At 66.3% G+C, this 165043-nt stretch carries 150 protein-coding genes, 5 tRNA genes and 1 other RNA gene (1 of these 156 running past the window's edge); 90 read left to right on the forward strand and 66 right to left on the reverse strand.

Going from position 1 to position 165043, the window contains the following annotated elements; all coding sequences use genetic code 11:
• The 5 genes from xdhC to BHE01S_RS04385 all read right to left on the reverse strand — a co-directional run.
• Nucleotides 1–505, reverse strand: the start of a protein-coding gene (xdhC, locus tag BHE01S_RS04365; RefSeq protein WP_042260958.1) for a xanthine dehydrogenase accessory protein XdhC. 554 nt of this gene lie to the left of the window's left edge; the window shows 505 of its 1059 coding nt (coding positions 1–505); it begins with the start codon at nt 503–505; its stop codon lies off the left edge, out of view.
• Between the two features lie 118 nt (nt 506–623).
• Entirely contained in the window at nt 624–3008 is a 2385-nt protein-coding gene (gene xdhB, locus BHE01S_RS04370; protein ID WP_042260961.1) for a xanthine dehydrogenase molybdopterin binding subunit, read from the reverse strand.
• A complete protein-coding gene (gene xdhA, locus BHE01S_RS04375; protein ID WP_042260963.1) occupies nt 3005–4561 on the reverse strand; it encodes a xanthine dehydrogenase small subunit in 1557 nt (518 codons plus the stop codon). The genes xdhB and xdhA overlap by 4 nt, the downstream gene beginning before the upstream one ends.
• Before the next feature lie 232 nt (nt 4562–4793).
• Nucleotides 4794–5324: a disulfide bond formation protein B gene (locus BHE01S_RS04380; RefSeq protein WP_042260966.1), complete on the reverse strand. Its 531-nt coding sequence runs from the start codon at nt 5322–5324 to the stop codon at nt 4794–4796.
• Nucleotides 5325–5475: 151 nt separating this feature from the next.
• The gene (locus BHE01S_RS04385; RefSeq protein WP_042260968.1) at nt 5476–6867 is read right to left on the reverse strand and encodes an amidase; all 1392 of its coding nucleotides are present in this window, start codon (nt 6865–6867) and stop codon (nt 5476–5478) included.
• Between the two features lie 214 nt (nt 6868–7081).
• Here BHE01S_RS04385 and BHE01S_RS04390 point away from each other — a divergent pair, with 214 nt between their 5' ends.
• Together BHE01S_RS04390 and BHE01S_RS04395 are read left to right on the forward strand one after the other, a co-directional pair.
• Complete coding sequence (locus BHE01S_RS04390; RefSeq protein WP_042260970.1) at nt 7082–8839, forward strand: cation:proton antiporter; 1758 nt, start codon at nt 7082–7084, stop codon at nt 8837–8839.
• Between the two features lie 133 nt (nt 8840–8972).
• Nucleotides 8973–10367, forward strand: coding sequence for a gamma-glutamyl-gamma-aminobutyrate hydrolase family protein (locus tag BHE01S_RS04395; RefSeq protein ID WP_052405699.1), 1395 nt, complete (start codon nt 8973–8975; stop codon nt 10365–10367).
• Nucleotides 10368–10485: 118 nt separating this feature from the next.
• Here the strand turns inward: BHE01S_RS04395 and BHE01S_RS04400 are convergent, their stop codons facing one another.
• Both BHE01S_RS04400 and BHE01S_RS04405 read right to left on the reverse strand, forming a co-directional pair.
• Nucleotides 10486–11280, reverse strand: a complete 795-nt coding sequence (locus BHE01S_RS04400) for a hypothetical protein (protein WP_157025128.1) — start codon at nt 11278–11280, stop codon at nt 10486–10488.
• 287 nt (nt 11281–11567) lie between these two features.
• Nucleotides 11568–12098, reverse strand: a complete 531-nt coding sequence (locus tag BHE01S_RS04405) for a GNAT family N-acetyltransferase (protein ID WP_042260974.1) — start codon at nt 12096–12098, stop codon at nt 11568–11570.
• A gap of 336 nt (nt 12099–12434) precedes the next feature.
• Between BHE01S_RS04405 and tcuC the strand changes: the two genes are divergently transcribed.
• Complete coding sequence (gene tcuC, locus BHE01S_RS04410) at nt 12435–13730, forward strand: MFS transporter (RefSeq protein ID WP_042260976.1); 1296 nt, start codon at nt 12435–12437, stop codon at nt 13728–13730.
• A 67-nt stretch (nt 13731–13797) separates the two neighbouring features.
• On the opposite strand, the gene BHE01S_RS04415 is transcribed toward tcuC, so the two are convergent.
• Complete coding sequence (locus BHE01S_RS04415) at nt 13798–15735, reverse strand: tetratricopeptide repeat protein (RefSeq protein ID WP_042260978.1); 1938 nt, start codon at nt 15733–15735, stop codon at nt 13798–13800.
• A 153-nt stretch (nt 15736–15888) separates the two neighbouring features.
• Between BHE01S_RS04415 and BHE01S_RS04420 the strand changes: the two genes are divergently transcribed.
• From BHE01S_RS04420 to BHE01S_RS04430, 3 genes are all read left to right on the forward strand, one after another.
• The gene (locus BHE01S_RS04420) at nt 15889–16212 is read left to right on the forward strand and encodes an ArsR/SmtB family transcription factor (protein WP_042260980.1); all 324 of its coding nucleotides are present in this window, start codon (nt 15889–15891) and stop codon (nt 16210–16212) included.
• Nucleotides 16209–17276 (forward strand): cation diffusion facilitator family transporter, encoded by a 1068-nt coding sequence (locus BHE01S_RS04425; RefSeq protein WP_245639638.1) that lies wholly within the window; start codon nt 16209–16211, stop codon nt 17274–17276. Before BHE01S_RS04420 ends, BHE01S_RS04425 begins: the two co-directional genes overlap by 4 nt.
• A 296-nt stretch (nt 17277–17572) precedes the next feature.
• The gene (locus BHE01S_RS04430; protein ID WP_042261291.1) at nt 17573–19261 is read left to right on the forward strand and encodes an FAD-dependent monooxygenase; all 1689 of its coding nucleotides are present in this window, start codon (nt 17573–17575) and stop codon (nt 19259–19261) included.
• A 46-nt stretch (nt 19262–19307) separates the two neighbouring features.
• Here the strand turns inward: BHE01S_RS04430 and BHE01S_RS04435 are convergent, their stop codons facing one another.
• The 4 genes from BHE01S_RS04435 to BHE01S_RS04450 are packed head-to-tail and all read right to left on the reverse strand — an operon-like array spanning nt 19308 to nt 24570.
• The gene (locus tag BHE01S_RS04435; RefSeq protein ID WP_042260984.1) at nt 19308–19547 is read right to left on the reverse strand and encodes a formate dehydrogenase subunit delta; all 240 of its coding nucleotides are present in this window, start codon (nt 19545–19547) and stop codon (nt 19308–19310) included.
• A 4-nt stretch (nt 19548–19551) separates the two neighbouring features.
• Entirely contained in the window at nt 19552–22488 is a 2937-nt protein-coding gene (gene fdhF, locus BHE01S_RS04440; RefSeq protein ID WP_042260985.1) for a formate dehydrogenase subunit alpha, read from the reverse strand.
• A 13-nt stretch (nt 22489–22501) separates the two neighbouring features.
• Entirely contained in the window at nt 22502–24061 is a 1560-nt protein-coding gene (locus BHE01S_RS04445; protein ID WP_042260988.1) for a formate dehydrogenase beta subunit, read from the reverse strand.
• Complete coding sequence (locus BHE01S_RS04450) at nt 24058–24570, reverse strand: NAD(P)H-dependent oxidoreductase subunit E (RefSeq protein WP_042260989.1); 513 nt, start codon at nt 24568–24570, stop codon at nt 24058–24060. The genes BHE01S_RS04445 and BHE01S_RS04450 overlap by 4 nt, the downstream gene beginning before the upstream one ends.
• Nucleotides 24571–24700: 130 nt before the next feature.
• Between BHE01S_RS04450 and BHE01S_RS04455 the strand changes: the two genes are divergently transcribed.
• Both BHE01S_RS04455 and BHE01S_RS04460 read left to right on the forward strand, forming a co-directional pair.
• Nucleotides 24701–25798: a substrate-binding domain-containing protein gene (locus BHE01S_RS04455; RefSeq protein WP_042260991.1), complete on the forward strand. Its 1098-nt coding sequence runs from the start codon at nt 24701–24703 to the stop codon at nt 25796–25798.
• A gap of 112 nt (nt 25799–25910) precedes the next feature.
• Nucleotides 25911–26177 (forward strand): hypothetical protein, encoded by a 267-nt coding sequence (locus BHE01S_RS04460; RefSeq protein ID WP_042260993.1) that lies wholly within the window; start codon nt 25911–25913, stop codon nt 26175–26177.
• Nucleotides 26178–26358: 181 nt separating this feature from the next.
• Here the strand turns inward: BHE01S_RS04460 and ssrA are convergent.
• From ssrA to ompA, 4 genes are all read right to left on the reverse strand, one after another.
• Nucleotides 26359–26728, reverse strand: a transfer-messenger RNA (tmRNA) gene (gene ssrA / locus BHE01S_RS36245).
• Between the two features lie 104 nt (nt 26729–26832).
• Nucleotides 26833–27555, reverse strand: coding sequence for a phosphoglycolate phosphatase (gene gph / locus BHE01S_RS04465; RefSeq protein WP_042260995.1), 723 nt, complete (start codon nt 27553–27555; stop codon nt 26833–26835).
• Between the two features lie 83 nt (nt 27556–27638).
• Entirely contained in the window at nt 27639–28337 is a 699-nt protein-coding gene (gene ubiG, locus BHE01S_RS04470) for a bifunctional 2-polyprenyl-6-hydroxyphenol methylase/3-demethylubiquinol 3-O-methyltransferase UbiG (RefSeq protein ID WP_042260997.1), read from the reverse strand.
• 214 nt (nt 28338–28551) lie between these two features.
• Nucleotides 28552–29196 (reverse strand): outer membrane protein OmpA, encoded by a 645-nt coding sequence (gene ompA, locus BHE01S_RS04475; RefSeq protein WP_042260999.1) that lies wholly within the window; start codon nt 29194–29196, stop codon nt 28552–28554.
• A gap of 564 nt (nt 29197–29760) precedes the next feature.
• Here ompA and gyrA point away from each other — a divergent pair.
• The 17 genes from gyrA (at nt 29761) to cysM (ending at nt 49228) form a co-directional block, all read left to right on the forward strand.
• Nucleotides 29761–32370, forward strand: a complete 2610-nt coding sequence (gene gyrA, locus BHE01S_RS04480; protein WP_084068553.1) for a DNA gyrase subunit A — start codon at nt 29761–29763, stop codon at nt 32368–32370.
• Between the two features lie 196 nt (nt 32371–32566).
• A complete protein-coding gene (locus tag BHE01S_RS04485) occupies nt 32567–33175 on the forward strand; it encodes a DUF2059 domain-containing protein (protein WP_042261293.1) in 609 nt (202 codons plus the stop codon).
• A gap of 225 nt (nt 33176–33400) precedes the next feature.
• A complete protein-coding gene (gene serC / locus BHE01S_RS04490) occupies nt 33401–34483 on the forward strand; it encodes a 3-phosphoserine/phosphohydroxythreonine transaminase (RefSeq protein ID WP_042261004.1) in 1083 nt (360 codons plus the stop codon).
• A gap of 63 nt (nt 34484–34546) precedes the next feature.
• Nucleotides 34547–35632, forward strand: coding sequence for a prephenate dehydratase (pheA, locus tag BHE01S_RS04495; protein WP_042261006.1), 1086 nt, complete (start codon nt 34547–34549; stop codon nt 35630–35632).
• Nucleotides 35633–35761: 129 nt separating this feature from the next.
• Nucleotides 35762–36883: a histidinol-phosphate transaminase gene (gene hisC, locus BHE01S_RS04500; protein WP_042261008.1), complete on the forward strand. Its 1122-nt coding sequence runs from the start codon at nt 35762–35764 to the stop codon at nt 36881–36883.
• Nucleotides 36873–37871 carry a prephenate dehydrogenase gene (locus BHE01S_RS04505; protein ID WP_042261010.1) on the forward strand — a complete coding sequence of 333 codons (999 nt, stop codon included), beginning with the start codon at nt 36873–36875 and terminating at the stop codon, nt 37869–37871. The genes hisC and BHE01S_RS04505 overlap by 11 nt, the downstream gene beginning before the upstream one ends.
• A gap of 77 nt (nt 37872–37948) precedes the next feature.
• Nucleotides 37949–39253 (forward strand): 3-phosphoshikimate 1-carboxyvinyltransferase, encoded by a 1305-nt coding sequence (aroA, locus tag BHE01S_RS04510; protein ID WP_042261012.1) that lies wholly within the window; start codon nt 37949–37951, stop codon nt 39251–39253.
• A gap of 28 nt (nt 39254–39281) precedes the next feature.
• Nucleotides 39282–39977 carry a (d)CMP kinase gene (gene cmk, locus BHE01S_RS04515; protein ID WP_042261014.1) on the forward strand — a complete coding sequence of 232 codons (696 nt, stop codon included), beginning with the start codon at nt 39282–39284 and terminating at the stop codon, nt 39975–39977.
• A 197-nt stretch (nt 39978–40174) separates the two neighbouring features.
• Nucleotides 40175–41905, forward strand: a complete 1731-nt coding sequence (gene rpsA, locus BHE01S_RS04520; RefSeq protein WP_258365450.1) for a 30S ribosomal protein S1 — start codon at nt 40175–40177, stop codon at nt 41903–41905.
• 25 nt (nt 41906–41930) lie between these two features.
• Nucleotides 41931–42254, forward strand: coding sequence for an integration host factor subunit beta (locus BHE01S_RS04525; protein ID WP_027817382.1), 324 nt, complete (start codon nt 41931–41933; stop codon nt 42252–42254).
• Between the two features lie 294 nt (nt 42255–42548).
• Nucleotides 42549–42842 (forward strand): lipopolysaccharide assembly protein LapA domain-containing protein, encoded by a 294-nt coding sequence (locus BHE01S_RS04530; protein WP_028208175.1) that lies wholly within the window; start codon nt 42549–42551, stop codon nt 42840–42842.
• A 64-nt stretch (nt 42843–42906) separates the two neighbouring features.
• Complete coding sequence (gene lapB, locus BHE01S_RS04535; protein WP_042261022.1) at nt 42907–44082, forward strand: lipopolysaccharide assembly protein LapB; 1176 nt, start codon at nt 42907–42909, stop codon at nt 44080–44082.
• 86 nt (nt 44083–44168) lie between these two features.
• Nucleotides 44169–45566, forward strand: a complete 1398-nt coding sequence (locus BHE01S_RS04540; protein ID WP_042261023.1) for a UDP-glucose dehydrogenase family protein — start codon at nt 44169–44171, stop codon at nt 45564–45566.
• Nucleotides 45538–46542 (forward strand): D-glycero-beta-D-manno-heptose-7-phosphate kinase, encoded by a 1005-nt coding sequence (rfaE1, locus tag BHE01S_RS04545; RefSeq protein WP_084068554.1) that lies wholly within the window; start codon nt 45538–45540, stop codon nt 46540–46542. Before BHE01S_RS04540 ends, rfaE1 begins: the two co-directional genes overlap by 29 nt.
• A gap of 105 nt (nt 46543–46647) precedes the next feature.
• On the forward strand, nt 46648–47640 hold the full coding sequence (gene rfaD, locus BHE01S_RS04550) for an ADP-glyceromanno-heptose 6-epimerase (RefSeq protein ID WP_042261025.1): 993 nt from the start codon (nt 46648–46650) through the stop codon (nt 47638–47640).
• 73 nt (nt 47641–47713) lie between these two features.
• Nucleotides 47714–48061 carry a ComEA family DNA-binding protein gene (locus BHE01S_RS04555; RefSeq protein ID WP_042261027.1) on the forward strand — a complete coding sequence of 116 codons (348 nt, stop codon included), beginning with the start codon at nt 47714–47716 and terminating at the stop codon, nt 48059–48061.
• Between the two features lie 264 nt (nt 48062–48325).
• Nucleotides 48326–49228 carry a cysteine synthase CysM gene (gene cysM / locus BHE01S_RS04560; RefSeq protein ID WP_042261029.1) on the forward strand — a complete coding sequence of 301 codons (903 nt, stop codon included), beginning with the start codon at nt 48326–48328 and terminating at the stop codon, nt 49226–49228.
• Nucleotides 49229–49296: 68 nt separating this feature from the next.
• Here cysM and mltB read toward each other — a convergent pair whose 3' ends face one another.
• Nucleotides 49297–50571, reverse strand: coding sequence for a lytic murein transglycosylase B (gene mltB / locus BHE01S_RS04565; RefSeq protein WP_042261032.1), 1275 nt, complete (start codon nt 50569–50571; stop codon nt 49297–49299).
• 214 nt (nt 50572–50785) lie between these two features.
• On the opposite strand from mltB, the gene BHE01S_RS04570 reads away from it, so the two are divergent.
• Both BHE01S_RS04570 and BHE01S_RS04575 read left to right on the forward strand, forming a co-directional pair.
• Entirely contained in the window at nt 50786–51712 is a 927-nt protein-coding gene (locus BHE01S_RS04570) for a histone deacetylase family protein (RefSeq protein ID WP_042261033.1), read from the forward strand.
• A gap of 73 nt (nt 51713–51785) precedes the next feature.
• Nucleotides 51786–52571, forward strand: coding sequence for an enoyl-CoA hydratase (locus tag BHE01S_RS04575; RefSeq protein WP_407669466.1), 786 nt, complete (start codon nt 51786–51788; stop codon nt 52569–52571).
• 23 nt (nt 52572–52594) lie between these two features.
• Here BHE01S_RS04575 and BHE01S_RS04580 read toward each other — a convergent pair whose 3' ends face one another.
• Entirely contained in the window at nt 52595–53485 is an 891-nt protein-coding gene (locus tag BHE01S_RS04580) for an alpha/beta hydrolase (protein WP_042261038.1), read from the reverse strand.
• 281 nt (nt 53486–53766) lie between these two features.
• Here BHE01S_RS04580 and BHE01S_RS04585 point away from each other — a divergent pair, with 281 nt between their 5' ends.
• The 6 genes from BHE01S_RS04585 to BHE01S_RS04610 all read left to right on the forward strand — a co-directional run bounded on the left by BHE01S_RS04585 (nt 53767) and on the right by BHE01S_RS04610 (nt 60147).
• A complete protein-coding gene (locus BHE01S_RS04585) occupies nt 53767–54801 on the forward strand; it encodes a methionine ABC transporter ATP-binding protein (RefSeq protein WP_042261040.1) in 1035 nt (344 codons plus the stop codon).
• The gene (locus BHE01S_RS04590) at nt 54791–55444 is read left to right on the forward strand and encodes a methionine ABC transporter permease (RefSeq protein ID WP_042261041.1); all 654 of its coding nucleotides are present in this window, start codon (nt 54791–54793) and stop codon (nt 55442–55444) included. The genes BHE01S_RS04585 and BHE01S_RS04590 overlap by 11 nt, the downstream gene beginning before the upstream one ends.
• Nucleotides 55445–55499: 55 nt before the next feature.
• Nucleotides 55500–56297 (forward strand): MetQ/NlpA family ABC transporter substrate-binding protein, encoded by a 798-nt coding sequence (locus BHE01S_RS04595; protein ID WP_042261043.1) that lies wholly within the window; start codon nt 55500–55502, stop codon nt 56295–56297.
• 223 nt (nt 56298–56520) lie between these two features.
• Nucleotides 56521–57270: an electron transfer flavoprotein subunit beta/FixA family protein gene (locus tag BHE01S_RS04600; protein WP_042261044.1), complete on the forward strand. Its 750-nt coding sequence runs from the start codon at nt 56521–56523 to the stop codon at nt 57268–57270.
• Nucleotides 57271–57284: 14 nt separating this feature from the next.
• Complete coding sequence (locus tag BHE01S_RS04605; protein WP_042261046.1) at nt 57285–58220, forward strand: electron transfer flavoprotein subunit alpha/FixB family protein; 936 nt, start codon at nt 57285–57287, stop codon at nt 58218–58220.
• Nucleotides 58221–58359: 139 nt separating this feature from the next.
• The gene (locus BHE01S_RS04610; RefSeq protein ID WP_042261048.1) at nt 58360–60147 is read left to right on the forward strand and encodes an acyl-CoA dehydrogenase; all 1788 of its coding nucleotides are present in this window, start codon (nt 58360–58362) and stop codon (nt 60145–60147) included.
• Between the two features lie 96 nt (nt 60148–60243).
• On the opposite strand, the gene BHE01S_RS04615 is transcribed toward BHE01S_RS04610, so the two are convergent.
• Complete coding sequence (locus BHE01S_RS04615) at nt 60244–61530, reverse strand: D-amino acid dehydrogenase (protein ID WP_042261051.1); 1287 nt, start codon at nt 61528–61530, stop codon at nt 60244–60246.
• 177 nt (nt 61531–61707) lie between these two features.
• Between BHE01S_RS04615 and BHE01S_RS04620 the strand changes: the two genes are divergently transcribed.
• Together BHE01S_RS04620 and BHE01S_RS04625 are read left to right on the forward strand one after the other, a co-directional pair.
• On the forward strand, nt 61708–62196 hold the full coding sequence (locus BHE01S_RS04620; protein ID WP_042261052.1) for an Lrp/AsnC ligand binding domain-containing protein: 489 nt from the start codon (nt 61708–61710) through the stop codon (nt 62194–62196).
• A gap of 138 nt (nt 62197–62334) precedes the next feature.
• On the forward strand, nt 62335–63483 hold the full coding sequence (locus BHE01S_RS04625; RefSeq protein WP_042261053.1) for a PA0069 family radical SAM protein: 1149 nt from the start codon (nt 62335–62337) through the stop codon (nt 63481–63483).
• Nucleotides 63484–63499: 16 nt separating this feature from the next.
• On the opposite strand, the gene BHE01S_RS04630 is transcribed toward BHE01S_RS04625, so the two are convergent.
• Nucleotides 63500–63973 (reverse strand): NINE protein, encoded by a 474-nt coding sequence (locus BHE01S_RS04630; RefSeq protein WP_042261055.1) that lies wholly within the window; start codon nt 63971–63973, stop codon nt 63500–63502.
• A gap of 153 nt (nt 63974–64126) precedes the next feature.
• Nucleotides 64127–65287 carry a PQQ-dependent sugar dehydrogenase gene (locus BHE01S_RS04635; RefSeq protein WP_042261299.1) on the reverse strand — a complete coding sequence of 387 codons (1161 nt, stop codon included), beginning with the start codon at nt 65285–65287 and terminating at the stop codon, nt 64127–64129.
• Nucleotides 65288–65514: 227 nt separating this feature from the next.
• Between BHE01S_RS04635 and rpsP the strand changes: the two genes are divergently transcribed.
• The 6 genes from rpsP to BHE01S_RS04665 all read left to right on the forward strand — a co-directional run bounded on the left by rpsP (nt 65515) and on the right by BHE01S_RS04665 (nt 69934).
• A complete protein-coding gene (gene rpsP, locus BHE01S_RS04640) occupies nt 65515–65778 on the forward strand; it encodes a 30S ribosomal protein S16 (RefSeq protein ID WP_028206744.1) in 264 nt (87 codons plus the stop codon).
• 97 nt (nt 65779–65875) lie between these two features.
• Nucleotides 65876–66640, forward strand: coding sequence for a ribosome maturation factor RimM (gene rimM / locus BHE01S_RS04645; protein WP_042261056.1), 765 nt, complete (start codon nt 65876–65878; stop codon nt 66638–66640).
• A gap of 67 nt (nt 66641–66707) precedes the next feature.
• Nucleotides 66708–67475, forward strand: coding sequence for a tRNA (guanosine(37)-N1)-methyltransferase TrmD (gene trmD / locus BHE01S_RS04650; protein WP_042261058.1), 768 nt, complete (start codon nt 66708–66710; stop codon nt 67473–67475).
• A 150-nt stretch (nt 67476–67625) separates the two neighbouring features.
• Nucleotides 67626–68021 carry a 50S ribosomal protein L19 gene (gene rplS / locus BHE01S_RS04655; RefSeq protein WP_042261060.1) on the forward strand — a complete coding sequence of 132 codons (396 nt, stop codon included), beginning with the start codon at nt 67626–67628 and terminating at the stop codon, nt 68019–68021.
• 86 nt (nt 68022–68107) lie between these two features.
• On the forward strand, nt 68108–68845 hold the full coding sequence (locus BHE01S_RS04660; RefSeq protein WP_042261062.1) for a CoA pyrophosphatase: 738 nt from the start codon (nt 68108–68110) through the stop codon (nt 68843–68845).
• Between the two features lie 150 nt (nt 68846–68995).
• A complete protein-coding gene (locus BHE01S_RS04665; RefSeq protein WP_042261065.1) occupies nt 68996–69934 on the forward strand; it encodes a CobD/CbiB family protein in 939 nt (312 codons plus the stop codon).
• A 79-nt stretch (nt 69935–70013) separates the two neighbouring features.
• Here the strand turns inward: BHE01S_RS04665 and BHE01S_RS04670 are convergent, their stop codons facing one another.
• From BHE01S_RS04670 to BHE01S_RS04680, 3 genes are read right to left on the reverse strand one after another with little or no spacing between them, the layout of a single operon-like run.
• Entirely contained in the window at nt 70014–70337 is a 324-nt protein-coding gene (locus BHE01S_RS04670; RefSeq protein ID WP_042261067.1) for a putative signal transducing protein, read from the reverse strand.
• A gap of 23 nt (nt 70338–70360) precedes the next feature.
• On the reverse strand, nt 70361–71302 hold the full coding sequence (rsgA, locus tag BHE01S_RS04675; protein ID WP_042261068.1) for a ribosome small subunit-dependent GTPase A: 942 nt from the start codon (nt 71300–71302) through the stop codon (nt 70361–70363).
• Complete coding sequence (locus BHE01S_RS04680; RefSeq protein ID WP_042261070.1) at nt 71299–72576, reverse strand: M48 family metallopeptidase; 1278 nt, start codon at nt 72574–72576, stop codon at nt 71299–71301. Before BHE01S_RS04680 ends, rsgA begins: the two co-directional genes overlap by 4 nt.
• A 112-nt stretch (nt 72577–72688) precedes the next feature.
• Between BHE01S_RS04680 and orn the strand changes: the two genes are divergently transcribed.
• A complete protein-coding gene (gene orn / locus BHE01S_RS04685) occupies nt 72689–73318 on the forward strand; it encodes an oligoribonuclease (RefSeq protein ID WP_042261072.1) in 630 nt (209 codons plus the stop codon).
• A gap of 64 nt (nt 73319–73382) precedes the next feature.
• On the opposite strand, the gene mog is transcribed toward orn, so the two are convergent.
• Nucleotides 73383–74021 (reverse strand): molybdopterin adenylyltransferase, encoded by a 639-nt coding sequence (mog, locus tag BHE01S_RS04690; protein ID WP_084068556.1) that lies wholly within the window; start codon nt 74019–74021, stop codon nt 73383–73385.
• Nucleotides 74005–74619 carry a ribosome biogenesis factor YjgA gene (gene yjgA, locus BHE01S_RS04695; RefSeq protein WP_281177739.1) on the reverse strand — a complete coding sequence of 205 codons (615 nt, stop codon included), beginning with the start codon at nt 74617–74619 and terminating at the stop codon, nt 74005–74007. The genes mog and yjgA overlap by 17 nt, the downstream gene beginning before the upstream one ends.
• Before the next feature lie 277 nt (nt 74620–74896).
• On the opposite strand from yjgA, the gene pmbA reads away from it, so the two are divergent.
• Complete coding sequence (gene pmbA, locus BHE01S_RS04700) at nt 74897–76267, forward strand: metalloprotease PmbA (RefSeq protein ID WP_042261075.1); 1371 nt, start codon at nt 74897–74899, stop codon at nt 76265–76267.
• 101 nt (nt 76268–76368) lie between these two features.
• Here pmbA and BHE01S_RS04705 read toward each other — a convergent pair whose 3' ends face one another.
• The 9 genes from BHE01S_RS04705 to BHE01S_RS04745 all read right to left on the reverse strand — a co-directional run bounded on the left by BHE01S_RS04705 (nt 76369) and on the right by BHE01S_RS04745 (nt 85256).
• Complete coding sequence (locus BHE01S_RS04705) at nt 76369–76866, reverse strand: dihydrofolate reductase (protein WP_042261078.1); 498 nt, start codon at nt 76864–76866, stop codon at nt 76369–76371.
• A 97-nt stretch (nt 76867–76963) separates the two neighbouring features.
• Nucleotides 76964–78490 carry a sigma-54-dependent transcriptional regulator gene (locus BHE01S_RS04710; RefSeq protein WP_042261302.1) on the reverse strand — a complete coding sequence of 509 codons (1527 nt, stop codon included), beginning with the start codon at nt 78488–78490 and terminating at the stop codon, nt 76964–76966.
• A 16-nt stretch (nt 78491–78506) separates the two neighbouring features.
• Nucleotides 78507–80000 (reverse strand): hypothetical protein, encoded by a 1494-nt coding sequence (locus tag BHE01S_RS04715; RefSeq protein ID WP_157025137.1) that lies wholly within the window; start codon nt 79998–80000, stop codon nt 78507–78509.
• Between the two features lie 164 nt (nt 80001–80164).
• Nucleotides 80165–81010 carry a hypothetical protein gene (locus BHE01S_RS04720; RefSeq protein ID WP_042261083.1) on the reverse strand — a complete coding sequence of 282 codons (846 nt, stop codon included), beginning with the start codon at nt 81008–81010 and terminating at the stop codon, nt 80165–80167.
• A gap of 13 nt (nt 81011–81023) precedes the next feature.
• Complete coding sequence (locus BHE01S_RS04725) at nt 81024–81746, reverse strand: C39 family peptidase (protein WP_042261085.1); 723 nt, start codon at nt 81744–81746, stop codon at nt 81024–81026.
• A gap of 115 nt (nt 81747–81861) precedes the next feature.
• Nucleotides 81862–83439 carry a serine-rich family protein gene (locus BHE01S_RS04730; protein ID WP_042261087.1) on the reverse strand — a complete coding sequence of 526 codons (1578 nt, stop codon included), beginning with the start codon at nt 83437–83439 and terminating at the stop codon, nt 81862–81864.
• Nucleotides 83440–83466: 27 nt separating this feature from the next.
• On the reverse strand, nt 83467–84096 hold the full coding sequence (locus BHE01S_RS04735) for a hypothetical protein (protein ID WP_052405703.1): 630 nt from the start codon (nt 84094–84096) through the stop codon (nt 83467–83469).
• Complete coding sequence (locus BHE01S_RS04740; RefSeq protein WP_042261090.1) at nt 84093–84593, reverse strand: hypothetical protein; 501 nt, start codon at nt 84591–84593, stop codon at nt 84093–84095. The genes BHE01S_RS04735 and BHE01S_RS04740 overlap by 4 nt, the downstream gene beginning before the upstream one ends.
• 120 nt (nt 84594–84713) lie before the next feature.
• The gene (locus BHE01S_RS04745) at nt 84714–85256 is read right to left on the reverse strand and encodes a hypothetical protein (protein WP_042261092.1); all 543 of its coding nucleotides are present in this window, start codon (nt 85254–85256) and stop codon (nt 84714–84716) included.
• 546 nt (nt 85257–85802) lie between these two features.
• Here BHE01S_RS04745 and BHE01S_RS04750 point away from each other — a divergent pair.
• Complete coding sequence (locus BHE01S_RS04750; RefSeq protein WP_042261094.1) at nt 85803–87188, forward strand: sigma-54 dependent transcriptional regulator; 1386 nt, start codon at nt 85803–85805, stop codon at nt 87186–87188.
• A 308-nt stretch (nt 87189–87496) separates the two neighbouring features.
• Nucleotides 87497–88468 (forward strand): thymidylate synthase, encoded by a 972-nt coding sequence (locus BHE01S_RS04755; RefSeq protein WP_042261096.1) that lies wholly within the window; start codon nt 87497–87499, stop codon nt 88466–88468.
• 95 nt (nt 88469–88563) lie between these two features.
• Here the strand turns inward: BHE01S_RS04755 and BHE01S_RS04760 are convergent, their stop codons facing one another.
• Together BHE01S_RS04760 and BHE01S_RS04765 are read right to left on the reverse strand one after the other, a co-directional pair.
• Nucleotides 88564–91086 (reverse strand): DUF6600 domain-containing protein, encoded by a 2523-nt coding sequence (locus tag BHE01S_RS04760; protein WP_042261099.1) that lies wholly within the window; start codon nt 91084–91086, stop codon nt 88564–88566.
• A 230-nt stretch (nt 91087–91316) separates the two neighbouring features.
• On the reverse strand, nt 91317–92039 hold the full coding sequence (locus tag BHE01S_RS04765) for an ArsR/SmtB family transcription factor (protein WP_042261101.1): 723 nt from the start codon (nt 92037–92039) through the stop codon (nt 91317–91319).
• Nucleotides 92040–92255: 216 nt separating this feature from the next.
• Between BHE01S_RS04765 and BHE01S_RS38345 the strand changes: the two genes are divergently transcribed.
• From BHE01S_RS38345 to BHE01S_RS04780, 3 genes are all read left to right on the forward strand, one after another.
• Nucleotides 92256–92402: a hypothetical protein gene (locus tag BHE01S_RS38345; RefSeq protein ID WP_167337663.1), complete on the forward strand. Its 147-nt coding sequence runs from the start codon at nt 92256–92258 to the stop codon at nt 92400–92402.
• A gap of 102 nt (nt 92403–92504) precedes the next feature.
• Nucleotides 92505–93560: a GlxA family transcriptional regulator gene (locus BHE01S_RS04775; protein WP_042261107.1), complete on the forward strand. Its 1056-nt coding sequence runs from the start codon at nt 92505–92507 to the stop codon at nt 93558–93560.
• 126 nt (nt 93561–93686) lie between these two features.
• Nucleotides 93687–94190 carry an acyl-CoA thioesterase gene (locus tag BHE01S_RS04780; protein WP_042261109.1) on the forward strand — a complete coding sequence of 168 codons (504 nt, stop codon included), beginning with the start codon at nt 93687–93689 and terminating at the stop codon, nt 94188–94190.
• A gap of 94 nt (nt 94191–94284) precedes the next feature.
• On the opposite strand, the gene fumC is transcribed toward BHE01S_RS04780, so the two are convergent.
• The 5 genes from fumC to BHE01S_RS04805 all read right to left on the reverse strand — a co-directional run bounded on the left by fumC (nt 94285) and on the right by BHE01S_RS04805 (nt 100632).
• On the reverse strand, nt 94285–95694 hold the full coding sequence (gene fumC, locus BHE01S_RS04785; protein WP_042261111.1) for a class II fumarate hydratase: 1410 nt from the start codon (nt 95692–95694) through the stop codon (nt 94285–94287).
• A gap of 122 nt (nt 95695–95816) precedes the next feature.
• Complete coding sequence (locus tag BHE01S_RS04790; protein ID WP_052405705.1) at nt 95817–97493, reverse strand: phospholipase D family protein; 1677 nt, start codon at nt 97491–97493, stop codon at nt 95817–95819.
• Between the two features lie 211 nt (nt 97494–97704).
• A complete protein-coding gene (gene panS / locus BHE01S_RS04795; protein ID WP_042261115.1) occupies nt 97705–98667 on the reverse strand; it encodes a ketopantoate/pantoate/pantothenate transporter PanS in 963 nt (320 codons plus the stop codon).
• Between the two features lie 191 nt (nt 98668–98858).
• Complete coding sequence (locus BHE01S_RS04800; RefSeq protein WP_042261118.1) at nt 98859–100265, reverse strand: MATE family efflux transporter; 1407 nt, start codon at nt 100263–100265, stop codon at nt 98859–98861.
• Between the two features lie 145 nt (nt 100266–100410).
• Nucleotides 100411–100632: an RNA-binding S4 domain-containing protein gene (locus tag BHE01S_RS04805; RefSeq protein WP_042261306.1), complete on the reverse strand. Its 222-nt coding sequence runs from the start codon at nt 100630–100632 to the stop codon at nt 100411–100413.
• 307 nt (nt 100633–100939) lie between these two features.
• On the opposite strand from BHE01S_RS04805, the gene BHE01S_RS04810 reads away from it, so the two are divergent.
• Nucleotides 100940–101437 (forward strand): hypothetical protein, encoded by a 498-nt coding sequence (locus tag BHE01S_RS04810; protein WP_042261121.1) that lies wholly within the window; start codon nt 100940–100942, stop codon nt 101435–101437.
• A 194-nt stretch (nt 101438–101631) separates the two neighbouring features.
• The gene (locus BHE01S_RS04815) at nt 101632–103890 is read left to right on the forward strand and encodes an ATP-dependent helicase (RefSeq protein WP_245639639.1); all 2259 of its coding nucleotides are present in this window, start codon (nt 101632–101634) and stop codon (nt 103888–103890) included.
• Nucleotides 103891–103933: 43 nt separating this feature from the next.
• On the opposite strand, the gene BHE01S_RS04820 is transcribed toward BHE01S_RS04815, so the two are convergent.
• The 8 genes from BHE01S_RS04820 to fdxA all read right to left on the reverse strand — a co-directional run bounded on the left by BHE01S_RS04820 (nt 103934) and on the right by fdxA (nt 108262).
• Nucleotides 103934–104695, reverse strand: coding sequence for a DUF4088 family protein (locus BHE01S_RS04820; protein ID WP_042261123.1), 762 nt, complete (start codon nt 104693–104695; stop codon nt 103934–103936).
• A gap of 134 nt (nt 104696–104829) precedes the next feature.
• Entirely contained in the window at nt 104830–105153 is a 324-nt protein-coding gene (locus BHE01S_RS04825; RefSeq protein WP_042261125.1) for an AzlD domain-containing protein, read from the reverse strand.
• Nucleotides 105150–105869 (reverse strand): AzlC family ABC transporter permease, encoded by a 720-nt coding sequence (locus BHE01S_RS04830; RefSeq protein WP_084068565.1) that lies wholly within the window; start codon nt 105867–105869, stop codon nt 105150–105152. The genes BHE01S_RS04825 and BHE01S_RS04830 overlap by 4 nt, the downstream gene beginning before the upstream one ends.
• A gap of 147 nt (nt 105870–106016) precedes the next feature.
• Nucleotides 106017–106919, reverse strand: a complete 903-nt coding sequence (locus BHE01S_RS04835) for a helix-turn-helix transcriptional regulator (protein WP_042261129.1) — start codon at nt 106917–106919, stop codon at nt 106017–106019.
• A 28-nt stretch (nt 106920–106947) separates the two neighbouring features.
• Nucleotides 106948–107439 (reverse strand): CreA family protein, encoded by a 492-nt coding sequence (locus BHE01S_RS04840; RefSeq protein WP_042261131.1) that lies wholly within the window; start codon nt 107437–107439, stop codon nt 106948–106950.
• A 108-nt stretch (nt 107440–107547) separates the two neighbouring features.
• A tRNA-Asn gene (locus BHE01S_RS04845) sits at nt 107548–107623 on the reverse strand.
• 82 nt (nt 107624–107705) lie between these two features.
• Nucleotides 107706–107781, reverse strand: a tRNA-Asn gene (locus BHE01S_RS04850).
• Between the two features lie 157 nt (nt 107782–107938).
• Complete coding sequence (fdxA, locus tag BHE01S_RS04855) at nt 107939–108262, reverse strand: ferredoxin FdxA (RefSeq protein ID WP_028206706.1); 324 nt, start codon at nt 108260–108262, stop codon at nt 107939–107941.
• Between the two features lie 326 nt (nt 108263–108588).
• Between fdxA and pncB the strand changes: the two genes are divergently transcribed.
• The 4 genes from pncB (at nt 108589) to rmuC (ending at nt 113243) form a co-directional block, all read left to right on the forward strand.
• Nucleotides 108589–109803 carry a nicotinate phosphoribosyltransferase gene (pncB, locus tag BHE01S_RS04860; protein WP_042261308.1) on the forward strand — a complete coding sequence of 405 codons (1215 nt, stop codon included), beginning with the start codon at nt 108589–108591 and terminating at the stop codon, nt 109801–109803.
• An 82-nt stretch (nt 109804–109885) separates the two neighbouring features.
• Nucleotides 109886–110548, forward strand: a complete 663-nt coding sequence (locus BHE01S_RS04865) for a LutC/YkgG family protein (RefSeq protein WP_042261133.1) — start codon at nt 109886–109888, stop codon at nt 110546–110548.
• 176 nt (nt 110549–110724) lie between these two features.
• Entirely contained in the window at nt 110725–111714 is a 990-nt protein-coding gene (locus BHE01S_RS04870) for a 2-hydroxyacid dehydrogenase (RefSeq protein ID WP_042261135.1), read from the forward strand.
• Nucleotides 111711–113243 (forward strand): DNA recombination protein RmuC, encoded by a 1533-nt coding sequence (gene rmuC, locus BHE01S_RS04875; RefSeq protein ID WP_042261137.1) that lies wholly within the window; start codon nt 111711–111713, stop codon nt 113241–113243. Before BHE01S_RS04870 ends, rmuC begins: the two co-directional genes overlap by 4 nt.
• Before the next feature lie 79 nt (nt 113244–113322).
• Here the strand turns inward: rmuC and BHE01S_RS04880 are convergent, their stop codons facing one another.
• From BHE01S_RS04880 to BHE01S_RS04905, 6 genes are all read right to left on the reverse strand, one after another.
• Nucleotides 113323–113820: a GNAT family N-acetyltransferase gene (locus BHE01S_RS04880; RefSeq protein WP_042261138.1), complete on the reverse strand. Its 498-nt coding sequence runs from the start codon at nt 113818–113820 to the stop codon at nt 113323–113325.
• Nucleotides 113820–114095, reverse strand: a complete 276-nt coding sequence (locus BHE01S_RS04885) for a hypothetical protein (protein ID WP_028212919.1) — start codon at nt 114093–114095, stop codon at nt 113820–113822. The genes BHE01S_RS04880 and BHE01S_RS04885 overlap by 1 nt, the downstream gene beginning before the upstream one ends.
• Nucleotides 114096–114162: 67 nt before the next feature.
• Entirely contained in the window at nt 114163–115467 is a 1305-nt protein-coding gene (gene moeA / locus BHE01S_RS04890; RefSeq protein WP_042261141.1) for a molybdopterin molybdotransferase MoeA, read from the reverse strand.
• Nucleotides 115468–115574: 107 nt separating this feature from the next.
• A complete protein-coding gene (mobA, locus tag BHE01S_RS04895; RefSeq protein WP_042261143.1) occupies nt 115575–116207 on the reverse strand; it encodes a molybdenum cofactor guanylyltransferase MobA in 633 nt (210 codons plus the stop codon).
• A 7-nt stretch (nt 116208–116214) separates the two neighbouring features.
• On the reverse strand, nt 116215–117336 hold the full coding sequence (gene moaA, locus BHE01S_RS04900) for a GTP 3',8-cyclase MoaA (RefSeq protein WP_042261145.1): 1122 nt from the start codon (nt 117334–117336) through the stop codon (nt 116215–116217).
• 163 nt (nt 117337–117499) lie between these two features.
• Complete coding sequence (locus BHE01S_RS04905) at nt 117500–120727, reverse strand: Rne/Rng family ribonuclease (RefSeq protein WP_042261147.1); 3228 nt, start codon at nt 120725–120727, stop codon at nt 117500–117502.
• Nucleotides 120728–121609: 882 nt separating this feature from the next.
• Between BHE01S_RS04905 and BHE01S_RS04910 the strand changes: the two genes are divergently transcribed.
• The 4 genes from BHE01S_RS04910 to BHE01S_RS04925 are packed head-to-tail and all read left to right on the forward strand — an operon-like array spanning nt 121610 to nt 124787.
• On the forward strand, nt 121610–122653 hold the full coding sequence (locus BHE01S_RS04910) for an RluA family pseudouridine synthase (RefSeq protein ID WP_042261149.1): 1044 nt from the start codon (nt 121610–121612) through the stop codon (nt 122651–122653).
• 33 nt (nt 122654–122686) lie between these two features.
• Nucleotides 122687–123346, forward strand: coding sequence for an HAD-IIIA family hydrolase (locus tag BHE01S_RS04915; protein WP_042261150.1), 660 nt, complete (start codon nt 122687–122689; stop codon nt 123344–123346).
• A complete protein-coding gene (locus BHE01S_RS04920; protein WP_042261152.1) occupies nt 123343–123747 on the forward strand; it encodes a Rieske (2Fe-2S) protein in 405 nt (134 codons plus the stop codon). Before BHE01S_RS04915 ends, BHE01S_RS04920 begins: the two co-directional genes overlap by 4 nt.
• 35 nt (nt 123748–123782) lie before the next feature.
• The gene (locus BHE01S_RS04925; RefSeq protein WP_042261154.1) at nt 123783–124787 is read left to right on the forward strand and encodes a S49 family peptidase; all 1005 of its coding nucleotides are present in this window, start codon (nt 123783–123785) and stop codon (nt 124785–124787) included.
• A gap of 100 nt (nt 124788–124887) precedes the next feature.
• Here the strand turns inward: BHE01S_RS04925 and BHE01S_RS04930 are convergent, their stop codons facing one another.
• The gene (locus tag BHE01S_RS04930) at nt 124888–125619 is read right to left on the reverse strand and encodes an SAM-dependent methyltransferase (protein WP_042261156.1); all 732 of its coding nucleotides are present in this window, start codon (nt 125617–125619) and stop codon (nt 124888–124890) included.
• Entirely contained in the window at nt 125616–126254 is a 639-nt protein-coding gene (locus tag BHE01S_RS04935; RefSeq protein WP_042261158.1) for a Maf-like protein, read from the reverse strand. The genes BHE01S_RS04930 and BHE01S_RS04935 overlap by 4 nt, the downstream gene beginning before the upstream one ends.
• 476 nt (nt 126255–126730) lie before the next feature.
• Here BHE01S_RS04935 and BHE01S_RS04940 point away from each other — a divergent pair, with 476 nt between their 5' ends.
• The 22 genes from BHE01S_RS04940 to nagZ all read left to right on the forward strand — a co-directional run bounded on the left by BHE01S_RS04940 (nt 126731) and on the right by nagZ (nt 147124).
• Nucleotides 126731–127372, forward strand: coding sequence for a DUF177 domain-containing protein (locus tag BHE01S_RS04940; RefSeq protein WP_042261159.1), 642 nt, complete (start codon nt 126731–126733; stop codon nt 127370–127372).
• 134 nt (nt 127373–127506) lie between these two features.
• Nucleotides 127507–127686, forward strand: coding sequence for a 50S ribosomal protein L32 (rpmF, locus tag BHE01S_RS04945; RefSeq protein WP_042261161.1), 180 nt, complete (start codon nt 127507–127509; stop codon nt 127684–127686).
• 155 nt (nt 127687–127841) lie between these two features.
• Complete coding sequence (plsX, locus tag BHE01S_RS04950) at nt 127842–128981, forward strand: phosphate acyltransferase PlsX (protein WP_042261163.1); 1140 nt, start codon at nt 127842–127844, stop codon at nt 128979–128981.
• Nucleotides 128981–129970, forward strand: coding sequence for a beta-ketoacyl-ACP synthase III (locus BHE01S_RS04955; protein ID WP_042261165.1), 990 nt, complete (start codon nt 128981–128983; stop codon nt 129968–129970). The genes plsX and BHE01S_RS04955 overlap by 1 nt, the downstream gene beginning before the upstream one ends.
• Before the next feature lie 124 nt (nt 129971–130094).
• Entirely contained in the window at nt 130095–131033 is a 939-nt protein-coding gene (gene fabD, locus BHE01S_RS04960) for an ACP S-malonyltransferase (RefSeq protein WP_042261167.1), read from the forward strand.
• A 34-nt stretch (nt 131034–131067) separates the two neighbouring features.
• Nucleotides 131068–131817 (forward strand): 3-oxoacyl-ACP reductase FabG, encoded by a 750-nt coding sequence (fabG, locus tag BHE01S_RS04965; protein ID WP_042261168.1) that lies wholly within the window; start codon nt 131068–131070, stop codon nt 131815–131817.
• Between the two features lie 167 nt (nt 131818–131984).
• Nucleotides 131985–132224, forward strand: a complete 240-nt coding sequence (acpP, locus tag BHE01S_RS04970; protein ID WP_004197638.1) for an acyl carrier protein — start codon at nt 131985–131987, stop codon at nt 132222–132224.
• Between the two features lie 192 nt (nt 132225–132416).
• The gene (fabF, locus tag BHE01S_RS04975) at nt 132417–133658 is read left to right on the forward strand and encodes a beta-ketoacyl-ACP synthase II (RefSeq protein WP_042261205.1); all 1242 of its coding nucleotides are present in this window, start codon (nt 132417–132419) and stop codon (nt 133656–133658) included.
• Nucleotides 133659–133738: 80 nt separating this feature from the next.
• Nucleotides 133739–134152 (forward strand): hypothetical protein, encoded by a 414-nt coding sequence (locus BHE01S_RS04980; protein WP_245639640.1) that lies wholly within the window; start codon nt 133739–133741, stop codon nt 134150–134152.
• A 113-nt stretch (nt 134153–134265) separates the two neighbouring features.
• On the forward strand, nt 134266–134865 hold the full coding sequence (gene rpoE / locus BHE01S_RS04985) for an RNA polymerase sigma factor RpoE (RefSeq protein ID WP_027795258.1): 600 nt from the start codon (nt 134266–134268) through the stop codon (nt 134863–134865).
• 87 nt (nt 134866–134952) lie between these two features.
• Nucleotides 134953–135594 carry a sigma-E factor negative regulatory protein gene (locus tag BHE01S_RS04990; RefSeq protein WP_042261310.1) on the forward strand — a complete coding sequence of 214 codons (642 nt, stop codon included), beginning with the start codon at nt 134953–134955 and terminating at the stop codon, nt 135592–135594.
• Nucleotides 135595–135599: 5 nt separating this feature from the next.
• Nucleotides 135600–136661, forward strand: coding sequence for a MucB/RseB C-terminal domain-containing protein (locus BHE01S_RS04995; protein ID WP_042261311.1), 1062 nt, complete (start codon nt 135600–135602; stop codon nt 136659–136661).
• 24 nt (nt 136662–136685) lie between these two features.
• Nucleotides 136686–138203, forward strand: a complete 1518-nt coding sequence (locus BHE01S_RS05000; RefSeq protein WP_042261209.1) for a DegQ family serine endoprotease — start codon at nt 136686–136688, stop codon at nt 138201–138203.
• Nucleotides 138204–138220: 17 nt separating this feature from the next.
• On the forward strand, nt 138221–138544 hold the full coding sequence (locus BHE01S_RS05005; protein ID WP_042261211.1) for a glutaredoxin family protein: 324 nt from the start codon (nt 138221–138223) through the stop codon (nt 138542–138544).
• Nucleotides 138545–138719: 175 nt separating this feature from the next.
• Nucleotides 138720–140513, forward strand: coding sequence for a translation elongation factor 4 (lepA, locus tag BHE01S_RS05010; RefSeq protein WP_042261213.1), 1794 nt, complete (start codon nt 138720–138722; stop codon nt 140511–140513).
• Between the two features lie 33 nt (nt 140514–140546).
• Complete coding sequence (gene lepB / locus BHE01S_RS05015; RefSeq protein ID WP_042261215.1) at nt 140547–141443, forward strand: signal peptidase I; 897 nt, start codon at nt 140547–140549, stop codon at nt 141441–141443.
• Between the two features lie 218 nt (nt 141444–141661).
• Nucleotides 141662–142831 carry a ribonuclease III gene (rnc, locus tag BHE01S_RS05020; RefSeq protein ID WP_042261216.1) on the forward strand — a complete coding sequence of 390 codons (1170 nt, stop codon included), beginning with the start codon at nt 141662–141664 and terminating at the stop codon, nt 142829–142831.
• A 54-nt stretch (nt 142832–142885) separates the two neighbouring features.
• Nucleotides 142886–143791, forward strand: coding sequence for a GTPase Era (era, locus tag BHE01S_RS05025; protein WP_042261218.1), 906 nt, complete (start codon nt 142886–142888; stop codon nt 143789–143791).
• An 18-nt stretch (nt 143792–143809) separates the two neighbouring features.
• A complete protein-coding gene (gene recO, locus BHE01S_RS05030) occupies nt 143810–144823 on the forward strand; it encodes a DNA repair protein RecO (RefSeq protein WP_042261219.1) in 1014 nt (337 codons plus the stop codon).
• The gene (gene pdxJ / locus BHE01S_RS05035) at nt 144820–145584 is read left to right on the forward strand and encodes a pyridoxine 5'-phosphate synthase (RefSeq protein ID WP_042261222.1); all 765 of its coding nucleotides are present in this window, start codon (nt 144820–144822) and stop codon (nt 145582–145584) included. Before recO ends, pdxJ begins: the two co-directional genes overlap by 4 nt.
• Before the next feature lie 56 nt (nt 145585–145640).
• On the forward strand, nt 145641–146039 hold the full coding sequence (gene acpS, locus BHE01S_RS05040; protein WP_042261224.1) for a holo-ACP synthase: 399 nt from the start codon (nt 145641–145643) through the stop codon (nt 146037–146039).
• A gap of 44 nt (nt 146040–146083) precedes the next feature.
• A complete protein-coding gene (nagZ, locus tag BHE01S_RS05045; RefSeq protein ID WP_042261226.1) occupies nt 146084–147124 on the forward strand; it encodes a beta-N-acetylhexosaminidase in 1041 nt (346 codons plus the stop codon).
• Between the two features lie 90 nt (nt 147125–147214).
• Here nagZ and BHE01S_RS05050 read toward each other — a convergent pair whose 3' ends face one another.
• From BHE01S_RS05050 to earP, 4 genes are all read right to left on the reverse strand, one after another.
• Nucleotides 147215–148600: a sigma-54-dependent transcriptional regulator gene (locus tag BHE01S_RS05050; protein ID WP_042261228.1), complete on the reverse strand. Its 1386-nt coding sequence runs from the start codon at nt 148598–148600 to the stop codon at nt 147215–147217.
• Between the two features lie 331 nt (nt 148601–148931).
• A complete protein-coding gene (locus BHE01S_RS05055) occupies nt 148932–149141 on the reverse strand; it encodes a CsbD family protein (protein ID WP_042261231.1) in 210 nt (69 codons plus the stop codon).
• A 300-nt stretch (nt 149142–149441) separates the two neighbouring features.
• Complete coding sequence (efp, locus tag BHE01S_RS05060) at nt 149442–149999, reverse strand: elongation factor P (RefSeq protein ID WP_042261233.1); 558 nt, start codon at nt 149997–149999, stop codon at nt 149442–149444.
• Nucleotides 150000–150170: 171 nt separating this feature from the next.
• Nucleotides 150171–151355 carry an elongation factor P maturation arginine rhamnosyltransferase EarP gene (gene earP / locus BHE01S_RS05065; protein ID WP_042261235.1) on the reverse strand — a complete coding sequence of 395 codons (1185 nt, stop codon included), beginning with the start codon at nt 151353–151355 and terminating at the stop codon, nt 150171–150173.
• Nucleotides 151356–151557: 202 nt separating this feature from the next.
• Here earP and uvrC point away from each other — a divergent pair, with 202 nt between their 5' ends.
• The 7 genes from uvrC (at nt 151558) to BHE01S_RS05100 (ending at nt 156111) form a co-directional block, all read left to right on the forward strand.
• Complete coding sequence (gene uvrC, locus BHE01S_RS05070) at nt 151558–153801, forward strand: excinuclease ABC subunit UvrC (protein WP_042261237.1); 2244 nt, start codon at nt 151558–151560, stop codon at nt 153799–153801.
• Nucleotides 153802–153923: 122 nt separating this feature from the next.
• The gene (pgsA, locus tag BHE01S_RS05075) at nt 153924–154514 is read left to right on the forward strand and encodes a CDP-diacylglycerol--glycerol-3-phosphate 3-phosphatidyltransferase (protein ID WP_042261239.1); all 591 of its coding nucleotides are present in this window, start codon (nt 153924–153926) and stop codon (nt 154512–154514) included.
• A gap of 173 nt (nt 154515–154687) precedes the next feature.
• A tRNA-Gly gene (locus BHE01S_RS05080) sits at nt 154688–154763 on the forward strand.
• Between the two features lie 79 nt (nt 154764–154842).
• A tRNA-Gly gene (locus BHE01S_RS05085) sits at nt 154843–154918 on the forward strand.
• A 148-nt stretch (nt 154919–155066) separates the two neighbouring features.
• Nucleotides 155067–155140: transfer RNA gene (locus BHE01S_RS05090), tRNA-Cys, on the forward strand.
• A 124-nt stretch (nt 155141–155264) separates the two neighbouring features.
• Nucleotides 155265–155537 carry a DUF2164 domain-containing protein gene (locus BHE01S_RS05095; protein WP_042261241.1) on the forward strand — a complete coding sequence of 91 codons (273 nt, stop codon included), beginning with the start codon at nt 155265–155267 and terminating at the stop codon, nt 155535–155537.
• Nucleotides 155538–155622: 85 nt separating this feature from the next.
• Nucleotides 155623–156111: a GNAT family N-acetyltransferase gene (locus BHE01S_RS05100; RefSeq protein ID WP_042261243.1), complete on the forward strand. Its 489-nt coding sequence runs from the start codon at nt 155623–155625 to the stop codon at nt 156109–156111.
• A 39-nt stretch (nt 156112–156150) separates the two neighbouring features.
• Here the strand turns inward: BHE01S_RS05100 and BHE01S_RS05105 are convergent, their stop codons facing one another.
• The 3 genes from BHE01S_RS05105 to BHE01S_RS05115 all read right to left on the reverse strand — a co-directional run bounded on the left by BHE01S_RS05105 (nt 156151) and on the right by BHE01S_RS05115 (nt 158273).
• Entirely contained in the window at nt 156151–157035 is an 885-nt protein-coding gene (locus tag BHE01S_RS05105) for a cytochrome c oxidase assembly protein (RefSeq protein WP_042261312.1), read from the reverse strand.
• A gap of 110 nt (nt 157036–157145) precedes the next feature.
• Nucleotides 157146–157613 (reverse strand): copper chaperone PCu(A)C, encoded by a 468-nt coding sequence (locus BHE01S_RS05110; RefSeq protein WP_042261245.1) that lies wholly within the window; start codon nt 157611–157613, stop codon nt 157146–157148.
• A gap of 66 nt (nt 157614–157679) precedes the next feature.
• On the reverse strand, nt 157680–158273 hold the full coding sequence (locus tag BHE01S_RS05115; RefSeq protein ID WP_042261313.1) for an SCO family protein: 594 nt from the start codon (nt 158271–158273) through the stop codon (nt 157680–157682).
• 360 nt (nt 158274–158633) lie between these two features.
• Between BHE01S_RS05115 and otsB the strand changes: the two genes are divergently transcribed.
• Nucleotides 158634–159386, forward strand: a complete 753-nt coding sequence (gene otsB, locus BHE01S_RS05120) for a trehalose-phosphatase (protein WP_042261316.1) — start codon at nt 158634–158636, stop codon at nt 159384–159386.
• 112 nt (nt 159387–159498) lie between these two features.
• Complete coding sequence (gene otsA, locus BHE01S_RS05125) at nt 159499–160926, forward strand: alpha,alpha-trehalose-phosphate synthase (UDP-forming) (RefSeq protein WP_042261247.1); 1428 nt, start codon at nt 159499–159501, stop codon at nt 160924–160926.
• A 129-nt stretch (nt 160927–161055) separates the two neighbouring features.
• Here otsA and BHE01S_RS05130 read toward each other — a convergent pair whose 3' ends face one another.
• A complete protein-coding gene (locus tag BHE01S_RS05130) occupies nt 161056–162891 on the reverse strand; it encodes an ABC transporter ATP-binding protein (RefSeq protein ID WP_042261249.1) in 1836 nt (611 codons plus the stop codon).
• A 770-nt stretch (nt 162892–163661) separates the two neighbouring features.
• Between BHE01S_RS05130 and BHE01S_RS05135 the strand changes: the two genes are divergently transcribed.
• A complete protein-coding gene (locus tag BHE01S_RS05135) occupies nt 163662–164726 on the forward strand; it encodes a glycosyltransferase family 4 protein (protein WP_042261251.1) in 1065 nt (354 codons plus the stop codon).
• Nucleotides 164727–165043 lie beyond the last annotated feature (317 nt).

Here is a 165043-nt window from a genome sequence, read left to right on the forward strand (position 1 = left end):
CGCCGCCCGTTTCCCACAGCAGGCAGTCGGGCGCTTCCACGCCCGGTTCCGGCTCGGAAAGCATGGCCGGATCGGCTGCGCTGCCGACGCCTTCCGGGCTCCCGTTCCGCAAGGAGCGGAATGATACGCTACGCACGGTCGACGCGCCTGCCGCGAGGCGGCGCGCGAGCGTGGCGAGCCAGCCGAGGTCGGCCACGTCGAGGCGCTCGAACGCGAGCACCACGGCGCCGCCGCAGCACTGGCCGAGGCTCGGCCCGAGTGCGAGACGCTCGAGGCGCCGCGCATGCGGCGTGCGCATGCCGTCGCGCAGCACCTGGCGCGCGATTTCGATGGCCTTCCATTCGAGATGGCCGCCGCCAATGGTATGGCGGGCCGCTTCGCGCGTGACGATCATCTTCGTGCCGGCCTCGCGCGGCGCCGACCCCTCGACGCGCGCAACGGTGACCAGCACGGCGTCGTCGCCGTGCGCGAGCAGTTGCTGCAGATCGGAAAGCCAGGCTTGCATCTGGCGCTTCTCCCTACGGGGCGGCACGTTCTTGCCTGTGCCGCCGGTTAATCTTCGTGGCTTCGCGCGGGCGGCGCTTCGCGGTTGGAGTGTGCGAGGCGCCTGCAGGTTCGCGCGGTCAGTCCGTTTTGCGGCTGTTTGCCCGCAGCGCGTCCAGCGCATCGAGAATCGCTTCAGGCGTCGCGGGCGCACGCAGCGGCGCGGCTTCGTGCGCCTCGGGCACCGCGGCGCCCACGGCGTCGCGAATTGCGAGAAACACCGAGAACGGCAACAGCAAGGGCGGTTCGCCTACGGCCTTCGAGCGGAACACGGTCGGTTCGACGTTGTCGTTGCCGCCACCGCGATAGAGCCTCACGTTGAACGCCTCCGGCGTGTCGCTCACCGCCGGAATCTTGTACGTCGAAGGCGCATGCGTCATGAGCCGACCGTCGCGGTTCCACCAGAGCTCCTCGGTGGTGAGCCAGCCCATGCCCTGGATGAAGCCGCCTTCCACCTGGCCGAGATCGATGGCCGGGTTGATCGACTGGCCCGCGTCGTGCAGCACGTCGGCGCGCACGAGCTTCCATTCGCCCGTGAGCGTATCGACGACCACTTCGGACACCGCCGCGCCATAGGCGAAGTAGTAGAACGGATGGCCGGTGAGCATGCGCGCGTCCCAATGCACTTTGGGCGTCGCGTAAAAGCCATCGGACCACAGTTGCACGCGCTTCATGTACGCGAGTTCGACGAGTTCGCCAAAGGCGATCGCCTTGCCGTTCGCTCGCACGAGGCCGGCTTCGAACGCGACGTCTTCGGCCGCACCGCCGTATTGTGCAGCCGCGCAAGCCGCGAGACGCGCGCGGATGGTAAGCGCTGCATCCTCGGCGGCCTTGCCGTTGAGATCGCTGCCCGTGGAGGCCGCCGTGGCCGAAGTATTGGCGACCTTCGAGGTATCGGCGGCGCTCACGCGCACACGTACGAGCGGCAGTCCGAGCGTGCCCGCCACGACCTGCGCGACCTTGGTGTTGAGCCCCTGGCCCATTTCGGTGCCGCCGTGGTTCACGAGCACCGAGCCGTCGCGGTACACATGAACGAGCGCGCCTGCCTGGTTCAGATGCGGCACGTTGAACGAGATGCCGAACTTGACCGGCGTGAGCGCCAGGCCGCGCTTGAGCACGGGGCTCGTGCGGTTGTACGCGGCGATGGCTGCGCGACGCTCGTGATAGCGGCTCGACGCGAGCAGTTCGTCGGTGAGCGGCGCGAGCACGTTGTCCTCCACGCGCTGGCCGTACGGCGTGATGTCACGCTCGCCGATGCCGTAGTAGTTCGCGCGCCGCACATCGAGCGGATCGCGGCCCAGCGCCCTGGCGATTTCGTCGAGCATCACCTCCATCACGAGCGCGCCTTGCGGGCCGCCGAAGCCGCGAAACGCGGTGTTCGACTGCGTGTTCGTCCTGCAGCAGAGCGCGACGATCTCGACATCCGGCAGAAAGTAGGCGTTGTCGAAGTGGCATACCGCGCGCGTGGCGACTGCGCCCGAAAGATCGGCGGAATAGCCCGCGCGCAGCGCGATCTCCACGCGTGCGCCGAGGAGCCGTCCTGCGTCGTCGTAGCCCGCCTCATACGTGTAGCGCGCATCGTGGCGTTTGCCGGTGATCATGAAGTCGTCGTCGCGATCCGCGCGCAGCTTCACGGGCCGCTGCAGCTTGTGCGCCGCGAGCGCGGCGATGCACGCGAACAGCGCCGACTGCGATTCCTTGCCGCCGAAACCGCCGCCCATGCGCCGGCATTCGCAGGCGACGCGATGTGCGGGCCAGCCGAGCAGATGCGCGACGACCTGCTGCATTTCGCTCGGGTGCTGGGTCGAGCTGTAGACGAGCATGCCTGTTTGCTCTTGTGGGAGCGCGTAGGCCACCTGGCCTTCGAGATAGAACTGCTCCTGGCCGCCCACGGCAAACGTGCCCGCCAGGCGATGCGGCGCTGCGGCGAGCGCAGCATCGGGCGCGCCGCGCACGAGCCGCAGCGGCGGCAGCACGTAATGCTGGCGCGTGCGCGCCTCTTCGATGCTCAGAACAGGCTCGAGCGGGGCGTAGCGAACGACGTCTTCGTTCGCGGCGAGGGCCGCGGCGCGGCGCGCGAGTTCGTGGCTCGTGGCGATCACCGCGAACACGGGCTGCCCGAGATAGTGCACGACGTCGCTTGCGAGCACCGGGTCGTCGTGCACGACCGGGCCGCAGTCGTTCTCGCCGGGGATGTCGGCGGCCGTCAGCACCGCAAGCACGCCTGGCGACGCGCGCACGCGTTCGAGATCCAGCGCGACGATGCGCGCGTGCGCATGGCGCGCGAGGCCGAGCGCCGCGTGCACGGTGCCGTGCAGTTCGGGGATGTCGTCGGTGTAGCGCGCCGCGCCGCTGACGTGCGCGTCGGCGGATTCGTGCGGCAGCGCTGCGCCGAGTGCGCGCTCGTGGGCGCGCCCGGTGCCTGGCGGCTGACGCATGACGAGCGCTTCGGCTTGATCGTTCATGGCGCGACTCCGGCGGCTGCGAAACCCTGGCCATCGTCGTCGCCTTCGGCGAAAGCGAACGCGTTGACGTCGCACAGCGCGAGCGGGGCCTCGTCGCGCGTTTCGAGCCAGCAGCGCCAGAGCAGATTGCGCGCGACCTTCAGCCGATAGGCGCCACTCGCGCGCATGTCCGTGAGCGGCCGATAGTCGGTGGCGAGCGCATCCATCGCGTGCTGTGCGCCGGTTTCGTCCCAACGCGCGCCGGTGAGCGCGGCTTCGGCAAGCGCGGCGCGCTGCGGGATCGCGGCCATGCCGCCGTAGGCGATACGCGCGCTCGCGAGTGTGCCGTCCTCGCGCACGTCGAGGGCGAACGCGGCGCACACCGCCGAGATGTCCTGGTCGTAGCGCTTCGCGACCTTGTAGGTGCGAAAGCGCAGCGTCGGCGCGGGGCGCGGCACGCGGACCGCCTCGACGAATTCGCCCGCTTCGAGCGCGTTCTTCTGGTAGCCCGTGTAGAAGGCCTCGAGCGGCAGTGTGCGCACGTGCGCCGCACGGCGCAGCACGAGCGTGGCGTCGAGCGCGAGCAGCGCGGGCATCGAGTCGCCGATCGGCGAGCCGTTCGCGACGTTGCCGCCGAGCGTGCCCGCGTTGCGAATGGGCAGCGAGGCGAAGCGCGCCCACAGTTCCGCGAGTTCGGGGTAATCGGCGGCGAGTGCGGCGTAGGCCTCTTCGAGCGGGACGGCCGCGCCGATCGTGAGCGTCTGGGCGTCGCGCGAAACGGTCGTCAGTTCCGCGACATTGCCGGTATAGATGAGGTCGCCGAGGTCGCGGAACTGCTTCGTGACCCACAGGCCGATATCGGTGCTGCCCGCGAGCACGCGCGCGCCAGGATGCGCGGCACGCAGCGCCGCGAAGGCGGCGAGCGTGCGCGGCGCGTAGAACGTGTTTTCGCCGTGCGCCGCGCCGCGCACGTCGGGGCCGCGATATTCGAAGGTGCCGGTGCGCTGCAGCGCGCGCAAATGCGCCTCGACGCCGGCGCGATCGAGCGACACGCGCGCATGGCAGGTTTCGTCGAACATGCGCAGCGCCGCTTCGATGATCGGCCGGTAGCCGGTGCAGCGGCACAGATTGCCCGAGAGCGCCTCGTTGATTTCCTCGCGGCTCGGCAAACCCGAGCCGGCAGGCTGGTTCTCGTAAAGCGCCCACAACGACATGACGAAGCCCGGCGTGCAGAAGCCGCACTGCGAGCCGTGGCAATCGACCATCGCCTGCTGGACCGGGTGCAGTGCGCCGTCCGGCTGGCGCAGGTCTTCGACGGTGTAGAGCGCGCGGCCGTCGAGGGTCGGCAGAAACTGGATGCAGGCGTTGACGGCCTTCAGCGCGAGACGGCCTTCGCTGTCGAGTTCGCCCACGACGACTGTGCACGCGCCGCAGTCGCCCTCCGCGCAGCCTTCCTTGGTGCCGCAGGCGTGCAGGTCCTCGCGCAGGTGCTGAAGCACCGTGCGCGTGGGAGGCAGGTCGCGCACTTCGTGCACGGCGCCTCGGTGGAGGAAGCGGATGGTTTGCGTTGTCATGGTGAACCCGGGGACATTGCGGATCAGGCGCGCGTTACGAGAGGGGCGCGCCAACACCGGCCTCGCGCACGTAGATCGCCATCCAGTTCCGAAGATAGCACCGCTTGCGGCAGGAAAGTATTTCCCCCGCAAGATGGGGATTATGTGACTTGGGTCATGACGCCGTCACGGCTCGCATGGCGGCGCCAGGCCATTGTGTGCGGCGCGTGCGGCGATCGCGCCCTTTGGCGGGTCAGCGGCGGATGCCGGGCCACGACACCTGGCGGCGACGGTTGCGCCACAGGCTCAGGATCACGGCGAGGAACGCGATGACGAAGGCGAGCAGCGACCACACCGGCATGGTCAGGCCAAGCGTCGGCGGATAGGTGGTTTCGCAAAGGCCTTGCACCTTGAACACGCCGGGTAGCCAGTGCGCGAACGGCAGACCGTCGACGATGGGCTGCAGCGTGTCGAAACCGCAGCTGTAATTGGGGAACGCCTGCACCCAGACGAGCTTCGCGGACGCGATCGCGCCGCCTGCCGCCGAAAGCACCACGAGCGCTTCGAGCACGCGCACGCCGCGCCAGCTCGTCATACGCGCGCCGAGAAAGGCGAAGACCGCGATCAGGATCAGGAAATAGCGCCCCAGGATACACAGCGGGCACGGGTCCTGATGTTCGACATACTGGAAGTACAGGGCGCCGCCCAGCAGCGCGAGGCAGATCAGGCCAAGGAGGACCAGCAGGCCGCGCTCGCGGCGCAACAGCGCGTTATCGTCGTTCATGAGGCTCGTTCGTTGTCTCGTTCGGTTCGGGTTGTCTGGCGCAGCGCGCAGGCCGCTGCGACGGCGTGACGGGATTCTAGCGCGAAGGTTGCGCGCGGCGCGGACGTGTCCTTGTCCGCGCGCAGGGGCGGTTGAGCGATTCCCGCTCGGGTCAGCGCAGCGGCGCGAGCACCGCTTCGACGCCGCGGCCAATGGCGAGCAGCGCGTCATCGTTGTCAGGCGCGCCGGCGAGCATCAGCCCGACGGGCGCCGCGCCGTAGTGATGGCATGGCAGCGAGAGGGCGCAGGCATCGAGGAAATTGAACGCGCTCGGGTTGCGCAGCACGAGCGCGTTGGTGCGCGCAAAGACATCGTCGTCGGCGGCGAGCGGGGCGACGGGGGGCGGCGCGATCGGCACGGTCGGCGCGATCACGGCGTCGAAGCGCGACCAGAGCGTGGCCTGCGCCTCGTCCATGACCGCTGCGCGGGCAGCGATCAGGTCCAGATAATCGGCGGCCGTCGCGTGCTCGCCCTTCAGGATCCGTACCAGCACGCGCGGGTCGTACTGGTCCCGATGCTTCGCAATCAGCTCGCGATGCCACGCATAGGCTTCCATCGGCGAGAAGCCGATGCGGTTGATCGCGGCGAAGCGCTCGAAGGCGGCAAAACGGACTTCGCTCACGATCGCGCCGGCCGCATCCAGATGCTTGAGCGCCGTATCGATCGTTTCTGCGACTTCGGGGTCCACGCCGTCGGTCACGTAGTTGGTGAGCACGCCGAGGCGCACGCCTTCGAGGTGGCGCGCGGCCGGCACGAGCGGCGCGAGCCCGGCGAGCACGCGGTCCGTGAGCGCGCAGCACGCCACGGTGTTGCCGATCGGGCCGAAAGAGTCGAGCGTCGGGGAGAGCGGCACGGCGCCCGCTTTCGGAATGCGTCCGGCAGTGGGCTTGAAGCCCGTGAGGCCGCAGAACGCGGCGGGAATGCGGATGGAGCCGCCGGTGTCGGTGCCGAGAGCGACGGCGGCCATGCCGTCCGCGACCGAGGCCGCCGCGCCCGAGGACGAGCCGCCGGCCACGCGCGCATCGCCTGCGACGCCGCGGCGCCAGGGCGAAAGCGGCGTGCCGTAGTGCGGGTTCAGGCCGAGCCCCGAGAACGCGAATTCGCTCATGTTGGTCCGGCCGACCAGCACCGCGCCCGCATGGCGCAGCCGCGCAACGGCGGTGGCGTCCGCCTTGGCGGGCGCCGCATTCGCGAGCGCCGTGGAGCCCGCGCGCGTGATTTCGCCCGCCACGTCGAACAGATCCTTCACCGAGACGGGGATGCCCGCGAGCGGCGAAAGCACGGTGCCGGCCGCGCGCAGGCGGTCGTGCGCGTCGGCGGCGGCGCGCACGCGCCCGGCATCCACGTGCGTGAAGACGGTCGCCCCCTGGCCGGCCGGGTCGGCGATGCGCTCGAGCGCGGCTTCGGCGAGCGCGCGGCTCGTCGTGCGGCCCGCGGCGAGATCGGCCGCGAGCTGGGCGAGGGGAGGGAACGGCGTAAAAGCGGGCGGGAAAGCGGTGGTCATGGCGGCGGAAGACTCGGTCAATGCGCGGCGGCGCGCTGCGCGAAGTTCAGCGGAAGCAGGCGGTCAGGCCGCCGGCGAAGGGCGCCGATGGCGGCCGGCGCCCGCAAGGGTCGCATCATTGTAGGTCGGCTTTTTTCCTTGCGTGCGATTTGGCTCAGGCCGCGCATCGGGTAACATGTGCGGAATCGATAGCTATTTGTAAGGAAAGGCCTTCATGCACCACGGAATCGGCTTCATTCAGGATCTGGCAGTCGTGATGGCGCTCGCGGGCGTCGTCACCGTGCTGTTTCATCGCCTGAAGCAGCCGGTCGTGCTCGGCTATATCGCGGCGGGCGTGATCATCGGGCCGTACACGCCGCCGTTCCAGCTCATTCACGACGAGCAGACCATCCAGACGCTCGGCGAGCTCGGCGTGGTGTTCCTGATGTTCTCCCTCGGCCTCGAATTCAGCCTGCGCAAGCTCTTCCAGGTGGGCGCGACCGCCATCGTCGCGGCGCTCTCGGAGATCGTGCTGATGTTGTGGATCGGCTACGAGATCGGCCGCGCGTTCGGCTGGGCCACGATGGATGCGCTGTTCCTCGGCGCGATCCTCGCGATCTCATCGACTACGATCATCGTCAAGGCGCTTTCCGATCTCGGCGTGAAGCGCGAGCCGTTCGCGCAGCTCGTGTTCGGCATCCTGATCGTCGAGGACATTCTCGGCATCGCCATGCTCGTGCTGCTGGGCGGCATCGCGCAGACGGGCGAGCTTTCGCCGGGCATCGCGCTCATCACGCTCGGCAAGCTGCTGCTCTTCATGCTGGTCTCGCTGCTCGCGGGCATCCTGATCGTGCCGCGCGTGCTCGGCTATATCGCGCGCGTGGGCAACGACGAGATGCTGCTCGTCTCCGTGCTCGGCTTTTGCTTCGGCTTTTGCCTGCTCGTCGTGAAGCTCGATTATTCGATCGCGCTCGGCGCGTTCCTGATCGGCGCGGTGATGGCCGAGTCGCGGCATCTGCATCGCATCGAGCATCTCGTCGCGCCGCTGCGCGACGCATTCTCCGCCATCTTCTTCGTGACGATCGGGCTCATGCTCAACCCGCTCGTGCTGGTCGATTACGCCTGGCCGATCGCCGTGATCTCGATTGCCGTCGTGCTCGGCAAGCTCGTGTCGTGCGGCCTCGGCACCTTTCTCGCGGGCCGCGACGGGCGCACCGCCATGCGCGTGGGCATGACCGTCTCGCAGATCGGCGAGTTCTCGTTCATTATCGCCTCGCTCGGACTCACGCTGAAGGTGACGAGCGGGTTTCTCTATCCGATCGCCGTGACCGTTTCGGCCATCACGACGCTCACCACGCCTTACCTCATCCGCATTGCCGATCCGCTCTCGCAGCGCCTTGCGCGCGCCATGCCGCCCGCCGTCTCGAACGTGTTCGGCATGTACGGCCAGTGGCTGCGCTGCCTCGTGCCGCGCTCCGAGGGGCCCACGATCTTTTCGCTCACGAAACGCATCGTCGTGCAGATTGCCGTGAATCTCGCGCTCGTCTCGGCGATCTTCATCGGCGTCTCGTACGGTGCGCGCTACGCGGCGCCGCTGCTTGCGCACTGGATCGCCGACGAGCGCATTCAGCGCGTCGTCCTCTGGAGCGCCGCGCTCGCGCTCGCGATGCCGTTTCTCGTGGCGGTGTGGCGCAAGACGCAGTCGCTCGCGCTGTTGCTCGCCGAAGTGAGCGTGCAGCCGGAGAAGGCCGGGCGCTTTACACGCGCGATCCGCCATGTGATTGCGGAACTGGTGCCCGTGGTCTCGATGGTCGGCGTGTTCCTGCTCGTGGCGGCGCTGTCGGGGACGATCCTGCCGCCCACGGGCTTTCTCGCCGGCGTGCTGGTGTGCGCGGCGGCGCTCACCATGCTGCTGTGGCGCTGGTGCGTGAAGATCCACGCGTCGATGCAGATTGCGTTGCGCGAGACCTTCGACGAGCGGCCGGATGCCTGACCCAGATGTGTTCGGGACGCCCCCGGTGTGACGGGATGTGAGCAATTGTGTGCGGGGGTGGCGGCGGCGTGCCGTGCGACGGATAATCAAGGCCTGTTCATTCGTTCGCGCGCCGCGCGCCTGACCCCACGTCATGAGCGATAACAAATCAGACCAACCCGAGGTCCCTGACGGCGCCAGCCGTCCTGCCGATGCCGGTCCCGCCGGCGCCCCCCCGGCCTCGTCCTCCGCTCCTGCCGGTTCTCCCGGCGCCTCCGCTGGTTCTCCCTCCGCTTCTCCGTCCGCATCTCCGTCTGCTTCTTCGCCTGCCTCGCCCTCCGGGGAAGCCGCGCAACGTGCTTCGACCGATGCGCCCGAAAGCGCCTCGACCGTCACGCCCGACGCTGGAGGGGCGGCCGCGGCTTCCACACCTCGCGAGTTGCCGAAGCAGGCGCCGGCGGGCACGACGCCGGGTATTCCGATCAGCGAAACCGCCGAGGCCGGCAAGGCCGCGCCCGCGCCGGCCCCGCATGCCGAACCGGCGAGCACGGCCGAGGCGGCCGCGTCTGCAGCGCCGCAACGTCCCGGTGCTGCGCCAGCCGGCTTTGGCCAGGCGCCCGACTTCACGGCGCATCATCCACCGCCGCCCGGCGCCATTGCGCCGGAACCGCCGCGTTATCTGCGCCCGAGCGATTCGGCCTGGGCGGTGTTCGGCCGCATCGTCGCGGCGCGTGCGCGGCAGCTGTTCGATCGCGCCGGTCAGCGCATCACGCAGCGCACGCTGCGCATCGGCGTGTCGGCGCGGATCTTCCACCCGGAGCCGGGCGCACAGGGGCTGCGCGGCAAGACGCTGCAATACCTGGAGGAATCGATCGCACACTGGGTGATGTCCCGGGACGTCATCGTGTTCATGATCCCGACGGTCGGGCACCAGGGGATGCTGCACCCGAGCAATATCCGCCTGCGCGATTACGCGAAGCATCTCGACGGCCTGCTGCTGCAGGGCGGCGCCGACGTCTCGCCGCAGACGTATGCGGAAATCTCGCCGCGCCCCGAGTGGCCGGGCGACCGCGTGCGCGACATGTACGAGCTCGAACTGCTGCATGAGTTCGTCGAGTCGGGCAAGCCGGTGTTGGGCGTGTGCCGCGGCTGCCAGCTCATCAATGTGGCGTTCGGCGGCACGCTTTATCAGGACATCGCGTCCGACGTGCCGACGGCCGGCGTGCATGTGAGCGAGCATTACGACCAGCATCGCCACGCGGTCACGTTTCCGGAGGGCTCGACGTTCGCAACCCTGTTCCCCGGGCGGCGCGAGGCGATCGTCAACTCGATTCACCATCAGGCCGTGAAGAACCTCGGACGCGATCTGACCGTCGAGGCCGTTTCGGCGGGCGACGGGCTCATCGAGGCGGTGCGCTACCGCCGCTCGCCGTTCGTGGTGGGCGTGCAGTGGCACCCCGAGTTCCATCGCGCGGGCGGCCCCGAACTGCTCGACTGCACGCCGCTGCTCGACACGTTCTTGCGAGCCGCGCGCGAAACCCGCTTCTGATTGCCAACGAGGGGCATTTCACAACGAATCGCAGCAACCCCGTCCTGGCCGCGCGCAACCCCGCGCAACCCCGCAGTTGCCGGGCTTTTTATCGCGCGACGGTGGGCGGACTCCCGAGTCACGGTGCGAATCGGTCCGGCACCTCGGTGATGCGGCGTTGCGAAACATGATTGGCCCATTCCGTACTGTCGACCGGCACGGCCGGCGAATTCGATGCCCCTGCGGGGACATACGTTTTCGCATAGGAAAGGATGGCCGCATATTCGTCGGCTTGATCCGCGCGGGTGGGCCGCGGCGCATAGTCTTGCGCTTCCGGGTAGGCGCCATGCGTGCGATGTGACGTTACCGGACGCGCTTGGCGATATGGCGCAAATGGGCGGATGTCGCGACGCGGGTTCGTGCCGCGTTCTGCAACGGCTCGACCGCCACTGCGCGCGGCCGCACGCTCGTTGCTGTGCGCTTCGCGCTGGACCAGTCTCGCGGGCGGCGCGGGCTCGACGTGTATATCGGCTAGGCGCCGCGAGGTGTCTTGAACCTTGCTGGCAGTCGGGCGCGGGATCGCGTTGCCGCTTGCGCTTGCCGGCTCATGCGGTGCATGACTCGCGACGATCCAGGCGAGCAGTGCGGCGCCGCCAATCGCGACCGCGCCGCCGGTGAGCCTGCGTGATTGCAACGACGATGCGTGCTTTGGCGTGCGCTTCGGCCATGCCTCAGGCGTGCTCCGCGCATCGGCGACGCGGCCGGCGGGTGCGCCAACTGGCGCTGCAGCGGGCCTGGGGGGCGGCAGCGCCGGACGGTGTTCGTCGCCCCAGCCGACCGCGGCACAAAACGCTTCGGCGCTCAGACATACCGTGTGCATGATGGCGGCATAGAGTGCGCGCAGTTCAGCGCGCATGCTGAAATGGGGAGGCATTAACGCCCATTCCCGGCCAAACGACGCAGGCAAACAGGCTAGCGGCCGAATGTGCGGCAACGCGAGCGCACCTTCGACCTGAATGAACTGAAATGTTGACATCGATCTCTCGCAGCCCCGGTCTGGCGACGGCGCCGCTCAGCGATGTCATCGGCGGCGTGTGTCGATGGGTCGCCTGCGGCGCATGCAATTAAAGGGATGTCGCCGATCATGACCGTCGCCATTTCTGCGTTCCATCGGAAATGGCTGAATTGTGCGGGTTCTTTGCGCTGCGCCTGGGGCGTGCATCACTCGCCGTCGAGCCGGTACACGTAACGTAGTGCCGTGATGTCGATGCCGCCCATGCGGTCGGGCTCCGAGCCCGAATAGGTCCAGCCCTGGCGCTCGTAGAACGCAATCGCGGGCGTATTGCCGTCGAGGACGTACAGATACAGCTGAGTCTCGCCTTGGGCGCGCGCCCACTCCTGCGCCGCGCGCATGAGCCGCTTGCCGACGCCGGTGCCCTGATGCGCCGGCAGCGCATGGAGATTGTCGAGCAGCACACCCCAGGGGGAGCCCGGCTGGCGTTCGACGCACACGAAGCCCACGGCCGCTCCCGATGCAAGCTCGGCGATCAGGACGAGCCGCCGTTCGCCGCCTGGCGCCTCCATGCGCGCGCGCCAGTAAGCCGCGCGCTCGGCGTCGACTTCGCGTTCGAGAAACGCGGCGGGCAGCAGCGCGCGATACGTGGCCTGCCAGCTTGCGGCGTGCATGGCGGCGAGTAAGGGAGCATCGGCGACGGTGGCCGGGCGCAGCGTGAAGGCTGGGATTTCGGTCATGCGGATGGAGCCAGTGTGGGCGTCTGGATCAGGGCGCGCGTCGGGGGCCGCGCGCCAAGCCCTGCTGGAAGCTATTTTGCCCCATTCGAGGATACTCGCGGCGGCGTTGCCAGAAACGAAAGAGTAATGAATATATATCGTAATAAAAATGGAAGAATTGGATTATGTTGATGCTTTTTGCTGGCCTCTTTTAAGGAAATGCCGGAATATCTGACTCCTGGCGCGTACCTCACAATAAAATGCGCGCCCGCGCGGCCCTCGCTTTATCGCGAGTGATTGTTTTTCACTGTCCTGCGAGCCGCTCAGGCTTCCCGGGCAGTCTCTTCAGAGAATGTCATGTCTACCGCGTCCCACGCATCCCCACGCGAATCCAGATTCCGGACCGTTTTCCGCGTCGTGAGCGGCAACTTCCTGGAAATGTACGATTTCATGGTCTACGGCTACTACGCTTCGGCGATCGCCCGGACCTACTTCCCGAGCGACAATGCATTCGCTTCGCTGATGCTCACGCTGTCCGTGTTCGGCGCGGGCTTCCTCGTGCGTCCGCTCGGCGCCATCATCCTCGGCGCGTACATCGACCATCACGGCCGCCGCAAGGGCCTCATGCTCACGCTTGGCCTGATGGCGTTCGGCACGCTCGCGGTCGCTGTCGTGCCGGGTTACGCGACCATCGGCATACTCGCGCCCGCGCTCGTGCTGGTGGGGCGCCTGCTACAGGGCTTCTCGGCGGGCGTGGAGCTGGGCGGCGTCTCGGTCTATCTCTCCGAAATCGCGACCAGGGGCAACAAGGGCTTCTACGTCTCGTGGCAGTCGGGCAGCCAGCAGGTCGCCGTGGTGTTTGCCGCGCTGCTGGGCGTGATGCTGCATCGCCTGCTGCCCGTCGAGCACATGACGAATTGGGGCTGGCGCGTGCCGTTCCTCATCGGCTGCCTGATCGTGCCGTTCCTGTTCCTCATTCGCCGCTCGCTGCAGGAAACGGAGGAGTTCGCGAAGAAGAAGCATCGTCCGTCGATGGGTGAAATCATGGCGTCGATGGTGCAGAACTGGGGCGTCGTGATCGCCGGCATGGGCATGGTCATCATGACCACCGTATCGTTCTACCTCATCACCGCCTATACGCCGACCTTCGGCAAGGAAGTGCTCAGGCTGAACGAACTCGACACGCTGATCGTGACGGTCTGCATCGGCTTGTCGAACCTCTTCTGGCTGCCGGTTTCCGGCGCGGTTTCGGACCGCGTGGGCCGCCGCCCGATGCTGATCACCTTCACCGTGCTCACGATCCTCACTGCGTATCCCACGGTGCAGTGGCTCGTGGCGCAACCGTCGTTCGGCCGCCTGCTCACGGTCGAGCTTTGGCTGTCGTTCCTCTATGCCTGCTACAACGGCGCGATGGTCGTGGCGCTCACCGAAGTCATGCCCGCCGACGTCCGCACCGCCGGCTTCTCGCTTGCCTACAGCCTCGCGACGACGATCGGCGGTTTCACGCCGGCGATCTCGACGTACCTCATTCACGTGAGCGGCAACAAGGCTGCGCCCGGGGCGTGGATGGGCGTCGCGGGCGTGTGCGGCCTCATCGCGACGCTCGTGCTCTATCGCACGCCGGAAGCCCGCAATCAGTACAAGGCGGCCTGATCCGCGCAGCGGGCGGCGAGAGCAAAAAACACGGGGCGCTCAGGCGCCCCGTGTTTCATTGTGCGGCTTACGCGTCGCGCAACTCGCGCGCGACCCTTTCCACCACGTCCCCCCACGCATGCGGGCGCGGCTGACGCACGAGCCGCGCGCGCGGGTACCAGGGGCTTTCGTCCGTACCCGCAAACCAGCGCCAGTCCGCGGCGAACGGCAGCATGACCCAGAGTTCCGCGCCCAGCGCGCCCGCGAGGTGGGCGATCGAGGTGTCGATCGACACGACGCCGTTCAGACGTTCGATCACGGCCGCGGTATCCGCGAAATCGTGCAGCTTGCCGCCGAGCCGGTGGATCGAGCGGGCTCGCGGATGCGCGTCGAGCGCCGCGTGTTCTGCGGCGCTCAGTTCGGGCTGCAGCACGATCCAGTCGATACCGTCCAGCGCGAAGAACGGTTCGAGCGCGGCGAGCGCAATCGCGCGATTTTCGTGCTTCTGGATGCGGCCGGACCACGCAAGGCCGATCTTGCGGCGCGCCTGGCCGCCCAGCGAGCCGCGCCACTTGCGCCTGTAGGCCGCGCTGGCGTTGAGGTAGGGCGTGCGCGCGGGCAGCGTGTCGATGCTCGTGCCGAGCGCGAGCGGCAGCGAGAGGAGCGGGCAGTGCAGATCGGCGGCGGGCCGGGGCGCGCCCTGCTCGACGAGCGTGACGCGCCAGGCTTCGGCTGCGGGCGCGATGAGCGGCACGAGCGCGCGCTGCACTTCGAGCACGACGCGTGCATTGGTTTTCTGCGCCGTTGCGACGACTTGCGGTACGAAGCGCACGAACTGAAGCGTGTCGCCGAAACCCTGCTCCGCTTCGATCAGCAGCGTGCGGCCGTGCAGGGGCTCGCCGTGCCAGCGTGGCAGCGCGCCTTGCGGCGTGCGCGGCGCAATCGGTGTGTTCATCCGCGGGGGCGGGGCGTAGCCTGCGCCTCGCGGGGCGTTGGCGTGCGCCTCGTCGCGTGCGGCCGGATCGAGCCGCCATTCGTACTCGGGCAATCCGCGCCGGAAGTCGCCGAGCGTGAGCCACGTAAGGGCGCGGTTCAAATGTGCGGCGGCCAGATCGGGCCGCACGCGCAGCGCTTCGTCGAAGGCGCGCAGCGCGGCCGCATGCCGGCCGAGCGCGTGATGCGCCGCGCCGAGCGCGAGCCAGGCGAGAGCAAATTTTGGATCGAAGCCGATCGCACGCTCGTAGGGTCCGATGGCTTCGTCATGGCGGCCGAGTGCGGCAAGCGCATTGCCGAGCCCGAAGAGGGCCGGCGCGAAATGCGGCTGCAGCGACAGCGCCGTTTCGAAGGCCGCCACGGCCTCGGCGTGATGGCCAGTCGCATCGAGCGTATTCGCAAGATTGAAATGCGCGGCGACGAAGCGCGGCTGCGCGCGCAGCGCCTTCTGGAAATGTTCGACCGCGCTCGCGCTGTCGCCGAGCGCGTTGAGCGACATGCCGAGGTTGTTGTGCGCCCCTGCGTGACCCGGGCGGATCTTGAGCGCGCGGCGAAACGAGTCGGCGGCTTCGGCATGGCGGCCAAGCGCGTGCAGCGCGTTGCCGAGATTGTTGTGCGACGAGGCGTCGCCGGGCTGCAGGCGCACGGCCTGGCCGAACGCGTACATCGCGTCCTCGTGCCGGCCAATCGCCGCATAGGCGTTGCCGAGGTTGTAATGCGCGAGCGCAAAAGCGGGCGCGAGCGTGAGGGCGTTGCGAAAGCGCTCGATCGCGCCTTCCAGCTCGCCGAGCGCCTTGAGCGCATTGCCGAGGTTCAGCTGGAGCGCGGCGTCGTCGGGGCGCAAGGCGACCGCACGGCGCACGAGGTCCGCGGCTTCGGCGTGCTGGCCTCGCTGATGCCGCAGCACGCCGAGCAGATGCAGCGCATCGACGTGCACGGGATCGGCGGCGAGCGTCGCGCGATAGTCGCGCTCGGCGTCGTCCAGCCGGCCGTCGCGATGTGCGGCGTACGCGCGGACAAAAAGCTGTTCCATGACTGAAGAAGCAAAACGATCGAGACACAAAGGCGGCATTTTCCCACACTCGCGGACCCGTTCCCGAAGTTGGGCGAATGTGGATCGAAAGTTGACCGGCATCCGTTGCTGAACTAACATCTGAACACTTGTTCATATGTATCGTATGTAGTCATGACCCCAGTTTCCGACGACGAGCGCGTCGTTCCGCTCGCCGACCTCTTTCGCCTGCTCGGCGACGCCACGCGCCTGCGCATCGTGCTCGCCTGTGTTCAGGACCGGATCGCCGTGGGGGCGATTGCCGACACGCTCGGCTTGTCGCCGTCGCTCGTGAGTCACCATCTGCGGCTGTTGCGCGCCGCGCGCGTTGTGCGCGCCGAACGCGAGGGCAAGCAGGTGTTCTATGCGGCCGCGGACGCGCATATCAGCGCGATGATCGCCGGCATGCTGGAGCACGTGGCCGAGCCCTCGGCGCAATGGCAGGAGAGTGGTGCATGAGCGCAGCGGATCACGAACACGCGCACGACGCCGAAGGCGCCGGCAAGCATGTGCGCGAACACGAGCACGACCACGACCATGCACACGACGACGCCCACGCGCCGCACGGGCATGGTCACGCGCACGGCCACCATCACCACGCACCCGTCGCGGGGCATGGCCGCGCGTTCGCCATCGCCGTCGCACTGAACGTCTTCATCGTCGTCGTGCAGACGGTGTACGGCGTGCTCGCGCATTCCACCGCGCTACTCGCCGACGCCGGCCACAATTTCTCCGACGTGCTCGGCCTGCTGCTCGCCTGGGGCGCCGCGTGGCTCGCAACACGCCGTCCGTCGGCGCGCTTCACGTTCGGGTTCGGCAGCTCGTCGATTCTCGCCTCGCTCGCCAACGCCGCGCTGCTCCTGCTCGCGTGCGGCGCGATCCTCGCGCAAGCGCTTGGCCGGCTGTTCCATCCGGCGCCGGTCGCGGGCTTCGACGTGTTCGTCGTGGCGACCATCGGCATCGTGGTCAACGGCTTTTCCGCGTGGCTTTTCATGCGCGGGCAAAAGGACGACCTGAACATTCGCGGTGCCTTCCTGCACATGGCCGCCGACGCCGGCGTGTCCGCCGCCGTGGCCATGAGCGGTCTGCTGATTCTTGCGACCGGCTGGAGCTGGGTCGATCCGCTCATGTCGATCGCGGTCGTGCTCGTGATCGTCTACGGCACCTGGGGGCTGTTGCGCGAGTCGGTGCGGCTTGCCCTGGCCGCGGTGCCCGAGCACGTCGACATCGTGCGCGTGCGCAGCTTCCTCGCGCAGCAGGAAGGCGTGGTCGATGTGCATGACCTTCACGTCTGGGCGCTTTCGACCACGGGCTGCGCGCTGAGCGCGCACCTCGTGATGCCGGCGGGGCACCCCGGCGACGCCGCGCTCGATCATATGGTCGAGTCGCTGCAGGTGCGCTTCGGCATGCGGCACGTGACGTTGCAGGTGGATCTCGGCACGAGCGAGCATCGCTGCGCGCTGGACATGCCGGACGGTGCGCACAGACACTCGCAGGCGCACGGACATCCGCATGCACACTGAGCGCGGGAAGCCGGGCAGCGACATTCCGCTCGATTCGGAGCGCATTTGATGCGCTGCCGCGCGACCGGTCCCGGCGCGGGCGATACACTAAGGGCCTGCTCCCATGAATGACAGGCTTGCGCCGGCCACCAGAAGGGCCGAGCGCAAGGATTGCGGCGAAGCGAATACTCGACGTATTCGTGAAGCGCATGACGCAGCGATCGGCGCTCCTTGCACTGCAGCCGGCAAGGCGTGTTCGCAAGCCTGTCATTCATGGGAGCAGGCCCTTGTATCGTGTCGAGCGCATGGAGGTCTGCATGACCGTGGCTTCTTCTCTCGCGCCCGTGCTCATCGTGGGCGCGGGACCCACCGGGCTCGCCGCGGCGATGAGTCTTGCGCGCGCGCATATCCCCGTGCGGCTCATCGATCGCGCGCCGCAGCCCGGACGCCACTCGCGGGCGATCGGCATTCAGGCGCGCACGCTCGAACTGTTCGAGCAGCATCGCATCGTGGAGCCGTTTCTCGAGCTCGGCCACCGCGCGCATATTGCGAATCTCTATTCGAACGGCCAGCGCCGCGCGCGGCTCGACTTCGATCCGCTCTTCACGCGCTATCCGTATTTGCTCTTCATTGAACAGACCGTCACCGAGCGCATTCTCGCCGGACATCTCGCAACCCTCGGCGTGGAGATCGAGCGCGGCTGCGAACTGCTGGAGTACACCCAGGGCTCGGCCGGCGCGAGCGCGGAAGTGCGCCGCCCGGACGGGCGCGTCGAGTCGCTGCGCTGCGCCTACGTGATCGCCGCCGACGGCGCGCATAGTACCGTGCGCCATCGTCTCGACATGAAGTTCGACGGCGAGACGATGGCGCAATCGTTCCTGCTCGCCGACCTGAGCGCGAGCACACCCTGGTCCGACGACGAGTTCCATATCTTTGCCTCGGGCGACGGTCTCGCCGCGCTCTTTCCGTTCGGCCACGGCCGTTACCGCCTGATCGCCGATCACAAGGCCATGCTGCCCGCCGCGCCCGAAGGCGCGATCCCCGTGCCCACGCTGGCTGAATGCCGCGACATCATCCTGCAGCGCGTGCACCACCCGGTGTCCGTCTCGGACATGAGCTGGGCTTCGTACTTCAGCGTGAACAGCCGCATGGTGCGGCAACTGCGCGTCGAACGCACTTTTTTTGCCGGAGACGCCGCGCACGTGCACAGCCCCGCAGGCGCCCAGGGCTTGAACACGGGCGTCCAGGAAGCCTTCAATCTGGGCTGGAAGATCGCACGCGTGCACGCGCACGGCGCGCCCGAGCGCCTGCTCGACACCTACCACGCGGAGCGTTATCCGATCGAGCGGCTCGTGCTGCAGCAGACGAGCTTCATGACGCAGCTGGTGGAAGCCGATCACGGCCCGCTCAAGCTGCTGCGCGAGCGCGTGATGCCGGCGCTCGTCGCGCTCGGACCGCTGCGCGACGCGGCGCGCCAGGCGGTGAGCGAGCTGTCGATCCAGTACCGCCGCAGCCCGCTTACGCTCGAGCGCGTACTGGACGGCGGCCCGCGCGCGGGCGAGCGCGCCCCGGATGCATTCGTGCGCGTGGTGGACGGTCCGCTAGGCAAGGCGCCGGGCAAGGGGCGCATCTTCGATTTGCACGACCCGGCGTGCTTTTCGTTGTTTCTGCTGGTGGAGGGCGACGCCGACGCTGCAGCGGCGAAAAACGGCACAGAAGCGAGCGCAGCGCTCATGCGTTTTGCGCAAGCCGTCGAGCGGCTGTTTCCGCAGGCGTTGCGGGTCTGGTGGATCGCCGAACTCGATAACGGCGAGACGCCGCTGGCGGGCGAGGGCGCGGCCTCGCTAACCGAATCGTACGGGCGCACGCGGCCCGCGTTTTATCTGGTGCGGCCCGACGGCTATATCGGCGCAAGGGGGCGTCCCACGTCGGACCTCAATGCGCTGCTGCGCCACTGCGAGATGTGGTACGCCGCTGCGGGATTTGCACAGGCGCCGGCGGTCTGAGCCGCGCGGCGCCGGGTGTCTGATGTGACGGGCCGGCCGGCCCGGCTCAAGCCGCCGCGGGCGTCAGCGCCTCGCGATGCTTCGTGAGCGAGGCGAGCACGATCTCCGTGAAGCCGGCTTGCTCGCCTTCGCCATCGAGCGCCGCGAGCAGCGTGCGGCGCATGCGCGGCTCCCAGAACTTGCGGATGTGCTCCGCAATGCCTGTGAGCGCTTCCTCGCGGTCGGGCAGCGAGTCGAAGAACATGCCTATCTGGTTCGCCATTTCGATCAAGTGATCCGCTTTCATCGCTTTATTTCCCTGAGGTGGTAAGCGGTTCGCGCTTGCTCAGCAGCTCGAGCTGGGTCGTGTTGAAGCGCGAGTATTCGCGCTGCCACTCCGAAGGCTGCTGCACGTGGCTGACCTGCACGGCCGTGACCTTGTACTCGGGGCAGTTCGTGGCCCAGTCGGAGGCGTCCGTGGTGATGACGTTCGCGCCCGACTCGGGAAAGTGGAACGTCGTGTAGACCACGCCCGGCTGCATGCGCGTGCTGACTTTCGCGCGCAGCACCGTATGCCCGGCGCGCGATTCGATGCCCACCCAGTCGCCTTCGCGAATGCCGCGGTCTTCGGCGTCCACCGGGTGGATCTCGAGGCGGTCCTCCTCGTGCCATCGCGAGTTCTCGGTGCGGCGGGTTTGCGCGCCCACGTTGTACTGCGAGAGGATGCGGCCCGTCGTGAGCAGGAGCGGGAAGCGGCGCGTGACCTTCTCCGGCGAGGCAATGAACTTCGTGATGACGAACTTGCCCTTGCCGCGCACGAATTCGTCGATGTGCATGATCGGCGTGCCTTCGGGCGCGGTTTCGTTGCAGGGCCACTGGATGCTGCCCATCTCGTCGATCTTCTTGTACGAGACGCCGTGGAAGGTGGGTGTGAGGCGCGCGATCTCGTCCATGATCTGCGACGGATGCGTGTAGTCCATCTCGTAGCCGAGCGCACGCGAGAGCAGGATCGTCACTTCCCAGTCCGAGTAGCCGGCGATCGGCGGCATGACCTTGCGCACGCGCGAGATGCGGCGTTCGGCGTTGGTGAACGTGCCGTCCTTTTCGAGGAACGAGGAGCCCGGCAGCAGCACGTGCGCGTACTTCGCCGTTTCGTTCAGGAAGATATCCTGCACGACGATGCATTCCATCGACGAAAGCGCGGCCGCCACATGCTGCGTGTTCGGGTCGGACTGGACGATGTCCTCGCCCTGGCAGTACAGACCCATGAAGGTGCCGTCGAGCGCCGCTTCGAACATGTTCGGAATGCGCAGGCCCGGCTCGCTTTGCAGCGCGACGTTCCAGGCGCTTTCGAAGAGGCCGCGCACGGTGGCGTCGCCCACGTGGCGATAACCCGGCAGTTCGTGCGGGAACGAGCCCATGTCGCACGAACCCTGCACGTTGTTCTGGCCGCGCAGCGGATTCACGCCCACGCCTTCGCGGCCGATGTTGCCCGTGGCCATCGCGAGGTTGGCGATGCCCATCACCATGGTCGAGCCTTGCGCGTGTTCCGTGACGCCGAGGCCGTAGTAGATCGCCGAATTGCCTTGCTGTGCGTAGAGGCGCGCGGCGGCGCGCACCTGTTCGGCCGGCACGCCGGTCACTTCGGCCATCGCTTCGGGCGAGTTTTCCGGCAGCGAGACGAAATCGCGCCATTGCTCGAACGCGCGCGTTTCGCAGCGCTCGGCCACGAACGCCTCATTGACGAGCCCTTCGGTGACGATCACGTGCGCGATCGAGTTGACCATCGCGACGTTGGTGCCCGGGCGCAGTTGCAGGTGGTACTCGGCCTTCACGTGCGCGGTATCGACGATGTCGATGCGGCGCGGATCGACGACGATCAGCTTCGCGCCCTGACGCACGCGGCGCTTCAGGCGCGAACCGAACACGGGGTGGCCGTCGCTGGGATTCGCGCCGATCACCATGATCACATCGCAGTGATCGACGGAAGCGAAGGTCTGCGTCCCCGCCGACTCGCCGAGCGTCGTCTTCAGGCCGTAGCCCGTGGGCGAGTGGCACACGCGCGCGCAGGTATCGACGTTGTTGTTGCCGAACGCGGCGCGCACGAGCTTCTGCACGAGGTACGTTTCCTCGTTCGTGCAGCGCGACGACGTGATGCCGCCGATCGAATCGCGCCCGTGCTTCGCCTGGATGCGGCGGAACTCGCTCGCGGCGTAGTTGATCGCTTCTTCCCAGCTCACTTCGCGCCAGGGGTCCGTGATCTTCGCGCGGATCATCGGCTTCTTGATGCGGTCCTTGTGCGTCGCGTAGCCCCAGGCGAAGCGGCCCTTCACGCAGGCGTGGCCTTCGTTCGCCTGGCCGTTCTTGTGCGGCACCATGCGCACGACTTCGTTGCCCTTCATCTCGGCCTTGAACGAGCAGCCCACGCCGCAATAGGCGCAGGTCGTCACGACCGAATGTTCGGCCTGGCCCAGCATCACGACGGTTTTTTCCTGCAGCGTGGCGGTCGGGCACGCTGCCACGCAGGCGCCGCACGACACGCATTCCGAGTCCATGAACGATTCGCTTGCGCCCGCCGCCACGCGCGATTCGAAGCCGCGCCCGGCGATGGTCAGCGCGAACGTGCCTTGCGTCTCTTCGCAGGCGCGCACGCAACGATTGCAGACGATGCACTTCGACGGGTCGTAGGTGAAGTACGGATTCGATTCGTCCTTCCTGTCTTTCAGGTGGTTCGCGCCGTCAAAGCCGTAGCGCACTTCGCGCAGGCCCGTCACCCCGGCCATGTCCTGCAGTTCGCAGTCGCCATTGGCGGGGCAGGTGAGGCAGTCGAGCGGGTGATCGGAGATGTACAGCTCCATCACGTTGCGGCGCAGCTTCTGCAGTTGATTGCTTTGCGTGCGCACCTTCATGCCCGCTTCGACGGGCGTCGTGCACGAAGCGGGATAGCCGCGGCGGCCTTCGATTTCCACGAGACACAGGCGGCACGAACCGAACGGTTCGAGCGAATCGGTGGCGCAGAGCTTCGGCACGTTGATGCCGGCCTCGATGGAGGCGCGCATCACCGACGTGCCGGCCGGCACCGTGACGGACTGGCCGTCGATTTCGAGCGTGACGTCAACGTCGGCGTGGACGAGCGGCGTGCCGTAATCGGTGTCGTCGAGGGGCGAGCGTTGCTTCATCGCTGCCGATTTGCAGGCGCAATTGCCGGAACCGCAACCACCGGCTTGGGACGTGAGCGTGTCGGACATGGTGGTTCCTTGTTCAGGCGGCCGCCGGTTGTTGGGCGACGGGTTCGAGACCGAAATCTTCCGGGAAATGGTTGAGTGCGGAGATCACGGGGTAGGGCGTCATGCCGCCCATCGCGCAGAGCGAGCCGGACACCATCGTGTCGCACAGGTCGCGCAGCAGCGTGACCTGCTTTTCCGACGTGTCGCCCTTGCGGATCTTCGCGATCACCTCGACGCCGCGCGTCGAACCGATGCGGCACGGCGTGCACTTGCCGCACGATTCGAGCGTGCAGAACTCCATCGCGTACTGGGCGAGTTCCGCGAGATTCGACGTGTCGTCGTGCACGACGAGGCCGCCGTGACCCACGACCGCGCCCACCGCCGCATACGCTTCGTAGTCCATGGGAATGTCCCACTGGCTTTCCGGCAGATAGGTGCCGAGCGGGCCGCCCACCTGCACGGCGCGTGCCGGACGGCCGCTGGCGGTGCCGCCGCCGTAGTCGACCATCAGCTCGCGCAGCGTTACGCCGAACGCAAGCTCGACGAGCCCGCCGCGCGCGATATTGCCCGCGAGCTGGAACGGCAGCGTGCCGCGCGAGCGGCCCATGCCGAAGTCCTTGTAGAACGCCGCGCCCTTCGCAAAGATGATCGGCACCGTGGCGAGCGTGATGACGTTGTTGATGACCGTGGGCTTGCCGTAGAGACCGGAGAGCGCGGGCAACGGCGGCTTGGCGCGTACGATGCCGCGCTTGCCTTCGAGCGATTCGAGCAGCGCCGTTTCCTCGCCGCACACGTAAGCCCCCGCGCCCTTTGCCACGAACAGCTCGAAGCGCCTGCCGCTGCCGAGCACGTCGTCGCCGAGCCAGCCCGCCGCGCGAGCGCGCCGGATGGCTTCCTCGAGCGCCGCGATCGAATGCGGGTACTCGCTGCGCACGTAGATATGGCCAGCGGTCGCGCCCACCGCGATGCCCGCGATCGTCATGCCCTCGATCAGCACGTACGGGTCGCTTTCCATGACGAGGCGGTCGGAGAACGTGCCCGAATCGCCTTCGTCCGCATTGCAGACGATGTACTTCTGGTCGGCTTGCGCGTTGGCCACCGTGCGCCACTTGATGCCGGCCGGGAACGCCGCGCCGCCGCGGCCGCGCAGGCCCGACTCGAGGAGCGCTTCGCAGATGGCGGCGCCGGTCATCTTCAACGCGTTGCGCAAACCTTCGAGGCCGCCGTGGGCGACGTAGTCGTCGGTGGAAAGCGGGTCGGTGATGCCGATGCGCGCGAAGGTGAGGCGCTGCTGCTTGCGCAGATACGGAATCTGCTCGACGAGGCCCACGCTGCGCGCGTGCTGGCCGCCTTGCAGGAAGCCGGCGTCGAAGAGTGCGCCCACTTCGTCGGGTTCGACGTTCGCGTAGCCGACGCGGCCGTCGGGCGTCTGGACTTCGACGAGCGGTTCGAGATACAGCAGGCCGCGCGAGCCGTTGCGCACGAGTTCGATGCTCGCGCCGCGCGCGGCGGCTTCGCGTTCGATGGCGTCGGCAATGGCGTCTGCGCCGAGCGCGAGGGCCGCGGAGTCGCGGGGAACGTAGATGCGGGTCATGCGGCCTCCTCGGTGCGGACGGTCGCGAGCGCGGCAGCGTAGAGCTTGTCGAACTTCTGCGGGGTCACTTTTGCGTGCAATGTGCCGTTAATCATCATGGCGGGCGAGAGCGCACACTGGCCGAGGCAATAGACGGACTCCAGCGCGACCGGACCTTCATGCGCGTGCGCGTGTTCGGCGTCGTGGCCGTGCTGTCCGAACCGGCAGCCCGTATGCGCCTCGACGTGCTGCGCGAGCGCCTCGCTGCCCATGCTGCGGCAGGCCTCGGCGCGGCACAGCTGGACCGTGACCGGCGCGGGCGGCGCAGTGCGGAAGTGGTGATAGTAGGTGATCACGCCGTGGACCTCGGCGCGCGAAAGATTCAGCGCCTTCGAGAGCGGCACGACCGTGGCCGGCGGCACGAAGCCGACTTCGTCCTGGATCGCATGCAGGATCGCAAGCAGCGTGCGGCCTGGTTGCGCGTGGCGCTGGACGAGATCGTCCGGCGCGCTAACAGTTGTCTCTTCCATCATGGGGCTTCTCCTGGGCATATATGCACTTGTTATTCATAAAGTGTGCATCTATGCTGCGGTTGTCTTGTTGTCTGACCGAACAATAGGCCCGTGGAAAGGCAGATGCAATAGGAAGGGAAATTTCATAATGATCAAGGTCGAGTGCCATGCGCAGCTCGTCGTGCGCGACGCGGAAGGCCGCGAGGCAAGCCTGACGGACGTTGTGCCGTTGCTTGCGCTCGTCGCCGAAGAAGGAAGCATCGCGCAGGCCGCGCAGCGTAAGGGTTTGTCCTATCGCCATGCGTGGGGCGTTTTGCGTGAAGTGGAAGAGCGCCTGGGGGGCGCGCTGATCGCGAAAGCGCGGGGCCGTGGGTCCGTGCTTTCCGAATTGGGCGAGGCTGTGCTGCGCTCGCAGCGCCTGTGCGGGGAGCGGCTGCAGGGCAACCTCGAGGCGCTGGCAAGTGAGGTGGCGAGCGACCTGAACCGCTGGCTCGCACCCGATGCGCAGGATCTGCGCATCCATGCTTCGCACGGCTACGCGGTGGCGGCGCTCGTGACGGCGCTCGTCGCCGACCAGGTGCCGGTGGAGATCAAGTACCGCGACAGCGTGGACGCGATCACGGCGCTCGCGCGCGGCGAATGCGATCTCGCGGGCTTTCATCTGCCGCGCGGGGATTTTCGGGCCGCCTGCGCCAACGCCTACCGCAGCTGGCTCGACCCGCAGCGGCATGTGCTCATCCATCTCACGCAGCGCAAGCAAGGACTCTTTGTCGGGCGCGGCAACCCGAAGCAGATCGCGGGTCTCGCCGATCTCGCGCGCGGCGATATCCGTTTCGTGAACCGGCAGCCGGGCTCGGGCACGCGCATGCTGATCGATCTGCTGCTGACGCGCATCGGCGTCGATCCCGAGCGCGTGAACGGCTATGCGTCGTCGGAGCTGACGCATTCGGCGATCGCCGCATTCGTGGCGAGCGGAATGGCCGACGTGGGCTTCGGCGTGGCGCCGGCAGCGCACCATTTCGGGCTCGATTTCATCGAGATCGCAGACGAAGACTACTATTTTGCGTGTGATCGCGGTCATCTCGCGCATGAGCCGCTGGCGACGGTGCTGGGTTTGCTGCGCGGAGCCGGGTTCCGTGCGTCGGTTGCGCAACTGGAGGGATACGATCCAGCGATGTGCGGCAACGTGGTGGAACTCGAAGCCGCATGGGGCGGCCCGCGCGAGGGCGACGTGCGGGCGTTGTAATAGAAGGCAACGGACTGGCCGGACTATGCTGCAGACTGAGGCGCTTTTTGTGATACTTTCAGTTTGAATTCGCTCTCACGTTTCAGATGCGCGCTCGTCGCGCCGATCGACCATGAAATTTGTCCTCAAAGTTGGTGCTGCGGCCGTTACGGCAGCAGCGTTGCTGGCTACGCTTAACGTTGCTTTTGCGCAGAATTCCCCCGGCGTCCCGGGTGGCATTCTGAGCGATCAGTTCAAGTTCAATGAGCATCCGCAAATGCAGTTCGCCGCTTCGACGCCTTCGGGCAAGTACCAGCATGGCAAGCCGACCGCCGCGCGCAAGCGTGGCGATCTGGGCGATCCGAACGGCTGTAATCTGCAGTGCCCGCAGGACAATTAACGCGAAAGTTGCGCCGCCCGCGGAGTAAGGAAAAACTCGCGAGGCCCGAATGGGCTGTCGCGAGTTTTTTGTGCGCGCTGTGTCTGCTGGCCGGCGTGAGGACTTTGGCAACAGCAAAAACCCCCGACAGCCTTGCAGCGCCGGGGTTCGAGTCCGTTCGTCGTGGACGACCGGAAATATCTGGTGGAGCCGGCGGGAATCGAACCCGCGTCCAGAAGCAGTCCATAACCAGTTCTACATGCGTAGTTCTGTCATTTGATTTAACCGCAGCGACGCGGACGAACACGCTGCGCTACGGCGATTCACTAGATTTTCGACCTTGGCGTCGTGACGCCACCAAGGCTTAACTGACGTAAATGACCTCTGGCGGTATTGCTACCGGTCTTGCGACGCTAACCCGTCAGTGAGCCAGGCAGAGGACGGCGGCCCTTAGGCTGCCAGTGCGAACGTATCGTCGTTTGCAGTTACGTTTTTCCCATTGATTAACGAGGTGACGGGTCCTCGGCATGCCCTGATTACTTCATAACCCCTGTCGAAACCAGGTCGGCCCCAGAGGGAAGCACAATTATCCCATAGTTCGCCATATGAGGCGAACCGCGCCCGGTTCAAGGGGCGCGCTGGGCTGTTCGCGATCAAGAGCCGCCTTTACGGCGCCTCAGGCCGGCTTGCCGACGTGCTGAAGCAGGGCGAGCAGCGTCGCTGTGGTGTCGGCGACATATTGCGCGTTCCACTGCGAGGGCGGCACGTCGTTGCCGCAGTAGCCGTAGGCGGCGGCGATCGTCGCCATGCCCGCCGCGGCGCCCGCCTGCACGTCGCGCAGATCGTCGCCGACATAGACCACGCGCTGCGGCGCAATGCCGAGCGCCTCGGCGGCATGCAGCAACGGTGCCGGATGCGGCTTGGAATAAGGCGTCGTGTCGCCGCTCACTACGCAGCTTGCGCGCGTGTCCAGATGCATCAGCTTCACGAGCGGGCCGGTAAGGCGGGCGACCTTGTTGGTCACGATGCCCCAGCGCACGCCGCGCCCGTCGAGGTCGTCGAGCACCGCATCGACACCCGCGAAAAGCGCCGTCTCGATGCGCAGATTCGCCTCGTAGTTGGCAAGAAACTCCTCACGCATGGCGGCGAACTCGCGGTCGTCGGGGCCGATCCCGAACGCGCCGCCGATCAGGCCGCGCGCGCCCGCCGAAGCGAGCGGCCGCAGCCTCTCGAGCGGCGCGGGCGCGAGGCCGCGCGCGTGGCGCATCTGGTTGACGGCGGCGGCGAGGTCGGGGGCCGTATCGGCGAGGGTGCCGTCGAAGTCGAACAGCACGGCGTCGCAGGCGGCAAGCGCTGCGGCGCTTGCCGCGGCAGATTGGGCGTTCGTGGATGAGTTCATGTCTGGAAGCGATGGCGCGGCGCGCCGGTGTGCAGGAAATGCCGCCGGAGCAGGGGAGCCTGGCGGCACCGCTCGCGCTGCCGTCAGGCGTCGCGCCGGCAAGCAATCATGTAATTGACGCTGGAATCGTTCGAAAGCGCGAAGTGCCGCGTGAGCGGGTTATACGTGATGCCCTTGATCTCGGCGACATGCAGGCCGGCGTCGCGCACGAACGCGGCAAGCTCCGAGGGCCGGATGAAGCGCGCGTAGTCGTGCGTGCCCTTGGGAAGCATCTGCGCGATGTATTCCGCGCCGATCACGGCGAGAAGATACGACTTCACGTTGCGATTGAGCGTCGAAAAGAACACCCAGCCGCCAGGCTTCACGAGCGTGGCGCATGCCTTTACGACCTCGGCGGGCTGCGGCACGTGTTCGAGCATTTCCATGCAGGTCACGACGTCGAACGACGCAGGTTCGCGCGCGGCAATGGCTTCGGCCGCGATCAGCTCGTAATCCACCGTCACGCCGCTCTCGAGGCTGTGCAGGTCAGCCACGCCGAGCGCCTCGCGCGACAGGTCGATGCCTTTCACGGTTGCGCCGAGCCCCGCCATCGATTCGGAGAGGATGCCCCCGCCGCAGCCGATGTCGAGCACACGCCTGGACGGCAGATGCGCATGGCTGTCTATCCAGCCGAGGCGAATGGGATTGAGTTCGTGCAGCGGCTTGAATTCGGCGTTCGGGTCCCACCAGCGATGAGCGAGATCGCTGAATTTCTGCAGTTCGTGGGGATCGGCATTCGTCATGTCGTGGCAGCCTGAAGCGCGGTGCGGGTCGGAAAGAATAAACCCCGAGTATATAGGCGGGTGCCCAGGGCGGCAAAATGCCACGCTGCGCCGTCGATCTTTCCAAACCGATATAGCCGCGCGGAGACAGGCGAAATGAAAGAAGGGTAAGGCGTGGGATAAAAAAAACCCCGCCGAAGCGGGGCTTTTGAGACTTGCGGTCGAGAGCTCGCAATTACTGCTTTTGCGTGCCGACGACTTCGACTTCCACGCGACGGTCCGGTGCGAGGCAGGCGATGAGAGCCTTGCGGTTCTTCTGGTTGCAGCCCGTCGTAACCGGGTTGCGCTTGCCCTTGCCTTCCGTGTAGATACGCTCTGCCGGAACGCCCTTGCTGACCAGGTACGACTTGACGGCTTGCGCACGGCGCAGCGACAGACGGTCGTTGTAGGCAACCGAGCCGATGCGGTCGGTGTAGCCCGTCGCGACGACGACTTCGAGGTTCAGAGCCTGGATCTTGCTTGCCAGGTCGTCCAGCTTTTCCTTGCCAGCCGGCTTCAGGATCGCCTTGTCGAAGTCGAACAGGGCGTCAGCCTGGTACGTGATCTTCTGGCTGGTGATGGCCGGCGGCGGCGGAGCGACCGGCGGCTGCGGTGCCTGGGCGACCAGGGCGCCATCGCACTTGGCGTTGGCGGTGGCCGGCGTCCAGAATGCATCGCGCCAGCAAAGCTCGTTCGTGCCGTTCATCCACACGTATTCGCCGGTACCATTCACCCAGTTGTCATTGACGGCTTGTCGCGACGCCGGCACCGATTGTGCCTGAGCGGATGCAGCCACAACTGCGGTAGCTGCAATGAACGCGAGCTTTGAAAGTTTATTCATATTTCTCCTCTCGAAATTGAGATTACCGCAGGTTTACTGCGAGCCATATGACGAAGACAAGTCATACATTGCTCGAAGTATAACATTGGCACGTTGTGGGGAACGCTTTGCGTTGTGTAGACTTCGAGCAGTGTCTAACTTTGTGCGTTGGCATTTTGCCATATCGTTCCCCTCCAACGATAAAAAAAATCCGCCCCTTTCACTGCGGCTAGTCGAACGTGGTACGCCCGCAACAAAAAAGTTCCCTTAATTTTACCTGGTATTGCGCCTGGGTAGCGTGAGCGTCACACATTGTCATCCAAATCGGGGGCGATGCATCGGATTGCGGTTCGCACTGCGGCGTTTGCGCCACGCTCAAGGCGCTTTTGAGCCCTTCGGCTTCACTCCTCTAATAGGTATACGCAGGCGGCGGGCGGGGGTGTCGTGCATGGTAGAATCGCGTGATGCGCTGCGTCCGCGGCGTCCATGCGACAGCTGGGCGTCCCGCGGTGACCGCGGCGACCTGCGCCCTTCCAGTTGGGGGCGAGGCGCCAGCACACCGCGTGCCCAAATAAGACATCGATAATGGATCAATTCGCCAAAGAGACTCTGCCAATCTCCCTCGAGGAGGAAATGCGCCGCTCGTATCTCGATTACGCGATGAGCGTGATCGTCGGGCGAGCACTTCCGGATGTTCGTGACGGCCTCAAGCCTGTGCACCGGCGCGTGCTCTACGCAATGCACGAGCTGAACAACGACTGGAACCGCGCTTACAAGAAGTCGGCGCGTATCGTCGGCGACGTCATCGGTAAGTACCACCCCCACGGCGACACGGCTGTCTACGACACGATCGTGCGGATGGCGCAGGACTTTTCGCTGCGCTACATGCTGGTCGACGGCCAGGGTAACTTCGGCTCCATCGACGGCGACAACGCCGCCGCCATGCGATACACCGAAATCCGCATGGCGAAGATCGGCCACGAGCTGCTGGCCGACATCGACAAGGAAACGGTCGACTTCGGGCCGAACTACGACGGCAGCGAAAACGAGCCGCAGATCCTTCCCGCGCGCATTCCGAACCTGCTCATCAACGGTTCGTCGGGTATCGCGGTCGGCATGGCCACGAACATTCCGCCGCACAATCTCAATGAAGTCGTCGACGCTTGCCAGCATCTGCTGAAGAGTCCGCAGGCAACGATCGACGAGTTGATCGAGATCATTCCCGCACCCGATTTCCCGACCGCCGGCATTATTTATGGCGTCGCCGGCGTGCGCGACGGCTATCGCACCGGCCGCGGCCGCGTCGTGATGCGCGCGGCCACGCACTTCGAGGAAATTGATCGCGGTCAGCGCATGGCGATCATCGTCGACGAACTGCCGTATCAGGTGAACAAGCGTTCGTTGCTCGAACGCATTGCCGAGCTCGTCAACGAGAAGAAGCTCGAAGGCATCTCCGATATCCGCGACGAATCCGACAAAAGCGGCATGCGTGTCGTGATCGAGCTCAAGCGCGGCGAAGTGCCCGAGGTCATCCTCAACAACCTGTACAAGGCGACGCAGCTGCAGGACACGTTCGGCATGAACATGGTCGCGCTGGTGGACAACCAGCCGAAGCTGCTCAACCTGAAGGAAATGCTCGAGCATTTCCTCTCGCATCGCCGCGAAGTGCTCACGCGTCGTACAGTTTATGAACTGCGCAAGGCGCGCGAGCGCGGTCACGTGCTCGAAGGTCTTGCCGTCGCGCTCGCGAACATCGACGAATTCATCGAGCTCATCAAGGCCGCGCCCACGCCGCCCATCGCGAAGCAGGAGTTGATGAACCGCTCGTGGGATTCGTCGCTCGTGCGCGAGATGCTCACGCGCGCGGAGCAGGACAACGCGGCGGCGGGCGGCCGCGAAGCCTATCGTCCGGAAGGGCTGAACCCGCAATATGGTATGCAGCCCGACGGCCTCTACCGTCTGTCCGACACGCAGGCGCAGGAAATCCTGCAAATGCGCCTCCAGCGCCTGACCGGCCTGGAGCAGGACAAGATCATCGGCGAGTACCGCGAAGTCATGGCGCAGATCGCCGACCTGCTCGACATCCTTGCGCGCCCCGAGCGCGTAACTGTCATGATCTCCGACGAACTCACCTCGATCAAGAGCGAATTCGGCGACGCCCGCCGCTCGAAGATCGAGATGAACGCCACCGAGCTGAACACCGAAGACCTGATCACACCGCAGGACATGGTCGTGACCATGTCGCACGCCGGTTACGTGAAATCGCAGCCGTTGTCGGAATATCGCGCCCAGAAGCGCGGAGGTCGCGGCAAGCAGGCCACCTCGATGAAGGACGACGACTGGATCGACACGCTCTTCATCGCCAACACGCACGACCACATCCTGTGCTTCTCGAATCGCGGTCGCGTGTACTGGGTGAAGGTGTATGAAGTGCCGCAGGGTTCGCGCAACTCGCGCGGCCGTCCGATCGTCAACATGTTCCCGCTGCAGGACGGCGAGAAGATCACGGTCGTGCTGCCGGTCAAGGAGTTCTCGGCCGACAAGTTTGTTTTCATGGCCACGGCGCTGGGCACGGTCAAGAAGACGCCGCTCGAAGCCTTTAGCCGCCCGCTGCGCAAGGGTATTATTGCGGTCGGTCTCGATGACGGCGACTACCTGATCGGCGCCGCGATCACCGACGGCGAACACGACGTGATGCTGTTCTCCGACGCCGGCAAGGCGGTGCGCTTCGACGAGAACGATGTGCGCCCGATGGGCCGCGAAGCGCGCGGCGTGCGCGGCATGCAGCTCGAAGACAATCAGCAGGTCATCGCGCTCCTCGTGGCGGGCGACGAGCAGCAGTCGGTGCTCACCGCGACCGAGAACGGCTATGGCAAGCGCACCCCGATCACGGAGTACACGCGCCACGGCCGCGGCACGAAGGGCATGATCGCGATCCAGACTTCGGAGCGCAACGGCAAGGTGGTTGCGGCCACACTCGTCGACTCCGAAGCGCAGATCATGTTGATCACCACCACGGGCGTGTTGATTCGCACCCGCGTGTCGGAAATTCGCGAAATGGGCCGTGCAACGCAAGGTGTTACACTCATCAGCCTTGACGAAGGTACGAAGCTTTCCGGACTGCAGCAGGTCGCCGAAGCGGACGCAGAAGCGGACGTCGAAGGTGAGGGCGAACCGGGCGAAGGCGAAGAGTGAGGCGTCATCCGGGCCCGCACAAGCGTGTTCGATCAATGTGCTTACGCGGGCTTTAAGGCGGGTTTCAGCCAACCTTGATAGTGTCGGCGAAATGAATGGTATGCCGGGCGGGCCGGTGAGCGGGCGCATCGCGCAATGCGGCGCCCCGCAGTCCGCACGGCAGCGTAAATCGATTAATTTCTCAAAGGGAGTAATGATGCAAAAACGATTCAAGCAGGTGATGTTGCTGGCCGCTCTCGTGCCGACGTTTGCGATGGCTCAGGCGCTCCAGAACCAGGCGCCCGCTCCCCAGGCACCGGCAGCGGCTGCAGCACCCGTCGATCCGGCCAAGCAAGCCGCGATCAAGGACCTGCTCGACGCGATCGACGCACAGAAGCTCGTCGGCGCAATCGGCAACAGCGCCCAGATGCAAGCCAAGCAGCTCGTCCCGGCGATCCTGTCGGACGCGCTCTCGGAAAACAAGACGATGACGGACAAGCAGAAGCAGGCTGCCGTCCCGTCGCTGCAGAAGAACGCCGTGCCGAAGCTGGTTGACTCGGCAGGCCAGGTCTTCGCGACCGACTCGTTCAAGCAGGACGCCATGCAAGCCCAGTACGACGCTTACGCGAAGTACTACAGCACGCAGGAAATCAAGGACCTGACCACGTTCTACCGCAGCCCGACCGGCCGCAAGTTCATTCAGGTTCAAGACCAGGTTGGCCGCGACGTCGTGAACAGCCTGATGCAGAAGTACATGCCGCAGTCGATCAAGGCAACGCGCGACCAGGCCGACAAGGAAGTCGCTTCGGTCAAGGTCGGCAAGTAAGCCTTCCGGCAGCACGCGCCCTCCGGTCCGCCGCCATGAAGTACGGCAGCGGGGCCGGGTCGGCTGCGCAGGCCGGGAAGCCCGCCGCCGCGCCATGCGTGGCGGGTTCCCGGCGACAATGCGATAATGGTCGTTTGCGCGATGAGCGCAAGCGGCCATTTTCTTTTTCTGGCGTGTTTTCCGGCGGTTTTTGCCACAGCGCCTGCCTCGGGGGTCCTTTTTACGATGCGCGTCTACAACTTCTCGGCCGGACCGGCAGCGTTGCCAGAAGAAGTCCTGCGTCAGGCCGCCGACGAAATGCTCGACTGGCACGGCTGCGGCATGGGCGTGATGGAAATGAGCCATCGCGGCCCGGAATTCATGCAGATCCACGCCGAGGCGCTGCTCGATCTGCGCGAGCTGATGCAGGTGCCCGCCAGTCACCAGATCCTGTTCCTGCAGGGCGGCGGCATCGGCGAGAATGCGATCGTGCCGCTCAACCTGTTCGGCTCGAAGCCACGCGCCGACTTCGTCGTCACCGGCTCGTGGTCGCAGAAGTCGCAGAAGGAAGCGCTCAAGTACGGCGAAGCGCACATTGCCGCGACGGGCCGCACCGATGCGGGCTTCACGCATTCGCCGCCGAAGAGCGAGTGGAAGCTCTCCGACGACCCCGCCTACGTGCACCTGTGCACGAATGAAACGATCGACGGCGTCGAGACTTTCGAGATCCCCGACCTCGGCGACATTCCGCTCGTGGCCGACGCGTCGTCGCATATCCTGTCGCGCCCGATGGACATCGCCAAGTACGGCGTGCTCTACGGCGGCGCGCAAAAGAACATCGGCATGGCGGGCGTGACGGTCGTGATCGTGCGCGAAGACCTGCTCGACCGCTCGATGCCGATCTGTCCGTCGGCATTCGAGTGGAAGACCGTGGCGGCGAACAACTCGATGTTCAATACGCCGCCCACCTACGCGATCTATATCGCCGGGCTCGTGTTCAAGTGGCTCAAGCGCCAGGGCGGTCTTGAAGTCATCGAGGCACGCAATGTGGAAAAAGCGAAGCTGCTCTACGACACGATCGACGCAAGCCGCTTCTACATCAATAAGGTGGAGCGCCGCGCGCGCTCGCGGATGAACGTGCCGTTCTTCCTCGCCGACGAAACACGTAACGCGGATTTCCTCGCCGGCGCCAAAGCGCGCGGGCTGTTGCAGCTGAAGGGCCACAAGTCCGTCGGCGGCATGCGGGCATCGATTTACAACGCGGTGCCGCTCGAGGCAGTGAAGGCGCTGGTCGAGTACATGAAGGAATTCGAGGCGAAGCACGCGTAAGCGCTCCTCGCCCACCGGGCGAAGCGGCGCCGCGCGCATCCTTTCAGATTGCCGGTTTCACGCATGGACGACGAACTCAACTCCCAACTCAAGCCGCTGCGCGAACGCATCGATGCGATCGACGCGCAGCTCATCGCGCTCCTGAACCAGCGCGCCTCGGTCGCGCTCGAAGTGGGCGAGGTCAAGAAGCATTTCAACGCGCCGGTGTTTCGCCCGGAGCGCGAGCTTCAGGTGATCGAGCGCCTGCAGAACATGAGCGACGGTCCGCTCGGCAACGAGCACATCAGCGCGATCTGGCGCGAGATCATGGCCGCGAGCCGTTCGCTCGAAAAGACGATTTCGGCTGCCTTTCTCGGCCCGGTCGGCACCTATAGCGAACAGGCGATGTACCAGTACTTCGGTCAGTCGATCGAAGGCCTGCCGTGCCCGTCGATCGACGAGGTGTTCCGCTCGGTCGAGGCGGGCGCCGCCGAGTTCGGCGTCGTGCCGGTCGAGAATTCGACCGAGGGCGCCGTCTCGCGCACGCTCGATCTGTTCCTCGAAACGCAGCTCGTCATTGGCGGCGAAATCGCGTTGCCGATTCAGCACAATCTGATGACGCAAAGCGGCAACCTGCAAGGCGTGACGCGCGTGTGCGCGCATCCGCAGGCGCTCGCGCAGTGCCAGCACTGGCTGACGGCGAACGCGCCGCAGCTCGAGCGTCAGAGCGTGTCGAGCAACGCGGAGGCTGCGCGTCTTGCCGCCGCCGATCCGACGGTCGCGGCGATTGCCGGCGACCGCGCCGCCACGCACTACGGCCTCCTGATCGCGAACGCGCTGATCCAGGACGACCCGCACAACCGTACGCGCTTCGTCATGATCGGCAAGCAGCCGGCGGGCGCGACGGGGCGCGACCAGACTTCGATGATCGTGTCGGTGAAGAACGAGCCGGGCGCGGTGTACAAACTGCTCGAGCCGCTCGCGCGCCACAGCGTGTCGATGACGCGTTTCGAGTCGCGGCCGGCGCGCCTTGGCAGCACGTGGGAGTACTACTTCTACATCGACTTCGAAGGTCACCGCGACGAACCCGCCGTAGCCGCCGCGCTCGACGAACTCAGCAAGAAAGCCGCGTATCTGAAGATCCTCGGCTCGTATCCGCGCGCGCGCTAACCTGGGGAAGGCGCGGGCGGGCCGCCGCCTGCTGTCGCCCGCCGCATGAGGATGCCGGGCGGCGCGCGTTTGCCGATCCGTCCGGAAGAGACCGTTGTACGCCCGGCGCCTTGAGCCCTGGAGAGACGCATGACCACGCAATTCGGCCCCCCGTACGTGCGCGCAATCGCACCATACATCGCCGGCAAACCGGTTTCCGAAGTCGCCCGCGAGTTCGGGCTCGACGAAGCGCGCATCGTGAAGCTCGCGTCGAACGAGAATCCGCTCGGCATGCCCGAATCGGCGCAACGCGCGATCGCGCAGGCCGCGAGCGAACTCGGACGCTATCCCGATTCGAACGCGTTCGAGCTGAAGGCCGCATTGGCCGAGCGCTACGACGTGCCGCCCGAGTGGATCACGCTCGGCAACGGCAGCAACGACATTCTCGAAATGGCCGCGCATGCGTTCGTCGAACGCGGTCAGTCGATCGTCTATTCGCAGTACTCGTTCGCGGTCTACGCGCTTGCGACCCAGGGCCTCGGCGCGCGCCATATCGTCACGCCAGCCGTGCGTTATGGCCACGATCTCGATGCGATGCTGGCGGCAATCGACGAAGACACGCGTCTCGTGTTCGTGGCGAACCCGAACAACCCGACCGGCACGTTCGTCGAAGGCGCGAAGCTCGAGGCGTTCGTCGCGCAGGTGCCTGCGCATGTCGCGATCGTGCTCGACGAGGCGTACACCGAATATCTCGCGGCCGGGAAGCGCTATGACTCCATCGCCTGGGTGCGCCGCTATCCGAACCTGCTCGTGTCTCGCACGTTCTCGAAGGCGTATGGGCTCGCGGGCCTGCGCATCGGCTTTGCGATCGCGCAGCCGGAGCTGACCGATCTGCTCAACCGTCTGCGCCAGCCGTTCAACGTGAACACGCTCGCGCAGGCAGCGGCCATCGCCGCGCTCGGCGACACGCCGTTCCTCGAGCGCAGCGCGGCGCTCAACGCCGCAGGCTATCGCACGCTCACCGCGGCGTTCGAGCGCCTGAACCTCGAATACGTGCCTTCGGACGGCAATTTCGTGCTGGTGCGCGTGGCGAAGGACGCAGCGGACGACGGCGCCGGCGAGCGCGTGAATCTCGCGCTGCTCAAGCAAGCCGTGATCGTGCGCCCGGTGGGCAACTATGGCCTGCCACAGTGGCTGCGTGTGACGATCGGCTTGCCCGAGGAGAACGCGGCGTTCGTCGCGGCCCTCGAGCGAGCGCTCGGTGCGCCGTGAGCGCGCAACCCTTACTTTTTTCGGTGACGTCGTGAGTGCGTTTTCGTTTAACAAACTGGTGATTTTCGGCGTGGGCCTGATCGGCGGGTCGCTCGCTCGCGCGTTGCGCGAGCGCGGTTCAAGCCGCGGCGAAGGCGCGCAGGTGATCGGCGTGGGCCGTAGCGCGAAGTCGGTATCGCGCGCGCTCGAACTGGGCGTGATCGACGCCGCCGCGACGCTCGACGACGAAGCGGCGCTCGCCGCCGCGCTGGACGGCGCCGATATCGTGCTGATCGCCGCTCCCGTTGCGCAAACCCAGGCGCTGCTCGAGCGCATCGTGCCGCACCTGGGGCAGGACACCATCCTCACCGACGCCGGCAGCACCAAGAGCGATGTGATCGCCGCGGCCCGTGCCGCGCTCGGCGCGCGCGTTGCGCAGTTCGTGCCGGGGCACCCCATCGCCGGGCGCGAGTCGAGCGGGGTCGACGCCGCGTTGCCCGATCTCTACGTCGGCCGCAACGTGGTGCTGTGCCCGCTCGCGGAAAACGCGCCGGCATCGGTCGAGCGCATCGCCGCGATGTGGCGCGCCACCGGCGCCGTGATCGGCGAGATGCCGGCCGCGCAGCACGACCGCGTGTTCGCCTCGGTGAGCCATCTGCCGCACGTGTTGTCGTTTGCGCTCGTCGACCAGATTCTCGCGTCGCCCGACGCCCAGCTGAAATTCTCGTTCGCGGCGGGCGGTTTCCGCGACTTCACGCGCATTGCCGCGTCGAGCCCGGAAATGTGGCGCGACGTGTGCCTCGCGAACCGCGCGGCGCTGCTCGCCGAACTCGACGGCTACACTGAAGTGCTCGCCAGGCTGCGCGCGGCCATCGACGCCGGCGACGGCGCAGCGCTCGAAACGGTGTTCGCGCGTTCGCGCGCGGCGCGTGAGGCATGGCAGGAGCGCGGCGGCAAGGGCGCGGCAGCGTCCATCGCGGGGTCCATCGATATGGCACCAGGCAAATAAGCAAGCAAGACCCAGCAAGGCGGCGCGAGCGCCGCAAAAAAACAGGCTGCAACCCAAGGCATTCTCAGGACACGCTCATGGAACACCTCGATCTCGGACCGTTCACCCGTGCGTCCGGCACGATCCGTCTGCCCGGCTCGAAAAGCATCTCGAACCGCGTGCTGCTGCTCGCGGCGCTGGCCGAGGGTGAAACGACCATCACGAACCTGCTCGACTCCGACGACACGCGCGTGATGCTCGACGCGCTGGAAAAGCTCGGCGTGAAGGTGAAGCGCGAAGACGACACCTGTGTCGTGCAGGGCACGCGCGGCGCGTTCCAGGCGGTGCGCGCGGATCTCTTTCTCGGCAACGCGGGCACGGCGGTGCGTCCGCTCACGGCCGCGCTCGCGGTGAACGGCGGCGACTACCGCATTCACGGCGTGCCGCGCATGCACGAGCGGCCCATCGGCGACCTTGTCGACGGCCTGCGCCAGATCGGCGCGAAGATCGATTACGAAGAAAACGAAGGCTATCCGCCGCTGCGCATCCGCCCGGCGCCGATTTCGGTCGAGGCGCCCATCCGCGTGCGCGGCGACGTGTCGAGCCAGTTCCTCACGGCGCTTCTCATGACGCTGCCGCTCGTGCGCGCCAAGGACGGCGTGACGATCGTCGAGGTGGACGGCGAGCTGATCTCCAAGCCCTACATCGAAATCACGATCAAGCTGATGGAGCGCTTCGGCGTGAAGGTCGAGCGCCACGGCTGGCATCGCTTCGAGATTCCGGCGGGCGTGCGCTACCAGTCGCCGGGCAGGATCATGGTGGAAGGCGATGCGTCGAGCGCGTCATACTTCCTCGCCGCGGGCGCGATTGGCGGCGGGCCGCTGCGCGTGGAAGGCGTGGGGCGCTCGAGTATCCAGGGCGATGTCGAGTTCGCCGCGGCGCTCATGCGCATGGGCGCGAACGTCACGGTCGCCGACGACTGGATCGAGGTGCGCGGGATCGGCAACGATCACGGCAAGCTCGACCCCATCGACATGGACTTCAACCTGATCCCCGACGCGGCCATGACGATCGCCGTGGCGGCGTTGTTCGCCGACGGCGCGACCACGCTGCGCAACATCGCGAGCTGGCGCGTGAAGGAAACCGACCGCATCGCCGCGATGGCCACGGAGCTGCGCAAGGTGGGCGCGAACGTGGAAGAGGGCCCGGATTACCTGATCGTGCGTCCGCCCGAGAAACTGACGCCGAACGCCGCGATCGACACCTACGACGATCACCGCATGGCGATGTGCTTCTCGCTCGTGAGCCTCGGCGGCGTGCCGGTGCGCATCAACGACCCGAAGTGCGTCGGCAAGACGTTCCCCGATTATTTCGAGCGTTTCCTGGCGCTCGCACAACCTTGATTCGAATAAAGCCGAGTACCTTCGCCGCATGAAATCGACCCGTCCCTTTTATCCGACGCCCGTCATCACAATCGACGGCCCGACCGCCTCCGGCAAGGGCACGGTGGCCGCGCTCGTCGCCGCGCACCTTGGTTTTCACCTGCTCGACAGCGGCGCGCTGTACCGGCTGGCGGCGCTCGCGAGCATGCGCTACGCGATTGCGGCCGACGACGCCGAGAGCCTTGCGAAGCTGATCGACGATCTCCATATCACGTTCCGCGAGGGGCTTGCGCAGCTCGACGGCGTCGACGTTTCGAACGAAATCCGTGCCGAGGAGGTGGGCAACCGCGCCTCGATGATCGCCGCGCATCCGGCTGTACGCACCGCGCTCGTGGCGCGCCAGCGGGCGTTCCGCAAGCTTCCCGGGCTCGTCGCGGACGGCCGCGACATGGGCACCGTGATCTTCCCGGACGCCGTTCTGAAGGTGTTTTTGACGGCCAGCGTGGAGGCCCGTGCGGCCCGCCGGCATAAGCAATTGATCCAAAAAGGTTTTTCTGCTAATATGGATGACTTGCTTCGGGATTTGCGTGAACGCGACGCGCGCGACAGTAACCGCGCGGCCGCGCCGCTCAAGCCTGCAGCGGATGCTCAGCGACTTGACACCTCGGCGCTCTCCATCGACCAGGCGGTCGAACAGGTGGTGCAGTGGTTTCAGGAGTCGAGCCAACTGCGGCCCGTCCGGTAAGCGACGAACGGGGCAAAGCGCAGTAAAGAGTAAGCAGTAAGCAGTAAGCAGTAAGCAGTGCGAGTTGGTGCCCTGAAAAGAAACAGGGCGTGTGTTAAACCCTTTAACCCCGTATGGCTTTTGCATCTGCGCCGCGAGCATCGTGTTCCGGCCTCAACGCCCGGCAGTCAAAACTGGCTGGCAGGGCAGCGAAAACCATGCAAATCCAGATTTTTATGTCCGACCTGCAAACCTCCACCCCCAATACCGAATCTTTCGCGGCTCTGTTCGAAGAGTCGCTGACCCGCCAGGACATGCGCGCCGGCGAAGTCATCTCCGCTGAAGTCGTGCGCGTCGACCACAACTTCGTGGTCGTCAACGCTGGCCTGAAATCCGAGGCCTATATTCCCATCGAGGAATTCCTGAACGACCAGGGCGAAGTGGAGGTTCAGGCGGGTGATTTCGTTTCCGTCGCGATCGACGCGCTGGAAAACGGCTACGGCGACACCATCCTGTCGCGCGACAAGGCGAAGCGTCTCGCTTCGTGGCTGTCGCTGGAAAAGGCGCTCGACAACAACGAACTCGTGACCGGCACGATCACGGGCAAGGTCAAGGGCGGCATGACCGTCATGGTCAACGGCATCCGCGCGTTCCTGCCGGGTTCGCTCGTCGACACGCGTCCGGTCAAGGACACGACGCCGTACGAAGGCAAGACCCTCGAATTCCGCGTGATCAAGCTCGACCGCAAGCGTAACAACGTCGTGCTGTCGCGCCGCGCCGTGATCGAAGCCACGCAGGGCGAAGAGCGCGCCAAGCTGCTCGAAACGCTCAAGGAAGGCGCGATCGTCAACGGCGTGGTCAAGAACATCACCGATTACGGCGCGTTCGTGGACCTCGGCGGCATCGACGGCCTGCTGCACATCACCGACATCGCATGGCGTCGCGTGCGTCACCCGAGCGAAGTGCTCTCGGTTGGCCAGGAAGTCACCGCGAAGATCCTCAAGTTCGACCAGGAAAAGAACCGCGTTTCGCTCGGTATCAAGCAACTGGGCGACGATCCGTGGGAAGGCATCTCGCGCCGTTACCCGTCGGGCACGCGCCTGTTCGGCAAGGTCACGAACATCACCGACTACGGCGCGTTCGTCGAAGTCGAATCGGGCATCGAAGGCCTGGTTCACGTGTCGGAAATGGACTGGACCAACAAGAACGTTGCGCCGTCGAAGGTTGTCCAGCTGGGCGACGAAGTCGAAGTCATGGTCCTCGAGATCGACGAAGACCGCCGCCGCATCTCGCTCGGCATGAAGCAGTGCAAGCCGAATCCGTGGGATGACTTCAGCCGCAACTTCAAGAAGGGCGACAAGCTGCAAGGCGCAATCAAGTCGATCACCGACTTCGGCGTATTCATCGGTCTGCCTGGCGGCATCGACGGTCTGGTTCACCTTTCGGACCTGTCGTGGTCGGAAGCGGGTGAAGAAGCCGTTCGCAAGTACAAGAAGGGCGACGAAGTCGAAGCCGTGGTTCTCGGCATCGACGTCGAGAAGGAACGCATTTCGCTCGGCATCAAGCAGCTCGAAGGCGACCCGTTCAGCAACTTCGTTGCTGTCAACGACAAGGGCTCGATCGTCGACGGCGTGGTCAAGTCGGTTGACGCCAAGGGCGCGGTCGTGACGCTGAACGCCGACGTCGAAGGCTACCTGCGTGCTTCGGAAATCGCGCAAGACCGCGTGGAAGATGCTCGCAACGTGCTGAAGGAAGGCGACAAGGTCAACGCGATGATCATCAATATCGATCGCAAGTCGCGTGGTATCAACCTGTCGATCAAGGCGAAGGACTCGGCTGAAACGCAGGAAGCCCTGCGCAGCATGTCGGCCGATTCGGGTCAGGCCGCCACCGGCACGACCAACCTCGGCGCGCTGCTGAAGGCCAAGCTCGACGGCCAGAACCAGTAAGCCTCAAATGGGGGCAAGCTGAAGTATGACCAAATCTGAATTGGTCGCGCAGCTGGCTACGCGATTTCCGCAACTTGTTCTCAAGGACGCGGATTTCGCGGTCAAGACGATGCTCGATGCGATGTCCGAGGCGCTTGCCAAGGGCCATCGCATCGAAATTCGCGGCTTTGGCAGCTTCGGCCTGAATCGTCGGCCGTCGCGCGTCGGCCGCAATCCCAAGTCGGGTGAAAAGGTGCTGGTGCCTGAGAAGTTCGTGCCGCACTTCAAGCCGGGTAAGGAGTTGCGCGAGCGCGTGGACCGTAATTCGGGCGAGCCGCTGAAGGCGGACGAGCCGGACGACGACCTGTAAGCGCTGGATCGTTTTCGATCGGGCGATTGCGGTCGTCGGCGGTCAATGCCAGATGGCCAGAATGCATGGACCGGTAAAAAGGCGCCAGGGTGAACCACCCCGGCGCTTTTTTTCGTCTGCGCCTTTTCGACGCGGTTGGTTCCGGCAAGCTGGGTGGACGGGCTCAGCGCTCGCTCACACGTGTCGGCCCGCGAGCCGTTCAATTACAATACGGGACACTTCGGCGCGGCGTGTGCTGCGGCGCAGCATGTCCGCCGTGCCGGCGCCTTTCTCAACTGCCAAGAGAATCCTTCAATGAGATTGATCGCCTGGGTGATCCGTGTGCTGGTGTTCGTACTGCTGCTGGTACTTGCGCTCGCCAACACGCAAACCGCGACGCTGAACTTTCTGGCCGGATATTCGTGGCAGGCCCCGCTGATCCTGATCGGCCTCGCGTTTTTTGTGGTGGGGCTGCTGGCGGGGCTGCTCTCCGCGCTGCCCGGCGTGTTCCGGCTGCGCATGGAGAACGGCCGCCTCAAACGCGACTTGCGGGTGGCGCGTGAAACGCCCACGCCGAGCGTCGAGCCGCCGCTGCCGCCGCTCATCTGATTTGTATTGCCGTGCCGCACGCCCGAACGCGTGCGGCTGATTTTCCGCTCATACCATCGCTCGCATGGATCTCGATTTTTGGTGGCTCCTCGTCATTCCCGTGGCTTTCGCGCTCGGCTGGATGGCGTCGCGCTACGACCTGAAGGCACTGCTGTCCGAAAGCGCCAACCTGCCGCGCTCGTATTTTCGCGGGCTGAATTTTCTGCTCAACGAGCAGCCGGACAAGGCCATCGACGCGTTCATCGAGGTCGCCAAGCTCGACCCCGAAACCGTCGAACTGCACTTCGCGCTCGGCAATCTGTTCCGCCGCCGCGGCGAGACCGACCGCGCGATCCGCGTGCATCAGAATCTGCTTTCGCGTTCCGATCTGCCCGTGAACGAGCGCGACCACGCGCTGTATGAACTCGGCCAGGATTTCCTGAAGGCCGGCATGCTCGACCGCGCCGAAGAGACCTTCGGCAAGCTCAAGTCGGGCGACTTCGCGCTCGGCGCACAGCGCGCACTGCTCGCGATCTATGAGATCGAGAAGGACTGGAACCGCTGCATCGACACGGCACGTCATCTCGAAACGATGGGCGCGGCGTCGCTCGACCTCGAGATCGCGCAGTTCCACTGCGAACTCGCGCAGGAAGCGCTCCAGCAGAAGAATCCCGACGAAGCGCGGCGTCAACTGGCGCTCGCGCTCAAGGCCAACGCGCAGAACGTGCGTGCGACGATCCTTGCGGGCGACGTCGATGCGGCCAGCGGCGACTGCGAAACTGCGCTCGGCCACTGGCGCGAAGTCGAGGCGCAAAATCCCGCTTACCTGCCGCTCGTTGCCGAAAAGGTCATGAAGGCCTACGAGACGCTCGGCCGCGCCGAAGAGGGCGCGCAATTGCTCACGACGTGGGTCGACGCGCATCCGTCGAACGATCTGCTCGATGTGGCCTACAAGTATGTCGCCGCGCTGCGCGGTCCCGATGCGGCGCACGCGCTCGCCCGTACGCAGATGCAGAAGTCGCCGAACCTCGCCGGCATGGCGCGCCTGCTCGAAGCGCAGCAGGCCACGGCTGAAGAGCCGCGCCGCGGCGAACTCGAACTGATGCGCAAGCTGCTCCAGCAGCGCACCAGGAACCTGCCTCGCTACACCTGCCAGAACTGCGGCTTCCGGGCGCGCCTCTTCTACTGGCAGTGTCCGGGTTGCAGCGGCTGGGAAACCTATGCGCCGCGCCGCGTCGAGCCGGTTCCCGCGTCGAGCTGAGCCTTAAGGGCGCGCGCGCCCGGCCCGGCACCTGGCCGGCCGCGCCCACAGTCATTCCAACATCCGCATCTGTCACCGGAGCGCCTATGAAGATCACCATTGTCGGTACCGGCTACGTCGGCCTCGTCACCGGTGCGTGTCTTGCCGAAATCGGCCACGACGTGTTTTGCCTCGATGTCGATCCGCGCAAGATCGATATCCTGAACGGCGGCGGCGTCCCGATTCACGAGCCGGGCCTGCTCGAGCTCATCGCGCGCAACCGCGCGGCCGGGCGCATTACCTTTTCCACCGACGTCGGGGCGAGCGTCGAGCACGGCGAGGTGCAGTTCATCGCCGTGGGCACGCCGCCCGACGAGGACGGCTCGGCCGATCTTCAGTACGTGCTCGAGGCGGCGCGCAGCATCGGCCGCCACATGAACGGCTTCAAGGTGGTCGTCGACAAATCGACGGTGCCGGTCGGCACCGCGCAGCGCGTGCACGGCGTGCTGGCCGAGGAGCTGGCGAAGCGCGGCCTCGCGCATAGCGTGGATCACCGCTTCTCGGTCGTCTCGAATCCCGAGTTCCTCAAGGAAGGCGCGGCCGTGGACGACTTCATGCGCCCGGACCGCATCATCATCGGCCTCGACGAGGACGAGAACGGTACCGCCGCGCGCGAGAAGATGAAGCGCCTCTACGCGCCGTTCAACCGCAATCACGAACGCACGATATACATGGACGTGCGCTCCGCCGAATTCACGAAGTACGCGGCCAACGCCATGCTCGCGACGCGCATCTCGTTCATGAACGAGATGGCGAATCTCGCCGACCGCGTGGGCGCCGACATCGAGTCGGTGCGCCGCGGCATCGGCTCCGATCCGCGCATCGGCTATCACTTCCTCTACGCGGGCTGCGGCTATGGCGGCTCGTGCTTCCCCAAGGACGTGCAGGCGCTGATCCGCACAGCCGCGGAGTCCGGCCAGAACCTGCGCGTGCTCGAAGCCGTCGAGGAGGTCAATCACGGCCAGAAGGAAGTGCTCGTGAAGAAGATCGCCAGGGTGTGCGGCGACGACCTCACCGGCAAGCACTTCGCCGTGTGGGGCCTCGCATTCAAGCCGAACACCGACGACATGCGCGAAGCGCCGAGCCGCCGCCTGATCGCCGACCTGCTCTCGCGCGGCGCCACGGTGGCGGCGTGGGACCCGGTCGCGGCCGAGGAGGCGCGGCGCGTGTTCGCGCTCGATCTCGCGCACGCGCCGCAGCAGCACGCGCGCCTGACGTTTGCGTCGAGCCAGGACGACGCGCTCACGGGCGCGGACGCGCTCGTGATCGTCACCGAATGGACCGCCTTCAAGGCGCCCGATTTCGCGCATTTGAAGAAGGTGCTCAAGGCACCGCTGATCTTCGACGGACGCAACCTCTACGAGCCCGACGCCATGGCGGAGCTCGGCATTGACTATCATTCGATTGGGCGGCCTCATGTCAATCTCGCAAACTCCGCGGCCTGAAGCCGCACGAGTGACCGCGCTTGCCGCCGCGATTGCGCCCGAAGTGCGCGTCGTGCCGCGCGAAAAGCTCGCGACTTCGCGCGTGCTGGTGGTGGGCGACGTCATGCTCGACCGCTACTGGTTCGGCGACGTGAACCGCATCTCGCCGGAGGCGCCGGTGCCGGTCGTGCATGTGCAGCGCAAGGAAGACCGCCTGGGCGGCGCCGCGAACGTCGCGCGCAACGCGGCGGCGCTCGGCGCCCATGCGGGCCTCCTGTGTGTGGTCGGACACGACGAGCCCGGCGAGCGCATCGTCGAGCTGCTTGACGAAAGCAATGTGAACGCGTATCTCGAGCGCGATCCCGCGTTGCCGACCACCATCAAGCTGCGCGTGCTTTCGCGCCAGCAACAGCTGTTGCGCGTGGACTTCGAAAACACGCCCGCGCATGAGATCCTGCTCGCCGGCCTGGCGCGTTTCGACGCGCTGCTGCCCACGTACGACGTGATTTTGCTCTCCGACTACGCGAAGGGCGGCCTCACGCACGTTACGCAGATGATCGCGAAGGCGCGCGCCGCGGGCAAGGCCGTGCTCGTCGATCCCAAGGGCGACGACTGGGAGCGCTATCGCGGCGCGAGCCTCATCACACCGAATCGCGCGGAGCTGCGCGAGGTGGTGGGCACGTGGAAGTCCGAGGAGGACCTGCACGCGCGCGTGACGAAGCTGCGCCGCGAACTGCAGTTCGACGCGCTGCTGCTCACACGCTCCGAAGAGGGTATGACGCTCTTTTCCGACGACGGCGCGTTGCACGCGGCGGCTGACGCGCGCGAAGTGTATGATGTGTCGGGCGCCGGCGACACGGTGATCGCGACCGTCGCGGTCATGCTGGGCGCGGGCTTGCCGCTCGTCGAATGCGTTGCGCTCGCGAATCGGGCGGCCGGCATCGTGGTCGGCAAGCTTGGCACGGCCACCGTCGACTACGACGAGCTCTTTCAATAATGTTGCGCACGCGAGCGCGCAGCGCTCGCACCCCGGCCGGAATTTCCGCAGCGTTTTTCCGGCGGGCGATCAACCTCGCGTGAACCCCGTCACCGCAGACCTATCATGACCCTTATCGTCACCGGCGCGGCCGGCTTCATCGGCAGCAATATCGTCAAGGCGCTGAACGAACGCGGCGAAGACCGCATCATCGCCGTCGACAATCTCACCCGCGCGGACAAATTCAGGAATCTCGTCGATTGCGAGATCGACGACTATCTCGACAAGACCGAGTTCGTCGAGCGCTTCGCGCGCGGCGATTTCGGCGACGTGCGCGCGGTGTTCCACGAAGGCGCCTGTTCGGACACGATGGAAACCGACGGCCGCTACATGATGGACAACAACTTCCGCTACAGCCGCGCCGTGCTCGACGCGTGCCTCGCGCAGCGCGTGCAGTTTCTGTATGCGTCGTCGGCGGCCATCTACGGCGGCTCGACGCGCTTCGTCGAAGAGCGCGAAGTGGAAGCGCCGCTGAACGTGTACGGCTATTCGAAGTTCCTGTTCGACCAGGTGATCCGCCGTGTGCTGCCCACTGCGCAAAGCCAGATTGCAGGCTTTCGCTATTTCAACGTGTACGGTCCGCGTGAAACACACAAGGCGCGTATGGCCTCGGTGGCGTTCCACAACTTCAACCAGTTCCGCGCCGAAGGCCGCGTGAAGCTGTTCGGCGAATACAACGGTTATGCGCCGGGCGAGCAGACGCGCGACTTCGTCTCCGTCGAGGACGTGGTGAAGGTCAACCTGTTCTTCTACGATCATCCGGAGAAAACGGGCATCTTCAATCTGGGCAGCGGCCGCGCCCAGCCTTTCAACGACATTGCGACGACCGTGGTGAACACGCTGCGTGCGATGGAAGGCAAGCCCGCGCTCTCGCTCGCGGAGCAGGTCAAGGAAGGGCTGATCGAATACATTGCGTTCCCCGACGCGCTGCGCGGCAAGTACCAGTGCTTCACGCAAGCGGACCAGTCGAAGCTGCGCGCAGCGGGCTACGACGCGCCGTTCCTGGCGGTGCAGGAAGGGGTGGATCGTTACGTGCGTTGGCTTTCTGGCCAGGTGTAACGCGAAGCCCTGACTTCATACACTGGACTCTCGTCGCCGGCGATGGTCGCCGGCGTTTTCAGGGAGATCCAGCATGTTCCGAAAAGTTCTTGCGGCGGCCGCGCTTCTGGCCGTACTCAGCCACGCCTTCGCGGCCGTGGACGTCAACACGGCCAACGAAGACGCGCTTCGCGGCATCAAGGGCGTGGGGCCTGCGCGCGCCAGGGCCATTCTCGACGAGCGCAGCGCGCACGGTCCGTACAAGGATGCCAGTGACCTCGGCAAGCGCGTGAAGGGCATGGGCGGCCATACCGTCGAACGTCTGCAGGCCGAAGGATTGGCGATCGGTCCCGCGCAGCCCCTGGCGGCGCAGGCGAAGGTTGCGCAGACAACGCCCGCGAAGGCGGGCACGCCGCAGGCTGCTGTGGCGGTCAAGAAGTAGACGTGCACTTGCGGTTTGCCCCGCGCGTCGTGTTTTACCGCCGCGGGGCGCAGTGTCCCGCAGTGTCCCGCAGTTTCCTTCAGGTGTCGCTCAGGTGATGTCGACCCGCGACGTTGACCCGCGGCCCGGGCCGCGGGCTTTTTGCCAACCATGGGGGGTAGGCCGTCTGGCCTGCGTCCATACCGGCGTTATGGGTCCCCTGCGGTCGCTGCCCGCGTGGTTTAGAATCGACGGATCACGTCATCGCGCCTCACCGCCATTTCCATGCCCTACAAGACCATTGAAGACACGATCGGCAATACACCGCTCGTGCAGCTTGTCCGCCTGCCGGACGATGAAATCCGCGCCCGCAACAACGTCGTGCTGGCCAAGCTGGAAGGCAACAACCCGGCCGGGTCGGTGAAGGACCGCCCGGCGCTCTCGATGATCCGTAAAGCCGAAGAGCGCGGCCGCATCAAGCCGGGCGACACGCTCATCGAAGCGACGAGCGGCAATACGGGCATCGCCCTCGCCATGGCAGCGGCCATCCGCGGCTACAAGATGGTGCTCATCATGCCGGAGGACCTCTCGGTCGAGCGCCGCCAGAGCATGGCGGCCTACGGCGCCGAAATCATGCTCACGCCGGTCAAGGGCGGCATGGAGTATGCGCGCGACCTCGCCGAGCAAATGCAGCGCGACGGCAAGGGCATCATCCTCGACCAGTTCGCCAATCCCGACAATCCGCTTGCGCACTACGAGAGCACCGGCCCGGAAATCTGGCGCGACACCGAAGGGCGCATCACGCACTTCGTTTCGTCGATGGGCACGACCGGCACGATCATGGGCACGTCCCAGTTCCTGAAAGAAAAGAATCAGGCGATCGAGATCGTCGGCGCGCAGCCGGAAGAAGGCTCGCGCATTCCGGGCATTCGCAAGTGGCCCGAAGCGTATATGCCGAAGATTTTCGACCGCAGCCGCGTGGACCGCGTGGAGAACGTGAGCCAGGCCGCCGCCGAGAACATGGCGCGCCGCCTTGCCTCGGTCGAAGGCATTTTCGCGGGTATCTCGTCGGGCGGCGCGTGCGAGGTGGCGATGCGTCTTGCGCGCCAGCTCGAGAACGCGACGATCGTGTTCATCGTCTGCGATCGAGGCGACCGTTATCTCTCTACGGGTGTGTTTCCAGCCTGATTGAAGCTCGCGGACGCAAAAAAACGGCCTTCAGATTCCGAAGGCCGTTTTGCTTTGTACCGCTGAATTCAGTCTTGCTTGGCGGGTGGCGTCGTTCCCGTACCGTTCGGGGCGCTGTTCATACCGTTGCCATTGCCATTCGCCGGGCTTACACCCACGCCCGGCTGCGTCGCCAGCATCTGTGCCTTCACGCGCATGCCCAGCTGATACACCGCGAGCGCGTAAAAGAAGCTGCGGTTATAGCGTGTGAGCACATAAAAGTTCTTGAGCCCGAGCTTGTACTCGGTGCCGCGGCCAGGCGAGGGCAGGTCGATCACCGTGACAGGCGTGCCTGCCTCGGCGGCGATATCCACGTCCGGCTGATCGAGCACGAGGCCCGAGCGCAGCAACTGGCTCAGCGGCCAGCGCGGTTCGGGCTTGCCGTCGGCGGCGGCCTGGGCGATGCCGAGGCTGCCTGCATCGGTGGCGATATTCCACACCACGGGGCGCCCCGATTCCCAGCCGTTCTGCCGCAGATAGTTCGCCACGCTGCCGATCGCGTCGGCCGTGCTCGCGCGCAGATCGATGTGATTGTTGCCCTCGTAGTCCACCGCATACTGCACGATGCTGCTCGGCAGGAATTGCGGAATGCCGATCGCGCCCGTGTACGAGCCGAGCACCGACGACGGATCGATCTGCGCATCGCGCGTCCACACGAGGTAGTCCTCGAGATTCTTGCGGAACGTCGCCATGCGCTCGGCACGGTTCGGCGTGCCCGGATAATCGAAGGCGAGCGTGGTCAGCGCATCGAGCACGCGGAAGTTGCCCATGTAGCGGCCGTAGATCGTCTCCACGCCGATGATGCCGACGATCACCTCGGGCGGCACGCCAAACTCTTCCGATGCGCGCTGCAGCGTGGCCTGGTTCGCGCGCCAGAAGCGCACGCCCGCATTGATGCGCACCGGGTCGAGGAAGCGTGCCTGATACGCGCGCCAGTTCTTCACGCCCGGAACGGGCGAGGGCGTGACGAGCTTCACCGCCGTCGCCGAATAGTTCGCGCTCGCGAACAGCGCATGCAGTGCGGTTGGATCGAAGTCGTAGCGTGCCACCATGTCGTTGATGAAGCCGTCGACGTCCGGATTGTTCGCGTAGCGCTGCGGGACGATTTCCTCTTCGAACGTCTGGCCCTGCGTCGGCGTTTGCGGCTGTGCCTGCGCGAGCGTGAGCGGCGTCTGTCGCGATTTCGGCGCGGCAGTTTGCGCGCGCGCCGCGCCGGTGCACAACGACGCCGCGACGCAAAGCGCGAGTGCGAGTGTCGTGCGACGCGGGCGACTGGAGGCGGACAGAGCGGTCTTGAAGGTCATGAGTGAACGGGGGAGAGCGGTCCAGGAAGAACCCGGGCAGTATAACCGAGCGCCTTATGGGAATCGGGCCGCCACGCGCCGGCGTGGCGCGTGAGCACCAGGCCGCTGTGGTAACGTGATGTCTGTACGCGCGCCAGCCGGCGCGTCGCCAGACAAAAGACAGACGGAGACCCGCGGCCGCGCGCCTGCGCGCAACCCGCGGCCTATGCGACTCATGACGACCGGTTTCTTCTCTCACCCCGATTTTCTGCTGCACGAGATGGGCGAATGGCATCCCGAATGCCCCGCCCGTCTGCAGGCCATCGAAGACCAGCTGATCGCGAGCCGCATCGACGCGCTGCTTGAGCGCGACGAATCGGCGCCGCTTGCGACCGAGGCGCAGCTCCTGCGCGTGCATACCCAGGCGCACATCGACTTCATCCGCAACATGGCGCCGAGGGAAGGCTACGCGAGCATCGACCCCGACACGCTGATGAATCCGCACACGTGGCAGGCGGCGCTGCGCGCGGCGGGCGCGGCGATCGCGGCCACCGACGCGGTGCTCGCCGGGCGCTACGAGAACGCATTCTGCAGCGTGCGCCCGCCCGGCCATCACGCGGAGCCCGCGCGCGCGATGGGCTTTTGCTTCTTCAACAACATCGCGATCGCGGCGCGCCATGCACTCGAAGTCCATGGCCTCCAACGCGTGGCGATCATCGATTTCGACGTGCATCACGGCAACGGCACCGAGGCCGCGTTCGCGGGCGACTCGCGCGTGTTGATGTGCAGCTTCTTTCAGCATCCGTTCTATCCGTACTCGGGGGCCGAGCATCCGGCGCCGAACATGGTCAATCTGCCGATCGCCGCGCGCACGAAAGGCATGGAAGTGCGCGAGGCCATCGACATCATGTGGCTGCCGCGGCTGCACGAGTTCAAGCCCGAGATGGTGTTCGTCTCGGCGGGCTTCGACGCGCATCGCGAAGACGACCTCGGCAACATGGGGCTCGTGGAAGACGACTTTGCGTGGATCACGGAACAGATTCTCGAAATTGCGCGCCGCTATGCGAACGGGCGCGTCGTGAGCAGCCTCGAAGGCGGCTATAACCTCTCGGCGCTTGGCCGCAGCGTCGTGGCGCATCTGCGCGTGCTGGCGGATATCTAGGCGGTCCGCGCGGCCCTGAGCGCGGACCCATACCGCATCTGTTCGAACGAAGGAGACACGCATCGTGAGCGCCATTCCCTCTTCATTGCCGCCGCTCGTCGAAGTCACGCGTGATGCGTATGGCGTGCCGGGCGTCGTGCGCCTCACGCTGAACCGCCCGGATGCGTTCAACGCGCTTTCCGAAGCGCTCATCGATGCATTGCAGGGCGAACTCGCCGCGCTGGCGAAATCCGACGCGCGTGCGGTCGTGATCGCCGCTGCGGGGCGTGCGTTCTGTGCGGGCCACGATCTCAGGGAAATGCGCGCGGCGCCCTCGCACGCGTACTACGCGAAGCTGTTCGAGCGCTGCTCGAAGATGATGCTCGCCATCCAGAAGATGCCGCAGCCCGTGATCGCGCGCGTGCAGGGCGTAGCGACGGCGGCGGGCTGCCAGCTCGTTGCGATGTGCGATCTGGCGGTGGCGGCGGACTCGGCGCGCTTTGCGGTATCGGGCATCAATCTCGGGCTCTTTTGCTCGACGCCCGCCGTGCCGCTCTCACGCAACGTCTCGCGCAAGGCGGCCTTCGAAATGCTGATGACGGGCGAATTCATCGACGCACAGAAGGCATTGCGCGAAGGCCTCGTCAACCGCGTGGTGCCCGCCGACGAACTCGACGCGGCCGTGACCGCGCTGGCCGCGAGCCTCTGCGCGAAGCCGCGGGAGGCCGTCGCGGCAGGCAAGGGGCTCTTCTACCGGCAGATCGAAATGGGCATCGAAGCCGCGTATCAACTGGCCGGGCAGACCATGGCCTGCAACATGATGACCGACCCCGCGCTCGACGGCGTGCAGGCATTCATCGAGAAACGCGGCGCGAAGTAGCGCGCCTGGCCGCGTCTGGCTGCTCAGCAGTGCCGGCCGATCCAGTCGATCAGCGCGTCGATCACGCGCTCCCGATCGAGGTCGTTGAGCGTTTCGTGGTAGCTGCCCTCATAAAGCGTGAGCGTGCGGTCGGCCGATCCCACGTTCGCGCCGAATGCGCGGCTGCCTTCGGGCTCGGTGAGCTTGTCCGCGGTGCCGTGCCAGATCAGCACGGGTAGCCGCAGGTGCGCGCGTCCCGCCTCGATGCGCTTCATCGCTTCCAGCAATTGCGCCCCCGTGCGGGCGGGAATCGCGCCATGATGCACGAGCGGATCGGCGCGATTGGCTTCGACCACGTCGCGCACGCGCGCGAGCAGCGCCGCGTCGATTTTCATGGCCGGGAAGGTCGGCCAGATCGCGCTGATCACGCGGCTCGCGGCGATCTTCCACGCGGGCACGTCGCGGCCAGGCGCCAACGCCGCGCTCGAGAGCAGCAGGCCCGCGAGCGGCATGCGCGATTGCGGCAGGCGCTCGACGGCGTATAGCGCGGCAATCGCGCCGCCCATGCTGTGCCCCATCAGGAAGAGCGGGATGCCCTGTTTGGCGCATTGCGCGTTCGCATGGGCGAGAAGCGCCTCGGCGTCGTCGAGATAGTCGTCGAAGTGCGCGATCCAGGTGCGGCGGCCCGGGGCATGCCCGTGACCGCGCAGATCGATTGCGTAGACATCGATGCCCGCGGCGTTCAGCCGTGCGGCGAGCGCCGCATGGCGGCCCGCGTGTTCCGCGAGACCATGAACGAGCGCGATGGCCGCACGCGGCGGCGCGCTCGCGCGCCAGACGTAGAGCGGCAGTTCGACTCCGTCACGCGCACGCAGTGTCGTTTGCCCGGCGGCTTCGGCGGCTTGCGCCATGGCGATGTTCTGACGGGTCTCCATCTCGCTCCCTGGTTGGGCGGTTCGTTTTCGGTATCAGTCTGCCCCCGTGCAGTGTAGCGGCCGCGCGGGCGCCCACGCGCTGCCAGCACCCTCTAATGCAAACGAGTTATGAAATTATCGAAAATGATTATTAAAAGGAATTTTGCGTGCCAGGGTAGAATGCGGGCCTAAATCCAGTCCATCAAACGGCGGCTGTCTGCCGGCGCGACGCGGTTGCCGCTACACGAAAGAAGCGGCTTGCGCGAGCGGCGCGCGGCACACCCGCCGTTTTGCTTTTTTCCATGATCGAAATTCGAAACGTGTCCCAGCGCTTCGCCGGCCCACAAGGCTGGATCGAGGCGCTGCACAACGTCAATCTGACGATTCCGCCGGGCGAGGTGTTCGGCATCATCGGGCGCAGTGGCGCGGGCAAGAGCACGCTCGTGCGCACCATCAACCTGCTCACGCGGCCCACCGAAGGCGACATCGTCGTCAACGCTCGCACGCTCACGTCGCTCTCGACGGCCGAGCTTCGCCAAGCGCGCCGCGAGATCGGCATGATCTTCCAGCACTTCAACCTGTTGTCGTCGCGCACCGTGTTCGACAACGTCGCGCTGCCGCTCGAACTGGCCGGCGTGAAGCGCGCCGAGATCGAGGCGACGGTGCTGCCGCTGCTCGAACTCGTCGGCCTCAGCGCGCAGAAAGACCGCTATCCCTCGCAGATCAGCGGCGGGCAGAAGCAGCGTGTGGGCATTGCGCGCGCGCTCGCGAGCAAGCCCAAGGTGCTGCTTTCGGACGAGGCGACCTCCGCGCTCGACCCCGAAACGACGCGCGCGATTCTCGACCTGCTGCGCAAGATCAATCGCGAACTGAACCTGACCATCGTGATGATCACGCACCAGATGGAAGTGATCAAACAGGTCTGCGACCGCGTGGCCGTGCTCGATGCGGGCCGCGTGGTGGAGAGCGGCCCCGTGATCGACGTGTTCCTGCAACCGCGCCACGAAGTCACGCGCGCGCTGCTCGGCGACGTGATCGCCCAGGAGCTGCCGCCCGCGCTCAAGGCGCGCGTGGCGGAGCATCTCGCGAAGGGCAGCGGCCACTTGCTGCGCCTCGCGTTCAAGGGCACGGGCGTCGATCAGCCGGTTCTCTCGGAGACGATTCGCCGCTTCGAGCTCGATTTCAACATCCTGCACGGCCAGATCGACGAGATCCAGGGGCAGGCGTTCGGCTCGCTCGCGGTGCTCGCGGGCGGCGAACCGGTGAAGGTGGCGCAGGCCATGGCGTGGTTGCGCGAACAAGGCGTCGTGGTGGAGGAACTGTCCCATGTGGAGTGAAATGTTCGACATGTTCGTCCAGTCGTTCTGGGAGACGCTCGTCATGGTGGGCATCTCGGGACTCGTGGGCGCGGCCGTCGGCCTGCCGCTCGGCGTCCTGCTCTATCTCACCGACCGCAACGGCGTGCTGCAGAACGTCGCCGCGAATCGCGTGATGGGGGTGGTCGTCAATGCCGTGCGCTCCACGCCGTTCATCATCCTGCTCGTTGCCGTGATTCCGTTCACGCGCCTCGTCGTGGGTTCGTCGATCGGCACGGCGGCCGCCATCGTGCCGCTCACCATCGCCGCTGCGCCGTTCATCGCGCGGCTCGTCGAAACGGCGCTGCGCGAAGTCGATCGCGGCCTGATCGAAGCCGCCCAGGCCATGGGCGCGAGCACGAGCCAGATCGTCTTCAAGGTGCTGCTGCCCGAGTCGCTGCCGGGCGTGGTGGCGGGACTCACCATCACGTTCATCTCGCTCGTCGGCTATTCGGCGATGGCCGGCGCCATCGGCGGCGGCGGCCTTGGCGACCTCGGCATCCGCTACGGCTATCAGCGCTTCGAACCCGAAGTCATGCTGATCGTGGTCGTGATCCTGATCGTGTTCGTGCAGCTCGTACAGTCGTTCGGCGACTGGCTCGTGCGGCGTCTGAGCCACAAATAGGCCTTAAAACAAGCGGTTTTTCGATCAACATAACTACACAGGACAAAGGTTGGGTATGCATCGTCGTTTCATGATCCGGCTTGCCGCGGCGCTTGGCGCGGCTTCGCTCATCGCACCGCTCGCTGCACACGCGGACGACTCCATCAAGGTGGGCGTGACGGGCGGCCCGCACGAGCAGGTGATGGAAGTCGTGAAGAGCGTGGCCGCGAAGAACGGCCTGAACATCAAGATCATCGAGTTTTCCGACTACGTGCAGCCGAATGCGGCGCTCGCGGGCGGCGACCTCGACGCCAACAGCTACCAGCACGCGCCGTATCTCGACGCGCAGGTGAAGGATCGCGGCTATAAGCTCATCAAGATCGCGGACACGGTCACGTTCCCGATGGGCATCTACTCGAAGAAGATCAAATCGCTCTCCGAACTCAAGCCGGGCGCGCGCATCGCGGTGCCGAATGATCCGACGAATGGCGGCCGTGCCTTGCTGCTGCTGCAGAGCCAGGGTCTCATCAAGTTGCGCGCGGAAGCAGGCTTGAAGGCGACGCCGCTCGACATCGTGGAAAACCCCAGGAAGCTGAAGATCGTCGAACTCGACGCCGCGCAGATTCCGCGTTCGCTCGACGACGTGGACGCCGCCGCGATCAACACGAACTTCGCGATGCAAGCGGGCCTGAAGCCGAAACAGGACGCGATCGCAATCGAAGACCCGAAGGGGCCGTACGTCAATATCCTGGCGATCCGCGAGGCCGACCGCAACAAGCCGTGGGTGGCGAAGCTGGTCGCCGCGTACCACTCGCCGGAAGTGAAGCGCTACGTCGAAACGACATTCGGCGGGGCGGTCATTACATCCTGGTAGAACCCCTCGCGGCCATGGAATTAGAGAATTTTTTCGGCGCCCGGGCTTGATGCCCGGGTTTTTTCCACCGTAAAATCGCACGATCGTTCGCTACTGATGGCCGGGGTGAAGCAGGGGGTGCGGCAGCGGTGGTTCGTGAAAATTGCTGGTGGCAGATCGGCCCGACAGGGCTATCGCTATAATGTCCGCCAGGTTGACGTATTCGTAACTTCGGAGCATGTGAATGAAAGTCCTTGTGCCAGTCAAGCGCGTAGTCGATTACAACGTGAAGGTTCGTGTGAAGTCAGATGGCACGGGCGTCGACATCGCAAACGTGAAGATGTCGATGAACCCGTTCGACGAAATCGCCGTGGAAGAAGCGGTGCGTCTGAAGGAGGCCGGCGTGGCGACGGAAGTCATCGCCGTTTCGGCGGGCGTCGCGCAAGCGCAGGAAACGCTGCGCACGGCGCTGGCGATCGGCGCGGATCGCGCGATCCTCATCGAGTCGAACGAAGAGCTGCAGCCGCTGGCCGTGGCCAAGCTGCTCAAGGCGCTGGTCGACAAGGAACAGCCGCAACTGGTCATTCTCGGCAAGCAGGCCATCGACGACGATTCGAACCAGACCGGCCAGATGCTCGCCGCGCTGGCGAACCTGCCGCAAGCGACGTTCGCCTCGAAGCTCACGGTTGCCGACGGCAAGGCTACGGTCGCGCGTGAAGTCGATGGCGGCGCGGAAACGCTGTCGCTGAAGCTGCCCGCAGTCGTCACGACGGACCTGCGCCTGAACGAGCCGCGCTACGTCACGCTGCCGAACATCATGAAGGCGAAGAAGAAGCCTTTGGAAACCGTGAAGCCGGAAGACCTGGGTGTTGACGTCACGCCGCGTCTGAAGACGCTGAAGGTTGCCGAGCCGCCGAAGCGTTCGGCCGGCGTGAAGGTGCCGGACGTGAAGACGCTGGTCGAGAAGCTGAAGACGGAAGCCAAGGTGCTGTAAGGAGCGAGACGAAAATGACGAATCTGGTTATTGCTGAACACGACAATCACTCGATCAAGGCCGCGACGCTGAACACCGTCGCTGCAGCACAGAAAATTGGCGGCGACGTGCACGTGCTGGTCGCGGGCCACAACGCCCAGGCCGCAGCGGACGCAGCGGCGAAGATCGCAGGCGTGGCCAAGGTGCTGCTGGCCGATGCGCCGCAACTCGAACAGGGTCTCGCCGAAAACGTCGAGGCGACGGTTCTTGCGATTGCAAAGAACTACACGCACATCCTCGCGCCGGCCACGGCAGCGGGCAAGAACGTCACGCCGCGTATTGCCGCGAAGCTCGACGTCGCGCAGATCAGCGACATCACGGCTGTGGACTCGCCGGACACGTTCGAGCGTCCGATCTACGCGGGCAATGCGATCGCGACGGTGCAATCGGCCGATCCGGTCAAGGTCATCACCGTGCGTACGACGGCCTTCGATGCCGTCGCGGCCGAAGGCGGCAGCGCAGCCGTCGAGAAGCTCGAAGCGGCAGCAGACAGCGGTCTGACGCAGTTCGTCGGCCGTGAAGTGACGAAGCTCGATCGTCCGGAACTCACGAGCGCGAAGATCATCGTCTCGGGTGGCCGGGGTCTGGGCAGCGGCGAGAACTACACGAAGGTGCTGGAGCCGCTCGCCGACAAGCTCAATGCAGCGCTGGGCGCCTCGCGCGCTGCAGTGGACGCAGGCTACGTGCCCAACGACTACCAGGTCGGCCAGACCGGCAAGATCGTCGCGCCGCAACTGTACGTGGCTGTCGGCATCTCGGGTGCGATCCAGCATCTGGCCGGCATGAAGGACTCGAAGGTCATCGTCGCGATCAACAAGGACGAGGAAGCGCCGATCTTCAGCGTGGCCGATTACGGCCTCGTGGGCGACCTGTTCACGGTCGTGCCGGAACTCGTGAAGGAACTCGGCTGAATCGGTCGGTGTATCCAGCGACGAGCGCCGCGTATCATGATTGAACGCGCGGCGTGAGACGAAGCAACGTAGCAACAAAGGGGCGCCGCGGCGCCCCTTTGTTATTTGAGGATCCGCATACCGGCAGCAGGAGACTGAAATGTACCAGGCGCCCACGAGCGACATGCTGTTCGTCATGAAGGAACTGGCCGGCCTCGAAGCCATCGCGAAGCTGCCGGGCGGCGAAGATGCCACGCCCGAAACGGTCGAAGCGGTGCTGCACGAAGCCGCGAAGCTGTGCGGCGAAGTGCTTGCGCCGCTGAACGCCGAAGGCGACCGCAATCCGAGCCGCTGGGAAAACGGCAACGTGCACGCCACACCCGGTTTCAAGGCGGCATTCCGGCAATACGTGGACGGCGGCTGGCAAGGCGTGCAGCATCCTCAGGAATACGAAGGACAAGGCTTGCCCAAGCTCGTCGGGACGCCGTGCGTGGAAATGCTCAACGCGGCGAATCTCTCGTTCGCGCTGTGCCCGCTGCTTACCGACGGCGCCATCGAAGCGCTCCTCACCGCCGGCAGCGAAGCGCAAAAGCAGCGCTTCGTGCCGAAGCTCATCTCGGGCGACTGGACCGGCACGATGAACCTCACCGAGCCGCAGGCGGGCTCCGATCTCGCCGCCGTGCGCACGCGCGCCGAGCCGCAAGGCGACGGCACCTACAAGCTGTTCGGCACGAAGATCTTCATCACGTGGGGCGAGCACGACATGGCGGAGAACATCGTCCATCTCGTGCTCGCGCGCACGCCTACGGCGCCCGAAGGCGTGAAGGGCATCTCGCTGTTCATCGTGCCGAAGTTCCTCGTCAACGACGATGGCACGCTTGGCGCGCGCAACGATGTGCACTGCGTGTCGATCGAACACAAGCTCGGCATCAAGGCGAGCCCCACGGCCGTACTGCAGTTCGGCGACCATGGCGGCGCGATCGGCCAATTGATTGGCGAAGAGAATCGCGGCCTCGAATACATGTTCATCATGATGAACGCCGCGCGTTTTGCGGTGGGCATGCAGGGCGTGGCCGTCTCCGATCGCGCGTACCAGAAGGCGCTCGCCTATGCGAAGGAGCGCGTGCAGAGCCGCCCGGTGGACGGTTCCGCGAAAGCGGCGGTGAGCATCATCCATCATCCCGACGTGCGCCGCATGCTCGCGACGATGCGTGCGCTCACCGAAGCCGCGCGTGCGCTCGCTTACGTGGCGGCGGGCGAGAGCGACCTCGCGCATGGCGAGCCCGACGAGGCGGCCCGTGCGCGGCATCAGGCGCGCTACGAGTACCTCGTGCCGATCGTGAAGGGCTGGAGCACCGAACTGGCGCTGGAAGTGACGAGCCTCGGCGTGCAGGTGCATGGCGGCATGGGCTTCATCGAGGAAACGGGCGCCGCGCAGTTCTACCGCGACGCGCGCGTTCTGCCGATCTACGAGGGCACGACGGCGATCCAGGCGAACGATCTCATCGGGCGCAAGACGCTGCGCGACGGCGGCGCGGCGGCGCAGGCGCTGCTTGCCGATATCGCGCAGACCGTCGACGCGCTGGCCGCCCAACAAGGCGCGGCGTTCGGGTCGATGCGCACGCATCTCGCGGCCGGTAAGGACGCGCTGGCGTCGGCCGTGGACTTCGTGCTCGCGAAGGCGAAAAGCGATCCGAATGCGGTGTTCGCAGGCAGCGTGCCGTATCTGAAGCTGGCGGGCATCGTGCTGGGCGGCTGGCAGATGGCGCGCGCGATGCTCGCCTCGCAGCGTCTTATGCAGGACGATCCGAAGTTTCATGGCGCGAAGATCGCCACGGCGCAGTTCTTCGCGCAACACGTGCTGCCGCAGGCGGTGGCGCTCGAAGCGGCGATCGTCAGCGCGAACGGCAGCGAGGGCGTGCTGGCGCTGGCGGAGGATCAGTTCTGACGCCGCGTGCTAATCGAGCCGGGAGAGCCGGACGAAGCGAGAAATGAAACACGGCGCCCCGCAGGCGCCGTGTTCGTTCATGCCGAAAGCGTTGCTTCAGGCATACGCCGGGCGATGCGAGCCTTGCGCGTCACCGAGATAGCGGTGCACCGAAAGATCGTCGGCGCGGATGGCGGGCTGCTTGCCCGAGATCAGGTCGGCGAGCAACTGGCCAGAGCCGCACGACATCGTCCAGCCGAGCGTGCCGTGGCCCGTGTTCAGGAACAGGTTCGGGATCGGCGTGCGGCCGACGACCGGCGTGCCGTCCGGGGTCATCGGGCGCAGGCCGGTCCAGAAGGTGGCCTTCGCCGTGTCGCCGCCGCCCGGGAACAGGTCGTTGACGCACATTTCGAGTGTTTCGCGGCGCGCCTGCTTGAGCGTCTTGTCGAAGCCGACGATCTCGGCCATGCCGCCCACGCGGATGCGGTCGTCAAAACGCGTGATCGCGATCTTGTAGGTTTCGTCGAGCACGGTCGAAACCGGCGCGGCACCCGCATTCACGATCGGCGCCGTGATCGAGTAGCCCTTGAGCGGATAGACCGGAATCTTCACGAGGCCCGCGAGCATCTTCGTCGAGAAGGAGCCGAGCGCGACCACGTACGAATCCGCACGCACCAGCTCGCTGCCGCATTGCACGCCAGCGATGCGGTCGCCCTGCATGGCGAGGCCGTCGATCGGCGTGTTGTAGCGGAATTTCACACCGAGTTGTTCGGCCATCGCGGCAAGGCGCGTGGTGAACATCTGGCAGTCGCCGGTTTCGTCGCCGGGCAAACGCAGGCCGCCCGTGAGCTTGCCCGACACCGCGGCGAGCGCGGGTTCGGCGCGGCCGAGTTCGGCGGCGGTGAGCAGTTCGTACGGAACGTTCGCGTCTTCGAGCACGGCGATGTCCTTCGCGGCGCCTTCGAACTGCTGCTGCGTGCGGAACACCTGAAGCGTGCCGCCTGTGCGGCCTTCATACTGGATGCCCGTGTCGGCGCGCAGCGCCTGCAGGCAGTCGCGGCTGTATTCGGCGAGGCGCACCATGCGGCCCTTGTTGAGCGCATAGCGCTCAGCCGTGCAGTTCTGCAGCATCTGCCACATCCATTGCAGCTGGAACCTCGTGCCGTCCAGACGAATGGCGAGCGGCGCGTGCTTCTCGAACATCCACTTGATCGCCTTGAGCGGCACGCCAGGCGCCGCCCACGGCGCGGCGTATCCCGGCGAGATCTGGCCGGCATTGGCAAAACTGGTTTCGAGCGCGGGACCGGCCTCGCGGTCGATCACCGTGACTTCGTGGCCCGCGCGGGCGAGATACCAGGCGCTGGCCACACCGACCACGCCACTGCCCAACACGACGACTCGCATAGCGGCTCCATTAGAGATTCGTTGGGCTACGCCGCGCTGCCGGGACCCTGGAAGCCATGTTTTGGCACCGATAGGGAAGAAGGCATGAAAATTCGGGTGTAGCCAGTATTTGTAGCTATGCTATTGTTGTATGTCCAGGTTTTGTTATTGTATTTTTCAGATTTTCGGGAAGAAATCATGAGAACGCAGCGCCAACCGGTCCGCGCGCTCGACCGGCTCGATCACCGCATCCTGAAACTGCTCCAGGAAGACGGCCGCATGGCCATGAAGGACCTCGCGGAGCAAGTCGGGCTCTCGGTCACGCCGTGCATCGAGCGGGTCAAGCGCATGGAGCGCGACGGCGTGATCACGGGTTACTTCGCGCGCGTGAATCCCTCCGTGCTGGGCGCGGCGCTGCTCGTGTTCGTGGAGATCACGCTCGACCACAAGAGCGGCAACATGTTCGACCAGTTCCGCCGCGAGGTGCAGAAGATTCCCGAAGTGCTCGAATGCCATCTCGTCTCGGGCGACTTCGACTATCTCATCAAGGCGCGCATTGGCGAGATGGCCGACTACCGCAAACTGCTCGGCGACATCCTGCTGCAACTGCCGGGCGCCGTGCAGTCGAAGAGCTACGTGGTGATGGAAGAGATCAAGGAGACGCTGACCATCGCCGTGGGGGAATGACCTCGATGGCGGCGGCTGAAAGCGCCCCGTTTTTAGGACTCGACAACGCGGATCAGTGCTGTATAAATATACAGTATCGATCCGCGTTTTCATGTCCGCGTTTTTCATGTCCATTTTCGTGCCTTTCCGGCTCCAGCCGTGACCGACTCCCGTCACCCCGATTCCGACGCCTGGTATCCCGTTGCGCCGCCCACCGCGCGCAAGGGGCGCGGTGCGGTCACGAACCTGCAAGGGCGCTATGAAGTCGACCAGCGCGAAGCGTTCGACGACGGCTGGCAGCAAAGGGTTGCCGGCGGGGAGGGCGATGGCGATGAAGCTGGCGACGCCAGGCTGCGCACCGAAGTCTTCGAGGAGCGCGCGAAAAGCATCCTCACGCGCAACCAGTCGCCGGACATTCCGTTCAACGTCTCGCTCAATCCTTACCGCGGCTGCGAGCACGGCTGCATCTATTGCTTCGCGCGGCCTACGCACAGCTATCTCGGCCTCTCGCCAGGGCTCGATTTCGAGAGCCGGATCTACGCGAAGGTCAACGCGGCGGAACTGCTCGTGCGGGAAATCGCGAAGCCGTCGTACGAGGCCGAGCCGATCGCGCTCGGCGTGAACACCGACGCCTGGCAACCCGTGGAGCGCGACCTGCGCATCACGCGCCGCGTGGTCGAAGTGCTGGCCGAGGCGCAGCATCCGTTCGCGGCCATCACGAAGTCCTCATTGATCGAGCGCGATCTCGACCTGCTCGCGCCGATGGCCGCGCGCCAGCAGTTCATGGCGGCGATCACGATCACCACGCTCGACGCCGATATCGCCCGCTCGCTCGAACCCCGTGCGGCGACACCCGCGCGGCGGCTGCGCACCATCCGTACGCTGGCCGAAGCCGGCGTGCCGGTGGGCGTGAGCATTGCACCGGTGATTCCGTTCGTGACCGAGCCCGACATGGAGCGCGTGCTCGAAGCCTGTGCCGAGGCCGGGGCGACAAGCGCGAGCTACATTGTGCTGCGGCTGCCGTGGGAGGTCGCGCCGCTGTTCCAGGACTGGCTGGCGGCGCACTTCCCGCAGCGCGCTGAGCGCGTGATGAGCCGCGTGCGCGACATGCGCGGCGGCAAGGACTACGAGTCGGCGTTTTCGCAGCGCATGAAGGGCACGGGGCTTTGGGCCGACCTGCTCAAGCAGCGCTTTCACAATGCCGTGCGGCGCCTCGGGCTCAACGAGCGGCGCCACGGCATTCTGGACATGTCGGCGTTCGTGCAGTCGAAGACGGTGCGCGAGAAGCCGCAGCTCGACCTGTTCTGAGCCGTTACCGCGCGATTTACTGCGAGAGCGCCTTCGCGGCCTGGACCTGGGACTCGAAGTACGTTTGAAACGAGAGCGCGAGTCCTGTCATGAGCAGGAACGCGCCAATCAGCAACGAGAAGATAACGACGAAGATCACCGTCCAGCCGGAGCGGCTCGTGCGGCCTTGCTCCACGAACGCTGCGTTGAACTGCGCATCCCATTTGGCGTCGGGGCGCAGGCCGTAGACGATCGCCGCCAGAAACGCCGAGAGGACCGACACCGCGCCGATCACTGCAAGCACCCAGCCGGGAATCGAGGTGCGTTCGGTTGCGACGAGCAGCATCACGCCCGGAATGCCGATCAGCGTGCCGAGCAAATGCGCCCAGCCCCACACGTCGCGCGGGCCGTACAGATAGAAGCGGTGTGCGCCGAGGCTGCCAAACAGGAAGGCGAGGGCGGCGGTGAGCGTTTTGGAGCGAAAGCGTGCGCGGTTCTTGTCGTTGGGCATGGGCTCGGGCGAAACGTGGACGTTTGGCCGTCATGGGCGCATCACGTCGAACGCACACGGGCCGCCGGGCATTGTATGCCGCGCGCCGGGCTTGCAGCACAAGCGCACGCTTATGCCCGGCACCATGTCTGCAGTTTCGACGAGGCGGCCGCGTCATGGTTTCGTGTAGGTCACGCGATAAATCGCGCCCGCATAGTCGTCGCTGATCAGGAGCGAGCCGTCGGGCAGCGGCAGCACGTCGGCGGGGCGGCCCCACTGGGTCTCGTCGGAATTCAGCCAGCCCTGTGCGAACACTTGCTGGCGCGCGTTCGTGCCGTCGGGGTTCGCGCTCACGCGCACCACGCGATAGCCGACCTTCTTGCTGCGGTTCCACGAGCCGTGCTCGGCGATGAAAATACTGTTCCTATAGTCGGCCGGGAACATCGAACCGGTATAGAAGCGCATGCCGAGCGACGCCACGTGCGCGCCGAGCTTGAGGACCGGGGGCGTGAAGCCGCTGCACGGATGGCCGGCGCCGAACCCGGGGTCGGCGACATTGCCGCCGTGACAATACGGAAAGCCGAAGTCCTCGCCCACATGCGCGAAGCGGTTGAGCTTGTCGTCGGGAATGTCGTCGCCGAGCATGTCGCGGCCGTTGTCGGTGAACCAGAGTTCGTGGGTCTGCGGATGCCACGCGAAGCCGACCGTGTTGCGCACGCCGCGGGCGATGGTCTCGTAGTGCGAGCCGTCGGGATCCATGCGGCCGATCATCGCGAAATGCACGCGCTGCGGGTCGCCGGCCGGCAGGCAGACATTGCACGGCGCGCCTTGCGGCACGTAGAGCTTGCCGTCGGGGCCGAAGGCGATAAACTTCCAGCCGTGGTGGCGCTCGCCGGGCAGCGCATCCGTGACGACGACGGCTTTGGGCGGATCGTCGAGATGACGGTCGATGTCGTCGAGCCGCACGATCGACGAAACCGCCGAGACATACAGTGCGCCGTTGCGCCAGGCCACACCCACCGGCATGGTCAGTCCCGAGGCCACGATATGGCGCTTGATGGCCTTGCCGTCCTTGAGTTCGAACGCGTAGACGTCGCCGTCCATGCTCCCTGCATACAACAGGGTGCCGTTGCCCGACAGCGTCATTTCGCGCGCGCCGGGCACGTCGGCGGAGAGCACCTCGATGTGGAAGCCCGGCGGCAGCTTGATACGGTCGATGGGAAGCGCCGCGTGAGCGAACGGCGCCGCGAGCAGGGCGGCGGCCACGGCGAGCCACGCTGCCGCGCAGCGTCTGGCCGACTGGCGCGAGACCGGAAAAACGCAGCTGTCACCCACGCCGTCGTCGCAACCGCGCCGCAGCCAGTGCACGAGTCGTCTGAAAGTCGCCACAATTCGCTCCAGGGCCCGCCCATCGGAGGCATGAGCCGCTTTTTGACCGCCGTGTCTTGCCGCTTTCCGCGAGCCGGTGTGCAATTTCCCGTTAAGTGTTTGTTATGCCTCCGGTTTCGGGCTATAATCGCATGTTTCAGTAGTCCCGAACCCCGGTTTTCAAGGATTTTAGTATGGTCATCATCCGTCTGGCACGCGGCGGCTCGAAGAAGCGCCCGTTCTACAACATCGTCGCAACCGACTCGCGCAACCGTCGCGACGGCCGTTTCATCGAGCGCGTGGGCTTCTACAACCCCGTCGCTACCAAGGGTGAAACGCTGCGCATCGCTCAAGATCGCGTGACGTACTGGAAGGAAAACGGCGCGCAAATGTCGCCGGCCGTCGAGCGTCTCGTGAAGGAAGCGCAAAAGACCGCCGCCGCTGCGCCGGCTGCTTAAGTCTTCAAGCGTCTTTTCAGTCTGTTGTCCGTGTTTTACCCGCGTACGCGCTGCATGATCCGCGTATGCGATATCAAGCTGGTCGCAAGGGGTGCCGATGTCCGCGCATGACGCTAAATCTGCCGTACAGGCGAACGACGCGTCGGAAAGCGGGGCGCCCGCAGCGGCAAACAGCGCTGCGACCGGCGGCGCCGGCAAGGCTGCCGCCCGCGGCGCGCCGTCGTTTGGCGCGTTCGTGCGCAAGCCTGCACGCGAGAGCGCCGCGAAAGCCGCGCCCGCAACCGGGAGCCTGTGCGCCGAAACCGAAGCGAGCTGGCCGGCCGACGCCGTTGAAGTCGGTGCCGTGATCGACGCCTACGGCCTCAAGGGCTGGCTGAAGATCGCGCCGCACGCGCAGGACGGCCGCGCGCTGCTTGGCGCGAAACGCTGGTGGCTCCTCAAGGGCCGCGAGGGTCAGGCGCATCGCGAGCGTCATTCCGCGGTGCGTGTGAGCGCCAAGGTTCATGGTGACGGCGTCGTCGGTCAGCTTTCGGGCCTGGCCGACCGCGATGCCGCGCTGCTGTTGCGCGGCGCGCGCGTGTACGTGAGCCGGGCCGAATTCCCGGCGCCCGCAGCCGATGAATATTACTGGGTCGACCTGATCGGCCTCGACGTCGCCAATGAGGCGGGCGTCGAGCTCGGCAAGGTCGCCGACCTGATCGACAATGGTGCGCAATCGGTGTTGCGTGTCACGTATGCGTCCACGGACAAGGATGGCAAGCCGGCCTCCGGCGAGCGCCTGATCCCGTTTGTGGGCGTGTTCGTGAAGACGGTGGACCTGGCGGCGAAGCGTATCGTCGTCGACTGGGAAGCCGACTACTGAGCACCGTGGCAACGCTGTGGCAACCCCGCCGCGCGCCCTGAATCCATTTCGCTGAACGGAGAGAGCGATGCAGTTCGATGTCGTCACGCTCTTTCCCGAGATGTTCCGCGCGCTGACCGACTGGGGCATTACCAGCCGGGCGGCGAAGCAGCAGCGTTACACGTTGCGCACGTGGAATCCGCGTGATTTCACGACCGACAACTACCGCACGATCGACGACCGCCCTTACGGCGGCGGCCCCGGCATGGTCATGCTGGCCAGGCCGCTCGAAGCGGCGATCGACGCGGCGAAGGCCGCGCAGGCGCAAGCCGGCGTGAGCGCCCCGCGTGTGCTGCTGATGTCGCCGCAAGGCAAGCCGCTCACGCACGAACGCGTCATGCAGTTCGCGCAGGAGCCGGGTCTCGTGATGTTGTGCGGCCGCTACGAAGCGATCGACCAGCGTCTCGTCGACCGCTGCGTGGACGAAGAAGTGAGCCTCGGCGACTTCGTGCTCTCGGGGGGCGAATTGCCTGCAATGGCCTTGATGGACGCCGTAGTGCGCAACCTGCCGGGTGTGCTGGGCGACGCGCTTTCCGCGGTGCAGGACAGCTTCGTCGACGGGTTGCTCGACTGTCCGCACTACACGCGCCCCGAGGAATACGACGGCGTGCGCGTGCCCGATGTGCTGCTTGGCGGCCATCATGCGGAAATCGAGCAATGGCGCCGCCGCGAGGCGTTGCGCAACACGTGGAACAAGCGGCCCGATCTGATCGCGCGGGCCAGAAAGAACAAGATGTTGAGCCGGGCCGACGAGGCGTGGCTCGCTAGTCTCGCGAAGGGCCCGGACGAAGCGTAAGGCTTCGGACGGGCGCGACAAGGGGCGCAAAAGGCGGTGCCGCTTCATGCGTGAACGGCGCCAGTTGTGAATCCATCCTCTGTCGGGGCCGTAGTGCAGGCAACTCTGCACAGGTACGAACGCCGACAAGATGGCATACGGAGTCAATCCATGAATCTGATTGAAAAACTCGAGCAGGAAGAAATCCAGCGCGTGCTGGGCGAGAAGACCATCCCCGATTTCGCCCCCGGCGACACGGTGATCGTCAACGTGAACGTGGTTGAAGGTAACCGCAAGCGCGTTCAGGCATACGAAGGCGTCGTAATCGCGAAGCGTAACCGCGGTCTGAACTCGTCGTTCATCGTGCGCAAGATCTCGTCGGGCGAAGGCGTCGAGCGTACGTTCCAGACGTACTCGCCGCTGCTGGCCAGCATCGTGGTGAAGCGCCGCGGCGACGTGCGTCGCGCGAAGCTGTACTACCTGCGCAGCCTGTCGGGCAAGAAGGCACGTATCAAGGAAAAGCTCGTGTCGAAAGACCGCGCAGCGGCTCCGGCCGATCAGGCGTAAAAGCTGTAAGAAAAAAGCACCCCTCGGGGTGCTTTTTTCTTTTTGGCCGCAAAATACTCTCGTGTACGTGTCATCCGGGATGCCCGTTGATCCGCCCAGTATTTGAACCCGAAAGCCTGCCGATCGAATCGACGGGCGCGAGCCTTCCGCAGGTCGCCGCGGAGCGCCTGACCGCCGCCGGCTTGCGCACGCGCTTCGAGCAGCGCCTGCCGTGGGACCCCGAACCGCAGGAAGCGCGTCTGGCCGAGATGCGCGATCCGCGCGAGGCCGCCGTGCTCATGCCCATCGCGATGCGCCCGGGGGGCTTGACCGTGCTGCTCACGCAGCGCGCCGACAACCTCAGCAATCACGCGGGCCAGGTGAGCTTTCCCGGCGGCAGCCGCGAACCTTCCGACCCTACGCCCATCGCCGCCGCGCTGCGCGAGGCACAAGAGGAAGTGAACCTCGACCCCGCGCGTGTCGAGGTGCTCGGCGCATTGCCCGACTACCTCACCGGCACCGGCTTCAAGGTCACGCCTGTGGTCGGTCTCGTGCACGAGCCATTCAGTCTCGCGGCGGACTCGCTCGAAGTGGCGAGCATCTTCGAGGTGCCGCTCAGCTTTCTGATGAACCCCGTGCATCATCAGGTGCGCGTGTTCCGTTGGGAGGGCGGCGAGCGGCGCTTTTATGCGATGCCTTATCCGGACCGCAATTCGCCGGACCGCAATTCGCCGGACCGCAGTGAGCCTGAACCCGCTCTCGCTTCCGGCGTCGGGTCCTCGCACTTCATCTGGGGGGCGACGGCAGGGATGCTGCGCAACTTCTACCGTTTCCTGCTTGCGTAACGGGTCTGGCGGCGCGTGCAAGCGCCGCTACGCACTGTTGCGAGTTTGCCGCCCGAATTGCCGGCGATGGTCAGGTACATCTGGCCCTGTGATATCGTTGCAACACTTTCATCAAACCCCTTTCGCAACCCGATCTGCACGGCGCGTCGCATGACCTTCTTTTCCGTATTGCTGGCTCTCGTCATCGAACAGGTGCGGGCGCTGTCGCCCAATAATCCGGTCATGGCGCTCGTGCGCCTCAATGCGGAATGGGCCGCTCACGGCTTCGACGCCGGCAAGCAGAAGCATGGCCTCATCGCGTGGCTCGTGGTCGTGCTGCCGTGGACGCTCGCCACGGCGCTCATCTATTACGTGCTGTACCACATCAGCTTCGTGCTGGCGTTCCTGTGGAACGTGGTGGTCGTGTACTTCACGCTCGGCTTTCGCCAGTTCAGCCACTATTTCACCGACATCCATCTCGCGCTGAACAACGACGACGTGCCGCGCGCGCGTGAAATCCTCCACGAATGGACCGGTATCGACGCGGTGGACATGCCCGTGAGCGAGATCGTGCGCCACACGCTCATTCACGCGGTGATCGCCTCGCATCGGCATGTGTTCGGCGTGTTCTTCTGGTTTCTCGTGCCGATCGGGCCCGCGGGCGCCGTGCTGTACCGCATCGCCGAATACCTCGCGCGCGAGTGGGCACGCCCGGCCGAGGACCGCACCGAGGCGTTCTCGAACTTCGCGCAGCATGTGTTTTTCGTGATCGACTGGGTGCCGGCGCGGCTCACGTCGCTCGGCTTTGCCATCGTCGGCAATTTCGAGGACGCGATCTACGCCTGGCGCAACCACACGAACCAGTGGCCCGACACCAACGAAGGCGTGCTGCTCGCCACCGGCAGCGGCGCGCTGGGCGCGCGCCTGTCGGGCCCGCTAGCCGAGCAGTCCAGCGTCGATGCGCTCGCGCAGCCGGGCGAGGGCGGGCCGTACACGGTGGGCGACGACTGCACGCCGCGCACGCTGCAATCGGCCGTGGGCCTCGTGTGGCGCGCCGTGATCCTGTGGATGATCCTGCTGCTCATGCTGACGATCGCCGTCTGGCTCTGAGCGCCGCAGCGCCAAGCCGTAAAACATGCAAATGGGCCGCTTCCGGGCGGCCCATTTGCGTTTGGGTCGGCCCCTGACGTCACTCGTCGCGCACGTCGCGATCGCGTCCGCAATTCCAGCACACGGTGAACTGCGCTTCGAGCACCTCGCCACAGCGCGCACAGCGCCACGTGGGGGCGCCCGGCGGCGGCCCGTTCACCGCTTCGTCGATCAAACGCCGGGCGAGCTTTTCGTCGCGCTCGTCCACGAGCCACAGTTCGGGCGCGCACTGCTCGGCTGGAATTTCCCCCATCGCGCCGCTCAGATAGCGGTTGTGCAGCTCGCAGGGCACGCCCGCCGTCGCCAGGATGTTCATCCAGTGCTGGGCGATCAGCAGATTCGGCGCGCGCACGAGCTTGAGCATGGGCGTTGGGGGCGGGCGGCGGGTCAGCGCACGACCTGGCTGATCTCGTGCATGAGCTGCGCGTAGAGCGCCTGGCGCTCGGGCGCGATGCGGCCGTCGTCGACGGCTTCCAGAATCGCGCAGCCCGGCTCGTGCAGGTGATGGCAATTGTAGAAGCGGCAGTGCGCGAGCAGCGGCCGGAACTCGGGGAACGCGCGTTCCAGCTTGCCCTCGGTGAGGTGATAGAGGCCGAACTCCTGGAAGCCCGGCGAGTCGATCAGCGCGCCGCCCTCGGGGAGCGCGTAGAGCCGCGTGAACGTCGTGGTGTGGCGGCCGCTGTTGAGCGCGGTCGAGATCTCGCGCGTGGCCGCTTCGGCGTCGGGAATCAACAGGTTCACGAGCGTCGACTTGCCCATGCCCGACTGGCCGAGCAGGATCGTCTGATGGCCGTGCAGATGCTCGGCCAGCGCCGCGCGTGCCTCCTCGGGGCGGCCCTTCACCGAAAGCTCCAGCACCGTATAGCCGAGCGCGCGATAGCGCTCGAGCCGCTGGCGCGCGAGAGGCAGCGCGGCCTCGACGTCGATCTTGTTGAGCACGATGAGCGGCTTGAGGTCGTTGGCCTCGGCGGCCACGAGCGCGCGCCCGAGCAGGTCCTCGCTGAAGTGCGGCTCCGTGGCGAGCACGATCAGCAACTGGTCGAGGTTCGCCGCGAAGAGCTTCGACTTGAACTGGTCGGAGCGGTAGAGCAGGTTGCGCCGCTCGCCGATCGCGACGATCACGCCCTGGTCGGCGGACGTCTGCTGATATTCGACGCGGTCGCCCACCGCGACCTCGCTCTTCTTGCCGCGCGGGAAGCATTGCAGGTGCGCGCCGCCGCCGTCGGGCGCGACGAGATAGTGGCGCCCGTGGGCGGCGATCACCACGCCGTGCAGCGTGGCGCCCGCAGCTTTTGGGTTGCCGGCGGCTTGGGTTGCGCGCCGCTTCATGCGTGCGCGAGCAGTCGGTCGATCCGCTGCGAAGCCGGCGGATGCGAGTAGTAGAACGCGGTATAGAGCGGGTCGGGGGTGAGCGTCGACGCGTTGTCCTCGTAGAGTTTCACGAGCGCGTTGACGAGATGCTGCGCGTCCGTTTGCGTGGCGGCGAAGGCATCGGCCTCGAACTCGTGCTTGCGCGAGGAGAGGCTGCCAAGCGGCGTGACGAAGAACAGGAACACGGGCACGGCGAGAAAGAACAGCACGAGCGCGAGCCCTTCGTTGCCGCCGAGCAGCGACGGACGCACGCCGAGACCCTCGTAGAACCAGACGCGCTGCGAGAGCCAGCCGAGCAGGGCGAGCAGGGCGAGGCTGATCGCGAACGTGACCACCATGCGCTTGATGACGTGACGGCGCTTGAAGTGGCCCAGCTCGTGCGCGAGCACGGCCTCGATCTCGCTGCCGGACAGGCGCGCAAGCAGCGTATCGAAGAACACGATGCGCTTGGACGCGCCAAAGCCCGTGAAATAGGCGTTGCCGTGCGCGGAGCGGCGGCTGCCGTCCATCACGAACAGGCCCTTGGCCGCAAAGCCGCAGCGCTGCATGAGCGCCTCGATACGCGAGCGCAGCGCTTCGTCGCGCAGCGGTTCGAACTTGTTGAAGAGCGGCGCGATAAAGGTGGGATAGAGCACCAGCACGAGCATCTGGAACGCGACCCATACGGCCCACGTCCAGAGCCACCAGAGGCTGCCCGCCTGCTTCATGAGCCAGAGCACGACGAAGAGAAGCGGAATGCCGAACGCGGCGCCGATCAGGAGCCCCTTGATGCGGTCCATGACGAAGATGCGCTTCGTCATGCGGTTGAAGCCGAAGCGCTCCTCGATCACGAACTGGCGGTAGTAGTCGAGCGGCAGTTCGACCAGGCCGGAGATGGCGAGCACGGCTCCGATCAGTGCGATCTGGCCCACATAGTCGCGCCCGATCGCATCCGAGATGCCGAGATCGAGCGCCTGCACGCCGCCGAGCAGCGTGAGCGCGATCAGCACCACTGCGCCGAGCACGATTTCGATCATGCCGAGGCGCGTGCGGGCGACCGTGTAGTCGGCGGCGCGCTGGTGCGCGGCGAGCGGGATGGTGGCGGTGAACTGCGCGGGCACCGCGCCGCGGTGTGCGGCCACGAAGCGGATCTGCCGCGACGCGAGCCAGAGCCTGGTCGCGACCATGGCGAGCACGGCCACGACGAACAGCACGCTGAAGGACAGCGCAGGGGAGGGGGACAGATTAGGCATCCAGGAAGTCCGTGGTATCTATGCGACAATTATATGTTCTCGCCGGCCGGGCATCGCATCCTGTCGATGCCGCGCACGCGCCGCGCCTCCAACGCTCTCCGGGTTGCCCTTCATGACTGACATTACCGCTGCCGGCGCGCCGCTCATCGAGCGCACCGACATGAACCTGATCTGGCTCGATATGGAAATGACGGGTCTCGATCCCGACAACGACCGCATCATCGAGATCGCCGTGGTGGTGACGAACTCGACGCTCGACAAGCTCGTGGAGGGCCCCGTGCTGGCCATCCATCAGCCGGAGCCGGTGCTCGACCGCATGGACGAATGGAACCGCAACACGCACGGCCGCTCGGGCCTCACCGAGCGCGTGCGCGCCTCGACCGTCACGGAAGAAACGGCGACCGAGCAGATCATGGCGTTCCTTTCGCAATACGTGCCGCCGGGCAAGTCGCCGATGTGCGGCAACTCGATCTGCCAGGACCGCCGCTTCATGGCGCGCTGGATGCCCACGCTCGAGCGCTTTTTCCACTACCGCAACCTCGACGTGAGCACGCTCAAGGAGCTGTGCCGGCGCTGGCAGCCGACCATCTACAAGGGTTTCCAGAAGCGCGCGATGCATACGGCGCTCGCCGACATCCACGAGTCGATCGACGAGCTCAAGTACTACCGCGAGCATTTCCTCGTTCCGGCGCCGGGCATTGTGCCCGACGTGGCAGCGGGCGAGGCCGGTCCGGCGCTCTGAGCGCCGGCGAGACGCGCGGCAGCGGCACTGCCGCTGCTGTGCGATGGTTGAAGCAGTTCGAGTGTCAGGCGCGCGGCGCCCGCTGCGCGTTCTTGGGCCGGAACGCCGACACGACGTCCGGATCGGTTTCGATATACGGGCCGCCGATCAGGTCGATGCAGTACGGCACCGCAGCGAAAATGCCCGGCACCTTCACGGCGCCCTGATCGTCGCGCAAGCCTTCCAGCGTTTCCTTGATCGACTTCGGCTGCCCCGGCAGGTTGATGATGAGCGCCGCGTGGTCGCCGTTCTCGCGGATCACGGCGACCTGGCGCGACAGAATCGCCGTCGGCACGAAGTTCAGGCTGATCTGGCGCATCTGCTCGCCAAAGCCCGGCATTTCCTTCGTCGCCACCGCGAGCGTCGCTTCGGGCGTCACGTCGCGGCGCGCGGGGCCGGTGCCTCCCGTCGTCAACACGAGGTCGCAGCCCAGGCCGTCCACGAGCGCCGTGAGCGTCGCGGAGATCGTCGCCGCGTCGTCGTGGATCAGGCGCGTCTCGGCGCGCCACGGCGTTTTCAGCGCATTGCCGAGCCACTCCATCAGCGAGGGAATGCCCTTGTCCTCGTAGACGCCGCTCGTCGCGCGGTCGCTGACCGACACGAGGCCGATCACCAGTTCGTCACGCATTGGATCCGATTCGCTGCGCTCAGGCTTCGTCATCATCGCGGTCCTCGTCGGCACGCTCGTTTTCGTGGTCTTCACTTTCGTCGGCACCCTGGGCGCTCACGTCCTTGATCCACTGGAACAGCTCGCGAAAGGACTTGGGCGGCTTGCTCTGCTCCTGCTCGCGGCGCGCGTTGCGGATCAGCGTGCGGCCTTCCTGCGGGTCGGCGGCGGGATGCTGGCGGATGAATTCGGTGAGCGCGGCGTCGTCCGCGAGCAGCTTGTCGCGCGTGCGCTCGATCCAGTGCAGGCGCGCCGTCGCGGCCTTGTTCACGCCGCGGTGCTCTTCGAGCTTCGTGCGCAGCGCGGCGACTTCGGCTTCGGTGAGGCCGCGCATCATGCGGCCCACGTACTGGAGCTGGCGGCGGCGGCCTTCGTGGTCGGTGATACGGCGGCACTCGTGGACGGCGTCCGCGAGGTCTTCGGTCATCGGCATGCGCTTGAGCGCGTCTCTCGGCAGTTCCACGAGGGCCTGGCCGAGTTCCTGGAGCGCTTCCATGTCGCGCTTGAGCTGCGATTTGCTCGGGCGATCGTAGCCGTTGTCGTCCTGGTCGGCGACAGCGTCGTTCATCGGTTGAATGCGGGTTTTGCGTTTCATGGGGCGTATTGTAGCGTGCGCGCGCGTGCGGCTCGGGCAGGAAGGTGGCGGACGGCGGCGCCGGCGGCCCGATGCCGGGCGGGCGTCGGTGCGGTAGTTGGTGCGGTAGTTGGCGCGGCGGCCGGGCGACGAAAGCGCCTGTGATGCGGGTTCACATACCTTGCTATGATCGCGGGATGCGCTTTGCGAACGCTGCGCGTTCCGAGGCACCAGAACCGATACCAGCGAAACACGACATCAGCGGGCCGCACCGGCCCAGAACCGGACCGTAACGACAATGGCAGCAGACATCGAAGCCCGGCAACGCTTTTTCCCGCACACCCAGGACGAGCTCAAGGAGATTGCCCAAGACATCCTGCGGCACGCCAACGCGCTCGGCGCGAGCGACGCCGCGACCGAGATTTCCGAAGGCGACGGCTTGTCCGTCTCGGTGCGGCGCGGCGAGGTCGAGACCATCGAGCACAACCGCGACAAGATGGTCGGCGTGACCGTCTATATCGGCAACAAGCGCGGCAATGCGAGCACCTCGGATTTTTCGCCGCAGGCGCTCAAGGACACGGTGGCGGCCGCGTACAACATCGCGCGCTTCACCGCCGACGACGACTGCGCGGGCCTCGCCGAGCGCGATCTGCTCGAAACCGCGCCGCGCGACCTCGACCTCTATCACCCGTGGAACCTGTCCGCCGACGAGGCCGTGGACATCGCGCGCCGCGCCGAAGACGCGGCTTTCGCCGTCGACCCGCGCGTGAAGAACTCCGAAGGCGCGAGCGTGTCGGCACAGCATTCGCAGTTCGTGCTCGCCACCTCGGGCGGCTTCATGCACGGCTACCCCTACTCGCGCCACTACATTTCGTGTGCGCCCATCGCAGGCGTTGGCCGCAACATGCAGCGCGACGACTGGTACACCTCGCGGCGCAGCGCGGCCGAGCTGGCCTCCCCCGAAGCCGTTGGGCGCTATGCGGCCGAGCGCGCGCTTTCGCGCCTGAACGCGCGCAGCCTCGACACGCGCAAGGTGCCGGTGCTGTTCGAGGCGCCGCTCGCCGCGGGCCTGCTGGGCGCGTTCGTGCAGGCCGTGAGCGGCGGCGCGCTGTACCGCAAGACGTCGTTCCTCGTCGACAGCCTGGGCAAGCCGGTGTTCGCGCCGCACATCCAGATCGTCGAGGACCCGCATGTGCCGCGCGCGGCCGGCAGCGCGCCGTTCGACGAAGAGGGCGTGCGCACGCAGCGCCGCGAGGTCGTGAAGGACGGCATCGTGCAGGGCTATTTCCTTTCGTCGTATTCGGCGCGCAAGCTCGGCATGCAGACCACGGGCAACGCCGGCGGCTCGCATAACCTGCAGCTCCAGAGCTCGCTCACGAAGCCCGAGGACGACTTCGAAGCGATGCTGAAGAAGCTCGGCACGGGCCTGTTGCTGACCGAGCTGATGGGGCAGGGCGTGAACTTCGTGACGGGCGACTATTCGCGCGGCGCGTCGGGCTTCTGGGTGGAGAACGGCAAGATCCAGTACCCGGTGGAGGAAATCACGGTGGCTTCCACGCTGCAGGAGATGTTCCACCACATCGTCGCCGTGGGCGCGGATACGCTCGCGCGCGGCACGCGTCAGACCGGCTCGGTGCTGATCGAGAGGATGACGGTGGCGGGGCAGTAAGCGCCTTTTCCTCCGGCTCGATGAAAAACGGCACGCCCTGGCGTGCCGTTCTGCTTTTGGGGTGCCGCGCTGCGGCGCCGGGTCGGGCAGCGCCCCGCCGATCAATCCCGCCGCACGTAGCGCACGAACGCGAAATCGAAGTCGTTCGGCGCATTCGCATGCAGCGTCTCGCGCGACGTTTCCTGCCACACGTCGGGGTCGGGCGCGGGGAAGGTGGCGTTGCCCTCGAAGTCCGCGGAGATTTCCGTCACCACGAGTTCGTGTGCGAGCCCGAGTCCCTCGCCGTAGAGCTGCGCGCCGCCGATCAGGTATGCCGTGGGCGCCTGATCCTGTGCCGCGAGCGCGAGCGCCTCGCCGAGGCTCGTGGCGGTGTCGCAGCCGGGAAAGCGCTTGCCCGCGTCGCGCGTCACGACGATGTTGCGGCGGCCCGGCAAGGCGCGGCCGATCGACTCGTGCGTTTTGCGGCCCATGATGATGGGCGCGCCCATGGTGGTGCGCTTGAAGAACGCGAGGTCTTCGGGGAGCCGCCAGGGCAGCGCGTTGTCGCGGCCGATCACGCCGTTGCGGGCGCGCGCGACGATGAGGGTGAGCGTCGTCATCGAAAGGGTAGAGGTGCGAGGTTGTAAGCGGTTCGCAGCGATTCTACCTGAGCGCGCCGGGCGCCCAGGCGCGCTTGCCCCACGCGGGCCGGGTGTTTCAGTCGTGCGCGTCGGGCGGCAATTCCGCCTGGTTCTCCGCTTCGCCGCCGAAGAACGTTTTTTCGTCGCGCAGGCCGTGCGTGCCCATCAGGCGGTAAAGCGTCACGCGCGAGATGCCGAGATCGGCAGCGGCTTCCGTGAGCCGGTGCCGGTGCCGCAGCAGCGCCGCCTCGATCGCTCGCCGCTCCGCGGCCTCGCGCGCCTGCGCGAGCGTGACGGTCTGCTGCGCGGTGAAGTGCGCGAGATCGAGATCCTCCGCCGAGATCAGCTTGCTTTCGGCCATCACGATCGCGCGGCGCACGCGGTTGATGAGCTCGCGCACGTTGCCCGGCCAGTTGTAGTTGTACAGGGCCTCGATGGCGTCGGGCGTGAAGCCGCGGATGCGGCGCGCGCTGTCCTGCTTGAACTTGTGCAGCACGTGATGCGCGAGAATTTCGATGTCCTTGCCGCGCGCGCGCAGCGGCGGCTCGTCCACACGCAGCACGCACAGGCGGTGAAAGAGGTCGGCGCGAAAGCGTCCGTCGCGCATGGCCGCCTCGAGATCGACGTGGGTGGCCGAGATGATGCGCACGTCCACGGGAATCTGCTCGTGGCCGCCCAGGCGTTCGATCTTGCCTTCCTGCAAAAAGCGCAGCAGGCTTGCCTGGCTTTCCATCGGCAGGTCGCCGATTTCGTCGAGAAAGAGCGTGCCGCCGTTGGCCGATTCGACGCGCCCGATCTTGCGCTGGTTCGCGCCCGTGAACGCGCCGCGCTCGTAGCCGAACAGTTCGGATTGCAAAAGATGATGCGGGATCGCGCCGCAGTTGATCGGCACGAACGTCGCCTTGCGCCGCGCGGAGCGCTCGTGGATCGCGAGCGCCGTCAGTTCCTTGCCGGTGCCCGATTCGCCCGAGATGAACACGGTGGCGTCGGTGTTGGCCACCTTGCGGATCGTGCGAAAAAGCTGCTGCATCGCCTCGCAGGTGCCGACCATCTCGTCTTCGTCAGGGCTCCCGGCGGCGGCCGGCGTGTCGAGATCGCACAGCGACACCATGCCGAACGCGTGGCCCACGAGGTAATCGAGCGTGGCATGCGCGACCGGCACATGGACGTAGTCGAAGCAGTAGTGGCGGATCAGGCGGCGCACTTCGGCGTCGGTGAGGCGCGAATCGTCGGTGAGCGCGATCCATCCCACCTGCTGCAGCCGCAGGATCGTCTCGAGGCCCGCGAACTCGCGCGGCGCGAAACCCGTGAGATCGACGATGCCGGCATAGGCCGCCTCCGGCTTCACGAGGCGCGAGGCCTCGTGCACCGTGCGCGCGGTCGCGACTTCCCAGCCGCGGCTCTTGAGGTATGCGCACAGCAGCGGGTCGGGCGTGCGCGCGACATACAGCAAGGTGCGCTCGAGGCCCGCCTCGGGCTTCGCATCGCGCGCGCGGCCGGCGTCGGGGCCATCCGCGGCAGGCGGCTGCCCGACCACGGCGAGACGCTGCCCCGCTCCGGCGAGCGGTGTCACAGTGGCGCCCAGATGTGGGGATTCGCGCACGATCGGCCTCATGTCATCAGAAGGTGTAGGGGAAGCGCACGCCGACGACGAAGTTCGGTGCATCGGGCGTGAGCCCGACGGACACCGCGCCGTTGATCGTCAGGTGCTTGTTGACCACGTGATTCAGGCCGAAGTTGAGCACCGAGGCCGTCGTTTCGCTGCCCGGCACGCCAGTCCAGCTGCCGCCCGGCGCCCTGGTCTTCGACTGCGGCTCGATGGCCATGGTGTACGAGATGCTCGCCGAGTCCTTGTCCGAGAAGGCAAGCGCGACGCCGCCGCCGAACTGGATGATGTCGCCGAGCTTCACTTCGGCCGGCTCGGTCTGCCCGATCACCGAGGAGATGTCGGAGAACGAGCGCGAGATGTTGTACGTGTACGAGAAGCTGCCGAACAGCACCACGGGGTCGTAGGTCTTCAGCACCGAGACGCCGGCCGTCACGTTCCAGAAGCCCGTGCCTGTGGGCAGCTTGCTGGGGGCGACGAGATTGGTATTGTCGGGCGTGATCTGCTGAACCTTGATGCCGAACGGCGAGGTGCCGGTCGCCGTCTTCACGCGCAGGCTGCCGACCACGTCCGGAATGTTGTTGGTTTCCTTCAGGAACTGGTAGTAGATCCCGAAGTTCACGTCGCCGATGGCGTTCGAATTGACCGACGCATCCGTGAGCGTGCTGGCCGAGCCGCCCGCGCCGCCGACGATGAAGGTGCTGTGCCGGTAGACGTAAGGCACGTCCACATCGATGCTCATGCGGTCGGTGAGGCCGTAGCGCGTATCGAGGTCGGCCGTGATCGTGTGCGACTTGGTCTGCCCCAGATTGATGTTGCCGAGGAAGATCGCGTCGAGTGCAAGAAAGCCTGAAAGCTGCAGCTGGCGGCGATCGTAGTAACTGTCGCTGATGCCCCAGTCCAATGTCAGCTTGTGGTCGAAGAGCGGCGCATGCTCGCGCTGCACGACTGCTTCTTCGGCTTGCGTGCGGGACGGCTCGGCGCTCTTTTGCGTCTCGCCCACGGTCGGGCTGCCGTTGTTGGGATTCACGCCCGGGTTGATACCCACGGGCGCGCCCTGCTGCGGCCCGCTCGCGGCCGAGGTGCCGGTCGCGCCGTTGGTCACGCCCGCGTCGGGCGAGGGCGGATTGACCGGCACGCCCGTGGCCGTGCCGGTGAGCGCTCCCGGCGCCGTCGCGCCCGGCAGCGCCTGGGCGAGCGGTGGCAGGGGCACAGGCAGACCGTCTGCGCCCGGCTGTTCTGCGACCGTTGCGTCGGAAGCGGCATCGGGCGCGCCTGCGCCCGGCATGCCGCGGCCGCGCTGCGCCATTTCGAGGTTCGTCACCTGGCGCTCGAGTGACTGGATTTGCCGCTGCTGCTCGTCGACCACGCGCATGAGCGTATTCAGGCGCTCTTCGATCGACTGGCTTTGTAGCGCCTGCGCGTGGGCGGACTGCGAGAGCGCGAATAACAAAACAGCTGCTGGAATGGCGGCCAGCGACACGTGTGGCGCGGCCGCCCTGGACATCATCTTCATTGTTCTTCCCCCGGGATCGAATGCGGGCGCCAACCGGAACCCCCAGGTCCCACGCCCGCGCACGTCGATGCTCCTCCTTCAAAGTCCTGCGTCTCGCGCGGGTCCTCGCCCGCGTGGTGGTCTCCTTGGTGGTACGTCTCGTTCTGAGCCCTCGGTTAATGGAGATTTCGCAGCGCCTGTAATACGCCGGTTTGCCGGATCATTTGCGACGTCATCTGCTGCGTCTGCAGACTCAGTTGCAGCTGGTTGGCGACCTGCTGGTTATTGCCTGCGACCTGGAGTAGCTGGGCGATCGCGCCCGCCTGTTGCGCGCTGCCCGGCATGATGTTCTGCGTGGCGATGCCCGCCGGCGTTTGCAGCGTCACGTTGACGCCGTTACTGCCGAACGAGATGCCCGCTTTGATGCTGCCGGTCGCGTTCGATGCCGACGCGCTCGTCTGGTTGGCGGCGCCTGGCAGACTGGCGAGCTGCGGCGCGTTGTTGTCATAGGAGAGGGTTGCGGCATTGGCGCCCGTATTGCCGTTGCCGGCCACCTGGGTGATCTGCGAGACGCCGTTGACCGAGACGTTCTGGCCGCCGGTGGCCGTCGCGTTCGGGTTGGCGCCGCTATTTGCGCCCGTGGTCCCGCCCTGTGACGGGTCGATCACGGTGGCATACGTCTTCACCTGCGCGCTCACCTGGTTGGCCGCGTTCTGGGCGACCGCGAGCGCGCCTTGCGCGACTGCGGTCGCGCCATTTGGCAATTGCCATTGAGAAAGCAGGTTCAGAACGAACCCGGAAATCATGTCGCTGCCGGCATATTTGCCGGTCTGATGCGCGAGCACGTCGTCGCCGACGGCTTCGCAGCGGATGCCTTGCGCCTGCGCGTCGGCGTTCGAGAGAAACGCCGGCATCGGTTGCGGCAAGCCGATGCCTTCAGCCGCTGGCGCACCGCTCGAAAAAGCGCAGGCGAGCGCGGAGACGGCTGCCGCGATGCCACACTGTGAGAGGTTGCGTTTCATGATTCTTCGGACTTCAGAACATGACGGCCTTATCGAGGCCGTATTCGAAGAAGGGAGTCGCCGCAGTGCCATTGAGCAAGGCTTGTTCACGCAGCTTGAGCGCGAGCGACTCGTTGTTCTGCAACAGCGGAGAGTCCTCCAGGAACGGTTTGCCGAGCACCGCGAAGACGAGGCCGTTCCACGTCCTGGCGAAATCGTCTTCGGCGACGATACGGTTGCCGAGCGCGGGGTCCGCAATGAAGATGCGGCCGTTCTCGGCGTGCTTGACGATCACGAAGTGCTCATAGCCATCGATGTTCATGAGCACCAGCACGGGAATCTGCAGGTGGTAGAGCGCGTCGGTGTTGACGCGAAAACCGCGGCCGCGCAAGCCGATCGTCTCGACGAACTTCTTCATGTCGAGCATGGAGAAGCCGTTCTTGACGACCACCTCGGGCGTGGAGAACACCATCATCTGGCGGATCAGCTCAGGTTCGGGGATGTCGATGCCGTAGCCGTACTTGAGCAGGGTGGCGAGTGCGGCGGCGCCGCAGCTGTAGTCATACTGCTGGCTGACGATGCTGCGATAGCGCAGGTCCCGCATCGAGTGGACCGGAAGCTTCACCGGCACGCCGATGAGGTGGGTCGCGTCGAGCGTCGACTGCTGCGCATGCACAGGCACAAGGGCCGCGCTGGCCGAGAGCGTCAGCGCGACGACAAACATCCTTGAGGCCGGGGTCGATACGGGCCCGGACATGGTGGTCTCCTGCCTTCTGGTATGCGCGCCGGCTGCGGTGGGACAGCCGGCGCGCGTTGCTTGCTGCGTTTTCTGCCTGGAGCGAGCCCAGTTCCTGCAGTGCTGCCAGCCGTGCTTAGTGGCCGTTGTTCATCGCGGCGATTGCCATGCCGTTGTGCTGCAGGTTGCCGATGCCGCCGGCAATGTTCACGCCGATGTTGCCTTGCGCGCCGGTGAGCGTATTGGCGCCGAGGCTGGCCGTACCCTGGAACTGGCCAGTCGCGGTCATGGCGGCGTTTTGCGAGTTGTTATCCGTCGCGACCATCGCAACCGTCGAGAAGTCCCCCTTGGTTGCCGTCGTCACGGAGCCGGCGAGGCTGTTGTTCTGCGCGTTGCCGATGCCGGATGCGACGTTCACGCCGACGTTGCCCGATACGTTGGCGAGCGAGCCGTCGCCGACCGACGCGTTCAGATTGAAGTTCTTCACGGTGGCCTTACCGCTGGAGGCTTGCGTGTTGAAGATCTGCGCGTTGCCGAACACGTTGCCCATGTCGACAGAAGCGAGCGCGACGTCGTTGCTTTGTGCGTTGTTGATGCCTTCCGCGATGTTCACGCCGAGGTTGCCCGTCACGCCGGTTGCCGCGCCGCTGCCGGTGTTGGCGTCGAGCGTGCCTGCCTGTTGCGTGTTGATGTGCTGCGTGACGGAGCCCGTGGTGTGTTCGTCGACGGTGTTGAGCGAGTCGCTCACGTTGTAGCCCCAGCTCTTGCTCGAGCTCGAGCTGTGCGACGACGAGTGGCTATGCGAATCCGAGCTGGAGCTCGACGCGCTGTACATGGAAGCGTACGTGCTCGACGAGTTCTTCGACTTTTCGCTCGTACCGTTCACGCTTGCCGAGAGGGCGGCGCTGGCCGTGCCGTCAGCATGAGCCGTGTTGGCGGTGGTCGAGCTGTTGCTCGTATTCTTGTTGTTGTTCACGGCCCACGCTGCGCCGACGTTCGTCGTGTCGCTGTTGTTATGCGAGTTGGTCGTCGTGTGCGACGTGCTTTCCGAGCCGCTGAGGTTGATGCCGGCCGAGCCGTTCTTGTAGTTGCCGCTATGCGACCATGATGCGTTGGCCTGGAGGCTGCCATTGCCGCTTTGCGACTTCGTCGACGTGTTGTTGCCGACGCTGCTGTAGCTCGTGCCAAGGGCCGCGCTGCCTGTGTCGCTATAGGTGCTGGCAGTCGTGTGGTCATGCGTGCTGCCATTGTCGGTTGCGACGTGATAGTTGGCGTTCACGCTTGCGTTGAAGGTCTTGCCGAAGCTCGAGTTGCTCGACGAGCTCTTCGAGGTCGACGCGTTGACTTGATGCGAGTGCGACGAACTGCTCGACGAAGACGAACTGCCCGACTCGCTCGAGCTCGAGGACTTCGAGAAGGAATTGCTGCCCGTGCCCGTCACGCTCCACGTGGTGTTGTTCACTGCCGTGGTGATCTTGCCGCTCTCGTAGCTTTGTGCCTGCGGAAGGAGCGTGCCGCCACCGGTCATCTGGTTGTTGTTGATGACGGCGCCTGCGGTGCTCGAAACCGAAACGCAGCCGAAGAGTGTGACGAAGCCTTCGATGCCGACGTATTGGGTGACGCCTGTGGCGTTAAAGAGATACGCCGAATTGGCTGCGTGAGCGGAACCTGCCGCCGACGCAAGAACTGCCGCTGCTATGAGGGTGCGCTTCATGATTTCGCTCCGATACTGAGTGGTCAGTTAAAAAAGAGTGCCCGCCGGGGGACGGAGCACAAAACTGTTTGCCGTAGCATTACCGGCGCCGGCTGTCTGGTTCACCTGCACGAGGCCCGTCGCATTCCTGAATGCCGCATTGTCGATGCGTACCTCACGAATACCCCCTGCCTGGGCCATTTGCCCCTGACCGCCGTTTTGAGCAGCCGCCGCGGACAGTTCCCCGTCCGAGACCGCCACTACACCAATCGCACCACTGCTGATGAGAGCAGTGTTGCGCTGGACATTGCCCACGCCCGCCGACTGATTCACCATCATTGCGCCGTTCGTGTTCGCAAAAGCGCCTGCACCTATCGTCGCGCTCGCGCCTTTGAGCCGCGCCGTGACGCTGGCGAGCTGGTCGTCGCCGTTCACGTTGATCGACACGTTGCCGGTCGTGATCGTCAGCTGGTTGGCCTGCGCGTTGTCGAGACCCGCGGTCTCGTTCACCGTGAGCGCGCCGGTCGTCGACGTGGCGGCGCCCGGGGCGATGCTTGCCGTCGCGCCGACGCTTGCCTGGGCGTGCGCCGCGCTCGCGAAGGCGAGCGTGGCGGCGCAGGCGAGCGCACCGGAAAGCACCGTGCGCCACGCGCGTGACGTCTGGATCGAACGGCTCATTTCATGCCTCCCATGGCGCCCGAGAGCGGGGCGAGCGCGCCTGTGATCGTCGAGGAAATCGTGCCGCCGAGGCCGGCGCCGACGCCGGCGCTCGCGCCGGCACCGGCCGCCACGTTCGAGCCGGTCGCGCTGCCCGTGAGAATGCGCGTGAGCGCCGCTACGCCGGCGGTCTGCGCGCTCAATGCGCCGTTGGCGTTCACGCCGCTCGAGCCGTGCGCGTTGGTGAGATCCGTGTCGGTGACGAGCGTCGCCATCGCCGGATCGAAGCTGTTCTTGGGAAAGGTCGTGGCGCGCACGAGCACCGGATCCTGACTCTTCGGCACGTTGTCGAAGGCGCTGCGCGGCGTGATGTCACGTTCGACGATGACGTCGCCGGGGTTCGTGACCTGCTGGGCGGCCACGCCTGCCGTGACGCCCGCGGCCAGGAGGCCGCACAGGGCGGCGGCGGCCTGGACCGAACGGCGGCTTGCGCCGCGCGTCGAGTTGCGAACTGCCATTCTTGTCTCCTCCGGCCGGAGTCGGCGCCTCGGCGCCTCGTCCGGTCCTTTCGTCCTGGCTTCGCGCGTTCGCAGCGAACAGGACACCGCGCCGCAAGCGGCGCGGGTGCTATCTCATCGTTACTTTCTTGTGTAGCTCGCGAGGTTGCCCTGCGCGTTCTGGGTGGCGTCGACGGGGATCGGCAGCGGTGCGGGCGGCGCGATTTCATCCCAGAGCGTCACGTTGTTGCCGCGCATCAGTTGCGGGGTGGCGGCCACCATCACCATGCCGACGGCGCCGCCGCGCTGGCGGGCAAGCGTCTGGTCGTCGAGCGAGCCGATGCCCGCGAAGACGCCGTCGTCGCCAAAGGCGACAGGGTCGGCCGGGGCGTGAGCGCGGGCGGCCATGGCGCTGGCCGGATCTGCGGCGCTCGAGGGGGCGTCGCCGGCCGGCGCACTCACTGCGAGCGTGGCGGGAACGAGTGCCGCAGGTGTTGCAGGAACGACATCCGGGGCGGCGTTCGCGACGCTGGCAACTGCGCCAGTTGCGGCAGGCGCTTCGTCCACGGCCTGCGCGCGAGCACCGGGCGAGAGGACGAGGAGGGCGGCGGGAACGAGCATGGCGGCGCATGCACTGCGGTAGCCAATCACACTGCGCCGGACCTGCTGGATGTTGAGTCGCATGGCGTATCTCCTGGTGCGAGACATTTAGCGAAACGTGTGCCATCGCCCGCAATCCATTGATACGCTTCGAACCGCACTATTGCCTGCAAATTTTGAATGGCGGATATTCGCCAAAATGTTTCAGTGCTGAAACGTGAGGCCGTTTAAACCCGTTTGGAATGCGATACGGGTTTCAAAGGAGAACGTTTGCGCGCCAGCTGCTTAACGATTGAGAGAAAGGAAACATCCGTAATTATTTCTGCACTGACAAAATACCGGGAAACTGATGGAAACATTTCCATCGGTCCCTTATCCATTCCTGTTGCATAAATTCTATCCAAGTGCCACGAGGCTATAGTAAGCTTCAGAAAAAGCCGTAATACCTAAAAGAAAAAGCCCGCTACTGGGCAAGTTGACACACACGCCACAACTCGGGGATTCACTGTCAGCAAAAGCATGCGCGTTCGCTATTTTCACGCACGCGAAAGTCGCTTTTTGCTGCGTGTCTGTACATTCAGGTGCGTGCCGTCATTTCCAAACGATGGTGTTGGCAAGAGGATCTGAATAATGGAACCTGCAACGCGGCAATTGGTGTACGTGACGCGAAAACCGGTCGAAGCGTTGAACGAGCGGTTCCACGAGCGCGGCTGGCAGGTGGAGATCGTCGGCAACGCACGGGACGCGCGGCGCGCCCTCCGTGCAGGGATGCCTGCGGGCGGGCTGCTCGATCTTTCAAGCGAATTTCACCTGCATGAGATCGGTTCGTTCGAGCCGTGCCTCACGCTGCCCAACGTCGGCTGGGTCGCGGCAACCACGACGGGGCAGCTGCAGGACGCAACGCTGCGCCGTCTGGTGCGCGATTACTGTTTCGATTACGTAACGGTCCCCTGGAACGGCGATCGCATCGTCGATTCCGTCGGCCATGCGTATGGCATGGTTTCGCTCGGCGAAGTCGCCTCGAACGACACCACGGGCGGTGCGGAAGGCGAAATGGTCGGCTCCTGCGAGGCGATGCTGGCGCTGTTCCGCTCGATCCGCAAGGTCGCGCTGACCGATGCACCGGTGTTCATCTCGGGCGAGTCGGGCACGGGCAAGGAACTCACGGCTGTGGCGATCCACGAGCGCTCGGCGCGCCGCAACGCGCCGTTCGTGCCGATCAACTGCGGCGCCATTCCGCCGCACCTGCTGCAGTCCGAGCTGTTCGGCTACGAGCGCGGCGCGTTCACGGGCGCGAGCCAGCGCAAGATCGGCCGGGTCGAATCGGCCAACGGCGGCACGCTCTTTCTCGACGAAATCGGCGACCTGCCCATGGAAAGCCAGGCGAGCCTGCTGCGCTTCCTGCAGGAAGGCAAGATCGAGCGCCTGGGCGGCCATCAGTCGATTCCCGTGGACGTGCGCATCATCTCGGCCACCCACGTCGACATGCGCGCGGCAATGGTGGAAGGGCGCTTTCGCCAGGACCTGTATCACCGCCTGTGCGTCCTGCAGATCGACGAGCCGCCGCTGCGCGCGCGCGGCAAGGACATCGAGCTACTCGCGCGGCACATGCTCGAGCGCTTCAAGAAGGACGGCAGCCGGCGCCTGCGCGGCTTTTCGCCCGACGCCATCGCGGCCCTGCACAATTACAGCTGGCCCGGCAACGTGCGTGAGCTGATCAACCGCGTGCGGCGCGCCATCGTGATGTCGGAGGGCCGGGCGATCACGGCGCGCGATCTCGAACTCGGCGACTACGTCGAGGTGGTGCCGGTCTCGCTCGCCCAGGCGCGCGAAGCCGCCGAGCGCCAGGCTATCGAGCTCGCGCTGCTGCGCCACCGTGGCCGCCTTGGCGACGCTGCGCAGGAACTCGGCATCTCGCGCGTGACCCTGTACCGGCTCTTGTGCGCGCATGGCATGCGCCATATGGAAAGCGAGCCGCTCGCGCCGCATCCGGGGGGCCTCGCTTCGGGCGGTTGAGGCGGGGCGGGGTGGCTGGCGATTGACGTCGATTGAGGCGGCCGGCGTTCGTGCTGGGCGCATGAACCGCGCGCCTGCGCTTTGCCGGGCCACTGTCGTGGCGTTTCTTCTCGCCGTGCCTTGTTGCGCCACGCGCCTTTTCCTGGGCACGTCGTAGCCCGTCCCGTGGGCGTTCTGCCTTTATCCCCGTTGCGTGATGGGCGCGCGCTTTTCAGCGCGGCCGACCCGGGACGCGCGCGGCGGGTAAAATCCTCTTTTTCCATCCTGAATCCGAACCGGGCGCGACGCGCCCGACGAGGGAACCGCGCATGAAACAGTATCTCGAGCTCGTCCGCTCGATTCTCGACACCGGCACCTGGCAGGAAAACCGCACCGGCATCCGCACGATCAGCCAGCCGGGCGCCATGCTGCGCTTCGACCTGCAGGAGGGCTTCCCCGCGGTGACGACGAAGAAGCTGGCGTTCAAATCGGCCGTGGGCGAGCTGATCGGATTCTTGCGCGCCTCGCGCAGCGCCGCCGACTTCCGGGCGCTGGGCTGCAAGGTCTGGGACGCCAACGCGAACGAGAACGCCCAGTGGCTCGCCAACCCGTACCGCCAGGGCACGGACGACCTGGGCGACGTGTATGGCGTGCAATGGCGGCGCTGGCCCGCTTACAAGGTGCTCGACGCCGATGCCGCCGCACAGCTCGCCGACGCGCAATCGCGCGGCTACGCGCGCGTGGCCGGATTTACCGAGGATGGCCGCGCGAAGGTGCTGCTCTACAAGGCGGTGGATCAGCTGCGCCAGTGCCTCGATACGATCATGAGCAACCCGGGCGACCGGCGAATTTTGTTTCACGGCTGGAATCCGGCCGTGCTCGAAGAAATCGCGCTGCCGGCTTGCCACCTGCTGTACCAGTTCCTGCCGAACCCCATAACGCGCGAAATCTCGCTGTGTCTTTATATCCGCAGCAACGATGTGGGCCTCGGCACGCCGTTCAACCTGACCGAAGGCGCGGTGCTGCTGCACCTCGTTGGCCGGCTGACGGGTTATACGCCGCGCTGGTTCACGTACTTCATCGGCGACGCGCACATCTACGAGAACCAGCTCGATATGCTCAACGAGCAGTTGCGCCGGGAGCCTTACGCGAGCCCGCGTCTGGCCATCTCCGGGCGCGTGCCCGAGTATGCGAAGACGGGCGTCTACGAGCCGGAGTGGCTCGAAAAGGTCGAGCCGTCCGACTTTTCGCTCGTCGACTACCGGCATCACGAACCGCTCACCGCGCCGATGGCGGTGTGAGGCGCTTGCATTGACGTTAGCGGCCGGTATGACCGCGCAACGAAAAAGCCCGCGAGCGGCGACGTTCGCGGGCTTTTTCGTTGACGGCGCGGCGATCAGCCGTGGTGGCGATCGTCGTGATTGTTGCCGCCTGCGCGCTCTTGCGGATGAGGCGCGGGCTGCGGGCGAGGTTGCGGTTGGGGCTGCGGCTGCGGGCGGGCTTCCGCGCGTTGCTGCGGTTGGGGCTGTGGATGGAATTCCGCGCGCGGCTGCGGTTGCGGCTGCGGACGGGCTTCGGCGCGCTGCGGTTGCGGCTGCGGGTGGAATTCCTGACGCGGCTGAGGCTGCGGCTGCGCGCGAACCTCAGCACGTTGTTGGGGCTGCGGCTGCGGACGGACTTCAGCACGCTGCTGCTGTTGTAGTTGCGGCTGAGCTTGCGCCTGCGCACGGAACTCGGGGCGCGCCCCGGGCTGCTGCGCCGGCCGCGCCTCGGCTTGCGGCGGCATTTGCGGGGCGTGTTGCGCCGCGGCCGGCTCGGGCATGCGTTGCTGCGCCTGCGGCTGGCCACGCGCCGCGTCATGCTGCTCCTGCATCGCGACGGCGGGCGGCCTGCCCGCCTCGTTGCCCGCTTGGCCACGCGTGGCCATCGGCGCGTGCGGCTGCGTCCAGGCTGGCTGATGCGTTTCGCCGCGCGCCGCGTTTGCCGCGTTCATGGCGCCCGGACCAGGCTGACCGCCTGCGGCCGCGCCGCCTTCGGGCCGGCCCGCAAACTGCGGCGGACGCGGCACGCCATGTTCCTGCGCGGCAGCGGGCGGCATGCCTGGCTGGCCATGCCCGGGGCCGCGCGGCATGGCGTTGGCGGCCGCGGCGCCCGGTTGGGGTGCGCCGCCAGGCATACCCGGACGGCCGGCTTGCGCCTGCGGACCCGCCGGTCTCTCCGTCGCGCCGAGCACCGGTGAATGCGGCGGCACGACGCGCACATTCTGCGCGGGCCACGCGCCGTGCGCAGCGGGAGAGAACGGCGAGGAGGGCGCATGCGCCGGCGCCGAGACGCGCACCACGGGCGCGCCCGCACCCGGCACCGTGCCGCCGGCATGGGCGAAGCGCTGCGCCAGGTTGTCGTGGAACGCGGGCGGCGCGACCGGCGCGCGCGTGGCAACGACCTGACGCTGATTGAGCGACGCGGGCGGCCGGTAGTCGGCGCGGCGCATGTTGGGTCCGAAGCTGCCCTTCACGGGCGCGATGCCGGGCGTGCCCGGGTCGATGCGCGCATTGCGCCATTGCCGCGGATCGACACGTTGCGCGAATCGCGACACCGGCTGACCGTGGACGAACGCCGTGGCCGGCACCGCCGTCACCGCACCCGGCGCGCGATAGTTCACGTAGGTGTTATGAACGTTGATATTCGTGATGTTGACGTCGCGCCTGTCATTGTTGATGACGACAGTCTGGTTCACGCGCTCGTAGTAGTGCGGGCTCCAGCCGCCCCAGCGCGGATGCCACGGCTCGCCCGGCCCGAGCGCGAACCACGCGACGCCTGCGGCCGCGACGCCCCCTACTGCGAGGTTGACGCCCCAGTCCGTGCCGCCGTCTCCTCCGCCCACGAACGCGACCAGCGCCGGCGCATAGACGGGCGGCGCGCTCTCGACGATCGGTCCCGGCACCCACGCCCACGAATCGTCGACGTACGCCCAGCGTCCGTAGTGGTAGGGCGCGAAGCCCCAGGGCGCGTCGTCGACCCACGTCCAGCCCCACGGCGCCTGCCACACCCAGTGGCCGTCGTGATACGGCGCCCAGCCTGAGGGCACCGAGTTCGGCGTCCAGACTTCGCCGTACTGCGGATCGTTGCGCCACGTGCCGTTGTTGTCGAGGTCCTGGTAGCCGGGGACGTCGCGCGAGACATAGCGAGCCGAGACCGAGCGGTCCTCGGCGGCGTCGCGCGCGAGCGCCCACTGGTCGAAGGCGTCCGGCGGCGGCGCCTGGTCGCTCGCCACCTGCTGCAGGTCGGTGCCGGCGAAGCGGATCTGCTGGCCGGCCGACATCGGCGTCTGGCCGTTTTCGCCGTACACGGTCACGTTTCCGCTGCGCACAGTGACGGTCGTGCTGCTGCCGTCGGGCGCCACATCCACGCGATAGTCGCCAGGGCTCGTCACGCCGAGTGCGAGGTTCGGCGTGTCGATTTCATACGAACTGCCGGGCGGCACTTCGCGCACACGCGTCGAGAGCGTGCCCTGCGCGACCTTGAGCTGGGCGGTTTGATCGTTGAGATTGAGGACGTCGAGGCTCGTTTGCGCGCCGAGGCGCACCGCCGTCGAGCCGATGTGCAGTTCCGAGCGCCCATTGGCGTCGTTCCAGAGCTGGTCGCCGGTCGTGAGCGGGCGGTTGAGCTGCGCGTACGACCAGTCGCTCGCGCCGGCCGGCTCGGTGGTCACGGCGCCGGCCATGTAGTCCAGACGCGCGACGCGGCCCGGCGGATCGCCGCCCGTCGCGGCGGGGGCGGCCGCGGCATCGGGCGGCGCCGCCTGCGCGAATATTGCCGGCGCGGCGGCGAGGTTCAGCGCCGCGAGCGCGGCGAGCGCAAACAGCGTGCGGCGCGAAATGCGCCGAAACTGGGTGATCGTAGGTGTGCGCGTCGTCATCGTTGTTCTCCCGTCGATGGGATTGGGCGCCTTTAGCGCCGTAGCGTTTAACGTCATCCCATGCTGGGCACTGTATCCGGCGGGCTTGTTTCCATGCTCGCGGATTTGTTAAGGCTTATGCACCAGATGTAACAGAACGTGTGACTGCGAGCGAAACGGGCATTTTTGCGCGCGAAATCGGCGATTTTGTCGGGTATTTGTCAGCTGATTCGGAGCGCTCGCCCGCTGTTTCAAGCCCCCGCGAGCGCGTCGAACTCGCGCTGCCCCTTGGGCGTGATACGCAACACGCGTGGGCGGCTCGTGCGCTCGATCCAGCCGTCGTGCGTCCACGAATCGAGCAGCGCCGCACCGAGTGCGCCGCCCAGGTGCGGCCTGCGCTCGCTCCAGTCGAGGCAGGTACAGGCAAAGCGCCGCCGCCGCGCGCGCAGCGCCGCCACGTCCACGCCCCAGGCCGCGAGACGCGCCGCGCCCTCGGGCGTGGCTTCGAGCGTGTCGCCGTCGCGCACCAGCAGGCCGCCGTCAACGAGGCGCTCGAACACCTGCACGGCCACTTCGCCGGCCATGTGGTCGTAGCAGGTGCGCGCATGGCGCATCTCGAGCGGCACCGTACGCGCGGGGCGCGGCGCCGGGCGCTGCGCGGTGACGGCGTTGGACACCTGCGCGACGTTCATGAGCGCCTCGATCGCCGCGGCGATCTCGGGGTTGGCGATGCGGTAGTAGCGGTGGCGGCCGCGCACGTCGAGCGCGAGGAGCCCGCCGTCGGTCAGGCGCGCGAGGTGGCCGCTCGCCGCCGAAGGCGAAAGGCCGGCGATCATCGTCAGTTCGCCCGCGGGCCGCGCGCTGCCGTCCATCAGCGCCCACAGCATGGCGGCGCGGCCGGGATCGGCGAGCAGCGCGGCAACGCGTGCGAGGCCCGGGAAGTGGCTCGATTCGTCGGTGGCGGGGAGGTTCATGGCGGCTCCTTCGTGACTGGCGATGGCGGCTGACGTCGCCCACACCGTTACTTTAGCGAAACGACGCATTCGACGTTTCGGCCTACGGTGAAGTGTCGATTGCCGGCGTCCGCCGGCAGCGCGACGGGGTCAAAGCATGGTCGGCTGCGGTGCGGACTGCGGCGCGCAGGAGCCCCGCGCTAAAATCGTTTCTTCACGCAAACGGCTTGGCCTTTCATGAAACGCTTCCTCGCTCTTGTTGCCGCCGCCGCGCTCGCCGCCTTGTGCACCGCCTGCGCAGGCGTTTCCGCGCCATCGTCGAGCGGCACGAGCGGCATCACGATGTACGGCACGATCGACGAGGGCGTCACGTTCCACAAGTGAGCGGCGAGGCGTCGTCTGGCAGTATTTGATGTCACTTTGACCCGACTGCCAAATCCGCGCGTGCGATGATGTGGACACGTCGTCAGCATCGAGTCCGCCGCCATGCCGTCTCAACCGCCTTCCCATCCGGCCGCACGCCATGTCGTGTTCGCCGTCGCGCCCGAGCTCGTGCTGCTCGACGCCTGCGGCCCCATTGAGGCGTTCTGGCGCGCCGAACTGGCGATGCGTGCAGCGAGCGGCACACTCGGCACTAGCGGCACTAGCGGCGGCGAGCCCTGCGCCTACCGCACGACGCTCGCCTCCGTCGCCGGCGGCGTGCTGCCCACGTTCGCGGGCATGCCCATCGTCACCGAGCGGCTCGACACGCTCGACCCGGGCACGATCGACACGCTGATCGTGCCCGGCGTCCCGATCTACGACACGGCGGACACCGCCACCACGCTGCAGCCCGAACTCGTCGCCTGGATCGCGGCGGCCGCGCCGCGCGCGCGCCGCGTCGCCTCGGTCTGCACGGGCGCGTTCTATCTCGCCGCGGCGGGCCTGCTCGACGGCCGCCGCGCCGCCACGCACTGGCGCAACGCGGCCCAGCTCGCGCGGCGCTTTCCCCGCGTCGAAGTCGATCCCGAGCCGATCTTCATCCGCGACGAGCGCGACGGCCGCGCGGTGTGGACCTCGGCGGGCGTGACGGCGGGCATCGATCTCGCGCTCGCGCTGATCGAGGAGGACTGCGGCCACGCGGTCGCGATGCAGGCCGCACGCCGCCTCGTCGTGTTCATGAAGCGGCCCGGCGGCCAGTCGCAGTTCAGCGAGGCGCTCACGGCTCAGGCCAGCGCGGGCGCGGAGTTCGACGCGCTGCACGGCTGGATGGCCGCCAATCTGCACGGCGAGTTGAGCGTCGAGCGCCTCGCCGAACAAGCGCGCATGAGCCCGCGCACGTTCGCGCGCCGCTATGTCGATGCGGTGGGGCGCACGCCGGCGCGCACGGTGGCGGCGATGCGGGTGGAAGCCGCCGCCCACGCGCTCGTGCAGTCGCGCCGGCCGCTCAAGCGCATTGCGGCCGACTGCGGTTTCGGCACCGAACAGAATCTGCGGCGCGCGTTCGAAAGGTCGTACGGCGTGCGGCCGCTCGACTATCGCGCGCGCTTCGCAGCGAGCTGAAAACACCGCAGACGGCGTTTCGCCAGCGGCTGCGACTGTCTGTCTTATTGCGCTCGTATAATCAACGCCTCCTCACCCCACCCTACGAGCCGCCGTACGCGGCCTTTCGCCATGAGTCAAGCTGAGATGAAGACGCCTACCCAGCCGCTGGACCGTTCGGAAACGACGTTCCGGTTCCTCGCCGAGCCGAATTCGGTGAACTTCGGCGGTAAAGTGCACGGCGGTGCGCTGATGAAATGGATCGACGAGACGGCCTATGCGTGCGCCGCGGTCTGGTCCGGCCGCTATTGCGTGACGGTGAGCGTGGGCAATATCCGCTTTCGCCGGCCGATTCTCGTCGGCAACATGGTCGAGTTGCGCGCGCGCGTGGTCGCCACGGGCCGCACATCGATGCATATTCACATTACCGTGCACGCCGGCGACCCGAAGAGCGGGCAGCTGCGCCTCACCACGGACTGCCTGATCGTGTTCGTGGCCGTCGACGAAAACGGCAATCCGGTTCCCGTGCCGACCTACGTGCCGGAAACGGACGAGCAGAAGCGCCTCGCGAAGTACGCGCTCGACGTGAAGGATGCACTCGACGCGATCGTCGAACTCAAGCCCGAGGAAGTGGCGAAAGGGCAGGTTTGAGCCATGGGCGCGCGGCTGCGCCAGCATGAAAAAAACGGGCGGCGAGGGTATGAACCACGCCGCCCGTGTTGCGTTTTAGCCCTGCAAACAAGGCTTATTGCTTCGCGTTGCCCACCATCTCGCCGGGCTTCACCCACTCGTCGAACTGCTGCCCGGTCACGTGTCCCAGCGCAAGCGCGGCGGCCTTGAGCGTGGTGCCTTCCTTATGCGCCTTCTTGGCGATCTGCGCGGCCTTGTCGTAGCCGATGTGCGGATTGAGCGCCGTCACGAGCATGAGCGATTCGTTGAGCAGCGTGTCGATGCGCGAGCGGTTCGGCTCGATCCCCACCGCGCAGTGATCGTTGAAGCTGAGCGCGCCGTCGGCGAGCATGCGGATGGACTGCAGCACGTTGTGCGCGATCATCGGGCGGAACACGTTCAGCTCGAAGTTGCCGCTCGCGCCGCCCATGTTCACGGCCACGTCGTTGCCGAACACCTGGCAGCAGAGCATCGTCACGGCTTCGGACTGCGTAGGATTGACCTTGCCCGGCATGATCGAGCTGCCCGGCTCGTTTTCGGGAATCGACAGTTCCCCCAGGCCGCAGCGCGGGCCGCTCGCGAGCCAGCGAATATCGTTGGCGATCTTCATGAGGCTCGCAGCCACCGTCTTGAGCGCGCCGTGCGCGAACACGAGCGCGTCGGCGGCGGCCATCACCTCGAACTTGTTGGGCGCGGTGACGAAGGGCACGCCCGTGAGCTGCGCAATGCCTTGCGCCACCCTGTGCGCGAACTGCGGATGCGCGTTCAGGCCGGTGCCCACGGCCGTGCCGCCCTGCGCGAGTTCGTAGAGATGCGGCAAGGACGATTCCACGTGCCTGATGCCGTGATCGAGCTGCGCGACGTAACCCGAGAACTCCTGGCCGAGCGTGAGCGGCGTGGCGTCCTGCAGGTGCGTGCGGCCGATTTTCACGATGTCGGCGAAGGCCTTGGCCTTCGTGTCGAGCGTATCGCGCAGCGTCTTGAGCGCCGGCAGCAGATGCTTGACGATGCCGTAGGCGGCGGCCACGTGCATCGCGGTCGGGAATACATCGTTGGACGACTGGCTGCGGTTGACGTCGTCGTTCGGATGCACCTTGCGCGCCTCGCCGCGCTCGCCGCCCAGGATCTCGCTCGCGCGATTCGCGATCACCTCGTTGAGGTTCATGTTGGTTTGCGTGCCGGAACCCGTTTGCCAGACCGCGAGCGGGAATTCGCCCGGATGCTTGCCCGCGATGATCTCGTCGGCGGCCTGCATGATGGCGCGGGCCTTGGTCTCGTCGAGCACGCCTAGCGAGAGATTCACTTCGGCTGCGGCACGCTTGATCGTCGCGAGCGCGGTGATGAGTTCCGGCGACTGCTTTTCGGTGGAAATGCGGAAGTTCTGCAGCGATCGCTGCGTTTGCGCGCCCCAAAGCTGCTGGGCGGGCACGGCGATCTCGCCGAACGTGTCGCGTTCCATGCGGACGTTTTCATTGCTTGCAGTCATTGGATACTCCGGTGATTGAGGCGGCGCCTTCGGCTCGCGCAGCTTGCGCTGCGTGGGAGGGCGCCGCTTTCGTGACGGGTTCGGATCCGCGTGGCGGCCGGGCTGCGGCGGCGCTGCGCTTTTCACAGCTGGCTGTCGACGGGCAACAGCAAGAATAGCCCGGTTAGGACATTTCTGTAGAAACCCGCACCTGGGTCGAGGTTGTAGGTGCGGATCATGCCGTTCTCCTCGTCGGTCCAGACGAGCGGCGAGTTGACCGTCGTGCCTTTGAGCAGCGCCAGTTGCGCGGGCGTCGCGAGCGTTACGCGATAGCTCACCTGCGGGGAGGTCGCGCGCTTGAACAGATCGGCGGCTTCATGCGCGATCGGCGGACTCTCCACGGTGAGCGCAAGCTCGGTGTTCAGGCGCGCGGAGCGCGGATCGAGATTGAGCGAGCCGATGACGAGCGTGCTTTCGTCGATCACGTAGGCCTTGGCATGCAGGCTCGAGCGCGAGCGCGAGCCCACGACGCCAAAGCGCCGCTCGTCGTCGTGCCCGCGCTGCTGCGGCTTGAACTCGTAAAGCTCGGCGCCGGCCTCGAGCAGCGGCACGCGGTAGGGGCTGTAGCCGGCCTGCACCGCCACGGCGTCGGTGGCGGCGAGCGAATTGGTGAGGATCGCCACGCGCACGCCGCGCGAGGTGAGCGCGCGGATGGACTGCACGCCCGTGTCGTGCGGCACGAAGTACGGCGAGAACACCAGGACGCTGCTATGCGCCTGATGGATGCGATCGAGCAGCGCGCGCATGGCGTCGCCCAGCTCGCCTTGTTCGGCGCCTGCGATCTTGCCGGGCGAGTCGGCCACGAACGCCCATTTCGCCCAGACGAGCCCGAGCGTGTTGCCCGCGATCTGCTGCGCGAGCGGCGTGGCGTTGAGCGGTTTGGCGTTGTAGGCTTCGGCGCTTTCGCGCCAGTGCTTGCGCAGGTCTTCGCGCGCGGCGTCCAGATCGTGTGCGTCGAACTTCTGATGATTGAGCACGCGCAAGGGGTAGGAGATCGAGCTGTTCCAGTACTCGTCGAAGCTGGCCGAGACGCTTTGCGCGACCGGGCCCGCCGTGAGCACGTCGAGGTCGCGGAAGTCGATCGTCGGGCTCGCGCTGAAGTATTCGTCGCCGAGATTGCGGCCGCCGACGATCGCCATTTCGTTATCGACGATCGTCGCCTTGTTGTGCATGCGGCGTGTGAACTGGTCGACGTTCGTGAAGAAGTTGCGCGTGCGCAGGTACATCGATTCGCTCGTGCTGCCGTACGGATTGAACACGCGGATCTGGATGTTCGGATGGCTGTTGAGCGCCGCCATCAGGCGGTCGATGTCGTGAAAATTCAGGTCGTCGACCAGCATGCGCACGCGTACGCCGCGATCGGCCGCATAGAGCGCCGAGCCGAGCAGCAGCTTGCCGGTGGTGTCCTCGTTGGCGATGTAGTACTGCATGTCGAGCGTTTTCGTCGCCGCGCGCGCGAGCGCGACGCGCATCTGCAGCGAGTCCGTGCCGGTGGCGAGCAGGCGAAAGCCCGATTCGCCCGGGTGGGCGGCAACCGGCGCAGCGAGCGCGGTGCCGAGCGGCGTGGCGCCGGCCTGCCGGGCCGGCAGCGCCGTGCTCGTCTCGCGCGGGTAGTCCGTGGCGGGCGGCCGCGTCGCGCAACCGGCGACCAGCGCGAGGCAAACGAGCGCGAAGAAGACATGCAGCGGGGCGCGCGGCGGGGTGCGCCGCAAGGTCATGCGTTGCGTAACGGCTTCGGATCGGGCGGAAAGCGCAGGCAAACGGATTCTCCATGGCGGCGCGGCGCATGATGGTTCGTTTTCATTGCACGGCTTCACGAAGAGTCTACGAGAAGCGGTCCGCCGAGGCTCGCGTCGGCGGACACACTGCGTTTGCAATTTTCGGGCCGCAAGCATCTGATGTTTGAGGTTTGAGCGCGGTTTGGGCGCGGTCGCAAACGTCCGCGCCGTCTGCGCCCGGCCATCGCGCGGATCAGCCGCGCCCGGGCGAGGCGTGCGGGGCGCCTTGTGCATCGCGCGCGCTGCCGCGCGCCGGCTTGCCGGCCCAGTAGCCGGCGAGCACCGACCCCGAGAGGTTGTGCCACACCGAGAAAAGCGCGCCGGGCAGCGCGGCGAGCGGCGAGAAGTAGAGCTTGCCGAGCGTCGCGGCGAGGCCCGAGTTCTGCATGCCCACTTCGATGGCCAGCGTGCGGCACACCGACTCGTCGAAGCCGAGGAGGCGCCCGCCCCAGTAGCCGCCGAGCAGGCCGATGCCGTTGTGCAGCACGACGCCGAGCGCGACGAGCGGGCCGACCGTGGCGATGCTCGCGTGCGTGCCGCCCACCACGGCGGCGATGATCGCGAGGATCGACACCATGGAGACGAGCGGCAGCACGGGCTCGACGCGGCGCACGGCGGAGCCCGCCAGGCGGTTCACGACAAGGCCGATGGCGATCGGCAGGCCGACGATCTGCAGGATGCTCATGAGCATGCCGCGCACGTCGACGACGATCGACGCATCGACGTAAAGACGCGTCAGGAGCGGTGTCGCGAATACGCCGACCAGGGTGGAGAGCGCGCTGATGGTCACCGACAGCGCGACGTCGCCGCGCGCGAGATAGATCATCACGTTCGATGCGGTGCCGCTCGCCACGCTGCCCACGAGCACCATGCCCGCCGTGAGATCGGGCGGCATGTGCAGCACCCTGGCGATCGCCCAGGCGGCGAGCGGCATGACGAGATAGTGCAGGAAGATGCCCGCGGCGACTGGCGCGGGCCGCGTGAAGACGCGCTGGAAGTCGGCGAAAGAGAGCGTGACGCCCATCGCCAGCATGATGATCATCAGGAGCGTCGTGACGTGCGGAGCGATCGGCGCGACGAGGCCCGGATCGAAGTAGGCCAGCAGGGAAACGAGGACGGCCCAGAGCGGGAAGAGTCGGGTAATCGGGGCAAGCATGAAAGGGTGGTCCGTGAGTGGGTTTCGTTATGCGTCGGCGCACGGCAAACGGTGCCGGGGTGGCCGGCGGCGCTCGCGGGCGCGGCTGTCTCCAGATTGTTCCTGCCCTCGTGGGACGGACGCCGCTTGCGGCGCCTGGCGCGTATTTTAACCGGTCGGGCCGGTGCGGCCCGGCGTGTTAAGCCAACGCTTCAACCCGCGCGGCTCGTCGTGGCGCGAGCCTGCGAGCGCAGGCTCATCCGGTGAAAACGCCACGTCATGAGCGCGGCGACGGTGGCGAGCCCCGCCGCCAGCCCCCACCAGAGCCCGAGCGCGCCCATGCCGAAGTGAAACGCGAGCGCGTAGCCGAGCGGAAAGCCGATACCCCAGTAGCCGAGCGTCGCCGCAAGCATCGGCACGCGCGTGTCCTTCAGGCCGCGCAGGCAGCCCGAACCCACGGTCTGTGCGCCGTCGACGATCTGGAAGATGGCCGCGACGCCGAGCAGCGTGGCCGCCAGCGACACCGTGTGCGCATTGGCCGGGTCGTCGAGATGCAGGTAGAGTCCGACGATCCAGTGCGGCGCAAGCACCATCACGAGCGCCGAGAGCGACATGAAGCCGATGCCGAGCCCGAGCGCGACGAAGCCCGCATGGCGCGCCGCGCCCGGCATGCCCGCGCCGGACCAGTAGCCCACGCGCACGTTGGCCGCCTGACCGATCGCGAGCGGCACCATGAACGTGACGGAGGCGACGTTCAGGGCGATCTGGTGCGCCGCGAGCGGCGTCTCGCCGAGCAGGCCCGCGAGCAGGCCGGTGGCGAGAAAGAGCGTCGCCTCGACCGCATAGGTGATTGCAACCGGCCAGCCGATCGTGAAGAGTTCGCCCATCAGCGGCGCCGTCGGCCGGCGCGCGACGACGAAACGCTGGTGCGAAGGCCGCAGGTGCAGCAGCGCCATCAGCACGAACGTCGTGAGCCACACGGTAATGGTCGTCGCCACGGCCGAGCCGAGAAAGCCGAGCCGCGGCAGACCCCACGCGCCGTGGATCAGCCCGTAGTTCAGAAAGCCGTTGATGAACACGCACGCAATCGACACCCACAGAAGGCGCCGCGCCGCGCCGATGGCGGGCAGGAACGAGCGCATGAGCCCCACGCCGATGAGGCTGGCGGGCGCTCCCCAGCGCAGCACGGCCGTGTATTCGCCGATGTGATGCGCAAGCAGCGTCGGCTCCCCGAGGGCGCGCAGGATCGGCTCGGCGAACGAGAGCAGGGCGAACGCCGGCACCGAGAGCAGCAGCGAGAGCGCGAAGCCGGTCCAGTAGATGTGCGGCACGTGGCTTTCGTTGTCGGCGCCGCGCGCTTGCGCGACGCTCACGCTGACCGAGGTCAGCACGCCCTGCAGCACGGTCACCACCACGAAGAACAGGTTGGCGCCAAGGCCGCCCGCGGCGAGCGCGTCGGCGCCGAGCGAGCCGAGCAGTACCGTGTCGGTCACGCTCATCGCCATCTGCGAGAGCTGGGCGATCGCGAGCGGCCCGGCGAGGCGCGCGGTGTCGGCCGCATGGCGGCGCAGCGTGGGCGGCGCGGCAACGGCGCGGCGGGAAAGCGTGGATCGAGTCATGAAAAACAAGCGGCGCGAGACAAGCGCGCCGCGCGGCAGGGTTCGTCTGTCAAAACTGAAAGCTTATTGCGAGACAGCGACCTTGTCGATCCTGATGCTCAAAACTGGTGCATGGCTGGCGCCTGCGGGCAAGTTCCCGCGGCGCTTACTCGCCCGCCTTGATGGCAATGCGCGTGTCGCCGAGGAGCACGGCCTGGCCCGCGCGGATCTTGCACGTCTTGCGCAGCTCGACTTCGCCGTCCACCTTCACCGCGCCGGAGGCGACGATCTGTTTGGCCGAGCCGCCGCTGTCGGCGAGTCCGGTGATCTTCAGGAGATTGTGCAGTTCGACGTAGTCGCCGGTCAGCGTGAAATCGAGGTTGGGCATGGCGGATTGCAATTCGAAAGGCGTGCGGCTGGCGCGCGAAGGGTGAGCATCATAAGCGATGGCGGACTTGCCGGCGTCGCTCTCCGCATTTCCCACGTCGAGGGGCCAGATGTTATGAATTCGTCAGCAAATGAAACGTTGCGTAACGTCGCGGGACCCGACGGCGATCTTCATACCAGAATGGTTTCACCCGGATCGACCGCGCCGCTCAGGTTTGCCCGAGCGGCTCCATCGAGCGGGGGCGCGTTTGTGGCGGGCTCGCCCGTCCGCAAACGCGCCTTCGGAACCACTGCAAAGAGGATACGCCATGACCCAGATTCGCAAGCTGCTCACTGCTACCGCCGCTTTTGCCACCGTGACCACTGCCGCCGTATTCGCGCAGGGCGCGTATGCTCAAAACGCGACCCAGGCCGGCGAAGCCCCGACGATGGCGCCTTCCGGCGCACCGGCCATGGCGCCGGGTGCCGCCCCGGCCCAGATGACCGGCCAGGCGCCGAGCCAGGCGCCCGCGGCCGCAGGGATCGCGCAACCCGCGCCCGCGCCGCAGGCCCTGACCGCCCCGCAGTCCGCCGACCCGCTGGTGCAAAAGCGCAATGCGAACGCGGCGGCGGATGCCGAATACCGCAGCGCGAAGAAGTCGGCGAACGCCGGATACAGCGACGCGAAGAAGCAGGCGAAGTCGCAGTACAAGGCGCAGGTAAAGGACGCGAAGATCAACCACAAGGCCGACCGTCAGGCCAACGACTCGGAAATGAAGGACCAGATGAACGGCATGTCGGCCCAGCAGGGCGGCCAGTCGCAGTAACGAGCGGCCGATGCCGATGGCAGCCGCGCCTGTTAGAGCGCCGGCCTTTGCCAGGGCTTGTGAGCGGCGGCGTCCGGCGACGGGCGCCGCCGTTTCATTGGCGGCTCCGGGGTTCCTGTAAGCGCACGTAGGTGCCGGCAGGTGCCGGCGGCGGCGAAACGTGCCGCGTCGTCGTTAAATCCCGCCAGATCGCCATGGAATCAGGCGCTTGCGGATGCATGGTGTATGGATATACAGTGTGCGTCGCTCCTTCCCGATTCGCCACGTTCATCGTCCCAGCGCCCGCCGTGTCTACCGTTTCCGTTGCCGACTCCTCCGTTTCCGATGCCAGCCCGGCGCGCGCCGAAGCGGCCAACGCCGTTTGCGCGTGGCTTGCGAAACTCAACGACGCGCAGCGCGAGGCCGTCGAGCACGGCGGCGAAGCGGGCTATGCGCCGGGTTCGGCGCTGCCGGGGCCGCTGCTCGTGATCGCGGGCGCCGGGTCGGGCAAGACGAATACGCTCGCGCACCGCGTTGCGCATCTGATCGCAGGCGGCGCCGACCCGCACCGCATTCTGCTGCTCACGTTCTCGCGGCGTGCCGCGCAGGAAATGACGCGGCGCGTAGCGCGTATCGCCGCGAGCGCGCCGGGCGCGGCCGCCGCACTCGCGCAGGGGCTCACCTGGGCCGGGACCTTTCACGGCGTGGGCGCGCGCTTGTTGCGCGAGTACGCGGATCGCATCGGCCTTTCGCCGGCGTTCACGATCAACGACCGCGAGGATTCCGCGGATCTCATGAACCTCGTGCGCCACGAACTGGGTTTGTCGGCCAAGGAAAAGCGCTTCCCTTCGAAATCGACTTGTCTTGCGATCTATTCGCGCGCGGTCAACACGGGCGATTCGCTCGCCCACGTGCTCAACCGTTCGTTCTCGTGGTGCCTGGAGTGGGAGCCGCAGCTGCGTACGCTGTTCGCGTCGTACGTGGACGCCAAGCAGAAGCAGAACGTCCTCGACTACGACGACCTGCTGCTCTACTGGGCGCACATGGCCGCGGAGCCGGCCATTGCCGCCGATCTCGCGGGGCGCTTCGACCACATCCTCGTCGACGAGTACCAGGACACCAACCGCCTGCAGGCCTCGATCCTGCTCGCGCTCAAGCCCGATGGCCGCGGCCTCACCGTGGTCGGCGACGACGCCCAGGCGATCTATTCGTTTCGCGGCGCGACCGTGCGCAATATCCTCGACTTCCCGGCGCAGTTCGATCCGCCCGCGCGTCAGGTGACGCTCGAGCGCAATTACCGTTCGACGGCGCCGATCCTCGCCGCCTCGAACGCCGTGATCGACGCGGCCGCCGAGCGCTTCACCAAGAACCTGTGGACCGATCGCCCCTCGCAGCAGCGCCCGCGCCTCGTCACCGTGGCCGACGAGGCCACCCAGGCGCGCTACGTCGTCGAGCAGATTCTCGAGGCGCGCGAAGCGGGCATGAAACTCAAACAGCAAGCCGTGCTGTTTCGCGCGGCGTACCACAGCGCGACGCTCGAAATCGAGCTGGCGCGGCGCAATATCCCGTTCGTGAAGTTCGGCGGACTGCGTTTTCTCGACGCCGCGCACGTGAAAGACGTGCTGGCCGTGCTGCGCTGGGCCGAGAATCCGCTCGACCGGGTGGCGGGGTTTCGCGTGACGCAGTTGCTGCCGGGCGTCGGGCCCGCCAACGCCGCGCGCCTGCTCGACCAGGTGGCCGCGTGCACGGGCGCGTATCGCGCCGCCGAGGCGCTCGCGGCGTTCGCGCCGCCGCCGCGCGCAGCCGAGGACTGGCCCGCGTTTGCGTCGCTCGTCGACAGCCTCTCGATGCGTTCGACGCCGTGGCCCGCCGAATTCGAGCGCGTGCGGCGCTGGTACGAGCCGCACCTCGAGCGTAATCACGAAGACGGCCAGGCGCGTCTCGCCGACTTGCTGCAGATGGAGAGCATTGCGAGCACCTATGCCTCGCGCGAGCGTTTTCTCACCGAACTCACGCTCGATCCGCCCGACGCGACGAGCGCCGAATCCGCGGATCCGCTGCTTGACGAGGACTATCTGATCCTCTCGACGATTCACTCGGCGAAAGGTCAGGAGTGGCGCAACGTGTTCGTGCTCAACGGCGTGGACGGCTGCATTCCGTCCGATCTCGGCGCGGGCAGCGACGAGGAACTGGAGGAGGAGCGGCGGCTGCTCTATGTCGCGATGACGCGCGCGAAGGAGGATCTGCACATCGTCGTGCCGCAGCGCTTTTATGTGCACAACCAGGTGGCGTCGGGCGACCGGCACGTGTGGGCCTCGCGCACCCGCTTCATTGCGGCGCCCATGCTGCCGCTGTTCGAATCCCGCGCGTGGCCGCCCGCGCCGGTGGCGAGTGCGCCGAGCGCGGCTGGACTCGCCGCCGCAGCGCAGGCGAAGGTCGAAATCGCCGCGAAGCTCAGGAAGATGTGGGATTAAGGGGGCGAGGGGGGCGCGCCGCTGTCAGGCAGCGCGCCAGTGCTCAGCGCCGCTGCTCGCGCGCCGTGCTGCGCTGCGGCGGCATGAAGAAGTTGCGCATCCACGCGGCCAGGCGCGTGAAGACGTCGTCGGGTTCCTCGACGAAAATTTCGGGCTTGAGCAGGCGCAGATACTCCATGATTTGCTGCGCTTCCTGTTTCTGGAACACGCCATGCGTGACGCCGAGCCTCAGCAGCCCGCGCAGTTCGCCCAGGCGCTCGCGTGCGGCGCTGCCGCTAGCCTGTTCGCAGCCGATCTTCGCTTCGTACGCGCGCTGACGCAGCGACTCGGTCAGACGCCACGCGGGCGTCTGCATCGACTCTTCGAGCGCCTGGATGTCCTGCACGCCCGACTTGATCTGCGCCGCTAGCGGATCGACCAGCGTGTCGTCGCCCTGGGCTTCGCTCACGATGGCCGCCGCCCAGTCGCGGCACTGTTTCGAGAGTTCGTCGGGCGTCCACTCGGGACGCGACGCGAAGCCGAAACCGAATTCGCCCGCCTGGCGCATCAGGATCGAGACGACCTCGGGAAATTCCTTGTCGAGCGTGCGCTTGGCCCACGCGTACTGGCCGCCTTGCAGGAGCCGCTGCACAGCGTGCTCCGTGAGCGGCGTCATGTTGTCGAGCAGCTTCGCGCGCAGGTAATCCTCGAATTCCGGCGTGGCGAACTGCGGGTCGAGTTTGAGCGAGACGCGCAGGAACGCGTCGAAATCCTTGCGCAGCGACGCAAGCGTTTCATCCTTCAGGTTGAGGGTGATATGCCCCATTGTGGTTGCCCCGGTGTAATCCTTGTCGCTTCTCGCGTGCTCTCGCCGTTCGAGCAGGGGCCTGCCGAAGCAGGCCCTGACGGGTTTAACGGCGCCCCTGGGGGAAACTTGAGCCTATGGGGCGAGGGGCGGCGCTAGCGCAGGACGACGCCTTGCCAGAGGAAGAACACGCCGAGGCCGATCGCGATGGTGAGGAGCGGGCGCTTCGTGAGCGCGCTGACGACGATCGCCGCGAGCGCGCCGACGAGCTGCGGGTTGCGCCAGGTCAGTTCGGCGCCTTGTCCGTGGGGCGAGACAGCCATCGGCACGATGATCGCCGTGAGCACGGTGACGGGCACGAAGCCGAGCGCCGTGCGCACGAGCGGCGGGAACACCAGCCGGTCGCCGAGCACGAACACCGCAGTGCGAATGACCAGCGTGACGAGGGCCATGCCGAGAATCAGGACGACGTAGTTCATTGCCCGGCTCCTGCGGTGCGTCGGAGGTTGTGGGACTTGCGGGAGGACTCGCTGCCGGCGCGCGCGCCGCGCGAGGAGCCTGGGCGCGAGAGCGCCACACCCACGAGCACGCCCGCGAGCACGGCGCCGAGCAGCCCGAGCTTGTAGGGCCAGCCCTGCCAGAAAAAGGCGAGCGCGCCGGCGGTCGCGGCGGCGGCGAAGTAGCGCAACGCAACCAGCTGCGGCACGACGATGGCGATGAAGGTCGCGACCATCGCGAAGTCGAGGCCGAGCGACTGCAGACCCGGGAACGCCGCGCCGAACAGCAGGCCGGCCGCAGTCCAGAGCTGCCAGTTCAGGTACATCGCGAGCCCCGAACCGAGGAAATGCCACGGCGAGACGTCGTCGCCGGGCGGATGTCGGCGCAAATGCGCCCACGCGACGGCAAAGACCTCGTCGGTGAGCAGGCCGCCGAGCACGAGGCGCCAGCGCAGCGGCAGGTGCGAGACATAGGGCGCGAGCGTCGCGCTGTAGAGCACGTGCCGCAGGTTCACGATGAACGTGGTGGCCAGAATCACGGCGAAGCTCGCGTGCGAGGCGATCAGCCCGAGCGCAATGAACTGCGCCGAGCCGGCGAACACGGCGAGCGACATGAGCTGGCCGTGCCAGAGCGAAAGCGGGCCCGAGGTGACGAGCGTGCCGAAGATCACGCCGAAGGGCGCGGCGCCCACCATCATGGGTATCGTGTCGCGCGCGCCGGCGACGAATTCGGCAAGGCGGTTGGGATGCGTGGTCAAACTGTCCTCCTGATACACGGGGACAGCATAGCGGGCGGCCTTGCGCGTGGCTTGTACGTTCTTGCGGCGGGACGCGGGCTCGCGCGTTCAGGACGATTGCCAGCGCCCCGGCGGCACGCCGAACATGCGCCGAAAGTGTCGCGTGAAATGGCTCTGGTCGGTGAAACCGCTTGCCGCGGCGACATCGGCGACCGTCGCGCCTTCGCGCAGCGGAGCGAGGGCGCGCTGCAGGCGCAACTGGGTGCGCCAGGCGTGCGGCGGCAGGCCGGTTGCCTGCGTGAAGAGCCGCGTGGCGTGAAACGGCGAGAGGCCGACCGTCTGGGCGAGATCGGCCACGCGCAGCGGCGTGGCGAGATCGGCGGCGAGGCGCGCCTTCATGGTTTCCACACGCGCATCGTTCGGGCCGTGCCCGAGCGCCGCCTCGCGCGTGCGGCCGTAGCGCGTGAGCAGCGTCGAGAGTGCGTCGAGCAGCGAATCTTCCACGGCGAGCGGATCGGCACACGGCGCCGAAGGCGATGCCGGACTGGCGCCCGCCACGGTTTGCGCTGCGGCCGCGGCGCGCCGCCAGTTGGCGTCGGCTTCCAGCAGCCGGTGGGCGCGTGAGAGTCTGCGCGCGAGATCGGGATCGTGGATCACCTCGGCGTCGAACCACGGCAACGGCTGCGCGCGTCCGGCGATTTCGCCGGCGAGTTCGTGCAGGAAGTCGACCGGCACGTACATCACCCGATAGCGCCAGCCTTCTTCGTCGGCGCGCGAGCCCGTGTGCAGCTCGCCCGGATTGATGACCGGCACGCTGCCCGTTGCGGCGACATGCTGCGTCCCGCGATAGCGAAAGCATTCCGCGCCGCCCTCGATCACGGGGATCGTGTAGGCGTCGTGCCAGTGCGGCGCGAACGTGTGTTCGTGGTATTCGGCCGTGACGAGATCCGCGCCGGGCAGCAGCGGCGTGCGCCAGTAGCGGACACGGTCTCGAAAACGGGAATCGGTCATGGTGAAGGATCCTGCACAGATCCCCAGTTTAGCGCAGCGGAATCGTCGTGCCCGCGGGCACCGGCACCGCCGTGACGCTGTTCTTGGCGCTGCCGCTCACCACGCGGTCGCTGTAGGTCAGATACACGAGCGCGTTGCGCTTCGCGTCGACCACGCGCACGACGTGCAGCGTCTTGAAGAGGAGCGACATGCGCTCGTTGAAGACGTCGGCCTGCTGTTTGAGCGGACCGGTGAACGAGATCGGCGCGACCTGCCGGCACGCGATCGACGCCTCGGTCGGATCTTCCGCAATGCCGAGCGTGCCCTTCACGCCGCCCGTGCGCGCGCGGGAGACGTAGCAGGTGACGCCTTGCACCTGCGGATCGTCGTAGGCCTCGACGACGACCTTGTCCGAGCCGGTCAGACGGAAGTTGGTGTTCACGCTGCCGATCTGCTCGGCGTGGGCGGCGGCGCAGGCGACGAGGCTCGCACAGGCGACGAGCGGGCGCGCGAGGCGGGCGGCAAGGCGGGTGGATTTCATGCGGATTCCCGAGGATGACGAAGCGACATTATCGGGGAGGGCGGCGTGCGCAAGGCGTGCAGCAAAAGAAAAAGGGGTTGCGTGCAAACACGCAACCCCTCGATATTTTGGCTCCCCGACCTGGGCTCGAACCAGGGACCTACGGATTAACAGTCCGGCGCTCTACCGACTGAGCTATCGGGGAACAGCAGTACAGCGACAACGCTTTACGTCATGAAAAAGCCCGTTCTGCGCGGTGCTCAACACGAACGGGCTTTTGCGAATCCTGGCTCCCCGACCTGGGCTCGAACCAGGGACCTACGGATTAACAGTCCGGCGCTCTACCGACTGAGCTATCGGGGATCAACAAAAGCAGAGAACGAGATTCTATGGGGTCCGGCTGGGTCTGTCAATACCCTGTCGCGATCTGATGTTCAGGGCAATCCGCTGTGCAAGGGACTGCACGCGACTGTCCACTCAGGCGACGGGGAGACACCCCGAACAAGCGATCAGCGCGCGATTACCGTGCAAGAAGCGCGAGCTTGTCCTTCACGTCCTTGAATTCGTCGGCTTCCGGCAGCGGGGCCTTGGTCTTGGTGATGCTCGGCCAGCCCTTCGCGAGGTCGGCGTTCAGCTCGATGAACGATTGCTGGTCGCCGGGCACGTCTTCCTCGGCGTAGATGGCGTTCACCGGGCACTCGGCAACGCACACGGCGCAGTCGATGCACTCGTCCGGGTCGATCGCGAGGAAGTTGGGACCTTCGCGAAAGCAGTCCACCGGGCACACATCGACGCAGTCGGTATAGCGGCACTTGATGCAGCTTTCGGTCACAACGTGAGTCATTCAGGCAGCTCCTGCAAGCTTTTTGTATCGGGGGATGGCGGTTCGCCAAAAACGCTATTGTAACTGATGAGGAATTACCCCAACCACAGGCCCGCAACCGTCCTTAGATCGTTTCGTGATTAGTTTATATGCGAGGGGGACCCGCAGCGTTTTACCCTTTGTGCGCGAGGGGCCGTGCCGCCGGGCACGCGGCGCGCGCAGGCATTCGGGTAACATGGACGCACCGCTGGCGCCCGCCGCCCGGAACCGCTGCGGGGCATCTGCCCGGCAGCGCGTCCGGTTCCCGCTTCGCGGGCGCTATCCGATTGCAGTCCGGCTGGCCCATCATGATCATTACTTCGCTGCTCGATACCGATCTCTACAAATTCACCATGATGCAGGTGGTGCTGCATCATTTCCCCGCAGCCAATGTGGAATACCGTTTCCGCTGCCGCACGCCGAACGTCGATCTCGTGCCTTACGTCGACGAGATCCGCAGCGAGATCCAGAAGTTGTGCAGGCTGCGCTTCGCCGAGACCGAGCTCGACTACCTGCGCAAGATGCGCTTCATCAAGAGCGACTTCATCGACTTTCTCGCGCTCTTTCACCTGAATGAAAAGTACATCTCGGTCACGCCGTCGCCCAAGGCCAACGGCGAGATCGACATTGCGATCAAGGGGCCGTGGCTGCACACGATCCTCTTCGAGATCCCGGTGCTCGCGATCGTCAACGAGGTGTATTTCCGCAACACGCAGCATCATCCGCAGTACGAGGAGGGCCGTGAGCGCCTGCGCCACAAGATCGAGCTGCTCGGCGCGAAGCCCGAATTCGCCGACTGCAAGATCGCCGATTACGGCACGCGCCGCCGCTTCTCGAAGCGCTGGCACGAGGAGGTGATCCTCACGCTCAAGGACGATCTCGGCGAGCAGTTCACCGGCACGAGCAACGTCTACTACGCGATGAAGCACAATCTCACGCCGCTCGGCACGATGGCGCATGAGTACCTGCAGGCGTGCCAGGCGCTCGGGCCGCGTCTGCGCGACTCGCAGATTTTCGGCTTCGAGATGTGGGCGAAGGAATACCGCGGCGATCTGGGCATTGCGCTGTCGGACGTCTACGGCATGCAGGCCTTTCTGCGCGACTTCGACATGTACTTCTGCAAGCTCTTCGACGGCGCGCGGCATGACTCGGGCGATCCGTTCGAGTGGGGCGAGCGCCTGCTCAAGCATTACGAGGACAACCGCTGCGATCCGCGTACGAAGACGATGATCTTCTCGGACGCGCTCGACATTCCCAAGGTGCTGCGCCTGTACGAGCGTTTCGGCGACCGCTGCCGCCTCGCGTTCGGCGTGGGCACGAATCTCACCAACGACCTCGGCTATCAGCCGCTGCAGATCGTCATCAAGATGGTCCGCTGCAACGGTCAGCCCGTCGCCAAGCTCTCCGATTCGCCGGGCAAGAACATGTGCGACGACAGGGCTTATCTCGCCTATTTGCGCCAGGTGTTCGGCATCGAGCAGCCCACGGAGGAAGAGTGCGAGAGCAACCAGGCGGCTGAATAAGCGCGCCCGCGAGACCCGCGGATCGCAGGCGGCGCCCCGGTATAATCGGCGCGTCGCCTTTCTTCATCTGACGAGGACGTTCATGGACACGACGGCCGCCCGCCGCAGCATACTCGCGCGCATTCGCGCGGCGCAGGGACGCGAAGCCACGCCCGCGGCGCACGAGCGGCAAGCGGTGGCCGAGTACCTCGCGCTTCATCCCGAAGGTCCGCGGCCGCCGCTGGAAGGCGATCTCGTCGCGCGTTTCGTTGGCGAGGCGCAAAAGATGTCGAGCACGGTCGACGAAGTCCAGCAGCTCGCCGACGTGCCCGCCGCCGCGCAACGCTATCTCGCCGGGCGCAGCCTGCCGATGCAGGCCGTCGCGTGGCAAACGCTCGATACGTTCGACTGGGCCGGCGCGGGCCTCGCCGTCCAGTTCCGCAAACCCGAAGATCGCGATCTCGTCGGCCTCACGGGCTGCTTTTGCGCCACGGCCGAAACCGGCACGCTGGTCTTGCTCTCCAGCCGCGAGACGTGGGCCTCGGGCGCGCTGCTGCCCGAAACGCACATCGCCGTCGTGCCCGCTTCGCGCATCGTCGCGGGTCACGAAGACGCCTTCGCGCTGATGCGCGCCGAACGCGCGGAGCTGCCGCGCGCGGTCAACTTCGTTTCGGGGCCTTCGCGCACCGGCGACATCGAGCAGACCATCATCCTTGGCGCACACGGGCCGTATCGCGTGCATGTGATCGTCGTGCATGGCGCGTGAGCGCAGCACCGCAAGCGCTTGCGCGGGGACGCTCTGCGCGGCGCTGGCGCTCGTCCGCACGAACGCACGCGCGGCGGCCTTCGACGGCGCCGCCAGGACACTTGCGTTCCTGTTTTCCCTGAGCGCCCCGTCACGCGCAACAATGACGGACATCGACTGAAGTGTGGAGAGCAACGATGCAAAAGATTCTCGTGGCGCGCCCGATCTTTTCCGACGTGATCGATCGGCTCAAGCAGTATTTCGAGGTGGACTGGAACAACGGCGAGGCGCTTGCGCCCGAGGCGCTGCACCAGCGTCTCGCCGACAAGGACGGCGCGCTCACCGCGGGCGACCCGATCGGCGCCGCCGCGCTCGCCGCCGCGCCGCGCTTGCGCGTGGTGTCGAACATGGCCGTGGGCTATAACAACTTCGACATGGCCGCTTTGAACGCGGCCAACGTGCTCGGCACCAACACGCCCGACGTGCTCAACGAAACCACAGCCGACTTCGGCTGGGCGCTGATGATGGCGGCCGCTCGCCGCGTGACGGAATCGGAGCACTTCCTGCGCGCCGGCAAGTGGGACAAGTGGTCGTTCGACGCGTTTCTCGGCACGGACATTCATGGCACCACGCTCGGCGTGATCGGCATGGGCCGTATCGGCCAGGCGCTCGCGCGCCGCGCGCGCGGCTTCGACATGCGCGTGGTGTATCACAACCGGTCGCGCGTCGCGCCCGAGATCGAGCGCGAGCTGAACGCCGAATATCTGTCGAAGGAAGCGCTGCTCAGGCAGGCCGATCACGTCGTGCTCGTGCTGCCGTACACGGCGCAGAACCATCACACGATCGGCGCAGCGGAACTCGCGCTGATGAAACCCACCGCCACGCTCACCAACATCGCGCGCGGCGGCATCGTCGACGACGCGGCGCTCGCGCACGCGCTGCGCACGCGCCAGATCGCGGCGGCGGGCCTCGACGTGTTCGAGGGCGAGCCTCGCGTGCATCCGGCGTTGCTCGAAGTGGAGAACGTCGTGCTGACGCCGCACATCGCGAGTGCGAGCGAAGCCACGCGCCGCGCCATGGCGAACCTCGCCGCCGACAACCTCATCGCCGCGCTCGGCGAGGGGCCGCGCGCCGGGCAGCCGCCCAATCCGATCAACCCCGCCGTGCTGGGGCAAGCGCGTACATGAGTGCGCTCGCCGTCCTGTCGCTGGCGATCGTTGCGCTCGCAATCGCGTTTGCCGTGACGCTCGTGGCGTTGCTGCGCGCGCGTCAAGACCATGGCGACGCCGACGCGCAGGCCACGCTGGACGCGCTCGATCAACTGAGCGACCGCCTCGCCGCCTCGACGGATACGCAGGCGCGCGCAGCCGAGCGCATCGAGCGCGAACTGCGCAACGAGATCGCACGCACGGCGCAGAGCTCGCGCAGCGAGTTCGGCGGCGGCTTCGCGCAGGTGCAGCAGGCGCTGGCGGCGCAGCTCGGCAGCATCGCGACCGTGCAGAACAGCCAGATCGACGGTTTCGCACAGCAGCTCGCCAAGCTCACGGCGGCCAACACGCAGCAGCTGGACGCCGTGCGCCAGAGCCTGCATCTGCAGGCCCAGCAGGCACGCGACGAGCAGGGCGCCGCGCTGCGCCACTTCGGCGCGTTGCTCACGCAGCAGCTCGGGCAACTCACCGAAGTCAACGACCGGCGCTTCGCCGAAGTACGCGCGACGCTCGAGCAGCGCCTCAAGGACATCGAAGCGAACAACGCCGCGAAGCTCGAGGAAATGCGCCGCACGGTCGACGAGAAGCTGCACGCCACGCTCGAACAGCGCCTTGGCGAATCGTTCAAGCTCGTTTCCGATCGGCTCGAGCAGGTGCATCGCGGGCTCGGCGAGATGCAGACGCTGGCCGCGGGCGTGGGCGACCTGAAGAAGGTGCTCACCAACGTGAAGACGCGCGGCACCTGGGGCGAAGTGCAGCTCGAAGCACTGCTCGAACAGATGCTGACGCCCGAGCAGTACGCGAAGAACGTCGCAACGGTGCCGAGGAGCACGGAGCGCGTGGAATTCGCGATTCGCCTGCCGGGACGCGGCGTGGGCGGCGCGGAGCAAGGCGAGCCGGTCTGGCTGCCGATCGACGCCAAATTTCCGCGCGAAGACTACGAGCGTCTCGTCGATGCGCAGGAGCGTGCGGACGTCCTCGCGATCGAGGAGGCCGGGCGCGCGCTCGAATTGCGTATCCGCGCGGAGGCTCGCACGATCGCCGAGAAGTACATCGCGCCGCCGCACACGACCGATTTCGCGCTGCTGTTCCTGCCGACCGAAGGACTTTACGCCGAAATCCTGCGCCGCCCGGGCTTGACCGACGTCCTGCAGCGCGACTACCGCGTGAGCGTGGCGGGGCCGACCACGCTCACGGCGCTCCTCAACAGCCTGCAGATGGGCTTCCGCACGCTCGCGATCGAGCGGCGCTCGAGCGAGGTGTGGCAGGTGCTGGGCGCGGTGAAGACCGAGTTCGGCAAGTTCGGCGACGTGCTCGCGCGCACGAAGTCGCAGCTCGAAACGCTCACGCGTTCCATCGAGGCGGCGCAGGTGCGCACGCGCGCGATGAACCGCAAGCTGCGCGACGTCGAGGCGCTGCCGGGCGAGGCCGCTGCGAATCTCCTCGGCGATGCGCCGCGTAACGGTAGCGGCGAAGCAGAAAGCGAAGCGGGATTCGGCGACGAGTGACTCGACCTGCATGCTAAAAGAAAGCGGGCCGCCTGATCCAGGCGGCCCGCTTTCATTCGAGCGTACGCGGTGCGTTTGCTCAGCCGATCATCGTTGCACCGGGCGCGGCGAGCTTGTCGAGCGCGTCGCCGGTCATGCGCACGACGCGCCAGTCGGGCAGCACGGTCGCGCCGAGCTTTTCATAGAAGCCGATGGCCGGCGTGTTCCAGTCGAGCACGGTCCACTCGAAGCGGGCGCAGCCGCGTTCGACGGCGATCGCCGCGAGCGCGCGCAGCATCGCCGTGCCGAGGCCGGTGCCGCGCTGCGACGGCTGCACGTAGAGGTCTTCGAGATAAAGACCGCGGCGGCTCAGGAACGTCGAGTAGTTGTGGAAGAAGAGCGCGTAGCCGACGATGCGGCCGGCGTCTTCCGCCACCAGCGCTTCGGCGGCGGGGCGCGTGCCGAACAGGGCGTCGGCGAGGCCGCCGGCCGTGCCCGTGAACAGATGCGTGAGCTTCTCGAACTCGGCGAGCTCGTACATCAGCGCGTGCATCGCGCCGACGTCGGCGGCCGTGGCGGCGCGGATCGTCGCGGCCATCACGCTTCCTCGGGCACGTCGGAGAGATGGATCTCGATGCCGCCGAAGCGCGAGGCTACCCAGTTGTAGGCGTGGCAGGCGATCCACAGCAGGATGAAGCCGACGATCGCGTTGAGCAGCAGCGCGCTGAAGATGGTCGAGAGTTCGACCGAGCCGTAGCGCACGAACGCCACGAGCACGCCGAGCAGCACGATCGGCACGCTGAAGGTCAGGTACACGAGGATGAGCGCCTTGGCGGTCTGGCCCGCAGCGATGAACGAGATCTGTTTTTTCATAGTAGTCGGTCTGTTATGCAGGTGTGGACGTGTGGTTGGGTTCGATGGCCTCTGAGGCGCCGCCGCGCTAGACGAGTCCATCGAACAGCATGATGTCGACGGCGTCGCCGGCATCGAGATCGCCGGCTTCATGGGCGAGCACGATGAAGCAGTTCGCCTCGCTCATCGTGCTGAGCGCGCCCGAGCTTTGCGAGCCCGTCGGCGCGACGCGCCATTGGCCGCTGGCGTCGCGGCGCGCGAGGCCGCGCTGGAATTCCGTGCGGCCCGCGCGCTTCTTGATCGGCTGATCGCTCAGCGCCGGCACGAGCGGTACGGACTGCGCTTGCGCGCCCGCCATCGCCATGAGAGCGGGACGCACGATCTGGTAGAACGAGACCATCGTCGCGACCGGGTTGCCGGGCAGGCCGAACAGGAGCGCCGCGCGGCCGGCGCCCGGGCGTCCGCCCGACCAGATGCGGCCGAACGCAAGCGGGCGGCCGGGGCGCATGGCGAGGCCCCAGAACGAGACGTCGCCGAGCGTTTGCAACTGGGTGCGCGTGAAATCGGCTTCGCCGACCGAGACGCCGCCGGAGGTTAGCACGACATCGGCGGTTTCGGCAGCGAGTTTCAGCGTGGCGGCGAGCGCCGCGGGGTCGTCGCGCACGAGGCCCAGGTCGATCGCCTCGACGTTCAGGCGCTGGAGCATCGCGCCGAGTACGTAGCGGTTGCTGTCGTAGATGCAGCCGGGCTCGAGCGGCTCGCCTGGCGAGCGCAATTCGTCGCCGGTCGAGAAGTAGGCTACCCGCAGGCGCTGCTTCACGTTCGCCTCGACGAGTCCGAGCGAGGCCAGCAAGCCAATGTCGGATGCGCGCAGCACGCGGCCGGCTGCGAGCGCGACGCCTGCGCGCGCGAGATCTTCGCCCTTGCGGCGCGTGTTCGCGCCGCGCGTGACGGCGAGCGCTTCGAAAGCGATGACGTCGCCCTGCATGGACACCTGCTCTTGCGGCACGACGGTGTCGCAGCCCACGGGCATCGGCGCGCCGGTCATGATGCGCACGCACGCATGGGCGGCAACTTCACCCATGTAGGCGTGACCGGCGAAAGCCTTGCCGCACACGGTGAGCGAGACGCTGCCGGAGGCAGCGGCCAGCGCCGCGGCGTCGAACGCGTAGCCGTCCATCGCGGCGTTGTCGTGCGCGGGGACGTCGATCGGCGAAATCACGTCTTCGGCCAGCACACGCGCCAGTGCCTCACGCAGCGGTACGCGTTCGCTCGCCGCAAGAGGCGTCGCCCACTGCAGCACGATGGCCTGCGCGGCGCTGACGGGCAAAGCTTGCGGATCGTACTGGCTGATGCAGCCGGCGCTGCCGGAGGGATGGTTAAGCGTGGTCATCGAATGAGGAAGCGTCGCATCCGCACGGCGTGTGCGGCGATCGTCCAGGCGGGCGTGCCGGCCGCGTGCCGGGGACGGCGGCTGGCCGGGTGGCGCCCGACTGCAATTCAGGCGCGTTCGAGTTCGGCCAGTTCCTGTAAGGAATTGATATTGTAAAACGCACGTTCGTCGGCAAAGGCGACTTCGGCGGCCGTGTGGCGCGCGTACCACGCACGCACCTTGCGCTCGCCGGCGCAGAGGAAGGCGGCGAGGTCGTCGGCCAGCGAGGTGCGTACGAGTGCGAAGACAGGATGCAACGAGACCTCGCCGGCGGCATTCGTGGTGGTCGCAGTGACGATGTCGGCGTGCTCGGTGAGCGCGGCATGGGCGAGGCGCTCGGCGAGGTCGGCTGGCAGCCACGGCGAGTCGCAGGGCGCGGTGAGGAGCCATTCCGTTTGCGCCGCGCGCAATCCGGCCAGAAGCCCCGCGAGCGGGCCCGGAAAGTCGGGCAGCGTATCGGCGAGTACGCTCGCGCGCCATGGCGCGCCGAGTGCCGCATAAGCGTCGCCGTTGCGGTTCGCGCTGATCGAGAGGACGCCGACTTGCGGCGCGAGCCGCGCGAGCACGTGCGCGGCGAGCGGTTTGCCGTGCAGCATCTGCAAGCCCTTGTCCGCGCCGCCCATGCGCTGGCCGCGGCCGCCCGCGAGCACGAGGCCCGTGATCGACGCGGTGGCAATGGGGTTGGCGCTCGTCGGCGTCATGGGCTGCTCAGCCGCCGATATAGGACATTTCGATGCGGCGCTCATCGGAGGCCGCCGGCGCCTGCGCGCTGCCGCGCAGCTGCGAATAGCGGTCGGCGCGGCCTTCCCATATCTGCGCGATGGCGCCGGAGATTGCCGTGTCGGTGGCGCCGTTGCGCAACAGCGCGCGCAGGTCGTAACCCATCGAGGCGAAGAGGCACAGATACAGCTTGCCTTCGGTCGAAAGGCGCGCGCGCGTGCAGTCGCCGCAGAACGCGCGCGTCACGCTGGAGATCGCGCCGATCTCGCCCGCGCCGTCCGCATAGCCCCAGCGTTGCGCCGTTTCGGCGGCGGTGTGGGGCTCGAGCGGCTCGAGCGGCCAGTGCTCGGCAATGCGGGCGACGACCTCGGCCGACGGCAGCACTTCGGCCATGTTCCAGCCGTTCGAGGTGCCCACGTCCATGTACTCGATGAAGCGCAGCGTTACGCCCGTGCCGCGGAAGTGCCGCGCGAGCGGCACGATCTCGCCGTCGTTCGTGCCGCGCTTGACGACCATGTTGACCTTGATCGGCGCGAGCCCCACGGTTTGTGCCGCCGCAATGCCGTCGAGCACGTCGGCCACCGCGAAGTCGGCGTCGTTCATGCGGCGAAAGAGGGCGTCGTCGAGGGCGTCGAGGCTCACCGTCACGCGTGTGAGGCCCGCGTCGCGCAGGGCGCGCGCCTTGCGGGCAAGCAGCGAGCCATTGGTGGTGAGCGTGATGTCGAGCGGCTCGCCTTCGGGCGTGCGCAGCGCGGCGAGGCGCTCGATCAGGAATTCGATGTTCTTGCGCAGCAGCGGCTCACCGCCCGTGAGGCGGATCTTGGTGACGCCATGCGCGACGAAAAGCCGCGCGAGCCGCTCGATTTCTTCGAGCGAAAGCAACGCGGAATGGGGCAAAAACGGATAGTCCTTGTCGAACACCGCTCGCGGCATGCAGTACACGCAGCGGAAATTGCAGCGGTCCGTGACGGAGATGCGCAGGTCGCGCAGGGGTCTGGCGAGCGCGTCGAAGACCGCGCCGGATGGCGCGCGTACGGTTCCCGCGGCCGGCCTGGGCAATTCGGGCGGCAGCGATCGAACGTCGGCAACAGGGATGATGCGTCGTGTCATGGTCTCTTCGTTCTCGCGTTGGTTCGATTTTAGCCGAACCGGCGCGCACCGACAGACGAGGGAGAACGCTGATATATCAAAAAAAAGCCCGCCGGGTGGGGCGGGCTTTTTCGGGGCGCGCCAGACTCGAGGTCCGGCGCGCGGACAGTTGCGCTTGCTGCGCTTACGGCTGGCGCGTGGTTTCGACCTGCTGCATCGGCGTGCTGTCGACCGGCGGCAGGGGTTTGCGCTCGCGCGGCGCGCGCGCGGGCTTCACCAGTTGCGCGGCGGCTTGCTGCGCGGCGCGCAGCTTGTCGGCGTCCGTATTGACCCAGACGAGACCCGCCGATTCCAGCATCGGGCGCAGCGTGTCTGCGGCAGTCGCAGCCGTGGGCGCTGCCGTTGCCACCGGGGCCGGATGCGTCGCGGCCGGCTCGGTGATCGCGACGACCGCGGGAGCGGCGGCTACCGCCTCTTGCGCCGGTTCCGGTTGAGCGGCGGGCGCTGCTGCCGCTGCTACGGGCGCCTCGGTCCGTGGCGCTTCGACGCGGTCTTCCCGCACGACAGGCTGCGCTTCGACCTGGATCGGCTCGACAGGGGCTGCCGGCGCGACAGGTTCTTCCGCTGCGGCAGGCGCCACAGGAGCGACAGGTTCGGCGGGTGCCACAGGTTCCCCGGCCTTCGGCTCGACTACGTGCGCGGTTTCGACGCTCGCCGGTGCGGCTTCGGCAGGTGCCGGCGCTGGCTCTGCAGCGGGCGCGACGGTTTCGACCTGCGTCGTCGTCACGGCGGCGGGCGCGTGCCCGGCTTCGGCGAGGACGGCTGCGGCCGGCAGCGCGGTCACGACAGTGTCGACAGCCGCTTCGGTGCGCGCTTCTGCAGCCGATGCTTCATGCACTTGCGCGGCAACGGCAGGCTGCTCGATCGCCGGTTGAGCGGGTGCGGCTTGCTCTTCGCCTTCCGGTGCGTCCGCACCCGGCGTGAGGCCTGCTGCTTCCGTTTCGCGCTCGCGGCGACCGCCACGGCGGCCGCGGCGGCGGCGGCGGCGTTCTTCGCCTTCGCGCGGGGCGCCTTCTTCGTCGGCACCGAAGCTCACGCCTTCGGGCAGTTCTTCCGTTTGCGGCGCTTCGACGCCTTCAGCGCCTGCCGATGCGGCATCAAGACGCGCTTCCTGGGCTTCGGCGGCCTCGGCTTGCTGACGGCGGCGCGACTCATTGCGTTCGCCGCGTTCGCCGCGCTCGCCGCGTTCACCACGCTCGCGGCGCTCGCCACGTGCGGCGCCGGCTTCCGCCGTTACGTCGCTACGTTCCTGGCCGCGCTCGACGCGTTCGATGCGCTGTTCGCGTTCGGCGCGCGGTTCGCGGGTTTCACGCTGCTCGCGCGGTTCGCGTTGTTCACGCGGCTCTCGCGGCTCGCGGGCACCACGGCCTTCGCGGGCTTCACGCGGCTCACGCTGTTCGCGCGGCTCGCGTTCCTCCCGGCGGCCGGCCGGTTGACCAGTACGGGCGCCGCCTGCGCTTTCGCCGCGGCCTGCCGCGTCGCGGCCGCCGGAACGGCGATTGCGGTTGCGCTCGCCGCCGCCGGGCTTCTCACCGCGCTCGGTACGCGCTTCGCGGGTCGGACGGGCGGTCTTTTCGGGTTGCGCGACCGGTGCCGGCGTGGGCGCCGCAGCCGGTGCGCCGCCGAAGAGGCGCTTGACCCAGCCAAAGAAGCCGCCGCCCGCGGGCGTGACGGCCGTCTGCGCTGCGACGGGCGCGGTTTCGGCCGGCTTGACCGGCGCGCTCGGCGCCGGACGCTCCGGCGTGATGCCCTTCACCGCGGCTTCCTGCTTGGGCTTGGCTTCGGCGGTGCGCTTGCTGTAGCCGGTTTCCGACTCGAGTTCGCGAGCCGCTTCCTCGGCCATCTTCCACGAGGCGCGCGGGTCGTCGAGGCGCGCATCGTCGTGACGCAGGCGCTCGAGCTTGTAGTGCGGCGTTTCGAGGTGCTTGTTCGGGATCAGAACGACGGCGACCTTGAAGCGCGACTCGATCTTGTTGATTTCCGAGCGCTTTTCGTTGAGCAGGAAGGCGGTGACTTCGACCGGCACCTGGCAATGAATTGCCGCGGTGTTTTCCTTCATCGCCTCTTCCTGGATGATGCGCAGGACCTGAAGCGCCGACGATTCCGTATCGCGGATATGACCCGTGCCGTTACAGCGCGGGCAGGTCACGTGGCTGCCTTCCGAGAGGGCGGGGCGCAGGCGCTGGCGCGACAGCTCCATGAGGCCGAAGCGCGAGATCTTGCCCATCTGGACGCGGGCGCGGTCGTGGCGCAGCGCGTCTTTCAGGCGCTGCTCGACTTCGCGCTGGCTCTTGGCCGACTCCATGTCGATGAAGTCGATCACGATCAGGCCGCCGAGGTCGCGCAAGCGCAGCTGGCGCGCCACTTCGTCGGCGGCTTCGAGGTTCGTGCGCGCGGCGGTTTCCTCGATGTCGGCGCCCTTGGTGGCGCGCGCCGAGTTCACGTCGATGGCGACGAGCGCCTCGGTGTGGTCGATCACGATCGCGCCGCCCGAGGGCAGCGGCACCGTGCGCGAATACGCCGTCTCGATCTGGTGCTCGATCTGGAAACGCGAGAAAAGCGGCACGTCGTCGTGATACCGCTTCACCTTATTGACATTGTCCGGCATCACGATATCCATGAAGGCGCGCGCCTGGTCATAGATCTCGGTGGTGTCGATGAGGATTTCGCCGATGTCGGGCTGGAAGTAGTCGCGGATCGCGCGAATGACGAGGCTCGATTCCAGGTAGATCAGCATGGGCTGACCGGACTGGCCGGCCTGCGACGCAGCTTCGATGGCGCGCCACAGTTGCAGCAGGTAGTTCAGGTCCCACTGGAGCTCTTCGGCGGAGCGGCCGATGCCGGCCGTGCGCGCGATGATGCTCATGCCGTCCGGCAGTTGCAGCTGCGCCATGGTTTCGCGCAGTTCCTGACGGTCGTCGCCCTCGATGCGGCGCGATACGCCGCCGCCGCGCGGGTTGTTCGGCATGAGGACGAGGTAGCGGCCGGCGAGCGAGATGAACGTGGTGAGGGCGGCGCCCTTGTTGCCGCGCTCTTCCTTCTCGACCTGGACGATCAGCTCCTGGCCTTCCTTGAGGGCGTCCTGAATGCGCGCGCCGCGCATGTCGATGCCTTCGCGGAAGTACTGGCGCGCGACTTCCTTGAACGGCAGGAAGCCGTGGCGGTCTTCGCCGTAGTTGACGAAACATGCCTCGAGCGAAGGCTCGATGCGGGTGACGATCCCCTTGTAGATGTTGCCTTTGCGCTGTTCGCGCCCGGCGGTTTCGATGTCGATGTCGATGAGCTTCTGTCCATCGACGATGGCGACACGCAGTTCTTCCTGCTGTGTCGCGTTGAACAGCATTCGTTTCATTGAACGACTCCAGTGCGTTCGCGCGCGAACCGCACGGTGCGCGGCGGCGACGCCAGGCAGCACGGTGCGGGCAGCGGCGAGCCGCGCCTTATTGTGTTGTCACAAGCACGCTGGAGCGGGAACGATGGCGGGGAGAATTGCCTTTTCTGGGCGCCGGTCCGGCGTTGCATTGCCGTGGACGGGGCCGCGTGGGCACATGCGAAATACGTCTTCAAGAAGCGAAGAGACATGCCGCGGGTTCGCGACGGCAACGTTTTCCTGCGCTTCCAGTTCACCTGCCTGCCGAGGCCATGAGCGTGCCGATGGTTGGGCTCATCGTGTGCACATCGCACTGGCCGTGACAGACGCCGGCCGCAGCGGCGAACCGCGCGCGCTTGCGACTGGATCAGGTTCGCGGCGTCCAGATTCAATCCGGGCCGCGCACGGGAAGCTTTTCAGGAACAACGCCCGTCTTCCCCCTCGGGGTGTCTCGCCGCTTTTGACGTCGCCATGTCCCGCACGTTGCCGGGACGCTTCGGGCGCTCGCCGTATTTTCGCCACCAGCGCCTCCTGCGGCGGCCACTTCGACCGCGCGGCGGGACGCGCCGGATAAATTCTTTATACCAATGTTCCGTTACCGGCGGAGCCGCTCCTGACCGAACGTGCCTGTGGGCGCCGTCCCTGCCGGAGTGGTGATCCGTGCGTGCAACTCGTTGCTTCTCATCAAGCGGGGTGAGCAACCAGCCCCGGGCGCAAGTAAAATAACCGTTTATCGCTTGCAGCCTGCGCTCGCCGCGTGGTCCAAGTCCAGGATAACCCTCTTGGGGTTCGCAGGACATTGGGCTGTCTGGCCTGGGCCATTCGGCCTACCGTTGCGTCGGCGCTGGGCAAATTATATTCAGAATGAAAGGGTTAGGCAAAACATCCCAGAATCAGGTCGCAAGCGACCAGGTTTCGTTCGTCGAAATCGACGAGGGCGCGGCCGGTCAGCGCATCGACAACTTTCTCGTGCGCGTCTGCAAGGGCGTGCCGAAAAGCCACATCTATCGCATTTTGCGCAGCGGGGAAGTGCGCGTAAACAAGGGTCGGATCGATGCGCAGTATCGGCTCGCGGAAGGCGACATCGTGCGCGTGCCGCCGATCCGCACGTCGCAATCGAGCGCGCCGGCCGGCGCTGCGCCCGTGCCGGCGGCCCAGTTTCCCGTCATCTACGAGGACGACGCGCTGCTCGTCATCGACAAGCCCGCCGGCGTGGCCGTGCACGGCGGCAGCGGCGTGGCGTTCGGCGTGATCGAGCAGCTGCGCGAGGCGCGCCCGCAGGGCAAGTTTCTCGAGCTGGTCCACCGGCTCGACCGCGAAACGTCGGGCGTGCTGATGCTCGCCAAGAAGCGCGCCGCCCTCGTGGGCCTGCATGCGCAGATGCGCGATAACCAGACCGACAAGCGCTATTTCGCCTGCGTCCATGGCGAATGGGCGAGCGACTGGGGCCGTCGGCGCATTGTGAAGGAGCCGCTTCACAAGTACCTGACCCCGGAAGGCGAGCGCCGTGTGCGGGTTCAGCCGGACGGCTTGCCCTCGCATACGGTGTTCAATCTCGTCGAGCGCTGGCCGGGCTACGCGCTTCTCGAAGCCGAACTGAAGACGGGCCGCACGCACCAGATCCGCGTGCACCTCGCTCACCTCGGCCTGCCGATCGTCGGCGACGCCAAGTACGGCGACTTCGCGCTCAACAAGGACCTCGCGCGCACGGGCGCGCGGCCGGGCATCAAGCGGATGTTTCTGCATGCGTACCGGCTGAAGCTCGCTCATCCGATTACAGGCGCCCCTTTGCAGTTCGAGGCGCCGTTGCCGGCGGACTGCCGCAGCTTCGTCGACGCGCTGCGCGCGCAGCGCGAGGAAGGCGCGGCGGCTGACGCGGCCCGACCTGACGCGGCCCGTCCCGAATGACACCGAATCTGACAGCGTTTGGAGAAGTCCTGCATGGCTCGAGAGTTATTTGACCTGATTGTGTTCGACTGGGACGGCACCCTGATGGACTCGACCGCCCATATCACGCGCAGCATCCAGGCGGCATGCCGCGATCTCGGCCTGCCCGTGCCCGGCGACGAGGCGGCGAGCTACGTGATCGGCCTCGGCTTGCGCGAGGCGCTGCAGATTGCCGCGCCCACGCTCGATCCGGCCGACTACCCGCGCCTCGTCGAGCGCTATCGCATCCATTATTTGCTGAAGGACCAGCAGACCGAGCTGTTCGCCGGCGTGCGCGAGATGCTCGCGGAACTGCGCGACACCGGCTACCTGCTCGCCGTGGCGACAGGCAAGAGCCGCGTGGGGCTGAACCGCGCGCTGGCGGATTCGCGGCTCACGAGCCTCTTCGACGGCACGCGCTGCGCCGACGAAACCTTCTCGAAGCCGCATCCGGCCATGCTTCAAGAGCTTACGCGCGAACTGGGGCAGGATCTGGGCCGTACGGTGATGATCGGCGACACGACGCACGATCTGCAGATGGCGATCAACGCGGGCGCGGCGGGCATCGGCGTGGCGTATGGCGCGCATGCGTCCGGCGCCCTCGAAAAGCTCGAGCCGCGCTTCGTCGCGCCGGACGTGGCCGCGCTCGCAGGCTGGCTGCGGGAGAACGCATGAGCGCGGCGCCCGGGGCCGCGACGCTCGAGCCGGTGCGCGTCTGCGCGGCCGATGAACTTGCCGAAGGCGGCGCGGGGCGGCGCATGAACGCGACCTATGCGGGCGGCGACGCCGTGGTGTTCTTCGTGCGCTACGGCGGCGAGGTGTACGGCTACCTGAACCGCTGCGCGCACGTGCCGATGGAACTCGACTGGGTCGAGGGCCAGTTCTTCGAGTCGTCGGGGCTCTATCTGATGTGCGCCACGCACGGCGCGATCTACCAGCCCGACACGGGCAAGTGCGTGGGCGGCCCATGCCGTGGCGGGCGTTTGCGCCCCGTGCGAGTCGAGGAACGCGACACGCCCGAGGGGCGTGCGGTATTCTGGCTGCCGGACGACGCATTGCGTCCGACCCCAACCTGACCTCCGACCTTCGATCCCTTTCGACCCCCGCTCGCATGTCCGACAATCCGACCCCTGATTCGAACGAAGCCCCCCGCGGCGCTTCGTCAGACCGCGGCGCCCCCGCGCCTGGCTGGGAGCGCGAGGCGCTCGAACGCATCGCGCTCGCGGCCATCACCGAGCAGCGTGCGGCGCGTCGCTGGCGCATCTTCTTTCGCTTCGCGTTTCTAGCCGTGTTCGTGGTGATCGCGTGGGCGATCCTCGACCTCTCGGGCGCGCGCGTGGAGAGTGAAGGGCGTCACACGGCGCTGGTTTCGCTCGAGGGAGAAATCGGCTCCGACACCCAGGCGAACGCCGACGACATCATCAGCGCGCTGGACAGCGCCTTCGACGACGACGGCACGGCAGGCGTGGTCCTGCACATCGACAGCCCCGGCGGCAGCCCGGTGCAGGCCGGCATCATCAACGACGAGATCCGCCGTCTGCGCATCAAGTACCCGGCAGTCCCGCTGTACGTCGTGGTGGGCGACATGTGCGCTTCGGGTGGCTATTACGTCGCGGCGGCCGCCGACAAGATCTATGTCAACAAGGCGAGCATCGTGGGCTCGATCGGCGTGCTGATGGACGGTTTCGGCTTCACCGGCCTCATGGACAAGCTCGGCATCCAGCGGCGCCTGCGCACCTCGGGCGAAAACAAGGGTTTCTTCGATCCCTTCTCGCCCGACACGCCGAAAATGGACGCGCACGCCCAGGAGATGCTCGATCAGATCCACCAGCAGTTCATCGACGCCGTGAAGGCTGGCCGCGGCAAACGTCTGAAGGATTCGCCGGATATCTTCTCGGGGCTGTTCTGGACCGGTCAGAAGAGCGTGGAGCTCGGTCTCGCGGATGGCTACGGCGACACCGATTACGTGGCGCGCGAAATCATCAAGGCGCCGGACGTCGTCGATTACACGGTCAAGCAGAGCCTCACCGATCGCGTGGCGAAGCGAGTGGGCGCGAACATCGGCTCGGCGGCCGTGCATTCGCTGCTGATGGGCGGCAAGGTGTCGGTGCACTGAGCGGCGGCGGTGCGTCAGCTTCCCGTCGCGCCATAGAAAAATTGGCCGCTGCGCGATGGTTGCGCGGCGGCCATGTTTCTTTTTGCATGCCGAAGGCCGTTCAGTGCGCGAGCAGCAGGAAGATCGCCGGCCGCTTGTGCAGTTCGGGCGCGGGCTTGTTCTTCCAGTCGGACACGGCGCGGCTCACGATCGTCTCGGTGGGCAGCGTGAGATCGGCGGCGACGCACACGAGCGTGGAGGGCGCGCAGGTCGCGAGCAGCGCGTCGAGCAGCGCGCGGTTGCGATAGGGCGTCTCGATGAAGATCTGTGTCTGCTTGCTCTTGCGCGAGACCTGCTCCAGATCGCGCAGCTTCTTCACGCGCTCGTTCGCGTCGACGGGCAGGTAGCCGTGAAACGCGAAGCTCTGGCCGTTCAGGCCCGACGCCATCAACGCGAGCAGAATCGAGCTCGGGCCCACGAGCGGCACGACCTTGATGCCGCGCTCGTGCGCGCGCCGCACGAGCAGCGCGCCCGGATCGGCGACTGCGGGCACGCCCGCCTCGGAAACGAGCCCCGTGTCGATGCCCGCAAGCAGCGGTGCAAGCAGCTTGTCGACCTCGCCTGCGGGCGTGTTGACGTTGAGTTCGCGGATTTCGATTTCCTGGATCGGACGCGTCGTGCCCACGCGCTTGAGAAAGGCGCGCGTGGTCTTCGCGTTTTCGCCGATGTAGCTTGCGAGCGCGCCCGCGCGTTCGCGCACGGGCGTGGGCAGGACGGCGTTGAGCGCGGCGTCGTCACCGTCGCCCAGCGTGTTGGGGATCAGATAGAGGGTGCCCTTTGCTCCATTCGTCATGCTCGTGTCTCCAGCAGCGGATAGCCCGCCGCAAGCAGCATGCGCGTGAGCGCGATGAGCGGCAGGCCAATCAGGGCGGTGGGGTCGTCCGATTCGATCGCGTCGAGCAGCGCGATGCCGAGTCCCTCCGATTTCGCGCTGCCCGCGCAGTCGTAAGGCGTCTCGGCGCGCAGATAGGCGTCGAGCGCGGCGTCGGGCAGGTCGCGAAAGCGCACTTTCGTGACGACATCGACGGTATCCGTTTGGCCAGTCGCGGTGTCGAGCACGCTCAGGGCACTATGGAACAGCACTTCGCGGCCGCGCATGGCCTGCAGTTGCTCGAGCGCGCGTGCATGCGTGCCGGGCTTGCCGATCTGGCGGCCGTCGAAGGTGGCGACCTGATCGGAGCCGATCACGAGCGTGCGCGCGGCGCCCGCGGGCAGGGCGGCGGCCACGGCGCGGGCCTTCGCAGCAGCGAGGCGCAGCGCCGTTGCCTCGGGCGTTTCGCCGGGGTGCGGCGTTTCGTCGACGGCGGGCGCGGCCGTGTCGAAAGGAATGCGCAGACGCTCGAGCAACTCGCGCCGGTAGCGCGAGCTGGAGGCGAGGACGAGGGCGGGGCGGCCCGTGCGCGGGGCGTGCGAGGGAGAATCCTGCATGTTCGATCGGGGTAGGAAAGCGGCTGCGAATGTGTAGCTGCGAAGGTGACGGGAGAAAAGACGGCTATGGCTTGGCGATTTTCGGGTGGATTTTTCGTCGAAAACGGGGTGGATATCCCGCAAAACGTCGCCGGAGGCTCCCGAAAACCGCGCTCGCACAGACAACTTGCGTATGCGAGCTTAAGTGTTTGACTCGCAAAGATAAAGGCGATATGATTTTGGGCTTTTCATCGGTATGCTCTCGTCGCACGTCTTGTGCGGGCGTTCGGATCTTGCGGCGTCACGGCTCAAAAAACTTGCCGGCAGCGGCGTGTCGATGGCGAATGTAGGCAAGATGGCGAACGTAGGCAAGCGCGGGTCGATATTGACCAATGCGGAGACCATTGCGGGCCGGCACGAGCGGAATTGCTGCAAGCCGCCAACGGCTTTCGCGCATCGCTCGCCGGCCGCCCAAGCCTTGAAGCGGGAGAGAGCGCATGATCGAACATTCCGGCAAGCCTGCTGGCGCCGAACTGAACCCGCGCGACTTCGATATCTTCGAATTTGCGCGCAGCGAGCGCGAGGCGGCGGGCGTCGTGCGCGTCTCGCAACTGCCGCGCATGTTAAACGAAGTCCCGGCCGAGGCGCCAGATCGCGACACCGCGTTCACCTGGCAGGCTGCGGGCTTTACGCAGCAGGAATTGCAGGACAACGGCACCGAAGGGCCGCAGCCATACCTGCGGCTGGCTGTTCACGGTGGCGCGTGGCTCACGTGCCAGCGGTGCCTCGCTCCTTACGAGCAGGCATTCAATGCGGATGCGACCTTCCGTATCGTCCAGACGGAAGAAGAGGCGGACGAGTTTCCGCTCGACGACGATGAAGTCGAAGTGATCGTGGGCTCGCGCCATTTCGATCTCGTCGACTTGATCGAAGAGGAGCTGTTGCTCTCGCTGCCGCTGGTGCCGAAGCACGAGGTCTGTCCGGAGATTCACGAAAGCCTCGCCTCGGGTCCCGACGGCGCGGAGGGCGTGGACTCCGTGGACGACGTGCCGGAGCAGGAAGTCGAGCCGGAAGAGCGCGTCAACCCGTTTGCGGCGCTCGAATCGCTCAAGAAGGACGGTCCTGGCAGCAAGCACTAAGGCAAGCCTTGGGCGGCTGCGTGGGGCAGGCAGTACCCGACGCGTGGGCCTGAGCCCGGAGTCCGGCTATCCCCCCAGGGTGGCGGCGGCCGGATCGGGCTGTGTTAGAATTCGGAAAATTTTCAGGAGTTATCATGGCAGTTCAACAAAACAAGAAGTCGCCGTCGAAGCGCGGTATGCACCGCTCGCACGATTTCCTCACGGGCGCGCCGCTGGCCGTCGAGCCGGGCACGGGTGAAGTGCATCTGCGTCACCACATCAGCCCGAACGGCTACTACCGCGGCAAGAAAGTCGTCAAGACCAAGAACGACTAATCGTTTCAGCGTGCGGCGCGGTGTCGCGCAGTGTCGCGCAGTGTCGATGACCTGGTGCCGCATCTGACGATTCCGTTCGCTTGACCATATTTCGGCTCGGCAAAAAAGGCGGCATTCAACTGCCGCTTTTTTGTGCCTGAAATCCGTCGCATTCCATGACTGTTACGCTCACGATAGATTGCATGGGAGGCGACCACGGCCCGTCTGTGACGGTGCCTGCCGCAGTCCATTTCGTCCGCTCGCACCCCGACGCGCATCTCATGCTCGTGGGAATCGAGTCGGCGGTTCGCGCCCAGTTGAAGAAGCTGAAGGCGGCGAACCATCCTGCGCTGACCGTCGTGCCCGCCACCGAGGTCGTCGAAATGGACGATCCGGTCGAAGTCGCCCTGCGCAAGAAAAAAGATTCGTCGATGCGCGTCGCGCTCAATCGCGTGAAAGAGGGCGAGGCACAGGCCTGCATCTCGGCCGGCAACACCGGTGCACTGATGGCCGTTTCGCGCTACGTGCTCAAGACGTTGCCCGGCATCGAACGCCCGGCCATCGCCTTCGCGCTGCCGAACCCGCGCGGTTACACCACGATGCTCGACCTCGGCGCCAACGTCGACTGCGAACCGCAGCACCTGCTGCAATTCGCGGAGATGGGCCACGCGCTCGTCGCGGCGCTCGAGGGCAAGGATCGCCCAACCATCGGGCTCCTGAATATCGGCGAAGAAGTCATCAAGGGCAACGACACCATCAAGCGCGCGGGCGAGCTCCTGCGCGCGAGCACGCTGAACTTCCGCGGCAACGTCGAAGGCAACGACATTTACAAGGGCACCGTCGACGTCATCGTCTGTGACGGTTTCGTTGGGAATGTCGCGCTCAAGACGTCGGAGGGCCTCGCGCAGATGCTCAACGACATGATCAAGGAAGAGTTCGGCCGCTCGTGGCTCACGAGGCTCATGGCGATCGCCGCGCTGCCCGTGCTCATGCGCTTCAAGAAGCGTGTGGACCATCGGCAGTACAACGGCGCGGCGCTGCTTGGCTTGAAGAGTCTCGTCATCAAGAGCCACGGCTCGGCCGATGCCTATGCGTTTGAGTGTGCGATCAATCGCGGGTATGATGCCGTCAAAAATGGCGTGCTGGAGCGCCTTTCGCACGCCATGGAAGAAAACGCCGGTTCGCTCGAACAGGCGGCAGACGAGCCCGGCGGCGCCCCGAACGTGCAAGCCGCGCAGGCGGGGCAGGCTACCAGCGCGCCCAGCCAGGCAGCGGGCGAGGTACCGCCCGGCGCCGCATCATCCTCGAAGGCATAATGGCTCAATCGACTCTCTATTCCCGCGTGATCGGCACGGGCAGCTACCTTCCGCCTGATCGCGTCACCAACCAGCAACTGGCCGAACGGCTCGCCGCGAAAGGCGTCGAGACGAGCGACGAATGGATCGTGGCCCGCACGGGCATTCACGCGCGCCACTTCGCCGCGCCCGACGTCACGACGAGCGATCTCGCGCTTGCCGCGTCGCAGCGTGCGATCGCGGCCGCCGACGTCGATCCGCAGTCGATCGACCTCATCATCGTCGCCACTTCCACGCCCGATTTCGTCTTTCCGAGCACGGCCTGCCTCTTGCAGAACAAGCTCGGCATCCGCAATCACGGCGCGGCTTTCGACGTGCAGGCCGTGTGCTCGGGCTTCGCGTACGCCGTTGCGGTGGCCGACAGCCTGATCCGCGGCGGCCAGCATCGCACGGCGCTCGTGGTCGGCGCGGAAACCTTTTCGCGTATTCTCGACTTCAACGATCGCACCACCTGTGTGCTGTTCGGCGACGGCGCAGGTGCGATCGTGCTGCAGGCGTCGAGCGAACCGGGCGTGCTTTCGAGCGCGCTGCACGCAGACGGCAGCTACGCGCACATCCTGTGCACGCCGGGCAACGTGAACGGCGGCGTGGTCGCCGGCAACGCGTTCCTGTACATGGACGGCCAGGCCGTGTTCAAGCTCGCCGTGAACGTGCTCGAAAAGGTCGCGAACGAGGCGCTCGACAAGGCGCAGCTCAGCGCCGACCAGATCGACTGGCTGATTCCGCACCAGGCCAACATCCGCATCATGCAAGGCACCTGCCGCAAGCTCGGTCTGCCCGCCGAACGCATGGTGGTGACGGTGGGCGAGCATGGCAACACCTCGGCGGCCTCGATTCCGCTCGCCTTCGACGTCGCGGTGCGCGACGGCCGCATCAAGCGCGGCCAGAACGTGTTGATCGAAGGCGTGGGCGGCGGCTTCACCTGGGGCGCCTCCGTCATCCGCTTCTAGGCATCCTGAGCGGGCTCCCGCGCTCCCGCAGCCGGTTTCTGCGCGCGACGTGCATGTTGCGCGCAGCCGGCGGCGGTTCATCCGGGTGCATTGCCCACCCGTATTGATCGAATTTGGGGACGTTATGAAATTCGCGTTCGTTTTTCCCGGACAAGGCTCGCAGGCCGTCGGCATGCTCGACGCCTTCGCCGATCACGCCATCGTGCGCGAGACGCTGCAGGAAGCGTCCGACGCGCTGGACCAGGACCTCGGCAAGCTGATCGCCGAAGGCCCCGCCGAAGAACTCAATCTCACCACTAACACGCAGCCGGTCATGCTCACCGCCGCCTATGCCGTTTATCGCGCGTGGCAGCAGGCGGGCGGCCCGCTGCCTGCCATCGTCGCGGGCCACAGCCTCGGCGAATACACGGCGCTCGTCGCCGCCGGCGTGCTCGCGTTTCGCGACGCCGTGCCGCTCGTGCGCTTTCGCGCGCAGGCGATGCAAAGCGCGGTGCCGGTGGGCGAGGGCGGCATGGCCGCCGTGCTCGGTCTCGACGACGACACCGTGCGCGCAGTCTGCGCGGAGGCCGCAGCCGCGAGCGGCGGCGTGGTCGAAGCCGTGAACTTCAACGCGCCGGCGCAAGTCGTGATCGCGGGCCACAAGGGCGCGGTCGAAAAGGCCTGCGAAATCGCCAGGGCGAAGGGCGCCAAGCGCGCGCTGCCGCTGCCGGTTTCGGCGCCGTTCCACTCGTCGCTGCTCAAGCCCGCCTCGGATCAGCTGCGCGAGTACCTCGCGAACGTCACGCTGAACGCGCCGCAGATTCCCGTGGTGAACAACGTCGACGTGGCATTCGAAACCGACCCCGCAAAGATCCGCGACGCGCTCGTGCGCCAGGCCGCGGGCGCCGTGCGCTGGGTCGAGTGCGTGCAGGCCATCGCGGCGCAAGGCGCGACGCACGTGGTCGAATGCGGTCCGGGCAAGGTGCTTGCGGGCCTCACGAGGCGCATCGACGGCAACCTGGTCGGCGCCTCGGTGCTCGATCCGAAGTCGCTCGACGAGGCGCTCGCGCTTCTGAAGGCCTGAGCGCGTACGCCACCACAGCTAACGGATTCAAACGATGGAAAAGACTCTCGACAATCAAGCCGCGATCGTGACCGGCGCCACCCGCGGCATCGGCCGCGCGATCGCGCTGGAACTGGCGCGCCAGGGCGCGACGGTGATCGGCACGGCAACGAGCGAAGCCGGCGCGCAGGCCATCTCGGCCGCTTTCGAAGCAGCGGGCCTGAAGGGCCGCGGCGCCGTGCTCAACGTGAACGACGCCGCTGCGGCGGAAGCGCTCATCGACGCCACGGTCAAGGAATTCGGCGGCCTGGCGATCCTCGTCAATAACGCCGGCATCACGCAGGACAACCTGGCGATGCGCATGAAGGACGACGAGTGGGACTCGGTCATCGACACCAACCTGAAGTCGGTGTTCCGCCTCTCGCGCGCCGTGCTGCGCCCGATGATGAAGGCGCGCACGGGCCGCATCATCAACATCACCTCGGTGGTGGGCTCGTCGGGCAACCCGGGCCAGGCCAACTACGCCGCCGCCAAGGCCGGCGTGGCGGGCATGACGCGCGCACTCGCACGCGAGATCGGCAGCCGCGGCATTACTGTGAACTGCGTCGCGCCCGGTTTCATCGATACCGACATGACGAAGGACCTGCCGGCGGAGCAGCAAGCCGCGCTCAAGCAGCAGATTCCGCTGGGCCGCCTCGGCAGCCCGGACGACATCGCGCATGCGGTCGCGTTCCTCGCGTCGCCGCAGGCGGCCTACATCACGGGCGCGACGTTGCACGTGAACGGCGGCATGTATATGTCTTAACCGGATTCAGGTACTATCCGCGCCTTGATGCGCTTGATGCAAAACATTGCGCAAGCGCCGTCGCGGATAGCCTTCCGGAACCTTGAGCGCCGCTTTTCAGCCAGGTCAAACCTGATAAAATGCGCGCACTCGCATTCATGAGCTAACTTTTTTCCCTTGGAGGGGTAATGGACAACATCGAACAGCGCGTCAAGAAGATCGTCGCCGAGCAACTGGGCGTCGCCGAAGCGGAAATCAAGAACGAAGCTTCGTTCGTGAACGATCTGGGCGCCGACTCGCTCGACACGGTCGAACTGGTCATGGCTCTCGAAGACGAGTTCGGCATGGAAATCCCGGACGAGGAAGCCGAGAAGATCACGACGGTTCAGCAAGCGATCGACTACGCGCGCGCGAACGTCAAGGCCTAAGCGCCAGATTCCCGTCTGGGCCGCGCATCGCATGCGCGCTGGCGGCCCGCGAGGACGCTCGGCCGTGAAACCGCATACGCCTGCCGCACGCGCTGCGGGGCATCTGCCGGTCAACTAGCCACAGGGCTCACAGGAGCATTTCCTGTGGCCTCTGTGGCTTTTGTTTTTGTCATCTATGGATAAGGGGTTACCGTGAGCCGTCGTCGAGTTGTTGTTACAGGCCTGGGGCTGATTTCGCCTGTTGGCAATAATGTTGCCGACGGCTGGGCCAATCTGGTCGCCGGGAAGTCCGGCATCGCCAACATCACGAAGTTCGACGCGACGAACTTCTCGACCCGCTTTGCCGGCGAAGTGAAGGGCTTCAACGTCGAAGACTACATGCCGGCGAAAGAAGCGCGCCATATGGATACGTTCATCCATTACGGCATCGCGGCGGGCATGCAGGCGATCCAGGACAGCGGTCTCGAAGTCACCGAAGCGAACGCGGAACGGATCGGCGTGAACGTCGGCTCGGGCATCGGCGGCCTGCCGATGATCGAAGTCACGCAAACCGAATTGCTCAACCGCGGTCCGCGCCGCATCTCGCCGTTCTTCGTGCCTGCCTCGATCATCAACATGATCTCGGGTCACCTGTCGATCAAGTACGGCCTCAAGGGCCCGAATCTGGCGATGGTCACGGCTTGCACGACCGGCCTGCACTGCATCGGCGAAGCGTCGCGTCTGATCGAATACGGCGACTGCGACGTGATGATCGCGGGCGGCGCGGAATCGACCGTCTCGCCGCTCGGCATCGGCGGCTTCGCGGCGGCGCGCGCGCTCTCGCAGCGCAACGACGATCCGGCGACGGCCAGCCGTCCGTGGGACAAGGACCGTGACGGCTTCGTGCTCGGCGAAGGCGCGGGCGTGATGGTGCTCGAAGAGTACGAACACGCGAAGGCGCGCGGCGCGAAGATCTATGCGGAAATCGGCGGCTACGGCATGAGCGGCGATGCGTATCACATGACCGCGCCGCTGGAAGACGGCGACGGTGCGCGCCGCTGCATGATCGCCGCGATGAAGAACGCGGGCATCAACACGAACGAAGTGAACTGGCTGAACGCGCACGGCACGTCCACGCCGCTCGGCGACCTCGCGGAAACGACGGCGATCAAGCGCGCCTTCGGCGATCATGCGAAGGACATCGTCGTGAACTCGACCAAGTCGATGACGGGCCACCTGCTGGGTGGCGCAGGCGGCCTCGAGTCGGTGTTCACGGTGCTCGCCGTGCACAACCAGGTGTCGCCGCCGACGATCAACATCTTCAACCAGGATCCGGCATGCGACCTGGACTACTGCGCGAACACCGCGCGGGACATGAAGATCGACGTCGCGCTGAAGAACTCGTTCGGGTTCGGCGGCACCAACGGCACGCTCGTCTTCAAGCGTCACGCTTGATCCCGCACGACGAGACAGCGGCCGCGCCGGATGCTTCGGCCGGCCGCGTTCCTCCTGCTTTCCCCTCGCGGCGCGCGGGCGTGCCGCTTGTTTCCCTGCGGCTGTCGCTTGCGCTGCAACTGCTCGTTGCCGCGGGTTTGAGCGTGGCCGCGGCGGCCGTCTACACGACGCTCGCACCCGGGTTCGGCGCCTGGCAGGCCTTGCCGGTCACGCTGGCGTTCCTCGCGACCGGCGGTCTTGCGGCTGCGGCGTGGCGACGCAAGCAACCGGCCTTCCTCGAAATCGGGTCAGATTTTCTCGCGGCATATTCGCGCGATGGCGCCTGCCTCGCGGCTGGGCGGCTCGCCGGCGCGTCGCAGTGGGGCGCATGGCTGCTCGCGCTCGTCGTGGAGCAGGGCGCACGCCGCGCGACGATTCTCGTCGCCGCCGACGCCATTCCGGCGGAAACCTTTCGCACGCTGGCCGTGCGCGCGCGCAGCGCGGCCAGTCGCTGAGCTTCCCTTCGCTGTAAAGCTTGTAACCACTGTTACTCGCGTAACGTGAGACCGTGGCGGGGACGCTACAATGGTGCCCCCACGTCTCCTTCATGTGCTAACGGATTTTTCAGGTGAGCGAAAAAGAAATTGATCAGGTTCTGGTCGAGCGCGTGCAAAAAGGCGACAAGGCCGCGTTCGAGCTTCTGGTCTCGAAATACCACCGCAAGATCATCCGGCTGATCTCGCGCCTCGTGCGGGACCCCGCCGAGGTCGAGGACGTGGCCCAGGACGCCTTTATCAAGGCTTACCGCGCACTACCGCAGTTTCGTGGCGAATCGGCTTTCTATACGTGGTTGTACCGAATTGCTGTCAATACGGCGAAGAACTACCTTGCGACCCAGGGAAGACGCGCCCCAACTTCGACTGAGGCAGATGCTGAAGAAGCGGAAACTTTCTCGGACGCCGATCAACTAAGGGATATCAATACGCCCGAGTCGATGTTGATGAGCAAGCAGATCGCACAGACGGTCAATGCTGCGATGGCGGTTTTACCGGAAGAGTTGCGCACCGCCATTACGCTTCGGGAAATAGAAGGCCTAAGCTATGAGGAAATCGCCGAGATGATGGGGTGCCCGATCGGCACCGTCAGATCGAGAATTTTCCGCGCTCGGGAAGCCATTGCGGCAAAATTGCGTCCGCTGCTGGACACTCCGGAAGGCAAGCGCTGGTAAGAAGAACCAGCTTCGCCCCGGGCGGCGACGCGATTCACCAGAATGAGTTGGTGTCACAGGGACGTCTGTTAGGGAATGGGGAGCATCATGGGTTCGGTCTCGATGCAATCGGTATCAAGCTCGCGCGGCGAGCGTCTGTCCGCCTTCGTCGACGGTGAAGCGTCGGCGCAGGAGCATCTGAACGGAAATTTTCTGGAACTCGACGGCGAAGGGCGTGCAGCCTGGTCGGAGTACCACCTGATCGGCGACGTGCTGCGTTCCGATGATCTGGCCCTCAGTCAGGCCGCGAGCCACGCCTTCATGACGGGTTTCGCGGCGCGCTTCGATGCGGAGCCGCATCTGCTCGCACCCGTCGCGCTGCCGCAGCCGCAGGTTCGCCGCAATGAGCGCGTGGGCCGCATTCTGGCGCTGCGCCGCCGCGTGATGCCGTCGCTGGCCGTGGCCGCCGCGGCCGCCACGCTCACGTGGATCGTCATGCCGCAAATGCGCGGCGCGGGCATGGCCGGCGCGCCGCAAATCGCCGCTGTACAGCCGCAGGGCGACGGCGTGCAGCGCGTGGCGATGAACACCCCGCCGGCGCCCGTCGCGGGCGCTCAGGACGCTAACATCATCCGCGACGCGCGGCTCGACGAATACCTCCAGGCGCATCAGCAGTTCGCGCAGCAGCCGGTCATTTCGGATTCCATGCCGTACATCCGCTCAGCCGCTCTCACCACGCAAGGCCAATAAGTTTGATGCAGACATTGCGGTTGAATAAAAAGACGATCTGGGGGCGGTTGCCGGCATTCCTGTGCTGCGCAGCCGTGATGTTCACCGCTCTGTCTGTCGCCCCGCGTGCCCGCGCGCAGGGCGCGTCCACGGCCGATGCCGCCACGCGCCAGAGCGCGGCACAGTTGCTCGACCGCATCCAGCAGGCCGCCCAGCAGCAAAACTACGAAGGCACCTTCGTCTATCAGCGCGGCGCGTTCGTGCAGTCCTCGCGCATCACGCACTACGCCTCGAAGCAGGACGGCGAGTTCGAAAAGCTCGAAAGTCTCGACGGCAAGCCGCGCACGATGCTGCGCCACAACGACGATCTCTTTACCTTCGTGCCCGAGCGCAAGCTGCTCGTCGTCGAAAAGCGCCAGAACAAGGACGCTTTCCCGGCGCTGCTGTCCACGAGCGGGGAACAGGTGCTGGGCGTCTACGAGCCGAAGATGCTCGCCAACGACCGGGTGGCGGGCCTCGACAGCCAGGTGATCGAGCTCGACCCGAAAGACAATTTCCGTTTCGCCTACAAGCTGTGGGCGGACGCGAAAACCGGTCTGCTGCTGCGTTCGCAGATGCTCGACCCGTCGAACGGCCAGGTGCTCCAGCAGCTCGCGTTCACACAGGTGCGCATCGGCGGTCCCGTCGACAAGACGCCTATCGTGAACGGCATGCGCAATATCGAGGGCTGGAACGTGGTGCGCCCGCCGCTCCAGCCGGTCGACATCGAAGCGCAGGGCTGGTCGTTCGGCCAGACCGCGCCTGGATTCCGGAAGATTCGCGAAGTGCGCCGGCCGATGGCGGCGCGCGACGCGAGCGATCCGCCCATTCCGGTCGATCAAGCCGTATTCTCCGACGGACTGTCCACGCTTTCCGTGTTTATCGAACCGGTCAAGAACAACAGCCGCAAGGAAGGCTCGGGCAGCAGCGGCGCGACCCACGTGCTCGTGAAGCGCAACGGCGACTACTTCATCACGTTGCTTGGCGAAGTGCCCCAGACCACGTTGCAGCAGTTTGCGTCTGCCATAGAATACAAGGCTCCCAGGTAACTCCTTCCTTCGGCTGACTTCGATATGACGATTCTCCCGCTGCGCAAATTCTTCGCGGCCGCGGTCGTGGCGGCGTGCCTGCCGTTCGCATCGCACGTGGCATCGGCGGCGCCGGCTGCCAATCTGCCCGACTTCGCCGACCTCGTGGACAAGGTGGGACCGTCGGTCGTCAATATCCGCACCACGACGCGTGTCTCCTCAGCTCAGCGCGGCCTCCCGCCGGGCATGGATCAGGGCGACATGTCGGAATTCTTCCGCCGCTTCTTTGGCATCCCGCTCCCGCAAGGGCCGCAGGGTGGGCAGGGCGGCGGTCAGGGGGGCAGCCAGGGCGCAAACCCGGGCAGCGGTTCGGACTCCGGCCCGGACAGCGGCAACGACACCGAACAGAACAGCGGCGTCGGCTCGGGTTTCATCCTCTCGAGCGACGGCTACGTGATGACCAACGCACACGTGGTCGACGACGCGGACAGCATCTATGTGACGCTCACCGACAAGCGCGAATTCAAGGCGAAGCTGATCGGCGTGGACGATCGCACGGACGTCGCCGTGGTGAAGATCCAGGCCGCGAATCTGCCGGCCGTGACGATGGGCGACTCGAACAAGGTGCGCGTGGGCGAGTGGGTCGTGGCGATCGGTTCGCCGTTCGGCCTCGAGAACACCGTGACGGCGGGCATCGTGAGCGCGAAGGGGCGTGACACGGGGGACTATTTGCCGTTCATCCAGACCGACGTGGCCGTGAATCCCGGTAACTCGGGCGGTCCGCTCATCAACATGCAGGGCGAGGTGATCGGCATCAACTCGCAGATCTATAGCCGCACCGGCGGCTTCATGGGCATCTCGTTCGCGATTCCGATCGACGAGGCGATGCGCGTGGCCGATCAGCTCAAGTCCACGGGCAAGGTCACGCGCGGGCGCATTGCCGTGGCTATCGGCGAGGTGACGAAGGACGTGGCCGACTCGCTCGGTTTGCCCAAGGCGCAAGGCGCGCTCGTTTCCAGCGTCGAGCCGGGCGGCCCAGCCGACAAGGCTGGCATCCAGCCGGGCGACATCATCCTGAAGTTCAACGGCGCGAGCGTCGACGCCGCGACCGACCTGCCGCGCATGGTCGGCGACACCAAGCCGGGCACCAAGGCGACCGTGACGATCTGGCGCAAGGGCGCAACGCGCGATTTGCCGATCACGATCGCCGAGATGCAGACCGACAAGAGCGCGAAGGCCGACCAGAAAAAGGCGCCCGAGCCCAAGCCGCGCGTGATGAGCGCTCTCGGCATCGCGGTGGTCGATATCCCCGCCGATCAGCTCGCCCAGCTCAAGCTGAAGGGCGGCGCGATGGTGGACTCGGTCGATGGCCCGGCAGCGCGCGCCGGCCTGCAGAAGGGCGACATCATCCTGCGCGTGGGCGACACGGATATCACCGGCGCAAAGCAGTTCCAGGACGTGACGGCGCATCTCGACCCGCAGAAGATGGTGGCGGTGCTCGTGCGTCGCGGCGACAACACGCAGTTCGTGCCGCTGCGCCCGCGCGCGCCGGGGCAGAAGTAAAGCCGGTGCGCACGCCCATGCGGTCTTCGTCGGCGGCGCCGGGCGCGCTCGAACGGGCGAGCGCGCACCTCGTGCTCTACGGCCGCGCGTGGTGTCATCTGTGCGAGGCCATGCGCGTGGCGCTCGAGCCGCTCGCCGCCGCGGCGGGTGCGCGTCTCGACGTCGTCGATGTCGATTCCGACCCCGCGCTGCTGGCGCGTTACGACGAGCTCGTGCCGGTGCTCGTTTGCGACGGCATCGAGCTGTGTCACTACCATCTCGACGAAGCGCGCGTGCGCGCAACGCTGGGCCTGGGCGCCGATGCACCGGGCGGGCAGCCGCAGCCGCCGGGCGGTGCCTGAAACGCGCGCGCAGGAGCGCCGCGCGACATGTTCCAGCGCCATGACACATCCGCTACATCACCGGCCGGTTCGCCCGTGGGACCCCTTTTCGGCTAAAATAGTCCGGTTTTTCATCTATTTACGAGGCGTGCCCAGCTATCGTTGGGGCGCGCCTTTTTCGCTTGATCGGCACTGAATGGATCATATTCGTAACTTTTCGATCATTGCGCACATCGACCATGGCAAGTCGACGCTCGCCGATCGCATCATCCAGCTGTGCGGCGGCTTGTCCGACCGCGAAATGGAATCGCAGGTGCTCGACTCGATGGATCTCGAGCGCGAGCGCGGCATCACGATCAAGGCGCAGACGGCTGCGCTCACGTACAAGGCGCGCGACGGCAAGGTCTACAACCTGAACCTGATCGACACACCGGGGCACGTCGACTTCTCCTACGAGGTGAGCCGCTCGCTCTCCGCGTGCGAGGGCGCGCTGCTCGTGGTGGACGCGAGCCAGGGCGTCGAGGCGCAGACGGTGGCGAACTGCTACACCGCGATCGAACTCGGCGTGGAAGTCGTGCCGGTGCTCAACAAGATCGACCTGCCCGCCGCCAATCCCGAGAACGCGATCGAGGAGATCGAGGACGTGATCGGCATCGACGCCACCGATGCGACGCGCTGCAGCGCGAAGACCGGTCTCGGCGTGGAAGACGTGCTCGAAGCGCTGATCGCCAGGGTGCCGCCGCCCAAGGGCGATCCGCAAGCGCCGCTGCAGGCGCTCATCATCGACTCGTGGTTCGACAACTACGTGGGCGTGGTGATGCTCGTGCGTATCGTCAACGGCACGCTGCGTCCGAAGGACAGGATCAAGCTGATGGCCACCGGCGCGCAGTATCCGGTCGAGCATGTCGGCGTGTTCTCGCCGAAGTCGCGCAACCTCGAGCAGCTTTCGGCGGGCCAGGTGGGTTTCATCATCGCCGGCATCAAGGAGCTCGCCGCGACCAAGGTGGGCGACACTGTCACGCTCGCGGCGAAGCCGGCGCCCGAGCCGCTGCCGGGCTTCAAGGAAGTGAAGCCGCAGGTGTTCGCGGGCCTCTATCCGGTCGAGGCGAACCAGTACGACGCGCTGCGTGAATCGCTCGAAAAGTTGAAGCTCAATGACGCCTCGCTGCAGTACGAGCCGGAAGTTTCGCAGGCGCTGGGCTTTGGCTTCCGTTGCGGCTTCCTCGGTCTTTTGCACATGGAAATCGTGCAGGAGCGTCTCGAGCGCGAGTTCGACATGGACCTCATCACCACGGCGCCGACGGTGGTGTACGAAGTCGTGCAGGCGGACGGCACCCAGATCATGGTCGAGAACCCGGCGAAGATGCCGGAGCCCTCGAAGATCGGCGAGATCCGCGAGCCGATCGTGACCGTGAACCTGTACATGCCGCAGGACTACGTGGGCTCGGTCATCACGCTCTGTACGCAAAAGCGCGGCAACCAGATCAACATGCAGTACCACGGCCGCCAGGTGCAGCTCACGTATGAAATTCCGATGGCGGAAATCGTGCTCGACTTCTTCGACCGTCTGAAGTCGGTGTCGCGCGGTTATGCGTCGATGGACTACGAGTTCAAGGAGTACCGCACTTCGGACGTCGTGAAGGTCGACATGCTGATCAACGGCGACAAGGTCGACGCGCTGTCCATCATCGTCCACCGCTCGCAGTCGCAGTACCGCGGCCGCGAAGTCGCGGCGAAGATGCGCGAGATCATTCCGCGCCAGATGTATGACGTGGCCATTCAGGCCGCGATCGGCGCGCACATCATCGCGCGCGAGAACATCAAGGCGCTGCGCAAGAACGTGCTCGCCAAGTGCTACGGCGGCGATATCACGCGCAAGAAGAAACTGCTCGAAAAGCAGAAGGAAGGCAAGAAGCGGATGAAGCAGGTCGGCTCGGTCGAGATTCCGCAAGAGGCCTTCCTCGCCATCCTTCGTGTCGAAGATAAATAAGCAACGTCAATAAGCCGGGAAACGGATCTCTACATGAATTTTGCGCTGATACTCTTTGTGCTCGTCATCTTGACGGGCGTTGCGTGGGTTGCAGACAAACTGGTGTTCATGCCGCGTCGGCGCCTCGCCGCAGATGCGGCCGTCGCGGAGTTCGACCGCCAGCAGGAGCGTGTGGGCGAGCGCTTCGCCGACGAAAACGCGCCTGTCACGCGCCAGAACCTGCGCAACGAAAAGCTGCGCCAGCCGTGGTGGCTCGAATACACCGCGAGCTTCTTCCCCGTCATCCTGATCGTGTTCCTCGTACGCTCGTTCGTCGTCGAGCCGTTCAAGATTCCGTCGGGTTCGATGGTGCCCACGCTGCTCGTGGGCGACTTCATCCTCGTGAACAAGTTCGACTACGGTCTCCGTCTGCCGATCACGAACACGAAGATCACGCAGGGCCGCCCGCTCGAGCGCGGCGACGTGGTCGTATTCCGCTATCCGAAGGACGAGTCGGTCGACTATATCAAGCGCGTGATCGGCCTGCCGGGCGACGTGGTCTCCTATCAGGACAAGCAGCTCACGATCAACGGCAAGCCGGTGCCGGAAGTGCCGCAGGCCGACTTCTTCGACGAAGAGCGCATTGGCTACGCGAAGCAGTTCACGGAAGACCTCGGCAACGGCCGCAAGAACAACATCCTCAACAATCCCGCGGTGCCGCCGTTCATCGTGGGCGCAGAGGATTATCCGTATCGCGACAACTGCCAGTACAACGCGCGCGGCGTGATCTGCAAGGTGCCGCCGGGCCATTACTTCATGATGGGCGACAACCGCGACAACAGTGCGGACAGCCGCTACTGGGGCTTCGTGCCCGACGCGAACATCGTGGGCCGCGCGTTCTTCATCTGGATGAACTTCAGCAATCTGCGCCGCATCGGTTCGTTCGAGTAATTCGTGTTTGCCAGACGTGTGATGCACGTTGAGCACGCGCGAAGCAGTCATCGAAGCAACAACCCAATGCGCAGGCGCGAACAGAAGTCATATTCGCACCACGCGCATTGCATCTTCGCGCGCTACTTGAAGAATCCCCGGTAACGTCGCTTCGTCACGGTTTTTCGCCCGCCGCCCCCTGTTTTCGCCGGGGGCGGCGGGCGCGTTATACTCTCCCCATGCCCCAATCTCCGTTGGAAAGCCGTTTGCGCTATGAATTTCGCAATGCGGAATTGCTGCGCCAGGCTTTAACCCACCGCAGTCACAGTGCCACGCATAACGAACGCCTCGAATTCCTCGGTGATTCGGTTCTGAATTGCGCGGTGGCTGCCCTATTGTTCCAACGCTTTGGCAAGCTGGACGAAGGCGACCTCTCGCGCGTGCGTGCGAACCTGGTCAAGCAGCAGTCGCTTTACGAAATTGCTCAGGCCCTCAATATTGCCGACGGCCTGCGCCTCGGCGAAGGCGAGTTGCGCAGCGGCGGTTTCCGTCGCCCGTCGATCCTCGCCGACGCGCTGGAGGCGATCTTCGGGGCGATCTTCCTCGACGGCGGCTTCGATGCCGCCCAGACGGTCATCAAGCGGCTCTACGTGCCGATCCTCGATCACATCGATCCGCGTACGCTCGGCAAGGATTCCAAGACGCTGCTGCAGGAATACCTGCAGGGTCACAAGATCGCGCTGCCGACCTACACGGTCGTTGCGACGCATGGTGCGGCGCACAATCAGCAGTTCGAAGTCGAATGCACGGTGCCGAAGCTCGACGTGAAAGTGTCCGGCTCGGGCGCGAGCCGTCGCGCGGCGGAGCAGGCCGCGGCGAAGAAGGCGCTCGACGAGGTCATGGCCGCGGCGCCCGCGCTGGTCGCGAAGCCGCGCCGCTCGAAGGGCGCGCGTGCTCCCAAACCGGAGCCCGAGGTCGTCCCCGGTGTGACCGGCGTGCAGGGCGCGCTCGATCTGCGATCGCCTGAGCGTCGCGAGCGGGCCTCGGCGCGTAGCGAGCGTGCGGCGCAGGCCGCGGCAGCCGAAGGCGCGCCGCTCGCGGTGATTCGCGCGGCGCACGTCCAGGAGCGTCCGGCGGAGAAGGACAAACCGGCAGAAAAACCCGCGGAAAAGGCCGAACGCGGTGCCGACAAGGCGAGCGAGAAGCCCGCCGACAAGGCAGTGGGCTTCGACGCCGTGCCGAGCGCCGGCGCTATCGGCCACCGTTCGAACGCCGTGAAAGCCGAAGCGGCGTTGCGCAGCGTCGAGCGCGTGCAAGCCGCAGCGACCGGCGGCTCCAGCGCCGATGCCGGCGCGCATGCCGAAGCCACGACGGCTATTCCCGTGCGCGCGGCCGATGCCGGCCACTGATTCCACCGAGGCGCGTCGCGAGCGCGCCTCCCGTTTTTCTATTCCGGTCCGATCATGAACGCTCCCACCTCCACTCCTGCCGGTTTCCGTTGCGGCATGGTCGCGATCGTCGGCCGTCCGAACGTCGGCAAATCGACGCTGATGAACGCGCTGGTCGGCCAGAAGATCAGCATCACGTCGCGCAAGGCGCAGACCACGCGTCATCGCATCACCGGCATCAATACGATCGACGACGCACAGTACATCTTCGTCGACACGCCGGGCTTTCAGACGCGCCACAGCACGGCGCTCAACCGCTCGCTGAACCGCGCGGTGACCTCCACGCTCAGCTCGGTCGACGCCGTGCTGTTCGTGATCGAGGCCGGCAAGTTCGGCCCCGACGACCAGAAGGTGCTCGACCTGATTCCCCCGAGTGCGCCCACGATCCTCATCGCCAACAAGATCGACCGTGTGAGCGACAAGGGCACGCTGTATCCGTTCATCCAGCAGGTGCAGGGTCTGCGCGAGTTCCGCGAAATCGTGCCGCTCTCGGCCAGGGATCCCGCCGACATCAAGCGCCTGCTCGCGACGCTCAAGCCGTATCTGCCCGAAGGCGAGCCGATCTACGGCGAAGACGACCTCACCGATCGCAGCGAGCGCTTCCTCGCTGCCGAAATCCTGCGCGAAAAAGTGTTCCGCTGGACCGGCGACGAACTGCCGTACACGAGCACGGTGCTGATCGACAAGTTCGAACAGGAAGGGCGGCTGCGCCGCGTCTTCGCGACGATTCTCGTCGAGCGCGACACGCAGAAGGCGATGGTGATCGGCCAGAAGGGCGCGAAGCTCAAGCAGATCAGCACCGAGGCGCGACTCGACATGGAGAAGCTGTTCGACGGCCCCGTCTACCTCGAAACCTTCGTGAAGGTGAAGAGCGGCTGGGCCGACAACGAAGCCGGGCTGCGTGCCTACGGTTACGAGTAAGCACGACGGGCACCGCGTATGAGTGACGGCGCAGCCGGAACCCTGCACGACGACTGGCCCGCGCACGATGAAGCGCAGGCCGACGAGGCAATCGCCGCGGACGAAGCATCCGGCTCCCGCGGCGCGCGGCGCTCGGCCGCGAAAGGCGCCGCAGGCACGACGGGCGCGAGAAGCACGAAGGCGGCCAAAGGCGCCCCCGCACGCGGTGCGATGACCGAAGGCGCCGACGCCACGCTCGAAGGCCGCGCCGAATCGCGCAGCGGCCGCAAGACCACCGCGCGCTCCCAATTGCCGCGCGCCTCACGCAGCACGAGCCCCGATTACCGCATCGCCGAGCAGCCGGCTTTCGTGCTGCACAGCTATCCGTACCGCGAGACGAGCCTCATCATCGACGTGCTTTCGCGCGATCATGGCCGCGTGGCGCTCGTCGCGAAGGGCGCGAAGCGTCCGCATTCGGCGTTGCGCGGCGTGCTGCAAACCTTCCAGCCGCTCGCGCTTGCGTGGACCGGCAAGGGCGAGGTTCGCACGCTCACCGGCGCCGAGTGGGTTGGCGGCATGTTGCCGCTGACCGGCGACGCGCTGCTGTGCGGCTTCTACGTGAACGAGCTGCTCGTGAAGTTCATCGCCCGTGAGGACCCGCACCCCGAACTCTTTCGCCACTACGTCGTGACGCTCACGCGCCTCGCGCACGACGAGCCGCCCGTGCAGGTGCTGCGCGCGTTCGAGCGCGTGCTGCTGCGCGAGGCGGGCTACGCGCTTGCGCTCAATCGCACCGTGAACCGCAAGGCCGTGGCGGCCGAAGGGCGCTACGTGTTCGATCCGGAACGCGGCGTGCGCGAAGCATCGGACGAATGGCCTTCTCAATGGCCCCGGCTTTCGGGGCAGACGTTGCTCGACATGGAAGAGGACGATTACCATCGACCCCAGACGGTTGCGCAGAGCAAGGCGCTCATGCGTTTCCTGCTGAACACGTACCTTGGCGGCACGCCGCTCGCGACGCGCCAGATTCTGATCGACTTGCAGAACCTATGAGCTTCTTTCTCACTTCGCCCAACGTGATCGACCTCGGTGTGAACATCGACCACGTCGCCACGCTGCGTAACGCGCGCGGCACCGCTTATCCCGATCCGATCCGCGCGGCGCTTCTCGCCGAAGAGGCGGGCGCCGATGCGATCACGCTGCATCTGCGCGAGGATCGCCGCCATATCGTCGACGCCGACGTGCGCGCGCTGCGCCCGCAACTGAAGACGCGCATGAACCTCGAATGCGCGGTGACGTCCGAGATGCTCGACATCGCGTGCGAGATCCAACCGCACGACGTTTGCCTCGTGCCCGAAAAGCGCGCGGAGTTGACGACCGAGGGCGGCCTCGACGTCGCGGGCCACTTCGACGCCGTTGCCGCCGCCTGTCGTCAGCTTGCCGACGCGGGCTGCCGCGTCTCGCTTTTCATCGACCCGGACGAAACGCAGATCCGCGCGGCACACGAAACGGGCGCGCCCGTGATCGAGCTGCACACGGGCCGCTACGCCGAGGCGCACGACGCCGGCGAGCAGGAACGCGAATACGAGCGCGTGGTCACCGGCGTGAACTGCGGCAACAGTCTCGGCCTGAAGGTGAACGCCGGCCACGGTCTGCACTACACGAACGTGCAGCAGATCGCGGCCATTGACGGCGTCGTCGAGTTGAACATCGGCCACGCGATCGTTGCGCACGCCATCTTCGCGGGTTGGGAAAACGCGGTGCGCGAAATGAAGGCGATCATGGTGGCGGCGCGCCTGGGCACGCGCGGCTGACGGCAAACCCGTGCCTTCGCGCTCGCGCGCAATCGACATACATCGACGGGAGTCTCATGGCGATCTACGGTATCGGCACCGACATCATCCAGGTGAGCCGGGTGGCGGCGGTCATGGAGCGCACCAACGGCCGCTTCGCGCCGCGCGTACTCGGCCCGGACGAACTCGCGGTCTACGAGGCGCGCAAGGCGCGCTCGGCGGCGCGGGGTCTCGCGTATCTGTGCACGCGGTTCTCCGCGAAGGAGGCGTTCTCGAAAGCGATCGGCCTCGGCATGCACATGCCGATGACCTGGCGCGCCATGCAGACGCTCAACGAGCCAGGCGGCCGTCCCGTGATCGTCGCTTCGGGCGAACTCGCGCGGTGGCTCGACGAACGCGGAATCACGGCGCGCGTGAGCATCACGGACGAACATGACTACGCGGTGTCGTTCGTGGTTGCGGAAATCACCGGCTGATCTCTTTCGCCGTGCGTTGCGCGGCATCTACGCAAAACTCATCGATGAAGAATATTCCCGGGCCAGTCATGCTCGACGTGGTCGGCACCACGCTGAACGACGACGACGTGCGACGCCTCGCGCACCCGATGACCGGCGGCGTGATCCTGTTCGCACGCCACTATGAGAACCGTGCGCAGCTCGTCGCGCTGACCGACGCCATCCGTGCGGTGCGCGAGGACCTGCTGATCGCCGTCGACCACGAAGGCGGCCGCGTGCAGCGCTTTCGCACCGACGGCTTCACTGTGCTGCCCGCCATGGGGCGCCTCGGCGCGCTGTGGGACAAGGATGTGCTGCTCGCCACCAAGCTCGCCACGGCAGTGGGCTACATTCTCGCGAGCGAACTGCGCGCGTGCGGCATCGACCTGTCTTTCACGCCGGTGCTCGATCTAGGCTATGGCCAGTCGAAGGTGGTGGGCGATCGCGCTTTCCACCGCGATCCGCGCGTCGTCACGCTGCTCGCCAAGAGTCTCAATCACGGGCTGTCGCTTGCGGGCATGGCCAATTGCGGCAAGCATTTCCCGGGGCATGGCTTTGCGACGGCCGACTCGCACGTCGCGGTGCCCGTCGACGAGCGTCCGCTCGAAGCGATCCTCGGCGAAGACGCGCAGCCTTACGACTGGCTCGGTCTGTCGCTCGCGGCCGTGATGCCGGGGCATGTGATTTATCCGAAGGTCGATTCGAAGCCCGCGGGCTTCTCGCGCATCTGGGTCGAAGACGTTCTGCGCAAGCGGCTGCGCTTCACGGGCGCGATCTTTAGCGACGACCTCTCGATGGAGGCCGCGCGCCAGGGCGGTACGCTCACCGAGGGCGCGTGCGCCGCGCTCGAAGCGGGCTGCGACATGGTGCTCGTCTGCAACCAGCCGCACGAGGCAGAAAAAGTGCTCGACGCGTTGCGCAGCACGGAGCCGCGCCGCGCCGCCAAGGCTTCGGGCCAGCGCATCAGGCGCATGCGCGCGCGCGGCAAGGCGCAGCGCTGGGACAGAATGGTGGCGGACCCGGGGTACATCGAGGCGCAGGCGTTGCTGCGCAGCGTGTTGCCTTGATGCCCTGATTGCCGCGCGGGCAAAACGAAAAAGGCGGTCCTTCGGAAACGAAGGGCCGCCTCTTTTACAACGTGCGCGCGTTTTGCCGATTCAGTTCAGCCGCATGCGCTGCAGCTTGTTGTAGAGCGTCTTGGGGCTGATGCCGAGCAACGATGCGGCGCGGTGCCGCGTGCCGCCCACGGCGTCGAGTGTCGCGCGGATCAGCATTTCCTCCACGTCGGCGAGCGGCGTGCCCACGGTGACCTGCACGCGGCCACCGTTCATCTCGCGCGGACCCGCGCCGCTGCTTTCCTCGGCCTGCAGCGTTTCCAGCACCTCACCGGAGGCGTGCCACGCGCGTCTCACGCGTTCGTGCAACTCGCGTACATTGCCGGGCCAGTCATACGCGAGGCACTCGCGGATGAACGAGGGCGCGACGAGCCGCGTCGCGCCGGCCAGACCGTGCGCCTGGGCTTCCTGATTGAGTTCGTCGATGCACGCGAGCGCGAGCAGGGCGGCGTCGTCGTCGCGCTCTCGCAGCGGCGGCAGCTGGACCGCCGCGGCATCGAGGCGCAGCCACAGATCGTCGTGCAGCGCGCCCTGCTGAACGGCTTCGCGCGGTATCGCACGGGTGGCCGCGATCAGGCGGAAATCGGTGCCCACCTCGCTGTTGCCGCCTACGCGCATGAAGGTCTGCGAATCGAGCGCGCGCAGCAGCGTTTCCTGCTGCTCGCGCGGCAGGTCGGTCAGCTCGTCGATGAAGAGCGTGCCGCCGTTCGCCTGATCGACGAGACCCGGCTCGCGCTGTTCCGCGCCGGTGAACGCTCCGCGCTCGTGGCCGAACAGCACGCTCGCAAGCGGGCGGCCCGCGGCGGCTTCGGCCACGAGCGAGCGCGCGTCGCACACGATGAAAGGCCCCTTGCGGCGGCGGCTCAGCTGGTGCAGCGTGCGCGCAGCGACTTCCTTGCCCGTGCCGGCTTCGCCGTGCACGAGGAGCGCCGCTTCGGTGGGCGCGAGTTGTTCGAGCGTGTCGTAGACATGCTGGATCGCGCTGCTGCGCCCGAGCATCGGCCCGAAGTGGCCCATCTGGCGCAGTGTGGCGCGCAGCGCGCGGACTTCCTCGGTCAGTTCGTAGGGACGCGGAATGCGCGCGAGCAGGCTGCGCAGGCGCGGAATGTTGACGGGCTTGAGCAGATAGTCCCAGATGCCGTGGCGCAGGCCTTCAATCGCGCTTTCGACGGTGGCGTTGCCGGTCATCACGATCACGGGCAGCGCGCCGCCTGGCGGCTGCGCGGGCAAATGCGGCAGCAACTCGAGGCCGCCGCCATCAGGCAGGTTCAGGTCGACGAGCACGACGTCGGGGATGAAGCGCGCAAGGGCGGCGCGCGCTTCGGCGAGGGTGGCAGCGGTGTCGACGGAGAACCCGTCGGCCGACAGGATCGCAGAGAGACCTGACAGGCTATTGGGATCGTCTTCGACAATCAGGGCGTGTGGCATGGCGGTAGCGGCTTACGGATGAGCGCAGTCGCGCCGGCGCTGCGCGCGCGGGGCCGCGCACGCGCCCCGGCAGGCAACCGCGCGGCGCGCGGGAGCGCGGCACGATGCGAAAGATTTCACCGAGATCACGGAGATGTCTCGTAGCAGGGTGTTCAGTTCCGGTCCTCCCAGTAGTGCTGCGCCAGAGCGGGGGGCGCGACCGCGTTGCCCGGCAGCGTGGCGGCCGGGCAGCGGCACAAGACCGAAGCGCGAAGCGCTTGCGGCTTGCGTGCAACCCCCTGTTTGCCTGCAAGCGGGCGACGACCGTACCGCCCATGCCGGGGCCGGTGCGTCAGTCGCGTGGCCGGTGCGCGTTGAACCAACGGCGCACTTCCAGTTCTGCCTCGTCACGCGTCTTGCCGTAACGTTCCTGGATAAGCCCGGCGAGCCGATCCGCCCGGCCTTCGGCCTTTGCGAGTTCGTCGTCCGTCAACTCGCCCCATGCCGCTTTGGCCTTGCCGATCATCTGCTTCCACTTGCCTTCGGCAATGTCGTTGTTCATTGTGTTTCTCCTGATAAGGGGAAAGAGCGTGGAACGCATGCTCTCTCACCTCACAGCAGAAACCGTGCCGCGGGAGTCACTTTGACCGGTACGCGCCGCGCCTGCCCGCCGCTTGCCCACAGAAGGCGGCCAGTGCGCAATCCATTGTGCATAACCGGTTTTCCGTAGTACTCTCAAACATACACGTTCGGCAAAAAAAGAAAAAGCGCCCCGAGGGGGCGCTTTGATAGCGGTGTCCGCCTTTTTGCCGAGGGGGCAGCGGCGGCGCCCAAGGCTGCCGAGGCTGCCTTCAGGCCGCCATTAGGCGCGGCTGCGGTACTCGTTCGTGCGCGTGTCGATTTCGATCTTGTCGCCGATGTTGCAGAAGAGCGGCACTTGCAGCTCGAAGCCGGTGTGCAGCTTGGCGGTCTTCAGGACCTTGCCCGACGACGTGTCGCCCTTGACGGCCGGTTCCGTGTAGATGATCTCGCGCACGAGGACGGTCGGCAGTTCGACCGAGATGGCCTTCTCGTTGTAGAACACGACTTCGCAGGCCATGCCGTCCTCGAGGTAGTTCAGGGCGTCGCCCATCATCTCGCCTTCGACTTCGTACTGGTTGTAGTCGGCGTCCATGAACACGTACATCGGGTCGGCGAAGTACGAGTACGTCACTTCCTTGCGATCCAGCACGACGACGTCGAACTTGTCGTCCGCCTTGTACACGGTTTCCATGCCCGCGCCGGTCAGCAGGTTCTTGAACTTCATCTTCACGACGGCGGCGTTGCGGCCCGACTTGTTGTATTCGGCCTTCTGCACGACCATCGCGTCGTTACCGATCATCACGACGTTGCCGACGCGGAGTTCCTGTGCGGTCTTCATAGTAAAAAACTGTCCTGTCCAGATTAAGTAGCTTCGAGTGTGCTCGACGGCAAACGTCGCAAGCGGATTCGGTTGCTGCTGCTGGTGCCGCTGCTGCGACCCTCTTTCATGCGTGCACGATGAGGGACGCGAAACTCGAAGCGCTTGAGACGGCTGCCGTCGGATAACCGCTTATTTTAACTGACTTTTTGCGAATTCGGCGAGATTTCCGGCGAGATCGCCAACCTGTCCGAGTTCGGCGGCCCAGGCGTTGGCGCGCGTCGCATAGACGGGCAGATGCTGCGCAAAATCGGCCCAGTCCGGCGTGCCGCGGCCATTCCACGCATGCCAGAAACGTTCGAGTGCGGCGCGCGGGGCCGCTGGCAGGGTGCGGCCGTAGTGCGCGAGTGCGGCGTCGAGCTTCGGCAGATGGGCGTCGTCGGCTTGCGGGTAGATGTGCCATACGAACGGTCGCGCGGCCCATTGCGCGCGCACGAACGAGTCCTCGCCGCGCACGAAATTGAGGTCGCTCGCCCAGAGCAGAGGGTCGTAAGCGCGCTGCTCCGTGAACGCAAGCGCGTGCGCGCGTAGCGCGCCGCGTGTGGCCTGCGAGCCTGCGCCAAACGCCGGCTCCCCGAAAAAGCGCGCGAGCGCGCCGGAGATGCGGCCCTCGGGCACGAGCAGGACCACCGGCGTCGCGCCGTCGCGCCATTGTTCGAGCAGCGCGTCGACGGCGGGGTTCTCGTAGGCGAAAAGCGAGATCACGGTGGCGTCCGGCCCGGGTGGCGGACCGCCCGTGGCGCGCTGCCACCATGCGGCGCGGGCGTCGTGCGAGCGCTCGAAGTCCGCGCGCCCGGCATCGAGCGTGCGCTCCTTGAGCACGCCGCCGGTACCGGGGCCGAGGCCAGGAAAGAAGAAGTGCTTCGCGAGCGCGTAGCGCGGGTGTGGCGAAGGCCGCAGATGGAAGTCGGCCACCCAGTCTTCGGCGCTCAGATATTCGAGATTGAGCCAGACGGGCTTGCGCGCGCGCTCGGCCATCGCCGCGACATAGACGCCCGGCAGCTCGCACGCGAACGCCTCGATCACGACATCGGCGATCTGCAGTGTGTCGCCCGCATGCCCCGGCTCGTGCCAGTGCTCGACGAGTACGCCTTCGAGCGTTTGCGTGGCGCGGTCCGGGTCGAGCGCGGGGCAGAGCTTCTGGAACGCGTGCAGGTCGTCGACGAACAGGCGCACCTGCCAGCCGTGCTCGTGCGCGAGCTGGCGCGCGAGCCGCCAGCACACGCCGATGTCGCCGAAATTGTCGATGACGGCGCAAAAGAGGTCGCAAGCAATGGCGCTATGGCTGGCGGCAGTGGGTGGGGAGGCTTCTGTCATGGGTAGCGGGCGACGCGGAGAATCCAGACCGCCATGCTGCAAGGAGGTACAGCACGCCTCGCCGGCAAGTTCGGCGCAGGTTCCGTGCGGCATGGAATGATCTAAACTTGCGATTTTAGGACACAGCCATGAACGCGTCGCGACGGCGGCGCGCCATGCAACGTCTCACCTCTCTCGACGCACCGCCCGTCCCCGAAACTGGATGACCGACACCGACGTTTTCGACCCGAAAAAGGCGCTCGCGCAGCTGCCGCATCTGCCGGGCGTGTATCGCTACTACGACACACGAGGCGCGGTCCTCTACGTCGGCAAGGCGCGCGACCTGAAAAAGCGTGTATCGAGCTACTTCACCAAGACGCAGCTTTCACCGCGCATCGCGATGATGGTCACGCGTATCGCGCGCATCGAAACCACGGTCACGCGTTCCGAGGCCGAGGCGCTGCTGCTCGAGAACAATCTCATCAAGGCGCTCACGCCGCGCTACAACATCCTTTTTCGCGACGACAAGTCGTATCCGTTTCTCAAGATCACGGGGCACAGGTTCCCGCGCATGGCGTACTACCGCGGCGCGGTGGATCGCAACAACCAGTACTTCGGGCCGTTTCCGAGCGCCTCGGCGGTGCGCGAGAGCATCCAGATCCTGCAGCGCGTGTTCCAGTTGCGCACTTGCGAGGACTCCGTGTTCAACAACCGCACGCGGCCTTGCCTGTTGCATCAGATCGGGCGCTGCACCGCGCCTTGCGTGGGTGCGATCGGCGAAGAGGATTACGCGCGCGACGTGAACAACGCATCGCGCTTTTTGCTGGGCCGTCAGAACGAGGTGATGAAGGAGCTGGAGACGAAGATGCACGCGTTCGCCTCCGAATTGAAGTTCGAGCAGGCGGCGTCCGTGCGCAACCAGATGAGTTCGCTTTCGACCGTGCTGCACCAGCAGGCCATCGAAACGGGCAGCGAGAGCGACGTCGATATTCTTGCCGTGGTGGCGCTGGGCGGGCGCGTTTGCGTGAATCTCGCGATGGTGCGCGGCGGCCGGCATCTGGGCGACAAGGCGTATTTCCCCGCGCATGTGGAGCGCGCGCTGACCGACGAGGAGGGCGGCGTCGCCCAGGAAATCGACAGCGAGACCGTGGTCGCGGCGAGCGCGCTGAAGTCGCTGCCAGCGCTCGCGCGCAAGACGCTGGAGGATTACGTCGAGCAGGCGCAAGCGGACGAAGCACAAGACGATGCGGCGCTCGAAGCCGACCTGCTCGATCCCCTTGCGATGGCGGCCGATCTTGCCGGCGATGAAGACGTGGCAGGCGATGCTGAATGCGCCACACCCGCCGCCACACCCGAGCTCGGTCCGCAGGCGGATTCGCGCAAAAAGCGCGAGATCGGCATCGAATCCGAGGTGCTCGACGCCTTCATCGCGCAGCACTACTTCGGCAACCGCGTGCCGCCCGTGCTGGTGGTGAGCCACCCGCCCGCGAACCGCGAACTCGTGGACGTGCTGAGCGAGCAGGCCGGGCACAAGGTCACGCTGCTGCGTCAGCCGCAAGGTCAGAAGCGCGCCTGGCTCGCGATGGCCGAACAGAACGCGCGGCTCGCGCTCGCGCGTCTGCTCTCCGAGCAGGGCTCGCAGCAGGCCCGCACCCGCACGCTCGCGCAACTGCTCGGCCTCGAACTGGACGATCTCGCGCATCTGCGCATCGAGTGCTTCGATATCAGCCACACGATGGGCGAGGCGACGCAGGCCTCATGCGTGGTCTATCACCATCACAAGATGCAGTCGGCCGAGTACCGGCGCTACAACATCACCGGCATCACGCCCGGCGACGACTACGCCGCCATGCGCCAGGTGCTCACGCGGCGCTACGAGAAGATGGTCGCGCAAGCGGCGCGCGCCGAAGCCGACGACGCGCCAGCGCCGCCCGTGCCGGCGCCCGATCCGGCCGACCCGGATGCCGCGGCGCAAGCCAGCGAGGCCGGCGAGGCAGCCGAAGTGCCGCCGCCCGGCGGCACGCTGCCCAACATCGTGCTGATCGACGGCGGCAAGGGGCAGGTCGAGATCGCGCGGCAGGTGTTCACCGAACTGGGTCTCGATCCGGCGATGCTGGTGGGCGTGGCGAAGGGCGAGGGCCGCAAGGTCGGCCTCGAGACCCTCGTGTTCGCCGATGGCCGTGCGCCGCTCGAACTCGGCAAGGAGAGCGCCGCACTCATGCTCGTCGCGCAGATCCGCGACGAGGCGCACCGATTCGCCATCACCGGCATGCGCGCGAAGCGCGGCAAAACGCGTCAGACGTCGCGTCTCGAAGAACTGGAGGGCGTGGGGGCGAAGCGTCGCCAGCGCCTGCTTGCGCGCTTTGGCGGCCTGCGCGGCGTGATGGCGGCGAGCGTGGAGGATCTGGCGAGTGTTGAGGGTATCTCGCGCTCGCTTGCCGAGCAGATCTACCAGCAGCTTCACTGATGCGGCGGCGTCGTGAGCCAGGTCCGGCCTGGCCATTCCTTACGGTTGCTTGTGGCACGTGCGGCGACGCGGCACAATTGCATCTCCCATCATTGCCTCTCCCCGACAGATAGCGCCAGCCGATGCCGTTCAATATTCCGATTCTCCTGACCTGGCTGCGGATCCTGGCGATTCCGCTCGTGGTTGGCGTGTTCTATCTGCCGCAGACGATGCTTTCGCCGATGCAGCAGAACGTGCTGGCGATGCTGCTCTTCGTGCTGGCGGCGCTCACCGACTGGTTCGACGGCTTTCTCGCGCGCAAGTGGAATCAGACCTCTTCGTTCGGCGCATTTCTCGATCCCGTCGCGGACAAGCTCATGGTCACTGCGGCGCTGCTCGTGCTCGTGCATCTGCAGCGGCTCGACGCCGTGATCGCGCTCGTGATCGTCGGACGAGAGATCGCGATCTCGGCGCTGCGCGAGTGGATGGCGCAGATCGGCGCGTCGAAGAGCGTGGCCGTGAATTCGCTCGGCAAGTTCAAGACCGCGTGCCAGATGGTCGCGATTCCCATGCTGCTGTTCTACGCGCCGCTTACGCTCGGCGGCGTGACGCTATTCGATTCGCGCGTGTGGGGGGCGTGGCTCATCTACGTGGCAGCGTTCCTCACGATCTGGTCGATGCTCTACTACATGAAGCTCGCGTGGCCCCAGATCCGCGAACGGGGGAGCTTGTGAATCCCGGGTGTCTTTTCCAAAAAGATCACGCGAAGGGGTTGACACGATTCTGCGGGTTATACATAATCTCACTTCTCCGCTGCATGACGCAGTAGCAAGCGAGCAGATGCGGTAGAGATCGCAGAAGATAAGCCGAAGTTAGCTGAAAATTCGGCAAATTCTGAAGCAAATATGCGGGAGTAGCTCAGTTGGTAGAGCGCAACCTTGCCAAGGTTGAGGTCGCGAGTTCGAGACTCGTCTCCCGCTCCAGAATTCCAGGTGCGGCGTTTTTGCAGTAACGAAAAACGAAGTGCCGAAGCAGTAAGAGTCGCAGTAAAGCAGGACATTTGCGGGAGTAGCTCAGTTGGTAGAGCGCAACCTTGCCAAGGTTGAGGTCGCGAGTTCGAGACTCGTCTCCCGCTCCAAATGCCAAGGGGAAGCAGCGGAAGCAGCGCTTCCCTTTTTGTTTGGCAGGCTTGGGTCAGCGTATCAAGCCATCAAACAAATCTGTCCGGTCGTTGCGGGCGCAAGCAGTTTGCCCCATGTTTGCCGCACTCCGGTCAGTCCGCTTCTGGCGCGATAGCAAAGCGGTTATGCAGCGGCCTGCAAAGCCGTGTAGGCCGGTTCGACTCCGGCTCGCGCCTCCAGATGCAAAACAAAAGCCACCTGCGGGTGGCTTTTGTTTTTTGCGCCCGCATTGCCGCGTTTTTCGCGATCCGTCGACGCACGTGGCGCAAAATAGCCGGAACCCGTCCTCTCCGGACTTCCGACATGTCCATCGAACTCCCCGAAGACGCGCGCACCGAAGCGATCGCCTCCATCCAGCGCTATTTCGACGCCAACTTGGAAGAGCCGATCGGCAACGTCGCGGCGGGGGCGCTGCTGGGCTTCTTTCTCGAAGAGATTGCGCCGGCGGTCTACAACAAGGCCATTGCCGACGCACAGGAGAGTATGCAGGCGCGCATAGTCGATCTCGACATCGATCTGCACGAGGAGCCGTTCCAGTACTGGCGCAAATACGGGCAACCGCGCCGGCGCAAGTGAGCGCTGCCCAGTGGCGGGTTTGTGGCGCGCGCGGCGCGCGGCATAATCGTGGTCATTGACGATGCTTTGAGGGAAATCACCGACCATGACCGTGCAGTCCACCGCCTTGCCGCTGCCCCAATTCGACTGGCAATGGAAAGCCTTTGATGCGCTCGACGCGCGCGAAGTCTACGCCATGCTCAAGCTGCGCGCCGACGCGTTCGTCGTCGAACAGAACTGCGTGTATGGCGATATCGACGGTCTCGACTTCGGCGCGTGGCATCTGTTTGCATGGAGCGAGCAGGGCGGCGTGCGGGAGCTTGCGGGCTATTTGCGTGTGCTGCCGCCCGACGCGCAGGACGCCGACGTGCGCATCGGCCGCGTGGTGACGTCGCAAAACCACCGCGGCATCAAGCTCGGCAACGCGCTGCTCGAACGCGCCATCGCGCAGATCGAGCGTCAATGGCCGGACGTCGCGATGCGTCTGCATGCCCAGGCGCACCTGCAGAAGTTCTACGGTGCGTTCGGCTTCTCACCCGTTGGCGAGATTCACGACGAGGACGGCATCGCGCACGTGTGGATGCGCTCGGCCTGACTCGACATTCATCGCGCCTTGCGCGGCAACGCGATTCCTTTACGTGCGTAGGGTGCGCCCTTCCTCCTGACGCTTGCCGTCGGCCGTCCGCATGCCGCTTTGCCGCTCCCGCTGCAAGCGTCCACGCGCGGATAGCCGCATCCAGTGGCGCAGCGCAACCAGCGAGCCGACCACGCTCATCATCGACCCCGGAATCCACAGCAGCAGCCCGCCGATCTGCTGGTCGCGCATGGGCGATAGCCAGGTGAACGCGCGCCCGCAGATCGAATAAACCGGGTAAAGCTCGTGCGGCGTGAAGAAGATGAACGCGCCGAGCACGATCTGCGGCGGAATCGCCGCGATCACGACGAGCACGCGCTTGCCCGGCGAGAGGCGCGCGGGCGGCGCGGGGCGCGAGTCGAGCACGAGCCACCAGAACAGCAGCCCGTCGATCACCATGCTCCAGTTCATGACGCGGTAGAGACGCCAGTCGAGCATCGCGATGAAGTGGATGGGCGAAAAGAGCCAGAAATAGATGAGCCCGACGAAGAGCCCGACCGCGACGACGGGATGCATGACGATGTCGAGCGCCACGCGCACGGGCCGCGCGGCGAGCGCGGGGCGCACGAAGCGCTGCCGCCACCTGAACGGAATGCCCGCGCGCAGTGCCGCGCCCGGATAGGCGAGCGCGATGAAGAACGGCCCCAGATGGTGCAGCACCAGGTGCTGCGCGCGATGCATGAAGAACTCGTGCTCGAAGTAGTAGTCGAGACGCGTATGCAGCACGACGTAGAGCGCGCCTAGCCCGAACCAGAACGAGATCTGCCGTGCAAGCGACACCCGCGCGTGCCGCTTGCCGCGCACGAACAGCACCGCCGCGAGCAGGGTGCAGATCATCACGGTCGGCGAGGGCTCCCAGGGCTGGAGCCAGTAGAGCAGGGTCATCGCGAGCATGGCGGCGGCCTCATCGCGGATTCAACATGCTTGCGCGCGCAACTAATGGGAAATGCGGCGGCAAATGCGGCGAATGCGCGCGCGGTGGCATCGCTGCGGCCTTACTGCCCCGAGGGCGGCTTGACTGCGAACGGCGTGTCGAGCGTTTCGCCGTCCGAGAACTGCAGCTTCACGTTCACCGTGTCGCCCGGCGCGACCTTGTGCTTCGCCTTCTCCAGCATCAGGTGGTAGCCGCCCGGCGCGATGGCGAGCGTGCCGTGCGCGGGCACCGTCGCCTTGTGCGCCATGACCATCTTCTGCGTCGAGCCGTTCGAAACCGTCTGATGCAGCATGACCATGCCATAGGCGTCGCTCGATACACCCACGAGATCGACCGGCTGGTCGCCGTCGTTCTTGAGCGTCACGTAGCCCGCGGCCGGGAGGTCGTTGGGCAGCCAGCGAACCCATGCGCCTTGCGCGCTCAGCGTGCCGGCCGCGGCGTGTGCGGCGCTCGCGAAGGCGGCGAGCGCACCGAAGGTGCTCAGCGCGCAGCCGAGCGAGACGGTGAGTGACTTGAGGTTCTTCGTCATAACGTTTCCTGTTGCGATTGCTGTTGCATCAAAACCCGATGATTGGGCCGGCGAGACGGTCCGCGTTCACGCCGTATCGTGGATGACGCGGCGCAGGTCGTGCGCGATTGCGTCCGGTGTGTCGTGGTCGGTGGCGAGCAGGCGCGCGTGGCCTTGCGCGTCGAACACATAGACGGCCGAACTGTGCGTGACTTCGTAGCTGCCGTCGGGGTCGCGCTTTTCCATCTGGTAGGCCACGCGGTAGCGCCGCGCGAGCGACTCGATCTGGGCGTCGGTGCCGGTCAGGCCGCGCGCATGCCGGGCGTCGAACGCGCCGACGTAGGCGTGCAGTGCCTGCGGCGTGTCGCGCGCCGGATCGACGCTGATGAAGAGTATCCGCACTTTGTCCGCATCGGGGCCGAGCTTCGCTATAACCTGCATCAGGCGCGCCATGGTTTCCGGACAGACATCCGGGCAATGCGTGTAGCCGAAGTAGACGAGCGTCGTGTCTCCGCGAAAACTGGCGCCCGTCACGCTTTGGCCGTTGTCGGCCGTGAGCGCGAAGTCGAGGTCGGGCAGATGGCCACTCACGTTCGTAAGCTGCCACGGTTCGCCCGGATGCGAGCATGCCGCAAGCAGCACCGCGCCCGCCACCGCCGCCGTGCGCCGCAGCCTGCGCATGCCGCCGCGAAGGCGACCGCTCAGGCGGGTGCGGAACGTGCGCAGCGTGGGATCGAAGGTGGGGAACAAAGGCAATCTCGTCGGCTCGATGGGGCTACGTTGGCCGCGCTCCTCAGACCACCGGGCTCGGCTTGTCGCTGCGACTGTAGCAAAATTGGGTCCGCGTGGTTCGCGAGCGCCCCGCTCATGCGGACCACGCGCGTCGATATGCCGCATCTTCGAGTCCCGGGATGCCTGCACAGGCGGTCGGGCCCGTACTTTCTCGATAATCGATCCAAGGCGCGGTAAGATTCGCACACTTTCCCTGGGCGCAGCCCGGGGCCATACCCGGCCAGCAGGCCGATGGGTGAAAAGAACGCAATGCAAGCACTTCCGGCAGTCCTGCCGCCTGAACAGACGGCATTTTTCTTCGATTTCGACGGCACGCTCGTCGATCTCGCGCCCACGCCCGATGGCGTGCTCGTCCGTCCGGACATGGTCGCGCGGCTGCGCGAGTTGCGCCGCGCGACGCATGGCGCGGTGGCGATCGTCTCCGGGCGCGGCATCGAGAGCATCGATGGTTTTCTCGGCATGCCCGATCTGCCCGTGGCCGGCCTGCACGGCGCCGAGCGGCGCGACGCCAACGGCGACACGCAGCGCGTCGGCTTCAACGACGAGCGCTTGCTGCACATGGAGCAGGTGCTCGCGGAGGTGGTGCGCACGCATGCGGGCATGCTGCTCGAGATCAAGGGCGCGTCGCTCGCGCTGCACTACCGGAACGCTCCGGAACACGAGGGCACCGCGCGCGCCGCGACCGAGCGCCTTGCCGCCGACTACGCCGACGCCTACGTGCTGCAGCCCGGCAAGATGGTCTACGAAATCAAGCCGAAGGATGTCGACAAGGGCCGCGCCCTGCGCGCATTCCTCGGTGAGCCGCCGTTCGCGGGCCGCAGCCCGGTGTTTGCCGGCGACGACCTGACCGACGAGAAGGGCTTCGCCGTCGTCAATGCGCTGGGTGGGTTGTCGATCAAGGTCGGCGGCGGCGACTCCATCGCGCAGACGCGTGTCGACTCGGTCGAAGCGCTGATCGGCTGGCTCGCATCGCTCGTTGCGGCCATGCCGGGTGCCCGGTGATTGCGCGCATGCCTCGCTTGACTGCCCATGCAGACTGCCTGCCTTGCCTGAGCCGAGGCGCCGCCACGCGCGCGCCACGCTTTGCCGATTTCCTGCACGGACCCCGCCCCTCATGAGCCGATTGATCATCGTGTCGAACCGCGTCGCCCCGATTTCCGAAGGCGGCCCGGCCGCGGGCGGCCTCGCGGTGGGCGTGTACGACGCACTCAAGGAAACCGGCGGCATGTGGTTCGGCTGGAGCGGGGATGTGCTTGCCTCCGGCCAGCCGCAGATCGCGCTCGAAGAGCGTGGTCCCGTGACCTTCGCCACCATCGGCCTGCTGCGGCGCGACTACGACCAGTATTACCGCGGTTTCTCGAACGCGACGCTCTGGCCCGCGTTCCACTACCGCGCCGATCTCGTCCAGTACGACCGCCACGAATACGAAGGCTATAGCCGCGTGAACGCGTGGCTCGCGCAGCAGCTCGTGCCGCTGCTGCGCGAAGACGACGTGATCTGGGTCCACGACTATCACCTCATTCCGTTCGCCCAGGCGTTGCGCGCGGCGGGCGTGAAGAACCGCATCGGCTTTTTCCTGCACATCCCGTTTCCGGCCTCGCAGGTACTGCTGGCGGTGCCGCCGCATCGCGAACTGGTGCAGGCGCTGTGCGCGTTCGACCTGCTCGGCTTCCAGACGAGGCCCGACCTGCGCGCCTTCTGCGACTACATCGTGAACGAGGCGGGGGGCACGACCGCGCTGCAGCCGGACGGCCTCACGCGCATCGAGGCGTTCGGGCAAACGCTCTGCGCGGGAGATTACCCGATCGGCGTCTATCCCGACGAGATCGCCGAACTCGCCAGGGCCGGCGAGCGCGGCAAGCCGGTGCGCACGCTCAAGTCCACGCTGCACGGGCGCAAGGTCATCATGAGCGTGGACCGGCTCGACTACTCGAAAGGGCTCGTGGAGCGCTTTCGCGCCTTCGAACGCCTGCTCGACCACACGCCGGCGCAGCGCAACAAGGTCTCGTTCGTGCAGATCGCGCCGCCCACGCGCGCCGACCTGCATGCCTATCAGGACATCCGGCTGCGCCTCGAGGCGGAGTCGGGGCGCATCAACGGCCGTTACGCGGAACTCGACTGGACGCCGATCTGGTACATCCACCGCCAGTACGAACGCGCGGTGCTGGCCGCGCTGTTCCGGGCGTCGAACGTCGGCTACGTCACGCCGCTGCGCGACGGCATGAACCTCGTCGCCAAGGAATACGTGTCGGCGCAGGATCCCGAGGATCCGGGCGTGCTCGTGCTCTCGCGCTTCGCCGGCGCGGCGCAGGAGCTTTCGGGCGCGCTGATCGTCAATCCGCTCGATATCGACGGCATGGCCGATGCGCTGGGCACCGCGCTCTCCATGCCGCTTGCCGAGCGCCTCGCGCGCTATCAGGACATGATGGCCCAGTTGCGGGAGAACAATGTCTCGGTCTGGCGCGACCGCTTCATGCGCGATCTCGGCCGCGTCAGCGTGCGACAGGCGAGCCTGCCGCCGCTCGAGCGCGCGCAGGGCTGAGCACCCGCGCCTCGCACACCCGCGCGAGCGCAAAAAGAAGCTGCTTCGGTCGGTGCACTGAAGCGGATTTTTGCGTCCGGGCGTTTGGGGCAACGCGCAGCGGGCGAGGCGCCCGCCGGCGCAGTGATGTCAGGCCACGTGCTTTTCGTCGGTCTTCTTGCTGCCCAGATGCAGCGTGGACTGCTTGCCGTATTGCTTGGCGAGGAGGTCGCGGTAGAGGCCGGGGCGGTTGCGCAGTTCTTCCGGCGTGCCGTCGTCGATCACCTTGCCTGCGCTCATCACGATGATGCGGTCGAAGTTGTTGAGCGTGGAGAGGCGGTGCGCGATCGCGATCACCGTGCGGCCCACCATCAGCCGGTCGAGCGCCTGCTGGATGGCCTCCTCGGACGCGCTGTCGAGCGCCGAGGTGGCTTCGTCGAGCAGCAGGATCGGCGAGTTCTTGAGAATGGCGCGCGCGATCGCGATGCGCTGGCGCTGGCCGCCCGACAGCTTCACGCCGCGGTCGCCCACGAGCGTGTCGTAGCCCTCGGGCATCGCCTCGATAAATTCGGCGCAGCGCGCCTCGCGGGCCGCGGCGATCACTTCCTCGCGGCTCGCCTCGGGGCGGCCGTAGGCGATGTTTTCATAGATCGAGCGGTGCAGCAGCGAGATGTCCTGCGGCACGAGGGCGATGGCGTGGCGCAGGCTGTCCTGGGTGACGTGCGCGATGTCCTGGCCGTCGATCTTGATGGCACCGGACTGGGTGGCGTAGAAGTGCTGGAGCAGCGCGAGCACCGTGGTCTTGCCCGCGCCCGACTTGCCGATCAGGCCTACGCGCTGCCCGGCCTCGATGCGCAGATCGAAATGGTCGAGGATCGGTTTGCGGTGCGGATACGCGAAAGTCACGCCCTCGAAATCGACGCGGCCGCCCTGGGCCACGAGCTCGCTGGCGTCGTCGCGGTCGGGCATGCCGTGCGGCTCCAGCAGCGTCTGCACGGCCTCGGCGAGGCGCGCCACGTGCTGGGTCACATCCACGAGCGCCACGGCCAGATCGCGCGTGCCGTGCAGGATCGTGAAGCCGAGCGAGCTGACCAGCACGATGTCGCCCGACGTCGCCTTGCCTTGATCCCAGAGCCACAGCGCCCAGCCAAGCAGGCCAGCCGACAGCATGGCCGTGATCACGGCGTGCAGCAGACGCAGTTTTTCGAGGTAGAGCAGGCTCGATCGGCGCGCGTCGAGTTCGGCCTTGACGGTCGAGCGAAAGCGCTTCTGCTCGCGGACCGTCATGCCGAAGGCGCGCACGAGCGCCATGTTGCCGATCACGTCGACGAGCTCGCCGTCCACCGCGGCCGCCCTGGACGCGAAGGTGTGGTGGCGCGACGAGCCGCGCCCGGCCAGCTTGAAGAGGATCACCGAAAGGATCGCCGAGCAGATGAGGAGGCCCGCCGCCATGAGCGGATTGACGGCGATGATCATGACGATCGCGCCGGCCACGGCGATACAAGGCGGCAGCACGTTCCACGCGGTGGTGTTCTCGGCCGTGTAGACGGCGTTCGACGTCGCGGTGATGCGGCTGGCGAGCGTACCGGGCTGCTTTTCGGCGTAGTAAGTGGGCGAGTGACCGCTCAGGTACTGAAAGAGGTCGCGCCGCAGGTCGCCCGTCACGGCGACGAAGGTATGCGCCGCGAACCAGCCGCCGACCCGCCAGAGCAGGTTGTCGGCGGCGATCAGGCCGACGAGGATGGCGAACGCGCTCCACAGCGGGCCCGGATGATGGCGTCCCGCTCCGAGCACATCGATCAGATGCTTGATGGCGTATTGCGACGCAAGCGCGCAGCCGACGGCTGCGAACACGCTGGCGAGCACGACAGCGTGGGCGAACGGATGGCGCTTGATGTAGCGGAAAAGGAACGCGAGCGGGCGCCGCGCATAGCTCGCGAGCTTTGCGTTGTGGGCGTTACGCTGAGCGATGGTCAGATGTTCCAATTGATCGGGTGGTCGGTCTGACGGAACTTCGTCCGTGCAAGTTCAAAGGAAGAGGGCGGGCGCTGAGGCGACGAAGGGCTTCGGGCGCACGGCAACGAAGGCGGACTTACCGCATTGTAAACACCCCATGCGCCTGGCGCACCGCCTGTGCCCGGCGGACGCGCATCATATCGCGACACGATAGCGCGGGATACAGATTGGGGACACGTTGTTGCAGCGGAGGTTCAACAGGAATCCCGGACCGTTTTAGAGACAGGTGTTTTAGAGATAGAATTGCAGATTGCATTCGGAAAAGCGCTGTGCTTGCTCGCAACACGCCGTCCGCCGACGGCGAACAGGTGCAGGATCGATTCTGCGCGTCACCCGCGGCAATCGCGCACAGTGGTTTCCCGCAGTGCAGCACCCAATTTAGAACTCTCTTGGAAAACAATGGGTTGCGGAGTGTTTCCGGTTTGTAACAACGTAAAGACTTTGAAATGATCTAGCCGGTATTTACCCTGGACCGGGATAATGCCGACTCGGACGACGTAGGGAATTTGACAGCTTTTCTGTCAACGGCCGCGAACCCTGCGCGTTTACCGCCTGAACCGCCGCGTGTGCGCTCTCTTGCCGCTTCACAACTGCGTCGGTCTGTGTCCGGATTTCCGGCGCGGTTAGCGGTACGGAACGCCTGTAAGGCGCGTGGCGACAAGGAAGCCGCAGCCTGCATAGGTCGATTGTCAAATTTGCAGTCTATTGCCCGATTTATTACGAGGAAGGAGTTCACCACTATGCGAATCGCTCAAATCGCTCCGTTGCACGAGGCGGTTCCTCCCAAGCTGTACGGCGGCACGGAACGGGTGGTCTCCTACCTGACCGAAGCGCTGGTCGAACAGGGCCACGATGTCACGCTGTTCGCCAGCGGCGATTCGGTTACCTCGGCAAAGCTCGAAGCGTTCTGGCCGCAGGCACTGCGCCTCGACCCCACGATTCGCGACGTGATGGCTCCGCACATGCTGTTGCTCGAAGAAGTTCGCCGCCGCGCGGACGAGTTCGACGTGCTGCACTTCCACATCGACTACTACCCGTTCTCGCTGTTCCAGCGCCAGCCGGTGCCGTTCGTCACGACCATGCACGGCCGTCTCGACCTGCCGGAACTGCAGCCGGTGTTCAACGCGTTCAACGACGTGCCGGTGGTGTCGATCTCGGACAACCAGCGCATTCCGCTGCAGCAGGCCAACTGGCAGCAGACCGTCTACCACGGCCTGCCGGAAGATGTGCTCACGCCGATTCCGGACGTCGAGCCCGGCTACCTCGCGTTCCTCGGCCGCGTCTCGCCGGAGAAGGGCCTTGACCGCGCGATTCGCATCGCCGGCCAGGCCGGCATGAAGCTCAAGGTCGCCGCCAAGATCGACAAGGCGGACCGCGCCTACTACGAAGAAGTCATCAAGCCGCTGATGGCGTTGCCGCATGTCGAGTACATCGGCGAAATCGGCGAGCATGAGAAGCGCGAGTTCCTCGGCAATGCGCATGCGCTGGTGTTCCCGATCGACTGGCCGGAGCCCTTCGGCCTCGTCATGATCGAAGCCATGGCCTGCGGTACGCCGGTCATCGCGTTCAAGCGCGGCTCGGTGCCGGAAGTCATCGAGAACGGCGTGTCGGGCTTCGTCGTCGAAGACGAAATCAGCGCAGTCGCGGCGCTCAAGCGTCTGTCGTCGCTGCCGCGCGAGAAGGTGCGCGCCGCGTTCGAGGCACGCTTCTCGTCGAAGGTGATGGCACGCAACTACGTGGCCGTGTACGAAGAACTGCTGCGCCAGAAGCATCGTACCGTGCTGCGCGAAGTCAACGCCGGCTAAGGTCCGTACCGGAACTGGACGCGCTGCGGCGCGCCCGGCTTTCCCGCTTTTCCAACGCCCCGGTGCCCATGCACCGGGGCGTTGTCACATTCGCGGCGGCGGCGGGTGAGGCGCACGCTTAATGTCCCTATAATGGCCGTGCCGTAAAATCCGCGGCGCCCGCGAAAGCGGGCTTTGCATGGGACCCGAGTAAGACGCTAAAGCGTCAACTCTGGTCGACAGCTTTGCATGGGACCCGAGTAAGACGCTAAAGCGTCAACTCTGGTCGACAGCTTTGCATGGGACCCGAGTAAGACGCTAAAGCGTCAACTCTGGTC

Source organism: Paraburkholderia heleia NBRC 101817, assembly GCF_000739775.1.
Lineage (GTDB): Bacteria > Pseudomonadota > Gammaproteobacteria > Burkholderiales > Burkholderiaceae > Paraburkholderia > Paraburkholderia heleia.

What these genes read in the sequence shown, in the direction of transcription:
- xdhB (WP_042260961.1), bottom strand. Translation starts at nt 3,008, where the DNA reads ATGAACGATCAAGCCGAAGCGCTCGTCATGCGTCAGCCGCCAGGCACC.
- pdxJ (WP_042261222.1), top strand. Translation starts at nt 144,820, where the DNA reads ATGAGCTTCTTTCTCACTTCGCCCAACGTGATCGACCTCGGTGTGAAC.
- BHE01S_RS04580 (WP_042261038.1), bottom strand. Translation starts at nt 53,485, where the DNA reads ATGGAGACCCGTCAGAACATCGCCATGGCGCAAGCCGCCGAAGCCGCC.
- yjgA (WP_281177739.1), bottom strand. Translation starts at nt 74,619, where the DNA reads ATGAAACGCAAAACCCGCATTCAACCGATGAACGACGCTGTCGCCGAC.
- BHE01S_RS04395 (WP_052405699.1), top strand. Translation starts at nt 8,973, where the DNA reads ATGAGCGATAACAAATCAGACCAACCCGAGGTCCCTGACGGCGCCAGC.
- mog (WP_084068556.1), bottom strand. Translation starts at nt 74,021, where the DNA reads ATGATGACGAAGCCTGAGCGCAGCGAATCGGATCCAATGCGTGACGAA.
- acpS (WP_042261224.1), top strand. Translation starts at nt 145,641, where the DNA reads ATGGCGATCTACGGTATCGGCACCGACATCATCCAGGTGAGCCGGGTG.
- acpP (WP_004197638.1), top strand. Translation starts at nt 131,985, where the DNA reads ATGGACAACATCGAACAGCGCGTCAAGAAGATCGTCGCCGAGCAACTG.
- rmuC (WP_042261137.1), top strand. Translation starts at nt 111,711, where the DNA reads ATGAGTGCGCTCGCCGTCCTGTCGCTGGCGATCGTTGCGCTCGCAATC.
- lepB (WP_042261215.1), top strand. Translation starts at nt 140,547, where the DNA reads ATGAATTTTGCGCTGATACTCTTTGTGCTCGTCATCTTGACGGGCGTT.
- gyrA (WP_084068553.1), top strand. Translation starts at nt 29,761, where the DNA reads ATGGATCAATTCGCCAAAGAGACTCTGCCAATCTCCCTCGAGGAGGAA.
- gph (WP_042260995.1), bottom strand. Translation starts at nt 27,555, where the DNA reads ATGAACTCATCCACGAACGCCCAATCTGCCGCGGCAAGCGCCGCAGCG.
- otsB (WP_042261316.1), top strand. Translation starts at nt 158,634, where the DNA reads ATGCAAGCACTTCCGGCAGTCCTGCCGCCTGAACAGACGGCATTTTTC.
- lapB (WP_042261022.1), top strand. Translation starts at nt 42,907, where the DNA reads ATGGATCTCGATTTTTGGTGGCTCCTCGTCATTCCCGTGGCTTTCGCG.
- fdhF (WP_042260985.1), bottom strand. Translation starts at nt 22,488, where the DNA reads ATGTCCGACACGCTCACGTCCCAAGCCGGTGGTTGCGGTTCCGGCAAT.
- BHE01S_RS05050 (WP_042261228.1), bottom strand. Translation starts at nt 148,600, where the DNA reads ATGCCACACGCCCTGATTGTCGAAGACGATCCCAATAGCCTGTCAGGT.
- BHE01S_RS04425 (WP_245639638.1), top strand. Translation starts at nt 16,209, where the DNA reads ATGAGCGCAGCGGATCACGAACACGCGCACGACGCCGAAGGCGCCGGC.
- BHE01S_RS04745 (WP_042261092.1), bottom strand. Translation starts at nt 85,256, where the DNA reads ATGCGACTCAACATCCAGCAGGTCCGGCGCAGTGTGATTGGCTACCGC.
- BHE01S_RS05005 (WP_042261211.1), top strand. Translation starts at nt 138,221, where the DNA reads ATGCGGTCTTCGTCGGCGGCGCCGGGCGCGCTCGAACGGGCGAGCGCG.
- BHE01S_RS04725 (WP_042261085.1), bottom strand. Translation starts at nt 81,746, where the DNA reads ATGTCCGGGCCCGTATCGACCCCGGCCTCAAGGATGTTTGTCGTCGCG.
- era (WP_042261218.1), top strand. Translation starts at nt 142,886, where the DNA reads ATGAACGCTCCCACCTCCACTCCTGCCGGTTTCCGTTGCGGCATGGTC.
- BHE01S_RS04930 (WP_042261156.1), bottom strand. Translation starts at nt 125,619, where the DNA reads ATGACGAATGGAGCAAAGGGCACCCTCTATCTGATCCCCAACACGCTG.
- BHE01S_RS04880 (WP_042261138.1), bottom strand. Translation starts at nt 113,820, where the DNA reads ATGGCCGCGACGATCCGCGCCGCCACGGCCGCCGACGTCGGCGCGATG.
- BHE01S_RS04525 (WP_027817382.1), top strand. Translation starts at nt 41,931, where the DNA reads ATGACCAAATCTGAATTGGTCGCGCAGCTGGCTACGCGATTTCCGCAA.
- BHE01S_RS04630 (WP_042261055.1), bottom strand. Translation starts at nt 63,973, where the DNA reads ATGCCCAACGACAAGAACCGCGCACGCTTTCGCTCCAAAACGCTCACC.
- BHE01S_RS04570 (WP_042261033.1), top strand. Translation starts at nt 50,786, where the DNA reads ATGACGACCGGTTTCTTCTCTCACCCCGATTTTCTGCTGCACGAGATG.
- BHE01S_RS04670 (WP_042261067.1), bottom strand. Translation starts at nt 70,337, where the DNA reads ATGCTCAAGCTCGTGCGCGCGCCGAATCTGCTGATCGCCCAGCACTGG.
- BHE01S_RS04830 (WP_084068565.1), bottom strand. Translation starts at nt 105,869, where the DNA reads ATGATGGTGGGCGCCGCGCCCTTCGGCGTGATCTTCGGCACGCTCGTC.
- BHE01S_RS04530 (WP_028208175.1), top strand. Translation starts at nt 42,549, where the DNA reads ATGAGATTGATCGCCTGGGTGATCCGTGTGCTGGTGTTCGTACTGCTG.
- BHE01S_RS04405 (WP_042260974.1), bottom strand. Translation starts at nt 12,098, where the DNA reads ATGACCGAAATCCCAGCCTTCACGCTGCGCCCGGCCACCGTCGCCGAT.
- BHE01S_RS04595 (WP_042261043.1), top strand. Translation starts at nt 55,500, where the DNA reads ATGCATCGTCGTTTCATGATCCGGCTTGCCGCGGCGCTTGGCGCGGCT.
- plsX (WP_042261163.1), top strand. Translation starts at nt 127,842, where the DNA reads ATGACTGTTACGCTCACGATAGATTGCATGGGAGGCGACCACGGCCCG.
- pncB (WP_042261308.1), top strand. Translation starts at nt 108,589, where the DNA reads ATGATCATTACTTCGCTGCTCGATACCGATCTCTACAAATTCACCATG.
- rnc (WP_042261216.1), top strand. Translation starts at nt 141,662, where the DNA reads ATGCCCCAATCTCCGTTGGAAAGCCGTTTGCGCTATGAATTTCGCAAT.
- BHE01S_RS04555 (WP_042261027.1), top strand. Translation starts at nt 47,714, where the DNA reads ATGTTCCGAAAAGTTCTTGCGGCGGCCGCGCTTCTGGCCGTACTCAGC.
- BHE01S_RS05110 (WP_042261245.1), bottom strand. Translation starts at nt 157,613, where the DNA reads ATGACGAAGAACCTCAAGTCACTCACCGTCTCGCTCGGCTGCGCGCTG.
- otsA (WP_042261247.1), top strand. Translation starts at nt 159,499, where the DNA reads ATGAGCCGATTGATCATCGTGTCGAACCGCGTCGCCCCGATTTCCGAA.
- BHE01S_RS05115 (WP_042261313.1), bottom strand. Translation starts at nt 158,273, where the DNA reads ATGCGCAGGCTGCGGCGCACGGCGGCGGTGGCGGGCGCGGTGCTGCTT.
- rpsP (WP_028206744.1), top strand. Translation starts at nt 65,515, where the DNA reads ATGGTCATCATCCGTCTGGCACGCGGCGGCTCGAAGAAGCGCCCGTTC.
- BHE01S_RS04420 (WP_042260980.1), top strand. Translation starts at nt 15,889, where the DNA reads ATGACCCCAGTTTCCGACGACGAGCGCGTCGTTCCGCTCGCCGACCTC.
- BHE01S_RS04775 (WP_042261107.1), top strand. Translation starts at nt 92,505, where the DNA reads ATGCCGTCTCAACCGCCTTCCCATCCGGCCGCACGCCATGTCGTGTTC.
- BHE01S_RS04840 (WP_042261131.1), bottom strand. Translation starts at nt 107,439, where the DNA reads ATGAAATCCACCCGCCTTGCCGCCCGCCTCGCGCGCCCGCTCGTCGCC.
- BHE01S_RS04865 (WP_042261133.1), top strand. Translation starts at nt 109,886, where the DNA reads ATGGACACGACGGCCGCCCGCCGCAGCATACTCGCGCGCATTCGCGCG.
- BHE01S_RS04400 (WP_157025128.1), bottom strand. Translation starts at nt 11,280, where the DNA reads ATGCCTCCCCATTTCAGCATGCGCGCTGAACTGCGCGCACTCTATGCC.
- BHE01S_RS04430 (WP_042261291.1), top strand. Translation starts at nt 17,573, where the DNA reads ATGACCGTGGCTTCTTCTCTCGCGCCCGTGCTCATCGTGGGCGCGGGA.
- BHE01S_RS04750 (WP_042261094.1), top strand. Translation starts at nt 85,803, where the DNA reads ATGGAACCTGCAACGCGGCAATTGGTGTACGTGACGCGAAAACCGGTC.
- BHE01S_RS04915 (WP_042261150.1), top strand. Translation starts at nt 122,687, where the DNA reads ATGGCTCGAGAGTTATTTGACCTGATTGTGTTCGACTGGGACGGCACC.
- BHE01S_RS04605 (WP_042261046.1), top strand. Translation starts at nt 57,285, where the DNA reads ATGACGAATCTGGTTATTGCTGAACACGACAATCACTCGATCAAGGCC.
- BHE01S_RS04540 (WP_042261023.1), top strand. Translation starts at nt 44,169, where the DNA reads ATGAAGATCACCATTGTCGGTACCGGCTACGTCGGCCTCGTCACCGGT.
- BHE01S_RS05055 (WP_042261231.1), bottom strand. Translation starts at nt 149,141, where the DNA reads ATGAACAACGACATTGCCGAAGGCAAGTGGAAGCAGATGATCGGCAAG.
- rfaE1 (WP_084068554.1), top strand. Translation starts at nt 45,538, where the DNA reads ATGTCAATCTCGCAAACTCCGCGGCCTGAAGCCGCACGAGTGACCGCG.
- BHE01S_RS04455 (WP_042260991.1), top strand. Translation starts at nt 24,701, where the DNA reads ATGATCAAGGTCGAGTGCCATGCGCAGCTCGTCGTGCGCGACGCGGAA.
- BHE01S_RS04415 (WP_042260978.1), bottom strand. Translation starts at nt 15,735, where the DNA reads ATGGAACAGCTTTTTGTCCGCGCGTACGCCGCACATCGCGACGGCCGG.
- aroA (WP_042261012.1), top strand. Translation starts at nt 37,949, where the DNA reads ATGGAACACCTCGATCTCGGACCGTTCACCCGTGCGTCCGGCACGATC.
- BHE01S_RS04740 (WP_042261090.1), bottom strand. Translation starts at nt 84,593, where the DNA reads ATGGCAGTTCGCAACTCGACGCGCGGCGCAAGCCGCCGTTCGGTCCAG.
- BHE01S_RS04615 (WP_042261051.1), bottom strand. Translation starts at nt 61,530, where the DNA reads ATGCGAGTCGTCGTGTTGGGCAGTGGCGTGGTCGGTGTGGCCAGCGCC.
- BHE01S_RS04715 (WP_157025137.1), bottom strand. Translation starts at nt 80,000, where the DNA reads ATGTCCAGGGCGGCCGCGCCACACGTGTCGCTGGCCGCCATTCCAGCA.
- BHE01S_RS04730 (WP_042261087.1), bottom strand. Translation starts at nt 83,439, where the DNA reads ATGAAGCGCACCCTCATAGCAGCGGCAGTTCTTGCGTCGGCGGCAGGT.
- BHE01S_RS04450 (WP_042260989.1), bottom strand. Translation starts at nt 24,570, where the DNA reads ATGGAAGAGACAACTGTTAGCGCGCCGGACGATCTCGTCCAGCGCCAC.
- BHE01S_RS04825 (WP_042261125.1), bottom strand. Translation starts at nt 105,153, where the DNA reads ATGAACTACGTCGTCCTGATTCTCGGCATGGCCCTCGTCACGCTGGTC.
- BHE01S_RS04755 (WP_042261096.1), top strand. Translation starts at nt 87,497, where the DNA reads ATGAAACAGTATCTCGAGCTCGTCCGCTCGATTCTCGACACCGGCACC.
- earP (WP_042261235.1), bottom strand. Translation starts at nt 151,355, where the DNA reads ATGACAGAAGCCTCCCCACCCACTGCCGCCAGCCATAGCGCCATTGCT.
- BHE01S_RS05100 (WP_042261243.1), top strand. Translation starts at nt 155,623, where the DNA reads ATGACCGTGCAGTCCACCGCCTTGCCGCTGCCCCAATTCGACTGGCAA.
- BHE01S_RS04810 (WP_042261121.1), top strand. Translation starts at nt 100,940, where the DNA reads ATGACCCAGATTCGCAAGCTGCTCACTGCTACCGCCGCTTTTGCCACC.
- BHE01S_RS04735 (WP_052405703.1), bottom strand. Translation starts at nt 84,096, where the DNA reads ATGAGCCGTTCGATCCAGACGTCACGCGCGTGGCGCACGGTGCTTTCC.
- mltB (WP_042261032.1), bottom strand. Translation starts at nt 50,571, where the DNA reads ATGACCTTCAAGACCGCTCTGTCCGCCTCCAGTCGCCCGCGTCGCACG.
- BHE01S_RS05000 (WP_042261209.1), top strand. Translation starts at nt 136,686, where the DNA reads ATGACGATTCTCCCGCTGCGCAAATTCTTCGCGGCCGCGGTCGTGGCG.
- BHE01S_RS04600 (WP_042261044.1), top strand. Translation starts at nt 56,521, where the DNA reads ATGAAAGTCCTTGTGCCAGTCAAGCGCGTAGTCGATTACAACGTGAAG.
- xdhA (WP_042260963.1), bottom strand. Translation starts at nt 4,561, where the DNA reads ATGACAACGCAAACCATCCGCTTCCTCCACCGAGGCGCCGTGCACGAA.
- rpmF (WP_042261161.1), top strand. Translation starts at nt 127,507, where the DNA reads ATGGCAGTTCAACAAAACAAGAAGTCGCCGTCGAAGCGCGGTATGCAC.
- rfaD (WP_042261025.1), top strand. Translation starts at nt 46,648, where the DNA reads ATGACCCTTATCGTCACCGGCGCGGCCGGCTTCATCGGCAGCAATATC.
- serC (WP_042261004.1), top strand. Translation starts at nt 33,401, where the DNA reads ATGCGCGTCTACAACTTCTCGGCCGGACCGGCAGCGTTGCCAGAAGAA.
- cysM (WP_042261029.1), top strand. Translation starts at nt 48,326, where the DNA reads ATGCCCTACAAGACCATTGAAGACACGATCGGCAATACACCGCTCGTG.
- pmbA (WP_042261075.1), top strand. Translation starts at nt 74,897, where the DNA reads ATGGCAGCAGACATCGAAGCCCGGCAACGCTTTTTCCCGCACACCCAG.
- lepA (WP_042261213.1), top strand. Translation starts at nt 138,720, where the DNA reads ATGGATCATATTCGTAACTTTTCGATCATTGCGCACATCGACCATGGC.
- mobA (WP_042261143.1), bottom strand. Translation starts at nt 116,207, where the DNA reads ATGACGCCGACGAGCGCCAACCCCATTGCCACCGCGTCGATCACGGGC.
- BHE01S_RS04995 (WP_042261311.1), top strand. Translation starts at nt 135,600, where the DNA reads ATGCAGACATTGCGGTTGAATAAAAAGACGATCTGGGGGCGGTTGCCG.
- BHE01S_RS04990 (WP_042261310.1), top strand. Translation starts at nt 134,953, where the DNA reads ATGGGTTCGGTCTCGATGCAATCGGTATCAAGCTCGCGCGGCGAGCGT.
- BHE01S_RS04610 (WP_042261048.1), top strand. Translation starts at nt 58,360, where the DNA reads ATGTACCAGGCGCCCACGAGCGACATGCTGTTCGTCATGAAGGAACTG.
- recO (WP_042261219.1), top strand. Translation starts at nt 143,810, where the DNA reads ATGAGTGACGGCGCAGCCGGAACCCTGCACGACGACTGGCCCGCGCAC.
- BHE01S_RS04870 (WP_042261135.1), top strand. Translation starts at nt 110,725, where the DNA reads ATGCAAAAGATTCTCGTGGCGCGCCCGATCTTTTCCGACGTGATCGAT.
- BHE01S_RS04905 (WP_042261147.1), bottom strand. Translation starts at nt 120,727, where the DNA reads ATGAAACGAATGCTGTTCAACGCGACACAGCAGGAAGAACTGCGTGTC.
- fabD (WP_042261167.1), top strand. Translation starts at nt 130,095, where the DNA reads ATGAAATTCGCGTTCGTTTTTCCCGGACAAGGCTCGCAGGCCGTCGGC.
- BHE01S_RS04780 (WP_042261109.1), top strand. Translation starts at nt 93,687, where the DNA reads ATGAAGACGCCTACCCAGCCGCTGGACCGTTCGGAAACGACGTTCCGG.
- rpsA (WP_258365450.1), top strand. Translation starts at nt 40,175, where the DNA reads ATGCAAATCCAGATTTTTATGTCCGACCTGCAAACCTCCACCCCCAAT.
- BHE01S_RS05105 (WP_042261312.1), bottom strand. Translation starts at nt 157,035, where the DNA reads ATGACCCTGCTCTACTGGCTCCAGCCCTGGGAGCCCTCGCCGACCGTG.
- rsgA (WP_042261068.1), bottom strand. Translation starts at nt 71,302, where the DNA reads ATGAAGCGGCGCGCAACCCAAGCCGCCGGCAACCCAAAAGCTGCGGGC.
- BHE01S_RS04680 (WP_042261070.1), bottom strand. Translation starts at nt 72,576, where the DNA reads ATGCCTAATCTGTCCCCCTCCCCTGCGCTGTCCTTCAGCGTGCTGTTC.
- BHE01S_RS04940 (WP_042261159.1), top strand. Translation starts at nt 126,731, where the DNA reads ATGATCGAACATTCCGGCAAGCCTGCTGGCGCCGAACTGAACCCGCGC.
- pheA (WP_042261006.1), top strand. Translation starts at nt 34,547, where the DNA reads ATGGACGACGAACTCAACTCCCAACTCAAGCCGCTGCGCGAACGCATC.
- BHE01S_RS04385 (WP_042260968.1), bottom strand. Translation starts at nt 6,867, where the DNA reads ATGACCACCGCTTTCCCGCCCGCTTTTACGCCGTTCCCTCCCCTCGCC.
- orn (WP_042261072.1), top strand. Translation starts at nt 72,689, where the DNA reads ATGACTGACATTACCGCTGCCGGCGCGCCGCTCATCGAGCGCACCGAC.
- fabG (WP_042261168.1), top strand. Translation starts at nt 131,068, where the DNA reads ATGGAAAAGACTCTCGACAATCAAGCCGCGATCGTGACCGGCGCCACC.
- fdxA (WP_028206706.1), bottom strand. Translation starts at nt 108,262, where the DNA reads ATGACTCACGTTGTGACCGAAAGCTGCATCAAGTGCCGCTATACCGAC.
- BHE01S_RS04665 (WP_042261065.1), top strand. Translation starts at nt 68,996, where the DNA reads ATGACCTTCTTTTCCGTATTGCTGGCTCTCGTCATCGAACAGGTGCGG.
- BHE01S_RS04935 (WP_042261158.1), bottom strand. Translation starts at nt 126,254, where the DNA reads ATGCAGGATTCTCCCTCGCACGCCCCGCGCACGGGCCGCCCCGCCCTC.
- BHE01S_RS04925 (WP_042261154.1), top strand. Translation starts at nt 123,783, where the DNA reads ATGTCCGACAATCCGACCCCTGATTCGAACGAAGCCCCCCGCGGCGCT.
- BHE01S_RS04805 (WP_042261306.1), bottom strand. Translation starts at nt 100,632, where the DNA reads ATGCCCAACCTCGATTTCACGCTGACCGGCGACTACGTCGAACTGCAC.
- BHE01S_RS05095 (WP_042261241.1), top strand. Translation starts at nt 155,265, where the DNA reads ATGTCCATCGAACTCCCCGAAGACGCGCGCACCGAAGCGATCGCCTCC.
- BHE01S_RS04460 (WP_042260993.1), top strand. Translation starts at nt 25,911, where the DNA reads ATGAAATTTGTCCTCAAAGTTGGTGCTGCGGCCGTTACGGCAGCAGCG.
- tcuC (WP_042260976.1), top strand. Translation starts at nt 12,435, where the DNA reads ATGTCTACCGCGTCCCACGCATCCCCACGCGAATCCAGATTCCGGACC.
- BHE01S_RS04760 (WP_042261099.1), bottom strand. Translation starts at nt 91,086, where the DNA reads ATGACGACGCGCACACCTACGATCACCCAGTTTCGGCGCATTTCGCGC.
- BHE01S_RS38345 (WP_167337663.1), top strand. Translation starts at nt 92,256, where the DNA reads ATGAAACGCTTCCTCGCTCTTGTTGCCGCCGCCGCGCTCGCCGCCTTG.
- BHE01S_RS04590 (WP_042261041.1), top strand. Translation starts at nt 54,791, where the DNA reads ATGTGGAGTGAAATGTTCGACATGTTCGTCCAGTCGTTCTGGGAGACG.
- hisC (WP_042261008.1), top strand. Translation starts at nt 35,762, where the DNA reads ATGACCACGCAATTCGGCCCCCCGTACGTGCGCGCAATCGCACCATAC.
- BHE01S_RS04820 (WP_042261123.1), bottom strand. Translation starts at nt 104,695, where the DNA reads ATGGGGCATATCACCCTCAACCTGAAGGATGAAACGCTTGCGTCGCTG.
- BHE01S_RS04800 (WP_042261118.1), bottom strand. Translation starts at nt 100,265, where the DNA reads ATGACTCGATCCACGCTTTCCCGCCGCGCCGTTGCCGCGCCGCCCACG.
- BHE01S_RS04815 (WP_245639639.1), top strand. Translation starts at nt 101,632, where the DNA reads ATGGAATCAGGCGCTTGCGGATGCATGGTGTATGGATATACAGTGTGC.
- BHE01S_RS04835 (WP_042261129.1), bottom strand. Translation starts at nt 106,919, where the DNA reads ATGACCGATTCCCGTTTTCGAGACCGTGTCCGCTACTGGCGCACGCCG.
- BHE01S_RS04910 (WP_042261149.1), top strand. Translation starts at nt 121,610, where the DNA reads ATGAAAGGGTTAGGCAAAACATCCCAGAATCAGGTCGCAAGCGACCAG.
- BHE01S_RS04435 (WP_042260984.1), bottom strand. Translation starts at nt 19,547, where the DNA reads ATGAAAGCGGATCACTTGATCGAAATGGCGAACCAGATAGGCATGTTC.
- BHE01S_RS04955 (WP_042261165.1), top strand. Translation starts at nt 128,981, where the DNA reads ATGGCTCAATCGACTCTCTATTCCCGCGTGATCGGCACGGGCAGCTAC.
- moeA (WP_042261141.1), bottom strand. Translation starts at nt 115,467, where the DNA reads ATGACCACGCTTAACCATCCCTCCGGCAGCGCCGGCTGCATCAGCCAG.
- panS (WP_042261115.1), bottom strand. Translation starts at nt 98,667, where the DNA reads ATGCTTGCCCCGATTACCCGACTCTTCCCGCTCTGGGCCGTCCTCGTT.
- BHE01S_RS05135 (WP_042261251.1), top strand. Translation starts at nt 163,662, where the DNA reads ATGCGAATCGCTCAAATCGCTCCGTTGCACGAGGCGGTTCCTCCCAAG.
- ompA (WP_042260999.1), bottom strand. Translation starts at nt 29,196, where the DNA reads ATGAATAAACTTTCAAAGCTCGCGTTCATTGCAGCTACCGCAGTTGTG.
- BHE01S_RS04765 (WP_042261101.1), bottom strand. Translation starts at nt 92,039, where the DNA reads ATGAACCTCCCCGCCACCGACGAATCGAGCCACTTCCCGGGCCTCGCA.
- BHE01S_RS04885 (WP_028212919.1), bottom strand. Translation starts at nt 114,095, where the DNA reads ATGAAAAAACAGATCTCGTTCATCGCTGCGGGCCAGACCGCCAAGGCG.
- uvrC (WP_042261237.1), top strand. Translation starts at nt 151,558, where the DNA reads ATGACCGACACCGACGTTTTCGACCCGAAAAAGGCGCTCGCGCAGCTG.
- rimM (WP_042261056.1), top strand. Translation starts at nt 65,876, where the DNA reads ATGTCCGCGCATGACGCTAAATCTGCCGTACAGGCGAACGACGCGTCG.
- trmD (WP_042261058.1), top strand. Translation starts at nt 66,708, where the DNA reads ATGCAGTTCGATGTCGTCACGCTCTTTCCCGAGATGTTCCGCGCGCTG.
- BHE01S_RS04620 (WP_042261052.1), top strand. Translation starts at nt 61,708, where the DNA reads ATGAGAACGCAGCGCCAACCGGTCCGCGCGCTCGACCGGCTCGATCAC.
- BHE01S_RS04390 (WP_042260970.1), top strand. Translation starts at nt 7,082, where the DNA reads ATGCACCACGGAATCGGCTTCATTCAGGATCTGGCAGTCGTGATGGCG.
- efp (WP_042261233.1), bottom strand. Translation starts at nt 149,999, where the DNA reads ATGAAGACCGCACAGGAACTCCGCGTCGGCAACGTCGTGATGATCGGT.
- nagZ (WP_042261226.1), top strand. Translation starts at nt 146,084, where the DNA reads ATGAAGAATATTCCCGGGCCAGTCATGCTCGACGTGGTCGGCACCACG.
- rplS (WP_042261060.1), top strand. Translation starts at nt 67,626, where the DNA reads ATGAATCTGATTGAAAAACTCGAGCAGGAAGAAATCCAGCGCGTGCTG.
- BHE01S_RS04585 (WP_042261040.1), top strand. Translation starts at nt 53,767, where the DNA reads ATGATCGAAATTCGAAACGTGTCCCAGCGCTTCGCCGGCCCACAAGGC.
- cmk (WP_042261014.1), top strand. Translation starts at nt 39,282, where the DNA reads ATGAAATCGACCCGTCCCTTTTATCCGACGCCCGTCATCACAATCGAC.
- BHE01S_RS04920 (WP_042261152.1), top strand. Translation starts at nt 123,343, where the DNA reads ATGAGCGCGGCGCCCGGGGCCGCGACGCTCGAGCCGGTGCGCGTCTGC.
- BHE01S_RS04485 (WP_042261293.1), top strand. Translation starts at nt 32,567, where the DNA reads ATGCAAAAACGATTCAAGCAGGTGATGTTGCTGGCCGCTCTCGTGCCG.
- BHE01S_RS04445 (WP_042260988.1), bottom strand. Translation starts at nt 24,061, where the DNA reads ATGACCCGCATCTACGTTCCCCGCGACTCCGCGGCCCTCGCGCTCGGC.
- ubiG (WP_042260997.1), bottom strand. Translation starts at nt 28,337, where the DNA reads ATGACGAATGCCGATCCCCACGAACTGCAGAAATTCAGCGATCTCGCT.
- BHE01S_RS04380 (WP_042260966.1), bottom strand. Translation starts at nt 5,324, where the DNA reads ATGAACGACGATAACGCGCTGTTGCGCCGCGAGCGCGGCCTGCTGGTC.
- BHE01S_RS04705 (WP_042261078.1), bottom strand. Translation starts at nt 76,866, where the DNA reads ATGACGACGCTCACCCTCATCGTCGCGCGCGCCCGCAACGGCGTGATC.
- BHE01S_RS04720 (WP_042261083.1), bottom strand. Translation starts at nt 81,010, where the DNA reads ATGAAACGCAACCTCTCACAGTGTGGCATCGCGGCAGCCGTCTCCGCG.
- moaA (WP_042261145.1), bottom strand. Translation starts at nt 117,336, where the DNA reads ATGACACGACGCATCATCCCTGTTGCCGACGTTCGATCGCTGCCGCCC.
- pgsA (WP_042261239.1), top strand. Translation starts at nt 153,924, where the DNA reads ATGCCGTTCAATATTCCGATTCTCCTGACCTGGCTGCGGATCCTGGCG.
- fumC (WP_042261111.1), bottom strand. Translation starts at nt 95,694, where the DNA reads ATGACTGCAAGCAATGAAAACGTCCGCATGGAACGCGACACGTTCGGC.